219 protein-coding genes and 3 tRNA genes (2 of these 222 only partly in view) are annotated in these 229678 nt (G+C 56.2%); 80 read left to right on the top strand and 142 right to left on the bottom strand.

Translation table 11 applies throughout. From position 1 onward, the window contains the following. Positions 1 to 60, bottom strand: partial view of a hypothetical protein gene (locus ACP7IZ_RS03525; RefSeq protein ID WP_426847850.1) — the 5' end (the start) only. 228 nt of this gene lie to the left of the window's left edge; only the first 60 of its 288 coding nucleotides appear in the window; it begins with the start codon at positions 58 to 60; its stop codon lies off the left edge, out of view. 8 nt (positions 61 to 68) lie between these two features. Continuing rightward, on the bottom strand, positions 69 to 641 hold the full coding sequence (locus tag ACP7IZ_RS03520; RefSeq protein WP_426847952.1) for a hypothetical protein: 573 nt from the start codon (positions 639 to 641) through the stop codon (positions 69 to 71). 98 nt (positions 642 to 739) lie between these two features. Between ACP7IZ_RS03520 and ACP7IZ_RS03515 the strand changes: the two genes are divergently transcribed. Continuing rightward, complete coding sequence (locus ACP7IZ_RS03515) at positions 740 to 1003, top strand: DUF1653 domain-containing protein (RefSeq protein ID WP_426847849.1); 264 nt, start codon at positions 740 to 742, stop codon at positions 1001 to 1003. Between the two features lie 35 nt (positions 1004 to 1038). Here the strand turns inward: ACP7IZ_RS03515 and acs are convergent, their stop codons facing one another. Together acs and ACP7IZ_RS03505 are read right to left on the bottom strand one after the other, a co-directional pair. Then, positions 1039 to 2961, bottom strand: a complete 1923-nt coding sequence (gene acs / locus ACP7IZ_RS03510; protein WP_426847848.1) for an acetate--CoA ligase — start codon at positions 2959 to 2961, stop codon at positions 1039 to 1041. A 217-nt stretch (positions 2962 to 3178) separates the two neighbouring features. After that, positions 3179 to 3613 (bottom strand): DUF4148 domain-containing protein, encoded by a 435-nt coding sequence (locus tag ACP7IZ_RS03505; RefSeq protein ID WP_089178720.1) that lies wholly within the window; start codon positions 3611 to 3613, stop codon positions 3179 to 3181. A 541-nt stretch (positions 3614 to 4154) separates the two neighbouring features. Between ACP7IZ_RS03505 and ACP7IZ_RS03500 the strand changes: the two genes are divergently transcribed. From ACP7IZ_RS03500 to ACP7IZ_RS03490, 3 genes are all read left to right on the top strand, one after another. Continuing rightward, the gene (locus tag ACP7IZ_RS03500) at positions 4155 to 4868 is read left to right on the top strand and encodes a GntR family transcriptional regulator (protein ID WP_426847847.1); all 714 of its coding nucleotides are present in this window, start codon (positions 4155 to 4157) and stop codon (positions 4866 to 4868) included. Positions 4869 to 4977: 109 nt separating this feature from the next. Then, on the top strand, positions 4978 to 8703 hold the full coding sequence (gene putA / locus ACP7IZ_RS03495) for a bifunctional proline dehydrogenase/L-glutamate gamma-semialdehyde dehydrogenase PutA (protein ID WP_426847846.1): 3726 nt from the start codon (positions 4978 to 4980) through the stop codon (positions 8701 to 8703). Positions 8704 to 8907: 204 nt separating this feature from the next. Next, a complete protein-coding gene (locus ACP7IZ_RS03490; protein WP_426847845.1) occupies positions 8908 to 9591 on the top strand; it encodes a YoaK family protein in 684 nt (227 codons plus the stop codon). Between the two features lie 30 nt (positions 9592 to 9621). Here the strand turns inward: ACP7IZ_RS03490 and ACP7IZ_RS03485 are convergent, their stop codons facing one another. From ACP7IZ_RS03485 to ACP7IZ_RS03460, 6 genes are all read right to left on the bottom strand, one after another. Beyond that, positions 9622 to 10992 carry an amino acid permease gene (locus tag ACP7IZ_RS03485; RefSeq protein ID WP_426847844.1) on the bottom strand — a complete coding sequence of 457 codons (1371 nt, stop codon included), beginning with the start codon at positions 10990 to 10992 and terminating at the stop codon, positions 9622 to 9624. A gap of 71 nt (positions 10993 to 11063) precedes the next feature. Then, positions 11064 to 12659: a hypothetical protein gene (locus tag ACP7IZ_RS03480; protein WP_426847843.1), complete on the bottom strand. Its 1596-nt coding sequence runs from the start codon at positions 12657 to 12659 to the stop codon at positions 11064 to 11066. A 751-nt stretch (positions 12660 to 13410) separates the two neighbouring features. Further along, positions 13411 to 13683 carry a hypothetical protein gene (locus ACP7IZ_RS03475; RefSeq protein WP_035354085.1) on the bottom strand — a complete coding sequence of 91 codons (273 nt, stop codon included), beginning with the start codon at positions 13681 to 13683 and terminating at the stop codon, positions 13411 to 13413. A 330-nt stretch (positions 13684 to 14013) separates the two neighbouring features. Next, positions 14014 to 14087: transfer RNA gene (locus ACP7IZ_RS03470), tRNA-Gly, on the bottom strand. 54 nt (positions 14088 to 14141) lie between these two features. Further along, positions 14142 to 15533, bottom strand: a complete 1392-nt coding sequence (radA, locus tag ACP7IZ_RS03465; RefSeq protein ID WP_063353705.1) for a DNA repair protein RadA — start codon at positions 15531 to 15533, stop codon at positions 14142 to 14144. Between the two features lie 84 nt (positions 15534 to 15617). After that, positions 15618 to 16649: a hypothetical protein gene (locus tag ACP7IZ_RS03460; protein ID WP_426847842.1), complete on the bottom strand. Its 1032-nt coding sequence runs from the start codon at positions 16647 to 16649 to the stop codon at positions 15618 to 15620. A gap of 207 nt (positions 16650 to 16856) precedes the next feature. On the opposite strand from ACP7IZ_RS03460, the gene ACP7IZ_RS03455 reads away from it, so the two are divergent. The 4 genes from ACP7IZ_RS03455 (at position 16857) to ACP7IZ_RS03440 (ending at position 21316) form a co-directional block, all read left to right on the top strand. Further along, positions 16857 to 17642, top strand: coding sequence for an MlaE family ABC transporter permease (locus ACP7IZ_RS03455; protein ID WP_003629138.1), 786 nt, complete (start codon positions 16857 to 16859; stop codon positions 17640 to 17642). Further along, positions 17639 to 18427 (top strand): ABC transporter ATP-binding protein, encoded by a 789-nt coding sequence (locus tag ACP7IZ_RS03450; RefSeq protein ID WP_426847841.1) that lies wholly within the window; start codon positions 17639 to 17641, stop codon positions 18425 to 18427. The genes ACP7IZ_RS03455 and ACP7IZ_RS03450 overlap by 4 nt, the downstream gene beginning before the upstream one ends. A gap of 88 nt (positions 18428 to 18515) precedes the next feature. Continuing rightward, complete coding sequence (locus tag ACP7IZ_RS03445) at positions 18516 to 18665, top strand: hypothetical protein (RefSeq protein WP_003629136.1); 150 nt, start codon at positions 18516 to 18518, stop codon at positions 18663 to 18665. Positions 18666 to 18898: 233 nt separating this feature from the next. After that, positions 18899 to 21316, top strand: coding sequence for a mechanosensitive ion channel domain-containing protein (locus ACP7IZ_RS03440; protein WP_426847840.1), 2418 nt, complete (start codon positions 18899 to 18901; stop codon positions 21314 to 21316). A 62-nt stretch (positions 21317 to 21378) separates the two neighbouring features. Here ACP7IZ_RS03440 and ACP7IZ_RS03435 read toward each other — a convergent pair whose 3' ends face one another. From ACP7IZ_RS03435 to gmk, 5 genes are all read right to left on the bottom strand, one after another. After that, on the bottom strand, positions 21379 to 22167 hold the full coding sequence (locus ACP7IZ_RS03435; RefSeq protein ID WP_426847839.1) for a nuclease-related domain-containing protein: 789 nt from the start codon (positions 22165 to 22167) through the stop codon (positions 21379 to 21381). 177 nt (positions 22168 to 22344) lie between these two features. Beyond that, the gene (locus tag ACP7IZ_RS03430; RefSeq protein ID WP_426847838.1) at positions 22345 to 23847 is read right to left on the bottom strand and encodes a replicative DNA helicase; all 1503 of its coding nucleotides are present in this window, start codon (positions 23845 to 23847) and stop codon (positions 22345 to 22347) included. Between the two features lie 72 nt (positions 23848 to 23919). Next, entirely contained in the window at positions 23920 to 25107 is a 1188-nt protein-coding gene (locus tag ACP7IZ_RS03425) for an AGE family epimerase/isomerase (protein ID WP_426847837.1), read from the bottom strand. Then, positions 25104 to 26537, bottom strand: coding sequence for a D-glycero-beta-D-manno-heptose-7-phosphate kinase (gene rfaE1 / locus ACP7IZ_RS03420; RefSeq protein WP_426847836.1), 1434 nt, complete (start codon positions 26535 to 26537; stop codon positions 25104 to 25106). The genes ACP7IZ_RS03425 and rfaE1 overlap by 4 nt, the downstream gene beginning before the upstream one ends. 5 nt (positions 26538 to 26542) lie before the next feature. Beyond that, a complete protein-coding gene (gene gmk, locus ACP7IZ_RS03415; protein WP_426847835.1) occupies positions 26543 to 27196 on the bottom strand; it encodes a guanylate kinase in 654 nt (217 codons plus the stop codon). A gap of 99 nt (positions 27197 to 27295) precedes the next feature. On the opposite strand from gmk, the gene ACP7IZ_RS03410 reads away from it, so the two are divergent. Together ACP7IZ_RS03410 and ACP7IZ_RS03405 are read left to right on the top strand one after the other, a co-directional pair. Then, on the top strand, positions 27296 to 28114 hold the full coding sequence (locus ACP7IZ_RS03410) for an SDR family NAD(P)-dependent oxidoreductase (protein WP_426847834.1): 819 nt from the start codon (positions 27296 to 27298) through the stop codon (positions 28112 to 28114). Between the two features lie 51 nt (positions 28115 to 28165). Beyond that, a complete protein-coding gene (locus ACP7IZ_RS03405; RefSeq protein WP_426847833.1) occupies positions 28166 to 29518 on the top strand; it encodes a purine-cytosine permease family protein in 1353 nt (450 codons plus the stop codon). On the opposite strand, the gene rlmB is transcribed toward ACP7IZ_RS03405, so the two are convergent. Next, entirely contained in the window at positions 29452 to 30294 is an 843-nt protein-coding gene (gene rlmB, locus ACP7IZ_RS03400; RefSeq protein WP_035354270.1) for a 23S rRNA (guanosine(2251)-2'-O)-methyltransferase RlmB, read from the bottom strand. The two genes, ACP7IZ_RS03405 and rlmB, sit on opposite strands and share 67 nt — an antisense overlap. A gap of 204 nt (positions 30295 to 30498) precedes the next feature. Between rlmB and ACP7IZ_RS03395 the strand changes: the two genes are divergently transcribed. The 5 genes from ACP7IZ_RS03395 to lptB are packed head-to-tail and all read left to right on the top strand — an operon-like array spanning position 30499 to position 34882. Beyond that, entirely contained in the window at positions 30499 to 31152 is a 654-nt protein-coding gene (locus ACP7IZ_RS03395; RefSeq protein ID WP_035354091.1) for a ribonuclease D, read from the top strand. Between the two features lie 47 nt (positions 31153 to 31199). Further along, positions 31200 to 32213, top strand: coding sequence for a KpsF/GutQ family sugar-phosphate isomerase (locus ACP7IZ_RS03390; protein ID WP_006116320.1), 1014 nt, complete (start codon positions 31200 to 31202; stop codon positions 32211 to 32213). Then, on the top strand, positions 32210 to 32947 hold the full coding sequence (lptC, locus tag ACP7IZ_RS03385; RefSeq protein WP_019089779.1) for an LPS export ABC transporter periplasmic protein LptC: 738 nt from the start codon (positions 32210 to 32212) through the stop codon (positions 32945 to 32947). Before ACP7IZ_RS03390 ends, lptC begins: the two co-directional genes overlap by 4 nt. Position 32948: 1 nt before the next feature. Then, complete coding sequence (locus tag ACP7IZ_RS03380) at positions 32949 to 34052, top strand: LptA/OstA family protein (RefSeq protein ID WP_426847832.1); 1104 nt, start codon at positions 32949 to 32951, stop codon at positions 34050 to 34052. A 2-nt stretch (positions 34053 to 34054) separates the two neighbouring features. Next, positions 34055 to 34882: an LPS export ABC transporter ATP-binding protein gene (gene lptB, locus ACP7IZ_RS03375; RefSeq protein WP_006116323.1), complete on the top strand. Its 828-nt coding sequence runs from the start codon at positions 34055 to 34057 to the stop codon at positions 34880 to 34882. On the opposite strand, the gene ACP7IZ_RS03370 is transcribed toward lptB, so the two are convergent. Continuing rightward, positions 34879 to 35727 (bottom strand): MOSC domain-containing protein, encoded by an 849-nt coding sequence (locus ACP7IZ_RS03370; RefSeq protein WP_426847830.1) that lies wholly within the window; start codon positions 35725 to 35727, stop codon positions 34879 to 34881. The genes lptB and ACP7IZ_RS03370 overlap by 4 nt on opposite strands. A 35-nt stretch (positions 35728 to 35762) precedes the next feature. Continuing rightward, positions 35763 to 36065: a hypothetical protein gene (locus ACP7IZ_RS03365; protein ID WP_006116325.1), complete on the bottom strand. Its 303-nt coding sequence runs from the start codon at positions 36063 to 36065 to the stop codon at positions 35763 to 35765. Between the two features lie 336 nt (positions 36066 to 36401). Here ACP7IZ_RS03365 and hpf point away from each other — a divergent pair, with 336 nt between their 5' ends. Next, entirely contained in the window at positions 36402 to 37022 is a 621-nt protein-coding gene (hpf, locus tag ACP7IZ_RS03360) for a ribosome hibernation-promoting factor, HPF/YfiA family (protein WP_426847828.1), read from the top strand. Positions 37023 to 37112: 90 nt separating this feature from the next. Here the strand turns inward: hpf and ACP7IZ_RS03355 are convergent, their stop codons facing one another. Together ACP7IZ_RS03355 and ACP7IZ_RS03350 are read right to left on the bottom strand one after the other, a co-directional pair. Beyond that, on the bottom strand, positions 37113 to 37379 hold the full coding sequence (locus tag ACP7IZ_RS03355; protein ID WP_003622604.1) for a hypothetical protein: 267 nt from the start codon (positions 37377 to 37379) through the stop codon (positions 37113 to 37115). 18 nt (positions 37380 to 37397) lie between these two features. Further along, the gene (locus tag ACP7IZ_RS03350; protein WP_006116329.1) at positions 37398 to 37907 is read right to left on the bottom strand and encodes an Hsp20 family protein; all 510 of its coding nucleotides are present in this window, start codon (positions 37905 to 37907) and stop codon (positions 37398 to 37400) included. A 238-nt stretch (positions 37908 to 38145) separates the two neighbouring features. On the opposite strand from ACP7IZ_RS03350, the gene def reads away from it, so the two are divergent. From def to truA, 3 genes are read left to right on the top strand one after another with little or no spacing between them, the layout of a single operon-like run. Then, positions 38146 to 38706 (top strand): peptide deformylase, encoded by a 561-nt coding sequence (gene def, locus ACP7IZ_RS03345; RefSeq protein ID WP_035354273.1) that lies wholly within the window; start codon positions 38146 to 38148, stop codon positions 38704 to 38706. 19 nt (positions 38707 to 38725) lie between these two features. Next, the gene (gene fmt / locus ACP7IZ_RS03340) at positions 38726 to 39664 is read left to right on the top strand and encodes a methionyl-tRNA formyltransferase (protein ID WP_426847827.1); all 939 of its coding nucleotides are present in this window, start codon (positions 38726 to 38728) and stop codon (positions 39662 to 39664) included. Then, positions 39661 to 40449: a tRNA pseudouridine(38-40) synthase TruA gene (gene truA / locus ACP7IZ_RS03335; protein ID WP_426847826.1), complete on the top strand. Its 789-nt coding sequence runs from the start codon at positions 39661 to 39663 to the stop codon at positions 40447 to 40449. Before fmt ends, truA begins: the two co-directional genes overlap by 4 nt. 24 nt (positions 40450 to 40473) lie before the next feature. Here truA and ACP7IZ_RS03330 read toward each other — a convergent pair whose 3' ends face one another. The 8 genes from ACP7IZ_RS03330 to rpmH all read right to left on the bottom strand — a co-directional run bounded on the left by ACP7IZ_RS03330 (position 40474) and on the right by rpmH (position 47331). Next, entirely contained in the window at positions 40474 to 41097 is a 624-nt protein-coding gene (locus ACP7IZ_RS03330; protein WP_035354101.1) for a hypothetical protein, read from the bottom strand. After that, positions 41094 to 42269 carry a succinyl-diaminopimelate desuccinylase gene (gene dapE, locus ACP7IZ_RS03325; protein ID WP_426847824.1) on the bottom strand — a complete coding sequence of 392 codons (1176 nt, stop codon included), beginning with the start codon at positions 42267 to 42269 and terminating at the stop codon, positions 41094 to 41096. The genes ACP7IZ_RS03330 and dapE overlap by 4 nt, the downstream gene beginning before the upstream one ends. Before the next feature lie 36 nt (positions 42270 to 42305). Continuing rightward, positions 42306 to 43154 carry a 2,3,4,5-tetrahydropyridine-2,6-dicarboxylate N-succinyltransferase gene (dapD, locus tag ACP7IZ_RS03320; RefSeq protein ID WP_003622584.1) on the bottom strand — a complete coding sequence of 283 codons (849 nt, stop codon included), beginning with the start codon at positions 43152 to 43154 and terminating at the stop codon, positions 42306 to 42308. A gap of 136 nt (positions 43155 to 43290) precedes the next feature. Then, a complete protein-coding gene (gene argB, locus ACP7IZ_RS03315) occupies positions 43291 to 44208 on the bottom strand; it encodes an acetylglutamate kinase (RefSeq protein WP_012812628.1) in 918 nt (305 codons plus the stop codon). Between the two features lie 30 nt (positions 44209 to 44238). Then, positions 44239 to 44922: a ribosome biogenesis GTP-binding protein YihA/YsxC gene (gene yihA, locus ACP7IZ_RS03310; protein ID WP_426847823.1), complete on the bottom strand. Its 684-nt coding sequence runs from the start codon at positions 44920 to 44922 to the stop codon at positions 44239 to 44241. Further along, positions 44919 to 46670 carry a membrane protein insertase YidC gene (yidC, locus tag ACP7IZ_RS03305; protein WP_426847822.1) on the bottom strand — a complete coding sequence of 584 codons (1752 nt, stop codon included), beginning with the start codon at positions 46668 to 46670 and terminating at the stop codon, positions 44919 to 44921. The genes yihA and yidC overlap by 4 nt, the downstream gene beginning before the upstream one ends. Positions 46671 to 46792: 122 nt before the next feature. After that, a complete protein-coding gene (gene rnpA, locus ACP7IZ_RS03300; RefSeq protein WP_050793129.1) occupies positions 46793 to 47173 on the bottom strand; it encodes a ribonuclease P protein component in 381 nt (126 codons plus the stop codon). A 23-nt stretch (positions 47174 to 47196) separates the two neighbouring features. Beyond that, entirely contained in the window at positions 47197 to 47331 is a 135-nt protein-coding gene (gene rpmH, locus ACP7IZ_RS03295; RefSeq protein WP_003622574.1) for a 50S ribosomal protein L34, read from the bottom strand. Positions 47332 to 47482: 151 nt separating this feature from the next. On the opposite strand from rpmH, the gene ACP7IZ_RS03290 reads away from it, so the two are divergent. Further along, complete coding sequence (locus ACP7IZ_RS03290) at positions 47483 to 47878, top strand: hypothetical protein (RefSeq protein WP_426847821.1); 396 nt, start codon at positions 47483 to 47485, stop codon at positions 47876 to 47878. A 7-nt stretch (positions 47879 to 47885) separates the two neighbouring features. Here the strand turns inward: ACP7IZ_RS03290 and gloA are convergent, their stop codons facing one another. From gloA to folK, 20 genes are all read right to left on the bottom strand, one after another. Further along, the gene (gloA, locus tag ACP7IZ_RS03285; protein WP_003622570.1) at positions 47886 to 48278 is read right to left on the bottom strand and encodes a lactoylglutathione lyase; all 393 of its coding nucleotides are present in this window, start codon (positions 48276 to 48278) and stop codon (positions 47886 to 47888) included. A gap of 24 nt (positions 48279 to 48302) precedes the next feature. Then, positions 48303 to 49160, bottom strand: coding sequence for an LpxI family protein (locus ACP7IZ_RS03280; RefSeq protein ID WP_426847820.1), 858 nt, complete (start codon positions 49158 to 49160; stop codon positions 48303 to 48305). Further along, positions 49157 to 50014, bottom strand: a complete 858-nt coding sequence (lpxA, locus tag ACP7IZ_RS03275) for an acyl-ACP--UDP-N-acetylglucosamine O-acyltransferase (protein WP_035354279.1) — start codon at positions 50012 to 50014, stop codon at positions 49157 to 49159. Before lpxA ends, ACP7IZ_RS03280 begins: the two co-directional genes overlap by 4 nt. Before the next feature lie 132 nt (positions 50015 to 50146). Then, a complete protein-coding gene (gene fabZ / locus ACP7IZ_RS03270; protein ID WP_414144931.1) occupies positions 50147 to 50575 on the bottom strand; it encodes a 3-hydroxyacyl-ACP dehydratase FabZ in 429 nt (142 codons plus the stop codon). 94 nt (positions 50576 to 50669) lie between these two features. Next, positions 50670 to 51755: a UDP-3-O-(3-hydroxymyristoyl)glucosamine N-acyltransferase gene (gene lpxD, locus ACP7IZ_RS03265; RefSeq protein ID WP_426847819.1), complete on the bottom strand. Its 1086-nt coding sequence runs from the start codon at positions 51753 to 51755 to the stop codon at positions 50670 to 50672. Between the two features lie 2 nt (positions 51756 to 51757). Beyond that, positions 51758 to 52630 (bottom strand): OmpH family outer membrane protein, encoded by an 873-nt coding sequence (locus tag ACP7IZ_RS03260; RefSeq protein ID WP_003622560.1) that lies wholly within the window; start codon positions 52628 to 52630, stop codon positions 51758 to 51760. 4 nt (positions 52631 to 52634) lie between these two features. Further along, positions 52635 to 55139, bottom strand: coding sequence for an outer membrane protein assembly factor BamA (gene bamA, locus ACP7IZ_RS03255; RefSeq protein WP_063353689.1), 2505 nt, complete (start codon positions 55137 to 55139; stop codon positions 52635 to 52637). Between the two features lie 85 nt (positions 55140 to 55224). Beyond that, positions 55225 to 56337 (bottom strand): RIP metalloprotease RseP, encoded by a 1113-nt coding sequence (rseP, locus tag ACP7IZ_RS03250; protein WP_426847818.1) that lies wholly within the window; start codon positions 56335 to 56337, stop codon positions 55225 to 55227. Positions 56338 to 56368: 31 nt separating this feature from the next. Beyond that, on the bottom strand, positions 56369 to 57526 hold the full coding sequence (locus tag ACP7IZ_RS03245) for a 1-deoxy-D-xylulose-5-phosphate reductoisomerase (protein ID WP_035354121.1): 1158 nt from the start codon (positions 57524 to 57526) through the stop codon (positions 56369 to 56371). A gap of 75 nt (positions 57527 to 57601) precedes the next feature. Then, complete coding sequence (locus tag ACP7IZ_RS03240) at positions 57602 to 58438, bottom strand: phosphatidate cytidylyltransferase (RefSeq protein WP_426847817.1); 837 nt, start codon at positions 58436 to 58438, stop codon at positions 57602 to 57604. Next, entirely contained in the window at positions 58435 to 59175 is a 741-nt protein-coding gene (gene uppS, locus ACP7IZ_RS03235) for a polyprenyl diphosphate synthase (protein WP_006116355.1), read from the bottom strand. The genes ACP7IZ_RS03240 and uppS overlap by 4 nt, the downstream gene beginning before the upstream one ends. 62 nt (positions 59176 to 59237) lie before the next feature. Beyond that, the gene (frr, locus tag ACP7IZ_RS03230) at positions 59238 to 59759 is read right to left on the bottom strand and encodes a ribosome recycling factor (RefSeq protein ID WP_044583078.1); all 522 of its coding nucleotides are present in this window, start codon (positions 59757 to 59759) and stop codon (positions 59238 to 59240) included. 147 nt (positions 59760 to 59906) lie between these two features. Further along, complete coding sequence (gene pyrH / locus ACP7IZ_RS03225) at positions 59907 to 60644, bottom strand: UMP kinase (RefSeq protein ID WP_035354124.1); 738 nt, start codon at positions 60642 to 60644, stop codon at positions 59907 to 59909. A gap of 113 nt (positions 60645 to 60757) precedes the next feature. Further along, positions 60758 to 61660 (bottom strand): GTPase Era, encoded by a 903-nt coding sequence (era, locus tag ACP7IZ_RS03220; protein ID WP_426847816.1) that lies wholly within the window; start codon positions 61658 to 61660, stop codon positions 60758 to 60760. Positions 61661 to 61666: 6 nt separating this feature from the next. Further along, entirely contained in the window at positions 61667 to 62383 is a 717-nt protein-coding gene (gene rnc, locus ACP7IZ_RS03215; RefSeq protein ID WP_426847951.1) for a ribonuclease III, read from the bottom strand. Between the two features lie 14 nt (positions 62384 to 62397). Further along, complete coding sequence (lepB, locus tag ACP7IZ_RS03210; RefSeq protein ID WP_006116359.1) at positions 62398 to 63204, bottom strand: signal peptidase I; 807 nt, start codon at positions 63202 to 63204, stop codon at positions 62398 to 62400. An 87-nt stretch (positions 63205 to 63291) separates the two neighbouring features. Continuing rightward, a complete protein-coding gene (gene acpS / locus ACP7IZ_RS03205) occupies positions 63292 to 63699 on the bottom strand; it encodes a holo-ACP synthase (protein ID WP_426847815.1) in 408 nt (135 codons plus the stop codon). Beyond that, positions 63696 to 66065, bottom strand: coding sequence for a RelA/SpoT family protein (locus tag ACP7IZ_RS03200; protein ID WP_426847814.1), 2370 nt, complete (start codon positions 66063 to 66065; stop codon positions 63696 to 63698). The genes acpS and ACP7IZ_RS03200 overlap by 4 nt, the downstream gene beginning before the upstream one ends. A gap of 5 nt (positions 66066 to 66070) precedes the next feature. After that, entirely contained in the window at positions 66071 to 66442 is a 372-nt protein-coding gene (gene rpoZ, locus ACP7IZ_RS03195) for a DNA-directed RNA polymerase subunit omega (protein WP_003622533.1), read from the bottom strand. Positions 66443 to 66532: 90 nt separating this feature from the next. Then, positions 66533 to 67045, bottom strand: a complete 513-nt coding sequence (gene folK, locus ACP7IZ_RS03190; protein WP_426847813.1) for a 2-amino-4-hydroxy-6-hydroxymethyldihydropteridine diphosphokinase — start codon at positions 67043 to 67045, stop codon at positions 66533 to 66535. A gap of 157 nt (positions 67046 to 67202) precedes the next feature. On the opposite strand from folK, the gene ACP7IZ_RS03185 reads away from it, so the two are divergent. The 3 genes from ACP7IZ_RS03185 to ACP7IZ_RS03175 all read left to right on the top strand — a co-directional run bounded on the left by ACP7IZ_RS03185 (position 67203) and on the right by ACP7IZ_RS03175 (position 69571). Beyond that, on the top strand, positions 67203 to 67826 hold the full coding sequence (locus ACP7IZ_RS03185; RefSeq protein ID WP_006116363.1) for an NYN domain-containing protein: 624 nt from the start codon (positions 67203 to 67205) through the stop codon (positions 67824 to 67826). A gap of 160 nt (positions 67827 to 67986) precedes the next feature. Next, a complete protein-coding gene (locus ACP7IZ_RS03180; protein ID WP_426847812.1) occupies positions 67987 to 68673 on the top strand; it encodes a carbonic anhydrase in 687 nt (228 codons plus the stop codon). After that, positions 68606 to 69571, top strand: a complete 966-nt coding sequence (locus ACP7IZ_RS03175) for an endonuclease/exonuclease/phosphatase family protein (protein ID WP_426847811.1) — start codon at positions 68606 to 68608, stop codon at positions 69569 to 69571. Before ACP7IZ_RS03180 ends, ACP7IZ_RS03175 begins: the two co-directional genes overlap by 68 nt. Before the next feature lie 71 nt (positions 69572 to 69642). Here the strand turns inward: ACP7IZ_RS03175 and ACP7IZ_RS03170 are convergent, their stop codons facing one another. The 10 genes from ACP7IZ_RS03170 to ACP7IZ_RS03125 all read right to left on the bottom strand — a co-directional run bounded on the left by ACP7IZ_RS03170 (position 69643) and on the right by ACP7IZ_RS03125 (position 81962). Then, positions 69643 to 70965: a DEAD/DEAH box helicase gene (locus ACP7IZ_RS03170; protein WP_035354133.1), complete on the bottom strand. Its 1323-nt coding sequence runs from the start codon at positions 70963 to 70965 to the stop codon at positions 69643 to 69645. Between the two features lie 456 nt (positions 70966 to 71421). Beyond that, on the bottom strand, positions 71422 to 72027 hold the full coding sequence (metW, locus tag ACP7IZ_RS03165; RefSeq protein ID WP_426847810.1) for a methionine biosynthesis protein MetW: 606 nt from the start codon (positions 72025 to 72027) through the stop codon (positions 71422 to 71424). Then, complete coding sequence (metX, locus tag ACP7IZ_RS03160; RefSeq protein WP_035354139.1) at positions 72027 to 73202, bottom strand: homoserine O-acetyltransferase MetX; 1176 nt, start codon at positions 73200 to 73202, stop codon at positions 72027 to 72029. The genes metW and metX overlap by 1 nt, the downstream gene beginning before the upstream one ends. 126 nt (positions 73203 to 73328) lie before the next feature. Then, positions 73329 to 75134 (bottom strand): translation elongation factor 4, encoded by a 1806-nt coding sequence (gene lepA, locus ACP7IZ_RS03155; protein WP_426847809.1) that lies wholly within the window; start codon positions 75132 to 75134, stop codon positions 73329 to 73331. Positions 75135 to 75259: 125 nt separating this feature from the next. Next, positions 75260 to 75904, bottom strand: a complete 645-nt coding sequence (locus tag ACP7IZ_RS03150; RefSeq protein ID WP_426847808.1) for a helix-turn-helix transcriptional regulator — start codon at positions 75902 to 75904, stop codon at positions 75260 to 75262. Then, positions 75901 to 76155 carry a hypothetical protein gene (locus tag ACP7IZ_RS03145; RefSeq protein ID WP_082823122.1) on the bottom strand — a complete coding sequence of 85 codons (255 nt, stop codon included), beginning with the start codon at positions 76153 to 76155 and terminating at the stop codon, positions 75901 to 75903. Before ACP7IZ_RS03145 ends, ACP7IZ_RS03150 begins: the two co-directional genes overlap by 4 nt. Positions 76156 to 76265: 110 nt before the next feature. Continuing rightward, the gene (locus ACP7IZ_RS03140; protein WP_426847807.1) at positions 76266 to 78680 is read right to left on the bottom strand and encodes a glucose/quinate/shikimate family membrane-bound PQQ-dependent dehydrogenase; all 2415 of its coding nucleotides are present in this window, start codon (positions 78678 to 78680) and stop codon (positions 76266 to 76268) included. 204 nt (positions 78681 to 78884) lie between these two features. Then, a complete protein-coding gene (locus ACP7IZ_RS03135) occupies positions 78885 to 79991 on the bottom strand; it encodes a TonB family protein (protein ID WP_426847806.1) in 1107 nt (368 codons plus the stop codon). An 81-nt stretch (positions 79992 to 80072) separates the two neighbouring features. Further along, a complete protein-coding gene (gene glnA, locus ACP7IZ_RS03130) occupies positions 80073 to 81518 on the bottom strand; it encodes a type I glutamate--ammonia ligase (protein WP_003622499.1) in 1446 nt (481 codons plus the stop codon). 105 nt (positions 81519 to 81623) lie between these two features. Continuing rightward, a complete protein-coding gene (locus ACP7IZ_RS03125; RefSeq protein ID WP_003622497.1) occupies positions 81624 to 81962 on the bottom strand; it encodes a P-II family nitrogen regulator in 339 nt (112 codons plus the stop codon). A gap of 238 nt (positions 81963 to 82200) precedes the next feature. On the opposite strand from ACP7IZ_RS03125, the gene ACP7IZ_RS03120 reads away from it, so the two are divergent. Together ACP7IZ_RS03120 and ACP7IZ_RS03115 are read left to right on the top strand one after the other, a co-directional pair. Beyond that, positions 82201 to 83376, top strand: a complete 1176-nt coding sequence (locus ACP7IZ_RS03120; protein ID WP_426847805.1) for an aminotransferase — start codon at positions 82201 to 82203, stop codon at positions 83374 to 83376. 72 nt (positions 83377 to 83448) lie between these two features. Next, positions 83449 to 83524, top strand: a tRNA-His gene (locus ACP7IZ_RS03115). Between the two features lie 213 nt (positions 83525 to 83737). On the opposite strand, the gene ACP7IZ_RS03110 is transcribed toward ACP7IZ_RS03115, so the two are convergent. Further along, entirely contained in the window at positions 83738 to 85855 is a 2118-nt protein-coding gene (locus ACP7IZ_RS03110) for a hypothetical protein (RefSeq protein WP_426847803.1), read from the bottom strand. Positions 85856 to 86239: 384 nt separating this feature from the next. On the opposite strand from ACP7IZ_RS03110, the gene ACP7IZ_RS03105 reads away from it, so the two are divergent. The 3 genes from ACP7IZ_RS03105 (at position 86240) to ACP7IZ_RS03095 (ending at position 90121) form a co-directional block, all read left to right on the top strand. Beyond that, complete coding sequence (locus ACP7IZ_RS03105; RefSeq protein WP_426847802.1) at positions 86240 to 87460, top strand: NADP-dependent isocitrate dehydrogenase; 1221 nt, start codon at positions 86240 to 86242, stop codon at positions 87458 to 87460. Between the two features lie 164 nt (positions 87461 to 87624). Then, a complete protein-coding gene (locus ACP7IZ_RS03100; RefSeq protein WP_426847801.1) occupies positions 87625 to 88641 on the top strand; it encodes an NAD(P)/FAD-dependent oxidoreductase in 1017 nt (338 codons plus the stop codon). Positions 88642 to 88837: 196 nt separating this feature from the next. Beyond that, on the top strand, positions 88838 to 90121 hold the full coding sequence (locus ACP7IZ_RS03095) for a D-amino acid dehydrogenase (protein ID WP_426847950.1): 1284 nt from the start codon (positions 88838 to 88840) through the stop codon (positions 90119 to 90121). A gap of 255 nt (positions 90122 to 90376) precedes the next feature. On the opposite strand, the gene ACP7IZ_RS03090 is transcribed toward ACP7IZ_RS03095, so the two are convergent. Beyond that, positions 90377 to 90679, bottom strand: a complete 303-nt coding sequence (locus ACP7IZ_RS03090) for a hypothetical protein (RefSeq protein WP_426847800.1) — start codon at positions 90677 to 90679, stop codon at positions 90377 to 90379. Positions 90680 to 91032: 353 nt separating this feature from the next. After that, positions 91033 to 92850: a translational GTPase TypA gene (gene typA / locus ACP7IZ_RS03085; RefSeq protein WP_426847799.1), complete on the bottom strand. Its 1818-nt coding sequence runs from the start codon at positions 92848 to 92850 to the stop codon at positions 91033 to 91035. 141 nt (positions 92851 to 92991) lie between these two features. Between typA and ACP7IZ_RS03080 the strand changes: the two genes are divergently transcribed. Both ACP7IZ_RS03080 and ACP7IZ_RS03075 read left to right on the top strand, forming a co-directional pair. Beyond that, positions 92992 to 93492 carry a hypothetical protein gene (locus ACP7IZ_RS03080; protein ID WP_081461462.1) on the top strand — a complete coding sequence of 167 codons (501 nt, stop codon included), beginning with the start codon at positions 92992 to 92994 and terminating at the stop codon, positions 93490 to 93492. Between the two features lie 64 nt (positions 93493 to 93556). Further along, a complete protein-coding gene (locus tag ACP7IZ_RS03075) occupies positions 93557 to 94711 on the top strand; it encodes an MFS transporter (protein ID WP_426847798.1) in 1155 nt (384 codons plus the stop codon). A gap of 11 nt (positions 94712 to 94722) precedes the next feature. Here ACP7IZ_RS03075 and ACP7IZ_RS03070 read toward each other — a convergent pair whose 3' ends face one another. The 4 genes from ACP7IZ_RS03070 to ACP7IZ_RS03055 all read right to left on the bottom strand — a co-directional run bounded on the left by ACP7IZ_RS03070 (position 94723) and on the right by ACP7IZ_RS03055 (position 99682). Beyond that, a complete protein-coding gene (locus ACP7IZ_RS03070; protein WP_426847797.1) occupies positions 94723 to 95937 on the bottom strand; it encodes an SMP-30/gluconolactonase/LRE family protein in 1215 nt (404 codons plus the stop codon). 143 nt (positions 95938 to 96080) lie between these two features. Next, positions 96081 to 97541, bottom strand: coding sequence for a pyruvate kinase (gene pyk / locus ACP7IZ_RS03065; protein WP_426847796.1), 1461 nt, complete (start codon positions 97539 to 97541; stop codon positions 96081 to 96083). Positions 97542 to 97573: 32 nt separating this feature from the next. Continuing rightward, positions 97574 to 98590 (bottom strand): SH3 domain-containing protein, encoded by a 1017-nt coding sequence (locus ACP7IZ_RS03060; protein WP_426847795.1) that lies wholly within the window; start codon positions 98588 to 98590, stop codon positions 97574 to 97576. Between the two features lie 279 nt (positions 98591 to 98869). Then, positions 98870 to 99682, bottom strand: coding sequence for a HesA/MoeB/ThiF family protein (locus ACP7IZ_RS03055; RefSeq protein ID WP_426847794.1), 813 nt, complete (start codon positions 99680 to 99682; stop codon positions 98870 to 98872). A gap of 194 nt (positions 99683 to 99876) precedes the next feature. Between ACP7IZ_RS03055 and ACP7IZ_RS03050 the strand changes: the two genes are divergently transcribed. Beyond that, positions 99877 to 100488 (top strand): DUF2939 domain-containing protein, encoded by a 612-nt coding sequence (locus ACP7IZ_RS03050; RefSeq protein WP_426847793.1) that lies wholly within the window; start codon positions 99877 to 99879, stop codon positions 100486 to 100488. Between the two features lie 124 nt (positions 100489 to 100612). Here ACP7IZ_RS03050 and ACP7IZ_RS03045 read toward each other — a convergent pair whose 3' ends face one another. Further along, positions 100613 to 100843 (bottom strand): DUF3126 family protein, encoded by a 231-nt coding sequence (locus ACP7IZ_RS03045; protein WP_006117133.1) that lies wholly within the window; start codon positions 100841 to 100843, stop codon positions 100613 to 100615. A 79-nt stretch (positions 100844 to 100922) separates the two neighbouring features. On the opposite strand from ACP7IZ_RS03045, the gene ACP7IZ_RS03040 reads away from it, so the two are divergent. From ACP7IZ_RS03040 to ACP7IZ_RS03030, 3 genes are all read left to right on the top strand, one after another. Then, a complete protein-coding gene (locus ACP7IZ_RS03040; protein ID WP_426847792.1) occupies positions 100923 to 101576 on the top strand; it encodes a hypothetical protein in 654 nt (217 codons plus the stop codon). A 248-nt stretch (positions 101577 to 101824) separates the two neighbouring features. Further along, entirely contained in the window at positions 101825 to 103687 is a 1863-nt protein-coding gene (locus ACP7IZ_RS03035) for an alginate export family protein (RefSeq protein ID WP_426847791.1), read from the top strand. Between the two features lie 178 nt (positions 103688 to 103865). Then, positions 103866 to 105836 (top strand): OPT family oligopeptide transporter, encoded by a 1971-nt coding sequence (locus ACP7IZ_RS03030; protein WP_426847790.1) that lies wholly within the window; start codon positions 103866 to 103868, stop codon positions 105834 to 105836. 159 nt (positions 105837 to 105995) lie between these two features. Here ACP7IZ_RS03030 and ACP7IZ_RS03025 read toward each other — a convergent pair whose 3' ends face one another. Further along, the gene (locus tag ACP7IZ_RS03025) at positions 105996 to 108332 is read right to left on the bottom strand and encodes a hypothetical protein (RefSeq protein ID WP_426847789.1); all 2337 of its coding nucleotides are present in this window, start codon (positions 108330 to 108332) and stop codon (positions 105996 to 105998) included. Between the two features lie 59 nt (positions 108333 to 108391). Beyond that, complete coding sequence (locus tag ACP7IZ_RS03020) at positions 108392 to 109207, bottom strand: universal stress protein (protein WP_426847788.1); 816 nt, start codon at positions 109205 to 109207, stop codon at positions 108392 to 108394. Between the two features lie 248 nt (positions 109208 to 109455). Here ACP7IZ_RS03020 and ACP7IZ_RS03015 point away from each other — a divergent pair, with 248 nt between their 5' ends. Then, positions 109456 to 110253 (top strand): alpha/beta fold hydrolase, encoded by a 798-nt coding sequence (locus tag ACP7IZ_RS03015; RefSeq protein WP_426847949.1) that lies wholly within the window; start codon positions 109456 to 109458, stop codon positions 110251 to 110253. Positions 110254 to 110266: 13 nt separating this feature from the next. On the opposite strand, the gene ACP7IZ_RS03010 is transcribed toward ACP7IZ_RS03015, so the two are convergent. Continuing rightward, a complete protein-coding gene (locus tag ACP7IZ_RS03010) occupies positions 110267 to 111925 on the bottom strand; it encodes an NAD(P)/FAD-dependent oxidoreductase (RefSeq protein ID WP_426847787.1) in 1659 nt (552 codons plus the stop codon). 205 nt (positions 111926 to 112130) lie between these two features. Between ACP7IZ_RS03010 and ACP7IZ_RS03005 the strand changes: the two genes are divergently transcribed. From ACP7IZ_RS03005 to ACP7IZ_RS02980, 6 genes are all read left to right on the top strand, one after another. Then, the gene (locus ACP7IZ_RS03005) at positions 112131 to 113318 is read left to right on the top strand and encodes a cation diffusion facilitator family transporter (protein ID WP_426847786.1); all 1188 of its coding nucleotides are present in this window, start codon (positions 112131 to 112133) and stop codon (positions 113316 to 113318) included. Between the two features lie 59 nt (positions 113319 to 113377). Next, positions 113378 to 114343 carry a cation diffusion facilitator family transporter gene (locus ACP7IZ_RS03000; protein WP_426847785.1) on the top strand — a complete coding sequence of 322 codons (966 nt, stop codon included), beginning with the start codon at positions 113378 to 113380 and terminating at the stop codon, positions 114341 to 114343. A 123-nt stretch (positions 114344 to 114466) separates the two neighbouring features. Further along, a complete protein-coding gene (locus tag ACP7IZ_RS02995) occupies positions 114467 to 115876 on the top strand; it encodes a chloride channel protein (RefSeq protein ID WP_426847784.1) in 1410 nt (469 codons plus the stop codon). 87 nt (positions 115877 to 115963) lie between these two features. After that, the gene (locus ACP7IZ_RS02990; RefSeq protein WP_426847783.1) at positions 115964 to 116968 is read left to right on the top strand and encodes a CobW family GTP-binding protein; all 1005 of its coding nucleotides are present in this window, start codon (positions 115964 to 115966) and stop codon (positions 116966 to 116968) included. After that, positions 116965 to 118020: a WD40 repeat domain-containing protein gene (locus ACP7IZ_RS02985; protein WP_063353667.1), complete on the top strand. Its 1056-nt coding sequence runs from the start codon at positions 116965 to 116967 to the stop codon at positions 118018 to 118020. The genes ACP7IZ_RS02990 and ACP7IZ_RS02985 overlap by 4 nt, the downstream gene beginning before the upstream one ends. 134 nt (positions 118021 to 118154) lie before the next feature. After that, on the top strand, positions 118155 to 119438 hold the full coding sequence (locus ACP7IZ_RS02980; protein WP_426847782.1) for an NAD(P)/FAD-dependent oxidoreductase: 1284 nt from the start codon (positions 118155 to 118157) through the stop codon (positions 119436 to 119438). A 254-nt stretch (positions 119439 to 119692) separates the two neighbouring features. Here the strand turns inward: ACP7IZ_RS02980 and ACP7IZ_RS02975 are convergent, their stop codons facing one another. The 5 genes from ACP7IZ_RS02975 to ACP7IZ_RS02955 all read right to left on the bottom strand — a co-directional run bounded on the left by ACP7IZ_RS02975 (position 119693) and on the right by ACP7IZ_RS02955 (position 123910). Next, entirely contained in the window at positions 119693 to 119869 is a 177-nt protein-coding gene (locus ACP7IZ_RS02975) for a hypothetical protein (RefSeq protein WP_162870722.1), read from the bottom strand. 41 nt (positions 119870 to 119910) lie between these two features. After that, positions 119911 to 120465 (bottom strand): Hsp20/alpha crystallin family protein, encoded by a 555-nt coding sequence (locus ACP7IZ_RS02970; RefSeq protein ID WP_170315330.1) that lies wholly within the window; start codon positions 120463 to 120465, stop codon positions 119911 to 119913. A 203-nt stretch (positions 120466 to 120668) separates the two neighbouring features. Then, the gene (locus tag ACP7IZ_RS02965; protein ID WP_006117117.1) at positions 120669 to 121835 is read right to left on the bottom strand and encodes an acetoin dehydrogenase dihydrolipoyllysine-residue acetyltransferase subunit; all 1167 of its coding nucleotides are present in this window, start codon (positions 121833 to 121835) and stop codon (positions 120669 to 120671) included. 3 nt (positions 121836 to 121838) lie between these two features. Beyond that, positions 121839 to 122867 carry an alpha-ketoacid dehydrogenase subunit beta gene (locus ACP7IZ_RS02960; RefSeq protein WP_426847781.1) on the bottom strand — a complete coding sequence of 343 codons (1029 nt, stop codon included), beginning with the start codon at positions 122865 to 122867 and terminating at the stop codon, positions 121839 to 121841. A 47-nt stretch (positions 122868 to 122914) separates the two neighbouring features. Next, on the bottom strand, positions 122915 to 123910 hold the full coding sequence (locus ACP7IZ_RS02955) for a thiamine pyrophosphate-dependent dehydrogenase E1 component subunit alpha (protein ID WP_035354178.1): 996 nt from the start codon (positions 123908 to 123910) through the stop codon (positions 122915 to 122917). 238 nt (positions 123911 to 124148) lie between these two features. Between ACP7IZ_RS02955 and ACP7IZ_RS02950 the strand changes: the two genes are divergently transcribed. The 4 genes from ACP7IZ_RS02950 to ACP7IZ_RS02935 all read left to right on the top strand — a co-directional run bounded on the left by ACP7IZ_RS02950 (position 124149) and on the right by ACP7IZ_RS02935 (position 129216). Beyond that, positions 124149 to 124373: a hypothetical protein gene (locus ACP7IZ_RS02950; protein ID WP_170315329.1), complete on the top strand. Its 225-nt coding sequence runs from the start codon at positions 124149 to 124151 to the stop codon at positions 124371 to 124373. A 70-nt stretch (positions 124374 to 124443) separates the two neighbouring features. Continuing rightward, complete coding sequence (locus tag ACP7IZ_RS02945) at positions 124444 to 126057, top strand: inorganic phosphate transporter (RefSeq protein ID WP_426847780.1); 1614 nt, start codon at positions 124444 to 124446, stop codon at positions 126055 to 126057. 56 nt (positions 126058 to 126113) lie between these two features. Beyond that, a complete protein-coding gene (gene ppk2, locus ACP7IZ_RS02940) occupies positions 126114 to 127031 on the top strand; it encodes a polyphosphate kinase 2 (RefSeq protein ID WP_063353661.1) in 918 nt (305 codons plus the stop codon). Between the two features lie 457 nt (positions 127032 to 127488). Further along, positions 127489 to 129216: a Hint domain-containing protein gene (locus tag ACP7IZ_RS02935; protein ID WP_426847778.1), complete on the top strand. Its 1728-nt coding sequence runs from the start codon at positions 127489 to 127491 to the stop codon at positions 129214 to 129216. 98 nt (positions 129217 to 129314) lie between these two features. Here the strand turns inward: ACP7IZ_RS02935 and ACP7IZ_RS02930 are convergent, their stop codons facing one another. Next, positions 129315 to 129902 carry a hypothetical protein gene (locus ACP7IZ_RS02930; protein ID WP_426847777.1) on the bottom strand — a complete coding sequence of 196 codons (588 nt, stop codon included), beginning with the start codon at positions 129900 to 129902 and terminating at the stop codon, positions 129315 to 129317. Positions 129903 to 130044: 142 nt separating this feature from the next. After that, the gene (locus tag ACP7IZ_RS02925; protein ID WP_426847776.1) at positions 130045 to 132495 is read right to left on the bottom strand and encodes a TonB-dependent receptor; all 2451 of its coding nucleotides are present in this window, start codon (positions 132493 to 132495) and stop codon (positions 130045 to 130047) included. Between the two features lie 136 nt (positions 132496 to 132631). Here ACP7IZ_RS02925 and ACP7IZ_RS02920 point away from each other — a divergent pair, with 136 nt between their 5' ends. Together ACP7IZ_RS02920 and ACP7IZ_RS02915 are read left to right on the top strand one after the other, a co-directional pair. Next, a complete protein-coding gene (locus tag ACP7IZ_RS02920) occupies positions 132632 to 134827 on the top strand; it encodes a M13 family metallopeptidase (protein ID WP_426847775.1) in 2196 nt (731 codons plus the stop codon). Between the two features lie 124 nt (positions 134828 to 134951). Then, the gene (locus ACP7IZ_RS02915) at positions 134952 to 136157 is read left to right on the top strand and encodes an energy transducer TonB (RefSeq protein WP_426847774.1); all 1206 of its coding nucleotides are present in this window, start codon (positions 134952 to 134954) and stop codon (positions 136155 to 136157) included. 224 nt (positions 136158 to 136381) lie between these two features. Here ACP7IZ_RS02915 and ACP7IZ_RS02910 read toward each other — a convergent pair whose 3' ends face one another. Next, on the bottom strand, positions 136382 to 138076 hold the full coding sequence (locus tag ACP7IZ_RS02910) for a Hint domain-containing protein (RefSeq protein WP_426847773.1): 1695 nt from the start codon (positions 138074 to 138076) through the stop codon (positions 136382 to 136384). Positions 138077 to 138392: 316 nt separating this feature from the next. Between ACP7IZ_RS02910 and ACP7IZ_RS02905 the strand changes: the two genes are divergently transcribed. From ACP7IZ_RS02905 to ACP7IZ_RS02895, 3 genes are all read left to right on the top strand, one after another. Beyond that, a complete protein-coding gene (locus ACP7IZ_RS02905) occupies positions 138393 to 138833 on the top strand; it encodes an acyl-CoA thioesterase (protein WP_426847772.1) in 441 nt (146 codons plus the stop codon). 234 nt (positions 138834 to 139067) lie between these two features. After that, entirely contained in the window at positions 139068 to 139892 is an 825-nt protein-coding gene (locus ACP7IZ_RS02900) for a ferritin-like domain-containing protein (protein WP_426847771.1), read from the top strand. Positions 139893 to 139961: 69 nt separating this feature from the next. Beyond that, the gene (locus ACP7IZ_RS02895; RefSeq protein ID WP_414144889.1) at positions 139962 to 140345 is read left to right on the top strand and encodes a VOC family protein; all 384 of its coding nucleotides are present in this window, start codon (positions 139962 to 139964) and stop codon (positions 140343 to 140345) included. A 173-nt stretch (positions 140346 to 140518) separates the two neighbouring features. On the opposite strand, the gene ACP7IZ_RS02890 is transcribed toward ACP7IZ_RS02895, so the two are convergent. The 4 genes from ACP7IZ_RS02890 to ACP7IZ_RS02875 form a co-directional block, all read right to left on the bottom strand. Beyond that, a complete protein-coding gene (locus ACP7IZ_RS02890; RefSeq protein WP_426847770.1) occupies positions 140519 to 144970 on the bottom strand; it encodes a Hint domain-containing protein in 4452 nt (1483 codons plus the stop codon). A 105-nt stretch (positions 144971 to 145075) separates the two neighbouring features. Further along, positions 145076 to 145510, bottom strand: a complete 435-nt coding sequence (gene crcB, locus ACP7IZ_RS02885; protein ID WP_006117102.1) for a fluoride efflux transporter CrcB — start codon at positions 145508 to 145510, stop codon at positions 145076 to 145078. A gap of 9 nt (positions 145511 to 145519) precedes the next feature. Next, positions 145520 to 146290, bottom strand: coding sequence for an SDR family NAD(P)-dependent oxidoreductase (locus tag ACP7IZ_RS02880; RefSeq protein WP_035354319.1), 771 nt, complete (start codon positions 146288 to 146290; stop codon positions 145520 to 145522). Between the two features lie 150 nt (positions 146291 to 146440). Then, the gene (locus ACP7IZ_RS02875) at positions 146441 to 146950 is read right to left on the bottom strand and encodes an RrF2 family transcriptional regulator (RefSeq protein ID WP_426847769.1); all 510 of its coding nucleotides are present in this window, start codon (positions 146948 to 146950) and stop codon (positions 146441 to 146443) included. An 80-nt stretch (positions 146951 to 147030) separates the two neighbouring features. Between ACP7IZ_RS02875 and ACP7IZ_RS02870 the strand changes: the two genes are divergently transcribed. From ACP7IZ_RS02870 to ACP7IZ_RS02855, 4 genes are all read left to right on the top strand, one after another. Further along, a complete protein-coding gene (locus tag ACP7IZ_RS02870) occupies positions 147031 to 147405 on the top strand; it encodes a DUF488 domain-containing protein (protein WP_426847768.1) in 375 nt (124 codons plus the stop codon). Between the two features lie 420 nt (positions 147406 to 147825). After that, positions 147826 to 148671, top strand: a complete 846-nt coding sequence (gene purU, locus ACP7IZ_RS02865) for a formyltetrahydrofolate deformylase (RefSeq protein ID WP_426847767.1) — start codon at positions 147826 to 147828, stop codon at positions 148669 to 148671. A 68-nt stretch (positions 148672 to 148739) separates the two neighbouring features. Then, a complete protein-coding gene (locus tag ACP7IZ_RS02860; RefSeq protein WP_426847766.1) occupies positions 148740 to 149216 on the top strand; it encodes a hypothetical protein in 477 nt (158 codons plus the stop codon). Between the two features lie 127 nt (positions 149217 to 149343). Further along, on the top strand, positions 149344 to 149868 hold the full coding sequence (locus tag ACP7IZ_RS02855) for an RcnB family protein (RefSeq protein WP_426847765.1): 525 nt from the start codon (positions 149344 to 149346) through the stop codon (positions 149866 to 149868). Between the two features lie 125 nt (positions 149869 to 149993). Here ACP7IZ_RS02855 and pnuC read toward each other — a convergent pair whose 3' ends face one another. The 27 genes from pnuC to ACP7IZ_RS02720 form a co-directional block, all read right to left on the bottom strand. Continuing rightward, positions 149994 to 150557: a nicotinamide riboside transporter PnuC gene (gene pnuC / locus ACP7IZ_RS02850; protein ID WP_426847764.1), complete on the bottom strand. Its 564-nt coding sequence runs from the start codon at positions 150555 to 150557 to the stop codon at positions 149994 to 149996. After that, positions 150554 to 151807, bottom strand: a complete 1254-nt coding sequence (locus tag ACP7IZ_RS02845; protein ID WP_426847762.1) for a phosphotransferase enzyme family protein — start codon at positions 151805 to 151807, stop codon at positions 150554 to 150556. Before ACP7IZ_RS02845 ends, pnuC begins: the two co-directional genes overlap by 4 nt. Before the next feature lie 2 nt (positions 151808 to 151809). Next, a complete protein-coding gene (locus ACP7IZ_RS02840) occupies positions 151810 to 154311 on the bottom strand; it encodes a TonB-dependent receptor (RefSeq protein WP_426847760.1) in 2502 nt (833 codons plus the stop codon). Between the two features lie 6 nt (positions 154312 to 154317). Further along, complete coding sequence (locus ACP7IZ_RS02835) at positions 154318 to 155580, bottom strand: cation:proton antiporter (RefSeq protein WP_426847758.1); 1263 nt, start codon at positions 155578 to 155580, stop codon at positions 154318 to 154320. Between the two features lie 72 nt (positions 155581 to 155652). After that, positions 155653 to 156099 (bottom strand): hypothetical protein, encoded by a 447-nt coding sequence (locus tag ACP7IZ_RS02830; protein WP_426847757.1) that lies wholly within the window; start codon positions 156097 to 156099, stop codon positions 155653 to 155655. 123 nt (positions 156100 to 156222) lie between these two features. After that, entirely contained in the window at positions 156223 to 156792 is a 570-nt protein-coding gene (locus tag ACP7IZ_RS02825) for a hypothetical protein (RefSeq protein ID WP_426847756.1), read from the bottom strand. 6 nt (positions 156793 to 156798) lie between these two features. Then, positions 156799 to 157896, bottom strand: coding sequence for a phage tail protein (locus ACP7IZ_RS02820; protein WP_426847755.1), 1098 nt, complete (start codon positions 157894 to 157896; stop codon positions 156799 to 156801). Between the two features lie 7 nt (positions 157897 to 157903). Beyond that, positions 157904 to 158482, bottom strand: coding sequence for a DUF2612 domain-containing protein (locus ACP7IZ_RS02815; protein WP_063353648.1), 579 nt, complete (start codon positions 158480 to 158482; stop codon positions 157904 to 157906). Beyond that, the gene (locus ACP7IZ_RS02810; RefSeq protein WP_426847948.1) at positions 158482 to 159675 is read right to left on the bottom strand and encodes a baseplate J/gp47 family protein; all 1194 of its coding nucleotides are present in this window, start codon (positions 159673 to 159675) and stop codon (positions 158482 to 158484) included. Before ACP7IZ_RS02810 ends, ACP7IZ_RS02815 begins: the two co-directional genes overlap by 1 nt. Positions 159676 to 159703: 28 nt before the next feature. Next, positions 159704 to 160057 carry a hypothetical protein gene (locus tag ACP7IZ_RS02805; RefSeq protein ID WP_426847754.1) on the bottom strand — a complete coding sequence of 118 codons (354 nt, stop codon included), beginning with the start codon at positions 160055 to 160057 and terminating at the stop codon, positions 159704 to 159706. Positions 160058 to 160068: 11 nt separating this feature from the next. Further along, positions 160069 to 160758 carry a baseplate assembly protein gene (locus tag ACP7IZ_RS02800; protein ID WP_426847753.1) on the bottom strand — a complete coding sequence of 230 codons (690 nt, stop codon included), beginning with the start codon at positions 160756 to 160758 and terminating at the stop codon, positions 160069 to 160071. After that, positions 160755 to 161681, bottom strand: coding sequence for a baseplate hub protein (locus tag ACP7IZ_RS02795; RefSeq protein ID WP_063353645.1), 927 nt, complete (start codon positions 161679 to 161681; stop codon positions 160755 to 160757). Before ACP7IZ_RS02795 ends, ACP7IZ_RS02800 begins: the two co-directional genes overlap by 4 nt. Beyond that, positions 161678 to 161998, bottom strand: coding sequence for a phage baseplate plug family protein (locus ACP7IZ_RS02790; protein ID WP_063353644.1), 321 nt, complete (start codon positions 161996 to 161998; stop codon positions 161678 to 161680). Before ACP7IZ_RS02790 ends, ACP7IZ_RS02795 begins: the two co-directional genes overlap by 4 nt. Then, on the bottom strand, positions 161995 to 162708 hold the full coding sequence (locus ACP7IZ_RS02785) for a phage baseplate protein (protein ID WP_063353643.1): 714 nt from the start codon (positions 162706 to 162708) through the stop codon (positions 161995 to 161997). The genes ACP7IZ_RS02790 and ACP7IZ_RS02785 overlap by 4 nt, the downstream gene beginning before the upstream one ends. A 35-nt stretch (positions 162709 to 162743) precedes the next feature. After that, entirely contained in the window at positions 162744 to 163781 is a 1038-nt protein-coding gene (locus ACP7IZ_RS02780; RefSeq protein WP_426847752.1) for a hypothetical protein, read from the bottom strand. After that, on the bottom strand, positions 163766 to 163915 hold the full coding sequence (locus ACP7IZ_RS02775) for a hypothetical protein (protein WP_162269444.1): 150 nt from the start codon (positions 163913 to 163915) through the stop codon (positions 163766 to 163768). Before ACP7IZ_RS02775 ends, ACP7IZ_RS02780 begins: the two co-directional genes overlap by 16 nt. A gap of 35 nt (positions 163916 to 163950) precedes the next feature. Next, entirely contained in the window at positions 163951 to 164406 is a 456-nt protein-coding gene (locus ACP7IZ_RS02770) for a hypothetical protein (RefSeq protein ID WP_006117080.1), read from the bottom strand. 39 nt (positions 164407 to 164445) lie between these two features. Beyond that, entirely contained in the window at positions 164446 to 164883 is a 438-nt protein-coding gene (locus tag ACP7IZ_RS02765) for a phage tail fiber protein (protein ID WP_426847750.1), read from the bottom strand. A gap of 2 nt (positions 164884 to 164885) precedes the next feature. Further along, complete coding sequence (locus tag ACP7IZ_RS02760; RefSeq protein ID WP_006117078.1) at positions 164886 to 166040, bottom strand: DUF3383 family protein; 1155 nt, start codon at positions 166038 to 166040, stop codon at positions 164886 to 164888. A gap of 18 nt (positions 166041 to 166058) precedes the next feature. Further along, the gene (locus ACP7IZ_RS02755; RefSeq protein WP_426847749.1) at positions 166059 to 166631 is read right to left on the bottom strand and encodes a phage neck terminator protein; all 573 of its coding nucleotides are present in this window, start codon (positions 166629 to 166631) and stop codon (positions 166059 to 166061) included. After that, complete coding sequence (locus tag ACP7IZ_RS02750; RefSeq protein WP_426847748.1) at positions 166592 to 166972, bottom strand: hypothetical protein; 381 nt, start codon at positions 166970 to 166972, stop codon at positions 166592 to 166594. Before ACP7IZ_RS02750 ends, ACP7IZ_RS02755 begins: the two co-directional genes overlap by 40 nt. Continuing rightward, complete coding sequence (locus ACP7IZ_RS02745) at positions 166963 to 167469, bottom strand: DUF4054 domain-containing protein (RefSeq protein WP_426847747.1); 507 nt, start codon at positions 167467 to 167469, stop codon at positions 166963 to 166965. Before ACP7IZ_RS02745 ends, ACP7IZ_RS02750 begins: the two co-directional genes overlap by 10 nt. 36 nt (positions 167470 to 167505) lie before the next feature. Further along, the gene (locus ACP7IZ_RS02740) at positions 167506 to 167823 is read right to left on the bottom strand and encodes a hypothetical protein (RefSeq protein ID WP_006117074.1); all 318 of its coding nucleotides are present in this window, start codon (positions 167821 to 167823) and stop codon (positions 167506 to 167508) included. A 46-nt stretch (positions 167824 to 167869) separates the two neighbouring features. Beyond that, positions 167870 to 168907 carry a major capsid family protein gene (locus ACP7IZ_RS02735; RefSeq protein WP_426847947.1) on the bottom strand — a complete coding sequence of 346 codons (1038 nt, stop codon included), beginning with the start codon at positions 168905 to 168907 and terminating at the stop codon, positions 167870 to 167872. Then, complete coding sequence (locus ACP7IZ_RS02730) at positions 168907 to 169407, bottom strand: structural cement protein Gp24 (RefSeq protein WP_426847746.1); 501 nt, start codon at positions 169405 to 169407, stop codon at positions 168907 to 168909. Before ACP7IZ_RS02730 ends, ACP7IZ_RS02735 begins: the two co-directional genes overlap by 1 nt. Before the next feature lie 40 nt (positions 169408 to 169447). Continuing rightward, complete coding sequence (locus ACP7IZ_RS02725) at positions 169448 to 170449, bottom strand: DUF2213 domain-containing protein (protein ID WP_426847744.1); 1002 nt, start codon at positions 170447 to 170449, stop codon at positions 169448 to 169450. Next, complete coding sequence (locus tag ACP7IZ_RS02720; RefSeq protein ID WP_426847743.1) at positions 170450 to 171826, bottom strand: DUF1073 domain-containing protein; 1377 nt, start codon at positions 171824 to 171826, stop codon at positions 170450 to 170452. Between the two features lie 147 nt (positions 171827 to 171973). On the opposite strand from ACP7IZ_RS02720, the gene ACP7IZ_RS02715 reads away from it, so the two are divergent. Further along, on the top strand, positions 171974 to 173125 hold the full coding sequence (locus ACP7IZ_RS02715; protein ID WP_426847742.1) for a rhodanese-related sulfurtransferase: 1152 nt from the start codon (positions 171974 to 171976) through the stop codon (positions 173123 to 173125). Here the strand turns inward: ACP7IZ_RS02715 and terL are convergent. Genes terL through ACP7IZ_RS02700 form a run of 3 tightly spaced genes read right to left on the bottom strand, consistent with a single transcriptional unit; the run spans position 173122 to position 175292 of the window. Beyond that, positions 173122 to 174576 (bottom strand): phage terminase large subunit, encoded by a 1455-nt coding sequence (terL, locus tag ACP7IZ_RS02710; protein WP_426847741.1) that lies wholly within the window; start codon positions 174574 to 174576, stop codon positions 173122 to 173124. The genes ACP7IZ_RS02715 and terL overlap by 4 nt on opposite strands. Continuing rightward, entirely contained in the window at positions 174557 to 174763 is a 207-nt protein-coding gene (locus tag ACP7IZ_RS02705; protein ID WP_089178653.1) for a hypothetical protein, read from the bottom strand. The genes terL and ACP7IZ_RS02705 overlap by 20 nt, the downstream gene beginning before the upstream one ends. Beyond that, a complete protein-coding gene (locus tag ACP7IZ_RS02700) occupies positions 174750 to 175292 on the bottom strand; it encodes a hypothetical protein (protein WP_089178652.1) in 543 nt (180 codons plus the stop codon). The genes ACP7IZ_RS02705 and ACP7IZ_RS02700 overlap by 14 nt, the downstream gene beginning before the upstream one ends. A 162-nt stretch (positions 175293 to 175454) precedes the next feature. Here ACP7IZ_RS02700 and ACP7IZ_RS02695 point away from each other — a divergent pair, with 162 nt between their 5' ends. Further along, entirely contained in the window at positions 175455 to 176102 is a 648-nt protein-coding gene (locus ACP7IZ_RS02695) for a hypothetical protein (RefSeq protein WP_426847740.1), read from the top strand. Here the strand turns inward: ACP7IZ_RS02695 and ACP7IZ_RS02690 are convergent. Continuing rightward, the gene (locus tag ACP7IZ_RS02690) at positions 176099 to 178294 is read right to left on the bottom strand and encodes an acyltransferase family protein (RefSeq protein WP_426847739.1); all 2196 of its coding nucleotides are present in this window, start codon (positions 178292 to 178294) and stop codon (positions 176099 to 176101) included. The two genes, ACP7IZ_RS02695 and ACP7IZ_RS02690, sit on opposite strands and share 4 nt — an antisense overlap. A 165-nt stretch (positions 178295 to 178459) precedes the next feature. Here ACP7IZ_RS02690 and ACP7IZ_RS02685 point away from each other — a divergent pair, with 165 nt between their 5' ends. The 3 genes from ACP7IZ_RS02685 (at position 178460) to ACP7IZ_RS02675 (ending at position 181785) form a co-directional block, all read left to right on the top strand. Continuing rightward, positions 178460 to 178705, top strand: a complete 246-nt coding sequence (locus ACP7IZ_RS02685) for a hypothetical protein (RefSeq protein WP_123809127.1) — start codon at positions 178460 to 178462, stop codon at positions 178703 to 178705. Positions 178706 to 178727: 22 nt separating this feature from the next. After that, a complete protein-coding gene (locus ACP7IZ_RS02680; protein WP_063354855.1) occupies positions 178728 to 180071 on the top strand; it encodes a B12-binding domain-containing radical SAM protein in 1344 nt (447 codons plus the stop codon). A gap of 613 nt (positions 180072 to 180684) precedes the next feature. After that, complete coding sequence (locus ACP7IZ_RS02675) at positions 180685 to 181785, top strand: Hint domain-containing protein (RefSeq protein ID WP_426847738.1); 1101 nt, start codon at positions 180685 to 180687, stop codon at positions 181783 to 181785. A 79-nt stretch (positions 181786 to 181864) separates the two neighbouring features. Here ACP7IZ_RS02675 and ACP7IZ_RS02670 read toward each other — a convergent pair whose 3' ends face one another. After that, complete coding sequence (locus ACP7IZ_RS02670) at positions 181865 to 182419, bottom strand: recombinase family protein (protein WP_426847737.1); 555 nt, start codon at positions 182417 to 182419, stop codon at positions 181865 to 181867. Positions 182420 to 182732: 313 nt separating this feature from the next. Here ACP7IZ_RS02670 and ACP7IZ_RS02665 point away from each other — a divergent pair, with 313 nt between their 5' ends. Further along, complete coding sequence (locus ACP7IZ_RS02665; RefSeq protein WP_426847736.1) at positions 182733 to 184496, top strand: Hint domain-containing protein; 1764 nt, start codon at positions 182733 to 182735, stop codon at positions 184494 to 184496. 86 nt (positions 184497 to 184582) lie between these two features. Here ACP7IZ_RS02665 and ACP7IZ_RS02660 read toward each other — a convergent pair whose 3' ends face one another. The 4 genes from ACP7IZ_RS02660 to ACP7IZ_RS02645 all read right to left on the bottom strand — a co-directional run bounded on the left by ACP7IZ_RS02660 (position 184583) and on the right by ACP7IZ_RS02645 (position 187347). Then, positions 184583 to 185122 carry a hypothetical protein gene (locus tag ACP7IZ_RS02660; protein ID WP_426847735.1) on the bottom strand — a complete coding sequence of 180 codons (540 nt, stop codon included), beginning with the start codon at positions 185120 to 185122 and terminating at the stop codon, positions 184583 to 184585. Positions 185123 to 185164: 42 nt separating this feature from the next. Continuing rightward, complete coding sequence (locus tag ACP7IZ_RS02655) at positions 185165 to 185695, bottom strand: hypothetical protein (protein WP_426847946.1); 531 nt, start codon at positions 185693 to 185695, stop codon at positions 185165 to 185167. 147 nt (positions 185696 to 185842) lie between these two features. Next, entirely contained in the window at positions 185843 to 186679 is an 837-nt protein-coding gene (locus ACP7IZ_RS02650) for a winged helix-turn-helix domain-containing protein (protein ID WP_426847734.1), read from the bottom strand. Continuing rightward, positions 186679 to 187347, bottom strand: coding sequence for a hypothetical protein (locus tag ACP7IZ_RS02645; protein ID WP_426847733.1), 669 nt, complete (start codon positions 187345 to 187347; stop codon positions 186679 to 186681). Before ACP7IZ_RS02645 ends, ACP7IZ_RS02650 begins: the two co-directional genes overlap by 1 nt. A 157-nt stretch (positions 187348 to 187504) precedes the next feature. On the opposite strand from ACP7IZ_RS02645, the gene ACP7IZ_RS02640 reads away from it, so the two are divergent. Together ACP7IZ_RS02640 and ACP7IZ_RS02635 are read left to right on the top strand one after the other, a co-directional pair. After that, on the top strand, positions 187505 to 188302 hold the full coding sequence (locus ACP7IZ_RS02640) for a LexA family transcriptional regulator (RefSeq protein ID WP_426847732.1): 798 nt from the start codon (positions 187505 to 187507) through the stop codon (positions 188300 to 188302). A 216-nt stretch (positions 188303 to 188518) separates the two neighbouring features. Continuing rightward, a complete protein-coding gene (locus tag ACP7IZ_RS02635; RefSeq protein WP_426847731.1) occupies positions 188519 to 190510 on the top strand; it encodes a Hint domain-containing protein in 1992 nt (663 codons plus the stop codon). A gap of 40 nt (positions 190511 to 190550) precedes the next feature. Here ACP7IZ_RS02635 and ACP7IZ_RS02630 read toward each other — a convergent pair whose 3' ends face one another. Then, positions 190551 to 190769 carry a hypothetical protein gene (locus tag ACP7IZ_RS02630; protein ID WP_426847730.1) on the bottom strand — a complete coding sequence of 73 codons (219 nt, stop codon included), beginning with the start codon at positions 190767 to 190769 and terminating at the stop codon, positions 190551 to 190553. 120 nt (positions 190770 to 190889) lie between these two features. Then, the gene (locus ACP7IZ_RS02625; protein WP_426847729.1) at positions 190890 to 191546 is read right to left on the bottom strand and encodes a LysE family translocator; all 657 of its coding nucleotides are present in this window, start codon (positions 191544 to 191546) and stop codon (positions 190890 to 190892) included. Positions 191547 to 191766: 220 nt separating this feature from the next. Here ACP7IZ_RS02625 and ACP7IZ_RS02620 point away from each other — a divergent pair, with 220 nt between their 5' ends. The 5 genes from ACP7IZ_RS02620 (at position 191767) to ACP7IZ_RS02600 (ending at position 196156) form a co-directional block, all read left to right on the top strand. Beyond that, complete coding sequence (locus tag ACP7IZ_RS02620) at positions 191767 to 193218, top strand: Hint domain-containing protein (RefSeq protein ID WP_426847728.1); 1452 nt, start codon at positions 191767 to 191769, stop codon at positions 193216 to 193218. 185 nt (positions 193219 to 193403) lie between these two features. Continuing rightward, positions 193404 to 193748 (top strand): hypothetical protein, encoded by a 345-nt coding sequence (locus ACP7IZ_RS02615; protein WP_426847727.1) that lies wholly within the window; start codon positions 193404 to 193406, stop codon positions 193746 to 193748. A gap of 214 nt (positions 193749 to 193962) precedes the next feature. Then, positions 193963 to 194280: a hypothetical protein gene (locus ACP7IZ_RS02610; RefSeq protein ID WP_426847726.1), complete on the top strand. Its 318-nt coding sequence runs from the start codon at positions 193963 to 193965 to the stop codon at positions 194278 to 194280. Positions 194281 to 194370: 90 nt separating this feature from the next. Beyond that, the gene (locus ACP7IZ_RS02605) at positions 194371 to 195621 is read left to right on the top strand and encodes an FAD-dependent oxidoreductase (RefSeq protein ID WP_426847725.1); all 1251 of its coding nucleotides are present in this window, start codon (positions 194371 to 194373) and stop codon (positions 195619 to 195621) included. 4 nt (positions 195622 to 195625) lie between these two features. Next, entirely contained in the window at positions 195626 to 196156 is a 531-nt protein-coding gene (locus tag ACP7IZ_RS02600; protein ID WP_426847723.1) for a c-type cytochrome, read from the top strand. 84 nt (positions 196157 to 196240) lie between these two features. On the opposite strand, the gene ACP7IZ_RS02595 is transcribed toward ACP7IZ_RS02600, so the two are convergent. The 4 genes from ACP7IZ_RS02595 to ACP7IZ_RS02580 all read right to left on the bottom strand — a co-directional run bounded on the left by ACP7IZ_RS02595 (position 196241) and on the right by ACP7IZ_RS02580 (position 201590). Next, positions 196241 to 198457 carry a TonB-dependent siderophore receptor gene (locus tag ACP7IZ_RS02595; RefSeq protein ID WP_426847945.1) on the bottom strand — a complete coding sequence of 739 codons (2217 nt, stop codon included), beginning with the start codon at positions 198455 to 198457 and terminating at the stop codon, positions 196241 to 196243. 424 nt (positions 198458 to 198881) lie between these two features. Next, on the bottom strand, positions 198882 to 199571 hold the full coding sequence (locus ACP7IZ_RS02590; RefSeq protein WP_426847722.1) for an invasion associated locus B family protein: 690 nt from the start codon (positions 199569 to 199571) through the stop codon (positions 198882 to 198884). Between the two features lie 41 nt (positions 199572 to 199612). Next, positions 199613 to 199990 carry a hypothetical protein gene (locus ACP7IZ_RS02585; RefSeq protein WP_006117042.1) on the bottom strand — a complete coding sequence of 126 codons (378 nt, stop codon included), beginning with the start codon at positions 199988 to 199990 and terminating at the stop codon, positions 199613 to 199615. A gap of 394 nt (positions 199991 to 200384) precedes the next feature. After that, positions 200385 to 201590, bottom strand: coding sequence for a Hint domain-containing protein (locus ACP7IZ_RS02580; RefSeq protein WP_426847720.1), 1206 nt, complete (start codon positions 201588 to 201590; stop codon positions 200385 to 200387). Between the two features lie 442 nt (positions 201591 to 202032). On the opposite strand from ACP7IZ_RS02580, the gene ACP7IZ_RS02575 reads away from it, so the two are divergent. Together ACP7IZ_RS02575 and ACP7IZ_RS02570 are read left to right on the top strand one after the other, a co-directional pair. Next, positions 202033 to 202857, top strand: coding sequence for an META domain-containing protein (locus ACP7IZ_RS02575; protein ID WP_426847719.1), 825 nt, complete (start codon positions 202033 to 202035; stop codon positions 202855 to 202857). Between the two features lie 252 nt (positions 202858 to 203109). Next, complete coding sequence (locus ACP7IZ_RS02570; protein WP_426847718.1) at positions 203110 to 203610, top strand: CHRD domain-containing protein; 501 nt, start codon at positions 203110 to 203112, stop codon at positions 203608 to 203610. Between the two features lie 121 nt (positions 203611 to 203731). On the opposite strand, the gene ACP7IZ_RS02565 is transcribed toward ACP7IZ_RS02570, so the two are convergent. From ACP7IZ_RS02565 to ACP7IZ_RS02555, 3 genes are all read right to left on the bottom strand, one after another. Next, positions 203732 to 204163 carry a hypothetical protein gene (locus ACP7IZ_RS02565; protein ID WP_426847717.1) on the bottom strand — a complete coding sequence of 144 codons (432 nt, stop codon included), beginning with the start codon at positions 204161 to 204163 and terminating at the stop codon, positions 203732 to 203734. Between the two features lie 110 nt (positions 204164 to 204273). Beyond that, positions 204274 to 204666 (bottom strand): DUF805 domain-containing protein, encoded by a 393-nt coding sequence (locus ACP7IZ_RS02560; RefSeq protein ID WP_426847716.1) that lies wholly within the window; start codon positions 204664 to 204666, stop codon positions 204274 to 204276. A gap of 95 nt (positions 204667 to 204761) precedes the next feature. Continuing rightward, the gene (locus ACP7IZ_RS02555; RefSeq protein ID WP_426847715.1) at positions 204762 to 205715 is read right to left on the bottom strand and encodes a hypothetical protein; all 954 of its coding nucleotides are present in this window, start codon (positions 205713 to 205715) and stop codon (positions 204762 to 204764) included. A gap of 242 nt (positions 205716 to 205957) precedes the next feature. On the opposite strand from ACP7IZ_RS02555, the gene ACP7IZ_RS02550 reads away from it, so the two are divergent. Continuing rightward, on the top strand, positions 205958 to 206644 hold the full coding sequence (locus ACP7IZ_RS02550; protein WP_426847714.1) for a YoaK family protein: 687 nt from the start codon (positions 205958 to 205960) through the stop codon (positions 206642 to 206644). A 32-nt stretch (positions 206645 to 206676) separates the two neighbouring features. Next, positions 206677 to 207480 (top strand): hypothetical protein, encoded by an 804-nt coding sequence (locus ACP7IZ_RS02545; RefSeq protein WP_426847713.1) that lies wholly within the window; start codon positions 206677 to 206679, stop codon positions 207478 to 207480. 68 nt (positions 207481 to 207548) lie between these two features. On the opposite strand, the gene ACP7IZ_RS02540 is transcribed toward ACP7IZ_RS02545, so the two are convergent. Continuing rightward, positions 207549 to 207737, bottom strand: coding sequence for a hypothetical protein (locus ACP7IZ_RS02540; protein WP_003626200.1), 189 nt, complete (start codon positions 207735 to 207737; stop codon positions 207549 to 207551). Positions 207738 to 207937: 200 nt separating this feature from the next. Here ACP7IZ_RS02540 and ACP7IZ_RS02535 point away from each other — a divergent pair, with 200 nt between their 5' ends. After that, the gene (locus ACP7IZ_RS02535; RefSeq protein ID WP_426847712.1) at positions 207938 to 208180 is read left to right on the top strand and encodes a hypothetical protein; all 243 of its coding nucleotides are present in this window, start codon (positions 207938 to 207940) and stop codon (positions 208178 to 208180) included. Between the two features lie 114 nt (positions 208181 to 208294). On the opposite strand, the gene ACP7IZ_RS02530 is transcribed toward ACP7IZ_RS02535, so the two are convergent. Continuing rightward, positions 208295 to 208693 (bottom strand): hypothetical protein, encoded by a 399-nt coding sequence (locus tag ACP7IZ_RS02530; RefSeq protein WP_426847711.1) that lies wholly within the window; start codon positions 208691 to 208693, stop codon positions 208295 to 208297. A 51-nt stretch (positions 208694 to 208744) separates the two neighbouring features. Next, entirely contained in the window at positions 208745 to 209041 is a 297-nt protein-coding gene (locus ACP7IZ_RS02525; protein WP_020944560.1) for a YggT family protein, read from the bottom strand. Positions 209042 to 209176: 135 nt separating this feature from the next. Here ACP7IZ_RS02525 and ACP7IZ_RS02520 point away from each other — a divergent pair. Both ACP7IZ_RS02520 and ACP7IZ_RS02515 read left to right on the top strand, forming a co-directional pair. Further along, positions 209177 to 209252, top strand: a tRNA-Ala gene (locus ACP7IZ_RS02520). 450 nt (positions 209253 to 209702) lie between these two features. Further along, positions 209703 to 211421 carry a Hint domain-containing protein gene (locus tag ACP7IZ_RS02515; protein WP_426847710.1) on the top strand — a complete coding sequence of 573 codons (1719 nt, stop codon included), beginning with the start codon at positions 209703 to 209705 and terminating at the stop codon, positions 211419 to 211421. 99 nt (positions 211422 to 211520) lie between these two features. On the opposite strand, the gene ACP7IZ_RS02510 is transcribed toward ACP7IZ_RS02515, so the two are convergent. Further along, the gene (locus ACP7IZ_RS02510) at positions 211521 to 211763 is read right to left on the bottom strand and encodes a hypothetical protein (RefSeq protein ID WP_035351113.1); all 243 of its coding nucleotides are present in this window, start codon (positions 211761 to 211763) and stop codon (positions 211521 to 211523) included. A 114-nt stretch (positions 211764 to 211877) separates the two neighbouring features. Here ACP7IZ_RS02510 and ACP7IZ_RS02505 point away from each other — a divergent pair, with 114 nt between their 5' ends. Beyond that, a complete protein-coding gene (locus ACP7IZ_RS02505) occupies positions 211878 to 212270 on the top strand; it encodes a hypothetical protein (protein ID WP_426847709.1) in 393 nt (130 codons plus the stop codon). A gap of 84 nt (positions 212271 to 212354) precedes the next feature. Here ACP7IZ_RS02505 and ACP7IZ_RS02500 read toward each other — a convergent pair whose 3' ends face one another. Next, positions 212355 to 214034 carry a Hint domain-containing protein gene (locus ACP7IZ_RS02500; RefSeq protein ID WP_426847708.1) on the bottom strand — a complete coding sequence of 560 codons (1680 nt, stop codon included), beginning with the start codon at positions 214032 to 214034 and terminating at the stop codon, positions 212355 to 212357. Positions 214035 to 214357: 323 nt separating this feature from the next. On the opposite strand from ACP7IZ_RS02500, the gene ACP7IZ_RS02495 reads away from it, so the two are divergent. Further along, positions 214358 to 214585, top strand: a complete 228-nt coding sequence (locus tag ACP7IZ_RS02495; protein WP_426847707.1) for a hypothetical protein — start codon at positions 214358 to 214360, stop codon at positions 214583 to 214585. 14 nt (positions 214586 to 214599) lie between these two features. Here ACP7IZ_RS02495 and ACP7IZ_RS02490 read toward each other — a convergent pair whose 3' ends face one another. After that, positions 214600 to 215697: a class I SAM-dependent methyltransferase gene (locus ACP7IZ_RS02490; RefSeq protein WP_426847706.1), complete on the bottom strand. Its 1098-nt coding sequence runs from the start codon at positions 215695 to 215697 to the stop codon at positions 214600 to 214602. A gap of 107 nt (positions 215698 to 215804) precedes the next feature. On the opposite strand from ACP7IZ_RS02490, the gene ACP7IZ_RS02485 reads away from it, so the two are divergent. The 4 genes from ACP7IZ_RS02485 (at position 215805) to ACP7IZ_RS02470 (ending at position 220946) form a co-directional block, all read left to right on the top strand. Beyond that, entirely contained in the window at positions 215805 to 216881 is a 1077-nt protein-coding gene (locus ACP7IZ_RS02485; RefSeq protein ID WP_426847705.1) for a glycosyltransferase family 61 protein, read from the top strand. Positions 216882 to 216986: 105 nt separating this feature from the next. Beyond that, positions 216987 to 217448 (top strand): (2Fe-2S)-binding protein, encoded by a 462-nt coding sequence (locus ACP7IZ_RS02480; RefSeq protein WP_426847704.1) that lies wholly within the window; start codon positions 216987 to 216989, stop codon positions 217446 to 217448. Further along, complete coding sequence (locus ACP7IZ_RS02475; RefSeq protein ID WP_426847703.1) at positions 217445 to 219637, top strand: molybdopterin cofactor-binding domain-containing protein; 2193 nt, start codon at positions 217445 to 217447, stop codon at positions 219635 to 219637. The genes ACP7IZ_RS02480 and ACP7IZ_RS02475 overlap by 4 nt, the downstream gene beginning before the upstream one ends. A gap of 4 nt (positions 219638 to 219641) precedes the next feature. Further along, the gene (locus ACP7IZ_RS02470; protein WP_426847702.1) at positions 219642 to 220946 is read left to right on the top strand and encodes a c-type cytochrome; all 1305 of its coding nucleotides are present in this window, start codon (positions 219642 to 219644) and stop codon (positions 220944 to 220946) included. A gap of 107 nt (positions 220947 to 221053) precedes the next feature. On the opposite strand, the gene aldA is transcribed toward ACP7IZ_RS02470, so the two are convergent. From aldA to ACP7IZ_RS02420, 10 genes are all read right to left on the bottom strand, one after another. Next, positions 221054 to 222502: an aldehyde dehydrogenase gene (gene aldA / locus ACP7IZ_RS02465; protein WP_426847701.1), complete on the bottom strand. Its 1449-nt coding sequence runs from the start codon at positions 222500 to 222502 to the stop codon at positions 221054 to 221056. 105 nt (positions 222503 to 222607) lie between these two features. Next, entirely contained in the window at positions 222608 to 223474 is an 867-nt protein-coding gene (locus tag ACP7IZ_RS02460; protein WP_426847700.1) for a LysR family transcriptional regulator, read from the bottom strand. Positions 223475 to 223480: 6 nt separating this feature from the next. Beyond that, the gene (locus ACP7IZ_RS02455) at positions 223481 to 224377 is read right to left on the bottom strand and encodes an aldo/keto reductase (protein ID WP_426847699.1); all 897 of its coding nucleotides are present in this window, start codon (positions 224375 to 224377) and stop codon (positions 223481 to 223483) included. A gap of 84 nt (positions 224378 to 224461) precedes the next feature. Then, a complete protein-coding gene (locus ACP7IZ_RS02450; protein ID WP_426847698.1) occupies positions 224462 to 225202 on the bottom strand; it encodes a hypothetical protein in 741 nt (246 codons plus the stop codon). A 128-nt stretch (positions 225203 to 225330) separates the two neighbouring features. After that, entirely contained in the window at positions 225331 to 225921 is a 591-nt protein-coding gene (locus tag ACP7IZ_RS02445) for a hypothetical protein (protein WP_063353565.1), read from the bottom strand. A gap of 48 nt (positions 225922 to 225969) precedes the next feature. Beyond that, positions 225970 to 227349, bottom strand: a complete 1380-nt coding sequence (locus tag ACP7IZ_RS02440; RefSeq protein WP_426847696.1) for an outer membrane beta-barrel protein — start codon at positions 227347 to 227349, stop codon at positions 225970 to 225972. 108 nt (positions 227350 to 227457) lie between these two features. Next, positions 227458 to 227967: a c-type cytochrome gene (locus ACP7IZ_RS02435; RefSeq protein WP_003625993.1), complete on the bottom strand. Its 510-nt coding sequence runs from the start codon at positions 227965 to 227967 to the stop codon at positions 227458 to 227460. Positions 227968 to 227969: 2 nt separating this feature from the next. After that, positions 227970 to 228557, bottom strand: coding sequence for a methylamine dehydrogenase (amicyanin) small subunit (gene mauA / locus ACP7IZ_RS02430; protein ID WP_003625995.1), 588 nt, complete (start codon positions 228555 to 228557; stop codon positions 227970 to 227972). Beyond that, positions 228544 to 229146 (bottom strand): redoxin family protein, encoded by a 603-nt coding sequence (locus ACP7IZ_RS02425; RefSeq protein ID WP_193561108.1) that lies wholly within the window; start codon positions 229144 to 229146, stop codon positions 228544 to 228546. The genes mauA and ACP7IZ_RS02425 overlap by 14 nt, the downstream gene beginning before the upstream one ends. After that, positions 229146 to 229678, bottom strand: partial view of a MauE/DoxX family redox-associated membrane protein gene (locus ACP7IZ_RS02420; RefSeq protein ID WP_006117006.1) — the 3' portion only. It continues 10 nt past the right edge of the window; only the last 533 of its 543 coding nucleotides appear in the window; its start codon lies beyond the right edge, outside the window; it ends in the stop codon at positions 229146 to 229148. The genes ACP7IZ_RS02425 and ACP7IZ_RS02420 overlap by 1 nt, the downstream gene beginning before the upstream one ends.

The raw sequence follows: 229678 nt of genomic DNA, 5'->3' as shown, positions 1-229678 counted from the left end.
TACCACCGTGGCCAGTGTTTTTAGCGCCGTATAGGCCAAACCGGGTTGAGGTGCTGGCACTTTAAAAATTACCGGGTTGTGGACTTACCGTGTTTGCGCATTTGCGCCTGATGCTGCTCGATAGAATCTTTCAGCCCCGGTACATCCTGCGCCACAATGGTATCTACATAGGTGTTGTTCTTCCAGACCCAGCGGTCTGTGCCATCCACCACAATATCCTTCATCCCCCCGTGGGAGGTGGACATCAGCTCAATTGGCCCGCTAACGGAATCCAGAATTTTGTCCCAATCATTCCCGCGCTTCAGATACACATCTGTTGAACACCCAGCAGAGCCGCACAGGCTGGCAGATTGCACCTGCACAAACAGCGCCATGCTGCCGCCACTGGTGCCAAGTGGGGCAGAGCCAATCAATACCAATGGTTTTTCCTTATGCCGGGCGGCGGCAGCCATATCCTCGGCATTCAGGCGGCGGGCTTCCTTGTCCAGCGATGTTCCGGGCTGACTTGTGAGCACAACCGGCGCACCACCAGCGGGGCTACGGGCCGCAGCCGCATGATGCGTGCGCTTGGATGTATGCGCATGCGTTTTGGTATGGCCCGTGGTTGTGGCGTGGCCGGGATTAACGCAAAACAGAAACATAAAGCCAGTTAACGCCTGACACAGCACAACACGATGGTTCAAAAGTGCGCTCCTTCCGCAACACAGGATCATAACCTACCCAGCAGGATATCCCGATCATGATAGAACATAACCAGAATAAAGCAGATACCCAAGTGCCAGAAATGCCCTGCCCCGGTCTTTATAAACATTACAAGGGCGGACTTTATACTGTGATCTGCACAGGCCGCCACAGTGAAACCGAAGAATGGCTTGTAACCTACCGCAGTGAAGCACGAGGAGATTACTGGGTGCGCCCCCTTGCCATGTGGCAGGAAAGTGTAAACGGCGCGCCACGCTTTGCGTTGCTTAAAGCTGCCAAGATGGCAGAAACCGGGGCATAAGCGCCCCGGCTATGTGTATATTAAGGCCCGGTTAATCAGCTATTCTGCTGGGCAACCAGCTTTATCAGCTCGGCCACAATATCCGGATCTGCCAAGGTGGACAGATCCCCCATATTTTCCAGATCATTAGCTGCAATTTTGCGCAACAGACGCCGCACAATTTTGCCCGAACGTGTTTTGGGCAGATCCGGCACAACGTAAATTTTTTCTGGCACCGCATAGCGGCCCACACCTGCTGCCACGGCCTTGTTTACGGCTGTGGCATCAAACGCGCCCTCCGCCTTGGGCACCACAAACACCACAAGGGCCTGCCCTTTCAGATCATGCGGCACACCAACAGCCGCACTTTCCACCACGGCATGATCTTCGGCCACGGCATCTTCAATTTCCGCCGTGCCAATGCGATGGCCAGATACGTTCACCACATCATCCACGCGGCCGGTAATCCAGTAATAGCCGGTGGCATCCCGCCGCGCACCATCGCCAGAGAAATAATGCCCTGGGCATGTGGTGAAATAGGTTTTACGGAAACGTTCGTGGTCCTGCCATAACGTCATGGCCTGTCCGGGCCAAGATTGTGCAAGGCACAGCAGGCCTTCGCCCTCGCCTTCAATATCCTGCCCCTTGGTATCTGTAAGCGTAACAGCAACACCCGGCAAAGGCAGCCCGGCGGCCCCCGGCTTGCCCGCAACATTCTGGGCGCAGGCGGTAATCATCACGCCGCCAGTTTCTGTCTGCCACCATGTATCGGCCACCGGGCAGGCATTGCGCCCCACTTCCGTATAAAACCACTTCCATGCTTCCGGGCTAATCGGCTCACCCACCGTGCCCAGCACACGCAGGCTGGACAAAGAGCGGCTTTGCACCACGGCATCATCTTCCCGCATGGCAGCACGAATAACTGTGGGAGATGTATAGAAAACCGAAACCTGGTTCTGGTCTATAACATCCCACCAGCGGCCGGGCTGCGGCCATGATGGCAGGCCTTCATATACAAGAATGGTGCCGCCATTTACCAAGGGCCCATACACAACATAGGTGTGGCCGGTAATCCAGCTTGTATCCGCCGTGCACCAGAACACATCATTGGGTTTGGCATCAAACACCATTTCATGCGTGAAAGAGGCCCACACCAAATACCCACCCGTGCTGTGTACCAACCCTTTGGGGCGGCCAGTGCTGCCAGATGTGTAAAGCAGAAACAGCGGATCACACGCGTTCATAACTTCTGGCGGGCAATCCGGTATTTCAAGCGCCACTTCTGCTGTGTAGGACAGATCCCGCCCTTCTTGCATCGGCACATCGGCACCCGTTACAGGCACCACCAGCACGTTGCGTACAGTGCTTTCTGCCCCGCACAACTTTATGGCGTCATCCATTGTAGCTTTGCTGGGGATTTGCTTGGGCCCTCGGCGCGCCACGTCTGCGGTAATAACCACCAGGGCGCCACTGTCCTTTAGGCGTTCGGCCAGCCCTTCGGCAGAAAAACCACCAAACAGCACCACATGCACAGCCCCAATGCGGGCGCAGGCCAGCATGGAAATAACCCCTTCCGCCACCATAGGCAGATGGATGGCCACGCGGTCTCCCTTTTTTACGCCCAAGCGGCGCAGCACATTGCCCAAGCGGCATACGCGGGCATGCAGTTCTCGGTATGAAAGTACCTCGCGGTGCCCATCTTCCTGCCCCTGCCAGATCAGGGCCGCGTTATCGGGCTGATACAGAACGTGCCGATCAAGGCAGTTTTCTGCCGCATTCAGCTGCCCGTCTTCATACCAAGAAATACGCACATCGCCTGTAAAATCAGAGCGGGAGGCCTGCATCGGTTGCGTATGCCACGCAAGCCGTTGCGCTTGAGCAAGCCAGAATTCCTCCGGATCACGTTGCGCCCGCTGCACAAGATCCTGATACCGATCAGAAACGGGGTTATCCGTTGCGGGGAAAAACGCATCTACCACTCTGTCTGGCCCTTTCGGCTTCTGTTGTTCTTGTTACGAAACAGAACTGGTTTGACCATATTGCACGCCAGCATGAAAGACCCTGCGCCCTATGAACACTAAATTAAAGTGCGTTCATACAGAAAAAGGGCCAGCCACCTGTGTGACTGACCCTTCCATCATGCCGTGTTCAGCGTGATCCGGCCTTATCAAGAAAACCGGAATAACAGCCTTGTGCTTACAGAGAAGCCTTGGCCCGTTCCAGAACAGCCTTACAGGTTTTCTGGCGCACTGGCAGAACAGCCATGGCAATGGTGTAGGTGTGGTTGTTGGCATGCAGCAGACCAGCAGAACCGTTGGCGTAAGACATATTGCCTTCCTGCCCTTCTGGCACGGCGTTGGTCTTTTTGTTGTATTCCTGCAGCGTGCGCCAGCCATCGTCGTAATCAACGTATTCGTTCTGCACACAGTAGTTCAGCAGGCCAGCATTTTCTGCCGGATCAATGGAACCAACAAAGCCAGACGGATCTACATCTGTCAGGCGGGATGTATCTCCGGCGCGTGTTACGGGCGCATCTGTATTTTCCTGCGCATGGGCAGACACAGCAGCCCCTGCCAGCAGAGATGTGGTGAGGGCAAGCGCCGACAGGGCACGTACGGCAATCAGTTTCATTCAGAATCTCCCTAGCGGAATATGCCTCAAACTGCCCTGTATCTGCCTGAAAGATCAAGCAGCCCCATTGCGCACCCCGCACATGGCAGACCACAGATATATCAGGGTTTTTCCACAACCCCTGCCCCAAGGCTTGTCTTGCGCGCGGCCCGTGCCTGCCTTTGCGCAGCACCAACAGCCCAAGCCCCGCCAGCTTGCCCCCGCATGGCAAAGATACGAATATTGATGAATCTGCCTCACTTTTCTCAATTCACCCACAACACAAAAAGCCTGATTTTTGTGAACTTCCCTGTTGCGCCTCTGTAAGATGTGCGGAGTATCTGGAGCTGCTTCTTTGTGTTATAACAAACTGTGCAGAAGGTGTTATTTGTGCTTTCTTTCACCCGTCACGCCAGATCACGATCTAGTGAGTGTCTGGGCAAAGCTGGGCCTTCCACCCAAATATACGCCTAACTTTCACCGAAAATTGGACAGCCAGCCAGCCAGCAGGGTACAACGTTAACTTGTATCGAAAAAGAAACGACAAGCGGGAACACAAGGCATGCTGCCAGCCAGCCTTTTTGCAAGCACGGAAATAACAGGCCACGGCACCGCTTCTGAAACCATATGCGATGCCCTGCGCCGCGCCATTCTGGAAGACCAGATTCAGCCCGGCCAGCCTCTGCCACAATCTGAACTGGCAAGTGGCTTTGGTGTTAGCATTATTCCTGTGCGCGAGGCCCTGAAACATCTGGAAGCCGAAGGGCTTGTTACCTTCATGCCCAATAAAGGGGCGATGGTGATTGGCATGAATGAGGCGGATATTCTGGAATACTCCCAGATTCGTGCCATTTTAGAGGAACGCGCCGCCGCAGAAGGTGTGCGCAACATGACGCGCGTTGATTTTGCCCGTGTAGAAGATGCGTATGAGGCCTTTGTAGAAGGTGTGCATGGCCCTTCTGGCCGTATTCGCTCTGGCGCACTCAACCGTGCTTTTCATAATTCCATTTACGCCTCGGCCCGCAGCCCGCGCCTGCTGGAAATGATAGAAGACCTGCACGTGCGGCTTGATCGCTATATTCGGGGGCATCTGGTGATAGAGGGCCGCAAGGATATTACAGATCTGGAACACAAGGCGATTCTGGATGCCTGCCGCAACCGCGATGCCGATTTATGCGCAAAGCTTACACGCGCACACATTCTGGAAGCCGCTGCTATTTCCATAGATGTGTTTCGCAGCCGAAAAGCCGCCAAAACCGCCGCAACAGGCACCTGATTTCCTCTCACGGAAATTCACAAAAACCTCAGCGCTACAGGTCGGGTTTAAAGAGCGGAACACCTCTGCATTTCCGGATAATATATTATGTTGCAAATCATATATTATCATGCAAGGAGGGAATAATCATTATGAAGCCAAAACTACCTGCACACTCGGCAGGCCCGGTTCTGGCTCACCAATCCGGAATGAAAAGCCCATGTCATCCACAGACACGTTCGCTCCTGATTTTGCATCCCGCACCCCACTTCGGCAGGCTATTATTAAAGCCATGCGCCGCCCCGAAGCCCAGTGCGTGGAAACCCTGACACCAGATGCCACATTAACAGAGGCCGAAAACGGCAGCGTAGCCACTATGGCCTCTCAACTGGCCGAGGCCCTGCGTGCACGCCGCAGCCCGGGGCTGGTGGAAACGCTGGTGCAGGAATTCTCTCTTTCCTCCACCGAGGGCGTGGCCCTGATGTGTCTGGCCGAAGCGCTGCTGCGTATTCCCGACATGGCCACGCGCGATGCGCTGATTCAGGACAAGATTGGTGAAAGCAACTGGCTTTCTCATGTTGCACGCGGCAAGCCTTTGTTTGCCAACGCTGCCGCATGGGGGCTGGCGCTTACCGGCAAACTTGTAACCGATCATGATGAAGGCACGCTTGCCAGCTCTCTGCTCAACTTTGCAGAACGCACATCCAAACCCATTATCCGCAAGGCCGTAGATGCCGCCATGCGCCTGATGGGCGAACAGTTTGTGCTGGGCCAGACTATTGATCAGGCCCGTAAAAACAGCGCCAAGCTGGAAGCTATCGGTTTTTCCTATTCCTACGATATGCTGGGCGAGGCCGCGTTTACCGCGCATGATGCTGAACGCTACCGGCAGGATTACATCAACGCCATTAACACCATTGGCCGCAGCGCAACCGGCAACAATGTGTATGACCGGCCCGGCATTTCCATCAAACTCTCCGCCCTGCACCCACGCTATGCCCGCGCGCAGTATGACCGCGTTATGGGTGAACTGCTGCCAGTGGTGCAGGAACTCACGCTGCTGGCTCGCAAATACGATATCGGCCTGAACATTGATGCGGAAGAAACAGAACGTCTGGATGTTTCTTTAGATATTCTAGAAGCCCTGTGCGCCACACCGGGGTTGGAAGGCTGGAACGGCATTGGGTTTGTGGTGCAGGCTTACGGCAAGCGCTGCCCATATGTGCTGGATTACATTATTGATCTGGCCAAACGCACCAACCGCCGCATTATGGTGCGTTTGGTAAAAGGCGCTTACTGGGATAGCGAAATCAAGAAGGCCCAGGTTGAGGGCATGGCGGATTTTCCCGTTTATACCCGCAAATGCCACACGGATATCAGCTACATTGCCTGCGCCCGCAAACTGCTAAACGCGCGTGATGTCATTTTCCCGCAGTTTGCCACACATAACGCCCGCACGCTTTCCACCATTTACACTTTGGCGGGTGAACAGTTCGAGCTTGGCTCTTACGAATTCCAGTGCCTGCATGGCATGGGTGAACCGCTATACAAACAGGTTGTGGGGGCAGACAAGTTCAACCGTCCGTGCCGCATTTATGCACCTGTTGGCACGCATGAAACCCTGCTGGCTTACCTTGTGCGCCGCTTGCTGGAAAACGGTGCAAACTCCTCCTTTGTCAATCAGATTGGAGATAGCGCCATTCCGCTGTCATCCCTGATTGAAAACCCCATTGATGTGGCCCGCCGTTACACACCTTACGGCGCACCGCACACAGAAATCCGCAACCCGCGTGATCTGTTTGCGCCCGAACGCACCAATTCCGCAGGGGTGGATCTGGCGGATGACAAAGTGCTGTCTGCACTGGCCACCGGTATTAAAGATGCCCCGCAAACGTGGGAAGCCACGCCAATGGTTGTGGGTGTAAAAAAGAAAGGCACTTTCCGCCCTGTTACCAACCCGGCAGACCGGCGCGATGTCGTGGGCAAAGTGTCTTACGCCACGCCAGATGTTGTAACAAAAGCTGTGGACGCCGCACAAAAAGGCCAGCAGGATTGGGCTAACCGCAGCCCGGCAGAACGCGCAGACATTCTGCAAAAAGCCTCTGACATTCTGGAAGAACGCACAGATGATCTTCTGGCGCTTCTGGGGCGTGAAGCTGGGAAATCCCTCCCCAACGCGGTAGCGGAAGTGCGCGAGGCTGTAGACTTCCTGCGCTATTACGGCGCCACCATCCGGCGGGATTTTGATAACACCACCCACAAGCCGCTAGGTATTGTCACCTGCATTAGCCCGTGGAACTTCCCGCTGGCCATCTTTATCGGCCAGATTGCCGCAGCCCTTGCGGCGGGCAACGTTGTGCTGGCCAAACCGGCAGAAGAAACACCGCTTGTTGCCGCCGTGGCTGTGGGCATTTTGCAAGAAGCAGGCGTACCCCCCGCAGCCCTGCAACTGCTCACGGGGGAAGGTGACGTAGGCGCTGCTGCCGTGGCGGATGAGCGCGTAATGGGTGTGATGTTCACGGGTTCCACTACCGTGGCGCAGATTATCAACCGCCAGCTTCTGGAACGCCGCACAGCCACCGGCCAGCCCGTGCCATTTGTGGCCGAAACCGGCGGCCAGAACGCCATGATTGTGGATTCCTCCGCATTGGCAGAACAGGTTGTGGCCGATGTTCTGGCCTCGGCTTTTGATAGCGCAGGCCAGCGCTGCTCCGCCCTGCGCGTTCTGTGTGTGCAGGAAGATTGTGCAGACCACATTCTGGCCATGCTGCGTGGTGCTATGCGCGAACTGCGCATTGGCAACCCCGCGCATCTTTCCTGCGATGTCGGCCCGGTGATTACCGAAGAAGCCGCAGCCAACATTACCGCACACGTTAACGCCTTTAAGGCCCGCAAGGCTCCGGTTATGGCGCTGCCCGTGCCAGAAGCCTGCGCCAACGGCAGCTACGTGCCACCCACGCTGATTGAGGTGCTGAACATTCGGGAAATTGGGCCAGAAGTATTTGGCCCCGTGCTGCATGTTCTGCGTTTCCAGCGTGACAAGTTGGAAGAACTGCTGCTGGAAATTAACGATACCGGCTACGGGCTGACATTCGGCCTGCATACTCGGTTGGATTCCACAATCAAAAGCGTGCTTTCGCAAGTTGAGGCTGGCAATCTTTACGTCAACCGCAACACCATTGGCGCAGTTGTGGGCGTGCAGCCTTTTGGCGGGCGTGGCCTTTCTGGCACCGGCCCCAAGGCAGGTGGCCCGCTTATTCTGCGCCGTCTGTTATCCGCAGCACCAACTGTGGCACAAATTGTGCGTGGCCGTACCACGCCAGAAATGGCGCAGTGGACAGACTGGCTGCGTGAAAAGGGTGAAAGCAAAGCCGCGCAGGTTGCTGGCCATCTGGCACGCCTGCCGCTGGTGGGGGGAGAAATCACCCTGCCCGGCCCAGTGGGGGAACAGAACATCTACCGCCTGAGCGCACGCGGCAATGTGCTATGTGTGCCCATTACGCTGGCCGGGTTGTATGATCAGGTCTCTCTGGCGCTGGCTGGTGGCAATACGGCACTGGTGCTGGCCGAAGAAGAACTGACCGAATGGTTGGATAGACTGCCAGATATTCTGCGCCAAGCTATTCGCCCGGTGGCCAGTGCAACGGCCCTGCCCTGCTCTATCCTGCTGGGAGAGGACGATAACGCTATCTTCCGCAGTGCGCGCAAAACACTGGCCGAAGCCAATGGCCCCATTGTTTCTGCCTTTGTAACAGGCCAGAGACTGCCTTCTGTTGAAGTGGTGCTGGAGGAGCAATCTCGTAGCATCAACACCACCGCAGCGGGTGGCAATGCCAGCCTGATGACGCTGAACTAATCAGCCTGCACTTTACAAACCAGGCCCTCGGCGTTTTGTGCGCCGGGGGTTTTGTTTGTACGGCTGTGCCACCTGTTTGGGGCATGGCACCTCTTACAAGAGATCATCTTTTCGTGAGCGGAGATGATGATATAACGCGCATCCTTCTATTACAAAACGCGTATAAAACCCCTCTTTTCATTCTTTTTCTTTAGAGGAGAAATCATGACAGCCCGTACGGGACATGATGCCAAGCTGGTTATTGCCATTCTGCTGGTAACAATGGCAATGGGCATGCTGGATGCCATATCCCTACTGCATCTTAAGATTTTTGCAGGATATATGACAGCCACCATTATTCTTATGGCTGTTAATATTGCCACTTCTCAGGCCATTGTTCTTTCTGGCCTGGAAGCCATTGCCTGCTACTTTACGGGGGCCATTATTGGTGGCCGCCTGGTGCGGCGTGAGCGCCATACGCGCCTTGTGGTGGGGGACATTCTGTTAGGCGTTGGCTGCCTTGTAGGGCTGGCCGCATTTGTATGGTGTGCGCACGTTAACGGCGGCATTTACATTACGCTGGGTATGCTCTCGCTTGCCATGGGGCTGCAAACTTCTGCCACACGCCATGCCAAACTGCCGGATATGGTGTTGCCCGCCGCTACAATGGTGCTGCATGGGCTGGCCCATAACAGCACAGTGGCCGGTGGCACAAATTCTGGCACATGGCGCAGATTAGCCGCTATTGCCAGTCTGTTTGTAGGTGCTGTTATTGGCACACTGGTTTCTGATAAAAATGTTGGAATTGGTATTGCCGCAGCCGGTATGACCATTTTTGCGGCGGGTGGCCTGCTGCATCTGCGCCGCCACCCTCTTGCCCTGCATCTGGATAAACTGAGTATTCCCTAAACTGCGGGAATACTCAGTTAAACGTAAAGCTCAGCCAGCTTTTTTGTTATTGGTGGCAAAGTAAACGGCCATAAGGTAGCACACCACCGTGCTGCCCATGGTTGCCAGAGCCGTCATCCGTTCGGATGGGTTCAGCAGCATAGCCACAAACACCAGCACCACACCGGCCAGCGTAACGTAATTGCACAGCGGAAAAAGCGGCAAGGTGTAATTTTCTGCCTCTGTGCCAGCCTGCCGCGCTGCCCGGCGCGTAACAATGTAAGATGTTACAATCAGGCTATAGATCAACAGAATAACGCCACCACTACAGCTTAGCAGGAAGGCAAAGATGGTGCCCGGTGCGAGAATGGATGAGAAAGCCACCAACGTACCCGCCACACTGCTGACGATAATGGCCTTACGCGGCACAACAGCAGCCGAGCTTCGCGCCAGAAACGCCGGAGCATCACCCTGAGCAGCCAGCTCTGTCAGAATACGCGATGTAATATACATGGCGGAGTTCAGGCAGGATAAAATGGCGCTCAGCACCACAATGCGCATCAGCAGCCCCGCGCCCGGCACGCCCATAACATCCATAGCCGCCACAAAAGGTGACTTGCCAGCTACAATGTTTGTCCACGGCACCACAATCAGGATCATACCCACGGCGGCTACGTAAAACAGTGTAATACGGCGGCCAAGGCTGCGGGTTACGCGGGCCACATTTTTACCCGGCTCTGGAGATTCTGCCGCTGCCACTGTGGCAATTTCCGAACCCATCATGGTGAACAAAATGGTGGGAATAATAGACAGCAGCGCCACAATACCATGCGGAAAAAGCCCGCCATGCCCCAGCAGGTTTTCCTTTACAGAAACGCCGGGCCCAAACACATGCGCCGCATATAAAAGAGAAATAGCAATAAAGGCGATAATGCTGAAAACCTTAATGGCGGAAAGCCAGAATTCACATTCACCAAAAACACGGGGGGCAGCAAAGTTGATCAGTTTAAGAATAAGAATCAGCACAATAGAAAGCAGCCAAACCGGCAGATGCACCCAATCCTGTAACAAAATGGCGCCGGCTATGGCCTCACTGCCCAACACCACCACCCAGAAGAACCAGTAAAGCCACCCAGCGGTAAAGCCCACCTTATCTCCATGTGCGGCGCGAATATATTCCACAAAGGACCCACGCCCGGGGTCCGCCACAACCATTTCCCCCAGCATGCGCATCACCAGGATAACCAGAAATCCTACCAGCAGAAACGCCAGCAGAACCGCAGGCCCTGTTGCCGCAATGGCAGCGCCACTGCCAACAAACAGACCAGCCCCAATAGTGCCACCCAGAGCGATCATGGCAATGTGGCGATTACGCAGCCCGTCTGCGGGTTTTCCCGCAGGGAGGGTTGTCGGTTCGGGCATCAGGAAATCCTTTATTCTTGTTGTCCTGTAAGTGTTTCTACCCCAAAACGTTTTGTTTTGGGAAATCTTCGTTAAAAATGCTTGTAAAAATAGGCTTCCAGCACGCCTGCATGCCGCCCGATATTGTGCATGCGATACCCCGTTGGCACCCCTGCGCGAGAAAGCGCACGCCCAGCCGGGCCACTAAAGGCCGTGCCTGCGGCAACAGCGGCTGATGTGGTTTCATCCAGCATATATTCGGCCGTAAAATCCACTTCGTTTGAAACATGGCGGCCCACGTTCTTCAGCCCCATGCCGGAGGGATACAGCAAGGAAAGATCGTAAAAATGCACACCCAGCTTAAGCTCATCCTTTTTACGGAACAGGTGCACTGGTGGCGTGCCTGTTAGATCAAACTGGTGCACTTCCAGATCAGAAAGTGGGGCCAGATACATGCCCACAATTTCACCCGGCCAGTAACCGCCATAGGTGTAGCGCTTACCATCGTACAAAAAGAACGTATCGTAATTGCGCTTAACCGAACCTTCGGCATTTTTGCCGCCGCCAAAGCGCGTGTACCGATAAAACAGATGCGGCTTCCACGGCAGCATGGAAAACGTATAGCCCGGTTCGAAAAACATGCCGTAGGCTTCTACAGATTTGTAGCCATTGCCTGGGTGGCTGTTCTGCTCGGATACAAAGTTGCCATAGAACGTAAAGTTCTTGGAAATTCCCAGCGCCTTAACGGGAAACAACGTGCCGCCCCAGCTCAGGGCCGCTACGTTCATGCCGTTACGATCTGCACGTGTGGAATAATCGTAATGAGATGAACCATCTGCATCGCGCACATGGAAGTAGGTTAACGTTACATACGCAGCACGATCTGCATATGTAGAACCCCCATGCCCACCGGGTTTGTTCTTGAACCAAGATACATCAAACCCAACAAACTTGGTTTTAGGGCGGTCATACCCGCGGTCAATGTCGTTGTCGGAATTGCTTTCCAACATAAAGACATCCCCTCGCACGGAATCACCTTCCAGCTTGATCACGCCGGGGCCAGAAAACGCATATCGCGGTGCATACCACCATGCGCCTCTATCACCCGCGCTGTAGGTGCCTTTACCAATCAGAAAGCCATCATCCACCGCAAAGGCCTGTCTGCCGCCCAGCACCGTAAGAACCTGGTTGCCACCTGCCATCTTTAACGGCACTTCTACGCCCAGATTGGCTTCTTCCAGATAAATGGAACGCGGTGTGCCAGATGTTTGAGAAACTTCTTCCGCATCACCATCACCCAACGTGGTGGCGCCAATGGCAGATGCCTTGCCAATAACGGTAAAGCCCCAGCCTGTTTGCCAAGACCCCATGAGCATAGGCTTGCCGTAAAATTCGCCATATGTGCTGTTTTTATGCCGCACTAAAGCGCCGGAAGATTTGGTGCCGTAAGACCCTGCGCCAAAGTTGGTATTGGGCAGGAAAAAAGCAGACCCACCAATATCCAGCGCACCCTGAAGGGTGATCCCCTTAACGGAAACAAGCGTTTGTTCTGCCCGCACTTCCTCTGGAGCAGCAAAAGCAGCCAGACCGAGCGCTACCAGAGAACAGCTTGCCTTAACAAACCCGCGAGACCCGCGGCACACTGAAGTGGCATGAGAGCGCGCATGCCGGACAAAGGAATTATTCATAATCAGCCCGCGCCTGCATGAAGTTGAAACCCAGACGCACACGCACAAAAAAAGCGATAAAGCCGTTTCTGTGCAAAAATGATATCCTGCATCAGATATGCCACGTGTAGAGGATCTCCTTGTTGCAATCTGTTACGGGACAGATATGTATTGCATATACACATCTCTTTTTATAATCATCACACAACAATATATGATATTCAAGAGATTATAATAAAAAATTCTGAATCTTTTTTACTTCTATATTTTGTATAATCAAGATGTATTGTTAAATAATAAAAAGAGTATTTTGTATTTCTTTCATGTATTCCAAAACAAAGAATGCTTACCATATCGGATGTGAAACAATAATTTCATGAAAAATTATCTTGCCGCATACACAATGTACATGCGCTTGAGCACGCATCTGCTTTTTAGTGTGGTTTGATTTTATGCGCGATATGTATAATTCTTTTTCTTAAAAATAAAATACCATATATACTATATTAAAAATTGGTATATTTCAGTTATCATCATGAATATATTTATATATTCTGATATTAATTTTCTTGTTTACTATAAATTTTAAGTAATATGATCTGTATCTATATTCATATATATATTATTCTCACACCAAATGAGCGGAACAAGTAACGCCTCATACGTTCCCATGCCGCAAACACTTGGTCATTCTGAAAGGGCAAAGAAGCCGTGCCCTGTTCCAATGTTTTATGACCGCATGCCACCAACATTAAAACAGGGCATCCCCACATTACTGCGGCATGCTTGGGTATTTTACGGGCACGTGCTCAGATATACCGCCGTCCCACACACCGCCTTTGGTGGTATCCGGCGTATCTGGGTCTTCCACCTTTACCTTCTTGGCTGCCCCACCATCCCATACACCGCCTTTGGTTGTATCGGGCTGATCCGGGTTTTTGACCTCAACATGTCTTGAGACACCACCATCCCATGTGGCTGCAGAAGCACTCTGTACAAACCCGAGGCCAAGAACAGCGACACACATATAAAGTGTCTTTTTCATTTCTCTCTCCTCGTTTAACAAAACTGTAACAGAATGTATTTCTTATTTGTTTATTTTCAACACGAGTACTGTGCATTCTCCGTATGTCTGCTCTTTAAAAAGCAGTAATCGTAAGCAGCGCCACACATGCTCCGAGCAGCCATATCGCCACAAAAAAAGGAACCCGAAAGGGTTCCTTGCGCAGGATTTATCTTGTGTAGAGAACATATTTTGCGAAATGAGTATCTTCTCATATCCATTGTAAAAACAACGGCTGACCACCCACCAACGCGGCATATCGTGCTGCTGGGTGAGGCTCGCAATTTATTGATTTATTTGTTTTCGGGAAGTTGGAGCGGATGAAGGGAATCGAACCCTCGTATGCAGCTTGGGAAGCTGCCGTTCTACCATTGAACTACATCCGCGTCTTTATGGCGCGCACTATACCGATACATCGCGCAAAAGGCAACGTGTCAGTTTCACTCGGCTTCCATTTCCGCGCTTACCAGATCGGAGATATGGCCGATTTCGCGCAGATGCAGCCCCTCCGGCGGCCGAGAGCGCGTATTGCCGCGTGCAATGCGCCGGGGCAGCACGGCACGGTCGAACCCCAGCTTGGCGGCTTCCTTCAAACGGGCATCGGCTTGCGCCACCTGCCGCACTTCGCCAGAAAGACCTACCTCGCCAAAATAAACCTCTCCGGGGCTGGTAGGCACGCCGCTGGCGGCAGAAACCAGAGCCGCTGCCACGGCCAGATCTGCCGCAGGTTCCGCCACTTTCAAACCTCCGGCTACGTTCAGATACACGTCCATGCCAGAAAGTTTGAGCCCGCAGCGTGTTTCCAGCACAGCCAGCAACATAGAAAGGCGGCCTGTATCCCACCCCACCACGGCGCGGCGTGGTGCGCCATCTCCGCTTTTAGGGGCCAGTAGCGCCTGCACTTCCAACAAAACGGGGCGCGTGCCCTCTAGCCCGGCAAACACGGCAGACCCGGCAATATTGCCCCGCCGTTCGGCCAGAAACAGAGCAGATGGGTTGCTAACTTCCTCCAGCCCGCGGTCTGTCATGGCAAACACGCCAATTTCATCTGTTGCGCCGTAGCGGTTTTTGGCCGCACGTAAAATACGGAACTGGTGGCCTCTATCGCCTTCAAAATACATCACGGCATCTACCATGTGCTCCAACACACGCGGGCCTGCCAGCGCACCTTCCTTGGTGACATGCCCCACCAGAATAAGGCTGAACCCCCGGCGCTTGGCCGCGCGTATCAGCTCAAACGCACAGGCCCGCACCTGAGAGACCGTGCCGGGGGCGCTGTCTATGGTTTCCAGCCACATGGTCTGGATAGAATCAATCACCACCGCCCTTACATCGGGTTCGGCTTCCAGCGTGGCCACAATATCTGCCACGTTAATAGATGCCGCCAGATCCAGCTTGGCCCCGGCCACACCTAAGCGTTGCGCCCGCAGGCGGATCTGATCTACCGCTTCTTCACCAGAAATATACAGCACCCGCTCGCCCTTGCCTGCCAGTTTACTGGCGGCCTGAAGCAGCAGGGTGGATTTACCTATGCCGGGGTCTCCCCCCACAAGCACAACAGAAGCAGGCACAAGGCCACCGCCTAAAACCCGATCAAGCTCTGCAATACCTGTTTGGGTGCGCGGTGGAAGTTTGATCTCCCCTTCCAGCGCCTGTAGCGCCACGCGCCGCCCCTTGCCGCCACGCACTGCGGCAGAGGATGCGGCCAAAGGTTCCACAGCCATTTCTTCCAGCGTGTTCCATTCACCGCAGGCATCGCACTGCCCTGCCCATTTGGCATGTACAGCGCCACAATTGGTGCAAACATAGGTGCGGGAAGGTTTTTTAGCCATCAGGCAAGCTCTTGTGCTGTCCAGTTCATGCCCTTGATGTGGAATAAAACGGGAACAAACTCAAGGGCTCGCGGGAACTGTTTTTTATGCGTAGCCCAATTGCGCGTTCAGATCGGCCATGCCGGATTTATGGAAATACGCCTCAAACACATCACACCACGGGTCTGGCTGCTGCCGGACCTTGCCCGAAAATGTTGGGGTGCGTGCGCCATATGTCTGCACAAACGCGGCAGACAGGCGCTGCGTGAACTCTGGATTGATGGCCTGCAATTTTTCAATGTTATGCGGCTGCAAATCACCCTGCTTCAGGCTTTCATAACGCAGCACAATACTTTGGGGCGATGTATCAGCAAGCATCATGCGGGCCATCTGGCGCACATGCTCCAGCCCACGTTCATGCTCTACAGCCAAAAAGGCCGCCACGCGGGCATCGCCTTCCTGCTCACGCCAGAATTGGCCCAGAAAATCATCTGGCTCAGGCGGGATCATATATAGCAAAAAGCGGAACATGCTTTTCACGATATCACGCAGGTTCCGCACAACAGAAAGCACCACAACGCCTTGGCTGCGCACATGGTCTATGACGTGCTGAAAATCACAATGCGCCACAACGTGCCCACCTTGCAGCGTGGCGGTTACCAGATCCAGCGGGCAATACAGCCGCACGGTTTCGGGCATAATATGCACACGTTCATCCGGCAGGCCGCGGTAATCATCTACCACATCCTCTCCGCCCAGATGCAGGCGGTGGGAAGGGCAGCCCGCCGCCTTTAACGCAGCTTCCACATAATACGTGCCTGCCTTGGGGATGGTGTTAACCATAACGGGCGGCAAGCCCGGTGTTTCACATGTGTTTGTTGTTATCAGGGTGTTCAGATACAGGGGGTATCTGCGGCCTTCTACCGTGCCGGCCCACCCGTTTCCCGTTCGATGATACCGGCTGCTCACCTGCCCCTGCATATTCAGCAGGCACAGCTCTTCCCCATCCATACGCCATGTATGCTCGTTTTCGTGCCGATACCCGTAAAGCTGCCCATCGGGCAGAAAGACAACCTTGCCGTAATTGGTGTTGCAAGGAGACCCAAATACAAAAACAGAACGGGAAACATCATCCATAATTGAACACCCCTATAGAGTGCCACTTTGCAAAATGGCTGGGGGCTGTTTGCCACTTCTGTTCATAAATTTAAACAAATATTTATTACTGCAAGACCACCATCCCCCAACCCCACCACGCAACGATGCTTTGACGAACCCGCCCGCACGGGTTACGGCTCTGGAACTGCCTTTTCACACTTCAGCAGGAACGGACAGTCCACACTCATGGACATGGTGCTTGATCTTGTGGCCCGCCTTGGCCGCGCTACACTTTCCCTTATTCGCGCGGCGGGGGCTTTGGCCCTGTTTGCGGCTTCTGGGCTTTCGCACATTGTGCGCCCCCCGTTTTACGGCCGGGTATTTTTATCCACCTTTTTAGAAACGGGCTTTTTCTCTCTGCCTGTTGTCGCACTTACGGCGCTATTTTCTGGCGGGGTGATTGCGCTGCAATCCTATACCGGGTTTGCACAATACCATGCCCAAAGCGCCATTGCGGGTATTGTGGTGCTGGCCGTTACGCGTGAACTGGGGCCTGTGCTGGCGGGCCTTATGGTAGCAGGCCGCGTAGGAGCCGCCATGGCGGCCCAGATTGGCACCATGCGCGTAACAGACCAGATAGACGCGCTTACAACCCTTTCCACCAACCCCATGAAGTATCTGGTTGCCCCACGTCTGCTGGCCGGGCTAATTGCCCTGCCCCTGCTGGTGTTGGTGGCAGACATACTGGGCGTTGCGGGTGGCTTTACTGTAGCGGTGGTGAAGCTGGGCTTTTCTGCCCCTGCTTACATTACAGCCACGCTCAACTCTCTTAAGGCCATTGATGTCACGGTAGGGTTGGTAAAGGCCGCGCTGTTTGGGTTCCTTATTGCGCTGATGGGCTGCTATTACGGCTACAACAGCAAAGGCGGGGCAGAGGGTGTGGGATCTGCCACAACAGCCGCCGTGGTGGCGGCCTCCATCATGCTGCTGGCCTTTGATTACCTGCTGACAGACCTGTTCTTTTCACAATGAGCCAGACCATGACAGGCACCACGCCTAAAATCCGTATTCGGGACCTGCACAAATCCTTCGGCACCAAAAAGGTGTTGGATGGTGTTTCCATGGATGTTGCGCAAGGCACATCCTTTGTTGTTATCGGCGGGTCTGGCTCGGGCAAATCCGTGCTGCTGCGCTGTATTCTGGGGCTGATTACGCCAGATTCCGGCATTATTGAAATTGATGGCGAAAACGTTCTGGCCGCTCCGGAAAAACGGCGTGAAAAACTGCGCAGCGAAATTGGCATGCTCTTTCAGAACGCCGCGCTGTTTGACAGTTTGACCGTGTGGGAAAACGTCACCTTCGGGCTACTGGCCCTGCATAAGATCTCCCGCAAGAATGCCCGCAACCATGCAGGCACCATTCTGGCGCAGGTGGGGCTTGATCCTTCTGTAGGGGATTTATACCCCTCCGAACTTTCTGGCGGCATGCAAAAGCGTGTGGGCCTGGCCCGCGCCATTGCCGCCCAGCCGGATATTCTGTTTTTTGATGAACCCACAACCGGGCTAGACCCCATTATGGGCGCGGTAATTGATGGGCTGATAGTAGATTGCGTCAAAAAACTGGGTTCCACCGCCATTGCCATTACGCATGATATGGCCTCTGCCCAACGCATTGGGGATGAAGCCGCCATGCTCTACAAAGGCAAGCTGATCTGGCAGGGCGCAGCATCTTCCCTCATGAACAGCGGCAACCCGTATGTAGATCAGTTCACACACGGGCGGCGTGAAGGGCCCATCAGCATGGAATTGCGGCGTTAATCACACTTGGCTGCAATCTCCACTTGCCCGCGCTGCCCTGCAATGAGATAGAAAAAGCAGACAAAACGGGTAAGGGATATTCGGTAAGATGAAACGCGCGGTTCTGCTGCTAGCCTGCACCTTGGGACTATCCGCCTGTGGCATGTTCAGCTCCAGCGAACCAAAACATCTGACCACAGCCGCTCAGTGGGAAAAATACGGGTATCATGATCACCTGAAAACTGGTGATGACGACTAACCCCACCCCTTTTCTCCGATAAGTTGATTTTCACCCCTGCCGCTGCTGATGGCAGGGGTTTGCCTGTTGGAATGTGCACAGCATATGCGCTGCCTGCACAAAACAGAAACTTGCACATACTTCCCTTATAACACCACGCTGCTTGCTTAAAAGTAGCGCAACCCCCTCTTGCGCCGCTACGTTACGGACATAAGGGTTATTTTTTCCAGACACCTGAAACACAAGGTTTTCTGATGCGTTTGAAGCGGTTCTGTTCTTTTTTTCTATCGTGCTTTGTACTAACGCAGGGTGCCGTGCTTTTTGCTACCAGCACCCCCCTTCTGGCAGCAGATACAGAAAATGCACCAGTTACAGCCCCGGCCCCAACAACCCTTATTACCAATACTGCGGATATTGTTAGCAACAGCACGCTGGAAAGTATTGGCACAGAAATAAGCGCCATTTACCAAAGCAGCCAGCAGGAAAGAAGCAACGGCCAAAGCACAACAGAGCTTGCCAACCTGCTGCGCCGCGCCAATGTGGTGGCCACACAAACAGACACCCTGCAAGCCCGCCTAAAACCCTATCAGGCGGTTTATCAGAACTTTCTGGATATTCTGGGCAAACCGCCGGGCAAGGATGACCCCGCAGAACCGGCCTCCATTACCGAGCAGCGCACGCTTCTGCTAAAAAAGCAGCAGGATATCAATTCCCGCATGACGCGGCTTAAGCTGTATCAGGTAGAAGCCCAGCAGCTTGTAAGTGAACTGCGCCAACATGGCACTGCCATACAGCAAGCCACCCTGTGGCAGCGCTTTCCTTCACCGCTTGGGGTCAACTTCTGGTCTCAGTTTACCAGTCATTTCCATGCAGACATCACGCGGTTCAGCGCTTTGGGGGGTGAAGCCCTTGGGGTGCTGGGGGTAGCTTTTGCTGGCAAGCGCATTTTTATTTCACTGGGCGGCATAGCACTTTCCGCCTTGCTTCTGGTGGGGTGGTTTTTCTCACACGGGATTATCCGCAGGGCGGTGGTGCGTTTTTTGCCTGCGGGACGTATCCGCCCCATTATTGCAACTCTTGTTTGTGGTGTGCTCAGCCTGCTGGCTTGGGGCTTTTCCTTCCAGATTTTGTGGAGCGTTCTGGCCTTTGATAACTCTGCGCTGGATGAAGATTTAAGCACGCTTGGCAGTATGATGGGCGCGCAGTTTCCGCTTTGCGGGCTTGTGATTGAACTGGGATTTTGCCTGCTTTCGCGCCATCCGGAATGGCGTATCTTTCCGATGTCGGACGCCATTGCGCGTAATTTACGGCTGTTTCCGCTCTGGTTGGCAGGTGCGCTTATTATGCGCGGGTTCCTGCGTTATATTGATACGCAAAGCGGCATTTCCATGCTGTCCGTACAATTAATGGATGGCCTGTATGTGCTGGCTGTAAGCCCCCTGCTATTTGCCATTCCGCGGGAATTGCGCATTTCCGATCAAACAGAAGATACCCCCAGCCAACCTTCCCGCACTCAGTTTTTAATCAGTCTGGCTATGGGAATTTCCATTGTCTGCTGGTTGGCTGTTTTTTCTGGCTACATTCCGCTGGCTTATACCATCATCTCATGGGTCAGCATGATGGCTATCAGCATGACGGGCCTTTTGCTGCTTTCTCTTTTGGTGACGGCTATGGCCAGCACGCTTTTTCCGGCCAGTGCACCTTTGGGGCGGCATTTGGTAGAACTGGGCCTGCCCCCGCGGCTTGTAAACCAGATGTGCGTGGTGGTGCCCGGTATTGTAAATGTGCTGTTATTGGCCGTGGCTTATGCCGTTGCCACCAGCGGCGATGGGTTTGACCCACAGCAGATATGGCACCAGCTTTACTGGCTGTTTCATGGTCAGGCCAGCACCGATGGTTCCCACATCTCTCTGGATGCCATTTTGCTGTGCGCTGTGTTGCCGGTGGTGGGCTATTACACCATCAACATTTTAAAATCCTGGTTCAAGCAAAGGTTTTTCCCCACCACACGGTTGGATATCGGGGCGCAGGCCTCTATCCTGAGCATTCTAAGCTATGCAGCATGGATTTTAGTTGGCCTTAGCATGCTAGCAGTGCTGGGCGTTACCGTTAAAAGCATGACATGGGTTGTTAGCGCGCTTTCTGTGGGTATTGGCTTTGGCTTGCAATCCATTGTGCAAAACTTTGTTTCGGGCATTATCCTTATGGCCGAACGCCCGGTTTCCATTGGGGATGTTGTTACTATTGCGGGCGTTACCGGCACGGTGGAACGCATTAGCGTGCGCTCTACCGATATCCGGCTAGAGGACAAATCCACCATGATTGTCCCTAACTCGCAGTTCATTACCTCGGCGGTTAAAAACGCTACACGGGCACAAAAGCCCGGTGTGTTTACCATAGAACTCAACCTGCCATTTGCATCTGATCTGGATAAGGCCATGGATGTCATGGCTCGCACTCTGGCCGCGTGCAAGGATGTGGATGAAAGCGTGCAGCCAAGTGTCAGCATGTCTTCTGTATCTGATGGCTCTGCCCTGCTTATTGGATCTGCCAAGGCCGCAAATGGCACAGACATAAAAGTTGTGCGCAGTGCTGCTCTTTTTGAAATCTGGAAGGCGTTTCAGGAAAACAAGATTCCGGTTACGGTGCGGCAAAACCTGATAACCGTTTAACAAGGCCACTCTATTCCTGCGGGCCGCCTGTATGGCCCGCAGAAACCCTGCCACGTTGTGTTTTAGGAAAAACGCTGGCGCAATTTATCTCTATGTTCGCGCGCACGCCCGGTATTGGCAATGTAGGCCTGTTGCAGAACATGCCATGCCTTTTCCAATTCTCTATCATCTATATAGGCAAAACCCTCTGGCCGCGTACGCAAAACACGCTCCAGATTTTTCAGCCGCACCACCTGCTGATGCACAAACGGGCTGGCATAAGCACGCCCGGCGAATACCACAACAGACTGCACGTTTTCCATCCCGGTCAGATATTTTACAGCACAGACATGCCGATAATTCTGATGCACGGGGTCCATAAACAGCCTGTAACTTACCCCCGAAGAATTTGGAAAACTCTGCTTCCAAACACCCGGCGTAGATGAACCAGAAATAAAGCCATCGTAATTTTTGGTTTCAATAACCACAATGCCCCACGGGGCTTTTACAAGATGATCTATTTCTGTCAGCCCTCTGTCATCTTCTAAAATAACATTATGCAAGGCTGGCCAGCCCATGTGCCGGAGAATTGCGCTTACTTTTTCTTCCCCTTGCCGCCCTTTTTCATAGGCATCAAAATCCGGTTTCTCAAAGCCCGCTTCTGTCGGGGCTTTATCCTGATGTGTTGGGGGCGGAGGTACATACTTTTCTGGTTTTTCAACAAAACCAAAAATCAAAGCACCGGCCAGAGCAAGAAGCCCTACAACCAAAGCAATTTTTACAAGCAGAAATAAAAATGCAAAAACAGTTGAAATATTCAGCAAGACAAGAACGCACACTGCCACTGCAATAATGGCACTTAGTTTATTCATTAAAAAATCTGCCCGATCTTATGTGTTTTTTGGCATTCAGCTTACAGGCTGTTCTTGCACGCACGTGCAGTGGCACATACGCCGCCAGACAACAAGCGTTAGAACTTTTTGAATTTACGTGGATATCAGAAGGTTTTTATTAAAAAGGCCCCAACATGCGGGGCCTTTTTAACAGGTTTAATGATCCTGATGAATGGTATCCAAATCTGCAAAGCGCGTGTATTCGCCTTCGAAAAACAGATTGATGGTGCCCGTGGGGCCATGACGCTGCTTTTCCAAAATAAGCTCGGCTTTGTTATGCACCAAGCTCATCTTGCGCTGCCATTCATCCATCGCCACGGAGTATTTCTCCATGGATTCAAAAGCTGTTTCCTTGGGCATACGCTGTTGCAGGTAATATTCATCACGGTACACAAACATCACCGCATCGGCGTCCTGCTCAATAGACCCGGATTCACGCAAATCCGACAGCATGGGCCGCTTGTCTTCTCGGCTTTCCACCTGACGGGAAAGCTGGGAAAGCGCAATAACCGGCACTTCCAGTTCCTTGGCAATGGCTTTAAGCCCCTGCGTGATCATGGAAATTTCCAACACACGGCTTTCTGGGCGGGTGCCAACAGATGGCCGCATAAGCTGGAGGTAATCCACCACCACAAGGCACAGGCCCTGCGTACGCTTTAACCTACGGCAGCGCGTGCGCATGGCGGAAAGGGAAATAGCTGGCGTATCATCAATCACCAACGGCAGGCGGGCCAGTTCGTGGCTGACACGCACAAAGCGGTCAAACTCCTTCTGCCCGATATCACCACGGCGGATACGCTCGCCCGAAACCTCGGCCTGTTCAGACAAAATACGGGTGGCCAACTGCTCTGCCGACATTTCGAGCGAGAAAATAGCCACCGCCCCTTTGGGCTTTTCTCCTGTTTCCTCGGCATCATCCATAATGGCGCGTGCGGCGGAAAAGGCCATTTTAGTCGCCAGCGCCGTTTTCCCCATAGCAGGACGCCCGGCCAGAATCAGCAAGTCCGATGGATGCAGCCCACCTGTTTTTTTATCCAGATCGCGCAAGCCAGATGTAAGGCCTGTAACGTGGCCTTCATTCTGGAAGGCCTGGGCTGCAACAGAAATGGCCCCGCTCAGCGCCTTGTTGAAGGAAACAAAGTCCCCTTCATTGCCTTTTTCCGTTGCCAGTTTGAACAGGGCTTCTTCCCCTGCCTCAATCTGATCCTGCCCGGAAAGGCCCATGGTGGTGCCAAACGCGCTGTTCACCACGTTTTCACCAATATCAATTAGCTGGCGGCGGATCCATGCATCATGAATGGTGCGGCCGTAATCCCCGGCGTTGATAATCCCGACCATAGAGGACAGCAGCTTGGCCATATAGGCCATACCGCCCACACTGGCCAGAATGCCGGAATGTTCCAGCTCGGCCCGCATGGTAACGGGGTCTGCCAACTGGCCGTTTTCTATGCGCCGGGCAATGGCTTCATAAATCTGGCCATTCACGCGGTTGGCAAAATGCTCACCGGCCAAAAAGTCCGAAACACGGTCATAGGCGCGGTTATTGGTCAGCAACGCGCCAAGCAGCGCCTGTTCGGCCTCCACATTGGCCGGGGGCTGCCGAAGGGTAAGGGCCAGAAGGCTTTCGTCCTTCTGGTTGGGGGTATCTGTTGTTGTCATGCTCACAACACCGCTTGTATCAGATTCGCGCTGCTACGTCCTGCTTACACGCACATTTCCGCACAGCGTTTTTTAGGCCGGTGGCACGCAGGCCCGTGCGGCCTGATCTAACGCATCATACGCTGTTACAATATGATAAAGCGAGCTACTTGGTATTTGCGTCACGGCAGGCACGCCCTGTGCATCCAGTTGATCCAGCCATGTGCCCGTGGGGCAGCCCGTAAAATACCGATCAAGCAGATTGGTGGCCATACGCGTAGCCCAACCGGATTGATCCTGCGGATCATGGCACAGCGCGCCACGCAAGGCCTCGCCTTGCACCCAAAGGCGGAAGGTGGGTTTAAGCACCTGCCCGTTCCGCGCAACGGCATCGCGCACCAATGCTGTTTGGGTATCTACACCATATTGATGTGCAAAATGGTATAAGCGTGCGGCCTGCGCGGTAGTATCTACCCCACTTTGGCGGGCATAAGCCTGCAGCAGCCAAACCCATTCAAAATGATGCCCCGGCTCGCACCACTGGCCTTCTGGCCCTGTGGCGGGTTGCCAGTCTGGCCCAAAATATTCGCCCAATGTGCCGGTGCGTTCATCCATAAAGTATTGGCTGAATAGCGCATATAACGCATGGGCCTGCGCCAGATCTGCGGCATCACCTGTGGTTTCATGCAGGGCAAGAACAGCTTCCAGCAAGTGCATATGGGGGTTTTGCTGCCGCCATGCACCATCGTCGGCAGGCAGGGCATTCATAAACCCGCCATTAGGCAGCGCCATAGCCTGCCCCAGCCACGCAAGCGTTTGCCGCGCCAATTCTACTGCCCGGCCTGTGCGTTCCACCCGGCCATACCATGCCAGTGCAAACAGCACGAAAGCGATATCGTACAAATCTGCACTGTCATCCAGCACCGCGCCATCACGCGCCAGAAGCTTAACCCATCCGCCATCTGGCCTATGGGCATTGAGCAGAAACCTGAAAAGACTTTCCGCCCGTTGCGCCGCTGGCTGCCAGCCTTTTAACGCAGCCCAAGAAAACACAAAAAGCTGCCGCGCCTGCACCCTTACACGCTTGAATGGCGGCAAGGCTGGCGTGCCCTGTAAGGTCAGACACTCCTGCGCCCCCAAGGCCGCCGGGTTTTGGGGCGTGCCATCGCACCCCGTGCTGGCCCAGAAGGGCAAGGCATCATCAAACAGCCAACGCGCAAAGCGGTTGCGCACGGCAATAAGCGGCAGATTTTCTGCGCCGGGCAGATCATGCACCATCATGCCTTGCGAATCCGCCCGATTGTAGATGTGGTGGAATGCCCTTGCTGCAAGTTAGCCAGCACCAGCCTGCCCCCTGCGGCCTGCACAATATCCGCCCCCACAACCTGTTCGGGCCGGTAATCCGCCCCTTTTACCAGCACATCCGGCATAAGGGCGCGGATAAGCTCCAGCGGCGTATCTTCATCAAACGCCACCACGGCATCTACGTAGCGGATGGCCGCCATAACAGCCGCGCGAGATTCCAGTGAATTAACAGGCCGTGTTTCACCTTTCAGGCGGCGGACGCTGGCATCTGTGTTCAACGCCACCACCAGCCTGTCACACGCGCTCCGGGCTTCTGCCAGCAAGCTGATATGGCCGGGGTGGATGATATCAAAACATCCGTTGGTAAAGCCCACACGCAGGCCGCGTGCCTGCCAGCGCGCCACCTGTGCGCAAGCGGCCCCTAATGGCAGCAGGTGGGGCACTTCATCCGGGCCGGATTGTTCTTCCAGCTCGTGCAGAACTTCCTGAATATCAGCCGTGGCCGTGCCCAGCTTGCCCACCACCACGCCAGCCGCCGCATTGGCAACGCGCATGCCTTGCTCGAACGACATACCCGCACCAACAGCCAACGCCATAGTGGCAATAACGGTATCTCCCGCGCCGGAAACATCAAACACTTCCCGCGCACGGGCAGGCACCGCCAGCACCTCGCCCTCGCGCCGTACCAGCATCATGCCTTTTTCAGAGCGGGTGGCCAAAATAGCCTGTGCATCGGCTTGCGCCATAACCTTGCTGGCAGCGGCCTCTACATGCGCTGCGGTATCCACCGGCATGCCAGAGGCTGCGGCCAGCTCCTTGGCGTTGGGGGTAATGCAGGTGGCACCTTTGTAAAGTGTGTAATCAGTGGATTTGGGATCTACAAAAACAGGCACGCCAGCTTGCCGCGCCACACGGAACAGATGCGCCAGCACAATTGGGCTGCACACACCTTTACCGTAATCAGACACCACCACCGCCTGACAGCCCGCGATATGTGCATCAATCTGGCGGCACAGGGCTTCCTGCTCGGGCTCCGCAATTGGCGCGTGGCTTTCTTCATCCACCCGCACAACCTGCTGATGCGCGGCAATAAAGCGTGTTTTGCAAATTGTGGGCCGGGCCGCACTTTGCACTGTAGCGTCCACCAGCCGGTTTTTTTCCGCCAACGTGGTGCGCAGGCAGGCTCCGGCCTCATCCTGACCGCTCAGCCCCACCAGAATGGCCCGCCCCCCAAGCGAGATAATGTTGCTGGCCACATTACCGGCCCCTCCGGGCATTTCCCGCCGGGAATCCAGCAACAACACAGGCACCGGGGCTTCGGGCGAAATCCGATCCATGCTGCCGTATAAAAAACGGTCCAGCATTACATCACCCAAGCACAGCACGGTAATGGCAGAAAAATCCATGCCGTTCAGGCTCCAAAACTGGCAACAAAATCCAAAAGCCCTGTGCGCCTGCGGGTTTGCAAGCGTGCCGCCACCAGCACAGAGCGCGCTTCTGTAATGGCGCGGTCCAGATCCGTATTGATAATAACGTGATCAAATTCCCGCCAATGCGAGATTTCATCCCGCGCGGCGGCCATGCGGCGGGCAATTTCATCCGGGTGGTCTGATGCCCGGCCACGCAGACGGCGTTCCAGTTCCTCTAATGATGGCGGCAGCACAAACAGGCTCACCACATCATCGGGCAGTGCGCGGCGGATTTGCTGGTGGCCCTGCCAGTCTATGTCAAACACCATATCGTGCCCGGCGGCCAATGCGGCTTCCACCGGCGCACGGGGGGTGCCGTACCCACGGCCAAACACGGTGGCCCATTCCAGCAGTTCCCCGTTGGCGGCCATGTGCTCAAAATTTTCCATGGTGCGGAAGTGGTAATGCACGCCTTCCTTTTCCCCCGGCCTTGGCTGGCGGGTGGTAACGGAAACCGAATGCTTGAGCGCAGGCTCGGAAGCACGCAGTGCATTGGCAATGGTGGACTTACCCGCCCCAGATGGCGCAGAAATAACCAGGCACACACCGCGCCGCTGTTCTGCTCCGTTATGGTGACCCTGTGCGTTGTGCGCCATGCTGCCTTCCCTGCGTGTTCTGTCTATCCGTCTTGCGCCTTCATGCCAGAAGCCGCCATGCTATGCCATAACCACCATAAGCAAAGGCCGATCTGTAAGATGAAGCATGATACCGTTCTGATTACTGGCGCATCCTCCGGCCTTGGGCAAACGCTGGCCCAAACGCTGGCCCGGCCAGGGCGCACCCTTTATCTGGGCGGGCGCAACGTACAACGGCTGGAAGAAACCGCCAAAGCCTGCATTAGCCGGGGAGCCTCCGTGCATTTGCATATTGGTGATGTGGCAAACCGTGCAGAAATGGAGACATGGATCCGCAGCACAAATGGGCTGGATCTGGTTTTGGCCTGTGCAGGCATAACGGGCGGCACCCGCAAGCCGCAAACGCCCGATGGCGCACCGTATGAACCCGCGGCACAGGTTCATCGTATTTTTGAAACAGACATGATGGGCGTGCTCAACACCGTGCTGCCTGCGCTGGATGTCATGCAGCATCAACCGCGCGGAGCCGATGGCATGCGTGGGCGTATTTGCGCCATTTCTTCCGTTGCGGGCGTGGTATCTTACCCCGGCACGCCCTCTTATTCCGCAGCCAAAGCGGCGGTGGACAGGTTTATGGTGGCCACGGGTGGTAATGCCAAAAAGGCTGGTATCTTATTAAGCTCTGTTGTGTGCGGGTTTTTAGATACCCCTATGGTGGCCAAAAACGCCTTTCCCATGCCGGGGCTCACAGATGTTAACAGCGCGTGCCGCCGCATTTTGCGCGGGCTGAGCCGAAATGAGCGGCGCATTACTTTTCCGCTATGGCTGGTGGCGGGCTCCCGCTTTATGGACCTGCTCCCCATCCGGGTGGCAGAGTTCTATTACAACAATCAGCCCACAGGGGCCGCTGGGTCCATGCCCGAACCTGATCTTTCATGATACTGTAGCGCCACCCCCACCACGCCCCCTCGCCACAGGAACACGCTATCCATGATACAGACACCCCCTTCAGCCCCCCAAACTGGTGGCCTGATGGAGGATCTTTCCGCCGCATCTGTAAGAGAACCCGTTCCGGCACCGCTAAAAACCATGCCGACCGACCGGGTGTTCTGGAGCCATTTTTCCCCCAATCTTGGCCCCGGCGGCTGGGTAACCGGGGCGTTGCTTACGGGCATGGGGCTGGATTTTCGTACAGGTGTGGCCGCCATTATTGTTGGCAACATTATTGGCGCATTACCTGTAGCCCTTGCCGCCGCCATTGGCCCCACAACCGGGCTAACGCAAATGGAGGCTTCTCGCCGGGCCTTGGGGCAAAAAGGCCTGCGCCCTCCGGCGTTTCTAAACTGGATTTATTGCGTGGGGTGGGATGCGGTTAATAACGTGCCCGCCGCTACAGCCCTTATGGCGCTGCTGCTTTTGGCTGGGCTTTCCATGCCGTTCTGGCTGGCTTTGGGCATACTGGCCAGTATTCAGATGGTGGCTTCCATTTACGGGCACCATGTGGTGCAGGCCTTGCAAAAATATCTGGGCACAGTGCTGCTCGTGGTCTTCACGCTTATTGGCGTTGTGTTTGCTATAAAAGGGCAAGCTCCTCTGGCGGCACATCATGCCGTCAGTTTTTCCACCTTTTTGTTGGCAACTGGCGTGTTGGTCAGCTTCAATTTGTCCTGGGCTTCGTATTCCTCAGATTACACGCGGTATCTGCCCGCCAATACCAGCCCCAAAAAGGTGGTGCTGCTGGCGCTGGCAGGGCTTTTGGGTTCTGCCATTCCGTTCCAGATTCTGGGGCTTATTTCTGCCGGGTCTGTGGCGGAGGCATCACCCACAGCGGTTATTGCCTCGCTCCAGCAGGCTATGGGGCCGCTTGGGGCTGTGGCTCTTGGGGCTATTGCGCTTTCATCCATTACCGGCAATTCGTTTAACGATAATACTGCCAGCTACAGCCTTATTTCCGCTGGCCTGCATGTGCCGCGTATTGCCGCAGCCATTCTTACAGCCAGCCTTGGTTATGTGCTGGCTGTGGCCGGTGCAGGCCGTTACACCACGCTTTATACAGATTACCTGCTGGTAACCATGTACTGGATTGCCCCGTGGATCGGCATTGTGCTGGCAGACTGGTATTTTGGAGACCGCACAGTGCACCCCATTCCACCGGGTTGGACACGTGGGGCTACCATTTTTGCCGTTGTATCCGTGCTGACCATTGCGCTGTTTTCAACCAGCAGCCTTTACACCGGCCCCGTAGCGCGTTGGCTGGGCGGGGCCGATATTGGCTATTACGTAGGCTTTTTTGCTGCGGCTTTTTGGTACGCGCTGGGCATGCCACGGCGCATCAACTCATAAAGCCCCACAGCGGCCGCTACAGATACGTTTAGGCTTTCCATTTCTCCGGGCATGTAAAGCCCGGCAATTTCATCACAGCTTTCCCGCGTTAGGCGGCGCAGGCCCTTGCCTTCCGCCCCCAACACCAAGGCCACGCGGCGGCCATCAAAACTTGCGCCATCCAGCGTGGTGCCGCCTGCATCCAGCCCTACTGTCCAGCAGCCCGCCTTTTGCAACTGCTCAATCGCGCGGGAGAGGTTGACCTCACGCACCATAGGCACGGTTTCCAACGCACCAGATGCGGCCTTGGCCAGCACAGCCGTTTCTTCGGGCGCGTTTCTGTCCTGCACCACAAGGCAGGCCGCACCAAATGCCGCAGCCGAGCGTAAAATAGCCCCAATGTTGCGTGGGTCTGTTACCTGATCCAGCACCAGCACCGGGCCGGGGCGTTCCAGCGCTTCATCCAGCGGCATGGGGGGCAATATACGCGCCAGCAGCGCCACACCCTGATGCACCGCATCTGGCCCTAACAGATCATCCAGCCGTTGGCGCTGCACCAGTTCCGGGGTTACGCGCACATTTCGGCCAGAACGTGTGGCTTCTTCCAATGCCGGGTGGTTTTCTTCCGTTACCAGCAGGCGTTCATATACACGGCGCGGATTATTAAGGGCTGCGGCCACTGCGTGCGTGCCAAACAGCCAGCATGTACCCGCCGGAGCCGAAGGCGCGCCTTCCCGCCCACCAGCAGAAGAAACACGAGGGCGCCGCGCAGAACGGCCATGACGAGGTTGACGCATAAACACACAGTTCCGGGTTATTAAGAGTGTAACAGATGAGGCCCTTCTAGCGCATTCCGCCTGCCTGCGCCTATCCCGCATATAAATGTGCGGCCCCGCCATAACAGCGCCATACACAGCGTGCAGGAATGGACATTCCATCACGCCGGCTGTATCGGTCTGAAACACAACAGCATACAGCAACAGAACACGCAGGAGCGGGTTATGACCTCTGCCCCATCCGAAGGTGCCATTACACTGCACCGGAACGATCTTCCAGACAACGTGACCTTTACCGGGTCCGTGGCCGTGGATACGGAAACAATGGGCTTGAACCCGCATCGGGATAGACTGTGCCTTGTGCAGCTTTCTGCCGGTGATGGCACAGCGCATCTGGTACAGATCATCCCCACCTCCCTTGGGGGCAAAGGGTATGATTGCCCCAACCTCAAGCGCGTGATGGCTGATCCATCCATTACCAAGATCATGCATTTTGCACGGTTTGACGTTGCCATTCTGCAGCACGCGCTGGGCATTACCGTAAGCCCGGTGGTGTGCACCAAAATTGCCGCCCGCCTTGTGCGCACTTTTACAGACCGCCACGGCCTTGCCGCCCTGTGCCGGGATATGCTGGGTGTAGAACTCAGCAAACAGCAGCAGACATCAGACTGGGGCGCGCTGGAACTTAAGCCCGAACAGTTGGCTTATGCTGCATCTGATGTGCTGTATCTGCACGCACTGTGGGATAAAATGTCCGCCCTGCTGGACCGTGAAGGCCGGCGTGAACTGGCGCAGGCATGCTATGACTTCCTGCCCGCCCGCGCACGCCTGGACCTGCTGGGGTATGAAGACCCGGATATTTTCTCTCACCGCGCGTAAGCACGCGCTCCTGCATCCCTTTTTCTGATCAACCGGATCGGCTCGGCATGAACATGTCCACCCATATCAGCTCGCAGGCTTCCTCTTCCCCCGGCGTAGAGGCGGCTGACGTTGTGCGCACGGAACGTGCAGGGCTGGATGCACTGGCAGAAGCACTGGAAAACCCCGTTGGGTTGGGTGGTGCCTTTGCTGAAGCGGTAGAGATCATTCTGGCGCTGCCGGGCCGGGTGGTTGTAACCGGCATTGGCAAATCCGGCCATATTGCCCGCAAGGTGCAGGCCACATTAGCCAGCACAGGCACGCCCGCCATATTTGTGCACCCGGCAGAAGCCTCTCACGGTGATCTGGGAATGGTGCAAAAAGGTGATGCCGTTCTGGCTTTTTCCAATTCCGGTGAAACAACGGAACTGGGAGATATTGCCGCCCACGCCCGCCGCTCGGGCCTGCCACTGCTGGCCGTAACCAGCCGTGCGCATTCCACCTTGGCTTCTGCGGCCACGGTGGCGCTTACGCTGCCATCTTTGCCAGAATCCTGCCCGATGGGGCTGGCCCCCACCACCAGCACCCTTACCCAGCTTGCGTTTGGTGATGCTTTGGCCGTAGCCCTGCTGCGCCAACGTGGTTTTACCGCCACGGATTTTGGCACCTATCACCCCGGCGGCCGCCTTGGCGCACGCCTGCGCACCGTGCGGGAACTGATGCGCACAGATAACGCCATGCCACTGGCCACCCCCAATACCCCCATGCGGGACGTTATTGTGGAAATGACGCACAAGGCGCTAGGATGCGTAGCCATTCTGGGCCAGAATGGCACCTTGGCGGGGCTGATCACGGATGGTGACCTGCGCCGCGCGCTTGATCACGACCTGACGACCACGCTGGCGAAAGATGTCATGAACGATTCACCGCTAACCATAGGGCCGGGAATTTTTGCTTCTGAAGCCCTGCGGCTGATGAACGAGCGCAAAAGGCCCATTACATCCCTGTTTGTGCTGGATGATGACCGCAAACCCATAGGCGTTGTGCATGTGCATGACCTGATCCGAGCCGGGGTTGGATGACCAGCCCGGAAGACAAACGCCCGCAACGGGCCGATTTTGCCCGCTCGGAAGAAACCACGCGCCGCCAGCGCGAACGGCTTGCACCTTCCGCCCAGTTGCGCAAACTCCCGGATGCCGCCAAGCTGGCGCGCCGCCGCACTATGCTGCGCTGGGCCAAATGGGTGCTGCCTGCCACGGCTTTGCTGCTGCTGGCCACCATTGCCGTATGGCCCGAAGTAGACAGGCTGCTAAGCGCCAACCAAACCACCATTAAGGAACTGGCCAAGGTTAAGATTGAAAGCGGCAACCTGATAGGCGCTACGTATCGCGGGGTGGATGAACACAACCGCCCCTTTATGATTACGGCGGACAGTGCGCATCAGGTCAATGACAACCGTATGGATCTGATCCGCCCCAAGGCTGATCTGCTCACACAGGGCGGAAGCTGGCTTTGGGTTGAATCGGAAAAAGGCGTTTACATGCAGCACGCACAGATTCTCGACCTGACCGGAGAAGTAACCCTGTACCGCGATGATGGCCTGATGATGCACAGCCCAGTAGCCGATATAGATGTTAAACGCGGCATTATTGCCTCCGATTCATGGGTGCGGGCAGAAGGGCCTTTTGGCTCGCTTGATGCCAAGGGCTATCTGCTGGCCCAGCATGAGGGCATTGCCCAGTTCCGCGGCCCCGGCCAGTTGATCCTGAATGATGATCGCCACAGTGATTCAGCCCCCAAAGGCAAGGCTTCCTAATATGCGCCGCCTTTTTTCCCGCCCTCGCCCTGCCCTGCGTATTGCCTCTGCCGTTATGGCGGCATTGCCATGCGCCCTGCTGGCCCTTTCTGGCACAGCACTGGCGCAGGCCATTGATATGTCTCACGGTGGGCAAATTACCGTAACCGCCGCCGGTGGGTTTGACTGGGACCAGAACCAGAAAAAAGTTACCGCCTATGATCAGGCAAAAGCCATCCGTGGGGATGTTACGGTTACGGCAGACAAGCTGATTGCCTATTACCGCAAAAAAGCCCCTGCCCCCGGCGCGCCAGACGCTAACGCCCCGGCTGGGGCAAATGGTGCAAAACCAGCCAGCGTGCAGGCCCCGGCAGCCAACGGCGCCACACCGGCCACACCTCCGGCCAGCACAGATCAGCCCCCACCGGCCCCGGCCACCAATGGCAGCGCAGATGCAGGCGGCCAGAAAGCCGCCGGAGGGGATGATCAGGATTCCGGCGCCAACGAAATTTTCCGGCTTGAAGCCATAGGCCACGTGCATATCTTCACCCAGACCGATCAGGCATGGGGGGATAAAGCCGTGTACGACATGGATCAGGCCGTGCTTGTCATGACCGGCAAGGCCATGAAGCTGACCACCCCGCAGGATGTGCTGACGGCGCGGGATTCGATGGAATATTATTCGCAGCAGCGTATTTCCATCGGGCGAGGCAACGCTACCGTCACCACAAACGATCAGCGCCAGATCCGGGCTGATGTGTTGGTGGGCTACAGCGCCCCGCCAGATCAGAACGCCCAGCCACAGCAGCAGGCCAGCAACAACAATAGCAGTTCAGATCCGCTCAGCAGCGGTTCGGGCAAGCTGGAAAAGGTGAACGCCTTTGGCCATGTATGGGTGCACACGCAAACAGAAATCGTAACGGGGGAACGCGGGGTGTATGTGCCTGACACCGGCATTGCCCGCATTGTTGGCAATGTCCATATCACCCGTGGACCAAACCAGATTCAGGGCGCGGCCGCCATTATCAACATGCACACAGGCATAGCCACCATGACAGAACGCCCCGGCAGCCGGGTAAGTGGGTTGGTTGTGCCCAATAACGGCGATACGTCGGACAGGAAATAAGCATGAATCAGGAAGTCACCTGGACGTCGGAAGAAACGGTTCGTGAAGAAGTTGTAGGCGTAGGCGTTGGGCCGGAACCTACTGACATTCATGCCCCGCATCGCCCCGGCCACGGCCTGTACGCACGCGGCATTGGCAAAAGCTATAAAAAGCGCGAGGTGGTGAAAAACGTTTCCATCGAGGTGCACCGGGGGGAAGCCGTAGGGCTGCTAGGGCCAAACGGTGCGGGTAAAACCACCAGCTTTTACATGATTGTGGGCCTTGTGCAGCCCGATACCGGCTCCATCACGCTGGATGGGGCGGATATTACGCAGTTACCCATGTATCGGCGCGCTCGGCTGGGCATTGGTTACCTGCCGCAGGAAGCCAGCATTTTCCGTGGCCTGAATGTGGAGCAGAACATTCTGGCCGCTCTGGAAGTGGTAGAGCCAGACCCAGACCAGCGGCAGGTGATGCTGGATGGTCTGTTAAGCGAATTTGGTATCAGCCATCTGCGCCGCTCGCCTTCCCTTGCCCTTTCAGGGGGGGAACGCCGCCGTCTGGAAATTGCACGCGCACTGGCCAGCCAGCCCCATTACATTCTGCTGGATGAACCACTCGCCGGGATTGACCCCATTGCCGTGGGGGAAATTCGTGATCTGGTGTCTCACCTCAAAGATCGCGGCATTGGCGTGCTGATTACCGACCATAACGTGCGTGAAACGCTGGAAGTGATTGACCGCGCCTATATCATGCACAGTGGTCAGGTGCTGATGCAGGGTGTGCCAGAAGAAATTGTGGCCCATGAAGATGTGCGCCGCGTGTATCTGGGTGAAAGCTTCTCGCTTTAAGCTTTGGCCATTTGCGCCAATACGTTGGATGGCCCGCAGTCTAATACAGTTACAGGCGCACCCACCTCTATTATGCCGGGCTGTTCTACCACTGCGTTTTGCGCAAACATTATTCCTTTGGGCGTGCGGTGGAAGGATGCCAACGTGGCCAGAGGCTCCTTGGGGTAAGGCACTTCTGCTGTGGTCTGATCAATCGTTGTTACCACGCAGCGCGAACATGGGGCCAGAATACGTAAAATGGCCGCGCCAACACGTATGCGCAGCCAGCCATCCTCGGCCCACGGTGCTGCCCCCTGCACCACAATATTGGGCCGAAACCGCGCCATAGGCACAGCTTGCTCCAAAGGCAAACGTGCGTTTAAATCCGCCAAAGATGCCGTATTAGCCACAAGCAGCGGGTATCCATCTGCAAAGGAAACCGGAACATCTGCCTGATCCAAATGGCGCAGGCGCGCTTGCTGGGGTGTATCCATCCACACCAGTCTGCACGGTTGCGCTAAAGCCTCGGCCAGCCAAACCGCTGCTTCTTCTCCCGCATCCCGTGCCTGCACCGTATCTTTCCATACGGTAACAGAGCGCATGGGCGCGTGGGTATCTGGAAAGCGCACAAAGCACGGGGGCATATTGGCCTTGCCCAGTTCCAGCCCTTGTGGCGTAGGCAAAGCGGATATCAGCGCCATATCCCGGCAGGTTCTTTGGGTTATAAACCGGCCTTGTGGGTCTGTAATCATCCACCGCCGGTCGGCTTCCAGCCCCCAAGGCCATAATCTGGCTTGGGTAGGAGAAAGCCCGCGCAATCCCTTAACAGGGTAAACATGCACGCCAGCAACGCTTAGGCCTGTCATGCGGCAAACTCCCTATATATCGCCAAACCCTCTAACTAGCGGCGGTGCCCTGCATGGCGCAGCACCAGCTTTGGGGGTGGAAACTGAACCGGTGCAGGTTGCACAAGTTCTGGTTCAATAGGTGCTGGTGCAGGCGGAATAACCATAGGCAGCTTGATAAAGCGGATAGCAACCCGTGCTGCCGGATTAGGCCGTGGGGCTATTTTTTCATGCGCCAGATGCCATACAAACGCGCCGTACAGCACACCCAGCCCGGCCATGCAGCCCAGCTTAACGCGTACCATCTGCCCGCGGGGCATTTTAGGCATTTCAACCGGCGGAGCAGAGCGCAGCAGCATGGAAAATATACTCTCCTGTCAACAACGGCAGACAGGCTGCCCCGTATTATTCTGGCCTTATTGTGTATTGTTAGGCATGGCTGTTTGCCCACTGCAAGCCTGCTAAGTGCTTTTTACACAGCCATGCAACCGAGAGGCCCAGCCCTGCATTATATTTGAAACAAAGGCATGGACACCAACCGCCACCCATGCCCAAATGTGAAAGAAGCGTTACAAACACTTCGCGTAACGTAACAAGGCTAACCAGTTGAACCTGATAAAACCCGGTTCTGGTATGGCACCGGTGTTTATTCAGCTCTGGAGATTCTGCCACTTAGCAGCAAGGAACGACGTTCTATGCATATTCAGGTTTCAGGTAAACAGATTGATCTGTCCGATGCGCTTAAGCACCGGGTCAATTCCCACCTTGGCAACCTAGCGGAACGATATTTTGACAAAGCCCTGCAAGCACAGGTGACATTCAGCAAAGCGCGTTCGTTCTTTACCTGCGATATTAATGTGCGCACAGGCAGTGGCCTTGTATTGCGCGGTGAAGGCGAAGCCGCAGATGCTAATGGGGCATTTGATGATGCCGCTGAACATATTGCCAAACGCCTGCGCCGGTATAACCGCCGGGTAACATCCCACACACGCGGTGCCCAAAGGCAGGCAACAGCACAAAGCGGCCGCACCTATGTGCTGCAACCGCTTAATGAAGATCCGTTGCCATCTGAAAACAGCACAGAAAAACCCGTGCTTTCCGCCCAGCCAGAAGGCACGGATACAGAAACTTTTGCCGCCATTATTGCCGAACAGCCCACGGATATTCCCGTACTAAGCGTTGGCGAGGCCGTTATGCGGCTTGATCTGGCAGGTATTTCCTTCCTGCTGTTCCGTAACGCGGCCAACGAGCAGGTGAGTCTGGTTTACCGGCGGGATGATGGCAATATTGGCTGGATTGATACCAACCCACGCTAAGCCAACAGCATGATGCGCATAAAAAAGGATCGGCTCATCACCGATCCTTTTTCTATCTGGAAAGACTGAATGGCCCTTGGGCCGCCGCCGCTACTGCAAGCTGGCGGGGATCATATCATTCTGCACAATTGCGCCCCATGCCGTTTCCAGATCTTCCACCACAGCCAGCAAAGATCCGTCCGCCGCGTAAATGGCGCAACCAATTTCATCATCTTCCATCAGCGCTGGGCGCGTATAGGCAACCTCCCGCAGCCCAAGGGAGCGGAACTGGCTTTCTGAAAGCTGGCGAACATTTGCTGGGCGTTCAGCCGCATGCGGCATAACGGGGGCGCTACCGTTGTAGATGGAACTTTTCATGGCGTCCTCCTTATTGGATCAGCTTTCATCCACGTCCATCACTGGGCGCAGCATGCGCGATGAGCGGGTTTTAAGCACGCTGCCGCTACCAGCAGCAGGCGCACGACCATTTTTTTGCCCACCCTGCACAATTTCAATGCGTTTCACACGCACCTCCGGCTGGGGGCGAAACAGGTCTATATGCAACAGACCGTTATCCAGCCATGCCCCGCCAATTTCTATCCCTTCCGCCAGCACAAATGCTTTTTGGAACTGGCGAGAGGCAATGCCCCGGTGCAGAAAAACGCGTTCTTCTCCGTCTTCCATCTGCCGGCCACGAATAACAAGCTGATTATCTTCCTGCGTAATCTGCAAGTCATCCATTTTAAAGCCTGCTACGGCCAAAGTGATCCGCAGGCCGTTGGGGGCAATCTGCTCAATGTTATAGGGCGGATATCCATCGCCCGATCCCTTGCTGGCGCGTTCAAGCATCTGCTCCAGATGGTCAAACCCTAAAAACATGGGTGAGCCAAACAGTCTTCCAGACATCCAAGCCTCCTCCTTCCTTGAGCGAGACAGAAAAATCAGACCCGTTACAGCATCTGATCTTATCACGATATGGGATAGGCCCGCTGACACGCAACCCCGCCCCCATGCCTGTATCTGGCCAAATGGGGGTATTGGACAACACACTGTGGCGGTGGTGCAACAGGTTTTAAGGCCAGAGGCAGATTTTCCCTGTGTTTTCCTCTGGCATCAGGCGCAGTGGAGCGCTACATCCCGCAGTATGACACACGCAGCCAATACAGACATCTCTTTTTCTGCTGCATCGGATGGCGCAGCACCCCTTCAGATCCTTACGCCGCCGCACCCTGTGCTGCGCCAAAAGGCGCGGCTGGTAAAGCCGGAAGACGTGGCAGACATTCGCAAGATTCTGCCCAACATGTTCTCGGCCATGTATCAGGCCCCCGGCATTGGGCTTGCCGCGCCGCAGGTGGGCCTGAGCCAGCGCTTTCTTCTGGTTGATCTGGGAGAAAAAGATGCGCGGGACCCGATTGTCATGATCAACCCCGAAGTAATTGCAGAAACCGAAGACATGGCCGTGCGGGAAGAAGGCTGCCTTTCCCTGCCCAACCAGTATGCGGAAGTTGTGCGCCCGGAAAAGATTCGCGTGCGCTGGAACAACATCAATGGCGATGTGGTGGAGCGCGAAGCCGAAGGCCTGCTGGCCACCTGTATCCAGCACGAAATAGACCATCTGGAAGGCGTGCTGTTTGTAGACCACCTTTCTGCCCTGCGCCGTAACATGATCCTGCGCCGTCTGGCCAAGGAACTAAAGCGTAAATAAGCCTAAGGGGCCGCCAACCATGCGTCTTGTCTTTATGGGCACGCCGGATTTTTCTGTTCCGGCGCTGCGTGCGCTCCATGCCGCGGGGCATGAAATTGTTGCTGTGTACTGCCAGCCGCCTCGGCCCGCAGGGCGCGGCAAAAAACTTCAGGCTTCCCCCGTGCAACAGGCGGCGGAAGAACTGGGGCTGCTGGTGCGCCATCCGCTCTCTCTGCGCAAAAATGAGCAAGAATGGGCAGATTTTGCAGCGCTACAGGCCGATGCCGCCATTGTGGCCGCCTATGGGCTTATTCTGCCCCAAGCCATGCTGGATGCCCCGCGCCTTGGCTGCCTGAACATTCATGCCAGCTTGCTGCCACGCTGGCGCGGTGCCTCCCCCATCCAAAGCGCTATTCTGGCCGGAGATACCCAAAGCGGTGTTACCATCATGCAGATGGAAGCCGGGTTAGACACAGGCCCCATGTTGCTGCGTGAAGCCGTGCCCATTACCGCCACCACAACCGCCACCAGCCTGCATGATGCCCTGAGTGCTCTGGGCGCAGATATGGCGCTGCGTGTGCTGGCCAATATGCCCACCCCAACCCCACAGCCAGAAGAAGGCGTAACCTACGCCCCCCGCCTAACGCGTGAGGATGGGCGCATAGACTGGGCCAAAACCGCCACGGAAATAGACCGCCAGATTCGCGCACTTACACCGTGGCCCGGCACCTTCAGCACCCTGCCTGATGGCACGGTGCTGAAAATTGGCGCAGCCACCCCCCTGCCCGATACCAAACACAGTGCCCAACCCGGCACAGCGCTGGATGATGCCCTGACCATTGCCTGTGGCAGCGGCGCCGTGCGGCTGACCCGCCTGCAAAAACCGGGCCGCGGCATGATGGATGCTGATGCCTTCCTGCGTGGCCAGCCTTTGGCCGCTGGCACGCTTTTAGGGGCCAAACAGCCAGACGCCGCATGATGGAAGAAGAACTTGCTCCCGTTCAGCGCTGGGCCGTTAAACTGGAATATGATGGCACCGGCCTTGTGGGCTGGCAGCGCCAGAAATCCGGCCTTTCCGTACAAAGTTTGTTAGAAGCGGCGGCTGCACGGCTGGCCGGTAATCGGCCTGTAAGCAGCATTACCGCCGGGCGCACAGATTCCGGCGTGCATGCGCTGGCACAGGTGGCGCATCTGGATTTTCCCGCAGATGTGCGTTTCTCTCGCCATTCTGTGCGGGAGGGGCTGAGCTACCACCTCAAACCGCATAACGTAGTGGTGTTGGATGCCGCGCAGGTGGATACAGACTGGAGTGCTCGTTTTTCTGCCACGTGGCGCTCATACCAGTATCGTATCCTCAACCGCAGATCGCGGCCTACCTTGCTGGCAGGAAATGTGTGGCACGTTAAAAGCACGCTGGATGTAGAAAAAATGCAGGAAGCAGCCAATATTCTGGTTGGCCCGCATGATTTTACTTCTTTCCGCGCCGTGGCCTGTCAAGCTCATAGCCCTATGCGTACGCTAGACCAGCTAGACGTTTCCCGCCACGGAGATGAGGTGATTGTTTTTGCCAAGGCCCGTTCCTTTTTGCACCATCAGGTGCGGAACATGGTGGGCACGCTTAAACTTGTGGGAATTGGCGCTTGGCAGCCAGAGCGTGTGGCAGAAGCCCTAAAGGCCCGCAACCGCTGCGCCGCAGGCCCTACCGCCCCGCCAGAGGGGCTTTACCTAAACGGCGTGGGATATGATCCAGACCCGTTTGACTAAAACAGGTCTGGCGCAAAACTTTCTTCAGGAATTGTTCATCACAATCATGGGCTGGAGCAGATCGGTCAGCACCTTGTAATGGGGTGGCAGCAGCGCGGCCAAACCATACAATGCCAGCGTGGCCAGCAGCACAGAGGCATACAGCACAAAGGCACGCCCACCGCTAATGCTTAAGCCCACGCGGGCCACAAACCATTGCAGCCAGAGTTCATACACAGCGGCTGTCATCACCAATGCGGCCATAAAGCCCGGCTGTTGCGCAATGGCAGGAAACAGCAGAGCAGCCAGCAGCGTGGCGGCCAGAGAAATCAGCACCACAACCCAGTTGCACCATGTGGCCGCCGTAATGTAGCGCAGCCACAGCGCCCCACGCCCCCAACGCTGGGCGTAAAAATGAGACACAACAGCAGGCAGCAAGGTAACGCACAAGGAAAGCAGAACCTTGATAAGCGCCATAATCTTGTCGGTCTGGAGGAAGACCTGCAACAGCCCCACCACCAAAAACGCCAACTGCGGTGCAAGTGCTGCACCAAAGGCATCCAGCGTGCCATCAAAACACGCTATGCCATCTCTGCGCCCACTGGCCAGCAGCAACATGCCCTGCAATGTGCGCCGGATAACACCGGGCTTGCTGGTATCGGGAATCATGCCTGCGCTCCTTCCAGAAAAGTCTGATAGATCCGTGTCAGCATTTCCAGATCCGCAATATCCGTGTGTTCATCAACTTTGTGAATACTCGCCCCCACCAGCCCGAATTCAGAAACCGCACAATACCGGCTGATAAAGCGTGCATCCGATGTACCGCCCCCGGTATCCAACTTGGGTGTGTGGCCTGTAACCTGCTGAATGGCCTCTACAAGGGCTGTGGTTTCCTGCGTGGGAGACGTAAGGAAAGATTCGCCGCTGATCTTGGTTTCCACGCGGGAACGCGGGGCATGCTGGCGGCAGATGGTTTCCACCCAGCCCTTGAGCGCGGCACCTGTATGCAGATCATTAAACCGAATGTTCAGCCGTGCTTCCGCCCGTGCGGGAATAACATTTGTGGCCCCATTGCCCACATCTACACTGGTAACCTGAAGGCTGGAGGGTTCAAAATACTCGGTGCCGTTATCCAGCGGCGTGGCGCGCAGAGCTTCCAGCACGGCCAGCAGACGATGCACCGGGTTATCTGCCCGATGCGGATAAGCCACATGCCCCTGCGTACCTTCCACCACAATATGCGCGTTCAGGCTGCCACGACGGCCCACCTTCACCATCTCACCCAATACCTTGGGGTTGGTGGGTTCACCTACCAGACAGTAATCGGGAATCTGGTTGTGCTGCGCCATCCATTCCAGCACCTTTACCGTGCCGTAAGTGGCTGGGCCTTCTTCATCCCCGGTTATCAGAAAACTGATGGAGCCTTTGCCCGGCCCGGCGGCCACATGCCGCGCCACGGCAGAAACAAAGGCTGCAATGCCACCCTTCATGTCACACGCGCCGCGGCCATACAGCACGCCATCCACAATATCTGCCGCATAAGGAGGGTAAGACCAATCGGCCTCATCCCCCGGCGGCACCACATCGGTATGGCCCGCGTAGCAGATATGGGGGCTGCCTGTACCCAAACGGGCAAAGAAATTGGGCGTGCGCTCCGCACCCTCACCAAACGGAAGGTGCGTTACCTCAAACCCCAAGCGCTCCAGCATGGCTGCAAGCAGATGCTGGGATGCGCCAGGATCTGGCGAGACAGAAGGCAGACGGATAAGCGCCTGCGCCACTCCAACCGGATCTGTCAGTGCCAGATTGGCCGGAATACTCACCTGCGCTGCGTCCGCCATGCTTTTCTGCCTCTTTTCGCTTTTTAGTCTGCCAGATCAGTCACGCAGCAGATCGTTAATGGAGGTTTTGGAACGCGTGCGTTCGTCTACCCGCTTAACAATAACAGCGCAGGCCAGAGCAGGATTGGGGCGGCCATCCGGGCCAACCGGCTTGGAAGATGGCATGGTGCCGGGCACGACAACGGAATAAGCCGGAACGCGGCCCATATAGATTTCACCCGTTGCACGATCCACAATCTTGGTGGAAGCCCCAAGGAACACGCCCATGGAAAGCACGGAGCCGCGTTCCACAATCACGCCTTCCGCCACTTCGGAACGTGCGCCGATGAAGCAGTTATCTTCAATAATCACCGGGGCAGCCTGCAACGGTTCCAAAACGCCGCCAATGCCTGCGCCGCCGCTGATATGGCAGTTTTTGCCAATCTGGGCACAGCTCCCAACAGTGGCCCATGTATCCACCATGGTGCCGCTATCTACACGTGCGCCCACATTTACAAAGCTGGGCATCAGCACAGCACCGGGCGCAATAAAGGCGGAGCGGCGCACAACAGCACCCGGCACCACGCGGAAGCCAGCCTTATCAAAACGGGCCTGATCCCAGCCAGCAAACTTCAGCGGCACTTTGTCATACGCCGGGGCACCGGCTGCGCCACCGGGAATGGCCACGCTATCGTTCAGACGGAAGGAAAGCAGAACAGCTTTTTTCAGCCATTCATTCACCTGCCAGCCATCTTCCTTGGGTTCGGCCACACGCAGCGCACCAGAATCCAGAGCTTCCAGAGCCGTTTCAATGGCTTTGCGGTCTTCCCCCGTTGTAGCGGAGGAAATCTGGTCCCGCTTTTCCCACAGGGCTTCAATATGCGCGCGCAAAGTTTCGTTGGTCATAACACACCGTCAGACAGGATGGACAAACACCGGGCCTGCACCACAGCCCCGGCAGAAAAAACACAGAGCGACCATGCGGACACACACGCAGCGTGTCAACGCATGGCACCCCGGAAAATGGCAGGCAACCGCGGCGTTATTCCGCCCGGATCATGGTGCCGGAGCCAGATGCCGTAAACAGTTCCAGCAGGCAGGCATGGGGCATGCGGCCATCAATAATCACGGCGGCACGCGCACCGGCCTGCACGGCCTGAATGCAGGTTTCCACCTTGGGGATCATACCACCGGTAATCACACCATCCTCAATAGCCTGCATGGCCTGCGCGGCTGTGAGTTCGGGTATCAGCTTACCATCGGCATCCAGCACGCCGGGCACGTCTGTTAGCATCAGCAAGCGTGTGGCATGCACCGCACCAGCTACAGCACCCGCTGCCGTATCGGCATTGATGTTGTAGGTAGCCCCATCTTCCCCAAAGCCCACCGGTGCAATAACCGGGATAAGGCCAGAGCCAGACAGCGCATAAATCACTCGTGGGTCCACCTTTATGGGTTCGCCCACAAAGCCCAGATCCAGCACGCGTTCAATCTGGCTTTCCGTATCCCGCACCTTGCGCTGCAATTTGCGGGCGGTAATCATTTTACCGTCCTTGCCGGAAATACCAACGGCCAGCGCGCCTTCACGGCTGATAAGCTCCGCCACTTCCTTGTTCACGGAGCCAGCCAGAACCATTTCGATAACATCCACCATATTGGCATCTGTTACGCGCAAGCCATCCACAAAGGTGGAAGGAATTTCCAGCCGCTTGAGCATCTGGTTAATCTGCGGGCCACCGCCATGCACCACAACCGGGTTGATACCCACCAGCTTGAGCAACGCAATATCGCGCCCAAAGGTTTTGGCCAGATCTGCATTACCCATGGCGTGGCCACCATACTTGACCACAATGGTATCTCCCGCATAGCGGCGCAGATACGGCAGGGCTCCGGCCAGAATGGCGGCTTCCTGCGCCGCATCATGATGGGAATGGGAAGAAGGAACCCGTGGTTCTGTCATGTTCTGCACGTCCTGCTTGTCATCATCAGATCATGGCGCCTTGGGCAGGGCAAATTCTGCCAGTTCCGCCCGCAAGCCCTCAATACCTTCACCTGTCTGGCTGCTTGTTAAAGACAGGTAGGGAAAAGCCGCAGGGTGGCGGCGAATTTCCGCTTCAACTTCTGCCTGCTTGCGTGCCAGCGGGCCGGGTTTAACGCTATCGCATTTGGTAAGCACCACCTGAAAGCTGACGGCCGCTTTATCCAGCAGGTCCATCACTTCCAGATCATGGGCTTTCATTTCCACCCGCGCATCCAGCAACAGCACCACACGCTGCAAACTTGGGCGGCCACGCAGGTAATCAAACATCATATCCTGCCAATCTTCCTTTACGGATTTGGCAGCTTTTGCGTAGCCATAACCCGGCATATCCACCAGCATCAGCCGGTCTGCCAGATTAAAAAAGTTGAGCTGTTTGGTGCGCCCCGGTTCGGAAGAGGCCCGCGCCAGCGTTTTGCGGCCCGTAAGCGCGTTTACCAAGCTGGACTTACCCACATTGGAACGCCCGGCAAACGCAATTTCTGGCAGGGTTTGCGATGGCAGTTGCCCCAGCCGTTGCGCGCCAAACACAAATTCGCATGAACCCGCAAAAAGCCGCCGCCCCTCTTCCAGGGCGGCGGCAATACGGGCTTCATCCTTTAATTCTCGGAAAGAGGATGCGGCATCATCTGTCATTTGGGCTTAACCAGTTGGGGTTTGGCATCTGCCGCTTTCAGGCGGGAGATGATGACAACCTGCTGCACAGCCGTAAGGATGTTGCTCCAGCAGTAGTAGATCACCAGCCCAACCGGCTGCCGCGCCATAAAGAACGTGAACAGCAGCGGAATAAACATCATCACCTTCTGCTGTGATGGGTCCATGTTGGCGGAGCTGGAGCTCACCTTCTGCATCAGGAACAGTGTGGCCCCATACATGATCGGCCACGCACCCAGCGCCAAGAAAGGCGTGATGTGGGTGGGATCAAACGGGATAAGACCAAACAGGTTGAACAGGTTGGTGGGGTCTGGCGCAGAAAGATCTTTCACCCAGCCCACAAACGGTGCGTGCCGCATTTCGATGGTAACGTACAGATCCTTATACAAGCACCAGAACACAGGCGCCTGAATAAGCAGCGGCAGAAAGCCCCCGAACAGATTGACGTTTTCCTGCCGATACAGCGCCATAATCTGCTGCTGCATGGCCATTGGGTCATCCTTCAGGCGGGAGCGGATAAGGTCCACCTGCGGCTTCAGGCGCGCTGTTTTCCATGTCATGCGCATCTGCTTGATGGTGAGCGGCAGGAAGGCCACTTTCACAATCACGGTAAACGTTAGCAGCGCCAGGCCAAAGCTGCCCAGATGTTCGTTCAGCCAATCCAGCACAAAGAACACAGGGCGGGTAAGGAAGGAAAGCCAGCCAAAATCCACGGCTTTCCAGAACATCGGCACGTGCAGGTCTTTTTCATACTGCTCAAGCAGGCGCACTTCCTTGGCGCCCGCAAACACGTGGGCCTCGGTAGAGGCTGTCTGCCCCGCAGCCACCTGCACAGGTGCTGTAGCCGTAAAGCCAACCTGATACGCGCCCTGCGCTGCCTGAAAACCATAGGTGCCAATTACGTTGGCGTTCTGGTCTGGCAGCACGGCCATCAGCCAGTATTTATCTGTAATACCAGCCCAACCGCCGGTGCCCTGATGGCTCCATGCAATGTTGTCTGGCGGTACGCCACCCGTGCGCACCGTTTTGTAGGAGCCTTCGTTCAGGCGGCCATCAATTACCGAGATCGGGCCTTCATGCACCAGCATGCCGCCGGTTTCTTCTGGCGTGTAACCACGGTTCACACGGTAGAAAGGATACAGCGCCACAGCCTGCCCGGTGCTGTTATGCACCTGCTGGCTAATGGTGAACATGTAGTTCTGATCCACCGACAAGCGGATATCAAAGGTTAGGCCCTGCGCGTTATCCCAAGAAAGGGTAAGCGGGTGTTCGGCATCCATCTGAGTGCCAGAGGCTTTCCACAATGTGTTGGCATCTGGCAGACGCACAGAAACATCGGACGGCGCACGCCAGCCGAAATCTACATAATCTGCATGGGTGGAAGCGGGGTTAAGAACACGCACATCCGGGCTATCTGGCTTTACGGTTTCCCGATAATGCTTGAGCACCAGATCATCCAGCCGTGCGCCACGCAGGTTTAGCGTGCCCTGTACGGCAGGGGCGTTAATGGCCACACGGGTTTCCGGGCCATCCTTTACCGGGGCCGCGGCTTCTGCCTGCGTGTTTTCAGCCGGAGCGGCTGCACCAGAAGAGGCAGGGGCCGGAGGCGCTACAGCATGTACGCCCTGCTGTGGCGGTGGCACGGGCTGATGCTGCGGGAAAAAATAGTCATACCCGATAAGTACCAGAGCTGACAGCAATGTTGCCAGTATCAGACGTTTTGAATCCATAAGCTCCGGCCTTGGGGCCCCCTGCACATACAAATTGGAAAACTTAACACCCGTAAAAAACCCGGAGTCTTAAACGGCATACAGGTTCCAGCGCAGGACGAGCATGAATGCAAGGCAGGATATCAGGAATCCCGCTGGCACAACGCTAATGCTTTACGGAAATCAGCCACCAGCGCCACAAATGGGCGATTTATGGTGGCGCTACGGCCTATAAGAACAAGGTCCAGACCGTTTAGCGGCGTATCGGCTTCTACAATACGCACAACTTCGCGCAACCTGCGGCGCACGCGGTTACGCACCACGGAGTTGCCGACCTTTTTGGTAACCGTAAAGCCTACACGCGCGACATCCGTATCCGGACGCCGGAAAAGCTGCAAAACAAGCCCCGGCACAGGCGCTTTACGCCCGCGAGAAGCCAGAAAGAGGAATTGCTTCCTCTTTTTAAGCCGCAGAGATCGTGCAGACTCCGCCGCTGGCTGCTCCTGCGCTGCAGGCCCGTCCATCAAGCCGGACTGCCGGGCAGTTCTTACGCGGAAAGGCGCTTACGGCCTTTGGAACGACGGTTGCCGATGATCTTGCGGCCACCAACGGTTGCCATACGCGCGCGGAACCCGTGACGACGCTTGCGAACCAGCCGGGACGGTTGATAAGTGCGCTTCATGGCGGCACTCCCTTACTATTTGAATACGGTTATCCGGTGGCCTGTTAAAGACCACGCCTCTTGAAGCTGCGGCTTATAGAGTTCAGATAAGGAACCGTCAATCTATACCGTAGAGTCGTTACCGCAGCCTTGCGGCAGAATCCCCCGCAAGATGGAGAAAAACATGAACACCATGCCCTTTCCCGCCCGTGCCGCAGCCGTTATTTTCTGCCTGCCTGTAGCAGGTGCCGTGCTGGCCGGAGTGCTTGGGCTGTCCTTCCCCGTTGCGTTAGGGCCTATTATTTGTGCGGCAGCTTTAGGTGCATGGCTGGGCATAAAGCTGCAACCACATACAGCCGCCCCCACTCCGGCGGCTGCACCTCCAGCACCGGCCCCAACAACGGATTCCAAACTGCGGCACGATATTCGGGGCATTGTCTCCCCCGCCATGCTGGCGGCAGAGCAGCTTGATACATATTCCGACCCAGCCGTGCAGAAAGCCGCCAAGACCATTAATGATTCGCTAGACCGCCTGACCGCACGGCTAAAGCAACGCCCGCAAAGCTAAGCTGCCTTTATTCAGCGCGTTCGATCAGCTCGACCTTGTAACCATCGGGGTCTTCAACAAAAGCAATTACGGTGGTGCCAAATTTTACTGGCCCGGCTTCTCGCGTCACCTTGCCACCACCGGCCCGCACACGTGCCACCATTTCCGCCACATTGGGCACGCCTACGGCAAAATGACCAAACCCGGTGCCTAGTTCATAGCCGTCATCTTCACCCCAGTTATAGGTCAGCTCAATTTCAGCTTGCCCGGCAGCATTATCTGCATAGCCAATAAACACCAGCGTATAACGCCCTTCCGGCACCTCGCGCCGGCGGAGTTCGTGCATGCCCAGCAGTTTGTAGAACGCCAGGCTTTTTTCCAGATTGCGCACCCGCACCATGGTATGCAGAAAACTTGCCATCTGTTTGCTCCTTATTTTGAAGTATCAGGCAGACTGCGCGCTTGTTCCTGCATCTTCAACAGGATTGAAGGCCAGAAGAAACAGGCCCAGCCGGTCTGCTTCCTCTATACAGCGCTGCCTGTCTGTCAGCAGTGTGTGGGCGGCCTCAAACGCAATGCCGCGTAGGCCTGCCGCATGGGCATTCTGCACGGTTACAGGCCCTATTGTGGGCATATCCGCCCGTTTTTCCTGCCCCGGCTTAAGCATTTTTACCAGAACGCCACCTTCACCCGGCTGCCTGCATTCGCCTGCACGGGCCAGCATACGGTCTGTGCCTTCCATGGCCTCTACCGTTAGCACAACGCCATTCTGCACCACGCAGCCCTGCCCGATATCCAGCCGCCCCAGCGCCTGCACCACCGTAATGCCGCGCTGAATATCTGCTTGTGCCTGTGCATCTGGCTGCATGCGGCCCAATATACCGGGTTGAGCCACAGCCTGCGTGAGAAATTCGTGCGCTCCACGAATGTGAAAGCCTTCCTCACCCAGAATGCGCACAAGGGTACCCAGCAGGCCATCATCCCCCGCAAACAGCGCACGGCCTAAACGCGCCAGAATACGCGCGCCTTCGGCATCTGGGCGCAAATTACGCAAGGAAGGCCGACGGATTGGCCCGATAAGAACCAGATCCGAACACTGATGTTGCCGCAAAAGGGAAAGCATACGCCCGGCTGCACCCAGCCGGACAAATTCGTGCGGCCAAGGGCCGATCACTTCGGGTTCGGCAAAACCTTCAAACCCCAGAATAAAAACAGGCCGCCCCGCTGCTGTGGCCGCTTCTGCCACTCTGCCCGGCAAAGGGCCACCGCCCGCCAGAATACCAACAGCGGAAGGTGTGCTCACGCGCCCTCGGTTTCTGCACGCTCCAGATCCTGCCGTGCGGGGCGCACAAGGCCGCGCCGACTAGGAGCATCTATAAAGTCCAGAATTTCACGCACACGGGGGTTATCACCAAATTCTGCACGCACCCGCTCCAGACGCACAGAAAACGGATCTTCCCCACAGCCATTTTTGGGGTACAGCGTAAGAAACGCCTTACGCATCCGATGGATTTCATCGGACTGCACGCCATTGCGGCGCAGCCAGATCCAATGCAGGCCAATCAGCCGCGCGCGGTTGCCCAGCACACTGCCGTAAGGGATAACATCGGCTTCCACCCCAGCCACACCGCCCACAAGGGCTGCATGCCCGATGCGGACAAACTGATGAATGGCAGCGGAGCCCATAATACGGGCATCATCCTCAATGGTCACATGCCCGCCCATCACCACGTTATTCACGATAATAACGCGATCACCCAGCACGCAATCATGCGCCACATGGGCGTTGGCCATGATGAGCACATTCTGCCCCACCTTGGTAAGGCCAGACCCCGTGGCCGTGCCACGATGGATGGTAACGTGTTCACGCACCACTGTGCCAGCCCCGATCTCGCACCGGGTTGGCTCACCTTTATACTTTAAGTCCTGCGGGGCCATGCCCACGGTGCAAAACGGAAAATAGCGTGAACCCGCCCCCAAACGTGTGTGGCCATCGACCACCACATGAGAGATCAGCTCAACCCCGTCTTCAATCGTGACATCTGGCCCGACAGAACACCAAGGGCCGATAACCACCCCCTGCCCAAGCCGCGCACCGGGAGCAACAAGAGCCGTTGGGTGGACAACGGTTGATCTGGCTTCCTCTGCAGCGTGCACCAATTCAGTTCCTTATTTCCGTTCACCGTTGGCCGGGCAGATTTGCCCTACCTTACCCTTTTGCAAAAAATCTGGGCAGTTTAGGGGCAAACCTGACTTGCCTTAACAGAATGATGTGAACAGGCCGGGGTCTCAACCCATAATCATGGCGCTGAATGTGGCTTCCGCCACCACAGTGCCTTCTACGCGGGCTTCACCGCGGAATTTCCACACATTGGAGCGGTGGCGTTCCTTGGCCACATGAATGCGCACCTGATCCCCCGGCTCTACCGGGCGGCGGAATTTTGCGCCTTCAATGGTCATGAAATACACCAGCTTGCCCTCAAAGTCCTTACCCAGTGTGAGCACAACCAAGGTTGCGGCGGTTTGCGCCATAGCCTCAACCAGCAATACACCCGGCATAACAGGGCGTGCAGGAAAATGCCCCTGAAAGAATGGTTCATTGACCGAAACATTCTTGATACCTGTTGCCTCTTCTCCCAGGACGATATCTTCCATCCGGTCGATCAGAAGAAAAGGATATCTGTGCGGAATCGCCTGCATAATACGGTTGACGTCAATTTTATCGATCGTCTGAGCGTCCTGCTGCGATTCTTGTTTCGTCTCCACGTCCCCGAAACCACCCTTTGCGCCGGTAACAAGCACCGACCTTAGTTTATCCCTTGTCCGAACCGTTCTTGGCCGATCCAGACGCTTTTTTTGCCAGCTTGCGCAATACCGCTACGTTCCGGAAAAATTCCCTGAACGGCATAGCTGGGCTGCCAATAACATCCGCGCCGCCTTCTATATCCGACATTACGCCACATTGCGCGCCAATACGCGCCTTTGCGCCAATGCGGATATGCCCAATTAGGCCAGCCTGCGCGGCAATTGTTACATAGTCTTCCAGCACGGTGGAGCCAGAGATCCCGGCCTGCGAAACCACAATACAACACCGCCCCAGACGGGCGTTGTGGCCGATCTGCACCAGATTGTCGAGACGTGATCCTGCACCAATAACCGTATCATTCACCGAACCACGGTCAATTGTGCTGTTGGCGCCAATTTCTACATCGTTTTCCAGCACCACGCGGCCAAGCTGCGGCACGGTTTCAAACCCCTGCGGGCCAACTGCAAAGCCAAATCCATCCTGCCCAATGCGGGAGCCGGGCAGAATAATAACCCGTTCGCCCAACACAGCGTGGGAGAGTGTAACGTGGCTGCCAATGCGGCAATCCTGCGCAAGCTGCACGCCATCCCCCACCACGGCGTGGGAACCGATAATGCAACCCGGCCCAATTTCCGCCTTGGCCCCAACCACCACAAACGGCCCAATTTCTGCCGTGGGGTCTATGTTGGCTGTGGGGTCTATACATGCTGAAGGATGCACCCCCGCACGCGCTGGCACCCGTGGGTGAAACAACCGCGCAATGCGAGACCACGCCAGATACGGCGTGCCCGTTACCAGTGCGGCACACCCGGCAGGCACCTTATCTGCAAAAGCAGGTGCAACAATAACCAGCCCGGCCTTGGTTTGCTCCAGCAAAGGGGCATACCGGCGGTTATCCAGAAAGCTGACATCATGCGGGCCTGCGGCCTGTAACGGCGCAATACCCACAAAGCCTTTTTCTGGCAGGGTGCCGGCTTTAGGCAGCACCAGTTCCGCCCCTGCGGTTTCAGCCAGCGTGGCCGCATCAAACGGCCCCGCCCGGGTGAAAAAACGCGGGTCTGCCGGCCCGGAAAATGTTGTACCCTCAGCCACGATTACTGCTGCCCGGCTGCCGGTGCCACTACTGGAGCCGGACCTGTGCGCGGGCCCTGATCTGCATCTGCCGTTGTGGGCATTTTGCCAGATTTAGCCAGTTCTTCGGGGTCAACATTAGCTTCCGGAATGAATACAGACGGCAGAATCTTGTTCAGCTGCACGGCCACTTCGTTGGTGATATCCTGCCCATCAACATGCAGGGCCACCTGTTCGCTGTGCAGCACAAGGTTCATGCCATGTGCGGCAGCCACTTTCTGGATAACCTGCACCAGCTCACGTTCAATCTGACCCAAGGAAACCTGTGCTGCTTCCTGAATGATGCGGTTGCGGTTACGGAAATCGCGCTGCGCTTTCATCACGCGGGCCTGAAGGCTGCGTTCACGCGTCTGAATCTGCTCGGATGTCAGAGACTTGGCCTGTGCCTGAAGTTTCTGCTGTTCATCACGCCAGCCAGCCTGTTCCTTCTGGAGGTCCTGCGCCAGTTCATCACGGCGGCCACCCAAAGTACGTTCAACCTGCATGGCTGCGGAAGACTGACGCATAACGCCGCCAACGCTAATTACGCCAATAACTGTTGTGGGCGGCGGAGCTTCCTTGGCAACTTCTGGCGCAGATGGAATAGGCGGCAACGGCAGTACGGGCGGGGCCTGATCTGCTTCCTGGCTATCTGCTGGCGGTGCGGGCAACTGCACCGGAGCAGGAGCGCGACGGGCCGCAGCCGGATGCTGTGCCGGAGCCTGTGCAGCAGGCTGCTGGGTTTTGGGCACAAACCACCCGCCCCCATTCTGCGCCTGTGCAGAAGGCACAAGAGCCGAAGAGAAAGACAGGACAACAGCCCCCAGCAGGGCAGTTCTGGTGGAAAAACGCATCATTACCTCAGAATTGCTGGCCGAAGCCAAAGCGAAGGAGCTGCGTGCGGTCATTATGGCTCCGCATAACTGGCACACCCAGATCGATGTTCAGCAGACCAAACGGACTTTTCCATGAAAAACCAGCACCAGCACTTACACGTGGGCGCAATGTATCACCGCTGACAGGCGTGTAATAGATACCATCATTCGCCTTGCTTGTATAAAGGCGCTTCACACGCAAACCAGCGACACTCCCTGTATCCACAAACGCACGCCCGCCAATACCCATGTCAGACAGGAACGGAATAGGGAAGTTAAGCTGGGCGGAAGCGTTATACATAAAGCGCCCACCCAACAGATCTTCGGACGAATGGTTAAGGATACCCACACTACGCGGGCCTGCACCACCATCCAAGAAGCCGCGCAGGTTGTTACCACCCAGATAGAAGTTATCAATAATATCGTGGCGGCCATTACCCCAGTCGGCCATGTAACCGGCGCCACCGCGCACCATGAACGTCCAGCTATGGCTGTTGGTAATATCATCCAACGGCACATAGTACGCACCGTTAACCTTACCGCGGACGTATTTTTCATCGCCACCAATACCGGCAAAGTCACCGCCAACAGACACATAGTACCCACTATGCGGCGCCATGCGGTTATCACGCGTATCATACATAAGGGTGGTGCTAAGCTGCGAAAGCAGAGACTTACCCTTCTGATCCAGCACGTAGTAGGAGGACTGATCCCATGTATCACCCACCCAACGGCGGATCAGGCTGTAGTTCCAGGATTGGGACAGATAGCGGTTGTACGAATACCCCATACGCAGGGTGATACCGTAGCGCCCTTCAGAATAGTTCTGATAGGTCTGGTAGTTGTTTTCAACAAAGAAGATATCCGCACCGGCAACAAGGTTGCGCCCCATAAATGCAGGGTTGGTGATGGAGATATCCGCCTGTTTTTGCCACTGCGAAACGGTGCCAGAGAACCCGGCATCAACCCCGGTGCCCAGCAGGTTATGCTGTTTTAGCCCAACGTTACCGATCACGCCCACGTCGGTTGAGTAACCGCCACCAAGCGAAAATTCCCCGGTGGGTTTTTCCACCACGTTCACCGCAACGTTGGTGCGATCAGGCGTAGACCCCTGAGCAGTGGAAACATCCACGCTCTTAAAGAAGCCCAGATCCTGCACGGCTTCCTTGGCGTATTTCTTGTAGCTGGTGGTGTAGGGGTCGCCCTCAGCAAACGGCAACTGGCGGCGGACCACATTATCCTGCGTGATGGTGTTGCCGTTCACATCAATACGCTCAACGTAATGGCGTGGGCCTTCGCTCACATCAAACAGCAGGTTGACTATCCGCTTTTCCGGATTGCGGGCAATGGTGGGGCGTACTTGTGCGAACGGATGCCCTTCGGCCTGGAGGATTTCCTCCATATCCGTAGCGTTATCCTGCACGGCCTTGCCATCGTACCACTGATGCGGGAACAGCTCGACATACTTACGCAGGGATTTAGCCGGCACATGGCGCAGGCTGGAGCGGATATCCACCTTACCCAAACGGTAGCGCACACCTTCATCCATCGTGAAGGTGACGTAGAAAGACTTCCGATCCGGCGAGAGCTCGCCTTTTACGTCCTTGATCTGAAAATCCACAAACCCGTTGCGCAGGTAAAACCGGCGCAGCAATTCCGCATCGTATTTAATACGTTCGGGGTTGTACTCATCGGATGAGGACAGGAAGTGGTACCAAGCTGTTTCCTTAGAAGAAACAACGCCTGCCAGACTGGATTCGCTGTAAGCCTTGTTGCCTACAAACGCAATCTTGCTGATGAGTGTCTGCGGCCCTTCGTTAATCTGGAACACCACATCCACACGGTTATGCGCCAGCTTGATGATCTGTGGCGTTACCACCGCAGCAAAGCGGGCCTTCTGGGCGTACACTTCCAGAATACGCTGCCGATCATCCGCCGTGGTTTCGGCCGAGAACACCGCACGCGGGCGCAGAGCCAGCACCTTGCGCAGGTCTTCATCCTTAGCGGCGTGGTTCCCCTCGAACACGATACGGTTGACGATGGGGTTTTCCTTCAGGCGCACCAGCAGGATGTTGCCATCGCGGCGCAGCGTGACATCCTTGAACAGGCCGGTGGCGTAAAGAGTCTTGAGCGAACGGTCCAGATCATCCTGACTGAACGGGTCCCCCACACGCGCAACCATATAGGACAGCACGGTGTTGGTTTCGATACGGGTGTTACCCGATACCCGGATATCTTCAATATATCCGCCCGTAGGCGCAACAGATGATGTGGATTCGGAAAGGCGCGGCGTGCGCGCATGTATGGCGCGGGATGGCGCCACCACCGCAGCAGGTGCGGCGGCACTTGTACCTTCTGTTGATGCGGCGGATGCCTGTCTGCCATCCACCATCACAAAAGGTAGCACACAGACAGAAACGAACAGGGCTGAACGCTTACCCGTCAAGATCTGCTTCCTTCCATCCGGGTCGCTTTTCGTACGAAAGCCCATCTTCCGTTCTCATTCCGCCCGCAACGGGAGGTATCCGAAATCACCCCTGTCACGCAAGCACTTCCCTTCCTGTTCCCGCCGTCATTCATCCTACAAGCGAAGCAATCCACCTGAACAGGCCAAAACCTGAAAGGTCATTGAACGTGGAGAACAGGAACAGGCCCGCAAGCAATGCAAAACCAACCTGAAAACTGATCTCTTGCACCCGCTTGGAAACCGGGCGGCCTCTTATTGCCTCTATGGCATAAAAAACCAGACGTCCACCATCAAGAAGCGGCACAGGGAAGAGATTAATCAGCCCAAGGTTAACAGATAGCAGCGCCATAAAGGACAACAGGCTGGCAAACCCATACTGCGCCACCTGCCCGGAAAGTTGCGCAATCTTGAGCGGACCGCCCAAATCTTTGGCTGTATGCTGGCCGGTTAGAATCTGCCACACGCCATCCAGCGTTTGCACGCTGGCGTTCCATGTGGCTTTTACGCCCGCCACCACAGCCTGCGGAAATGGCAGTGGCTTACCAACTTCCGTGGCAAAGATAATACCAAGCTGACCATGCGGCTTTTGAGGAGTCGAATCCGGGGCCTTGCCGATGGTAATGGGCAACGTCACGCTCTGTTCGCCACGTTTTACGGTTAGCGTGGTTTGTGCCCCAGCCTGCGTGGAAATGGAGGCCTGAATATCTTCCACGCCGGTAACATCATGGCTGCCGATACGCTGAATTACATCGCCCTGTTGCACACCAGCCACAGCCGCCGCGCCATTTGGCATAACGGTTGCAATCTGATCGCGCACATGCGGCTGGCCCGTTGTGGCAAACAGCAGAGCGAACAGCACAAAGGCCAAAATGAAGTTAAAAATCGGGCCTGCCAGAATAACAATAGCGCGGGAAAAAACCGATTTATCGTGGAAGGTACGGCCCTTTATCCACGCAGCTTTTTGCTCTGGGGTCGCGTCTTCGGGGTCTTCAAACCCGTGGGGGCGCACGTAACCGCCCAACGGAATGGGGCAGATACGCCATTCCGTGCCGGATTTATCGCGCCAGCGGAACAGGGCCGGGCCAAACCCGAGCGAGAACACCTCAACATGCACGCCACGCCACTTGGCCGCCAGATAGTGGCCAAGTTCGTGAAAGCTCACCAACACACCCAGCACGAAAACGAAGGAAAGCAGTGTACGCAGGTAATCGTGTATCATCATTCTTCCGATATCGGCTGGGGGCTGCGTTTTCTCAAGCCGCGTGAACGGGAATCAGGCGCTGTGCGGCACGGCGTGCCTCGGCATCCCAATGCAGCACGGCGTCCAGCGTATCTGCTGGCGGTGCGCCAAGGGCCACCATGACTTCTTCCACAATGCGGGAAATATCCAAAAAGCCGATCTGTTCGTGCAGGAAGGCATCAACCGCAATTTCGTTAGCCGCGGAAAGGATGGCAGGTGCGGCCCCACCCTTACGCAGTGCTTCACGCGCAAGGCGAAGTGCTGGAAAGCGCACTTCATCCGGCGCATAGAATTCCAGCTTACCAAAGGCCGCCAGATCCAACTGGGGAGACGTAGTGGCCATACGCTGCGGCCAAGCCAGCGTGTGTGCGATGGGGATACGCATATCGGCAGAGCCCATCTGGGCAATCAGGCTGCCATCTGTGTATTGCACCATGCCATGCACCACAGATTGCGGATGCACCAGCACATCAATTTTGTCTTCCGGCAGATTGAAGATACGGGCCGCCTCAATAACTTCCAGCCCCTTGTTGAACATGCTGGCAGAATCGATGCTGATTTTGGCCCCCATGCTCCATGTTGGGTGCTTGAGCGCCTGCGCACGGGTGGCTACGCGCATTTCTTCCAGCGTGGAGGTGCGGAACGGACCACCAGAAGCCGTGAGAATAATTTTTTCAACCTGATCGATCTGCCGATCAGCCATGGCCTGAAAAACAGCATTGTGCTCAGAATCCACAGGCAGCAGTGTCGCGCCCGCTTCCTTTACGGCACGCAGCATTACATCACCGGCGCACACCAAGGCTTCCTTGTTGGCCAGTGCAATGCTTTTGCCGTTTTTAACCGCAGCCAGCGTGGGTTCCAGCCCCGCAGCGCCTGTAATGGCGGCCATTGTCCAATCTGCCGGAAGGGCTGCGGCATCAATCACCGCCTGACGGCCACAGGCAACTTTTGTGCCGCTGCCTGCCAGCAGGGTTTTCAGCTCTTCAAACGCGCTTTCATCAGCCAGAACAGCCAGTTCCGCCTGTAGGCTACGGGCCTGCTCTGCCAGTTTGGCTGCATTTTTGCCCCCCACAAGCGCCCGCACCCGAAACTGGTCTCGCGCCTGCTCCAGCAGATCTACGGTTGAACAGCCAATGCTGCCAGTGCTGCCCAGAACGGTTACGGTTCTCATGCTTAACGTCTTTCCAAACCTGAAAATACAAACGGCGGCAGGCCGCCCAACAGGCGGCCACACCACCCATTGGCCCTACCCCGGCAGATGGCCTGCCAGAGCCCTTAAAATGGTGCGTGCGCCCGCTGCCCAAAATGGCATGGAAGCCCCCGCACATACAGAAACCAGTGCCGCCACAGGTGCAGCCACCACCAGCCCATCAAACCGATCCAGCAGGCCACCATGCCCCGGCAGCAGCTTGCCCGAATCCTTTACGCCCAAGGCGCGCTTCATTGCGCTTTCGGCCAGATCCCCTGCTTGGGCGGAAATACCCAAGATACCGCCCCATACCAATGCGGAACCCACGCCACCTAAGCCGGAAAGTGTGGCAACAATACCGCCGGTTGCCACAGCGCCCACCAAGCCGCCAACAGCGCCGGAGCGCGTTTTACCCGGAGAGATACGCGGTGCCAGCTTGGGGCCGCCAAAAATGCGCCCCGCCACATAGGCCGAACTATCGCTGGCCACCACAACGGCAATCACAAACAGAACGGGCCAGAAGCTGGCCTGCCGCAACCACAGCAGCGCCGTGCCTGCCAGAATAATCACGCACATAATGGCGCAAAGCGGGGCACCAAAAACCAGAGAGCTGAGGCAAAAAACCACAAAATAAGCCCAATGCCCGGTAGCCGCAGAAAGCCCGGCACAAACAGCCCACAGCATATACAGCACGCCGCGCCAGCTTTTAATGGAAAGCCCAAACAATGCTGCGGCCTCTACCGCCATGCCACCCATCATGCCCAGAATAAGGGCATCATACGCCAAGCCACCCAAGCCAATGCACGTACCGGCCACAGCCACCAGCACAGCGGCAGACATAAGCCGCGGGCGCAGATCACGCCATGCTGAGGTATCCTGCGCGTTCGTGCTCATGCCGGGCCTTGAGGGCGCGCGCCAAAACGCCGTTCTCGCTGGGCGTATTGGTCTAGCACCATAGCAAAATGTCGTTCGTTAAAATCGGGCCAGAACACGTTCAGAAACACCAGCTCAGCATATGCGCTCTGCCACAGCAGAAAGTTGGAAAGCCGACATTCGCCACTGGTGCGCACCACCACATCGGGGTCTGGCACGCCGCTGGTCCATAAAAAGTTGCTGAACACGCTTTCTGTAATCTGTTCTGGCGCAATGCGGCCATCCTTGACCTCCTGCGCCAAACGCTGCGCCGCCTGCACAATATCCAGCCGCCCACCATACGAAAGCGCCAGAATAAGCGTAAGCTTGCTATTGCCGCGGGTTAAGGATTCGGCCTGCGCCAGTTCCTCTCGCAAGCTGTCATCAAAGCGGGCCAGATCACCAATAAAGCGCAGGCGCACGCCTTCCTTATGCAGTTCACGCACCTTGTGGCGCAGGTAATACCGCAAAAGGCCGGTGAGGTCTGAAACCTCCTCCTGCCCCCGTGCCCAGTTTTCTGATGAAAACGCGTACAGCGTTAAATACGCCACACCACGCTGCATGGCTGCGCGCACGCAACGGGCCACGGCTTCCGCCCCTGCCCTGTGCCCGGCAAGGCGCGGCAGGCCGCGTTCGCGCGCCCAGCGCCCGTTTCCATCCATGATGACAGCAACATGGGTTGGAATTGCCGGTTTTTTATCAGCTAGCCGCGTGGACATAACAGGCAGGGTTCCACCCCATTAACGTGCACAAACACATCCGAAGAAGCACCAATACTGCCTCAGACCTGTTTGATTTCCTTGTCTTTATCGGCCAGCATATCATCAATTTTTTTCACATACTGGTCTGTCAGTTTCTGAATGGCGTCAGACCAGGTTTTAACATCGTCCTGGCTGATTTCACCTTTCTTTTCAAAACCCTTGGCTTTGTCCATGCCATCACGGCGCACGCCACGCACGGCCACCTTGCCGCCTTCTGCATAACGGGCAGCAGCTTTTGCCAGTTCGTTACGGCGTTCTTCTGTAAGCTGCGGAATGGGCACGCGGATGGTCTGCCCTTCCCCCGCCGGGTTCAGGCCCAGGCCGGAATCACGGATAGCGCGTTCTACAGCGCCAGCCAGTGCGCGGTCCCACACCTGCACGGTAATCATACGTGCTTCTGGCACGGCAATGGAGCCAACCTGTGTAAGCGGCACTTCACCGCCATAGGCTTCCACCCGCACAGGTTCCAGCAAAGCCGGGCTAGCGCGGCCAGAGCGCAGGCCAGAAAAATCACGGCGCAGGCTATCCAGCGCGCCATCCATACGGCGCTTCAGGTCATCCAGCAGAGCATTCAAGTCAGACACGGTGTTTTCTCCCGTTGCATCCTACAGCAGGGCATGGCCTTACATGCCCCGTTCAGTTTGTCGGTCATTCTGGCGGCATAGGATGCCAGAATGATGCGGCGCTTTTCAGGCGGCTTCGATAATCCGTGTGAAAGGCCCTTCATTGCGCATCACACGCGGGAAGGCCCCTTCCTCGCCAATATTGAAAACAATGATAGGCAGACGGTTTTCACGCGCAAGGCTAATGGCCGCGGCATCCATCACGTTTAGCTGGTTGGCCAGCACGTCCATGTATGTCAGCTCTTCATAACGCTTGGCGGTGGGGTCTTTTTTAGGGTCTGCGGAATAAACGCCATCTACCTGCGTGCCTTTCAGCAGCATATCGCATTCCATTTCCGCAGCGCGCAGGGCAGCGGCTGTATCCGTGGTAAAGAACGGGTTGCCTGTGCCCGCAGCAAAAATAACCACACGCCCTTTTTCCATGTGCCGCACAGCGCGGCGGCGGATATATGGCTCCGCAATGGAAGACATATGGATGGCGGACATTACCCGCGTTGCAATCTGCTCGCGCTCTAGCGCGTTTTGCAGCAGCAGCGCATTAATAACGGTGGCCAGCATACCGGCGTAATCACCCTGCGCACGGTCCATGCCTTTGGCGGCGGCTGCCAGCCCGCGGAAGATGTTGCCACCCCCCACAACAAGGCACACTTCCGTGCCGGAACGCACGACTTGGCCAATATCATGGGCAATGCGTTCTACCGTCTGCTGATCCACTCCGAAGGCGCCATTGCCCATCAGGGCTTCCCCCGATACCTTGAGCAACACGCGTTTACGGCTTGGCTTTTCGCCTACAGAAGCAGTCATTGGCCCTCGATCTTGCAGAAAGTCCCACACAGATCCCACACCGTATGCAGATACGGCGAGATCGCCCCCTCTTATCCTTCATGGCGCACGGCCACAAGCGCCCATGCGGTAGTTTATGGCACGTCGTCCAGACCAATGGCGCGTAGGCGGGCGCGCTCTTCATCCCATCCGCCGCGTTCCTTTACGTTCAGAAACAGGTGGCAGGGGCGTTCGAGCAGGCTGGAAAGCTGCTTGCGCGCGCGTTCTCCAATCTGGCGGATTTTCTGCCCACCATTGCCAATCAGAATAGCCTTATGCCCCGCGCGGGACACATAGATGGTGGCATCTATACGCACAGATCCATCTGGCCGCTCCTTATAGCTTTCGGTTTCCACCGTGGCGCTGTAGGGCACTTCTTCATGCGTTTGCATAAAAATTTGCTCACGCACCAGTTCGGCAGCCAAAAGCCTGTCTGGCAGGTCTGTTAGATCATCTTCTGGGTACAGGTGTGGGCCTTCGGGCAGGCTTGCAGCCAGCTTGTCCAGCAGGTCTTCCACACCATTGCCGGTGCGTGCGCTCACCATAAACACGTGCTCAACCGGCAGTTTTTCCGTAATGGACGCCGTAAGCGGCAACAGGGCCGTGGCGGGCACAAGATCGGTCTTGTTCAGCACCAGCCATACCTTGCGCTTGGTTTCTGCCAGACGCTCAATAATGGTCTGCACGGCTTCTGTCAGCCCGCTGCGGGCATCTACCAGCAGCAGCGTGATGTCTGCATCTTCGGCGCCTGTCCACGCTGCGGCCACCATAGCGCGGTCCAGCTTACGGCGCGGGCGGAAAATTCCCGGTGTGTCCACCAGCAGAATCTGGCTGTGCCCGCGCATAAGAATGCCCAGAACCCGAAAGCGCGTGGTTTGCGCCTTGGGTGACACGATGGATAACTTGGCACCCGCCATGCGGTTAAGAAGTGTTGATTTGCCTGCGTTTGGTGCCCCCACAAGGGCAGCAAAACCGCAGCGCGTGGTATCATCAGCCATGCTGGGCTACCCCTCCAGTTTTTCTAGTAAATCAGCGGCGGCGGCACTTTCCGCAGCACGTTTGCTGCCTGCCCGGCCTTCACCAAACAGGCCGCCCGCCGTAACGCGCACCACAAACAGCGGTGCGTGAGAAGGGCCATCCGCCCCTATTGTTTCATACACAGGCAGGCTTTGCCCGCGGCCAAGCACCCATTCCTGCAACGCAGTTTTGGGGTCTTTGGGGGGGTGCGCCTGTGCATCCAGCGCAGATTGCCACCAATCCCGCACCATCTGGCGCGCAGGCTCCAGCCCGCCATCCAGAAAAACTGCGCCCAGCACGGCTTCCAGCGCATCGGCCACCACATTGGCTGCAGTTTGCACACCTGCGCGGGCTTCATGCGCGGCCACGGTAAGAGACTGCGGCAGATCCAGCCTATCCGCAATTTCCGCCAAGGAAACGCGGGAGACCAGATGCGCCAGCCGAGACCCCAACGCACCTTCCTGCTCGTTTGGAAAGCGCTCTAGCAGCCATTCCGCCATCAGCAGGCCCAGAACGCGGTCCCCTATAAATTCCAGCCGCTCATTAGAGCCAGCGCCCTTGGCTTTCTGGCGCTTACGCCCGCCTGCTTTCTGGTGCGCGGCAGAACGATGCGTCAGTGCCTCCTGCAACAGATCAGGATTAACAAAGCGATAGCCCAGACGCACTTCCAGCTCTTCTAACCGGAAGCGTGCGGCATCGGAAATATTGCTTGGTTTTCTCACGATACGCCCCGCAGAATGCGCGCCCAGCGGATTTCAACTGGCCAGTACCAGACCTGCCAGAACGGGTGGGAAGACTGAACTGAGAAGAAAATACGCTGCGCCCGGCCTACCAGATTTTCCATAGGCACAAAGCCCAGATCCTTGGGGCCATCACCCATAAAGCGGCTATCTGCGCTATCATCCCGGTTATCACCCATAGCAAAAAAGTAACCGGGCGGCACAACATATTCGGGCGTATTGTTCTGCGGGCCTTCATCCGTCAGCTTAAGGATATCGTGCTTGACCACCGTGCCATTGGCGCTGCCGGGCAGTTGCTCTGTGCAGGCTTCGCCTTCCATATCCACCTGCGTTTCATCCCGCGTGGTGTAGGTATGAGGATTCAGGCACGGTACTTCCTGCCCGTTTAGAATAAGATGGCCATTTGTAACGCGGATATGGTCCCCCGGCAGGCCGACAATGCGCTTGATGTAATCAACCGATGTATCCTTGGTGTAGCGGAACACAGCCACATCACCCCGATGCGGTTCTGCCCCCCACACCCGCCCCTCAAACAGGTTGGGGGAGAACGGGAAGGAATATTTGGAATACCCGTAGCTAAACTTGGACACCCAGATGTAATCCCCCACCTGTAAGGTTGGGATCATGGAGCCTGATGGGATCACAAAAGATTCAAACAGGAAGGTGCGCACCACAGTTACCACCAGCACCACCGTTATAATGGTGCGCAGGGAGTCCAGCACGGTATTTCCGCCCTTTGCGGGCTGACCTGCCCCGGTGGTGGGAGGATGTTCCGGTGTGCTCATGCGTTATCTCGCCCGTTCCTGCTGTTCAGTAAAAAAGAAAAATCCGGCGGATCAAGCCGCGCAGGGCGCTGGATGTCAAGCAGGCGTTCATGCCTTGCGGGCTGATATCAGCACCTGCGCCAACGCGTATGGGGGCTCATCCGTCATGCTCAGCACAATATGGGGCACTGTGCCGGAGGGCATAAGCTGCACCAGTTTTTGCGCGGCTGCCCCGGTGAGCACCAATGTTGGCTGGCCAGATGGCAGGTTTTGCACGCCTATCTGGTTATGCGCCACCCCTTGGGCAAAGCCGGTGCCCAATGCCTTTGCGCAGGCCTCTTTCGCGGCCCAGCGTTTGGCATAAGCCCCTATACGGGCCTGGCCGGATCTGCTTTCCGCCTTTGCGCGCTCCTGCTGCGTGAACACACGCTGCACAAACCGATCTCCAAACCGTTCAAGAACCTGAGCAATCCGGCGCATATCGCACAGATCCACCCCGGCGGAAATCAGTGTCATGATTTTACCCTATCTGCCTGCGTAATGCCCGGGGCAGCGCGCAGGCTGGCAATAACCGAGGAAAGATGGCGCAGGTCCCGCACTTCCACGTCCACAAGAATTTCCGTGAAATCAAGCTGACGATGCACGATTTTAAGGTTCACCATCGCGGCATCGGATTTGGAAATGGAGTTGGTGATATTGGCCAGCACAGCGGCCTCGTTTTCCGCCACAATACTGATACGGCCAACCCGCATCTGCCCGGCCCCGCCAGAACGGGCCATGGCATCGTAATCCCAATCCACATCCAAAAAGCGTTCTGGGGTTGCGGAAAAACTTTCCAGCGTCTGGCAGGTGCGGGTGTGAATGGTCACACCGCGGCCAGTGGCCACCACGCCTACAATTCTATCCCCCGGCAAGGGGTGACAGCAGGCGGCGTAATGCACAGCCACACCGGCACCCAACCCCACCAGCGGCACCGCAGCGTTGGATGAGCGGCGGCCAGAACCCCCTGCCCCGCGCGCCCGTGGCCCCGCCGTACCCAGCACACCGGGCAGGCCAGAAAGCATACGCGGCACACGCTGCACGCGCTTGAGTTCGGGGTACGCTGTATGCACCACATCCCGCGCGGGCAGATTACCTGCGCCCACAGCCACATACAGATCTGTAAGCGAGCTTTGTTTGAGCGGCTTGAGCGTGGTTTCCAGAATCTTTTCAGACCCATCCACACCTTCCTGACGGAAGGCTTTAGCCAGCGCGGCACGCCCGCCATCCAGCGAGACCTGGCGCTGCTGCTGCGCCACATAACGGCGGATACGCGCGCGCGCCTTGCCGGTAACAACAAACCTTTCCCACGAAGGAGAAGGCGCGCCGCCACGGGCCGTCATGATTTCGACCTGATCACCGTTTTCCAGCTCATGCCGCAAGGGCATCAGGCGGCCGTTGATCTTGGCGCCCACGCAGGTATCACCCACATGGCTGTGCACGGCGTAGGCAAAATCTACCGGAGTGGCCCCACGTGGCAGAGAAATAAGCTGGCCTTTGGGTGTGAAGCAGAAAACCTGATCCTGATACAGCTCCAGCTTGGTGTTTTCCAAAAACTCATCCGGGGCGGATGAAGCTTCCAGAATTTCCAGCAGATCCTGCACCCAGCGCGGGCGACGCAAGCCGCCATAGCCGCCTTCTTCCGTACCTGTGCCTTCCTTATAGGCCCAGTGCGCGGCCACGCCGTTTTCTGCCACATCGTGCATATCCTGCGTGCGGATCTGCACTTCAATCTTCTGGTTACGAGGAGAGCGGAGCGTTACCCCCGTATGCAGGCTTTGGTATCCGTTGGCCTTGGGGGTAGAGATATAATCCTTAAACCGCCCGGCTATCATGGGGTAGGCCGCATGCACGGCACCCAGCGCCATGTAGCAATCCTCCCGCGTGTCCACAATCACACGGAAAGCCATGATGTCTGAAAGCTGCTCAAACGCCACATTGCGGCGCTGCATCTTTTCCCAAATGGAATACGGAGATTTCTCGCGCCCCGAAACCTGAACGTTCTTCAGCCCGGCTTCATGGCACAGGCGCAGCAGTTCTCGCCGCACTTCTTCAATAACATCCGCACCCTGCCCGCGCAGGTAGTTCAGGCGCGTGCGAATGGTGGCATCGGCTTCTGGTTCAAGCTGCGCAAAGGACAGGTTTTGCAACTCTGTCTTAACGCGGTCCATACCAATGCGCTCGGCCAACGGCGCATAGATATCCAGCGTTTCACGCGCAATGCGCTGCCGCCTATCCTGCCGCTCCACAAAATGCAGGGTGCGCATGTTGTGCAGCCGGTCTGCCAGCTTGACCAGCAGAACACGGATGTCCTTGGACATAGCCAGCACAAGCTTGCGGAAATTTTCTGCCTGCTTGGTACGGTCTGATTGCAGTTCCAGCCGTGTCAGCTTGGTTACGCCATCTACCAGATCCGCCACTGTGGGGCCGAACTGCGCCTTAAGCGTATCGTAGGTAACGCCGGTATCTTCTATGGTGTCATGCAGCAGAGCGGTGCAGATAGACTGCACATCCAGCCGAAAGCGGGCCAGAATCATGGCCACGGCAAGCGGGTGGGTTATGTACGGGTCACCATTATCGCGCTTCTGGTTTTCGTGCGCCTTGCAGGCCACAGCAAAAGCGCGGCGAATGCTTTCTACATCCGCCTTGGGTGCGTAAGTGAGCACCCGGTTCACCAGACGCTCGCAATTCAGCTCACCCCGCCCGCCATTTTCTGGGGCGGAAGCCGGTGTGGCAGTTTTTTCTGCAGAAGCGTCTGTTTTAACAGGCTGCAACACGCCCTCCCCCGAGTCCTTAACGGAAACCGGAACCGGAGGAGAATGATCGCCGCCCGTGTGCGCCACCCGAATTACCGACGTGCGCGACCGGTAAGTGCAGCCTCAATAGCCCGCACATCATCAGCGGCTTCTTCTTCTGCAGAAACTTCCTGCAAGCCAAAGATGTTCTGCTCGGTCGGAACCAGATCCTGCACTTCTTCTTCCACGGGTTCGGGCTCGGGTTCACGGGCCTGAGAACGGATCAGATCATTGCGCAGAGCGGGCAGAGAGACGGTTTCGTCTGCAATTTCACGCAGAGCGACAACGGGGTTTTTATCGTTATCCCGATCAACTGTCAGCTCTTCCCCGCGGGAGATATTGCGGGCGCGCTGTGCGGCATAGACCACCAGTTCAAAACGGTTCGGGACCTTTTCCACACAGTCTTCAACGGTGACGCGGGCCATTGCGGAGAGCCTCCAGACAAGTTTCAGCTTATAGATGCTTACAGGAACAGAAAGAGTATATTACCGCATCCGCCCCGCCTACGGAAGAGTTTATTCTTTTACGGGCTGTATTTCCTGCCCCGCAACGCCTTCCAGCAGGGTATCCAGCCCCTTGCCGGTTGCGGGGTCTTTCCACTCTGGCGCTACATCATGCAAGGGATACAGCACAAAAGCGCGCTGGGTAGCGCGGGGGTGGGGCAGCGTAAGGCGCGGTGTGTTAATCTGCAAAGTATCTATGGAAATAATATCCAGATCAAGCGTGCGCGCAGCATTTGGCACGGAACGTACGCGCCCCAACCGCGTTTCCACCCCCTGAAGCGCATCAAGCAGAGCCAGAGGCTCCAGCGTGGTGCGGCAACGCACAACCCCATTAACGTAAGGAGGCTGCCCAGATGGTGGCACAGGCGCACTTTCATACCAGCGGGAAACAGCCTCAACTTCTAGTTGGGGCAGATTTTTCAAGGCCTGCACGGCTTGCTCACACGTCTGGCGGGCGCTTAATCGCAAATGCGGAAGATTCGCACCTATCGCTATCAGCACTGATCTGGTATTCATTTCCGGCATCGTTATAAACCCGTTCCGCAGCGGCTAATTCTGCCACATTTGATGGATATAGTTACCAAATGATCTTACCATTCTTTCTATCAAAACCGAAAAGACCCCAGACCATTTAATAGTAACGCCCAAAACAGCACCCCAAAGTATTTAGAGGAAACCAACTATGAACCTTCAGAAAACCGAAAAGACCTGCCTTTTCATTGATGGCTCCAGCCTATATTCTACATCCCGTAGTCTTGGTTTTGATGTGGACTATAAAAAGCTGTTGGATTTCTTTGCCGCCAAAACGCATATTATCCGCGCTTATTATTATGCCGCCATTTTGGACACAGAAGATTACTCCCCCCTTAAGCCACTTACAGACTGGCTCTCCTATAACGGGTATTTTCTTGTCACCAAGCCTGCGCGGGAATTTACCGATTCTACCGGCAAGCGCCGCGTAAAAGGCAATATGGACATAGAAATTGCCGTGGATATGCTGGAAATGGCCCCCCATATCGACCACGCCATTCTGTTTAGCGGTGATTCCGATTTCCGCCGTGTGGTGGAGGCCGTGCAGCGGCAGGGCACGCGGGTTTCTGTTGTCTCCTCCATGCGCTCCACCCCACCATTGATTGGGGATGATTTGCGCCGGCAGGCAGACCAGTTTCTGGAGCTTTCCGCTCTGGCAGGCAACTTTACCCGCAGGCAGACAGAAAACCCCCGCCCCGTGCGCACCAATGCCCCACCCGTGCGCCACCCGGCAGACCAAATGAGCGAACCGGATGAAGATGATCCGCTAAGCTAAGCGCGCAACATGCAAAATGCCACCTTCCACCAGAGGGTGGCATTTTTTTTCATCTGCGTGCAAAACTCTTAAGGTTGTCTCGCCGTTATTTAACCGTCACCATTGTTGAAGCCCTTTGTTTCAAGGGTGAACCGACATAGTAATTTGCCGGAGTTTTTATATGCCCTCATGTTCTGAAGCCAGAAGCAGCCTTCTTTCCCTGCTGCGTGGGGTTGAGCACTTCAACACCGAAATCTTTCCTGCCAAAAAAGAACTGTTTGCCAATCTGGCAAAAGGGCAAGCCCCGGAAGCTTTGTTTATTGCATGCGCAGATAGCCGCATTAACCCCAACCTTATCACCCAGACAGGGCCGGGTGATCTGTTTATTTTGCGCAACATTGGCAACCTTGTACCTGCATATGGTGAAATGCTGGGTGGTGTGTCCTCCGCAGTGGAATACGCTGTTCTGGGCCTTGGGGTTTCTACCATTATTGTGTGCGGCCATTCTGATTGCGGCGCCATGAAGGCCCTGCTGGAACCAGAAAAAAACGGGCTGGATAAAATGCCCACCGTACGCAAATGGCTGCGCAATGCAGAAGCCGCCCGTGCGGCCACCCTGCACACCTTTACGGGCGAAGATGTTGGCCCCGCCACCGTGCGTTCTGTTGCAGAACAGAACGTGCTGTTGCAGTTGGCCCATTTGCGCACGCACCCTGCGGTAGCTGCTGGGCTGGCAAAGGGCACGCTGTTCCTGCAAGGGTGGTTTTATGATATCGGCTCCGGTGAAATTACGGTGCTGGATGAACAAACACGCAAAAGCCTGCCGATTAAAGCCGTTATTACACAAATGGAAGAAAAAGCCGCCTAAAAGCTCCGCGCTTTTCTTTTGTGGTTTTGTAATTGCTGCGTGTTGCCTGTGTTTTACTTCGGCAACCGCAGCAGACACACTTAAACTCAGCACATGGAATCTGGATTGGCTGCTTGATCCGGCTCACCCCGGCTATGCACAGGCCCCGCCAGATATTCCCCACCGCACCCCTGCTGATATTTCCAGCCTTGCCAGCTATGCCACCCATTTGCATGCCGATGTTGTGGCCTTGCAGGAAATAGAAAGCCCCGCCAGTGCCGGGCAGCTTTTTCCATTGGCGCGTTATCATCTCCCCATCAGCCAAGACCATGTATTGCAGCACACAGCGCTGGCTGTGCGTGCGGATATTCCGTTTGAGCAAAACCCGGATGTTACAGCGCTGGATACCTATGCAACGGCCCCGGCCACACACCACCATTTACGCAGTGGGCTAGATATTACGCTGCATCAAAACGGGCAGGCCCTGCGTATTCTGGTTGTGCATCTTAAAGCCGGATGCCCAGATAATCTGCCCCATGCCACACGCCCCACCTGCGCAACCCTTTGGCAGCAATTTGCCGTGCTGGATGATTGGGTAGCCACACGCACCCAACATCATGAAGCCTTTGCCATTATGGGGGATTTCAACCGCCACCTTACGGTGCATGATCCGCTATTTCTCACGCTTTTACGCATTGCACCGCTAGATCTGGTAACGGCAGGCACAGCAAGCCCCTGCCAAAACGGCAGCTACTTTATAGATCATATTATTCTGGGCGGAGCCGCACGGGCATGGAAAATACCAAACTCCCTACGTGTAATACCTTTGGCAGAAGAAGCGGGCCAAACACTCTCTGACCACTGCCCCGTTTCCATCACGCTGCAACTGCCATCCGCCAAAGAACAGCCGCAGCCATAGGCCCCGAAACAAAAAAAGCTGCCGCACCAAAGATGCAGCAGCCTTATTTTACAAGCTATCAGCCTGAAATATTACATGCGGCCAGCAGGCGCACCGGAACGGCCACCGTTACGAGCACCACCACCGGAACGGCGCGGGCCACCACGGCCACCACCCGGAGCACCCCCACGAGGCGCACCGCCGCCGCGCGGGCCGCCGCGGCCTCGGCCACCGCCACCCAGAACAGGCGGACGCATGGTGGAAGCTTCTGCTTCATCAGAGTGCCAAGGATGATCCCGAACCACCGGCACGGTTTTGCCAATAGTGCGTTCAATATCGCGCAGCCAAGCCCGCTGTTCTGCATCACAGAAGGAAACAGCCCAGCCATCACGCCCGGCACGTGCTGTACGACCAATGCGGTGCACGTAGCTTTCCGGCACGTTTGGCAGATCGTAATTAAACACGTGGCTAACGTCGTCCACATCAATACCGCGGGCGGCAATATCCGTTGCCACCAGCACTTTAACAGAACCGGAACGGAAGCCCTTCATGGCCCGCTCACGCGCACCCTGAGACTTGTTGCCGTGAATGGCTTCTGCCACCACGTTGTTCTTGTTCAAAAATTCCGCAACCTTGTTGGCTTCATGCTTCATGAGCGTGAACACCACAGCACGGGAAACCTTGGGAGATTCCACCATGTTCAGCAGCGCATCGCGCTTATCACCCGCGCCATTTACAAACATGACGGCCTGCTGAATACGATCCACCGTGCTGGAAGGCGGCGCCACTTCAACGCGTGCCGGATCATTCAGCAAAGATGCTGCCAGATCTTCAATGCTGCGCGGCATGGTGGCGGAGAACAGAAGCGTCTGGCGCTGCTCTGGCACAAAGGTCATGATACGGCGGATATCGCGCACAAACCCCATATCCAGCATGCGGTCTGCTTCATCCAGCACCAGAATTTCCAGGCCGGACAGATCAATAAAGCCTTGGCCCATCAGATCAAGCAGACGGCCCGGCGCAGCCACCAGCACATCTACGCCACGGCGCATGGCCTCAACCTGTCGGCCCTGCCCCACGCCACCAAACACAACGGCCTGCGTAAACTTCATATGGCGTGCGTAAGCTTTAAAGCTATCGCTAATCTGGGCCACAAGCTCACGCGTAGGCGCCAGCACCAGAACGCGGGGCTGTTTGGGCGTGTTTGCACGTGGGTTTTTAATCAGATGTTCCAAAATAGGCAGCGCAAAAGATGCGGTTTTGCCTGTGCCTGTCTGGGCCAAGCCCAGCAGATCACGCCCCTGCAACAGATAGGGGATGGAACGTTCCTGAATAGGAGTGGGTGTATCATAACCCTGCTCTGCCAATGCCTTCAGCAGTGGTGGAGCAAGAGCAAGATCGGAAAATTTAGTCATCAGGGCCAACCTTATTTGTGCAGCCTGAAAACGAGATCGAGAGACCGCACCCTTTTCAGTTATGCACTGTATGTTTTGTGGCGCACACGGAACATTTTTGCACCGGCTTGTAGCTGAGCACCCACAAAATTTTGAACACATCAAGATCCATAAAGGAAATTTTTGAACTGCGTTCGTTCCTTATAAACCTTGTAAAGCTGTATATAAGGGGACTTCCCAAACCTCGCAAGGCTTCCGTACCATATTAGTCCTAAAATGATGTTCGTGTAATGTTGAGGAATTTTTAGAAATCGGGCGAAAAATCGTTATAACATTACCGCATTTGAAAGTTTATTGCTGATATCTTAAAGGTATTTTTAAAATATTCCTATTTAGGAAATTCCGGAAGGTGTTCACGAAAAAGGCATAAATCTAACATAATTTTTAGGCAACTTATTGGCAGCAAACCTTCAACTCCTAGCCATTTCGGCGCCGGAGCAGGAAAAGAGCTTGCTCGCCAAACAGGTTGGCCATGCGGATAGAGCGCCGCCACGGGGCACGCTCCCCTTCCTCATCCACAGCCATCCATTGCTCTACAATGTAGCCATCCTGCTTACACAGCTCCAGAAAATCCCGGATGGTACAGGGGTGAATGTTTGGGGTTTCATACCACGGTGTGTGCCACACAGATGTCATGGGCATGCGGCCGCTTAGCAGCAGTTTAAGCCGCAACTGCCAATGCCCAAAATTGGGAAATGAGACAATAGCGTGCCGCCCAATACGCAGCATTTGCCGCAGCACTTCCCGCGGGCGCGCAACAGCCTGCAAGGTGCGTTGCAGCACCACATAATCAAACGCGTGGTGCGGATAATGCGCCAGATCGTGGTCTGCATCTCCATGCACCACAGGCAGCCCATGCGCGACAGACTTGGTAACAAGCTCCATGTTCAGCTCAATACCGCGTGCATCACACCCACGGTAACGGAACAGATGGTCAATAAGCGTACCATCTCCGCTGCCAATATCCAGCACACGGGTGCCGGGGGCTATCATTTCGGCAATAAGCCGCTGGTCAAGGCGCATCAGGCAAGCCCCGCATGTTCGGCCACACCACACAGAAAACCACGTACCGTGCGGTCAAAATCCGGTTCTTCCAGCAAAAAGGCATCGTGCCCTTTGTCTGTTTCTATTTCTACAAACGAGACATTGGCCGCCGCCCGGTTGAGCGCGCGCACCAGCGTACGGGCCGCCGATGTGGGGAACAACCAATCGGACGAGAACGACACCACGCAAAACCGCACCGGCGTACCCGCAAAAGCGTGCGTAAGTTCGCCATCATGGTCTGCGGCAATATCAAACCAATCCATCGCGCGGGTAATGCTCAGGTAGGAGTTGGCATCAAACCGCCGCACAAAGGTAGAACCCTGATAACGCAGGTAGGATTCCACCTCAAAAATATCGCTGAACATGGAAACAGGGCCTTCTGGCCCCTGCCCACCAACAGGCCCGCGCCGCATACGGCGGCCAAATTTGCGCGTTAAGGCTTCTTCCGAAAGATAGGTGATATGGCCCATCATGCGGGCCACAGCCAAACCACGGGCAGGCACAACATCATCCGCCCAATAGCGGCCACCGCGCCAGTCTGGATCTGCTATAATAGCCTGCCGCCCCACCTCGTTAAACGCAATGTTCTGGGCAGAATGGAAGGGCGCTGTGGCAATGGGCATGGCTGCCAGCATCATCTGTGGGTAGGTTACTGTCCATTCCAGCACCTGCATGCCGCCCATGGAACCGCCAATAACGGCAAACAGTTTTTCTATGCCCAAAGCCCGCACAAGTTTGTGCTGCGCGCGTACCATATCGCGGATGGTAATGGGCGGAAACGCCGTACCCCAAAGCTCTGTGCCATTGCCTTGTGCATCTGTGCGGGTAGAGCGCGGGCCGGTGCTGCCCATGCAGCCCCCCAGCACGTTGGAGCAGATAACAAAAAACCTGTTGGTATCAATGGGCTTTCCCGGCCCAACCATCCGGCTCCACCAACCGGGCTTGCCCGTAAGCGGGTGTTCTTCCGCCACGTACTGGTCCCCCGTAAAGGCGTGGCAGATCAGGATGGCGTTATCCCGCTTTTCTGAAAGCGTGCCATAGGTGCGGTAGGCAATATCAACAGGGGCAAGGGTAACGCCGCAATCCAGCCCCAGCCCTTCGGCAAACCGGACATGCTGCTGTTCACCAATGGCCAAGGGTGTTGTGCTGTTCATAAAAACGCCGAATGCTCCAAACAATCCCCTCCGGCATACGGACGTTTACAGGACAAGGCAAGTCCGGTTTCCAACGGCCCTGCCCTGTTACGCCCGATGTGCTGGAAAGTTCCGCCCGGTCCTGTTTCAGTGTTCCATTTTAAGCGCGGCCAAGAAGGCGCTTTGCGGAATTTCCACCTTACCAAACTGCCGCATGCGCTTTTTACCTTCCTTCTGCTTTTCCAGAAGTTTGCGCTTACGGGAGATATCACCACCATAACACTTGGCCGTTACATCCTTGGAAAGTGCGCCAATGGTTTCACGCGCAATCACCTTGCTGCCAATAGCGGCCTGAATGGCAATTTTAAACAACTGGCGGGGAATCAAATCCTTCAAGCGTGCGCAAATGGAACGCCCGCGAGATTCCGCCGCCGTGCGGTGCGCAATAAAGGACAGCGCATCCACTGGCTCCTGATTAACCAGAATGGAAATACGCACGAGGTCACTCTCCTCATACCCATCCATCTGGTAATCAAAGCTGGCGTAGCCACGGGTAAGAGATTTCAGGCGGTCATAGAAATCAAACACCACTTCGTTCAGTGGCAGGCGATACACCGCCATCGCACGGCTGCCCACATAGGTCAGATCCACCTGCACGCCGCGCCGTTCTGTACACAGCGTAAGCACCGCGCCCAGATATTCATCCGGCACCATGATGGTGGCTTTAATCCACGGTTCTTCAATGGTTTCAATCAGGGAAGAATCGGGCATATCCGCCGGGTTGTGCAGTTCTTCCCGCTCACCATTGGTGCGGGTGATTTTGTACACCACGGAAGGCGCTGTTGCGATGAGATCCAGATCGAATTCGCGCGACAGACGTTCCTGAATAATTTCCAGATGCAGCAAGCCAAGGAAGCCACAACGGAACCCAAAGCCAAGGGCTGCGGATGTTTCGGCCTCATAGTGGAAGGAGGCATCGTTCAGGCGCAGCTTGGCAAGGCTATCGCGCAGTTTTTCAAAGTCATCGGCCACAACGGGGTAGAGACCACACCACACCACGGGAATGGAGGGTTTGAACCCCGGCAAGGGCTTTTCTGCCGGGCGGCGATCATCTGTAATGGTATCACCCACATTACAGTCCGCCACGGTTTTAATAGCCGCGTTGATAAAGCCCATTTCACCCGGACCAAGGCTTTCAACATTGGTCATGCGCGGGGCAAACACGCCCACCTGGTCCACCTGATGCACAGCGCCGGAGGACATCATGCGCACTTTCATGCCGCGCTTGAGCCGCCCTTCCTTAATACGCACCAGCACAATCACACCCAGATACGGGTCGTACCAGCTATCAATCAGCATGGCCTGCAGGGGCTTTTCCGCATCACCTGTTGGAGGTGGCAGGCGGGTTACAACGGCTTCCAGCACGCCTTCAATATTCAGGCCGGTTTTGGCGGAAATTTCCACCGCATCATCAGCCGGAATACCAATAACTTCTTCAATCTGGGCCTTTACGCGCTCGGGCTCTGCTGCGGGCAGATCCACCTTGTTGAGCACGGGCACAATTTCGTGGTTGGCATCAATGGCCTGATACACGTTGGCCAGTGTTTGCGCTTCCACCCCCTGAGAGGCATCCACCACCAGCAAAGAACCTTCGCACGCCGCCAAGGACCGGCTGACTTCGTAAGCAAAGTCCACGTGTCCGGGGGTGTCCATCAGGTTTAGCACATAGGTGTTGCCATCCTTGGCCGGATAGGTCAGCCGGACGGTTTGCGCCTTAATGGTAATGCCACGCTCACGCTCCAGATCCATGTTGTCCAGAACCTGATTGGTCATTTCACGCGCGGTTAGGGCACCGCACGCCTGAATCAGGCGGTCAGCCAGAGTGGATTTTCCATGATCGATATGTGCGATGATGGAAAAATTGCGGATGAGCGAAAGGGGTGTATCGGTCATGCTGCTCCTTTAAGCGAAACGGAAAGAAAAGTCAGCCGCTTCCGCACGGGCTTGGGCCATTATCAGGTAAATTTTTTCCCTATTGCGCACACTGCCGCATTTGGCACCAGCCCGCAGCCTGTTTTTTAGCCAGATATCAGCACAATACGGTGCAGCCATACGCCAGCAGCGGCCGCGGGCACAGGTTGCAAGGCGCTGCGCCCAAAGGGCTGAATGGCCAGCACAGGTTTTTCTTGCAAAATGCCCACCACGGGGGCTTGCCCTGTGCGTATCAGCACCACGCGGTCTGCCCCACGCGGGTGCAAGGCAGGTTGCACCACCAAGGAACAGCCCAGCCGCAATATGGGTTCCATGCCTTCCGTATCTACGCGCAACATATAGGCCGAAGATGACGGCAGGCTGAAAAATGTTTCCTCCTGCTCCCACAACCCTCCGGCGGGCAGGCCTGCACGGTCTAGCACGCCGCCCTGATCCAACCATGAAAGCGGCAAGCTGCGCATAAAGCATGGTGCCGGAGTTTCTGCCCCATCTGGTTGTTCATGCCCCCAGAGATGGGCCTCAAACTGGGCGAGGGAAACACGCAACACATCCAGCGCACGCAGCAGGCTTGGCAGCGCAGGCCAGCGCCACACGCCATGCCCCGTATAGCGGCGCGAGGGGTTAAAGGTCGTGGCATCCAACCCCGCCGCCCGCGCCAAGCCAGAGGGCGTAAGCCCTCGCTCCTGCGCCAGCGTATCCAGTGCGTGCCATATGCGCTCTGCCGGTATCATGGTTTTTTGGTGTGGAGTTTTTCCTGCTTCAGCACATCGCTGGCGTGGCGGGCTGTGCCTTCATCGGTAATAAAAAAACGCCCCTGCGCGTTCTGCTGCGCAAGGCCCTTACCTGCCAGACGTGTCAGGCAAGGGTCATCCTTCATGCCAGTTGGGCGGCCTGCATCCCCCGCAAGGCAAAGCCTATGCAGCGCGGCGCGGCAACATGTTTCAAGGTAGGGTTCGTTCCACATGGATGCAGGATCACGCATCCCGCGCGCGGCGGCAAGAGGATGTTTTCATGCAAAGCCGCTCCCCCAAACGCAAAGCGGGCACACGCATGATACGTGTGCCCGCCAAAGCCTGCCCACACAAAGCAGAGTTAGTGTTTTACCTGCGCATCTGGCAGCGCATAGGCCACCACGTAATCCCCCAGCTTGGTGCCAAAGGAACCATGGCCGCCATCTACCGAGAGCACATATTGATGGCCGTTTTCTTCATACGTCATGGGGGTGGATTGCCCCCCTGCTGGCAAACGATCCTGCCAGAGCTGCTGGCCTGTCGTAACATCATAGGCGCGGATATACATATCCAGTGTGGATGTCAGAAACGCCACACCACCCGCGGTAATGATTGGCCCACCCAATGAGGGCACCCCAACACGAAAGGCCAGTGGCACGGGGGAGCTATCACGCGTGGTGCCATTGCGGTGCTTCCACAACACCGTGTTGGTGCGCAAATCCAACCCTGCCACATAGCCCCAACCCGGCTGTTTGCACGGAATACCAATGGGGGACAGGAATGGGTGCAAGTCCACCCCAAATGGTGTGCCGTATTGTGGCTGCACACCCGTTTCTCCACCAGAAGGGCCTGCATTCTGCGGCGGCTCTGCCGGGTTGTTCGGCCCACGCGGCACAAGCCTAGAAACAAACGGCACGGCAATGGGGTTGGTAAACGCTACCTCCCGCACCGGATCTACCGCCAAGCCGCCCCATTCAAACATGCCCAGATTACCGGGGAACACCAGCGTACCCTGCGTGGAAGGCGGTGTGAATGGCCCCTCATACCGCAGGCGTTTGAACATGATACGGCAAGCCAGTTGATCAAACATGGTTGCGCCCCACATATCCGCATCCGTGAGGTTGTTTTTGGGGCGGAATGTAAGTGCAGAGAACGGCTGGGTGGGAGAAAGGTGATCCCCCGGAGCAGCCCCCTGCGGCACAGGCATTTCTGGTGCGGGCACCAGCAAATGGCCATTGCGCCGGTCCAGCACAAAAATATTGCCTGTTTTGGCAGGTGCATACAATGCAGGCACCACGGCGCCATCGGCCTGTTTTATGTCCACAAGGCTGGGTTGAGATGGCACATCCATGTCCCACAGATCATGATGCACTGTCTGGTAAAACCACACTTTGCGCCCGGTATCTGCATCCAACGCCAGAATGCCAGAGGCATAGCGTTCCTGATCCGGCGTGCGGTGGCCACCCCAGATATCCGGCGTGGCGACACCCGTGGGAATGTAAATCTGGTTCAGCCGCGCATCATAAGCCGACGTAATCCATGAATTGGGAGAATTGGCCACGTAATGATGGGTGGCGGAGGGCAGTTCATTGGGGTTCGGGTTGCCCGGATCAAACGCCCATATCAGCTTGCCGCTATACAGATCATACCCGCGCGTAACGCCTGAAGGTTCGTGCGTGGAGTAGTTATCTGTAACCGCGCCAGAAATAATAGCCACCTTGGAGGTAATAACCGGCGGGGATGTGGGCTCGTAAAACCCCGGCGTGCGCATGGGCATGCCATCTGTAAGATCCAGCGCGCCATCACGCCCAAAACCACGGCACAGGGCACCGGTATCGGCATTTAGGGCAAACAGGCGGCCATCATTGGTGGGCAGGAAAATACGGTGTGCGCAATCATCCGCCACGGCTACATCGTGGGCCTGTTCTTCCGCCACCGGCGTTTCTGCGTAGGACACGCCACGGCATGTCATGTGCTGATAAGAGGCGTTGTAGGTAATTTTGGGGTCAAAATGCCAGCGCTCATGCCCGGTGGCGGCATCCACAGCAAACAGGATCTGGTGTGGTGAGCACAGATACAGCGTATCGCGCACCTTTATGGGCGTGGCTTCATCTGTAATTTCCCCCGGATCATCCGGGCGCTTCAGATCATGCGTGCGGAACACCCATGCCACTTTCAGATCCCGCACATTGCTGGCTGTAATCTGAGAAAGTGGGGAGTATCTGTCCCCCGCCTGCGTGCGGCCATAAGCGGGCCAATCTGCTGCGGGCACAACCGTATTATCCCCCGGCAATGGAGAGGATGAGGCCTGCACACCAGCACGAGGCAGAACACCCGCAACATCCTGCGGGTCTTGCGTAAGGGCATAGCCATACACACCGGCCCCGACCACAACACCGGCCAGCAATGGCGCGCTGTTCCAGCCAGAAGACGGCAACAATCGAGAAGAAACAAAAGGCAACACAAGCCACAAACCCAGCGGCAACAGCACATCACCACGCGGGGCCAAGGCCCAGAAATCAAACCCGGCTTCCCCAACAGACCATACAAGGGTGGCCGCAACCAGCACCGCGTAAAGCCACAGAGCCTCGCGCCGCCGCCGCCATAGCAGCACCGCCGTAGCCAGCAGCACGATGCCGCACACCACGTAAAAACAGGAGCCGCCCAGCAGGGCCAGCCAGATGCCCCCACCTGCAAGAAAAACGCCTAATATTGCAAAAACTGCTGCGGTAATCTGCAATACAATATCAGGCCGGTGACTATTTGTTTGTATCATGTTGCCTATTTTCTGCCCTGCACACGTTCACATCCAAATTTTTCTGCACAAGAAAAACCGTTTCAGAACAATCAATACAACAGCGTGGCATTGCATCCCAAGAAAATACTGTAAAAGACACAAAAAACCGCCTGCATTTTTACAAAACACAGGCGGTTACAGAAGTTTCCACTTCAATACCTTTGGGCTTGATACTTGGACGTATCAGTCCAGCTTGAAGCGCACAGTAAACACATGGCCTTTAACACCATCTGAAACATTGTTACCCGAAAGAGCAAAACGCACCTGATGCAAATATGTTAAAGCACTTTTTGTAAAATTTGCGCCGCCCATGGTTTTAAGCACCACGCAGTTGGTGGGGGCGCCTGCCGCAGTAATATCGCACCGCGCCATCACACGGCCTTCCAGATTTTTGTTTTCTTCCGCTGCCGGGTAAACGGGGGCTGCCGTGTTGATACGGTTAAGCCGCACAGTTTTATCTGCGGCAGGCATGGCGTTGATAACGGCGTATTCGTCCTTATCTTCCGTGGTATGACGCCAGTTGTACAAGGTTTCCAAACTTTTGGATAAACCTTCTGTGCCATAATTCAGTGTATAAGCTGCTTGGCCCGGCACCTTAACTTTCACGCTCAACCGAGGTGCTTTGGCAATCTCCTGTGCCGTGGCAATTGGCAGAAAGATCCCGAACATTTTTTGCGGCGTGTCATTCGCAAACACCAACGGGAAATTATAGTGCTGCTTGTTTGGCGTATCTGCCAGTAATTGCACAGAAACACCCGCTGTTGGCTGGTTTTTGGGCCACTGCAAGCCAAGCAGGAACCGGCTATATGTTTGGGAATTGAAGGAAAGCGCCGCAGTATCTGCCAGATCCGCCCCTGTAAGCACATACATGCTCATCACCACCAGGCCATTACTTTGCCCATCCGCCGTCAACAGCGGTTGCGCAGGTGCGGGTGCTGGGCGCGAGTAAATAAAGCACGCCTGTAGCGGCTTGGCGTTTTTCAGGCTTTTGGCAATATAATCCTTATCATCCTGCTGAAGCGGCAGTTGCACAGCCAACTTGCGAATATCCTGCGCACAGTAAACCTCGCCCCATGAGGGAGACAGCGAAGTAACATTCAGCAAGGAAGGCTTATCTGCCGAAAGCGCAGGATTACCTGCACCAGAAGCCGTTGCAGATGCCGGGGGCTGCACCGGCGCAATGGCTTGCGGCGCAGTGGCAACATGCCCACCGGGCACAGAACCAGAAGTGGCACACCCCGCCAGACACAAAAGCCCGAGCGCAGAAAAAATGCGTGTTTTCAATACCATTCAGCAATCCAATACAAAAAAGCGCGGCCCCCGAAGGAACCGCGCCTTTTATTTCCGATATCTTGCCTAAAGGAAAGAAAATCAGACGGAGTAATACATTTCAAATTCAACCGGGTGCGGTGTGTGTTCGAAACGGTACACATCATCCCATTTCAGGGTGATGTAGCTTTCGATCTGATCTTTGGTGAACACGCCACCAGCCAGCAGGAACTCATGATCCGCAGCCAGAGCTTCCAGAGCTTCACGCAGGGAGCCAGCAACTGTCGGGATCTGCTTCAGTTCTTCCGGCGGCAGGTCATACAGATCCTTGTCCATGGCATCGCCCGGGTGGATCTTGTTTTTAATGCCGTCCATACCAGCCATCAGCATGGCAGCGAATGCCAGATACGGGTTGGCTGTGGGGTCCGGGAAGCGCACTTCAACGCGCTTGGCTTTGGGGCTTGTTGCGTACGGAATACGGCACGAAGCAGAACGGTTGCGGGCGGAATATGCCAGCAGCACAGGTGCTTCAAAACCCGGAATCAGGCGCTTGTAGGAGTTGGTGGATGGGTTGGTGAAGGCGTTCAGCGCCTTGGCGTGCTTGATAATGCCGCCAATGTAATACAGGGCCGTGTCGGACAGATCTGCATAACCATTGCCAGCAAATGTGGGCTTGCCGTCTTTCCAGATGGACTGGTGAACGTGCATGCCAGAGCCGTTATCGCCATAGATAGGCTTGGGCATGAATGTTGCTGTCTTGCCGTAGGAATTGGCAACATTGTGCACACAGTATTTGTAGATCTGCATGAAGTCTGCTGCGCGCACCAGCGTTTCAAACTTGGTGCCAAGTTCGTGCTGAGACTGCGCCACTTCATGGTGGTGCTTTTCAATCGCCAGACCCATTTCGCCCATGGCTGCCAGCATTTCTGCGCGCAGGTCGCTTTCGCTATCCACTGGCGGTACGGGGAAGTAACCCCCCTTCACACCCGGACGGTGGCCCATGTTGCCTTCAGGATATTCCTTCAGGGATGCATCGGGGCCTTCAATGCTGTCGAGCTGGTATTTGCCGTAGTTCGGGCCGGTGCCAAACAGCACGTTGTCGAAAATGAAGAATTCAGCTTCCGGGCCAAAAAATGCCGTATCACCCAGACCGGAGGACTTGAGGTACTGCTCAGCCAGCTTGGCGGTGGAGCGCGGGTCGCGGTTGTAAGGCTGCCCGGTGGAAGGTTCGATAATATCGCAGAACAGGATCAGCTGCGGACGAGCAGAGAACGGGTCCATCACTGCGGATGTCGGATCCGGCAGCAGAACCATGTCGCTTTCGTTAATGGCTTTCCACCCGCCGATGGAAGATCCATCAAACATGAAGCCATCGGTAAAGCTATCTTCCTCGATGGTGCTGACATACTGGCATGTATGATGCCACTTGCCCTTTGGGTCCGTAAAACGCAGATCCACCAGTTCCACAGAGTGTTCCTGAATCAGATCAAAAACCTTGGCAATTGCAGCAGCCTTGCTGTCACCCGCCGGAGCTGTTTTCTTTACCATGCTCTCTTCACCTAAGCTTTGTCAGCATGCCGCACTTTGCGGGCACGCGGTCTGCGGGAATAATGTACGCGCACCTTCGCGCCCCATACCTACGCATGGAGCGTGTTAGATTGCGTCTTCCCCTCGTTCTCCGGTACGGATTCGCACCACGTCATCCACCGGACTCACGAAAATCTTGCCATCGCCAATGCGGCCTGTGCGGGCCGCAGCGGAAATGGCTTCTACCGCCCGCTCCACCATGGAAGCAGGGCAGACAACTTCAATCTTCATCTTGGGCAGGAAATCAACAATGTATTCCGCGCCGCGATAAAGCTCCGTATGCCCCTTCTGCCGACCGAAACCCTTGGCTTCGATTACGGTAATACCCTGCAATCCAAGCTCATGAAGGGCTTCTTTCACCTCATCCAGCTTGAAGGGCTTGATTATGGCCTCGATCTTCTTCATCGCGCGTCGTCAACACACCATTGTTGTGCCCGTATTTTGGGCCTGTCCGTTCATGATGCCACCCTGCCCCTATAGGCAGAAGGCACCCCATACCGTTACACTTGCACGGCTTGCCCGTGCGGGCAATCAGGCAGATGCAAATTTGTATCGATAAAGCACCAAATCAACTGTTTACGCCAAATGTTTCGGTATCGCGTCTTATTCGCCTCTTTCCGCCAGCGGGGCAAGGAACTTTGTAATGACAAAATTGCTTAACAGGCAGATTGCAAACCAGCCTGTCACTATTTTTACGCTTATGTCCGAGCTGGCGCGCAAGCATAACGCCATCAATCTTGGGCAGGGTTTTCCTGATACGGAAGGCCCGCAAGACATGGTGCAACTGGCCGCAAATGCCCTACTGGATGGGCGCAACCAGTATGCGCCCCTTACAGGCCTGCCAGAACTGCGCGCCGCCGTTGCGGAGGCCTCCGCCCGATTCCAGAACATTTCTGTCAATGCCGAATCGGAAGTGGTGGTGACATCTGGCGCTACCGAGGCCCTGGCGGCATCCTTCATGGCGCTGATAGAACCGGGCGATGAAGTGGTGCTGATAGAACCGCTTTACGATACCTACCTGCCTGTTGTGCGCCAGCTTGGCGGCATTCCGCGCCTTGTGCGGCTGGAAGCCCCAGATTGGGCGCTCCCGCAAGAGGCCTTAAAAAACGCCTTTAGCCCCCGCACCAAAGCCATTGTGCTGAACACCCCCATGAACCCCACCGGCAAGGTGTTTAACGCTGAGGAGCTGGCCTTTATTGCCGACCTTATGCGCCAGCACGATACCTACGCCATTTGCGATGAGGTGTATGAGCACCTTGTGTTTGATGTGCCGCATCTCTCGCTCATGGCCTTACCGGGCATGCGCGAGCGGTGCATTCGTATTGGCAGCGCAGGCAAAAGCTTTTCCTTTACCGGGTGGAAGGTGGGTTACGTTACCGCCCCTGCCCCGCTGGCTGCGGTGGTGGCCAAAGCACACCAGAACCTTGTATTTGCCACAGCCCCCAATCTGCAACGTGCCGTGGCCTTTGGGCTGAACAAGGATACCGCCTACTTTACCCAACTGGCGCAGGAGATGGATACAAAACGCCAGATCCTTTCTGCCGGGCTGGCGCGGGTGGGCTTTGGCGTGTTGCCCTGCCAAGGCAGCTACTTTGTGATGGCGGATATTACCCCGCTGGCAAACGGGCTGGATGACATGGCCTTCAGCCGCCTGCTAACAGAGCAGGCCGGTGTTACCACCATTCCCGCCTCTGCCTTTTATGATGCGCAAAGTGGCACGCCCCCGCGCAACCTGATTCGCTTTGCCTTTTGCAAGCGTGAGGAGGTGCTGATTGAGGCTGTGGCCCGTCTGGAACAGTGGAAAAGCCGCCAGAGCTGATTTTTCTACATAAAAACACCAGAAGTGATTGACGAACGACGCAGTTTTCTCTAAACGTCCGCTTGCTGTGCGGCGGACGTAGCTCAGCTGGTAGAGCGCCGGTTTGTGGTACCGGTGGTCGCGGGTTCAAGCCCCGTCGTTCGCCCCAGCATATTCCCTTTAAATTCAAAAGCCTTCTTGTAGCAGCAGCCTTGTTAGGCATGGCCCTGCCACATGGCGCCCACGATGAAAGCACGACCCTTCTGGCTTGCTCCTGCTGCAACCGGTTGAAAGGTTCTGCGGCAGATCTTTCCCTGCGATAAAAACCCGAACAAAAAAGCCGATCAGACCAAGCTGACCGGCTTTTGCCAAAACACCCTAATTAAGCGTTGTCCTGCATAAACTGGCGCAGATCCTGTTCTAAAACAGCGCCATCATGTTCCAACAGTGCATCCTTGCCCCCTACATGGTGGGGCATAATCATAAGCGGCGTGCCTTCATCCATAAAGCGTATCCGCAGGTCATTCCAACGTGGTGCAACAAAGCGAGAATAAGCCTGTGCCAGTGCGCACTGGTCAATGCACCAGTTGCTTGGATTTTCCGGGCTATACGTCCGCTGGACATAATTGTGCAGATACCGCCCGATCTGGGGCAGAAGTTCCGTTTCCCCAAAATAGGACAGGCCCGCACCAAAACCCCACGGTTCTCCGGCTATCTGTTTGCCTTCATGATTATACGCATACAGCCGGAACCCGTAATCCGAACCGGATTTGAGTTCCTGCCACAAGGCAGGGAAATCGTGCGGGAAGTAGCCATCACAATCCGCTGTCAGCACTGGGCAATGCCACTGGCCCACAATATGCGGCAGCATAAGGTAACGAATGCACGTATAGGCGGCCTTGTCCGCATGGTTAAGCTGCCCATGCGTGAAGGAGACATCCATCCCCCTGTCTTTTTCCGAGAAAAAGGCCACCAGATCCCGCATCAGGGTCAACTGCTCATCCGTTGCCCGGTCCACCCCCAAACAAAGGCGGAAGCGCCCCTGTTCTGGATGAGCCTGACACGCCCGCATTAAAGACATGACAAGCTTGGGCACAAAGCGGAAATACGCACTATCGCACCCAAAAACCAAACAGGCATCTGGGGCATCTGCCTCTGCCCGACCGGGCGCCACACTGGAATGCCAGCTCCAGCCCGCAATGCCCAACTGGTCCGTTACCTGTTGTTCATGCAGGTTATATGCGGCGGCTTCCGGCAGCCATGTGTAAACACCGCAATTGTAATCAATAGCCTTGATACCGGAATCTTTGGAAAGCTTGCGGGCCGTAACATAGTGCGGATCTGCGCTGGCCCGATCCTGATTGAGCCATGCGTAATGGCCTGCCACAACTTGGTTCCAGTATTGCGCCCTGTTCTGGGCCTGATCGGCCTGCACCAGTTGCAGCCGTTCTTCTTGCGTGCTGGCAGAAGCCACTTGCTCAAACTGATATGAATACGCCTGCCGCACATCTTCTGCCCGCAGCATAGAAGCCGGCAAAGGCACCATTAAAAAGTTAAAGGCGGGGTCAAACTCTTCTGTGTCCGGCAGTTCTTTCAAGGCAGAAGGCAGCAAAAGCAACGCAGCCTCTCCCTGTGCTGTCCGCTGCACCAGATGTGTAAGCTGTTCGGGTATGGGGGCATCACCAAACCGGCCTTTCAGCGCCAGATTGGCTAAATCTGCGGCCTGCTGGGTCTCACCTTCCCGCAATGCCAGAATGGCGGAAAAGAGATATAAATCTGGCCGAAAATCCTGCAACGCCGCACACAATACCGCCGTGCGCGCCAAACCGAATTGCCCAATTTTGGCGCAATTTTTTGCCAGATCCAACAAACAGCCTGAATCTTCTGGGGCTACCAGCAAACGTTGGCGGGCGGCCTGTGCGGCTTGCACAAATGGGCTTTCACCCATCGCCTTTATCTGCGCCGCCAACGCCACCATAAAGGTTTTTTGCACTGGCAATGGGCTTGGTTGCAGAACACTTTCTGGTTCCCGCCCATCGGAAATAATAATGGCATCGCCTTTTTCACGCAGGAAAAGCGTACGCAAATCCCAATTACGCTCGCCAAGGCACAGCTTGAAATAAGAAAACGAAACCCGCTCGGCGGCCTGCTGGCCCGCAATCAGCCATTTCCCCTGCGCCAAACGGGCCAGCAATGGCACATGCTGGCTGAGCACAGGCGCAAAACGCTCCCAATTCTGGTTATGGGGCACCCAACCCAACAGGCCATCTGGTTGGTTCCACATAAACTGCGTACCATTTTTTAAACTTACCAGGCCCTTTGCTTCACCACTTTGTTCAACCTGAGGCCGGATATCTGCAAACCCAAGCAGGCTGTTGCCATCAGCCGATAACTGAACCACGTTCCACTGCGGAGAAACGGCCTGTGCAACCGGAATACCCATAAGATAAAAATCACGATGTGCCAGAATGTGCCCGTGAAATGATATAAAAGAAAACATGCCTCAGCTTACCCCGGCTGCCCGTTCCATATGCGGAATCATGATTTTGGCTGACACTTGCATACAGGCGGCCAGCCATTTTCCTTAATGATGCACATAGTTAGCATAACATCTCCTGCGCGGGCACCTCTTGAGCGGCATGGGATAATCCGCCCCCCAAACCCTGACATGTTTGTGATAACAGGGCCTACCCCGCAAAAAACAAAGATTTTTGCCCGCGCATAAGCGCCATTGCGCCTTATGGCGGCAGTTCTGTCCTGATCGTGAACAGCGCTGTGTTGCATCCCCGCTTATGGTCTCAATTCGCGCACTGCATGATGCCTATGCGTATTCCGCATCTGCGCGCAACGAATGCAAGACACTCTTCGAATCGGATGCAGTATTATGGCTAAAATCAAGGTCAAGAACCCGGTGGTGGAAATGGACGGGGATGAAATGACCCGTATCATCTGGCACTTCATTCGTGAGCGCCTGATTCTGCCCTATCTGGATATTGACCTGAAATATTACGATCTGGGCATAGAAAACCGCGATGCCACGGATGACAAGGTAACCGTAGAAGCCGCAGAAGCCACCAAACGCTACGGCGTGGCCGTAAAATGCGCCACCATCACCCCGGATGAAGCACGGGTGAAGGAATTTGGGCTGAAAAAAATGTGGCGTTCACCCAACGGCACCATCCGCAACATTCTGGATGGCACCATCTTCCGTGAACCCATTATCTGCTCCAACGTGCCGCGCCTTGTGCCGCACTGGACAAAGCCTATCGTGATCGGCCGCCATGCCTATGGGGATATCTATCGCGCTGCGGAAACCAAAATTCCCGGCCCGGGCAAGGTGACACTCAACTACATTCCCGAAGATGGCGGTGAGCCCATTACGCTGGATGTGCATGACTTCAAAGGCCCCGGTGTGGCGCTGGGCATGCACAATACCCGTGCCTCTATTGAAGGGTTTGCCCGTGCCTCTCTCGCTTATGGGCGAGACCGCAAGCTGCCAGTGTATCTGTCCACCAAAAACACCATCCTGAAAGCCTATGATGGCATGTTCAAGGATGTGTTTCAGGAAGTGTACGAAAAGGAATTCAAGGCCGAGTTTGAAAAGCTGGGCCTCACCTACGAACATCGCCTGATTGATGACATGGTGGCCAGCGCCCTTAAATGGCCGGGCGGCTATGTATGGGCCTGCAAAAACTACGATGGCGATGTGGAAAGTGACATTGTGGCACAGGGCTTTGGCAGCCTTGGGCTGATGACATCCGTGCTGCTGAACCCTACGGGCGATGTGGTGGAAGCCGAAGCCGCGCATGGCACCGTAACCCGCCATTACCGTGAGCACCAGAAAGGCAAGCCCACCAGCACCAACCCCATTGCCTCCATTTTTGCATGGACGCGCGGGCTGGCTTATCGCGGCCGCTTTGATGAGACGCCAGACGTTGTGCACTTTGCCGATACGCTGGAAAAAGTGTGCGTGGATACGGTTGAAGGCGGGCAGATGACCAAGGATCTGGCGCTGTTGGTTGGCAACGGCACCAAATGGCTGGACACGCAGCCTTTCCTTGATGTGCTGGATGAAAAACTCAAGCAGGCTTTAACCAAAGGCTAAGCTTTCTGCCGCACATCTTTATTGTTTTGTCACGTCTGCGCACCCCGAAGCAATTTTTCGCTTCGGGGTGTTGCTTATTCTAGGCCATTGCGCACCAGCCCGTGCTGGCGCAAAACAGAAACTGTATTTTAATGTAACCAGATAAGGGAGCATCACGCCACGCCATGACTGATACGCCAGCAGAAACAGACGTAGCCATAATTGGCGCTGGCCCAGCCGGGCTTTTTGCCGCTTTTCAGTGCGCCATGCTGCGGCTGAACTGTGTGTTAATTGATGTGCTGCCAGAAGTGGGCGGCCAATGTGCGGCCCTGTATCCGGAAAAGCCAATTTACGATATTCCCGCCTGCCCCGCCGTAGAAGGCGCGCAGCTTATTGCCCGGCTGGAAGAACAGATTGCCCCATTTAACATCCCGCGCCTGCTAAAACACCGGGTAGAAAGCCTTACGGGCAACCGGGGCAACTTTACGCTGGGCACCAACCAAGGCACCACGCTAAAAGCCAAGGCCATTATTATTGCCGCTGGTGCGGGGGCATTTGGCCCCAACCGTCCGCCGCTGGATGGTTTGGAAGCGTTTGAAGATACCGGGGCCGTGCAATATTACGTACGCCGCAAAGCCGATTTTGCAGGCCGCCGTATTGTTATTGCAGGCGGGGGCGATTCCGCGCTGGATTGGGCGCTTTCCCTAAAAGACAATGCCGAAAAGCTCTACCTCGTGCATCGGCGGGACAGGTTCCGTGGTGCGCCAGAAAGCCTGCGCCTGTTGGAAGAGGCTGTAGCCGCCGGGCAGATTGAAAAGGTTGTGCCCTATCAGCTTCATGCCCTGCACGGCCAGAATGGCGCGCTAAAAGGTGTAGAAGTAGCAGACCTGGATGGGGCCACCCGTATGCTGGAAGCCGATGTGCTGCTGCCTTTCTTTGGGCTGGCAACAGATCTGGGGCCTGTGGCGCGATGGGGGATGGATACCATGCGCTCGACTATTCCCGTCACCCCTTCCAGTTGTGAAACCAGCCTGCCGGGCGTGTTTGCCGTGGGCGATGTGGCCACCTACCCCGGCAAGCTCAAGCTGATTTTGCAAGGGTTTAGTGAAGCCGCCATGGCCGCCCACGCCATTTACCCCATTGTAAACCCGGATCAGGCACTGCACTTTGAATATTCCACCAGCAAAGGCGTGCCTGCCTAAAACCAACATCCTTATGGCGGCATGGCCCAAACTGGGCGCAACATGTCGCCGTTTTTTATAAAATCATTTTTTGCTCAATGGGTTAGGCTGGTTTTCTGCGCCGCTTACGCATACCTCCTTACAGCGTGCGCCATGGCCGTTTCCTTACGGGTTCTGGCGTGGTGGGGCGCAGCAAGCTATGGTGCCCGCCTGATCTATTTACCTTTTTCGTAAGGATAAAACCGTGCAAGTCATCATTCTCGGCGCTGGCGTTATCGGGGTGACATCGGCCTGGTATCTGGCCAGCCTTGGGCATGAAGTCACGGTTATAGACCGCCAGCCCGCCCCAGCGCTTGAAACATCGTTTGCCAATGCGGGGCAGGTTTCACCGGGGTATTCCACACCCTGGGCTTCTCCCAGCCTGCCGCTTCAGGCAGCCAAGTGGATGCTGCACCCCAAAACCAGCCCGCTGGTTATTCGCAAACGGTTTGATCTGGCCATGCTGCGCTGGATGGAACAGCTTTTAAAAAACTGTAACGCCCATGCGTATGACATCAACAAATCCCGCATGTTGCGCATTGCCGAATACAGCCGCGATTGCCTGGATGCCCTGCGTGAAGAAACTGGCATTACGTATGATGACAGACAGCGCGGGCTGATCCAGCTTTTCCGCACCAACAAACAAATAGATACCGCCCAGCACGATATGCGCCTGCTGGCAGAAGCCAACATTCCGCACCAGCTTTTGGCGGTGGATCAGGTTCTGGAGCACGAGCCCGGCCTTGCCCATGCCAAACATCTGCTAACGGGTGGGCTGTTCCTGCCCGGTGATGAATCGGGCGATGCGCATGTTTTCACCCAAAGGCTGGCCCGCATGGCGGAGGCCAAGGGGGTGAAGTTTGTGTATAACACCACCATTCTGGGGCTGGATGCCGCAGCGGACGAAATTATGTCTGTGCGCACCAGTGCTGGGCACTTCCGGGCCGATGCCTATATTGTGGCCATGGGCAGCTATAGCCCGCTGCTGCTGCACCCGTTGCGCGTGCATCTGCCGGTTTACCCCGTAAAAGGCTATTCCCTCACCCTGCCTCTTACGGATGAAACCCACGCCCCCATGTCCACCGTGAATGATACATCCTACAAGCTGGCCATTACGCGACTTGGCAACCGTATCCGGGTGGGTGGCACGGCGGAGCTAACGGGTTACAGCCAGAAGCTCAGCCCAGACCGGCGTGAAACTCTGGAACTTTCTTTTTCAGAACTGTTTGGTGGGGGAGATCTTTCCGCCGCAACATATTGGACAGGCCTGCGCCCCTGCACGCCAGATGGCACCCCTGTTATTGGCCCTGTGCCCAATTTTAAAAACCTGTGGCTCAACACCGGCCACGGCACGCTGGGCTGGACAATGGCCTGTGGTTCTGGCCGCCTGATTGCAGACCTTGTGCATGGCAAAAAGCCCGATATTCCGGCGCTGGATCTTTCCATCAGCCGGTATAACTAAGCGGGCACCGCGCTTATGGCCGCTACGGCGCAAACCGATGGCGGCAGGCTGAATACGCATGGGCTGGGCCCCATAAGGCCGCCTGCGCACCATACTGATAATCTAGCCCATTACTAAAAAACAGCCCTTTGCATAGCACACAAAAAAGGCCGCGGTGGCAGATACCACCAGCGGCCTTTTTGTATTCCGCAGCTTTACGCCACAGCAGGCAGGGTGCACCACGCCTGTAACGCAGTGCCCCTTTCTACCGGGTGATTACTGAGCAGATTCGGAAGAAGAAGAGTCAGCAGCAGCGCCCTTCTTTTTGCCGTGGTGCTTGCCACCTTTGTGCTTGCCTTTGTGGCCTTTGTGCTTGCCCTTATGAGCAGCTGCACCTTTGCTTTCTTCGGTTTTACCAGCTTCTTCAGCAGCCGGGCCAGCACCTTCTGGGGCCGGAGCGCCAGCTTCTGGGCCAGCAGCAGGAGGAGCCGGAGGAGCAGCTTCCTGAGCGAAGGAAGGAGCAGCAACACCCAGCAGGGCAACGGTGGACAGAGCCGCAAGCAGACGACGAGAAATCATAGAATATCTCCAAAAACCTGTGGTCCAATCCGCCTCATGCAGGACAACCCCGCATCCAGCACATAGACCGGTTTATGTGTTGATTATTATCACGGCAAAAGCACAGCGTCTTGAGCTAAAATTTGTGCAATCTTTGCACATATCATCGCCCTGCCACTTGACAGCCGTAAACCAGCCATATTGGCGCTGGCAAAACCTAAAAAACCGCCCGGTAACAGGCGGTTTTTATAGGAAAACGCACTTTAAACGCTCTGTATGTGACAAAATGATGTAACCGAAAAAAATACGCCCACACCACAAACGCGCCACACTTACAGGCTGCCCAAACGCTGGGCAGCCCACAAGTTACAGAATCAGTCTGCCTTTTTGCCGCGCTTCTTGCGTTCGTTCGGGTCCAGATACCGCTTACGCAGACGGATGGCAGATGGCGTTACTTCCACCAGTTCATCGTCTTCAATGTAAGCAATTGCCTGTTCCAAAGACATACGGCGCGGCGGGGTCAGCAGCAGGGCTTCGTCCTTACCGGCAGCACGCATGTTGGTCAGCTTCTTTTCACGGATCGGGTTTACTTCCAGATCATTCTCACGCGAATGCTCGCCAATGATCATGCCCTGATAAACCGTTTCACCCGCATCTACGAACAGCGTGCCACGATCTTGCAGTGAGAACAGGGAATACTGGGTGGTTGCCCCGTTTTCCGCAGAGATCAGAGACCCGTTGCGGCGGCCTTCCACGGTGCCCGCATAAGGCCCGTAGTGGGAATACAGACGGTTCATAATACCCGTGCCGCGCGTGTCGGTCAGGAATTCACCATGATAGCCGATCAGCCCGCGGGATGGGATGATAAACGTCAGGCGCACCTTGTCACCACCAGAGGGGCGCATGTCCTGCATCTGGCCTTTGCGGAGGGACATCTTTTCCACCACAACGCCGGAATAGGGTTCGTCCACATCAATGGTCACTTCTTCGTAAGGCTCTTCGCGCTCACCCGTTTCTTCATTGGTGCGGAACAGCACACGCGGGCGGCCGATTGTCAGCTCAAAGCCTTCACGGCGCATGGTTTCAATCAGCACACCAAGCTGAAGTTCACCACGGCCAGCCACTTCAAACGCTTCGCTTTCCGGGCTGTCTGTGACACGAATAGCAATGTTGCTTTCGATTTCCTTGAACAGACGGTCACGGATCTGGCGAGACGTTACCTTCTTACCTTCACGGCCACCCAGCGGGCCATCGTTCAGGCGGAAGGTCATGGACAGTGTTGGCGGATCAACCGGAATAGCTTCCAGCGGGGCTTCTACTTCCGGAGCAGCAATGGTGTCTGGAATAGTGGCTTCGGACAAACCAGCCACGGCCACAATGTCCCCTGCTTCCACTTCTTCCACACCCACGCGGTCCAGACCACGGAAGGAAAGCAGCTTGGTCAGGCGGCCTGTTTCCACCACGGAGCCATCGGCCCGCAGCACCTTAACAGGCATGTTCACCTTGGCGCGGCCCTGTTCCACACGGCCTGTCAGCACGCGGCCCAGAAAGTTGTCACTTTCCAGAATTGTGGCTGTCATGGCGAAGGGCTTGTTTTTGTCCAGATTCGGGGCTGGCACATGGCGCAGGATCAGCTCGAACATCGGGCTCAGATCTTTACGTGCACCGTCCAGCGTTTCATCTGCCCAGCCCTGACGGCCAGAAGCAAACAGCATCGGGAAGTCAAGCTGTTCATCATTTGCGCCAAGGGCTGCAAACAGATCAAAAATTTCGTTGTGCACTTCATCGGGGCGGGCATCGCCACGGTCAATCTTGTTCACAACCACAATGGGCTTCAGGCCGCGGGCCAGTGCCTTGCCAACCACAAACTTGGTTTGCGGCAGCGCACCTTCGGCGGAGTCCACCAGCACAATGGCGCCATCCACCATGCTCAGAATACGTTCCACTTCCCCGCCGAAGTCGGCGTGTCCGGGTGTATCAATAATGTTGATACGGGTATTGTTCCAGACAACGGAAGTGCACTTGGCAAGAATGGTAATGCCACGTTCGCGTTCCAGATCGTTGCTGTCCATTGCGCGTTCGGCAACGTGCTGGTTTTCGCGGAACGAACCCGACTGCTTGAGCAGTTCGTCAACCAGAGTCGTCTTGCCGTGGTCAACGTGGGCAATGATGGCGATATTGCGGATATCCATGTAAAGGCCTGATATTCCCTGCGGGCCACGCCACCGCTTTCTGCCTGAAAGGGTGGAGGATGGCTTTGCTAGTGTTTGCTTGGGCAGACAAATAGCCGCCCGCGCGCAGGAATGCACGCAAAATCCTCACCAGTGCGTATCATGGCTGCCACCGGGGGTGGCCGCACAAGGGCCGCACAGCTTGCATTTACCCCCTTATGGTGGTGTGCTTCTGGCCTTGGAACACATTATATTGAAAGGGTTTTTAGCATGGATATTCAGGCCATAGATCAAACTTACAACCAGTTTCAGGCACAGGCCCAACAATCTGCCACGGCCCTGCAAACACTGTGCGGCAAAATGCAAACCGCTGCCGATGGCGGGGATATGCAGGCGCGTGAATGGCTGCTGGACCTGAAAGAGCTGGCCCTTTCCCTGCGGGATGAGCAATCTCAGATTATCAATTTGCTTCAGGCCTTACACACGGCCCTTGCCACGCAGGTACAGCAGAATGTGGCCCCGCCGCAGCCCTCCGCCCTAAGTTCCGTTAAGCCGGAAGTAGAAAATGTGCTGGATGATGTCATTAACTCCGGCTTTGCGCATTCCTTGGCATCTGGCGCGGGTTTTGGCATTGGCAACACGCTTATCAATAAACTGTTCTAAATACGCGCACGCCTAAGGGCGTGAAGGCTGGCTCCGGCGCACGCAACCCGCTACAAGCCAGCCTATGCTGCTTCACCCTCCTGCGCGCTCTATTGTCAGCGCCGCCCCTACTCTTTCCCTTACTGTTGTAGGGCTAATGTTTGGGCTGGTTATGGGGCTGGGTGCGCCCCTGTTTACGCTGGAAATGGTGGATCTGGGGTTTGGCACCGGCATGATTGCCGCCAACACCATGATGCACGCTATCGGCTCCTTGGCCATTGCGCCGTTTATTCCGCGCATCAGCATGGCTTTAGGCCCCAAACGGGCTGTTACGCTGGCTTTGCTAACAGGCGCTGCCACGCTGGCCCTTTTTCCGCTGCTGCCGTCTATCTGGGTGTGGTTTGGCCTGCGCACCGTGCTGGGGGCCGCGTGTGAGATTATTCTGGTGCTTTCAGAAAGCTGGCTAAACCAGATTACGCCAGACCACGCCAGAGGCCGCGTGATGGGGCTTTACAGCACGCTGCTTTCCGTTGGCATTGCCGCAGGGCCTGCCTTGCTAACGGTAACAGGCCGCACCAGCGCCCTGCCCTTTACCTGCGCCAGTATTGCCCTTTTGGTTACCACCGGCCTGGTTGCCGCGCCGTGGCTGCCACATCCGCAGCTTACACCCCCGCAACGCCCCAGCCTGCTGCGCTACCTGCCTTTGGCCCCCATAGTCATTGCCGCCACGTTGCTTATTGCCATGCTGGATTCGGCAGCCACCTCTTTTCTGGCCCTCTACGCCATGCACTCCGGGTGGTCAGAACATGCGGCCACGCTGTTGCTGAGCATCATGCTGCTGGGGGCCACGGCGTTTCAGATTCCCATTGGTTGGATAGGAGACCGCACAAGCCGCCGCTGGCTTCTGGTCTCATTAGCTGGGTTAGCTGCGGGGGGCGCGTTGTTGTGGCCGGTCGCCATTCACCACATTGGGTTTGCCCATGTGCTGCTGTTTGCGTGGGATGGCGTGTTTGCCAGTATTTACACAGTGGCCATGTCTGTGGTGGGAGACCGCTATAAAGGGGGCGATCTGATAGCCATTTACACCCTCAGTTCCCTGGCATGGGGCGCGGGGGCGTTTGTTGGGCCTGCGCTGGCGGCCAGTTCCATGGCGATAACGCCAGATGGCTTGACATGGTTTGCCGCCGCTGCCTGCGCGCTGTTTGGCCTGCTGCCCTTACTGCTGAAAAAAAGCGCTTAACCCCTGCTTTCTCAGGCTGGGGCTGCGCCTTGGGTGTTCACCTGCAAGCGGTAGAGCGAATCCCCCGCGCACATAAACAGCCAATCCCGCTTGGGGCCCCCAAACGTGAGGTTAGAAACGCTTTGCGGCAGGCGAATACGGCCAATAAGGTGCCCTTCGGGGTTGAATACAAACACCCCACACAGCCCCACCGGCCCGCTAACGCCGCACCAGATATTGCCGTGCACATCGGCCTTCATGCCATCTGGCCCCATCTGCACGCCTTCAAAACGCATGTTGGTAAACAGGCGTGGGTTGGAAAGGGGCAGTTCTTCCTTGTGCAGATCAAACACATGCACGGCCTGATCTCCATCATGCCCATGCCCGCCCGGCTGCTTGCCAGAGGAAATAACATAAAGCCGTGAAAAATCGGGCGAGAAGCACAAGCCATTGGGGTTGGGCAACTGTGCCTGCGTAAGCACCACATCAAGGTGGCCCATTGCATCTACACGGAAGGTATGATCGGCCTGCCGCCGCGTGCCACCCAATGATCCAATAAGTTCTTCCCCTATTTTCCAGCGGATATGCCCATCTGGGTTGGCCTCACCACCCGGCATGTCAGCATGGCCTTCGGCCACGTTGTCTCCATACCCCGGATCGGTAAACCAGATGCTGCCATCGGGATGGGCTATCACATCATTGGGGGAGTTGAGGGAGTGGCCCTCAAACTTATCTGCCACCACATGGGCAGACCCATCATGTTCCCACCTAATCACGCGGCGCAAAAAGTGCTCGCACGTAATCTGGCGGCCCTGATAATCAAACGTGTTGCCGTTGGCGTGGTAGGATTCCGGGCGAAAAACCGTTACCTCTCCCGTTTCCCACAAATAGCGGTATTGCTGGCTTGTCACTACATCACTGAACAGCAGATACCGCCCTTGGGAGGACCACGCAGGCCCTTCCAGCCATGTGCCTTTATTCCATACCCGATGCAGGCCAGCATTGCCGTACAACAGATCCCGAAAGGAGCGATCAATCACCAGCACATCGGGGTCTGGCGTATAAACGGGAGGAGCATTTGCCCCCCATTGGCGTGGCGGATTGGTGGTAACATCGGGCGGGCGCACGGTATCGGGCAAAATCTCATCCGCCCCACGGGCCAGCACCGGGGCCGCCACGGTTGCAGAAAGCGCGGTTATGCCTTTAAGCATTGCACGTCTTGCCAGCCTGCTACGTGGGGGTGCCATTATGCCTCCTGCGTTTACCGGACAATCTTTGCCGTATGGAGCGGGTGCATACTGCCTTGGCCCTGCACTGTCACCCCTTTGCTGTGGCAACCCCTTTGTGCAAAGGCAAAGGGCCATTGCAAACCCTTTGCCTTACACGGGTTTCAGCCAATACGCGCCACACGCAAAAGGTTGGTAGAACCGCTTACGCCAAAGGGCACGCCAGCGGCTATCACTACGGAATCACCTTCCTGCCCTATGCCAGCACGGTTCACGACATCCAGCGCTGCTTCCACCACATCTTCCACCGTGGTTGTGGGTTTATGCGGTGCGCTTACAAAGGCCCGCACGCCCCACACCAACGCCATGCGCCGGGCAGATGTGTGCGTGGGGGTAATACCCAGAATGGGGCATGTGGGCCGTTCACGCGCAATACGCAGCGCCGTGGGGCCACGGTGCGTATAGGCCACAATGGCCGGAGCCTTGAGCGTATCCGCCACCTGCTGCACGGCGCTGGCAATGGCATCGGCCACGTAATCTTCTGGGGCCAGACGGGCGGCGGCCATGTGGGCCTGCCAACCGGCATCTTCTTCCACCCGCCATAAAATACGGTTCATAATCCGCACAGCCTCACGCGGATATTTGCCCGCTGCGGATTCGGCAGAAAGCATCACCGCATCTGCACCATCAAACACGGCGGTTGCCACATCCGATGCCTCGGCCCGTGTGGGGGTTGGGGCGGAAATCATGCTTTCCAACATCTGGGTGGCCACCACAACGGGTTTGCCCAGCCTGCGGGCCGCACGAATAATGCGCTTTTGCACCAGCGGCACGGTTTCGGGCGGGAGTTCAACGCCCAAATCTCCACGCGCCACCATCACCGCATCAGACAGCGCCAGAATGGCATCCAGATTTTCAACTGCCTGCGGTTTTTCCAGCTTGGCCAGCACGGCGGCGCGTTCACCCACCAGCGCACGGGCCTGCGCCACATCCTCGGCCCGCTGCACAAAGGAAAGGGCTACGTAATCCACCCCCAGATCCAACGCAAAAGCCAGATCCTTGCGGTCTTTTTCCGTAAGAGCGGGAATAGGCAGCGCCACATCCGGCACGTTCACGCCTTTATGGTCAGAAAGCGGGCCACCTACATCCACCCGCGTTTCTATCCAGTCTGGCCCTACCTTTTCCACCACAACAGCCAGCTTGCCATCATCCATCAGCAGGCGGCTGCCGGGGCGCACGGCACTGATAATTTCTGGGTGTGGCAGGTTAACGCGGTGTTCATCCCCCGGTGTGTCAGACAGATCAAACCGAAAGGCCGCACCGGGCTGTAGGGTAACACGGCCTGCGGCAAAACGGCCCACGCGCAGCTTTGGCCCCTGCATATCGGCCAGAATACCAATGGGAGTGCCCAGTTCTGCCTCTACCTGCCGCACAATGGCGTGGCGGGCGGCATGATCTTCATGCGTGCCGTGGGAGAAGTTGAAGCGGAACACATCCGCCCCGGCCAAAGCCAGATCGCGGATGGTTGCATAATCTGAAGAAGCCGGGCCGAGTGTGGCCACAATTTTAGTACGGCATGTTTGCGCCTGTTCTGCGCCCGCACCCTGTTGTGTGGATTCAGCCATATCTGTTTCTCCTTCTAGTCCGCCGGGGTCTTTCAGGAGGGGTTAACGGCCTCATCAGCATCTACACCCCAGATGGCCTTACGCGGCACCCAGCCATTATATTGTTTGACGGAAACCCTGCACCACGCAGACCCCGCCGCACATTCCTTAACAGAGCCTACCGCACCGGGTTTCAGCACAGCTACAACGGGGGCATCATCGCTGGCACTTGCGCGGAGCATAACGGCCCCCGCAATGCTTTTGGCATCATCCAACGTGGGCACTGTTTCTACAACGCGCGTATCCATGTGGCCGGATGCGGGAATTTTTTCACCATTCTTGTCTAGCTTGGGGGCAATAGGGGCATCATCCCCCGGGGGTTCACCCGGCACCAGAAAATCTCGCCCGCCCGCAAGGGTGGCCTGCTGCATCCAGCCTTTCTGGCCTGTGGGGTCTTCTACCAGACGCCACACATCAAATTCACGCTCGATACGCATTGGCATCCCACGGCGATGATACACCCAGATAATGGGGAAACGCTGCCCCGGCCCGGCACGCATGTTCACTTCATCCGCCCGCAATGCCGCATAACGTGGCAGCGGCAGGCCCGTTACGGTGCCTTTTGGTGGTTCTGGCGCGGCATCTGCCGGAGGTGTGGCCGGGTTTGCGGCATCTGCTGCGGCAGTGCCAGCGGCTACGGCACCCGCCCCCACTGCGGCGCCGGCAGCAGCCGTGGCGGCGGGGTGGTGCTTGGCGGCCGCCGTGTGCGCGGCCTCGTGCCCTGCGGCATGGTGCTTTTTATGATGCTTGCTCTTTTTAGCGTGCTCGGCCTTGGCATCTGCACTGTCTGACTTAGCACTGTCTGACTTGGCGGAAGCCTTTTTTCCGGCTTTGGCAGAAGCACCTTCATGCGTGGCTCCGGCATGATGAGTGTGGTGGCTGTGCGCCGTGGTTTTTTTCTGCTCTGCCGCCTGGGCAGAAACCGTGGGAACACTGGCAAAAGCCACGGCACAGCCTGCCGCACAGGCCAGCAGGTGAAGCCGGAAAATGGAAGAGCGTGTGAACATCATGCCTGCATCCCTGCCAAGAGAGACGCGCCGGGGCAAGAGGCATCGCTTCTTATCCCATGCGCGAAGGCAGATAAGGTGGCATACCCCGCCCTGCCAAAGCTGCGGCAAATCTAAGCCAAACCTTATATTCCCGCCAGACATGCCCTGCATACACGCCCTATGCCCAACATGCCATGCTGGTGCAGCCCCAGTGTGTCAGGCCTGTGTTTTCTGCTGCTGTAACGTGCCGCGCATACACGTGGCATCAGGAGTCGCAGGCATGTATGCCAGTGCGCCAGTTTACCCGGCTGAAGGTGCGGCCTGTTGCTGGGGCGTGCAGGCCTGTTCCGCCCCCATGCCGCCGCAAACAGGGCAGTTGGGGTCTGCCTCCAGCATAATGGTGGTAAAGCGGGTGCGCAGGGCATCCCACATAAGCAAACGCCCGGCCATGCTTTGCCCTATGTTCAAAAGCTCCTTCAGGGCTTCTGTGGCTTGCAGCGTGCCCATAACACCCGTTACGGCCCCAAATACCCCGGCCTCACCACAGCTCAGGCCAGAGGCTTCACCATCGGTTTGTGGGTAAAGGCAATGGTAACACGGGCCGCCACGCCACGGGCGAAAAGTGGAAAGCTGGCCTTCAAACCGCTGCACGGCGGCAGAAACAAGCACTTTGCGGGTTTTTACGCAGGCAGCGTTTACCACGTAGCGGGTGGCAAAGTTATCGCACCCATCACACACCAGATCGTACTGGCTTATCAGCCCTTCCGCCGTGGTGGCATCCAGCCGCTGGGGGTATGTTTCTACTACAATGCCGGGGTTAAGCGCCTCTAGCGTGGTGCGGGCGGAATCTATCTTCCTGCGCCCCACATCGGCCGTGGCATGCAGAATTTGACGCTGAAGGTTGGAAAGCTCCACCACATCATCATCCACCAGCCCAATGCGCCCCACACCGGCCGCTGCCAGATACAGCGCTGCGGGTGACCCCAAGCCCCCCGCACCAATAATCAGCACGGAAGCCCCTTTCAGCGCCATCTGCCCGATTCCGCCAACCTCGGGCAAAAGAATGTGGCGAGAATAGCGCTGGATCTCGTCTTCAGAAAACTGCGAAATCATGGTGGGGCGTCCTGAAAAAAAGTAAAAAAGGCAGTGAACCGATCGGTCAGAATGGCGTTAAACAGCCAACATGCTTCGTGTTGCGGCAAAAATCACGTTTTTGTAATAACAACGAAAACATGACATGTTAGTGTGCATCAGAGGTATGCTTCTGTTATAGTAACCTGCAAAATCAACATAAGAGGAATGCAAACATGATATCCCTTCCTCAGTTCGGGCAGCCTGCCCGAGCAGCCAGTCTGACCCCGCGCCAGACCGCGCGGGGGATATGTGTTGCCTCAGCCGCAGCTGCACTGGGTGTGTATCTGGCTTCCCCTTTTGTAACGCTGTGGAGCGTGGGTTCTGCCCTGCACACGCACGATATGGCGGCCCTTGGGCAAGTTATTAACTGGGGGGCGTTAGATGCCTCCATCAAGCACCAAACGCTTAATGGCCTGCACCTTATCCCGGCATCGGACGATCTGCCCGAATTTGGTGAATCCTTTGCTGCCACGGCTGTTTCCAACGCTGTGGATACCACGGTAACGCAAAACAATCTGGGCATGCTGGTAGATCAGGCCATTCCGGCGGCTGTGCCTGTCAGCCAGCCCAATATTTCCTTCGCCTCTCTGGCGGCTCATGCGTCCGTAAGGTTTGCACGGCTTGATCAGTTTGTGGCGGAAGTGCCCCTGCCAGGGCATGAGCGTGAAACACCCCTGCGCATTGAAATGCGGATACAGGGGTGGCGCTGGAAAATTACCAATGTGGAATTCCCCACTGCGCGGGCTCCAGTGCTTCAGGCCTCTGCCGCGCCATCCAACGCCTGAACTCTAACCCGCCTGCACCCTAGCCTATATGTGGGTGGCCCTTATAAAAAAGGCCACCCACCCGCAGGCGGCAGCGTACTGCCTGCCTACGTATGAAGTGGCCTTGCAAGCCGTTGCGCCAGATTTATTTGGCGGCGGGCAGGTCTTCTTCCAGCACCACAATATTTACGGCGTAGGACACATCACCATCTTCATCATCACGATGGATGGTGCCGATCACTTCACCATCTGCTGCCAGTTCAACAGACATACCTGCACGGGGTGCGGGGTTGATGGTCAGCTTTTCGGAACCCAGCAGCCTGCGCAGAGCTGTCTGGAGCCGGGTGATTTCTGAAGGAGATATGGAACCGCTCATGTCATTCTTTTCCTGCTGGCATAACTTTGCGCCAAAATAAGGCAAACCGCGCAGGCACGGGCCACTCCGCCCGAAAACGGTGGAGCAACCGGGCACTGGCGCGGTCGCCTTTCCGATCTGTGGCCCCGCTATAGGACAACCACCCACGCTGCCGCAACCTTTCCGCAGCATTGCCCTGCCGCCGCCACTTTCTGCTGTGCATGTCACTTACTGGTTAGAGGAGGATCTGCCCTTGCGTTTCTTGCGTGCTCTTGTGCCGATGCTTTCTGCCTGCGTGCCTGTTGGAATGTGCCTTTTTGCCCTGCAACATGCGCCACCGCCCCCAATGCAACCAGAACGCACAGCCCATATTCTCAACATGGTGGAACATGATGGCGCGGCCCAAACAGCTCAGGCCCTCTCCCGCCAAAAAGGCTGGGCGGATGTGCAGCACGCCGTAACCTCTGGCCAGCCCGATGCCGCGCGCCTTGTGCCTGCGCTTTTGCCATCTGCAGATTCGCGCACAACGCGTACACTTTACAAAACCATGCAGGCAGCCCTGCCCAAGCACCCGGCTGTTGTGCTGGCCGCTACCAAGCAAGGTACGTCCATACAGGCAGATTTGCAGGCTGTGTGTTCCCCCATAGGCATGAGCCACACATGGCGCCAACAAGCCCGCCAAGCCGTGGCCCATGTGCATGATGTTCATCTGTCTGACCGTGCGCAACGGTGCCTGAACAGGCTGGATGGCTGAACACTTTTTTGTTTATTTCTTAAATCAGTTTTTATGAAACCCTGAAGCTGGCACAAAAAACCAAGAAATACTGCCAGTTTCAGCCGGTCTATGCGCGCCTTTTCAGCCCCAAACGCTCTACAAGCTAGAAATGCACCACACGCAATTTAGATATGACCTGAGCGCGTGAAGTGGTAGCATCTAAATATTAGATATTCATTATTAGAATATCTCCCAAAAAAAAAATAACAAGAAGCGAACCCCGGCCCATGACCGCATACCCCGGATTTTCTCGTCCCGGACAGGCCATTGCCGCCGTTTACTGTCCGGCTTTTTCTTCTCCTGCCCTACCTGCCCGCACGCCAGTTTATTGGCCTGCCTTTGGCCTGCACGCCCTGCTTGCAGCCTCTGCCGCCGGATTTGCGGTGTGGCTTGCCCCCTACGCTACAGCGGCAGAAACAGCCCCTAACGCCGCGCATCTGCATTACCCGCACACACCTGCCGTTGTGCGCACAACACCAACAACTGTTGTGCCCGCCAAGGAAGCCCCAGCAGAAGTTACATCCTCTGCCACACCTGCCGCCAAGCCGGGGTTTTGGGATAATGCACGCCTGCTGCCCCCGCTCACCAGCCGACCAGAAGCATATGGTCAGCCGCAATCTTTGGAGCTTTCCCCTTTATCTACAGCCCTGCTGCACCAAGGGCCGTGGGGGGTATTTAACGCCAATACCGGGGCTGCCGCAGGGTTTGGCACCGTGGGGTATTATGCTGTTTCGCGGTGGGCGGAGGATTGGTCCAGCCTGCGGGACAAGCGCAACCGCATAGATGCCATGGATGCGCTGAAATACATTCCCTTCAATCAGGAAGGAGATATCTACCTGTCCTTCAGCGGAAACTTCCGCCAGCACAACTTTTATGATCAACGTGCAGGATTTGGCACCACCAAAAAAGACCCTGCCTATCGCAACAACTTTCGCTGGAATCTGGGTGCAGACCTGCACTTGGGCGAGCACGTCCGCCTGTATGGGGAGCTGATGAGCGGGCAAGCCGCAGGTGTAAACTACTATGGCTACGCCGGGGGCCGCTGGCGCAGCAAGCTGGATGCCCAGCAGGCGTTTGTAGAAGTGCGCGGCAAAGTGCTGGGCGCCACCGTAGGCGGCATGGCCGGGCGCATGACCTTTTTGGATGCACCCCCATATTTTACAGCAGGAAGCGTGTACCCCACCCTGCCGTATTCATGGAACGGCCTGCGCGGCTATGCCTTTTGGAAGAACTTTCGCATAGATGGCTTTTATCTGACCCTAACAGATAACAGCCCGCCCATTGCCTTCCATGATACCGTGGGATGGAGGTCTCGTCTGTTTGGGGCATACACATCCTACGCGCTGCCCAAGTTCTCGTTTCTGGGCAAAAGCAGCCAGGTGTTTGTAGATAGCTTTTACTACGGCATTATTCTGGCCAGCAGCTCTCTGCCCACAGCAGCAGGCGGCAGCATTGCGGGTTCTACCCACCGTGATACGCCGGGCATGCGCGTATGGGGTAACGCCGGGCCTGTTGAATTTTCTGTTGGCGGCATGTGGCAGGGGGGAGAATTCCGCGCGGCCAAAAGCGGCCCCACACGGCCTGTTTCTGCTTATTCCATCAACGCCACACTCTCATGGCGTTTTGCCAAATGGGCGGGGCATCCTGCTGTGGGGATTCAGGTGGATGATGTTTCTGGCGGCAACATGAACAAAAGCCAGAGCAGCAGCTGGGGCAGCTTTCTTTCACCCTACGTGCCCAGCGCCTACTACCTGGATATCAGCACCTATATCGGGCAATCCAACATTATTGATGTAGGGCCTATTGCCACGGTTTCCCCCACCCCCAACACCACCTTGCTGATGAAGGTGCCCGTGGTGTGGCGCAACAGCAAACAAGATGCCATTTATGCCAGCGGCACAGCCTTTTATAACCTGCGCCCACATGGGGCCTATACGGCCACTATGCCGCAGGCCAGCTTTACGTGGCGTGCCACGCGCCACATTACGCTAAGCATTGATGGCGAATATATTTTTGCTTCCAAAACCATGATTAACGCGGGCGCATCCTCCGGCGCGTTCGTGCAGAGCAACTTGGAACTTACCTTTTAACCCCCCGCTTTTGTACCCATTGGGCCACAGCGGTACAGACAAACTGCCCCGTCCATCGTAATGCTTGCAGCATATACAAACCAGACGGGGCAGCCCCACGCGCCACGCATGTCCTGCACATGCATCCATCGGGCCGCCTTGCCACAGCCAGACCAAGCAAGCAGCCCGAGGCCCCAGCATGACGCCATCCCCCACCCGCCGAGAACTCACCCTGCGCGGGCTTGTGCTGGGCGCACTCATCACCATCGTTTTTACCGCTTCCAACGTGTATCTGGGCCTGCGTATTGGGCTTACGTTTGCATCCTCTATTCCCGCTGCGGTTATTTCCATGGCTGTGCTGCGGATGCTGGGCGGTGGCTCCATTTTGGAAAACAACATGGTGCAAAGCCAAGCCTCGGCAGCGGGTACGCTTTCTTGCGTGTTTGCCACCTTTCCGGGGCTGGTCATGGCGGGGTATTGGCAAAACTTTCCGTTCTGGCAAACGGCGGGGCTTTCACTCGCCGGGGGCATATTGGGCGTGCTGTTTACCATTCCACTACGGCGCGCGCTGGTTACAGAAAGCAGCCTGCCTTACCCAGAGGGCGTGGCTGCGGCGGAAATTTTGCGCGCCGGGGCAGAAAAAGGCCATAGCCACGGGCTGCGCGCCCTTATTGGCGGCGGTGTTATTGCCACGCTTTTTTCATTCGCCAGTGCTGGGCTGCGGCTTTTGGCCGATACACTCACCCTTACAGCCACCGCTGGGGCTGCGGTGTTTCAGTTTTCCGGCGGGCTTTCTCTCGCTCTTGTTGGGGCGGGCTATCTGGTGGGGATAGCGGGCGGGCTGGCCATGCTGCTGGGCTGCATTTTGGCGTGGGGCATGGGTGTGCCGTGGTTAACGGCCCATTTGCCCAACCCGGAACATCTGGCCCCTGCCGCCTTTGCGCATGATGTATGGCTGCATAAGGTGCGCTTTATTGGCGCGGGGGCCATTGCCGTGGCCTCGCTCTGGACATTGGTGGAACTTATGCCGCCTGTGCTGCGTGGGCTGCGCGCCATGTTTACAGGCCGCGGCCAAACGCTGGTGCCCGATGCAGAGCGCGATATGTCTGGCCGCAGCATAGGGCTGTTGCTGCTGCTTTCCGCCGCCATGCTGGCTGGGCTGTTTGCGTATTTTCTGGCCCCTGTTGCGATGGGGTTTTGGCCTGTTGTGGCCGCTGCTGTGCTGTTTTGCATTGTGTTCGGTTTTATTATGGCGGCAGCCTGCGGGTATATGGCGGGCATTGTGGGGTCTTCCTCCTCCCCCATATCGGGCATTATCATTATTGGTGCTGTGCTATCCGCCCTGATGATACTGGCGCTGGAAGCCTTGGGCCTTACCCCCACCAGCATGATGGCCGAGGGGCAAAAACTGGCCACGGCGTTTACCATTTTGGTGCTTTCGGCCATTACGGCCACGGTGGCTATTTCCAACGATAACCTGCAAGATCTTAAAACCGGGCAGCTTGTTGGGGCATCACCATGGAAGCAGGAAGTGGCGCTGATTGTAGGCTGTGTGGTGGGGGCTGCGGTTATTCCGCCCGTGCTGAACCTGCTTTACCAGGCCTATGGTTTTGCTGGCACCATGCCCCGCCCGGGCATGGACCCCACTCATGCGCTTTCCGCCCCACAGCCTGCGCTTATTGCCATGATCGCTAACGGCATTTTTACGCACTCGCTGGATTGGAGCATGCTTTCCATTGGCATGGTGCTGGGGGCTGTTCTGGTGGGGGTAGATCAGCTTTTGCGCCGCCGCCATATGGCGTTGCCGCCTTTGGGCGTGGCGGTGGGGCTGTATCTGCCTGCCTCTGTCAGTATCACGCTGGCTGTTGGGGCTATTCTGGGTTGGGGGTTAAAACACCACATCAAAAGCCGCAGGGCACAAAACCACCAAACAGAACCTGCTGCCAACGCCGCCATTGGCACCATGCTGGCCTCTGGCTTTATTGTGGGGGAAAGCCTGACAGGTGTTGCGCTGGCCGTGCTTTCTGGCGCGCTGGGGCAGGATGATGTGCTCTCCATCGCGCACTATGTGCCCACAAACCTGCCGCCTGTGTTGGGCGCTGCTGCTTTTGTGGCTGCCTGCTGGTGGTTTACGCGCAAAACCCTGCAAGCTGAAACACAGGGGCGTTAAACGCGGCCTACGCAAAAGCGCCTGCCCCCCGGCAAAACGCACAACAAGTAAACACCTTTTAAAATGTGCGGTGGGTGGGGCACGCTGCGTTCTGGTTGGCAAACCTGTAAGACATTAAAAGGAATGTTGCAGCCTTATGGGCTTTTTGCTTTGTAAAAATCAGGACTTTTTCTTTTTTTGCCCGCGCCTAAAGCCCAATCCCAACAAACCCAAGCCAAACACCAGCCCCGCCCAGCCCCACGCCATGCCGGGTGGGGTGAAGGAAAAACAAATATCAGCGGCCCCTTTTGGCAAAGTGATGCGCTGGAACAGGTTTTCTTCATACCCAATGGGGGCTTCCTGCCCGTTGATGCGCACATGCCAACCGGGCAACATAAGTTCGCGCCGAATAAGCGGGGCAACCGTGCGGCAATGTGTGCGAAGTGCGGTGCGGGAGATTGGGTGGATCTCGCAGCCCTCTGCGGCCTCAAAATACGGGGCGGGATGAGGCAGACGGTACAGATCATTCGCTGCACTGCTGTAAAGCAATTGCAGACGTTTTTCGGTGGGGGCCTCCTGCTGGCCCGGTAGCGCCATACCATGCGGCACAACTGCCAGAGCCACGCCCAAGCGTTCCAGCACCTCCGGCTTTTGGCCCAGAACATCCTGCAAAAAGAAGTGCCCATTCGGGGTGTTGGGCGTAATGCCATCAAACGTAACGGGGTTAAGGTTTGCGCCAAAATCCTGCTGCAAACGGGCAATCCACGCAGCAGGCATGGGCACGCCGTTGTGGTTGAGAGAGGCCAGCCCAAAATACGCACCATAATTAGGAGCCAACCCGCCGAGAGATACAAACCTGTTCAGCCCGATTTGTGCCTTCATGGTGTGGATAAGCGTGGCATCTACCGGCAGCACGCTACGGGTGGAGAGTAGCGGCACGCAAAACAGAAAAAGCGCTTCTGCCACCACAGCACTTGCCAGAACAGCACAGCGCCACCGGGCCAAAACCGGCAATAGCAACGCGGCAAGGCACAGCGCCACCAACACACCACCTGCCAGCACAGAGCCAAAAGCATAAAAGCGAGAAGCCACAGGCCCTTGCACAAAGCCCCATAAATCGGCCCGTGCGGGGGCGTTCCAGTGCCACACGGCATAGGTGGACAGCAGCAGAACACCACCGGCGCACAGTGCAGGCCATGCGGATATCAACCAGCTTGTGACACGTTGTTTTGCAACACCCGCGCCCGCCCGAACGGCGGTATTGCGGCACACATCATCCAGCCCGAAGGCGGCCAGAAGAATAAGCGCCATTTCCTCCATCGGGTAGCAAAAGCGATGAAAAAACGTGAGGGCTATACCGGGTATCATATCCATTAGCGGGGCTATGCCGGGCAGGTTGGCCTGCTTGCCCACACAAGCCACAAAATAGGCCGCCAGCATAATACGTGCCGCCCGGTCTCGCCGCCCCCATAGGCCCAGAAGGGCCAAAAATGGCAGCACAGCCCCCCAATATCCGCCAACACTCCACCATGCCTCGTACCGAGAGGCCGGGCCGTAAAAAATGGGGCCATTGATGTAAGGAAACAGCGCCATAGCCCAGCATGTGATGGGCTGGGTGATGGAAATACCCGCTGCGTGGTCTCCCACCCACGCATGGGGCAAATAGGAGGCAAACGCCACAAGCTGCGGGGCAGCTAAAAGCAGGGCCGTGCTGCCACCAACCGCAATGCCAGCGGCAAATGGTGCGCGTGCCCCCGCAGGCTGTTGCGCCAGACGCAAAAGAGCCCAGCACAATACCAGTGTGCCCTGCAAAAACGCGGTTTCGGGAAAGCTGGAAAGCACCATACCCCCCAAGCCAAGGGCCAGCAGGCCCCAGTTACGCATACCGGCCCAACCATGTGCCGTGCCACGCAACGCCTCCACCCCCAGCAAGGCCAAAGGCAAAAAGGCCAGCGGCTGGCTTGGCCCATCCGATGCCCACGCAAACGTGCCGTTAAACGCCCACAGCACGGCACCGGCCAACACCACGCGCGCATCCAGCCCTAGCTTGCGCAACAGGGCGTACATGCAAAAACCTGCCAGAATTTGCAGCGCAATTTTAAGCAGCAAAAGCCCGCCGGGCAGGCCTAAAAGCAGCACAAAAGGCAAAAAGAACGCGCCGGGCTGATACTCCCCCGCCAGCGGCATGCCCACGCCGCTATACGGGTTCCACCACGGCAAAATACCATGCCGCCAATCTGCTGCGGCCAAATGGCCCAATGCCTGCACAATAACACCCGCGCAGCCATCTACCCACCCCGGCAAACCGGGTAAAATGCCGCCTTCCAGCCAGTTACGCCGCGTTTGCGTGCCCGCCGAAAGCACGGAAATAGGGTCGGACGTTGCGCCACCCCACAGCATCGGGCCCAGAAGTTCTGGCAGATGCACCAGCACGGGCAGCAATGCCAGCACAACCACGTGCCACACAGGCCAATGCGCACAAAACCGATGGCGAGCAAAAAAAGAAAAAGCGGGCATATGCCCGCCTTAGCAAAGGGGAAGCCGTATTCCTACACAATACGCCCCTTGTATGTGCGTTAGTGCTGCAAAAAGACCGGCACATCCGGGTGGGCCAGAATATAATCCGTAGCACTGCCCATAAGCCGATTATACAGCATGTTGTGCTGATACCCGCCTATCACCAACAAATCCGCCCGCCGGGCATCTACCTCATCCAGAATGGATTGTGCGGCCTTGCTGGCATCATCACTTGGTTTCATCTCCACCCGTTCGGGCGTAATGCCGGGCAATATATCCATTGGCATGGGAGAAGCCGGTGTTTGCAGCACATCCACCTGTTTGGCCTGCGCCAGCAATACGCGGGCAGAGGCAAACGCCTTGCGGCAACCATCCGTATCTTTCCATGCCATCAGAATATGGTCCCCACTTGGGCGGTCCCAAAAGGGTGGCACAAACAGAACGGGGCGGCCTGTTTGAAAAATGGCTGAACGGGTCGCCAGTTTTTTCTGGTCACTATCCCGGCTATCGGGAAAGTTCATAATCAGCAAATCGGCATCCTTGCCATAACCGCTGATAATTCTGTCCACCGTAATTTCGGGGTCCAGCCAGTTTACTTCCACCTTGCTTAACCGTTCTGCGCCAGAACCATATTCCTCCGCCAGCCAGCGGTGGAAAATTGTGTGCAGGCTATCGGCCCATTCACGCTGGTTTTCGCGCAGCACGGCAGCGCTTTCATCTGTCAGGCCCATATTGCCCAGCACCTGCGTAGGGGGTTCCCGCGCGGCCAGAACATCCATGCGGTTGCCGTTTACGCGGGCCAGAAACTGTGCGGCCATGTTCAGCAGCACTTCCGCCTGATCCTGCTGGCTGAGAATAACAAGACATCTCTGCATTGCTTGCGCTCTCCCGTTTTTATCTGTGGCGTGTCACCACGCACACCTATGGTGGGCCAGCGCCAGAAAGCATTCACACCAAACGTGCCCGCCGGCTAAAGGGTTGCCCATCCCCCCAACTGTGCCACGCCTGCCCTCTCTCTGGAAGGTGAAGAAAAAACATGCCGCCCCCTCTCGCATTTCGGGGCAAAGCGCGGCACAACCGCAAGGATAACACCAGCCCTTACGCAAAAAAGGATACGGCCACCGTGTTGCTGAACGTGATTGAACGCGGCCCCGATGCCCCCTCTCCCCTGCCGCCGGTTGTGCTGTTGCACGGGCTGTTTGGCCGTGCGCGCAATCTGGGTTTTGTGCAACGTAAGCTGGCCGCTACCCGCCAAACGCTGGCAATGGATTTACGCAACCACGGCAACAGCCCCCACGGCCCCATGAGCTACCCCGCCATGGCGGAAGATGTGCTGGAAACCATGCACCATCATGGCATCAAAAAAGCCTTGGTGCTTGGCCATTCCATGGGTGGCAAAACCGCCATGATGCTCTCCCTTATTCACCCACAGGCCGTGCAAAGCCTGCTGGTGGTGGATATTGCCCCCGGCCAGGGCGGCTTTGCCCGGATGGACCTGCCGCCAGGGCTGGATAAGCTGGTTTTTCCCCCGCATCTGGATTTGCGCAGCGCGGATGAGCTGTTGCGCCCGCTGATAACCAATGATGCCGTGCGGCAATTGATGATCCAGAACATCCGTATGGGGGATAACCCCGGCTGGGCCATTGGCATGCACGATATTCTGGCCGGAATGCCCGCCATGATGGGCTGGCCCACATTGCCCCCTAGTGCGCAGTATAGTGGCCCCACGCTGTTTATTCGGGGGGAAACATCACCCTATATTCAGCCCACCAATTACCCACAGATGCGCCATTTGTTCCCGCATTATCGGCTGGAAACAATCAACGGCGCAGGCCATTGGGTGCATGCAGATGCCCCGCGCCGGTTTATGGAACTGGTGGAAGAATTTGCCACCCAGACAGAAAACGCCTCCACACCCTGAAGGCGCAAAAAACCTAACGGGGCGGCAGTGTTACAGGCTTGCCTGCCAGATTAAGGGCTACGGCCTCCGCAATGCGGATACCATCCATAGAGGCAGAGAGAATACCACCCGCATAACCTGCCCCTTCACCCGCCGGATACAGGCCCGGCGTGTTGATGGACTGCCCGCCCTCATTCCGTGGAATACGCAAGGGGGAGGATGTGCGGGTTTCAACCCCGGTCATCACCGCGTCTTCCATGGCAAACCCGCGGATCTTGCGGTCAAACTTCGGCAGGGCCTCACGCAGGGCTTCCACCACAAAATCGGGCAGGCATTTTGAAAGATCGGTAGGGGTTACGCCCGGTTTGTAGGAGGGCACAACATCCCCCAACGTGGTAGAGGGGCGGCCTGCCAGAAAATCTCCTACACGCTGGGCGGGGGCGCGGTAATCTCCACCGCCCAGCTCAAACGCCTTGCGCTCCCATTGGCGTTGAAAGGCCATGCCCGCCAGCGGGTCATCCGGGTAATCCACACCGGGGCGCAGTTCCACCACCATGCCGGAATTGGCGTTACGCTCGGCGCGGGAATACTGGCTCATGCCATTGGTAACCACCTGCCCTTCTTCCGAAGTAGCCGCCACCACGGTGCCGCCGGGGCACATGCAAAAGGAATACACGCCCCGCCCGTTGCTGGCATGGTGCACCAGCCGATATTCCGCAGCGCCCAGAAGCTCGTTTCCCGCGCTGGGGCCAAACTGGGCCACATCTATGACCGATTGCGGGTGCTCAATCCGCACCCCAATGGAAAACGGCTTGGCCTGCATGGCCACATCTTCGGCCTGCAACATGGCAAACGTATCACGCGCGCTGTGGCCCACGGCCAGAATAACGTGATCGGAGTGTATGATCTCACCCTCAGCAGTGCGCACACCTTCTACCGCGCGGGTTTGCGGGTTAAGCACCAACCCATCCACACGGGTTTGAAAACGGTATTCCCCGCCTGCTTCCTCTACCTCGCGCCGAATATGCTCCACCATGGAAACAAGGCGGAACGTGCCAATATGTGGGTGGGCCAGATATAGAATATCCTCCGGCGCACCAGCTTTTACAAATTCCTCCAGCACCTTGCGGCCTAAAAAGCGTGGGTCCTTAACCTGGCTATACAACTTGCCATCAGAAAAGGTTCCGGCCCCGCCCTCACCAAACTGCACGTTGCTTTCTGGTGTAAGTTCAGAGCGCCGCCATAAGGCAAACGTATCCACCGTGCGCTCACGCACCACCTTGCCGCGTTCCAGCAGCAGCGGGCGCAGGCCCATGCGCGCCAGCACAAGGGCGGCCATAAAGCCGCACGGTCCGGCACCTATAATAATAGGGCGCTTGTATCCGGGCTGAGCAGCCAGCTCTGCCCCATTGGCAATAGGGGGCACCCATTCCATGTTGGGGGATGGCTGTACGTGGTTATCCTTGGGGTGGGCGGCACGGTAACGGGCCAGCACGGCGGCCTCGTCCTTTACGGTGCAATCCACGGCATAAACCAGCTTAATGGCCACCCGCTTGCGGGCATCATGCCCGCGCTTGAACACACTGTAATGCTCCAACGCATCTTGGGTAATGTTCAGCCGCTCGCAGATTGCCTGTGCCAACGCCTGTGGCGAATGGTCTAGCGGAAGCCGTAATTCGGTCAATCTGAGCATGCGCTGTGCCCTTACCTTTCAAACAGGCGTGAAAAAATTATGCTCTTTCCCTAAGCTGCTCTGCCGTGTGGCGCAATATTGGCGGTGTGGGTCATAAAAAAGATGTTGCCCTTCTCTGCCATCCTTAGCAGACATAGATAAGACAGACCGGGTTGGTCCTGTTGGTTTGCGCCTGCCCGGCCATTATTGTTCCATTCATTCAGGAATGCTCCTTCCCATGCCTTCGCCGCACGACCATATGCCCTCTTCCCAGCCTGCGGATTCAGCCTGTGGTCATGCGCACCACACGCCGGGCCAGCCAGATGGGCACAGCCATGCAGAAGCCTGCACCGCAGGGCATGATCACACAGCAGATGCACACACCCACGCGCATGAATGCAGCGCGGGAGAGCATGATCACGCCCATGATGATCACGCCGGGCATGATGACCATACCGGGCACACCCATGCTGCGGGTGGAAGCTGCGGGCACAGCCACGGTTTTGGGCACGCCCATGTGCATACGCCAGCCTCCTTCGGCAAAGCGTTTGCCATAGGTATTGCGGCCAACAGCCTTTATCTGGTGGCCGAAGCGCTGTGGGGCTTTTTCTCGCACTCGCTGGCATTGCTGGCCGATGCGGGGCACAACCTTTCCGATGTGCTGGCGCTGGCGGCGGCATGGATGGCCCAGCACCTTTCCCAACGCTCGCCCTCTTTGCGGTTTACGTATGGGTTGCGGCGCTCATCCATTCTGGCGGCACTGGCCAACGCGCTGGTGTTAATGCTGGTGACAGGCGGCGTAGCGTGGGAAGCCATTACCCGCTTGTTTGACCCCGCCCCCGTGGCTGGCAAAACCATGATGATTGTGGCCGCCCTTGGCATTGTGGTGAACGGCGCCACCGCCCTGCTTTTTGCCTCTGGGCAGAAGGGAGACCTCAACATTCGCGCGGCCTTCATGCACCTTATGGCAGATGCTGTGACCTCCCTTGCCGTGGTGATAGCGGGCGGTTTGGTGCTGCTAACGGGCCTGAACTGGATAGACCCTGCCATAAGCTTGGCCATTTCCATTGTTGTGGTGGCCAGCACGTGGTCTTTGCTGCGGGATTCCCTGGATATGGCGCTGGATGCCGTGCCCCGCACGGTGGATGCCGGGGCCGTGGAAGGCTTTTTGCGCACCCTGCCCGGTGTGGCGGATCTGCATGATCTGCACATCTGGCCCATTAGCACTACGGAAACAGCACTAACGGTGCATTTGGTGCGCACCGCCGCCACGGTGCATGAAACTGATACCGCCCTGCTGGAAAAAGCCGCCGCCGCCCTGCGTGAACGCTTTGGCATTGTGCACCCTACCTTGCAGATAGAAGCCGCAGATTATGCCCCCTCCTGCGCCTTAACAGACCCGCACACCGTCTGACACGCCTTTCCCTTTCCCGCGCATTTTATGCCGCCACGCCAGCCAGAATTGTTGTTTACGTGCCAGAACTTCCCCTGCCCTCCAGCAATCGTGGCATTGCTGTTGTTAGCCTTGGTGTCAGCTTTGTCGCACTGGGGCTCAAATACGCCGCTTATGCCACCAGTGGCAGCATTGCCCTGTATGCCGATGCGCTTGAAACCATTATTAACGTGGTAGCCGCCGCCGGAGGGCTGTGGGCGCTAAGCGTGGCTGAAATGCCAGCAGATACCAACCACCCCTACGGCCACCACAAGGCGGAATATCTTTCTGCCGTGGCAGAAGGCGCGCTGGTGATTGTAACAGCTTTTGTTATTGGGGATGAAGCGGTGCATGGCTGGCTGCACCCCAACCCACCCAAGGCCCCCTGGCTGGGGTTGGGGCTGAACGCCCTTGCCACCGTGGTTAATCTGGCATGGGGGCTTATTATGCTGCGGGTGGGGCAAAAGCGCCGCTCTCCCGCCCTTGTGGCAGGCGGGCAGCATGTGCTTTCCGATGTATGGACAGGCGTTGCCCTTGTGGTGGGTGTTACCCTTATTCCGCTTACCGGCTGGGTGCGGCTGGATGCTATTCTGGCAGGGCTTTTGGCCATAAACGTGCTGCGCGTAGGCTGGGAAGTCATGCGCGAATCTGTTTCCGGGCTGATGGATGAAGCCCCCGAACCCGAAACAATGGAAGAAATTCGCACCATTATTGCCGCCAACGGCAAAGGAGCGATTGAGGCGCACGATATCCGCACCCGCATTGTGGGGGCTGTTACGTTTTTGGAGTTCCATCTGGTGGTGCCCGGCGCCATGAGCGTTAACACCGCGCATGATATCTGTGACCGCATAGAAGCCGCCCTGCGCGCCAGCATGGGCAGCACGCTGGTGCATATTCATGTAGAGCCAGATACGCACGCCAAGCACGAGGGCATTGTGTTCTGGAAAGGCCCGGCAGAAGCCTGCCCCACCCCCGATGCACAGCCCGATAATGGGGCCAGCGCATAATAAAAGCGGCGCGTGCCATAAATATTCGGCAATAAAGAACATCGCCTCTTTCATGTTGTGCATGAAATGCTACACTCGGCTGCATCCTTTTTCCTGCCCTTTATGCCTTTACGGATGCCGCCCATGCCTGCCAGCGTGTTCCCCACGACTGAATCCCTTCGTCATTTGCGAGAACATGCCAAAGCGGGCACCGTAAACTGGCGCAGAAAATTTATTTACTGGTCTGGCGCCATTATGGTGGGCATGGTGGCCGTAGGCTTTGCCACGCTGGCCGATGCCGCCGCCCATGTGCGAGACCACATTTTAAAAATAAGCCCGTTGCTGATGTTGCTGGTAACCCCCGGTGGGCTGGCGCTTTCTACGTGGCTCACGCGCACATGGTTTAGGGGCGCACAGGGCAGCGGTATTCCGCAGGCCATTGCGTGCATGCACCTTAATAACAGCGCCATTGTAGATAAGGTGCTGGCGCTGCGCATTGCCTTTGCCAAAATTCTGCTTACATGCCTTGGGCTGCTTTCTGGCGCATCCATTGGCCGAGAAGGGCCAACCGTGCAGGTGGGGGCTTCCATCATGCATACGGTGGGCCACTATATGGGCATTACAGATATTACCCGCCAACGTGCGCTTATTAAAGCCGGAGGGGCCGCAGGTGTGGCCGCCGCCTTTAACACCCCGCTGGCTGGCATTGTGTTTGGCATTGAGGAACTGGCCCACTCCTTCGAGCAACGCACCAGTGGCACCATGCTGACATGCGTGGTGATTTCCGGCGTAACAGCTATCGCACTTGTGGGCAACTACACGTATTTCGGGCACACCTATTCCTCCGTGCCGGTGGGTACAAGCTGGCTGGCCGTTCTGGCGTGCGGCATTATTGGCGGGCTGTGCGGGGGTGGGTTTTCTGCCCTGCTGGTGCGCATGTCTCGTGGTATTCCGGGGGCTTTTGGGGCGTTTATTACGCGCCATCCGGTTGCGTTTGCGGCCCTGTGCGGGGTGTTGCTGGCCTTTATCGGCCTGATTTCTGGCGGCATGACATACGGCACAGGCTACGTGCAGGCGCGTGACATCATTATGGGGTCAGACCAGTATCCGGCCTCGTTTTTTGTGCTGAAACTGCTGGCCACCATTGTATCTTACTGTTCGGGCATTCCCGGCGGGCTGTTTGCGCCCTCGCTTTCTGTGGGCGCGGGCATGGGTGGCTGGGTGGCGCAGTTTTTGCCCCACACCGCACCGGGGGCCGTGGTGCTGCTGGGCACCGTGGCCTATTTTGCAGCGGTTACGCAATCTCCGCTTACCGCCACGGTTATTGTAATGGAAATGTGCGATAACCAGCAGATTACCCTTGCCCTGCTGGCCAGCGCCTTTCTGGCCTTTGGCGTTTCCCGCACCCTGTGCAGCCATGCCTTGTATGGTGCGCTGGCCGTGCGTTTTGTGCGCACCACCGCCCCCAAACAAAACAGCGCATCTGTTGTTACGGCCACAGATACCGCACGCCAGGCCTCTCGCGGGCGGTCTTCCTCCTCAAAGCAGGGCTGATCCGCCGGTTGGCTTAGGTTCTGGCCTATAGCGCTATTGCACCCTATATGTTGCAACAGTTGTTTGTACTGGAAAGGTTCATTCCCGATGTCCGATGCATCTTCAGCGCCTGCAAGCGCCGCCGCGCCCGATACCCGCATACCGGTAACCGTGCTGACCGGCTTTTTGGGCGCGGGCAAAACCACGCTGCTCAACCACATCCTAACCGCCGAGCACGGCCGCAAATACGCCGTGGTCATTAACGAATTTGGCGAACTGGGCGTGGATAACGATCTGGTTGTGGATGCAGATGAAGAAGTGTTCGAAATGAACAATGGCTGCATCTGCTGCACCGTGCGCGGAGACCTGATCCGTATTTTAAACGGGCTGATGAAACGGCGCGGCAAATTTGATGGCATTATTGTAGAAACCACCGGCCTGGCAGACCCTGCCCCCGTGGCCCAAACCTTTTTTGCCGATGAAGATGTGCGTGCAAAAACCAAGCTGGACGCCGTGGTAACCGTGGTGGACGCCAGCAACTTCCTGACCACGCTAAAGGAAAGCCCCGAAGCGCACGAGCAGGTTGCCTTTGCGGATGTAATTATCCTGAACAAGACAGACCTTGTAGATGCCGCCGAGCTAAAAACGGTGGAAGACGCCATACGCAAGATTAATGCCGCAGCGCCCATCTACCCCGCCAAAAAGGGCAACGTAAAGCTTACAGACGTGATGGACCGCGGCGGGTTTGATCTGGAACGCATTTTGGAAAACGCCCCGGATTTTCTGGAACACACGCCAGAACATCACCATGAAGGGGATATCACCAGCGTTTCCCTTACCGTCAAGCAGCCCTTAGATGCCGGGCGCTTTCAGGCATGGGTAAGCGCATTGTTGCAGGAAAAAGGCGGAGATATCCTGCGCACCAAGGGCATTCTGGATTTTGCAGGCCAGCATGATCGCTTTGCTTTTCAGGCCGTGCACATGATGGCGGATGGAGACAACATCGGCCCGTGGAAGAAAGATGAACCGCGTGAAAGCCGCCTTGTGTTCATTGGCCGCAACCTTAACCGGCCCCAGCTACGCCGTGGGCTTGAAAGCTGCATTGCCGCATGAGCACCGAGACACAAAGCCTACGCGGCCTTATTGAAAAACGCGGCGCCCACCTACAAGTGGAAGGTGAAATTACCGCCTGCGCCGCCACGCGGGATAACAGCCGCTTTGCCTTTACCACGGGTGAAGGTGATGTGGTGGTGGTGCACCGTGAAGACCAGCTTACGCCAGAGGCATGGAACACCTATGCCGTGCATGATGGCCCTGCCCTTTGCCTTTCTGCCGATACGCTGCCCGATTGCTTTTTAACGGGGGGTGATGATGGCCGCCTGTGCCGCCTTGATCCATCTGGCGAGATTGAAGAACTGGGCAAAGGCCGCCGCTGGGTGGAACATATTACCACCTATGTAGATGCCAAATCTGCCGTAATTGCCGCCGCTGCGGGCAAGAATGTAGAACTGCGCGATGCCACGGGCCGCACCGTAACCCGCACGCTGGAACACCCCACCACCGTGGGCGGCATTGTGTTTGACCCCAAAGGCAAGCGCATTGCGGTTTCTCACTACAATGGTGTTTCTGTGTGGTTCACCCAATCCAAGGATGGCAAGCCCCGCCAGTTGGAATGGAAAGGCAGCCACCTTGATATTGCCATGCACCCGGCGGGTGATGCCGTAGTAACCGCCATGCAGGATAATGACCTGCACGGTTGGCGGCTGGCAGATGGCCACAACATGCGCATGAGCGGCTACCCCACCAAGGTGCGCTCGCTCTCCTTTTCCAAAAACGGCAAATGGCTGGCCACCAGCGGTGCTGACATCGTTGTGATGTGGCCGTTTTTTGGGGGTGGCCCTATGGGCAAACCGCCCATGGAACTGCCGGGCGCAGGCGGTGCGCTGTGCACCCGCGTAGCCTTTCACCCAGAACAAGAGGTTGTGGCCGCTGGCTTTGCAGATGGTACCGTTGTAATGATGGAACCATCTACCCAGCGGGTTTTGCCCGTATCACTGGGCAAGGCGGGGGCCATTACGGCGCTGGCCTATAGCCCAGATGGCTGCACGCTGGGTTTTGGCACCGAAGAAGGTGTAATTGGTGTGGTGGATTTAGCCGCTTCCTAATTACGCCCGCTTTGGGCATCAAAACGGCGCGTACCACGGTAGAACACAATAAACGGGTGCGTGAGATCAACAAGTAGTGGATTGCACGGCACTCCTCCGCGCCGCATGGTGCGGAGCAAGGGGGATATTGTGGGATGAGTGATCGGTTTCGGGTGGTTATTGTTGGCGGCGGTGTTGCAGGCATGGCTATTGCAACGCGGCTGGGCAACAGCCTTGGGCGCTCCGGCAAGTTAGATATTACGTTGGTGGACAAGGGCTTCAGCCATGTGTGGAAGCCCATGTTACACTGCTTTGCTGCGGGCACAGCCAGAAACGAGAATGACCGCATCACCTTTATCTCCCACGCTGCGGCGCATGGGTTCCGCTTTTGCTATGGTGAAATTGCCGGGATAGACCGCGCCGCCAAGCGCCTGAAGCTGGCCCCGCTGGAAGAAGAAGACCACGAGGTGCTGCTGGATGAGCGGTATCTGGATTACGATGTGCTGATTTTTGCCATTGGCAGCCGCGCGAATGATTTTGGCACGCCCGGCGTGGTGGAAAACTGCATCTTCCTGGACAACATTGTAGAAGCCAATAACTTTAACGAGCGCTTCCGCCATGCGGTTATTCAGGCCTATGGCCGGGGGTCTCCGCTGGATATTGCCATTGTGGGCGGGGGCGCTACGGGCGTGCAGCTTGCGGCTGAACTGCACAAGGCGCTGGATATTGGCTCTTTGTACAACTTCACGCCTGTTACACCGGAAATGCGCGTAACATTGTTGGAAGCCGGGCCGCGTATTTTGCCTGCCTTCCCCGAAAACGTGTCTGCCGCCGCGCAAAAGCAGCTTGAAGCGCTTAAGATCAAGGTGCTCACCAGCACAATGGTCAGCGGTGCGGATGAACACGGCTTTATGCTTAAAGATGGCACCCGTGTAGATGCACAGTTTCGTGTTTGGGCGGCGGGCGTAAAAGCCCCCGATGTTACCCGCCAAATGGATGGTTTGGAATGTGGGCGTGGCGGCCAGTTTTTGGTGCGCCCCAATTTGCAGACCACGCTGGATGACAGCATTTTTGCTGTGGGGGATTGCGCCTTTATTAGCGATAGCCCCTTGGCCCCCACCGCACAGGTGGCCCGCCAGCAAGCACACCATCTGGCACGCTATCTGCCGGGCTTTATCTTTAACAAAAAGCCCGTGCCTGCCTTTAAGTTCAGAAACCGCGGGGCCATTGTGGCCTTGGGGGATTACAACGGCTGGGGCGCATTTGCAGATGGCAAAACCTTTGGCGGCGGCTTTATGCACGGCCTTAGCGCGCGTTTGGGCCATATGGCGCTGTATCGGCAACATCAGTTTGAACTGTATGGGCCATTCCGCGGCATGATTGCCTGCTTTACGGATTGGCTGGATGGCTTTGTGCGCCCACCCGTGCGGATGGACTAGGCCACACTTCACGCCGTTTATAAAAAAGCATTCCCGCACCGGCCTGTTTAAAACATCAGCCAGTGCGGGAACCTGATAACGCAAACCTGCCACACAGGGGCGGCCCACCCGTATAAGGGCCAGACCAGGCAGGTTCACCGCATCCTGCCTGCCCCTGTATTTTTAAAGCGCCCGCTTTGTGTGTTGGGTAAACCCCACAATGCGGGCCTTTATACACCCTGCCAACAGCAACAACTTTCTATCCGGCTTCTTAATTAGTCCAGATACTTGGCCTTGCCTTCGTTCAACTGGGTAATGAAGGAATCACTTGTCATTTCCTCCACCTTGCCTGCGCTGTCCTTCAGCCGCACCTTGCTGTCACCATCATTGATAACGCCCAGCATTTCGTATTTGGTGCTGCCGATCTGTACTGTTTTGTTTTTCGTGCTCATAAATCTATCTTTCCTAGCGGGGTTTTAAGGCTCCGCTGTTTTCAGCCTGCCTTAATGGCAATCTGGCGTTCTGCCGGTTTGGCTTCTGCTTTTTTGGGCATGGTTACTGTCAGCACACCGTTTTTAATGCTGGCAGAAATTTTATCCACATCCACATCTTCGGGAATAGCAAAGGAATCTTCAAAAGCGGCAAACTGGCGGCCCGCAACGTGGTGCTTTGTGCCTTCTGCCAGTTCGGGCTTTTTCTTTTCACCGCTAATGGTCAGCAGCCCGTTGGCTGTGCCCAGCTTGATGTCATTTTCAGAACAACCCGGCACTTCCGTGGCAACCACGTAAGCGCTGGCATTTTCTGTAATATCGGTTGCACCCAAGCGGCTTGTCGCGGCGGCGGCCCCTTCTGGTGTTTTAAAATCTTCAAACAAACGGCTCATCTGCCGCTGCAGAACAGAAAACGGATCTGCCACACGTACCGTGCCAACAGGAACACGCACAACTGGGGAGCGGCCTGTATTCACGTAACTGGTCATTTTATCCTCCTTGTTCTGGCACAAGGGCCCGGCACGCGGCGCCCTTGTGATCACGCTTAGGAGTATCACCGCTTTCTGATCGCCTCTCCCTTGATCCAGATCAATTTCATGCACCCGGATTCAGCGTGCCGGAAATGCGTGCATGTCATAACATGGCTTCCCATATCTAAAGAACAATGCAGCGTTTTTAACAAACAATATGCAGATGCCCTCTACACTTTATGTATAGAAGGCACCTGCATGACGGGGCATGTTGGGGAGAGCTTGGGGTATTAGGCTGTGGCGTCCATCCGGGCCATGCTCAGCGCGGCTTCGGGGTCTTTTACAAACACGGCAATGGCTTTGTTAATATCTGTTGCACGCTCAAGCTGCGGCAGATGGCCTGTTTCTTCAAACACTGTTACCGGTATGATATCCGGCAGGCCAGAGGCGTTGGAGGCAGAAAGAATTTCATCTTCCTTGCCCCAGAAAATCTGGGTAGGTGTTTCGGCCCCGGCCAGCACGGAGCGCAAATCATCCGCCTGATGCCCGTTAGGGAAGCACGCCTTGGCAATAACGTGCAGGGCATCCCGCGCGCCATCCAGCCTGCGGGCACGCAGCACGGCATCCACCATTTTGCGGCCAACAAGTGCCTTGTTATACACCAGCATTTGCAAAACAGCCTTCATATCCCGGCTGCTTTCACTATCCACAAAAGCGCTGATGAAATCTGCATTCACATCCTTGCCCAGCCCGGCGGGGGCCAGCAGGTTTAGGCTGGCAACCTGCTCTGGGTGGTCTCGCAGCAAGGTCAACGCTATGCCGCCCCCCAAAGAATGGCCCACCACATGGGCTTTTTCTATCTTGAGCGTTTGCAGCAGGTCGCTCACCACACCGGCCAGAAACGCCAGCGTGCCTGTACCCACGTTTTTAGAGGAAGCCCCATGCCCCGGCAGGTCAAATGCTATCACGCGCCTGTCTGCCGCCAAAGCATCCTGCGTGAGCAGCCAGTTGCTGATATCTCCACCAAAACCATGCACCAGCACAATGGGCGTGCCCTGCTGCGTGCCTACATCACGCACATTCAGCGTGTGCTCGCCCACCGTGATCTGCTTGGGTTCCCCGGCGGTGGCATCCTGCGTTGCCGCGGCATCCTGCGGGTTGTCTGCATGAAAGTTCTTGATAAAGGCTTCAATATCCACATCTGGCGTTTCAGCATCTGCCAGAACGCCAATCAGTGCGCCTACGGGCAGGGTTTCCCCCGCCTCTGCCACCTGTTTGCGTAGCACGCCTGCGGCGGGGCTTTCATAACTGCTGGTAATTTTGGTGGTTTCAATATCCGCCAGCTCATCACCCTGCTGCACGCTCTGGCCAACAGATACTGTCCATGATGCCAGCTTGCCTTCTGTCATGGCCAAGCCAAACTTGGGCATTGTCAGTGCTGTAATGGTGTCTGTCATGGCTTATGCAACCTTCTGCTTCTGGCTGGAGGTAATGGAGCGCACAGCGGCGGCAATTTTGTTTGCATCCGGCATGTACAGCTTTTCCAGCGGGGTGGAAAACGGCACTGGCGTATGGGGCGGCACCACACGGCGGATAGGCGCTTTAAGGCTGAAAAACGCTTTTTCCGCCACAAGGGCAGAAATATCGCACGCCATGTTGCAGCGCGGGCTGGCTTCATCCACCACCACAAGGCGGCCTGTTTCGGATACGGATTCTAAAATGGTTTCTTCATCCAGCGGGGATGTGGTGCGCGGGTCTATAACTGTGCAGCTAATGCCCTGCTTTTCCAGCTCATCTGCTGCGGCGTTGGCCATGCCAACCATACGGCCCATGGCAACAATGGTGACATCCTCTCCTTCACGCGTCACGTTCGCTTCACCAAACGGGATGGTGTAGGCCTCATCCGGCACGTCTTCCTCATCATCATACATGACTTTGTTTTCAAGGAAGATCACGGGGTCATCATCCCGGATAGCTTCTATCAGCAGGCCCTTGGCCTCGTAGGGTGATGACGGGATAACAACCTTAAGCCCCGGAATATGCGTAAACAGCGGGTAAAGCGCCTGGCTGTGCTGGGCCGCCGCACTAAACCCGCCGCCATACATGGCCCGGATAACCAGCGGCGTGGTGGCCTTACCGCCAAACATGTAGCGGAACTTGGCCGCCTGATTCATGATCTGGTCCAGACAACAGCCCACAAAATCTACAAACATCAGCTCGGCCACCGGGCGCAGGCCGGTAGCGGCCGCACCTGCGGCGGCGCCAATGTAGGACGCTTCGGAAATAGGCGTGTCCAGCACGCGGTCATCTCCAAATTCTTCCCACAGCCCTTTGGTTACGCCCAGCACGCCGCCCCAGGCATCTGTAATGCCAGCGGTGCCGCCACGGCCCCCGGCAATATCCTCGCCCATCAGGATCACCCGTGGGTCACGCCGCATTTCCTGCCGCAGGGCTTCGTTAATGGCCTGTCTGAAACTTTTTTTACCCATTGTTCTGGTTCCCGTTTGCCTGTGTGGCTGAAAAACTGGTGGAAGGGTTAGTACCGCGCATACACATCGGCCATCAGGTCTTTGTCCTGCGGCCACGGCGCCTGCTTGGCGGTTACAACCGCGCTTTCCACCTCATCCGCCACGGCGGCGTCTATTTCATCCATATCGCCTTCGGGCAGCAGGTTTTCCGCCACCGCGCGGGCGCGAAACTTTTTGAGGCAATCATGATCTTTCTTTTGCTCGGCCACTTCCCCGGCCTTGCGATAGGTCATGGCATCGCCTTCAAAATGCCCATACCAGCGGCTGAGATGCACATGCAGCATCACCGGCCCCTCGCCAGAGCGTGCGTGATCTATGGCGTTGCGGGCTGTTTCATACACTGCAAAAAAATCATCTCCTTCGCAGGAAAAATACGGTAGGCCAAACCCGGCGGCCCTATCCTTTTGCGTGCCTGCACAGGCGTAAGATGCCCCTGTGGCCTCTCCATATCCGTTGTCTTCCACCACAAACACAGCGGGCAGATGCCAAACAGAGGCAAGGTTCATGCTTTCCAGCGTGGTGCCCTCGTTAGAAGCGCCATCACCAAAAAACGCCACGGCCACACCGTTATCCTTGAGCGTTTTATGAGAAAGGGCAGCCCCGCAAATAAGCGGTGGGCCGCCACCCACAATGCCATTGGCCCCCAGCATGCCTTTAGAAAGATCCGCAATATGCATGGACCCTCCCTTACCGCGGCACACACCGGTATGGCGGCCATAAATTTCGGCCATCATGCCGCCCACTTCCACGCCTTTGGCAATGCAGTGCCCGTGGCCACGGTGCGTGCTGGCAATGGTATCGTTATCTGTCAGATTAGCGCACACCCCCACGGCAGAGGCTTCCTCGCCGCAATAAAGGTGCACAAATCCGGGAATTTCCCCTGTGGCAAATTCCACGTGCAGGCGTTCTTCAAAAACGCGAATGGTACGCATGCTCCGATACGCACGCAGCAGGGCTTCTCTTGAAATCTGAACCGACATGTTCTGCCTGACCTTTCCATACATCTGCACAGCGTTACACGGGTGCCAACGTAGGGAGGAAAGGCGGCGTTCCGGCCTATAGAGGGTAATATATGTTTTTAACGCATATGTGATATTATTATTTCAATATAATAACATGTTTTCAGAGAGTTAGCCTCACTCTTTTGCGAGCGGTTCTCAACGTTTGTCATGAAAGCGTCACGCACAATGGGCCGGCAAGGGGCTAAAGGACTGCTCATCCTGTTTGGAGGAGAAGCAGACAATGTGTGCTGAACCAGTTACTGCAATGCAGCCCGATGCACATAAGCCAAAGTGGCGCGAAGCCGTGCGTGAGCGCTGGCGCACCACTTTGCTATATGTGTGGGAACGTAACGGCACCCCGCACCCGTATGCAGCCCTGCCGCATACCGCACGCCGCAAGGTGTGTGCTGGTGCACGCCCTGCTTCAGCGGCCCATGCGGCCGGTAAGCCGGCCCACGCCGTCTGAAACCTGACAGCAGGACGGGGAAATATCTGCTTTTCCCCCATAGAGTGAAATTGACAGTCAGGAAAAATCCATGTCCGGCACGTTGCTGAGTCCGGCTGCCGCACCACGCCCAAACATGAAGGGAGGCACCAACCAAGCCTTCCGCATGTTCTTTATGGGTGTGGTGACGGCTGCTCTTGTTTTTGTAGGGTATAGTGTTCTGGCAGACCTGCGGTCTGCTGGTGAAAACGGCATGGCCATTGGGGCCTTTGCTTTGTTGGCCTTGGCGCTGCTGATTGCGCTGGGGTTTGAATTTGTAAACGGCTTTCACGATACGGCAAACGCCGTGGCCACCGTAATCTACACCAACAGCCTGCCCCCATTGGTGGCGGTTGTGTGGTCTGGCCTGTGGAACCTTGCGGGCGTTCTGGTTTCATCCGGGGCGGTGGCGTACAGTGTTGTTACGCTTCTGCCGGTAGAGCTTATCTTGCAAGTTGGCAGCGGCGCTGGCCATGCCATGATTTTTGCCCTGCTGCTTTCCGCCATTATCTGGAACCTGGCCACATGGGCCTTTGGTATTCCCAACAGTTCCTCCCACGCTTTGGTGGGGTCTATCCTTGGTGTTGGCTTTGCCAACCAGCTCATGTCTCCTGCTGGTAGCGCCCTGTACGGGGTGGACTGGTCTCAGGTGCGCAAGGTGTTTTCTGCCCTGCTGTTCTCCCCCGTTTGCGGCTTTGTGCTGGCTGCGGGCATGTTAATCCTGATGCGTCTGGTTATCCGCAACGCAGCCCTGTATCGCGCCCCAGAGGGTGATGCCCCGCCGCCAATGTGGATCCGTGGTTTGCTGGTAGGCACCTGCACGGGTGTTTCCTTCTTCCACGGCAGTAACGATGGGCAGAAGGGCATGGGCCTTATCATGCTTATTCTTATTGGTGCGGCCCCTACGGCATATGCGCTTAACCGCGCCATGCCGGATGACATGATGCCCGCCTTTGTGCAAACCGCACAGCAGGCCGCGCATGTGTTTGAAGTGCACGGCTCCCCCGCCCCTAGCCTGCCAAGTGCAGAAGAAGCCCGCGCACAGGTTACCGATGCGCTGCGCACCAAAACAATAGCCCGCCCGGAAATCTATTCCGCCCTTGGCGTGCTGTCTGATGATATTGCGCAGTCTGTTGGCAGCTATCACTCCCTTCAGGCTATTCCGGCAGCAGCCGTGCCAAACGTGCGCACGGATATGTATCTGGTGGCAGAAGCCGTGCGCAACATGGGCAAGGTTTCTGGCTTTACGGGTGATGAAACCGCAGAGCTAAGCAAGTTTATGGGGCAGCTTAACGCTGGCACACGCTTTATTCCCACATGGGTTAAAATTGCCGTGGCGCTGGCTCTGGGCCTTGGCACCATGGTGGGCTGGAAGCGCATTGTTGTGACCGTTGGTGAAAAAATTGGCAAAACCCACCTCACCTACGCTCAGGGTGCTGCGGCAGAACTGGTGGCCATGGGCACCATTGGTCTGGCAGAACGCTATGGCCTGCCGGTTTCCACCACGCATATTCTTTCCAGCGGCGTGGCTGGCACCATGGTTGCCGGGGGCGGCGGCCTGCAATGGGCCACACTGCGCGCCATGGCCATGGCATGGGTAACAACCCTGCCCGCCGCCATGCTGATTAGCGGCGTGCTTTACTTCATCTTCCGCCACATCTTCTAACACAACATAAGCGGGGCACCCCAAAGTGCCCCGCTCTTTGCTTGAGGGCCTTGGATATGACAGATCAGGCAACAGAAACACTTCGCGCTGCGGAACATGAACGTGAGCGGATGCGCCAGGAAATTATTGATGACCTGGACGAAGAAATAGAACTGGAATTGCAGGAAGACGATCTGGACGGAACCATTTCCGAATCTGAAAACGCCTTCCGCCGTGAGTATTTTCGGGAACTGGTGCGCCTGCAAACAGAACTGGTGAAGTTGCAAGATTGGGTGCAGGCCACAGGCCAGCGCATTGTGGTGCTGTTTGAAGGGCGCGATGCCGCAGGCAAAGGCGGCGTTATCAAGCGCATTACCCAGCGGCTCAACCCCCGCATCTGCCGCGTGGCCGCCCTGCCCGCCCCAACAGACCGTGAAAAAACCCAGTGGTATTTCCAGCGTTATGTGGCGCACCTGCCTGCTGCGGGGGAAATCGTGCTGTTTGACCGTAGCTGGTATAACCGCGCCGGTGTGGAACACGTAATGGGCTTTTGCACCGATGAAGAATATGAAGAATTCTTCCGCTCTGTGCCGGAATTTGAGCGCATGTTGGTGCGCAGCGGCATTAAGCTGGTGAAATACTGGTTCTCCATCACCGATGATGAGCAGGAAGCCCGCTTCCGCGCCCGCATGGAAGACCGGTTGAAGCAGTGGAAGCTCAGCCCGATGGACCTTGAAAGCCGCCGCCGGTGGGAAGCCTACACCAAGGCCAAGGAAACCATGCTGGAAAAATCCAGCATCGAGGAAGCTCCGTGGTGGGTTGTGCAGGCCGTAGATAAAAAGCGTGCGCGGCTAAACTGCATTAACCACCTGCTCTCATTAGTGCCGTATAAGCCTGTGCCGCGCCCCGAAGTGGTTCTGCCACCGCGCGTGTATCATGCAGATTACGAACGCCAGCCCACGCCAGACACCATGATTGTGCCCGAAATTTACTAACCTCTGTTTTCGGTAAAGCATTGTCAGTTCATGCCTTTTATCACAGTCATGAACTGACAATTGCTAAAAGTTTTTTCCTTTTATAAAATAAAAAAAGCATTTCCCATTAAAAAATGTGGCTTTTCTTTGGCAATCCAGAAAAGCCAACCCGAACACACAAATAAATAAAAACAATTTGAAATACACATAAATTTATTTGAAATAAATACTTATAAAATATAATTTAATCTCATTTATTTGTTAAAATATTAGAAATAAACACCAAAACATTAACTTAATTATTCTATATCTATAAAATAGATAATTTTATATTTACATTCATAAAATAAAATAATTACCACAATAAAATTTTATAACAACATTATGTATTACTGACCCCTTATATATTTAAAAATGCTTGCAGAATCTTATCGTGAGTTTATATGTTGGAAATCATATAACTTTTTTGAGGTGGCTTATGACAACCGATACATGGACAGGCACTGCAGGCGATGGCAACTGGAACAACGCAGCCAACTGGTCTAACGGCGTTCCAGATTCAGATTCGGATGTTGTCATCGACACAAATGCAACGCAAAATCAGACAATCAACATTCCATCTGCGGTTGAAATCTCCAGCCTGACCATTACAGGTGATACAAATGTTGCGTTGAACAATTACACCGGAGATTCTTCGCAACGCGTTGGTTTTACTGTTGATAACAATATCAGTATGGATAATTACAGCGGCACGCTTCAGGTCAACTCGCTGTATTTGATAAGCTATGGAGATATGACGGGCGGCACCGTTCTGATTGATAACTCTACCGTGCAGCCTTCAGGCACTTTTACGTCTATTGCGTCTTTCTGGCCAACGGCCAACAATGATAACCCCAATTACCTTAACCTTTCGGGGGCGCAAAACACTGTTCCCTCCGTTATTAACTTTTCCAGTTACGATGCCATTACTTTTGGCAGCCGCCAATCTACCGATGGTGGCGCGGGTATCCAAATCAAATGGGTTCCTTTGGGCAATAACACCTACAAAGTTGTTAACGCCGCAAATGCAGATGATGTTCTGGTAGATTCCCTTACCTTTGTGGATGGAGAATCCCCCGATAAAATCGGCTATGATGGTGATACCGCAACCATCAACTGCTTTCTTGCAGGCGCCCTGATTGAAACACCAGAAGGCCTGCGCGCCATTGAAGATATTCAGATTGGCGATGCTGTTTTTGTCTATTCTGATGGCGAAAGAAAAGTCAGCCGCGTCACATGGGCGGGCCATGCCCCGGCAAAGGCAAACACCGCCCTTACGCGGGATGAAGCAGGCTACCCCATCCGCATTGTTGCCAATGCTTTGGCAGACAATGTACCCAGCACAGATCTGCTGATCACACCAGAACATTGCCTGTTCTTTCATGGCAAGTTTGTGCCTGCACGTATGCTGGTAAATGGCAGCTCCATTTTCTATGATACATCCATTGTATCTTACGAATATTACCACATTGAAACCGCAGAACACGCCGTCATCATGGCAAATGGTGTGCTCACGGAAAGCTATCTGGATACGGGCAACCGTGCATCCTTCCAGCAGGATGGTAGCGTTGTTATGCTGGGGCGCACGCCCGCCAAAAGCTGGGAGCACGATGCCGCAGCGCCTTTATGCGTAGATCGTGCTTTTGTGGAACCTCTGTTTCACGCACTCACCTATCGTACAAACAGCATTGCCGGATGCCCTGCACCTGCGGGAAATGTTGAAACAACCACCAACCCCAACCTGCACCTTGTTACGCAGTCTGGGGCTATTGTGCACCCTGTGCGCCACACCGCGCACCAGTACAGCTTTATGCTGCCACCTAACACGCAATCCGTACGCATTGTTTCTCGCGCCAGCCGTCCGGTAGATATTATTGGCCCGTTTGTGGATGATCGCCGCTATCTGGGCGTTGCCATTGCAAACATGCACCTTCTGTGCGCCGAAGATGTGCATAATATTAACGTGCACCTTCAAACAGAAAAACCCGCAGGCTGGTACGCTACGGAAGCCGCAGGCTGCGCATGGACAGATGGTGATGCCCTGCTGCCTCTGGATGGATATCTTACCGATGGCAAGATTGGCATGCTGTCCATTACCGTACAGGCAGGTGGCCCCTATGTTGTGGAAAACCACCAAAATACAGAAACACACGCACGCTCTGCCTGATGTTAATCTGTACGCGTGGCGTATTATATAAGCGGGCCTTATCTACCCTGTAGCAGATAAGGGCCTGCGGCCTTTAACGGGCCGGCTTTGGCCATGTGCTAGTTCAGCACATGGCCATTTGCCACTTTTGTTACAAAGTCATTGCCAATCTGGGCTACGGCTTTTTCACTCGCCTGCATCATGGCGTGTTTGAGCGCCCCGCAGCTTCCGGCCACCGTGTTGCTGCCCTGCCCGGTAATAGGCACCACCTGCACAGGCTGGCCCTGTGCGTTAAGCACCTGCACAGTGCCTTTTAGGGTGGTATCCACCGTGTATTTGTTATCCCATATGCCCGGCTTAACGCTTACCTGCTCATCCGCTGTTTGCAGGGAAAGGGCCATTGTATAACCGCGTGTTTCTGGGGTTTCCTGCTGCGCATGGGCAAAGCTGGAGCGAATGGCCTGCTGCAACCGCTCCTCTGCAGAAGCTCCTAAATTTGTGGTGTAATTTATGCCAAGGCTGCACGCTATTTGCGCATTCTGCTTGGCAAAGCCCGGCGCAAAACTATAGGCCACCGGCGTTTGCACCAAATGCTGCACCGGCAGATCCTGAATAGGAAAGGAGGCCTCGTTAAGGGCAATGCGAGAACTGCACGCCCCCAAAAGCAACGCCAAAGCAATCAGGCACGCACCGTTTTTACCGGCCATAACCAGACCTCCGTTTAAAAAACAAGAACGGAGGCAATACAAGCAGCGTTACCTGTAAATAAGAAATAGATTTTTAGTGACCAGCTCCGTCCTATTTCTCTCTAAAACGTGAATCACGCGCTTGTTATACTTGATTTAATACTTAAAACCCGCAGGAAACCCGCCCGCCAATAAAGCGTGGCTCACCGGGAATATAGAAATACGTGGTGGTGGCCATGCCGCCACTTTCTGCGTAGCGTTTATCCAGAATATTGCGGGCGTAAAGCGTGGCCTCCCACTTGCCCGAAGGCGGGCGGAACGTGACGTGCGCCCCCAGCAAAAAGTAAGATGGCAGGCGCTGATACCCCGTGCCGCCCACCACAATGGCCTGGCTGCCCCGGTATTGCCAATCCGGCCCAAAATCCAGCCGATACCCTTTGCCCAAGGGCTGCCGCCACATAGCCTCACCATTCAGTGTGAGTTTGGGGGAACCGTTATCCACCCCGGCAAAGTTACGCTCTATTGCTTTCCATGTGCCGTGCTGGGCGTAATAGGCGTTGGTGGCGGTGCGGTCCACATTGGGGAAGTTCTGAAAATCCCCTCGCTGCCAGCCAATGTTTTGCATAATGTGCAAACGGCTTATGGGGTTGGCCTCCAGCGTGGCCTCAAAACCCCAGCTTTCAGATTTAGGGGCGTTTGTAATTTCGCTTAACGGGCCGTAATCGGGAATCAGCACCGTGCCCACAACCTGCTGGTTATGGTAATCATTATAAAACGCCGCACCGTTAATGCGCAAACGGTTGGGTATGGGGTCTGATTTAAAGCCCAGCTCGTATGTTAGCACCGTTTCGGGGTGAAAGGGGTCTAGCTGCGCCTGCACCTGCGTATTGTTGGCCGTAAAGCCACCGGGCTTAAAGCCCTTGCTCATTTTGTAATACAGCATGGCATTGGGCACAAACTGCCATGAAACCCCCACCTGCCCCGCAAACTGGTTGGAGGCCGTGTTTTCTGCGTGGAAGTTATGCGTAGCCCCGCCAAATATCTGCGATGTCAGGCCCGTTATGCCGCGGTCATCCAGTTCATGCAGCAGCCCCGCCCAGATGGTAACGTTATGCGGCAACCGGTAGCTGACATGCCCAAATTCCGAAACACTCTGCTGGTTCTGCCCGAAGGAGGTGGACATCATATACCCACGCGCGGCGTAATCTGTGTAGTTAAAGAAGAAGCGCTGGTTCATCTGGCTGCGCTGATAATACCCGCCCACAACCCAGTTCAGCCGCCCACCAAGGGCAGAGCCGTTTAGCCGCGCTTCTTGCGTAAACACGTTGCCATCTATGGTGCGGTAGGTATCGGCCTCCTGCCGTGATGTGCCATCCTGATCCGTGTATTCCCCACGCCGTTCGGTTTCAAACGCGCTTACAGATGTAAATGTTACCGGCCCGAAATCGTGCATGATATGCACATCCGCGCCCCAGTACTGGTTGTGCTCGCTGGGTTTTAGCCCATCGCGGCGGCCTATCAGTTTGTCAAAGGTGGAATTGGAGGACCATTGCGCATCTGTTCCCATGCCGTAATCGGGCAGCGGGGTGGAGCCAATAATGCGATGCACGGCTTGCGGGGTTACAACTTCGCTGTTGTCCTGCACAAAATGGCCACCAAGCTGGATGGTGGTTTTATCATCCGGCCGCCAGCGCAGCTTGCCGCGAAGCGCCCATAAATCGGCATCCCCTAAATGGTCTCCATTTTCGGGGTCTCGCTGCCAGCCACCGCCTTGGCGTGTTTGCCCCGCCAGCCGAAAATCCAGCCCCTTGGCCAATGGGCCAGAAACATAGGCCTCGCTCCGGCTGCGGGCGTAGGAGGCAATATCCTGCGATGCCCCAAAATGCCACGTATCTGTTGGGTCTGCCGTGCGCAAATGCACTTCCCCACCCGTGGTGGACTGTCCGTGCTCTGTGCCTACTGGGCCGGGGGTTACGCTGGCGCTGGCCAGATCAAACATCATGCCGTCTGTCATGGCGGCATAGGGGTAGGCAACATCGTCCACATAGGTCAGCACGGTGGGCATGTTGTTCTGGGTGAAATCATTAAACCCGGAACCACGCAGGTAAAAGTTGGTAGAGGCCGTGCCGTTGATGCTTTGCATCGTTAAGTTGGGGGCTACGTGCTCCAACCCGCGCAGGGTGGTAATATCGCGGTTGCGCAACAGCTCCGCCGTAAGGTGCGTGGTGGCATCTGGCTCATGCTGGGCGGATTGAAACATGTAATCGTAGCGGTGGGCGTTTACCTGCACAGATGTACTGCTGCGCGCTTCCACCGCCGCAGGTGGGGCTGCGTGGTGCCCCCGGCCCACACCTGTAACAGGCCGCCCATGTGCATGCGCGGGTGTATGTGCTGTTTTGGGCGGGGCAGCCTGCGCCATAATGGGCCACAAACCCAGCGCCATAATGCTGGCACAGCGCAAAACACGGCGCGCCCGATGCGCCGCAACACGCACGCGCTGTTGCTGTGGCCCCCGCCATATGGCGGCATGCTGCCTGTATTTTGCTCGGCCAGAAATAACGCCATACCCCTTGCTTGTGTGCACCTGCGGGCCGCCGCATAACGTGCAACGCATAACATTTATGTGTGTTTCAGCCCCCTAATGCGGGGGATGCCTGCAAGATGCAAGCACACATACAGGGCTGGCAGAAAAATTCATTCTCATAGGGCCTGCCATCATTGCCCGTCCTGCACGGGGTAGGCAGCCTTCCATGCCAAGGCTAAGGTGGGGCAGAATATTCTTTGTTTCCGAACACTCTGAGAGGTGGGGCTTGCCCCACGCATCAGACCCAGAAGAAAGAAAGCGGAGACTCCATTTGTCCAAATTCCTCTCCCGTTCCTCCCTGCGTGGCGCATTGTTGCTTTCTGCCGCCCTTGTTGGCGCCACTGCCAATGCCCCCGCACATGCCGCGCCATCTGCCCCCACAGCGCAGCCAGCCCCCGCCAGCTTTGGCGCTTGGGGGGTAGATCTGGAAGGCCGGGACTTAAGCGTAAAACCGGGGAATGACTTTTTCCGTTACGCCAACGGCACCTATCTGGACCACCTGCAAATTCCCGCAGATATGACAAGCTATGGCCCCTTCAACGCGCTGGCCGAGCTTTCCCGCACACGGGTACAGGGTATTCTGAATGATCTTTCCGCCCATCCGGTGGAAAACCCGCGCAGTATTGAAGAAAAGCTGGGCACCTTTTACGCCTCGTATATGGATGAGGCCGCAGTAGAAAGCCTTGGCAGCCGCCCGCTTAAGGAAGATCTGGACGCCATTCGCGCCATTAAAACGCCTTCTGATCTGGCAGCCCTTACAGGCTCCTGCCCCGGCAACTTCCAGTTCTCACCGTTCTCTCTGGGTATCAACCCGGATGCAAAAGACCCCACACACTATGCGCTTAATCTGGATCAGGCCGGGCTGGGGCTGCCAGACCGCGATTATTACCTGAAGCCAGAATTCGCCAGCAAGAAAAAGGCCTATCAGGCTTATGTAGAAAAGGCGCTAACACTGGCAGACTGGCCAGAACCCGCAAAAGCCGCCACAGCTATTGTTACGTTTGAAACACGCCTTGCCAAAGCCCATTGGGCGCGTGAAACCCTGCGCGACCCGCAAAAAACCTACAACCCGATGACGGTGGCAGACCTAGCCAAAAACGCGCCGGGGTTTGAATGGTCTATCTGGCTCTCTGCCGCGGGCCTGCCCGAACAGGGGCTGGACAAGCGCGTGCTGATTGTGGGCGAACCCTCCGCCATTACGGAAGAAGCCCGCGTGGTGGCCGATACGGATATGGATACGCTGCGGGCATGGCTGGCCGCGCATCTGGTAGAAAACGCCACATCCTACCTGCCAGATCGGTTTGAGCAGGCGCGTTTTGCGCTTACCAAATCCCTTACCGGCCAGCCCTCTCTGCCCGCACGGTGGAAGCGCGGCGTGCAGGCCACCAGTTCTGCCATGGGTATGGCGCTGGGCAAGGTGTATGTGCAGCGTTACTTCCCGCCAGAAAACCGCGCCACCATGCAAAAGCTGACCACGGATTTGAAAGACGCCTTCCGCATCCGCCTGCGCAACAATACGTGGATGAGCCCTTCCACCAAGCAGGCCGCGCTACGCAAGCTTGAAAACTTTGAAGTTCAGGTAGGCTACCCCAATAAATGGCGCGATTATGCCAGCCTTGAGGTGCATAAGGGCGATGTGTACGGCAATGCCCGCAACGGCGTGGCGTATGAATGGCGCTACTGGCTGGCACGGCTGGACCAGCCGGTGGACCGTGATGAATGGGACATGACACCCCAAACCGTAAACGCCTACAACAACCCGCTGTTTGATCAGGTTGTGTTCCCCGCTGCCATTCTGCAACCGCCATTCTTCAACCCCAAGGCGGATATGGCCGTAAATTACGGGGCCATTGGCGGTGTGATCGGCCATGAAATGACCCATTCCTTTGATGATGAAGGCCGCCAGTTTGATGAACACGGCCGCCTGCATGATTGGTGGACAAAGGAAGATGCCGCCCGGTTTCAAAAACTGGCGGACCGGCTTGGCGCACAGTTTGATGCGTTTGAGGTGCTGCCCGGCGTGCACGTAAACGGCAAGCTGACAATGGGTGAAAACATTGCCGATCTGGGCGGGCTTACGCTGGCGCTAGATGCGTATCATGCCGCGCTTAAAGGCAAGCCCGCGCCAGAACTGGATGGCCTAACGGGGGACCAGCGCGTGTTCCTTGGCTGGGCGCAGGTCTGGCGTGAAAAGCTGCGCGAAGAAACCATCCGCCGCTTGGTGGTGACAGATCCGCACTCTCCCCCGCAGGCGCGGGTGAACATGCCTATGCACAATATTGATGCATGGTACGATGCATGGAAGGTGCAGCCCACAGATAAGCTCTACCTTGCGCCAGATCAGCGCGTAAAAATCTGGTAACGCCCATACCTGCCCCACACCGTATGGCCCGTGCATGTGCGGGGCCATACGGTGTGGCAAACTTCGTGCAAACTTCTCTCTGGCACCACAGCAGCAGCCATGACACAATACGCACCACACTGGCATGGGGCCGGTATGCGTAAACCCTGCGGAACAGGTGGAGAATAACGGGCGGGTCATGATCGACAGGTTCAGTTCTTCCCGCCATCCTGCCAGACAGGAACCCCGGCTGCTGCCCGACAGCGGCACAAACGCTGCGGAAAACCCCGCCAGCCTGCGCACATCCAAACCGGATACGGAAGATGTGCGCGCACGGCTTTTTCCCGCAGCACCTGTGCCACGCACACGTGGCGTTAACGTACGCGGCACCTCTACCCCGCTTATCCGCAAGGAAATATACGCAGATCCCACATTGGGGCCTGTGCTTACGGCCTCTTTTCTAGCACATGTGCTGCTGCTGGCCGCCTTGTTGTATAAGGCCACGCACCATCAGCCCCAAGGCTCGCCCGATGCGGCCCAGCAATCCGCCGGGGTGGAAATGGTGTTTTCTCAACCGCAGGCTTCCAGCGGTATGGTGGGCGCACAATCCCCCGATGCAGGTGGCGGGAACGAGGCCAAACACGCCGCCCAAACCAGCAACGAACCCCCAACCCCGGCAGATGCCGAACCCACGCCCACACCCCCGGCAGAGGAAGCCCCCTCCGCCCCCATTCTGCCGCCATCTGATGATGGGCTGCCCAAGCCGGTAGAAAATAAAACACAAACCAAGCCATCTCATCCGGTTACGGGCCACAAGCCCAAAACGCCGCAGCCTGCGCGCCCCACACCGCACGCCAAGCCCACGCCCCGGCCCAGCCACCACAAGCCCTCTCCGCTGGACCACCCAATGGATATGTCCTTTAACGAGGCCCCAGCCCCACGCCGCAAGCAGCATGGCCGCCCCGGTGGTTCCAGCGCCCCGATTGATCTTTCCATTGGCCCAATGGTGGAAAATGGTGAGCTGAACGCCCATTACGCATCGCGCACCACAGTGCATGGCGTGAGCAGTGATTACGCGGCGGAAATTGATGAATGGATCCAGCGCCACCTGTATTACCCGCCAGATGCGGCAGAACGAGGGGATGAAGGCCCATCCTCGGTGCATGTTATTCTGGACCGCACGGGGCATGTGTTCAAAGTGTTCCTAACCAGCGGCTCTGGCTCCTCCGATCTGGATTCCGCAACAATAGGCATGTTCCACGGGGCGCAACTGCCACCCGTGCCGCCGGATATGAAAGATAAGTTCATTAACTTTGATGTGACGGTTAATTACATGCTCATCCGCAACTAACGCGGCGGCCCCTTACATTATTTATGCCCCACACGGGCCAGTATGGCCGCCCCTGCAAGGCTTTGTAGCTGGGCCTGCCGCATGGTGTGGGGCCTGCACGCCGCACAAAAAGCCCCAAAGCCAATAAAAAACGGGGCTTCGGCTTGCACAAAAGCAGCCGATACCCCGTTTTTAACGTGTAGAGCAGGATGTTTTTAAACCACCCTGCTTTTTATACCAAACCTTTAGGCCGTTTTGGCAAGCCGATGTGCTGGCGTGTCTGATGCCAGATACGGGCCAGCGGCCAATACCTGCATGCTTAGCATACGCATGCCAGATGTTGGTCGGCTTTCCAGATCCAGCATGGCGTTGCCATTTGTCCAGCGGGCTGCGCCACCCTGTTCCAGAACGTACCAGCCGGGGATATCTTTATTTTGTAAATGCGTTGAAATTTCCTGCACATTTCGGGCATCACACAGGGTTATCAGCCCAATGGCCACACCCAATTTGCGCCGATCATCTACAAACGGGCCTTCTACATCACACGGGCGGCTCGCGCGGGAGACAATCTGCACGCTTTGCACATTTTCTGGCAGCATAAAGGTATAGTGCCCATCCTGCACCTTTATGGCCCGGATACGCTTGCCGGTGTTGGTTTGCAGGCAGATATCCGGGTCTGTCAGCAGCTCACGCCGGGCAAGCTGTGCGGGGGCATGCCCCAAAGCGTTATCCCTGTTTGCAATTTTTTCAAACAAAGGCTGCACAAATTCTTTTTGCGTGCACAAAGGGGCTGCGGCATCTGCAGACCAATCGCGCTGTTTGCTGCCAATGCTGGCCAGCACTATGCCAGAACTGCGGAAGCTGGCACGGTTGCCCGTATCCAGGTAGCTTTCGCTCAGCACACCATCGGCCATGATAACAGCATGTTCGGGCGTTTCTATGTGGTAATAGGTGTAGGATGTAAAAGTGCGATCGTAAAAAATGCTGCTGCCATTTACAAGCATACGCACCGGCACAAAGCGCCCTTCAAAATACAGGCAGTGTTCGGGCGTTACCAGCATATCCTTGTAAGGCACGCCATCTGCTATGGCATCCTGCACAATACGCACGGGGTATCCGGCCTCATCATCCGCCAAGGTGGGGTTTACCGTAGCCTGTGCATGGCCTGCCCATACAATCTGGCGGGGTTCTGCTTCACCTTTTCCATAAGCCAGCACGGTATCACCCACGCGCAGGTCTTCTACCGCTACATCCCCATTGGGGGTGCGGATCATGCTGCCAGCCAGATAGCAGATAAGAATACCGCCCGTGCCATCCGGGTTGGAGCTATTTGTCCATTCCTTGGGAACATACCATGTCAATCCAAATGGGTTGCCAGATACCTTAATGCTTGGGCCAAGCGATACATCAATAACGTTAAGGATATTCAGATCCAGCCCCACCGTGGTGGTGTTTGTGATTGGATCATAATACCCCCACACATTGGAGGAATCCGGAAAATCTACCGTAAAGTTTGGGGGAACGGTGCTTGTTGTTTTGCCGTTTGAATCAATAAACGTGACCACGTTGGAAAGTACACCCACGCCAACGCCTGCACTATCCACCTTGATGTTGCCGCCATCTGGCCCAACATTGATAGAGCTTAGCACGTTGGCGGAAATAATATTTCCCCCCAGTTCCAGCGTGCCACCATCTACCGTAATATTTTTAATGGCCCCAACAGATGCCAGGCCGCCGCCAGCCACCACAGTTGCGCCGTTTTCCACCACAATGCGGCTGAGCGCCTGCACATCGGCAAGGTTGCTCAGGTTTACCACCACGGGGTCTCCCGCCGGGGTGTTGGCATCCCGCGTGATCAGAATGTTGCCAGTTACGTTAAGGTTAAGCAGATCCTCAACAGAGTAATCTATAACCTTGTCAAACAGTAGATTGATGGCCATGGCCAACGGGTCCTTTTGCATGAATAAAGTCCCCGTTAACTATTTATTAAGTATTAACGCGGGACGATTTCATTTTTATTTTAAATTTATTTATAAACAGTAAACGTTTTGAAAAATTTTACCTCATCGCCCCACAGGCCCCGCACGCGCCAGCCAAACCGCCCCCGCGCTACGCTCAAGGCAGGTTTGATCACGAAAAACTGAAGCTGCATCCCGTCATGTTTACGCGCTATCCTGCTGGCAATGCTTTCGTGCAGGGCGGCTTTCTTCCCTGCAAGTCAGAACATAAGGCCCTTGCCAGAAGGAACAGTACTGCATGCCCCGTTCAGATAATTCGCAAATCCCAACCGATATCCCCACCATCCGCGTGGTGGCCATGCCCACAGATACCAACCCGGCGGGAGACGTGTTTGGGGGGTGGATTGTTTCTCAGATGGATCTTGCAGCGGGCACCACGGCAGCTTTTCGGGCCAACGGGCGGTGTGCCACCATTGCCATCAACAGCCTTGTATTTATGGAACCCGTGGTGGTGGGGGATGAGGTGAGCATCTATACCCGCATTATCCGCGCGGGCCGCACATCGCTTACCATTCATGTAGAAACATGGCGCCGCGCCCGCCACACGCATCTGACATCCAAGGTAACGGAAGGCGAATTTATTTTTGTGGCGCTGGATGAAAACCGCCGCCCCCGCCAGCTTCCGCCCGCGCAGCCGGGTGATGAGCTGCCAGAAATTGTGCCACCCAACGCAGGTTAAAACAGCACGCAGCACCTTTATAAACCCGTGCCGCGTTATAGTACGGCAGCCAGAACACACCTTGGGTGTTATCTGGCTGTAGGGCCTTTTTTCAGCTTTTCACGCCAAGGCCGGATGGTCTAGAAATCCGGCCATCAGGTTTTTTCATGCCTTGGCTCTGGCGCAAACCCAGCCTGCACGGCATATAAACCACGCACACGCGCAAACAAAGGCAGGAAAGGGAGGCCCGGGCTTATGAAACACTGGCAGATCGACCAACTGCCTTGGGATCAGTTTGATCCCTCTAAAGTAGATCCGCAATTGGTACCAGCCATCAAGGCGGCCTCGGTGGTGGAACGCAACAGTGTGGATTACGCGCTGTACCTTAATAATGTGTTCCGCGATGATCCGGACTTTAGAGAAGCAGCAGACCACTGGGCCATAGAAGAAGTACAGCATGGTGATGCGCTGGGCCGTTGGGCCATGCTGGCAGACCCCACGTGGGATTACCACGCCGCCTTTGAGCGCTACCGGGATTTTTACCAGATTCCGCTGGAAGTGGAACAATCTGTCCGTGGCTCCCGCACGGGGGAACTGATTGCCCGATGTATGGTGGAAACAGGCACATCCTCCTTTTATTCCGCACTGGCCGACGCTACGGAAGAACCCGTTTTAAAAGCCCTTTGTAAACAGATAGCAGCGGATGAGTTCCGCCACTTCAAACTGTTTTACGACCACATGAACCGCTACCTAAAGCGCGAAAACATTGGCACGCTGCAACGCGCACGCATTGCCCTTGGCCGCGTAACGGAAAGCGAGGATGACGAACTGGCATCCGCCTACCACACCACCAATGACCCCGCAGATATGCCGTATGACCACACGCGCTGCATTGCGGCGTATATGTCCCGCGCCATGAAAAACTATCAGCCCCAGCATCTGCGGCGTGTCACCAACATGGTGTTCAAAACCATTGGCGTTACCCCCCACGGCAAATGGCAGAGCGCTGTGTTCTGGATTGCGGAAAAACTGTTTTTCAGCCGTCAGCGTAAATTTGCGCGCATTGCGGGCATAAGCTAGGCGGCCTTTCCCTCTTGAAAGCAGGCGCGTAAGGTTCGTTCCGTCATAACAGACGGAGATTTACATCTGATGTTTACGCATATTGTGGTGGGCAGCAACGATATTGCCCGTTCCAAAAAATTCTACGACGCTATTTTTGAAGCTATGGATATTCCCCCTTCAGAAATTCACCCCAATGGCCGCCTGGTTTACGCCAAGCACGGCCAGCGCTTTGTAGTAACCAAGCCGCTGGACGGCAAACCCGCCACCCCCGCCAACGGTGGCACCATTGGGCTGGAAGCCGCTACAACAGCTATGGCCGATGCATGGCACAAAGCTGGTGTTGCCAATGGCGGACAGGCCATTGAAAACCCACCCGGCGTGCGCCAGACCCCCATGGGCCCGCTGTATCTGGCTTACCTGCGGGACCCGGATGGCAACAAGCTGTGCATTGGCTGCAAGGTTCCGGCCTAAGCCTAGCCCGTTGCGTTTAACCTTGGCGGAACACCCTTCCGCCAAGGGGTGAACACACAAAAAAGCTGCGTTCCGTTTTGCGGGCCGCAGCTTTTTTTGTGCCAAATTTTATACTGTGTTCAAGGCTATATGCTCAGATATTGCCTTGATGAGATGGTTTGCAAAACAAACTGTTATCCGGCCTGCCGTGCCATCTGCTGGGGTGCACATACACCAATGGCGGCTGCCAAAGCCTGCTGCACCTGCTGAGCAGTAAAGCCTGCGCGCATGAAGGCCCGCCCGGCTCGGCTGGCCTTGCTGTGGGCACTGGCCTGCTGGTGCAACCGCACAATGGCAGCCGCCAATGCATCTGCATCCTGCCCCACAAAAGCAGCCAGATCCTGCGGCAGTTCCAGCCCTTCTGCCGCTGCGGGGGAAAGCACACAGGGCACCCCAGCGGCCAAACTATCCAGCACCTTGCCTTTTACACCTGCGCCAAAACGCAGCGGCGCAACGCTTAGGCGCACGCTATCAAACAGGGCCTGCAAATCCTGCACATGGCCCAGAATTTCTACACCATCACGCGCAAGGGCACGCAGTTGAGCGGGCATACTGGCACCGGCCAGAAGGCAGCGAATTTCCGGATTGGTGGCCCATACGCGTGGCATAATATCCTGCACCAGCCAGCGCGCGGCATCTGCATTGGGGGCGTGTGCATAATTGCCCACAAACACCACACCATCACGCCGGGCAAACCCCGGAACACGCATGCGCACTGGCACATCCCACGGTGTAACCTGCACCCGCACCTGCGGCAGTTCACGCCGCAGCAGATCAGCCTCAACAGTGGAATGGGTCATTACCACATCGGCCAACAGCATAGCGCTGTATTCTGCCTGTTTTACGGCACGGGCACGGGCCATAAGTTCTGGCCGACCCTGCGCCTGCGCCTGCCTGCCCAAACGCAGCCAGTGCAGATCAGCCAGCGCATACACAACCCGTGCCTTAGGCTGGTGCCGCCGTGTTAGCGCCGCATAGCGCGTGGCCGTATCCATGCGGTGCAGATACACCACATCAAAACTACCTGCCTGACGGCGCAGCACATCTTCTACCGATGAATAGAATGGCAACGTGCACACCGTAACTTCTGGCAGAACTTCCAGCGTGGCTGCGCCATCCATCTGATCTGCCGCAACAAGGCTGACATCATACCCCAACGCCACAAGTGCGCGCATATGAGACAGCACGGCATGAGACCCAGCATCCCGCCCGGTATCGGGGCGCAGTGTATCCACCACCAATGCCCGTTTGCGCACAGCCAGCGGCGCCACATCCTGCCCCCGGCGTGCACGAGCCGCGGCCAGATTGCGCATATCCTGCCCGCTTTGTGCGCGTGCATGGGCCTGCGTAAGTTTTTCTACCTGCCCCAGTAAAAAGGAGAGCACCTGCGCCTGTTCAGCCTCGCCCGTTGCGGCTGCAACCGCCTGCGCAATAGCCTGCTGCATTGTGGGATCAAACGCATCTACCGCTTCCAGCACATGCGGGGCACCCAGCAATGCGCCATCACTTTCACGCCGGATTTCCAATACATGCCGCGTAAAGGGAGAAAGACCTGTGGGAAGCAGCACATCAAACCCGCAGCGCTCTGTTGCACAGCCGCCAGCGCGGCGCACATCTGGCCGCAAACCGTTGGCCACAATGGAAGCCACAAGCTGCCCGTTATCCAGAATCTGCAAAGCCACGGGTTCATCCGGCATGGTGGGGCTGTGCGCCCAGCCAGCCACATGTTCACGGGTTGCGCAGTCCACATATCCAAGCAGCGGTGTTGTGGGGGTGCGGGCCAGAACAGCCTGCACGGGTTTGGCTGGGGCCAAATCCAGCATCCACGGGCTGTTGCCAAGGGCTGTATGGTCAGCCACGCGCTGCACTTCCAGCACATGCCTTTCGTGCACGCTCAGGCCGCCGGGCACTTCAAACACAAAGCCAACGGCATCTTGCATATCGGCGCGGGGCTGGTTGGCCACAACCTCGCCCAGCACTACGCCGCAATCCAGAATACGCAAGCGCACAGGGGCGCCGTTTTCCGGGTTCCGGGCCCATCCTGTCAGACGGGTGCGGGTTATCGTATCAATATAGCCTTCCAGCGGCCCCTGCGCGCGCGGCCGCACGCCAGCACGGGCGTTCAACCGTTTACGAATGGCCTCCAGCCGGGGGCCTTCTTCCACCCTTGGGGCGCAATATTGCGCAGGTTTTTTGGGGGCTGAAGGATAAAGTGTCGCGTATTCCACCGCGTTGTGGAACATGCCGCGTGATTCATCATCCACAAAGGTTTCAGACCACGTGCCATTGGCAAAGATAATATCGTGGCTTTCCAGTTCGATATGGAAATACGCCACCTCATCCATCGCCTCTGCCTGCATGATGGATGTGCCATTCACCAGCGCCACAGCAGGCACCAGCACGTTATCCAGATACATGGCGTGAAGTGGAGAAACAGAGAGATCCTGCCGGGGCAGCCCCTCTGCCAAGGAACCTCGGCGGAAAATAACTGGCAGCACATCCGGGTTGCCTGCTGCAAACTGGCCAGAATACGCACGGCGGCCGATCCAGCGGATAGGCCGAAAACCATGTTCCAGCGTGCGCACCTGATCACCAATTTGCAGGTGTTCTACCGGCACTTCACCCCGATCTGTTTCTATCAGCGTGCCGCGGCAATAACAGGGCGTGCCATCTTCAATCTCGTAAATACCCTGATCATCCAGAACGCCCAGCTTATAGTTGCCAGAACCACCCTCTATTTGCAGTGTTTCCACCTGCCCCGTTTCCGAATTGGTGAACGTAAACGTATTGCCGCTTACGCCCATGTCACCATAAAATTGCGGAATCAGGATAGCCCCGTCCTGCAAGATATCATTTTGCAGGTTGGAGTTTTGGTTGAACTGAAGCGTAGCGCCAGAAACAATGGTGGTGTTGCTAAGCGAGGCATCCGCCCCAACGTAAACAGAAACGGCGGTTTCCATTGTAACATGGTTGGCGCTACCTAAATCAAGTTGCAGCGTAGCCCCGTTTTGCAGTGTCATATTTTGCAGGGTATCTTTGGCGTTCTGCACCACTTCCGAAACACCACTGCCCAGGATATCTGCCGTTTGGGCAACGGTACCTTCCAGAACAATAGAAGCGCCAGATGTATATGTATTGCTGGTAAGTGTTTGGTTAGACCCAAACACAAGAACCGTGCCACCATTTACGGCGTTGTTTGAAAACTGCGTATCCTCACCATAGATGATTGCGCTGGTTTTGCTGGCAAATGTGTTGCTGGCAATTGTGGCTGGCGCAGCCTGTATGGATGAGGTGGTGCCTGAATAATGATAGATATCAGAGTTCTGGGCGCTTAGTTGGCTGCCGTCTTGAAAGGTTTGCCCGCTCAGACTCCCGCCCGCAGCCAAAAGCTGTTCTTGCGAACCGGCTTCAAACGTCTGGCCGCTTGCACTGCCACCTTCTACGGTTACCAAAGCGCCGGATGTTACTGTAACATTCCCTGTAAAGGCGGCTCCGCTTTTAACCCATAGGCTGGAAGCAACCTGTTCATTCCCATATATCCAGACCCCTCCGCCCACAGTTGCGTTTTGCAACGTGGTGCCGGATTCCATAGAGATATTCAAAGCAGGGATAGTGCCCGAAACAGTAGCAGGTTTGCCACCACTGATAGTGCCTTCCAGCACTGCATTATCATAAGCAAATATGGTGCTAACCGGGCCGGTGTAAGCGCTGGCATCTGCTGTGGCAACGGTTACGCCGCTAAGAGTGCCGTTTAAAATAACATCTGTTTTGTTGCCCTCATGATTAGGGGCGGCAAGCTTTAAGGCATCAACTTCTGCGCCAGATGTTACATACATCATCAGCGTGGCATCCTGCTCTGCTGGCAGGGTAGAAATATCTACACCAGAAAAAGGCTTGCCATCTGCTGTAACGTGCGTTTGCAGCACCACATCATCATCTGTGGTAACGGCATAACCCGGCAGCACACCTGTTACATCGCTTACATTGGCGCCACTTTCCGCCATGAAAAAACCACCGCTCTGGATTGTTTCATGCGAGACAGAAGCCCCTGAATCCACATATTCCATTGCGCCGGACTGTATGGTGCTGCCGGAAAAAACCCCGCCCGTTTCTGCTGCTTCTATATACCCGCCCGCCAAAACATTTGCGCTGGTTACAATACCGCCTGCCTCGGCATATATGTTCCCGCCAGAAGAAACGGTGGCACCACTAAGGTAGGCAGAGGTGTTAAACGTGCCGCCCTGATCATCCCCAACGGTAACAGCCCCGGCACTTGCAACCTGCACATTTGTGGCGCTACCGCCTACATCCACGGTAAGTTGCGCGTTGTTGCCTACTGTTACGCCAGAAAGAACGCCGCCACTGTAAACCTCTACATAGCCATCGTTCATCTGCGTGTTCAGCGCAGAGCCATGCACGTCCAGTTCAGCAGGATCAAGGCTATCATCCTGATTATAGGCATTTGTAGGGTCCAGCACTGTATTTACAACAGCGCCACCCTTGGCCACATTTACAACTTCATTCGTGTTGATGATGTGCCCGGTTAGGGTCTGCCCGCTGGAAACGGTAAGGGTTGAGTCAGCCATCAGCGTGCATGCCTTTTCTTAAATACCCGGACAACCGGCAACATAAAAATTACGAACTCACCCCTATCGCATTTTGCCCCTTGAAAATAGAAGAAAAAAACAGCGTTACACTTCTTCTTCCGTGTTGGTTTGCGCCACCAAAATGGCGTGGGAATTCATGCGAGATGCCAGCATGTGCCCCATAGCCACCGCCCCAACGGAAAGTGCTACAGAAAGCACCACATTCACCAACGCACGGCCCCAGCCCCCAACCCGAATAAGATCCAGCGTTTGCAGGCTGAAGGAAGAAAACGTGGTGTACCCGCCGCATATGCCCAGCATAACAAACAGCCGCGTGGTTTCCGATACCGGATACCGGCCAGATGCCAGCGTAAGCGTGCCAAAAAAGCCGATAACAAAGGACCCCACCATGTTAACGCCAATAATGGTGCCCCACGGAATATACCGGCTGATAGGCGCTGTAAGAACAGAAACAAAATAGCGCGCCAGTGTGCCCAGCGCGCCCCCGACCATAACAATCAGGCAGGAATAAAAAGACATTCGTAAACCTTACTCCGCCATTGTGCGATCTACCGCCAAACCGGCAGAGGCCTGGCAGGTGGGCATCATTTCCACATGGTTGATGTTCACATGTGCAGGCAGGCTTAAAACCCATGCTACCGTTTGGGCAATATCTTCGGGCAAAAGCGGGTGCGTGCCTTTGTAAACATCCTCGGCCTTGGTGGCGTCTCCCAACCGCACTTGGCTGAACTCACTGCCGCCGCACAGGCCGGGGGCAATGGTGGTGGCCCGCACCTGCTTGCCCAGCAGATCACTCCGCAAATTGCGCATGAACTGCTCAACAAACGCCTTGGAGGCCCCATATACGTTGGAACCGGGGTACGGATACGTGCCCGCCGTGCTGCCAAGGGCCACAACATGCCCCCAGTTACGCGCCACCATGCCGGGCAGCAATGCGCGCGTTATTTCCACCATGCCGGTTACGTTGGTGGCAATCATGCGCTGCCAGTCTTCCAGCTTGGTTTCCCACGCTTTTTCCAAACCCAGCGCCAGCCCGGCGTTGTTCACCAGCACGTCCACCTCCTGCCAGCCTGCGGGCAGGCTTTGCGGTAAGGCGGCAAGGGCTGGGGCGTCTGTCATATCCAGTTTAAAAGGTAGGATCTCGCCCTTGGCTTGGGCGGCCAGTTCCTCCAGCCGTTCCTGCCTGCGGCCTGTGGCAATAACGCGGTAGCCCTGCTGGGCCAAAAGCAGGGCAATGGCATGCCCAAATCCGGCGGTGGCACCCGTTACCAAAACAGTTTGTGGTTGCTTGCGTGTCATACCCGTAGCCCTTTTTTGTGCATGAAACGGGGCGAGCCCCAAAGCAGGAAAGCCGCAGCAATGGGCATGCGCCATGCTTTTCCCGCTGTGCCTGCAACTGTAGGGCAAGGCGGGCCAAGTTTCAAAACCCCATCTTGGAGATGGCTGGTTTTAGGGGGTTACGGGGGCCTGCTGGTTGGTTTTGGCTTCCTGCAAAATCTGGCGTTCGGGCGTGTGCAACATATCGGCCAGCGTGCGGCTATCCAGCACCGCCATAAACGCATCCAGCGCCTCACCCAACGCGCCACGTAAATGGCAGGCACGGGCCAGCAGACATTCCGCACTGCCCGGCACACCGGGGGAAGGAGACATGCAGCTTACCAGCGCCATATCATCTTCCGTATGGCGCACCACATCGCCAATGCGAATATCCTCTGGCGCACGCCCCAGCATAAGCCCACCACCCCGGCCGCGCAGCGTATCTACAAACCCGGCCCGGCCCAGATGATGAATGATTTTAACCAAGTGGTTTTCTGAAATGCCATAAACCCGCGCAATTTCCTTTATGGAAACACGGCGGTTGGTATGCACGGCCAGATAAAGCAACGTGCGCAGGGCATAATCTGTGTGCAATGTCAGACGCATGGGGCCTTTTACACCATGAAAGGCAGGTATGCCCATTCATCTCTTTAAGATGCCTTAAAAACACATCTTAACTGAAGCCCCAAAACCACAAGCGTTCAGCATAAGCAGAGGCCACAATGCCCCATCAGCCCGATATCTGCATCCGCCGTGTGTATGAAGACGCCCAGCCCGATGATGGTGCCCGCGTGCTGGTAGATAGGCTGTGGCCGCGCGGCGTTAGCAAGGAGCGCGCGCATCTAACCGTGTGGCTGAAAGACATTGCCCCCACCACCGCCCTGCGTGAATGGTTTGCGCATGACCCCGCCAAGTGGGAGGGTTTCCGCCAACGCTACACGGCAGAGCTAAACGCCAACCCGCAAGCTGTGCAGCAACTGGCCGATCTGGCCCGCAAAGGCCGCATAACCCTGCTGTTTGGCGCGCGGGATGAGGCACATAACGAGGCCGTGGTGCTGGCCGCCTATATGGCCGCCCATCTGGCCCACCGCGCCTGAAAAAACGCCCCCCTGGGCCTGAGAGAACAAAGCGGGAAACGCGGGAAAATACTATAGGCAAGCTGCCTTCCACAAATCTATCCACAGGCTTTTCCCGTGTTCTCTCCCCCTTTTCTGTGGATAAGATTTGTTACAAAGCCAGAGAACAAACGTTCGGAATCGGCTGTTTTCTGGGATTTTTAGAGATTCGTTATATGACAAGCGCAGAATTGGCTTGACCATAAAAAAACATCACGAGTCGGGCTTGCCACGATTCATCCACAGGCCATCCACACACTTTGCCCAACGCCCCACCGGTTATAAACAGGTGGCAACACAAGCTATTGCGCAGCCCCCTGTGCGCTGGCACAAGATGAGGCCATTGCGCCCCTGCGCCCTTTATCAGGCCCAGTAGAAGAACAAAGGAGCATACGCCACCGCATGCAGTTTATTCTTACTTTTTCCTGCCCGGATCAGCCCGGCATTGTTGCGGCTGTAACATCCGTTCTGGCGGAGCGAGGTGCGGACATAACCGAAACCCACCAGTTCAGCAACCGGGAATCTGGCACATTGTTCATGCGGCTGGCCTTTAATGCGCCCGCACCGGGGAATTTGGCAGAAATAAATACTATTCTGGCCCCCGTGGCCCAACGCTTTGGCATGAAGATGCGCCTGCATGATGCCGCCGTGCTGCCGCGCATTATTATTATGGTGTCTCGCTTTGACCATGCACTGCTTAACCTGCTGTATCAGGTGCGGGTGGGCTGGCTAAAGGCGGATATTGTGGCCATTGTTTCCAACCACACAGATAGCGCCGCCACGGCGGAACAGGCCAGAATTCCCTATTACTGCTGGCCCGTTACCAAGCAGAACAAGGCCGAGCAGGAAGATAAGCTGCGCGCCCTTATAAAGGAAACAAAGGCAGATCTGGTGGTGCTGGCCCGCTACATGCAGGTGCTTTCGGATTCGCTCAGTGCAGAATTAAGTGGCCGGGTAATTAACATCCACCATTCCTTCCTGCCCTCCTTCAAAGGGGCCAAGCCGTATCATCAGGCATATGCGCGTGGGGTTAAGCTCATTGGCGCAACCGCCCATTACGTGACAGCGGATTTAGATGAAGGCCCGATTATCGAGCAGGAAACCGCACGGGTAACGCACAACCTCTCTGTGGAAGATTACATTGCCACGGGGCGCGGTGTGGAATCGCAAGTGCTGGCGCGGGCCGTAAAAATGCATGTTGAGCATCGGGTTATGATCAACGGCCACCGTACTGTGGTGTTTGGCTAAATACCCAAGGCTGCCGCCCCATTGTGGGCGCCCCTACCCGGCTACGGCCATAAAAAAAGGCGCCCCGTTTGGAGCGCCTTTTTCCGTATCAGACCCAACGGGCCTGCAACAACGTATTAGTTGTTGTTTTCGCCGCCGTTCGGGCCGCCATGTTCGCCACCTGGGCCACCATGTTCGCCACCGAAGTTGCCCTGCTGGCCGCGGTCACCACGATCACCATGTTCACCACCCTGCTGGCCGCGGTCACCACGGTCACCATGTTCGTCACGATCACCGCGTTCGCCACGGTTTTCATCACCACGGCCGTTCTGGTTATCACCTTTTTCGTTGTGTTCGTGCTTGTGCTTGTGGTGGTGGCTTTCTGCGTGAGAAGCAACCGGCATAGCAACACCCAGAGCAGCAAGCAGAAGAAGAGCTTTTTTCATCGTGAACAATACTTTCATTCAATGCGTTTGGCACCGCACTTGGCAGTGCGTGTCGAAAACGAAGCTAGGAAAGAATTGAGACAAAATAAAGGCTCGCAGACATACATTATGTTAATTTGATTTATGCCCTGCGTTGCATCCAGCGCAAGCCGCCTGCCCTACGCTTTATATAGTGTAAGAAAGCTGGAACGTAATTCTGCCACAAGCGTATGTGAAAAATAGACTTATTATAAAATAGAGGTTTGACATGAAATTCCGTTATTTTGCAGCCGCTGCCATGATGGGTGTGATGTGTGCATCCACCCCCCTTCATGCCGAACCCCAGTTTAATGGCCCTGGCGGCCGTGGTGGCCCCAATGGTGGCCCCGGCGCCATGCACGGTGGCCCACATGGCGCCCCCCGCCCAGCCATGCACAACAACCGCCCCGGCCGTGGCGGCCCCGCGCGCGGTGCTGACAACTTTGACATGAACCGCACATGGCGTAAGGGAGACCGCTACGATGGCCCCCGCAACAGCCGCTGGGTTGTTAACAACTGGCAGAGCCAGCGCGGCCTGTACGCCCCGCCATCTGGCTATTACTGGATGCGCTATGGCAACCAGTTTTTGCTAACATCTCTTACCACGGGCATTATTGCTGGTGTTGTAAGCGCCACCATTGGGGCCGTTGCCACCCCTGCAACCCCCACCTATGCCGCACCGGGCTACGCAGCCCCCGGTTATGCCGCGCCGGGCTATGCCGCACCCGGATACGCCGTTCCGGGCGGTTACTAAAAATAGCCTGATACCCTATAGGGAAAAGCCAGAACGTATTTTACAATCTGGCTCTTTCCTACACACAAAAAAAAAGCCGCTGCCCTGATATATTGGGGCGCGGCTTTTTTCTTTTTACAATGGGTTTATGGGCTGCGTGCCGCCACATGCCGCCACCGCCACCAGCCTTGTGCGGCAAGGCCCACAAAGGCCGTGTACAGCACAGCGGTTACAAACAGCCTGCGTTGCACAAACAGCAGTGCATACAGAACATCCACCACAATCCACAACACCCAGCAGGCGCGGTAGCGTTTGGCTGTCCATATCTGGCCCAGCACGCTGTAGGCACTTAGCCCGGCATCGGAAAGGGGCATGGGGTCATCCGTTATGCCGCGCAAGGCCAGCCCCAAGGCCAAACCTGCCACGGCTGTTATGCCGGTATCTCGCCATAAGGTTTGCCGGGTTGGGCGTGCAATATGCACCTGCCCGCTTGCCTGCACTCCACGTTGCCAGCACCACAGGCCATATAACGCCAAAACCCCAAACACGCCCTGCAAAGCGGCATCTGCATAAAGGTGATCCTGCGCAAACACCACGCCATATAATACCGAGGCCAGAAGCATAACCGGCCAGCACCACACCGTTCTACGCCCCGTAAGCCACACGCCCAAGGCGCTGGTAACTGCCGCCAGCCATTCCAGCCCTGTCACCGTTCTTGCCCCGCCAGCAAGGCAGGCAAACGGGCCAGAAGTTCCTGCCCTTCTGGCGCCTGCGCAAACCACTGGGCATGGCCAAGCAGATACTCCGTGTAGGCAACCTCCGCCGAGGCCTCATCTTGCAGCAGAGTTCCAAAATATGCTGTTTCAGACAGCGCAAATTCTACATGCACCAAAGGCAAAAACGCCACCACCTGCGCACGTTCTGCCGCGCTTAAAGGCCGGATGTGCTGATACCCCGTTACAAACGCAGCAAGCTGATCCCACTCCACCATATGCGGGGCCTGCTGTGCAGTTGCGCCACAGCTTGGCAAAGCCAGCCAATCCACCATGCTGCGTTCTATGGCCACAGCTATATCAAACGCGGCGCAGGTGCGGTCTGCCATGCCAAAATCCAGCACGGTAACAGGCGTGTTTGCATGCCAGAACAGGTTGGAAGGGTGCCAGTCTCCATGCCCCCAAGCGGGTTTTATGCCGGGTAGCAAGGGGCGCAAACGCTCATGAAACGGCAGAACAACCCGCGCCACATCCTGCTGCCACGGGCGGTGGGCCAATGCCGCCACCAACCCCGGTTGCCGCGCCACCCATTGCTGGAGTGCAGGCATAAAATCTGCTTGCCCCACCACGCACATGCTGGAAACCAGCGGCACCACCGGGGCGGTTTTACCCGCCACATTGGCGCTGCGTTCCGGGGCTGTATCATCCGCCGCGGCCTTGTGCAGTTGCGCCAGCGCCACCCCCGCCGCATGCGCCTGCGCGGTGGAGAAATACGGTTTCCAGGACATCACATCCCGGTAGGTGTCTTGCCCTTTGGCGGGTAGAAAAGCCTCGTATGTCCAGTTTCCAAGTTCCAGCGCGGTGCGCCCGTTCCGTAAGGCCAATGCGGGGCATACGGGCAGGCCCTTGCTGGCCAGATGGCGGATAAAAGCGTGTTCCTGCTCCAGCATGGCGGCACTGCGCAGTGCGCGCGCATGGCGTTTGAGCACGCAGCTTGTGGCCCGCACCACCTGCCCGCCCATATTGGCACCTACATGGCTGGCAGAAACCTCTCCCGCAAGCTGCACCACACAGGCGGCAGAAAACGGGCGCATGCTATGCCATGTTACCTTTTGCGCAGGCGGCATATTGGCAAAATGCGCCAGCACAGCAGAAACTTCATCCAGCGTAAGGCAAGGCCAATCTCGCTTTTCCTGCACACCGTGAACGCCAAACTGAGCCGTATTCTGGGGGGAAGGATCTGCCACGCCTAAAACCCGGTAGAGGCTGTAAACAGGGCCGCAAACCCGCCGCCAATATAATAATCCGGGGCCTGCCCGGCTATGGTGGTGCCGTAGCGGCCCTGCGTGTCATGCGCGTTCATGGTGGGGTCTGCCACGCCGGAAAGATAGTGCTGGTTGGTGATGTTAATAAAGTTCATGCGGAACTCTGGCCGATGCAGCACAGAAACATCATCCATCCGATACCCCAACGCCAGATTACCCGTAACATGGCTGGGCATGCGCTCATCATTCATGAATGTTGCGTATTGATGGCCGGTGTATTTTACGGTCATCACGCCAAAAAAGTGCCCGTCATCATATGTCAGGCCCGCGGCGGCTTGCAGCGTGGGGCTGCGCACGGCGCGTTTGCCGCGTGTGGGCAGCAGATCTCCGCCCGAATACAGATCATTATCAATGGTGGCGTGCAGATATTCGCCCGAAAGATACGGGCTGATATGGTGCCACGGGCGCAAACCTATTTCTACATCCACCCCGCGAGATGTCTGCCCGCCTGCGTTGATGGTGGAATCCACCGGGGCGCCATTTATCATTGCCAAAGTGGCAATCTGGCGGTTTGTGAAGTTATAGTTAAATAATGTCAGGCTGCCCACAACGCGGCTGCCTGCGTAACGGTAGCCCAGCTCTTCTGCTATGGAATATTCATTTTTCAGGCTGGAAGTGCCTTTTTGTGTTACCGCGCCGGATGTGGGGTCATACGCATCATACAAGGCGGGTTCTGCCGGAGTGCGGAAGTTGGTGGTGGCATTGAAAAACACCTGATGTTCCGGTGTAATCTGAAAACGCACACCAAAGCGTGGCAGGGGCACGGCAGTGTTCATATTGGCGTGGTAGGGCGCGCCCGGCACGGCGTTTGTGCCTGTGCGCGAGAACATTACTTCCTTAAAACCGGCTGTCAGCAACAGTCGATCATGTAACAGGGAAACCCTATCCCCCACAAACAGCGCATTGGTTTGCGAGATAGTGTGGTTGCTGGCCCCCAGCAGCATGTTGCCATCGGCCAGCGTAATGGGCCGCCCCCCCCATATGCTGCCCGCATTGCCGCTGCCATTTACGGCGGCAAAGGTTTCGCGCTCCGTGTCATCACCGTAATCATACCAGTAGCCCAGCACCAGATCATTTACGCCGCGCTTCCATTCCAATGCAGATGTAAAGCCAGAACGAAAGCTGCGCTGTGTGTAATCTGCCCGCACAGTGCTGTAACCATCTGCTGTTACGGGCAAATCCAGCACATCTGGCACGGCCTCTGTGCCGTTATACAGGCCAGATGTGGGCAATTGCGTGCCGCCTGCGGCATTGCCATACGCGCCTTGCGCATAAGGCGTAACGTGCAGGCTTAGTCCCTCCGCCAGTGTAAATTGCAAAGGTGCGGCCAGATACAACGTGCGTTCCGGCTGCCGAGAAAGCCGCCAGTAATCCGAACCCCCGTAATCATCATCCGCATGGAAGTGCCTGTCCAGATTATTGGGGCCGCCTATGCCGTACGTGCGCCAATCATCCTTGCTAACCTGCGGGTAATAGCTGTCCACCGCTTGGTTCCAAGATCCTAACAGCCCCGCGCTGTTGCCTTGGCCCCATGTTTTTTCCAGCTTGAAATCAACATGCTGGCGTTCATCCCGCCCGGCACCGCGCCAGTTATCCGTAGCGCCGTGAGAATAGGATACAAAGCCCCGTAGGCCGGTATTATGCCCGATCTCGCCCGTATCCAGCCGCAGGAACTCGCGGTTGGTATCGTAAGAGCCGTAGGAGGCGCTAAGCTGCCCACCCGCCTTTTGTGCGGGTGCGCGGAAACGCAGCTTCATTAACCCGCCAGCAGCGTTTAGCACCGGGCTATCCAGATCGGGAGATCCCTGTTGCAGGGCAATGTTTTCGTAATTTTCGCTATCTGCAAACTGGCTGGGGTATCCGGTGTAATAGGCAATATCGTTCAGCGGCATGCCTTCCAGCACGTAGCCTATGGCATCTCCATTCATGCCGCGCACGCTGATATTGGTTTGCGGTGAAAACCCAAACGGGTCTGACCCGCTAACATTGGCGCCCGGCAGTTGGGAAACAAGCTCAAACGCCGTGGCGGTGGGGGATTGCAGGCGAATATATTCCTGCCCCACCACGCTTTGGGCCTGAGGTTCGGTTTGTGGGTGAATCAGCCCGCCGCCCGCACTGGCATGCAGCGGGTTGGCCCGCACAATAACCACCTGCGGGCGGCCAGAAGCCTGCACCGGCGCACCCGGCGCTTTGGGGGGTGTAGCCGCATGTGCACCCGTGGGTGCTGCCGCATGCTGGGCGGCTTTTGGCCCGGCTACGGGGGGCACAGATACAGCCTGCGCCTGCCCAGCCCAAACCGGCCACGCCATGCTGCAAAGCAGCGAGCCAGAAGCCAGCGTACAGGCCACCCACCACCGTTGGCGGCAACAGGGCCGCGCTTTGGGGGCCACACACCAGCACACCGCACGTTGTATTAAGGCAGGCATCTGGTTTTATCCTTCTGCCGCACCAAGGCGCACCTGCCGCACCACGCGCTCCATCGTTAACCCCTGCACTAAAATGGTAAACACAACCACCGCATAACACACTGCAAGCAGCACATCACGCATAGGCCCGTGTTCCAGGCTTAACGCAAGGGCTATGGAAATACCGCCACGCAGGCCGCCCCATGTCATAATGGCCAATACGCGCCAGCGCTGGGAATCCCGCAAATATACTGGCAGCATGGCCAGCAGCACGCTAAGCGCCCGCACGGTAATGGAAAGCGGAATGGCCAAAACGGCCGCCAGCAACACCGGAACACGGATAGGCACGCTGAGCACATAAAACCCTATCAGCACAAACAGACAGGCGTTGAGCACCTCATCCACCATCATCCAGAAATTGCGGATTTCGCGGTGCCCGTGCTGGCTAAGCGCCCCCAATGCGCGGGGCATGCCCAGCGCCAGCCCGGCTGTAACGGCCGCCACCGGGCCAGAAACTTCCAGCATTTTGGCAAGGCTGTACACCCCGCTGGCAAGAGAGATGGAAATAAGCAGTTCAAGATGTGCATCTGTTACCAGCCGAATGCACCATACCGCCAAGCACCCGCACAAAAAGCCCAGCAGCAGGCCGCCACCCACTTCCTGCACCATTTGCCACACCAGATCCCCCAATGGGCCAATGGTGCCAGCCTCTGCCAGTTGCACCGCCACGGCAAACACCACAACGCCCACGCCATCGTTAAACAGGCTTTCGCCCGCAAAAATGGCCTGCACTCTGGGGGGCAGCCCCAAGCGGCGCAACATGCCCACAACGGAAACAGGATCTGTTGGGGCCAAAATTGCCCCCAGCACCACGCACCACGGCAAAGAAACCGCAAGCCCCACCAGCGGAAACGCCATCCACATGCCCCCGGCAAACAGCGCCACAGCCAGCAATGTGCCTAAAAGCGCCAGCGCCAGAATGGAAAAACGGTTCTGCCATAGCTCGCGCTGATCTACAGATTGCGCACCCGCAAACAGCAGGAAGGACAAAGCCCCATCCAGCAAAGTGGCTGGCAGATTTATGCTATCCAGCATCGCGCGGGCGGCATCCATCCGGGGCATGGGCACGGCCTGCTCCAGAAAAAGCAAAACCGTGGCCACCCCCAAAGCCTGTGCCGTAATGCCAATAGTGGTGGGCAGGTGCAGGTAACGATGGTTGATAATGGCAAAAGCTGTTGCCAGTGTGATCACAATGGCAAACAGCGCCAGCGGATTGAAAAAAGGCGGCATGAGCGGTTTCCAGTCTGACCAAACAGGCTGATGACGGGTGCAAACCAGAAAACCGCAAAACCGGATGCCAGATCAGGCGTTATTCTGCGGCTGCCCGGCCTCATCCATATTCACGATCGTCTGATCCGAAATGGAAACGTCTGTAAGTTCGGGACGTTGCAATGCCTCGTTGGCAGAGCGCGCCAAACCGGCTGTCTTGTCTTTCAGATCTGCCAGTTCCTCACGCACATCGCCCAGAATTTCCAGCAGGGCCTGATGGTCTTCTGCTGCGCGCCGGTCTGCCCCACGGCTTAGCACCGCATTACCCACCATAAGCGCGGGCAGCGCCACAAGCTGGATACAGTTGCTGATATATAGCAGCGTGTTCTGCCACTGGGGCACAACCGCTGGCACCAGAGAAAACAGGAAAAACACATACACACACCAGATACTGCCGAACATGATTGTCATTTTAACAGCCACGTTCTCGTTAAATCTGTTCACAAATGAATCGGCCGGTTGCTGTGATTTAGGTTTCATTTCTATACCTTTGCCTGAAATACCCACCGTGTTCGGGTGGGCTATCTATTTGCGTCAAGGTGTATCACAGCGTTGTGGGCTTGTCCGCTTGCGGGCAGCAAGGCTGGCTCCCACCCGCATGTTTCAGGCCAGCAGATAGGGCTGGCCGGTGGGGGTGGTTAGCACGCCTTGGGGGGCCAACAGGGCGTTGGGCGGTATGGGTGTGCCATCTGCCAGCGTGGGCACCTGTGGCGGCGCGGCGGCGGCACTTTCTGCACTGATGTAAAGCTGCACGCTGGCCGTAACGCTGCGCCCCTGTACGGTGTGCAGCACCATCTGCACTGTCTGCACCGTATCTGGCGGGCCGCTGCCCAAAAACACGCAGGCCATGCCTTGTATAATTGTCACCCACAGCACGGCCAGATCCGTATCCTGCCCGGTTGCAGTGGGCACGCTGGCCGCCACACTGGCCAGCGTATCCCCCGTGCCTTCCAACCATGCGGCGGGGGTAAGGGTATAATCCAGCGCATCTGCACTGCTGCGGGCAGGCCATGCCTGCACCACCTGCTCTGCCAGTTGGCCACGCAGGCATAGCCCCGGCGCCATCATAACCGGCAACACGCGTACGCGGGCGGGTTGCCACCCCGGCGCCAGCACGGCCCCTTCTGGCAGCACAGAACAGGCCGTGCCTGCGGTATTGCAAGAACATGTCATGGTTTTTTACCTTGGCCCAATAGCTGTAACCCATACCGTTATGGGGGTGGAAACCGCGCCATCGTGATCATCCACCACGTAGCGCACGCCCACAGCGCCAATGCCTGTGGCGGTAGGGGCCTGTTCGGGCATGGCAAGTGTCATGCGTTGTTCATACTGCATGCACTGCAACTGCACAGATGTGGGCACCCCCGCAAAAGCCTGCGGAAAAGTAATGGCATCTCCATCCTGAATGGTAACGGAAAAGGACTGAATGCGCTGCCCGTATGGCAGGTTGATCACACGCCCATCCTGCGTGGCAAAATCGGCCTGATACGTGCCCAGCCCCACATAACTGCCAGCAGGCTGAAACACCCCGTTGGCCCAGCTTTGCGTAGCCACCACCGCGCCATCTGGCATACGGATGGAGCCATCCTGGCGGAACTGCCATTCATGCCACCCGCCTGCGGCATCTGTTAACTGCACGCTGGCAAACGCATATTGCTCAAACGCATCACGCAGGCAGAACAGCGCCTTCATGCTGGCGCTATACCCCAAGCGAGAAATAAACTGCGGCCCCCACGGCATATCACCCGCCTGCGGTGCGCCATTGCTGCCGCTGCCGCCCCATGTGCCGGTGCTATCGTAATAACCGTTACTGATTTTACCGCCCGTAAGCGGAAAAAAGCTTTGCGCGGCTTGGGCAGATGTAAGCAGCCCGCTAAACAGGTTTGTCCACGCCGCCCCCTGCGCGCCGGGGGTGGACAGGTTGTTATCCTGCCCAGAAACCCAAAACGTGCCCACAACGCTGCCCGCCACCACAGCCCCAGCCGGGTAGCCACCAATAGCGGCGGCAAAGCTGGCATCAAACGGGCCAACATAACCTGTTTGCAAAACCTGAATGGCGGCAGAAAGCGTTTTTAAAAACCCGTTCATATCCGCCCCTCGCGGGGGCACGCCACCGGCTGCGCGTTCTGTAAAGGTTTCGGGCGGAAAACCCAGCGCCATGCTGGCAGAGCCATCGCCCGCTGTGGTTTGCGCTGTGGGAATATCCGCACAGTTGGCCGCTGTGGCAGAGGCCGCAATAGGCGTTGTAAACCGCCCGGAAATATCTGCTTGTTTCATAAGTTCTTCAGCCCCTGATGCTGTAAGATACCGCAACCCCGGCGGGGCGCGGCAGCACACCGGCGTTTTCGATAATGGAAACCTGCACATCTGTTGGCACAAAGCCAAAGGCGTAGGTCATGCTCATGTTGGTGTTATCTTCCACCCACGCATCGCCCTGCCCGGCAAACAGCGTACGCAAAATGGCGTTAAGCGAAAGCACAGAACAATCCGTAATATTGGCCAGCGCCTTGGCGTAAATAAGCTGCCGAAACCCGGCATCTGACAGGCTGCAATTTGTAAAATCACCCACCACAACACGGCCCGCATACCACGGGGCGGTGTTAAAGCCCTGCTCTGTCAGATCATTGGCTTCGGCAAAACCCAGATACTGGCCAGAGGCCATGCGCAACACGCGGGAAACCCCAACAATGCGGCCCCATACATCCAGCCCGTAACCTTGGGCTGTTTCTATGTTCCATAGGTTATCAAACCAGTTTTCTATACTTTGTGCGGGGTCCAAACACTGGTTCCAGCCTTCTAGCAGCGCATTCAGGCTGGGCGAGCACGCGTATTGAGAAAGCACCGTTTGCCCGACATTCTGCATCAGGCAAACTCCACGGCAATATCAGCCAGTTCCAGCGTGAAAATCTGGTTGATATTTGCCTGCGCCGTAACCCCCGTGGGGCTGGCCGCTGTGCCTACCCGAATATCCACCACCTGCGCCCAACTGCCCACCGCCGCCACGCAGGCGTAAAACCGGCTGGCATATAGCGTGCCGCCAATGCCCACGCGGGCAGAACCATCCTGCCCCAAAAAGCACGCCAGTACAGCTTGCTGCACGGCAGATGTTGCTGTGTTTGGCACGCCAGAACCGGCTGCCAGTGTAAGCACAATATAAAGCGGCGTGGGCTGGGCACGCTCAAACGCCACCGTATAGCTGGGCGGTGTGGTGTACGTGCCAGAAGTATCTGTTACAGAAACACTGGTGCTGCCAGTATAGGCACAGCCGGGTGGCTTTTTACGCAAAATAGCCAAAGCCACAGCGGCATCCGTGCCACCATTTACGCACACATACAGGCTATTGGGCGCAAGTGTCATGCCCCCTTGCGTTACTGCAACATTGCTGCTGTTATCTGCAACATACGCATCTGTTACGCCATCTACTGCCTGCACGGCCGCCAAAATGGCAGCCAATGCCCCTACGGAATTTACAGCTACGGCGGCCTGCCTGCGGGCTTCAAACGCTGCACGGCCTTCTACCGCACGCCCCGTAACCCCCGCCACCGCGTTGCTCACGCCAGACCACCCGGCAACAGATTGGCACAGCCGCACACTACCCGCCGGGCAGGATACCTCCCCCAACGTGGTGCAGGAAAACGTGCCCGTGCCTGTGCCCGTGGTATCCAGCGTAATAGCCGCATCTGCCGCATAGGTATTGCCCGCAGCATCTGCCACCAAAGCCCCTTGCGGAATAACCGTGCCCTCCACCCCCGTGCATTGGCATGTTACCACCGTGGGCGTGGCGGGTTTGCGCTCCATAAAGTAAATGCGGCCAATGGCATCCTGCATGCGGCCAGAAGCACGCGCAGGGTCCACCCCGTTAAACACAGCCAGCATTTGATCATACGCATCACCCAAAATGGCGGTAAGCGATGTGGCCAACTGCCCTTGTGGGGTAGATAAATCCGTGTTCAGCGTATTGCCAAAAGCGGCGTTTATATCTGCCAGAACACCGGCCAGCATGTCTGCCTCCTGCGGCAGCACAAAGCCGGTATCATCCAGCGAGGGCGCGGGCACGGATGTTGTGCCTGCGGCAAGTGTGGTTTCAGAAACTGGCAAGGGTTGTGCTTCCGTTTTCCAATGTCAGATAAATCTGGCCGCTCAGCTTGCGGTCTGCCCCAAGGCTGGCCAGCACACAGGTTGCGCGCGCCACGTTGGGCACAGCAAGGGCCGCCTGCGCAACATCGGCCCGAAACAGCGCGGCAGACTGGTTGCGCCCCAAAACACCTGCCAGATAGGGCAGGCCAAGGGCCGTGTTGTACCAGCATTCGCCCTTAAACACGCGCACCGCGCTGGAAACATCCTGCGCGGTGGCGTAGGGCACATCCGCCACGGCAATATTGCCCTGCGCATCCACCACCAGATCCCACGTTGTGCGGTCTAGCAACAAGGTTTTCATACGTGCTTCTCCTAACCCTGCGGGGCGCTGGTGGTGCCACTGCCGGGCATAACGCCACCATGCACATGCGATGCCAGCGAAACACCACCGGCCTGCACATCCTGCCCCACATTCAGGCTGCCACTTATGCTGGCGTCTCCTGAAATCTTGAGTGATTTTGCAGATATTTCCACATTTCCGGGCGTATGTATCACCACCCCATCGGGCGTGAACTGAATATACTGGCTGGGTGCCGCATTTAAAAAACCACCCAGATACAGCGCATCCGCCATACTGTTGTGCCGAAAACTGGCGGGCGGTGCGGCAGTGCGGGCGGTTTTTACGTTTAGAATATCCCGGTCCGCCATGACGGCTAGGCCGATATCCCCCACCGCGGGGTCTAGCACCACAGCGCTGCTGCCGCCCTGAAGCCGAAAATATGGCACGTTATACACCACACCATGCGGCATGGTTTGGCCTGCGGCATCTTGCTGATGCACCATAGGTTGCACATCCACAAACCCAACAGGGGCCAAGCCTGCGCCAGAAACCGCACACACCTTAACGGGTATGGCGGTGCGCACCTCCACCAACATGCGGCGCATAACGGCCACCAGCGCGTTGTAATCCGATGCCGCCGCCCCGGCCCTATCAAACACTGCCTGACCAGATGCGGGCATGTTGGGCGGAAAGCCTGATGCAAAACTGCTCTGATCTGTCATGAATTTTCCAATCCCACGGCCTGCGCCACCACATTGGTAAACCACGGGCCATCTGGCATTTGCGCGCTTAAACTGTGCCGAAGCTGCAAAACCTGCCACAGCCCCGTTGCCCCTCCACCGGGCTGATACTGGCTTTGCAACGCCAGCACGCCGCCACAGCCAATGCGCGGGTTAAACAGCATGTCCAACGACACCCCACCAGCAGACCACGTGGGATACCCCACCAGCCCCGTGCTGGCCGAAACCTGAATAGCGGCCGATGTATCCACCGTTGCGCTGGTTGCGCCGGTTCTGGCGGGCCATACCGCCAAACGCCCCCGCCCCAATGCGGCCTGAAAAGGTTGGGTGTTCAAACACTGGCTGATCTGCTGCCCCGGTGTGCCATGAAAATACGGATCATGCAGCACGGTGTTCAGCCCGTTATTTTCAAATGTCAGCCCGGCTTTTGCGGCAATACGCGCCAATACCTGCGCCAGCGGCACCGCACCCCTAAACCCGGTGGGCAAAGCAGGCAGCGCATTTGGCAATACTGTAGAAAACGCCTGCACCACAAAGGCAACATCTGGTGCTGTGCTATAATCTGCATAAGCCAAAGTAACCCCACCCTGAAACACCAAAGCCTGCGCGCCAGAGGCCCCATCGGGCATCATAAGCAACACTTCGCTGGCGCTCTGGTTGGCAGGATCTGGCGCGCTCAGGCTCAGGCGGTTCATTAAATCTGGGGGCATGCCGGTTATACGGATATGCGCGGTTTCTCCCGTTGGGTACGGGGCCTGCAAAATATCCGCCTGCACCTGCAAACCAGAAAGCGTAACCGTATCCACCCCATCTGCCGCACCAAACACGCCATTAAGAAGCCGAAACATTACCTGCACATCTCGTGTGGCCCAGTCTGGTGTTTTTGTGCTTGGCATGCTGCTCATGCGGGCCATCCGCTGCGCCATAACAGCACATAGCGCGTGCCAAGCCCGGTGCTTTGCGGGTCCTGCGTGCCTTGGGTATCCATAAACGCCAGATCACCCGGCAGGCCGGTGGCGGCATTTCGGGCCAGCCATGTGCGATCCTGGCACAACACGCCAGAAAGCACGCGCGTACCAGCGCACCATATATCTGCATACAGCCCCGTGGCACGTTGGCGCAGGGCTATCTGGAGCGTTTGTGCTGCCAGTGTGATCTTAAACATCTGTGCAGGCACGGCACTTATGGGCACCTGCACCAGTGTTGTTGTGGGGGTGCTCATGCAATTTCTCCGGCATTGGCGGTGCTGGTGGTGGCATAGGCCATGCCGCCGCATTGTATCTGCTGGCCCTGCGGCATGCGGGTGCTGGCAAACTGCGTGCTTCCGGTTATACGCACTTCCTGCAAGGCAATTTCTACAACTGGCATGGTAATGCCCTGGCGGGCTTCCCTCATCCAGCGGTGGCCGATAATGTTAACGCTATCGTATTTCTTTTCCGGGGTGATAACGGCATACAGGTTTGTATCGGCCTCCAACGCCTCCAGCGTGGCAAAAAAACCTGCACGCACATACAAAGCCCCCGCCTGCCCGGCCCCTGCCAGAACATCCAGCGCAAGGCTGGTGGCGCTGGCATCCTCCATTCCGGTTTCTGAACCATCGCACACCATCACAATCCGATGCTGCCGAGACATGCGCACTTTGCTGTAGGATAAAAACGCACCATCCTCCAGCGGGGCTTCTGCAATGCGCCACGTACTTTGCATATCGGCAGAAAGCACATGGGCAGATGTTAAAACCCGCTGCCCATCCTGCGTAAAAATACCCCACTGGCTGGCGGCCTGCGTAATTTGCAGATCATCCAGCAAACTGCCCACCGTAACAGAAGCCGAAGCCTGCACCCCGGCAGAAACAGATTGCCCCATAAGGGCAGGCACCCCCGCCGCAACAGGAATATTCCATACAGATGGCAGGCTGACGGGCAACATGGGCATGAAACAGAACTCTTTGCTGAACATAAAAAGGGTTTTTAAATAGAACCAAGCGTAGAAAGTGCTGCCAAAGCAGTGCTATCTCCCCCGCCAAGGCCCTGCATGGCCACACGTGGCGGCAGAGGCGCAGGCTGTGGAGGTGGTGCCGCAAACGGGCTGGCCGTTGGGCGCACAACGCTTTGCCCCTGTAGTGCTGGAGCGGATTGCCCCAAAGGCACAACAGGCTGAACCGCCGCCTGCATAAGAGGAGAGGACGGCAAAAATGCCCCCACCCGGCCTTGTGCAGCAGGCACCGCAGCATGTGGCATGGTTTGCAAAACAGTGCGCTCGGGCTGTTGGGGAACAGAAACACCTTGCCTGAACACAAAAGACTGCAAACCATTCTTGCGTTGCAGGTATTGTGGAAAGGGCTGTATGTGCCGTGGATATTCTGCAATAACCGGCATCTTCCTCAAACTTGCAGACACACTTACAGCGCCTGCTGCCAGCTTTGAGAAACCCCCTGCAACATGCCCAGAACGCTCTGGCAAATATGCAGATAAATAGCGTGGTGGCACAGAAAACGGCCTGCGTGCCAGAATATCCGCAACACTCTGATAAAACTGACGCCCGCACGGTTTTGTAGGCTGCGTAAACTCTAGGCGGCTTACCGCCCTTGGTTGTGCCGTGCTGGCCGCCAATACTGCACGATAAGGGAGCGGAGCCGTATTCTGAAAAACCCTTTGTGATACACTTTGGGTTTCCCGCAAAACAAATGGCACATACGCACTTTGCTCCACATATCCTGCACGTTCCGCACGGCCTGTTGTAGGTGTAAACACAGATGGCCCACTCCCCAGCGCAGGAAGTGGAACAGAAAATACAGGGTTCTGCGCCCCTGCCCCCAAAGGCATATGCACGCCCCCCAGGCTATACTGGTGCAGAAGGTGCAATAACGCTAAAAGACCCTTGTGCTCCTTCTTTTTTACCTGTGCATGGGGCTGCATAAAGCGTTCCAACACACGGCGCAGCCGTTCTAGCAACGGCAACGTTGCACGTTCCCTGCTGTGGGGCAAAGTATTTACAATTTTGGCCATGTTTGGGGGCTTTCCTGCGCGGGAGCATGCGCCATATTCCAGTTGCGGACAGAAAGTATTTCTACAAGCGTATAAAAATCTTCGCTGTCGTAAATGGTTTTCAGATCATGTAACGATGCAAGGCCCGATGCCACAACCGCCGCCATAGCGGGCGAGATATTTACACAGTTTACAACGGGGCCTGTGCGGCCTCTTCCCCCAGCAAAGCCGCCACTAGGGGGAAAAGCTGGTGCGCGGCGGCCCGCAAAAAACCCACATGCAGCCTAAAAGCCTCGGCCCGCACCATGCCCAGAGTTTCGGGTTCTGCAAAATCGGCGGAAATAACAGCTCGTGTTACTTCTGGCCGGTGTGGATCTGGCCGCATTTTAACGCATTGCATCAGCCGGGCCAAAGCGGCATCTAAATCGGCTTCTTCCATAAAGCCAAAAATTTCCAGCCCAAAAGCGGCAAGCCCGGCAAGGCCTGCCTGCGCCATATCCGCCCCCACACGCGCGCCGCCCCGTATGGCAGCCTGCAACACGTGGCGCGCCCAGCTATCTGCGGCAAACGCATCCATGCGTGTCAGCACAAATACCTTGCCTTGGTCTTCCCCCGGCAGGGGGTGCGTGTATTCCACGGTTTTCATGCCTGCCCTTTCCTGTATCTTTTTAAAAACATCTGTTCTTTACAGGGCTGCGGGCAACACGCGCTCCCACAAAATTTCAAAACTGCGGGCTTCCAGCACGCGGCCTGCGCTGGGCATAACGGCCACGGCCTGCAAAAGCCCGCGCACCATGGTATATTTGCGCCCAATGGAAGGCAGTTGAATTTCTGCCCCCAGCCGATACAGCCCGCGCTGGGCATCCTGCGCTGCGGCAATGGCCTCAAACACCAGGCCACTTTCACTGCTGGCCGCCAAAGAGATTGTTTGCCGAACAGGGGTGGGTATCCAGCCTGCGCTCAGGTAGCCATCTATGCTCATTGAGGTTTCTGCCAGATCCCGCATGGTGGTTTCAAAAGCACGATCGGCGGCGTAGTTTTCCAGCGTAATGGGTGTATTGTATAACCCCGGCACCGTAATGGTAAAAACCGAGTTGGCGGCTGTAATATCGTAATCAGACATGCTTACTGCACCTCTACTGTAGCCAGAGAGATAGACTGGACAGACTGCCCATCCATGTAAAAGAACCGTGCCTGCACTGGCCCGCGTTTGGCCCGTGTAGCGGCAGATGCGGTAGAAGCACCGGGCAGCAGGTACCACCCGCGTGTAGCCAGCGTATCTGCAATGCTGCGCCCGGCCTGTGCATTTACCACCTGCGCCTGCGCGGCAGAAAGCGATACGTTGGGCTGGATAGCGCCAAAAGCCACCGCAGTATCAATGGTGTTTTGCACAGCGGTAGCCAGCAGCGTATCACCCTGCGTGGCATAAGGAATTTGCCCCACGGAAGAAAACAGCGTGAGCAGATCAGACTGGAAGGAGGATGTCATCCAGATCTGGTTTAAATAACTGTCTGCCCATGCAAACGGGCCGGACACTGCACCGTTATTGAGAAAACTGAATGTGGAATCCCCACTTTTGTAGGAACCATAAAAGCTGTAGCCATTTTCCAGCAATGCTTGTGCTTGTGTGGCCGTAATATCTGCCGGGGTTACGCCCCCATTGTTGCGGAACATCAGCGTGGTACGCCCGGCATTGCGCTGCGGGTTCATGCTGGCGGCCCAGCCCAAACACAGGGCGGCGGCCAGTGTGCCGTTGCCATCCGTATTGCACAGGCACGTTAGCCCCGGCGTAGCCTGCGCTGTAACAGTGCTGCCAAAACAGGCTGATCCTGCCTGCAAAATGCTGGCATCACTATCCTGCATAATACCCCAGTAGCGGTTGGGGTTTGTGGGCATCCATGCGGCAATAGCCGTTTTGGCTGTGGCATCTGGCTCCTGCGCAAACGCAAAAGCGCACCAATCTGCACTGGCGGCGGCAGCATTTGTAAGGGCTGTGGTGTAATCCGTATCTGCCGGGCTGGCGGGCAGTTGGTAAAAATACAGCGTTTGCGGCAGATCCTGCGCATTGGTGTAGCCCGCAAAGTAAATGCTGGCCATGCTGGCTTCAATACTTTCCGCACCGCATGTGGCTGCGACTTCCGCCGCCGTTGTAAACGTGGAAAGGCCCGAAGAAAGCGCCATATTTGTAGAAAACACAAGCCCATTCAGCAGGTTTGTGGTGCCCCCCGCCGCCAGCACACCCGGCGTGACAGACACAAGGGAAGAAACAGGAAGGATCATGCAGGTTTTACTCGCATTTCAAAGCCTGTCTGCGGCCACGCTGTGCACTGTGGCAGTGGTGGCGGTGGCGGCTGGCAGGGTGATGGAAAAAGTAAGCTGGCTGTGCAGGGTAAGCTGCCAGTGGGGTTCGTATTGTTGTTGCGCGTTAATGTAGGGCAGACACTCGGCATTATCTGCATATAAAGGGGTAATGCGCGGCATATCTTGCTGTTGTGCCACAAGATTTGTAAAAAACGTGGTGCTCCATGCATCACGCCAAAGGGTGAGCAGTGTTTGCGCGGCATCTGCGGCATTCTTGCCAAAAAGGCTGATCTGGGTGGCAAGCTGCTCCTGCCGCAACAGGGTGCAACTTTGCGCCCCATAACGTGTGCTACCCGTGCCAATAGGCTGGCGGTGCAAAGGCGCCATTAACACCAACATGCCGCGTGGAGGTGGCGTGCGGTTTTGCCGGGCCTGCAAAACGGTTGTGCCTGCTGGCAGAACTTCCGTTAAAAAAGTGCGCAAAGCGGCAAATACCGTTTCTTCATCTGGCTGTTGCACAACTTGGGGGCTCATGCCGCCACCTGTTGGGTTACCAACACGCGGCACCATTGGCCGCCCCATGCCTCGGGCTGGGCCGTTACCAGCCAGTGCGCGTTATCAAACACAAACACATCGCCCCCAAACTGATGCGTACGGTCCACCCCACAAATTGTGCCGGGCATATAGATTTCTCGCTGAATGGTGCTTTGGTTTTGCCCATCTGTTTGCGTAAGCTCATCTGTAGGCACGGGCTGCACCCGAATGGTTACGGCAATATCCATGGTGCATGGGGTGGTGGTGCCATCTGCTGCGGTTTTATAACCCGTGTTAACACGCAATATGGCGGGCACAGATGGCAACAAAGCCGCCGTGGCCCCCAAAGCCATGTTGAACAATACGTTCATGGCCATGAAATCACCCTCTGCGGCCAGCCCGGCACATAGCGCCCCATACGCAAAAAGGCAGATGCCGCCCAAAAGGTTGCGCCATAAGGTGTTTGCACCCACCACGCCTGCGTGGAGGAAACCGTGCCCATATCGGCCTGCACCTGCACGCTGCCCATGCGGGCGGTGGTAATGCGCCCTACAAGGGCCGGCGCGCCATCTCCCGCCCCGGTGGCATACGCCCCGCTATGAAGGCCAAGCTGAAGCAGATGCGCTGTAATCAGCATCAGCAAATCTGCCCGGCGGGCCGGGTTGCGCACGGGGGATGTGGCCGAGTTGTTTAAAAACATCCCGGCCTGTGCAAAACACGCGCTTGCGGCATCTGCCCCCGCGCTGGCCATAAGGGCTGGGTAGCGCGCCTTAAAAGCAGCGGCATCAAACACAACGGCCCCATCTTCCGCCATGTTGCAGGCAGTAGATAAGGCAGCCGCTTGCATTGGCTGGTTTTCCGGCATGAAAAACATCCTTTTACATGCTGCAAAATAACGGAAAGTTTGGCTTTATGCGGGTGTAATGCCGGGGGCTGGCGCTGCGGGGTTAAGCGGTTCCATACCCGTGCGCAGGCTGGCTTGCTCCTTGGCTTGGCCTGCGGCTTTTTCTGGCGAGGTTTGCGCAAAAATCAGCCCGGCTTCCAGCGGTGGAAAGCCTGCATATTTTTGCGCCCATGCCTGCCAGAACTCTGCTGGCACGGGGGTAAGCCCATACCCGCCCGCCTTGGCTGTGCGTGCGCCTGCCAGTTCGTGCTTCTGGCCTGCCAGTTCCAGCACAAGCCCGTTGGGCAGCTTGCACCCAACGGTAACTGTTGATGATGTTGCCATGTGTTTTTCCGTTTTTATGCAGGGTTTGCGTTACGCGGTCTGTGTTTTACAGGCCTGTCATGGTGGCAATGCCTGCGGGCATGTAAATAATGGCCCCCCATGTGCCTTGAGAGAGCTTCTGCTTCCATGCCGATGCTTCTGTAACCACTGCATGGGCACGCAGTTTTTCTGTAAATGCGGCTTCTGCGGTTTTCTGCACATCCACGTGGTCGGCCATGATTTGCATGGTCTGCACACCGTTGGCGGCGGCATCTCCGTATTCTACGGCCTGCACAAAGCGCAAATTGGGGTAGGTTTCACGCAGCATGGTTAAGGCGGAAAGGCCAAAACTGTTGCGGCGTGTCAGCAAACCCATGCGGGTTGGGGCAAGGCCCAGCACCATGGGGGTATCCGTATCCACCAGCCCGGCAGTTTGTTTGCGCAACTGGTTGATAAGGGCAATAACGTCATCCTGCCGTTCTTCCGGGGTGGCGTTGTCCCACGCGGTGCCACCTGCGGTTTTGGTGGCGGGGGTAATGGCGGCAGGCAGGCGCGGGTCATTCAGATAGCCATATAGTTTCAGTCCACTGATACCAAAAAAGTATGTCTGGTTCTGAAACTTGTTCAACTTGAGTGCTGCGGCCTCTCGCAGGCTGGCGGCCCATTGCAGGCGGGCCTGCCCGGCCAGCGCCAGTTCCTGCTCACCCCACGCCACAAACACCTGATAATGGTAGGACTGGCGCTCGGGAAAGCTGGGGTTAAGGCTAACCGTGCCATTCTGGTTCCAATCCCCGTAGGAGGAAACCTGCCCTGCCGTTTCCAGCATGGGAAATACAGCCGTTTTAGAAACCCAATCCCCTTTACGCACTTCGCCCAGCAGTTCGGCGGCGCGCATGGGGGCAAAGGCCACCTTGATCAGCCCCGTATCCACCCAGGCAGACATAAAAGCCGGAATACCCGCATTGGCGGTGGTGGAAAGCGCGGGCTGAGCATCCAGCGCCATGCTATCTGATACCAAATGCTCTGCGCCAATCAGGCCGCGCGCATCGGGCACCACAAAGCCAAGGCGGTTAAGTTCTGCCAGTTCTGTGTAAGACGTAACCATTATGCGTGCACCCATGTAGAAATCCGAACCAGCTCACCCACGGCACCGGCAGAGGCTACAAAAAACCCTGTTGCCACCGCGCCATTTACGGTACTGCCCGCTGCGGCAGTTTTAATGGTGCCATCTGTCAGGCTGGCAAAAACGGCCTGCCCCGGCGTGGCCTGTGTGGTGGGCTGCACCCAAAAATCTCCTGCCGTAAACAGCGTTACGGGAAAGCCCTGCGGAATAACCATGCTTTCCGATGCCGTAAAATCCGAGATCTGGGCTGTAAGATCACGATGCACAAAGCCATCTGGCGTGGCGGTGCTGCCACTTGGCGGCATGTTGGCCACGCTTACGCCATCGGCCTGCACCCAGCCAAAAGCAGCCACCGTGCACCCACCAGCAGCCGCCACCAATGCGCCCTCACCCGCCGGAAAAGTGGCTGTGGGGTTGAGAGATGCAAAATCACCCGGCACAGCAGGCGCTGGCTGGATATTGACCTGATTTTGAAAAGACATTTACCTGCCTTGTATCATGCGTAAAGAAAAAAAGGGGAGTTCAGCCGCGCACGCCAATGCGTTCCAGCCCAAAGCGCTGCCGAAAGCCCTGCGTTGCAGCAGCATCCTGCCCCATGATGGCGGATGCCCCACCAGCACGCGGCTGCATGCGGGCATAGCTTTCAAACAGCGGTTTCAGCCCCTGTTCGGGCACGCCGGTTACATCAATACCCGCTTCCTTTAAGGCAAAACCGTAAATGGCGGGGGCGCTGTCCATTGCAACATCGCCCACAAAGGGGCGCACGGCGGCGCGGGCGGTGTGCAGTTCCGCCATCTGGCGCACGGCGCGTTCTTCCGCCTGCTGCACGGCCTGGGCAATGGCTGCATCCATAGTTGCAACGGTAATGGGGGTTTGATCAGGCATGGCCTGAAAGCTCCTGTTATTTAAAGGCATGTTTTGGTTGGGTGCGGCATCGCCAATAATGGCGGAAGGCACGCGCGGCTGGGCCACAAGGGCCAGATGGTTAAAGGCAATATCCGCCATAACCAGCGTATAAGGCGTGCCCATATAAGTGCCCGCCTGCTTAAGAGCCGTGTACCGATACCCCGCAGAAACCGCCCGCTGTGTGCCGTTTTCTATGGCCTTAATGGCCGTGGCATCCCATATTGTTAAGCTGCCTGTCAGGTTGGGTGGGGTAAAGCGCACATCGCTGCCCACCGCGCCCACGGTTATGCTGGCGGGATGATCCTGCGCGCTTACGGGGGTATGCTGCATGAGCACCGGCTTGCCGCGCAGGCTGGGGGCGGCACGCATAAGCGCATCGGGCGGGCGAAAAACGCTGTAAACCTCGTTATCTTTCAGGCCCAGCGCCGCAGCGCCCGGTATTTCTCGCCCGTAATAGGGGCTAACGGTTGCGGCGGATAAAATGCAGTGCGCAATGTGCAAATGCCCATCTGCATCCACCCGGCGCACGCTGGCCCTGTCCAACGCCAAAAGCTGCGTATCTGGCGCAGCCATAGCGTGCGGGCTAGCGCGGGCCTGCCCGGTATTGGGTGTGTTCATTTAAGGCGTGTCCTGTTTTTTGGCGTCAATTTCCGCCTGTTCGGCCTCATCCATCTGCCACAGCGGACGAAAGGTGAAATCTATGTCCGTATCCACCGCGCCCCACACATTCAGCATCACCATGTGCAAAATGCGCGTTAGGTTCGGGCGCAAGAAGGATTCCTGATAAGCGCTGATCCGATCATAAAAAACCCGGATCTCTCCATCTGCCGAGGCGTTCAGCCCGGAAGGCGAAATACCGGCAAACTTTACCAGCGGCTGTTGCGCCACGGTGCAGATTTGCTCCAGCGCCTGCGCCTGCAACTTGTCCAACCCGGCCAGCGGAGCCGCCAGAAGCTCCAGCTTTTCGCGCTCCTTATCCAGCACAAACGTGCCCCTGTTGGAACGAAAGCGGTTAAACGCCTCCACCCGCGCCAAAAGCCCTTCGGGGTCCTGCGCATAAGCCGCCATATCGGTAGACAGGGCGACAATGGAAAACGCATTCAGCAAATCCGAAACACTCTGGCGCGTGCGCAACCAGTTTTCCACATAGGGCCGCGCCATTTGCGTAAGGGAAACACCGCCGAAGTTATAGGCAGGTTTGAGAATATCCGGCACCTCCCGCGCGCAAAACCGCAACAGGCGCGAGGCATGCAAAAGCGTGCCCTGCACCCACCAGCTTTGCGGCCTGTAAAACGCAGGGTGCAGCGGGTTTGTGGTTTCATACGCGGCGGGGGTTGTCCAAACCGGCTCCACCGGCACCAAGGCCCGCAAACTGCCTTTGCGAAAAGTTTCGGGCCGCAACAGCAAAGGTGATGCCAAACCACCCGCCACGGGGGAAAGCCCGGTATCTACATACAGCAGGCCCATGCCGTAATGGCCATCCATTTCCGCCATGCGGCGCAGCACATCACGCACATTCAGGCGGGTAAATTCGGCCTCCAACTGGCTCATGCGCGCGGCTTTGCTCTGCTCCTGCCCTGTGCGGGAGGTAAACACCAGCCACTGGCGCGTGGCCTCGGTGGCAATGGTGTCCACCATGTGCCGATATTCCGCCCGCTGGGCCATTTCCGCCAACCGCGCATAACCGGGAAACACCACCCCATCCGCCACGGCATTGCGCAGCCAGTCCAGCAAACCGGGGGCGCCCTGTGCGGCGGCACTATCCATAGCCAGCGGGGTGGTGCTGCCATTAGCCCGCACCCCACGCGGGGGCCGATACGGCGCAAACACATCTGCCCGCGCAGGAGCCGCCGGGGCCACCTTGGCAACATCTGCCGCAAAAGCCCCTTGGGGCAGCAGCGGCTCCTTCCGTGGCGGGGCTACGGGGGCACAACGCCCGCGCATACGCTGCCACCACCCCGGCATAACGCGGGAAGAAAAAGACAAACCAGGCATACCCTGCCCCTTGTTGAAAATTGAAAAAACGCGGCCACCACACAGCCACAAACCCATATGCACCCATACGGCGCACCCACCCCTCCGCCGCCAAAAACCCATAGTAGGCGCGGAAAAAACTTGTCTGCCCCCGCTGCGGGCGGGTAAATGGGCGGCATTGAAATGCAACCTGATTGCGGTGCTGTAAGCCGTGGCGCGGAACGGATGATCTGCAATCACCCAACAAGCCCAAGGAACCCGCCGAGCATGACTGCCCAGCCCTCTGCCCCAACGCCCGATACGGATAATGCTGCCCTGCCCATTTGCGTGGCAGCGCTTTACCGGTTTACCCCATTTGCAAACCCGGCTGATCTGCGCGGGCCGTTGCAGGATGTGTGCGCCGCCAACGGGGTAAAGGGCATTCTGCTTTTGGCGTCCGAGGGCATTAACGGCACCATTGCAGGCCCAGATCATGGCATTCAGGCCGTGCTGGCGCATATTCGCACCCTACCCGGCTGCGCGGATATTGAGGTCAAGTTCTCCCGCGCGCCAGAAATGCCCTTCCTGCGCATGAAGGTGCGGCTGAAAAAGGAAATTGTCACAATGGGGGTAGAGGGCACAGACCCCAACCACATTGTTGGCACCTACGTTGCCCCCGCAGAATGGAACACCCTGTTAAAAGACCCCGACACCATTCTGATAGACACGCGCAATGATTACGAAGTGGCCGTAGGCACATTTGAAGGCGCGATAGACCCGCAGATTAAAACCTTTCGGGAATTTCCCGCATGGTTCCGCCAGCACCGGAAAGAGCTTTTGGCAAAAGGCCGCAAGCCGCGTGTGGCCATGTTCTGCACGGGTGGCATTCGGTGCGAAAAATCCACCGCCTTTGCCAAAGCCGAAGGGCTGGACGAAGTGTATCATCTGCAAGGGGGTATCCTAAAGTATCTGGAAACCGTGCCAGAGGCAGAAAGCCTGTGGCGTGGGGAATGTTTTGTGTTCGACCAGCGCGTAACCGTAGGCCACGGCCTTAAACCCGGAGAACTGGAACTGTGCCACGCCTGCCGCACCCCCATTACCGCGGAAGACAAAGCCAGCCCCAAGTTTGAAACCGGCGTATCCTGCCCGCACTGCTACGGCCAGTGGGATGAAGCCCGCCGCGCCCGCCATGCAGAGCGTGAACGCCAGGCCCGTTTGGCCGAACAGCGTGGCGAGGCCCATTTGGGGGCCAACATGGCCGCAGAACGCGCCCGCAAACGCCAACAGCGAGAAGAAGAAAAACGCCGCCAGCAGGCCCTTCGCCAGCAGCACACACCTTAAATCCGGGCCAAAAAATCCGGCCCAAAGCGTGGCAGGGGGTGCGCCTCTGCCAGCGCGGCAAAGGCACCGGCTGCGGCATCTACTTGGTCATCATGCGTGGCGGCGGGGAATGCTGCCAGTTCCTCTATAAACGCATGCACCCACGGGGCGCGCAGCAGCAGCACGTTGCCTGCATTCACCTGCGCGGCAAACGGCGCGGCGCGGGTGGCTTTATCTCCTGTTTCGCGCACGCAGCGCACTTTGTAACCGGCCAACCGGCTGGTAAGATACCGCGCCTGCGCCACACCGGCTTGTCCGGGGTCTTGCGGCAATACAATTTCCACACCCACACCATCACGCGCGGCAGTGGCCAACAGGGTGGCTTCCACTTGTGCGGGGTCTCCGCGCAGGCGGATTATATCCGCTACGGCAAAGCGCCCATCTGGCAGGCGGTGCATTTTTACGCCCACTGTCCAATCCGGGTTTTTGCTGCCGGTCTGGCGGGTGGCGGCTAAATCCCACCTGCGCACTGTAGCGCCAGATGCTGCGGGCAAGGCCTCCTGCACGCTGAGCATATGCGTGTGGAACAAATTGCCACAAAGCGGCACCGGGTTTTGCTGATACAGCGCCGCCCATTCCCGCTCCCCCACGGCTTGGCGAATACGCGCAAGTTCTGCCGTATCAAACGCCTGCGGCCATAATGCCTGCCCCGGCGCACGGCCCAGCGCATCAGGCGCCGTGGCCAAAGCGGGCAAATCCAGCACATGCCATGCCTCTCCGGTTTTGTTTTGCATATCGTCCAGCAGGCGGCCTGCCAGATCATCCATGCTCCAGCGTGTCATCACCAGCACAATCGCGCCGCCGGGCATCAGGCGGGTGCGTAACACGGCGCGGTACCAATCCAGCACGGCGGCACGGCGGGCGGGGCTTTCGGCTTCCTGCCTGTCCTTTACGGGGTCATCTATAATGGCCAGATGTGCGCCGCGCCCTGTTAAGCCGCCGCCCACACCCATGCCGGTGTAACCGCCACCCTGTGCGGTGTGCCATACATCACGCGCGCTGCTATCCGCCGCCAACCGCGTGCCGGGAAACAACACCCCATAGCGGGAGGACGCCACAATATTGCGCACATCGCGCCCAAAATCCTGCGCCAGCGTGGCCCCGTAGGAAGCCCCGATAATCTGCCGCTTGGGGTGCCGCCCCAGATACCATGCGGGAAAGCGGCGTGATGTCAGCTCCGATTTGCCGTGCCGGGGCGGCATAAACACCATAAGCCGTGCAATATGCCCGGCCTCCACCTGCTCCAACGTACGGGCCAGCAGGGCGTGATGTGCGCCTGCTTTGTAATCTGGCAACGTATAACGGGCAAAATCCAAAACATGCGTGCGTGCGGCATGCCTACGCGCCAGCTCCGCCCGTGCCACCCTACCCGCCTGTACGGTACGTGCCGTTTTAGGGGCAGCGTGGTGCATCCTTGCGCCCCTCCGCCATTCCGCCGTTTTCTTGCGCCAGGGCGGCCAGTTCCTCATCCGTAAAGGCATCTGCGCTACGCCTGGGCAGAGCATCTGTGGCAAGGCCCGAAAGCTTGGGGTGCATGTAGGGGGCGGCCACTTTGGCGGCATCAAACTGGCGGTCTGTTATGCTTTCATCCCCCTGCATGATGCGGGTGAAGATATCCAGCGGCGTTACGGGTTTTGTGCTGCGCCTTTTGCGGCGCGCCATTGGGGCCAAAGCTGATGGCCCTAATGCGCCCGGCGCGGGTGCTGTTGTCTTGCGGGGCATGGGGGCTTATCCAACCGTGCTGAACAAAAGAAGATCCACAACGCCCAGCCCTGCCGCGGGCTATAAACGGGCGGCCTGTTTCGTGCTGGTGGTGGTGCAGTTCCCGCACAAGGGTGGCCACCATGCGCTGGCATGCAGGGGGCTTTAACCTGCCCACACACAAAAGCCCCGCCACGTGCCCGCGCCATACCGGGCGGCAGCGCAGCACGGCCTGCGCGGGGCAGCCCAACAGCAGGGCTTGCGCCCACCCTATGCACATATCTGCCCGATGCCGGTGGCGTGGCGTGCATACCAGCGGGCACATCAGCACCCCTGTTGGCGCAACCTGCGCCACAACCCACCAGCGGCCACCACCACGCAAAACCGCACCACAGGCCAGCTCTGCCTTACGCAATGCTGTCGGCATGGGAATGTCCTTGGTTTTTACAATTTTTGGGATGATGATTGGGAATTAGGAATGACCACGCGCCATGTCAAAACAAAGCAAACCGGTATGTGAACATACAGTTAAGAACAGTTCACAATCAGGACTGGCAAATATATCGAACGCTGATATAGTGCGCCGCGCGTGACAGAAATACTTGGCAGATTGGGTGATGGGGAGGTCATGGACAGAGCTTGTGCATGGTGTGACCGAATTTACCACACCACCACCCACGCGCCGTATTGCAGCGCCCGATGCCAGAAAAAAGCAGAAAAAGCGCTGCGTGCTGTCTCGGTTGAGCCTATTTCCCACACATCGGATGCAACCCGCGCCATACGTTTTGGGCTGGTAAGCCTGGTGGGCATTGCTGCGGCGGGTTTTGCCATGCTGCTGCTGGCTGGCCCCGTGCCGCTGGAACCCCCGCCCGGTGGGCGCATGCCGCCGGGGGTGGCCTATGCGCTTAACACCGCCCCACCTGCACCGGGGGCGCAGCCTTACCACGTTCTGCCGCCCGCCATGGCCATGCCCAACAGCCCCGCACAGGATATGACCGCGTATCATGAAGGGCAGAACGCCCGCCATGTGTGGAACCGCTGGATTGCCGGTTTAAGTGGTGAGCGCAAACGCGGCGCATTGTTCTGGATGCAGGGCGCGCTGCACCATCGGAGCGATTCGTGCGATGGCACGGCGGGCTTTGCCATGGGCTGTTTTCAGGCCCGCAGGCACCTTTCCCCCATATTGGCCAAATGGAACGATGCCCCAGATTTCTGGCTGGGCTGGAACGCGCCTTAACGGGCCAACACATCATCTAAAAACGCGGCGTGCTGTTGCACAAATCCGGGCCTTAAATGCTTGTCATCGGCATATTTGGGGGTGGCTGGCGGGGTAACAACCGCACAGGCCGGGCCGGTGCCGCAAATATCGGGCCACGCATCCAGCACCTTTGCCCCGGCTTGCGTGGCAACATCCTGCACAAAAGCTGTCTCGGCTGCTGTATCCTTACGGAGTTGCCGGGTGGGAATGCCCTGTTCCAGCAAGGGGGTGTTCACACCAATATGTGCAAGGCTTCGCGCCACCAGTTTATCGGGGCTGAAGCGTGCATCCACCGGGGTAGGCAACACCAGCCATACAGGCCGCGCCCCGTTGCCCGAAAGGCGGCGGATATCCCGCACAAACGCCGCCTGTTTTTGGGCCTGCGCGCCCGGCGTATGCAACAGCACGCGTGGCCAGAACGCCCCCACAACCACAGCCTGCACATTCTGTTGTTGGATGATACGTTGCTGCACGTTTTGCATATTCTGGCAATATGCAAAGGATTTTTCGTAAACCTCGCCAACAAAGGGGCTACAGCTTGGGCCTGCCACAAAAATAACCGTGTGTTTGAGCCGCCCCTGCTGCAACAGCGCCTCTACCCGCGGCCCCCACTGAAACAGCAAACTATCCCCCGTAAACAGCACAGGGCGGCCCGCATGGCCTAGGGTGGCCACTGTTAGCCCGTTTACGTGCGTAACGCGCATATGTGGCGTGGGGGCAAAAATGCCATCTCGCACCGCCAGATTGATAGCAGACAGATCCGTGCCCGCAGGGGTGTGCGCAAACCGCCCCGGCCAGCCTGCCATGTGCCACGTTACCAGCCCCACCGCGCACAGGGCCGCCAGGCCGCCCACAAGGGCCACCGTTTTGCCACGCCCAAAATGCCCGCCGCGCAACGGGTTTTCCACGGCTTTGGTGGTAAGCCACGCCAGCACCAGCGCCGCGCCTATAAGCGCAAACCCCGCGCTGTTATGGATAACCCCAGCCCCTCGCACAATATGAAACCAAGATACCAGCGGCCAGTGCCACAGATATAGCGGGTAACTGATAAGCCCCACCGCCCGCATAGGCCGCGCGGCCAGCACATGCCGGTTCACCCACGCGCCAGCACCTGCCCAAATCAGCAATGCCGTGCCCCCGGCGGGCAACACAGCAAACGGAGCCGGAAAACCCACCCCCGGCCGCAGCACCACAAATCCGGCCAGCACACAGGCCAAACCCAGCACCGCCGCCCCATGCCGCACACCGCTTGCCTGCATAAACGCAGCACACCGCGCCCACATGCCCCCCACGCCAGCCCTTGCGCCACACGCCAATGCCGCACCCGTGGCATTGCCCGGCCTATGCGCCACACCGTGCAGGGCAAGGGCTGCGCCTAGCATGAACTCCCAACCTCGGCTGAAGGGGGAATAAAACCCGGCCCCCGGCCACCACACGCTACACGCCAGACTATATAAAAAGCAGGCCGCACCCGTGGCCCCCACCAGCACACCTGCACGCACCCGCGCGGCAAAGCCCAACGCCAGCACCAGCGGCCAGAACAGATAAAACTGCTCCTCCACCCCCAAAGACCATAAATGCAGCAGCGGCTTAAGCACGGCGGCGCGGTCAAAATAGCCTTGGGCGTGCCACATCAGCAGATTGGCTACAGATGCCGCACCCGCTGCGGCATCCAGCCCCAGGGCGGCAAATTCTGTTGGCAGTAGGGTAAACCACCCGGCCAGCAACGTGGCGGCCAGCACCACCAGCAAGGCCGGGGCCAGCCTGCGCACGCGCCGCGCAAAAAATGACGCCACAGAAAACCGCCCTGCCCCAAAATGCGCCACCAGATGCCCGCTAATTAAAAAGCCGGAGATCACCAAAAACGCATCCACCCCGCCAAAGCCACCGGGCAACACGGCGGGAAAAACGTGGTACACCACCACCCCCACCACAGCCAGCGCGCGCAGGCCATCTATATCTGCACGCCATCCGGCATGGGGGCGGGCTGCAAGCTGGGCAGAACTGCCGGGCCACACCCATGCCGCCACGCGGGCAAACCGCTGGCCCATACCTATGCGCTGCACAAGATAGCCCGCTGCACTACGCACCGTGCCGGAGGGCGCCACGCACCGCGCCCTACCCCGCGCTGCCGCCTGCATAACAGGCCAAAAAAAGCCAACCCCAATCATCCTGCCCCTTTACGCCGCCAGCCCATGCCACCCATTGCCCCTTATATAAACTGCAACACCCCCTACACGCAGGTTTTACAGCACCCTTGGCTTTGCCCCTATGGCCACCCCATACCTCGGCACGGCCTTGGCACGCCGAGCCCCCAACATGCAGGCATAGGAGCCATGCCAAAAGCCCGCCCGCGCCGCATTGCAGGAAACGCATGGATATGCCAAATCCATGCCCTGCGTGCATTCCTGTTATTACAGCGCACGCTGCGCCATACCGCCACCCCGCAGGCCAGCTTGGGGGCTGCGTTTGGTTACGGTGCGCACACATCCGCCATGCTTGAGCGGAGGTGGACAGCCCCCCACCCCTGCTTATGTATATTCCGTAACAAAGGGGCACCATCTGCCCATTTTTTCTTTTAATACAGCAGATCCTGATACCCACATGCCAGCAAATGACCTACGCCTTCTGATCATTCAGCCCACGCATTATAAAGCCCCCACGGACCGAACGCTGTTCAAAACCAAGCGCCGACAGATGGTGCCGCTTGCCCTGCCGTATCTGGCCGCCCTTACCCCGCCAGAATGGAAGGTAACGCTGCTGGATGAACAGCTTGAAGATATAGATTTTGATGCGCCGGTGGATGTTGTGGCCCTTACGGCCTGGACGCTCCATTCCTACCGCGCTTACGATATTGCCAAGGAATTTCGTAAACGCGGCGTAAAGGTTATTATGGGCGGCCCCCATGTGTATTTTAACGCCGAAGAAGCCGCAGAGCACGTAGATGCCGTGGGCGTGGGTGAGGCCGAACCCATCTGGAAAGAAATGCTGGATGATGCCGCCGCCAACCGGCTGAAAAGCATTTACCGCGCCACCCCCCTTAAGGAACTGAACGGCCTGCCCGCCCCAAGGTATGACCTGCTGGACCTTAAAAAATTTGGCCCCTTCCGCACCTTTGCCGTGCAATCCTCCCGCGGGTGCCCGTTTGTGTGCGATTTCTGCTCCGAACGGTTCTACCTTGGTGGCCGCTACCGCTGGCGCCCGGTGGACGAAATGGTGAACGAGCTGAAGCTGATCAAGAACCGTGGCAGCCACTTCTTTTTTGGTGAAAGCAACTTTGGCGGCAAAAAAAGCCGCGCCATGGAACTGATGGAAGGGCTGGTGCCGCTGGGTATCCGCTGGTCTACCCTGTGGTCTTCCAATTTGTGCCTGGATAAAGAGTTTCTGGATCTGGCGCGCAAATCCGGCGTGATGCACGTAAATATCGGTATTGAAAGTATTGATAAGGATATTCTGGACGGCATGCGCAAAGGCTGGAACAAAGCCAGCCGCTACCATGAAATGTTCGAAAACCTGCGCCAGCGCGATATCAGCTACTCGCTCAACTTCATCTTTGGTTTTGATGATGAAGACCACGATATCTACCGTGCCACTATCTCCTTTCTAGAAGAACACAAGGTGCCTGCGGCGTATTTTAACATCCTTACGCCCACCAAAGGCACGGCGCTGTTTAACCGTATGGAAAAGGCAGGCCGTATTATCAACGCGCCAGAAATTGACCGCTGGCCCGGCCAAATCTGCCAGATCTGGCCCAAAGATTGCTCCCCCCGGGAAATGGAAGCCCGCATTCAGTGGATGTATAAAAAGTTTTACTCCATGCGCTCCATCTTCAAGCGGCTGCCCTTTCCGCCGCGCACCCGCTCGGACATGTCATCGTGGATTTTGGATCTTACAGAACGCCGCATGGCTTTTTCCTCCACCGGCAATAACGATTTCGATATCTACTAACATTTTGCACACCCGGCCTTTCCCCCGCCACAGTGCGGGGGAAAGGTTCTGGCAGACCATAACCAAATTGCATTTCAGATATACTTAATTTGCATATAATGTGTGCAAAGCATACAACAGATTGATAATCACGTTAGATAAACATTTACACATTCCCTCGCATTGGAAAAAAATTCTTACATTGCTGTTATAATTTCTAGTTTTCCAATTTTTAGCTTCTGCGTATCTTTTGCGTAAATGCATTTTTCATGGATGCACCAAACAAAATCCGTATAAATTTCAATAAATAAAAATATTACCTTTTAATTTTATTTGGATTATTTGTATTTTTACTTAAGTTAAATTTACATATACACAACATAGTAAAATGATAAACTAAGCCTCGGCCCGGTTTATTTGCTTTTATATCTTGGCAAATTTTTTATGGCTGGTACAGTATGGCGCAAACAAGGCCTGATGGACGCAGTTGCTACACACATTAGGCAGTCGTGCCTTATTCCTCAGGCTTTGAAAAAAATTCTGGATGCTTCTTGTTCTGCAAGGATCAAGGAACATTTTATGTAGAAGCACAGATACGGAAGCCTTTTTCCGTGGTGTAAGTCAGAAGGAAGAAATGACAGCGCTTCCCCGCCATGCGGTTGTGCATGACATTCACGACAAATCCGGTCAGGCCCTTCCCGATGGCGCTTTCGCACGCCATCCAGATATCTCTGTACCGGGCGTTCTTCATAATACCAACATTCATACGCAAACCGGGCCGCTGCCTGTTCAAAGCCTAACCCCCGGCCATATGCTGGTAACGTATGATCCGGAAATGGCAGAAACCCCTGCCCCGGTTACCAAGGTTATGCCGCAATATATTTGCGTGCTGCCCGGCCTGCCAGAAGATGAGGCCGGATACCCCATACGCGTGCTGCAAGATGCCATTGCAGATGGCCTGCCCATGCAGGATGTGCTGCTTACGCCAGACCAATGCCTGTTTTTTGAAAACAAGTTTGTGCCCGCAGCACTGTTGGTAAACCGGCTTTCCATCTTTTACGATCACACCTTCGAGCACTACACGGCCTACCCGCTAGAAACAGATGGCCCCGCCATTATTGTGGCAGAAGGCCTGTTGGTAGCCAGCGCGCTGCCGCCCTGCCCCAACAATACACACTGGCACACCCGCACAGATGCCCCCGTGGTAACAGAGCGCGATGTTGTGGGCGCACTTTACCACCGCCTTTTGGCGCGGGCGCAAAGCCGCGGCCTAAAGCACGATCTGTTTGCCCCGCCCGAAATAACGCATGAGCATGACCTCAGCCTGATTACGGATACCGGCAAGCTTATTCGTAAAATGCGAGAGCAGAACAATCTGGCCATGTTTATGCTGCCGCCCAACGTGCATGAAGTGCATCTTTCCACCCGCGCAAGCAGGCCGGTAGATGTTATTGCACCTTACGTGCAGGACAAACGGCGGCTTGGCATACGTGTGGGGGAAATTACCCTTCAGGAAAACAGAAAGCCCCGCAAGATTTCTTCACATATAGAGAAAGACCTTTCTGGCTGGCACGCGCATGATGGCCAACCCGGCCGCTGGACAGATGGCCACGCCCACCTGCCCATGACAGCAGAGCGCAGCCAGAACAAAATGGGGCTTTTGTCTATCCAGATTCTGGACAGCATCCCGTATATGAAGCACGATTTTCATGGGCCTCGCAAAACCCACAAGTAATGCAAAGGGTTTTGCAAACAATGTGTTCAGGATAATAGCCCGGTAAAACGGGCAAGGGGTATCATCCTGAACACATCATTTATGATTTACGAGGCAACTTTTTTAATAACCTCGAAATCATGCTGATACTCACATCATATTCCTGGGCAATCTCACGCAGGGTATGGCCTTTAGCGCGCGCCTGCGCCACGGCCTCTAGCTGTTGTTGTGTTAATTTACTGGGGCGGCCCATGCGGCACCCGGCAGATATAGCCTTATGCCGGCCAGAAGACATGCGTTGGTGTATAAAGCGTTTTTCAAGTTCTTCCAGCCCGCCCAGCATTTCCAGCATAAGCGCACCACGCCCGGCAGATGTATTAATCCACGGTTCTTTTAAGGAAACCAGCGTGCAGTGCCTGTTCTGAACTTGCATGACAATATCACGCAAATGCCGCCAGCCGCTTACAATACAGTCCATCTGCACCACGGCAATACGCACGCCTGCCTTTTGCCGCGCCACAAACTGCAAAAAACATGATCCGGTTTTTGAAAAAGAGCCATTGAATATAACACGGCATCCCGATTCTTCCAGAAGCTTTTTTTGCTCATCCCGGCTTACAAAAGGGCAATCTGCACTTACATATCCTATCATCATAATTTTACTCCGCGTGCAGATAAGTTCTTGGGATAAAATTTTATAAAATCTCCCATTTATTCAAAAAACTTCCAAACTTCTCGCGGCGGCTTATATCACCGCTTCCGCTATATAGAAACAATCCGGACCAAAAACAGTTCATTTTGAATTATGTATTAATTTTAATTTTATAAATGTTGTTCGTATTTAAACAGTTTTTCTGAAAGTTTCCTATTTATGAAAATAAATATCCGTAACGCCTTATCCGCGTTTACCCATAATATACATACAAGAATCAGAAATATTCTTTATTTCCAGTACATCATTTAGGAATATGCCGATGTCCAGTCTTTATGGTTATGGCAACACTGTCACCCAAAGCGGCAGCTATACACTCTACCCATTGGGTTGGGTTTTGGGCCTTGTCTCTCTCGGCGGAGCAGATGCTACATTTGAAGGCAGCAATGTTACAGCTACGCTTAGTTTTGCACCTACACTTATTGGCGCCATTAACCCCTACAGCGTTACGGCAGAAGATGGCGCAAACGTTACCGTTAATGTTGGCTCTACCGTGCTGGGCCTGCTTACGGGTTCCACCTTTACAGCAGATGGCGGCACTATTTCCCTTACCGGCGCCAATGTTATTACCGCGCTTACCGGCACAACATACAATATAGAAAACGGTGGCACCCTTAACCTGGGTGTTGTGCAGCAATCCGAAATTTCCGCGCTTAGCGGTGCAGGTATTACATTTGGCAGTGGCGGCGGCACGCTGGTGGTTACACCCGCAAGCGGCGTAGAAATTCTAACATTCACCAACATTGATGGCTTTAGCAACGCAGGGGCCACTATCGAAGTTCCCGGCGCTGGTTATGTTACAAACGCCACATATAATGGCACCAACACAACCATTACCACCAACACCGGCATTAGCGTTGTTGTGAATGGAGATTACACCCCCGCCACCAAAACGCTTTACCAGGCCACCAGCGGGGGCAACCTTTACCTTAGCGCCACGGCACAAAACAGCACCGGCACAACGGGCGTTCTGGTTTGCTTTTTGCCCGGCAGCATGATCCGCACCCCCAAAGGTGATGTTGCAGTAGAAAACCTTGTTGTGGGGCAGGAAGTTCTTGCATTTACAGCAGATGGCCAGCCCGTTGCGCGCCGCATTACATGGGCAGGCAAGGCGCAGGCCCGCACCAACCCCGCTGCGGCAGATGATCTGGCAGGCTACCCCGTGCGCGTGCGCGCCAACGCCATTGCCGCCGGTGTGCCCGAAGCAGATCTGCTGATTACGCCAGAACATTGCCTGTATCTGCAAGGCCGGTTTGTGCCTGCGCGCATGCTGGTAAACGGCACATCCATTGTGTACGACACAAGCTTTGCCGGTTACGATTACTACCATATTGAAACCGAAGGCCACGCCATTATCATGGCCAACGGTATGCTAACAGAAAGCTATCTGGATACAGGCAACCGCAGCAGCTTTACGCAGGCAGGCCCCGTGGCACGCATTGGCGGCGCAGTAAAAAGCTGGGCGCAGGATGCCGCCGCAAAGCTGGAAACCAGCCGCACATTTGTAGAACCGCTGTTTCGCACTCTGGCAGAACGTGGCTGCACGCTTTATGCAAACACCGCGGCGCAAAGCACAGAAAAATCTGCACAGCCCAACCTGCATCTGGTAACCGCACAGGGCCATACGGTGCACCCGCTGCGGCATGAAAACGGCATGTACACCTTTATGCTTTCTGCACAGGGGGCACAAAGCATCTCTCTGGTCTCGCGCACATTCCGCCCGTGCGATGCAGAAGGCCCGTTTGTAGATGATCGGCGCATGCTGGGTGTGGCTGTTGGGCATATCAGCATTACATCTGCTGGCACGCACCAGCCTGTAACGGCACATCTTACAACCGATACGCTGGAAGGCTGGCACGCGGTAGAAGTATCTGGGCAGGCACGTTGGACAAACGGCCATGCCAAGCTGCCTCTGCCTGCTACATTGCAGGGGCTTTGCCAGTTGCATGTGCAGGTTTTGGCAACAGGCGCTTACACTGTGGCCGCGCATAACGCACAGGCCAAAGCCGCGCTGGCGTAAAAAACCGCACAGCACTGCATGTGCTTTGCAAAAAAGGGCCGGTGCGTGGGCATCGGCTCTTTTTTGCGTGGGCGCATCTCTGCAAATTACGGCTGTAAAACTTTCCTTTCTGCATCGGCCTTTTTGCGTCTGCTGGCCTTTTTGGCCTGCTCTGCACGGCGGAGCGTTACCTCCAGCGCGGCAAGCTGCTCCAGCACCAAAGCACATTGCGCCGCTATCTTGCGCTGCGCAGAACTGCTGGAAATTGCGGGAAACAATGCCTCCCCCATAGCGCGGAAGGAAAGATCATCCACCAGCATCATGCGTAAACGCTGGTGCGCACACAGGCCCAGCGCATCGCGCACCGCCGTAATGCGCCCCATGGCCTGTGCGCGCACCATCTGCCAGGATACGGCATCATGCCGCACGGTTTGCCCTTGTGGGGCGGGGCCTGTGTGTTCCAGATAATCAAAATAGCCAAACACGTAGTTGCGGCACCACCGCTCTGCGGCATCGGCGGCTTCTTGCGTAATATCCCCTGCCTGCAACAGCCCCTGCACCGTGCGGCGCGGCCTGTTAAGGGCACCCTGCGCCACAAGGCCAGCGGGGGCAGATGTGTTGGGTAAGGCTGTGGCCTGATTTTTCATGTGTGTTCCGTATTTTTGGGGTATTTACAAAGCGTTATTGGGTTATGGCGTGCGTGTGGGCCGCCCCAGCAGGGCCTTGCAGCCGTGGGCATCGCGCCAGATGGTGTTTGCAAAAGGCAGCAGCACAGCGCGCAATTCTGCCGGAGCAGGCCAACGCGCCCCCACCGGGTAACCATTGCGGGCCGGTTGCCGCGCCCATGCCAGACGCGCCTGCGGGCACCACGCCCCGGCAGGAATATCTGCGCACACTTCATAAATGGCGCGGCACTGTGCCGCCGCATCCGCCGCCCCCGGTGGGTTGGAAACAAGCTGCCCCAGCTTTTTCAGCCACGCCGCCACAACAGGTTGGCTTACGGGCTGCATGGCCACCTGCACACGCTGCCAGCACGCCTGCACATGCGCCACAACATCGGGCGGCATATCTCGCGCAGTTAACGCCACACCCTCTCGCCTTGCAGCAAACAGCGCCTGCACATCGGGCGGCGCGGGGGTGTAACCGCCTGCGTGGGGTGTGGGCGTTATTGCACCTGCACCCTTGGGCTGTGGCACGCGCTTGGCATTTTCTGCACGCATGATCGGGCCGCAATATGCGTTGCCCTGTGGGGGCCGTGTTGCCGCATTATGCGGGGCTTGCGCCTGTTGCGTTGCGGGGTTTTGTGTGGGCGCACCCCGTGCAAATGCCGCGCCCGCTGCCTGCGCCTTGTAAAGCTGCGGCATGTTTTACACGCCCTCCATATCCGGCACGCCATCCCACGCGGCCATACGGCGCGCGTGCGGGCTGGTGGGTTCTGGGGCGGGGCGCATCTGCAACTGAGTGCGCAGGGTGGCATCTATCCACGCCACGGGTTCGGCGGGATTGAACGTGGCGCATTCGGCCAGCACGTTCAGCACCACGGCGGCATCATCCCCCGCAAGCTTGAGCCAGCGGCCCAGAATGGCACGGGCGGACCGATCCGGCCTGCCTGTGGCTTTTTTTAAAAAATCCAGACCAGATTTAAAAAGATGCGTGCGCGCATCCGTGTCCGGCCCGAACTTTGTGAGGGGATGTTCTGCTTCTGCTTCTGTTTCTGCCTCTGCTTCTTGGAGCATAACCGCAGCACGGGGCGCAGGCGTTATCCCCTGCTCTGCCCCCGATGATGGAGGCTCGGGCTTAAGCTGCGGGTTGCCACCTGTGCGGCCCCATGCGGCCCCGGCATCGGATGCGGCGCGGTCTCTCACCAAACGGCGAGAATACGGCACACCCTCCGCCGTGGTGGCATACACGCCCGCATCTTGCAGCTCTGCCATATAGCGCCGCACCTGCTGGGGGCTTACGCCCACCATCTGGGCAATCTGGCGCGGGTGCAGGGGTTTGCCGTTAACACATAAATGCCCGTAGGGCTCGGCCTCGTGCATCAGGCACAACAGGCGCATCCACAGCCCCTGCGCCGCCAAGGAGCACAAACGCAAAGCCGGATCCCGCTCATGGTCCTGCCACCAAAATTTGGACCATCTGCGCCGCGTGCTGGCGGGTGTGGCCGCGGGTGTTGCGGGGGATGAAGCAGCGGAACGCGGCATTAGGCGGCTCCTCCGTTCCACAACAGGGCTTGGGCTAATGCGGCCTCATCCTGCTGCCACGTGGTGGGGGTGGCGTGCGCCTGCGTGGGCTGCCAGCGTTCCAGCCCCTTCCATAACCCGCGCATGGCAATGGGGTGGCCTGCGGGCAGGGGCTCGGGGTCTCTTACCAGTTCGGCATAGCCTTTGGGTTGGGGCGCATGGGCGGGGGCTTGGGCTGTTAGGGCATCTTCATACCGCATCAGCACTTGCCGCACGCCCTCCATGCAGCGGCCAACCTCCCGCCCGATCCGCCGGAAGGAATAGCCCTTGCGCCGTAGCCCCACCATGTTGGCCACCACCTGCGCAGATGTGCCGGGCCGCTGCGCCTGCTGGCAGGCCTGTGCGTTTACCCCGCCTTGTGCGGGCAGCACCAGCGCCGGTGTGGATTCGGCATGGTGTTGTGATGTGTCACACCATTTTAACGCCTTGGAAACGTTTTTCCCCTGCCCTTTCTTTCCCTTAAGGGCTGGGGTGCCCCCCTTTTGTGCAGCCGGGTGCAGCACGGGCGCATGGGTGGGCATAACCCCACCCCTTTTGGGTGCGCGCAGCAGGTTAGGAAACTGCAAAACATTATGATTTGAAATGCTATTTGGTAAAATTCCAAACACATTGGAACCGGAAGCAGGCATAATGGGGTATCCGTGGTTGCGGGGTGGCTGGCCATTTACACCACCAAAACATGGCCTGCCCCGGACGCTATGGTGACCACTCCCGCAGCGTCAACCCAAAAATTGTGATATATCCCCTTTTGCGCCCGCGCCCCCGGCATGGAATAGTGCACAGGCAATGACAAGATCACCTGTGGCAGATGAACTGGAACGCCGGATGGCCCTGCTTGGGCTTTCCCAAAAGGCACTGGCCCGCAAGGCGGGGGTGGGCGATACCTATGTGCGCGATATTCTTAAGGGGAAATCTCGTAATCCGGGTGGGGAAAAACTGGAATGCATTGCCGCAGTGTTGGGCTGCACCGCGCGGGATCTGCTTTTTCCGGGGGTGGACCACGCCCAGCCGGGGCTGATGCTGCGTGAACGCCGCACCCCGTATTTGCCCCCACCGTTTACACCTGCCACAGCCCCCACGCGCACGCGGTTGCACCATTCTTCTGCATCTGCAACGCGTAGGGCGCCCCCCCCCCTTTCTGCCCCGCCGCCAGCCCCCGCGCCGCCGGGCTATGTTATGGTGCCGTTTTTGGCGCAGCGCGGCACAGGCTCTGGCCGGTATGATGAAGCGCAGATGCTGGGCAGCCCCAAATATTTTGAAGAAAGCCTGATAACCCAACGCCTGAACACCCGCGCAGAAAATTTGCGCGCCTTAAGTGTAGAGGGCCAAGCCATGGAACCCATGCTGCGCGATGGTGATACGCTGCTGATGGATACACGGCGCACCACCATGGCCGAACCGGGGCTTTTTGTGCTGTTTGATGGGGAAAACGTGGTGTGCCGCTGGGCAGAACGCACGTTTGACCCCCAAGGCCGCCCCTTGGTGCAGATAAGCTGCGAGAACAAGCGGTTTTCTGCCTGCACACTGCCCGCCAGCCGGGTGCAGATATTGGGCCGCGTTGTGTGGTATGCGCACTGCGTATAAATAGCGCGACTTTTCTGCAACAATACCCTTAAAAGCCCGTTAAAAATTCACTTTTTCTTTAACAAGACCCTTGCGGTCCTGTTTGTGGCTGGGTAAATATCCCTTATCAAATGCGTTAACAGCGCCCTAACAATGCCTTAAAGAGAACAAAAACACCAAGTACTGAATGTACTTGTTGGATTTCTTTACTGTGTTCATGCAGGACTATACAAATCTATGACAACACCCGATTGGACCTCTGGTTCAAACTACACGTGGGCTGGCCCTGCTTCTGGTGGGGTGTGGACCGATGCCAGCAACTGGCAATACAACGGTGAACCCGCCACACATGCGCCAGATAGCCACACCGGCGGCACCATTACCATTCCGGCTGGCGCTACGGTTACTGTTCCGGCGGATGTCAGCACATTGGGGCAGCCCTATTCCTTAAATGTAGATGTGCTGGGCACGCTGGTTATTGCCAACAGCAGCAGCGCACTGGGCATTAATACGCTTACTGTGGAAAACGGCGGCACAGCCACAATTGAGCGTCCGCTCAGTTTAAACGCGGGCTTAGTGGTGAATTCTGGCGGCACAGCCACGTTTGAAGGCGTAACGCAGGATTGGACCAACCCAAGGCTTAACTTTGCCTCGCAGCAGGGCGGCACCATCAATATTGATAAATCCAATATTGTTATGGGCACAGTTAACGGAAGCGGCGGCCAGGGCGCGCTAAATATTACTGGGGGTTCTGTTGTAAGCACCGCCAGTAATTCTACCAACATGTCTGGCCCCATTACGGTAACTGGCTCTAGCTTTACAGATAACAGCCAGCTTACCGGCACACTCACGCTTAATAATGGCGCCACGGCCACACTGCCCTCCAACAGTTGGCCAAAGGGTACCGTTGTGTTTGGCACAGGCAACAACACCATTGTGCTGCCCAGCAACCAAAACGCCACGCAAGGTGTAACAATCGCCAACCTGAAAGAAGGCGACCGGCTGGGTGTAGAAGGCACAGATGTAACCACAGCCACGCTTAGCGCCAGCAATGTCACGCTGGAAACGGCATCTGGCACAACCGTTCATCCCAACTCTGTCACGTATGACAGTTCCTACACAGATGCGCCCACGGGGGATGAAGCCCAGACTGTCACCATTGATAGCGGGCAAGGCGTGATCTGCTTTTTGGCAGGCAGCATGATTGCCACACCCAACGGTGTGGTGGCGGTGGAAAACATCCGCCGGGGTGATGCGGTTCTCACATTTGTAAACGGCGTAACCCATGTGCGCCCGGTGGTGTGGGCTGGCATGGCGCAGGCCACCATAAACCCCGCCCTGCCCGATGATATGGCAGGTTACCCTGTGCGTATTCTGGCCGATGCCATTGCGCCGGGGGTGCCGTATCAGGATCTGCTGGTTACGGCGGAACACGGCATTTTTGCCAATGGCATGCTGGTGCCCGCGCGTATGCTGGTAAATGGCAGCAGCATCTTTTTTGATCGCTCCATAACCAATTACACCTATTACCATGTAGAAACAGCCGAACACAGCATTATCATGGCCAACGGTATGCTTACAGAAAGCTATCTGGATACGGGCAACCGCCGCAATTTTGTATCCGATGGCAATGTTGTTACCATTGGGGCCAAGGCCAAAAGCTGGGCAGAACACGCTGCCGTACCGCTGGGCACGGCGCGCCATGTGGTGGAACCCATATGGCGTGTGCTGGCCGCGCGTGCGCCAGATGTTGCGGGCCATATGGCAGCTTCTGCCAAGCCAGAACTCACCCACAGCCACGGGCTGCACCTTGTTACGGCAGCGGGCACGGTTATTCGGCCTTTGCGGGCAATGGGGCGCAATATCTCCTTTATGCTGCCTGCGGGGGTGGAGGAAGTGCGCCTTGTTTCACGCGCATCTCGCCCGTGTGATGTAGAAGGCCCGTTTGTAGATAAACGCCGCATGCTGGGCGTGCTGCTGGGCCGCGTAACGGTGCTTTCTGCTGGCACGGCCACAGAAATAACCGCCCATCTGGCCTACGCAGATGGTGCCTATGGCTGGCAGGATATGCCCCAGCCACCCGCACGGTGGACAGATGGCAACGCCCTTCTGCCATTAAGCGCCACCACGGCACGCGGCCCCGCGCTGCTTACGGTGGAAGTGCTGCAAGCTGGCCCTTATCTGGCCACGCCCGCAGAATTTACGCTGCCAGTGGCCGCCAACGGCTAACACCACTTTGCCCCCGCATGTTGCCCAACGTGCGGGGGTTTTAGTTTCCGCCGCCGGGCCTGTTCTTCCATTCTATGGATTGATCGGCAATGTAGTAGGTAATGGCGGAAATAAACAACCACAGCGGCCCCGCCACGCTGTTTTCCAGCACCAAAGCCACGCCCATGCTAAATGCAGCAATGGAAAGCGCAAGAATAACGCAGCAGCACAGCACGGCCAGAGGCCAGTTTTTGGGCCATCCTTTTTTGGGCTGAGACATCTGGTGCGTATCCTATTTGGGCCGTGCAAAAGGCCGGGGCGTATGGTGTGTTATTGCGTATCGTAATCAACTAGGCAGCCGGGCACAATATACACAGCGAATAGCTGCCCCTCTGCGGCCTTATGCGCGCCCACGCAAAAGCACGGCCCCAAAGCCCATAAACACGCAGCCTGTTATACGGTTAAACACCCGGCGTATGGCGGGGCGCTGCAACTGTTGGGCCAATGTGTAACCGCCCACGGCATACACGCCGTACCACAGCATTTCCAGCAGCGCGAAGGTGGTTATCAGCACCACAAATTGCGGAAGCTGCGGGGCATGGGGGGCAATAAACTGCGGAAAAAACGCCGCCGCAAACAGCAACAGCTTGGGGTTGCTAAGCCCCACCCAAAACCCCTTGCGCCAGCGCCCCCATGCGCTGCCATGTTGCGGGCTTTCTGCCTGCGCGGCGGGCGTGTTGGGCGTAGCGGCGGGCACAGAAGGTGGCACGCGCCCGCCCTCTTGCCATGCCTGTATGCCCAGCCAAACCAGATACACCGCCCCGCACACGCGCAGCACGCCAAACAGATGAGGAGAGGCCGCAAGCGCTGCCCCCAACCCGGCGGCAGAAGCCACAAGCACCAGCACAACCGCGCTTAAACACCCCAACATGGTGGCCACCCCACGCGCCATGCCCACCCGCGCCACGCTGGCCAGAACATGCAGCATGTTGGGGCCGGGAATTGCGCACAAAAAGAACACTATGCCGCAAAACACACCCCAATTATGCCAGCTCATAATACAAGCCTTGTTTATAATGAGAGAGACAAGCCACTGTTACACATTCTCTGCCACCGGGCCAGAAACGGCAGAACACAGCCGTGTTAGAAAATACGCTAAAAAGTTCCATCACTTTAGCGTAGTTTAAACATTTTTAACCTTGTGCATTTGTGCTTCATAATCTAACTTTTCTATATTAGGTAATTCCAAACTTAATCCTTTTAAGAAAGTCCTCGTTATGGCAACCCCCACAATTACTGTTGGCAGTAACCAGACCGTTACATTTGATGCCACATCCAACACATTAAACAGCACTATTGATTTTACCGGCACAAGCGGCAACCTGGATTTGCAGAACCTTTCTGCCTCCAGCCCGCTGGCGCTTACAATTACCGGAAATTTTGGCGCCGGTATTAGCAACGTGCTCACGTTTGGCACCGCAGACAATATTTCTATCGATAATAGCACTGTCAGCTACAATATAAACCGCAACAAAACGACCACAATTACCCTTGTAGATAACAGCGGCCAGCAACTGGGCACCGTTACAATAGCGGGTGATGCTTTTAACCTTACCGGCGGCTTTACAAACGCGACTGTGCAGGGTGATAGCCTAGATGTTATTGCCACATCCTATAACAACGGCGCCATAACCGTTTGCTTTCTGGCAGACAGCCAGATTGCCACCCCCAACGGCGCGGTTGCTGTGCAGGATCTGAGCGTTGGGGATGAGGTGCTGACATATGCAGATGGCGTGGCCTCTGCTGGCACGCTTAGCTGGGCGGGTATGGCGCATTGCACGGTTAACCCCACCCTGCCGGATGATCTGGCAGGCTACCCCGTGCGCATTGTTAAAAATGCCATTGCCGATGGCGTGCCCTTTAAGGATATGCTGATAACCGCCGAACACTGCCTGTTCTTTAACGGCGCGTTTATTCCCGCACGTATGCTGGTAAACGGTGTTTCCATCTTTTACGATAAATCCATCACCTCTTATAATTACTACCACATTGAAACCCCAAACCACGCGGTTATTATGGCCGATGGTATGCTTACAGAAAGCTATCTGGATACGGGCAACCGCCGCAGCTTTACTGCAAAAGGCAATGTTATCCAGATTGGTGGGGCCGCCAAAAGCTGGCAGACAGATGCCGCCGCCCCGCTTTGTGTGGCAAGAGAGCAGGTAGAAACCGTGTTCCGCCAGATTGCCGCACGCCACCCACAGGGGGCCACCGCAGCCGCGCCAGCAACCGTGCATAACCCGGATTTGCACCTTATCACCAACACAGGCGCCACCATCTGGCCTGCAAACTGCAAGAACAACACTTACAACTTTATCCTGCCCGCCAACACGCAGGGCGTGCGCGTGGTCTCCCGCGCAAGCCGCCCGGCAGATGTGATTGGGCCTTTTGTAGATGATAGGCGCAACCTTGGCGTGGCTGTGGCGGAAGTTACCCTTTTATCCGCCGCCAAACAGCAGGCTGTAACGGCCCATTTGCAGCCCGAAAAGCCCGAAGGCTGGCACGCTACAGATTGGACAGATTGCGCATGGACAAACGGCAATGCCGAACTGCCCCTGACCACGCAGCAAACTCAAGGGGCCATTTGCATGCTTTCCCTTAAAGTGCGGGCCGCCGGGCCTTACCTGCTAGCGGATGCTGTGCCGCACAGTGCTGCCAAAACCGCCTGATCTGCCAAAAACTGCTTACATATTTTGGTGTTTTTAAAGCACCATTTGGGCCAGTGCAAAAATGTGCTGGCCCTCTTGCAGCAACATGGCCATGCTATTGCCTTAATTGGCATATGATATGCAAAAGTGAGTGCAACACGCTCTAGCAAAAGGCATCGGCTATGTTTCAGCGCATGACGTCTCTCTTGAAATTTCAGAACACTCCATCGGAACAATGGCAAAAAATGCCCGTGCATTTGCGCCGCTTTCTATACGCCACTTTTGTGGTGGAAGGCGTGTTGAGCCTCTATCTGCTCAAAAGCATGGCCTCCCCTCTTTTCCATTTAACCATGTTGCTGCCAGCGGCATTTTTGCAGCATCAGGTTTCTGTTGCCCAATGCTCGCTTATTGTTTCCATGTATCTTACTGTGGCCGCCATTGGCAGCATTGCGGCTGGCGCTTTTCTTTTGCGCAAAAATTATGAAAAAAGCATGATGCGGTATGCCGTTATACAGGAATTAAAGCAAAGCACCGCCCCCAAAAAGAACTGATCTGCCAAAAACCAGTAACGCATTTTTTTGCAAAAATAGCGGGGGCATTGTTTGGCGTTTATGTGTGCAAACCTGCCAGATCTGTTGCACCCATGCGGCAGCCTTTGGGGGGCTACGCAGCACAACTGTTACAGCCGGATGCGGCGCGCTTTCCTGCCCTCATAGTCCTGCCTAACCCTGCAAGAAACCCACCTTGCAGGAAAGCCGCACCACCATGCCAACATCACCAACACATGCAGCCCCCCGCAAGCGGCCTTTGCCCAACACGCAGGAATGGCCGCCCCTACCCGGCACCAGCGCCTATATGGCCCGCCAGCTTGCGCACGATACCGCCACCGTGCGCCAGATTGTGACAGTTTTACAAAACTGCGCCCAGCAGATTACCCCGCTTGTGGCCCAGCTTTACTTTACCCAAGGCCCGCTAACAGTGCTGGACTGCGCCCCCACCCTGCGCGCGCTGGCCGATGACATTGCGCATGATGACCCCCAAACCCTGGCCGAGCTGGCGGCCGAGCGTGCCCGCACTGGCTGATATGTGGGTTTTGGAAACACCCCCGCCCTGCTATGTTGCCCCCTCGCCATGCTGCGCGACAAAACAGAAACCGTATAAAGGACGCCCCTTTTGAAACGCAGAAACCTTTTTGCCGCTTCTCTGGCTGCCGGTGCCTTAGCCGCCGGGCGCAAAAGCTGGGCCAGCGTGCCAGAGGCCGCACAGGCTATGGGCCGCACCGCGCCGCCCGGCACCGTACCCGCCCTAACGCCCGCCCGCGTGCATGCAGACCAGATAATGGACATTAAGGTGTGCCTGCGCCCCTTCCGCCCCGCTGGCCCGCGGCTGGAAATAGAGCCGGTGGCAGATAAAATTGTGGTGCACAATTACGGGCATGGCGGCAGCGGGTGGTCTCTTTCATGGGGGTCTGCCGCTATGGCGGTAGAACGCGCCGCCCCACTTATGGAAAAACGCGTGGCCGTAATTGGCTGCGGCATTATTGGCCTTACCACCGCCATAACCGCCCAGCGCGCGGGCATGAATGTTACCATTTATGCGCGGGATATGCTGCCCCATACGCGCTCTGTGCGGGCCAATGGCAGTTGGACACCGGATTCACGCATTGCGCTGATAACCGCCGCCACGCCAGATTTTGCCGCCACGTGGGAGCGCATGGCGCGGTATTCTTGGCAAACGTATCGGGAATATTTGGGCCTGCCTGGCAACCCGGTGGATTTTAGAGACAATTACATCCTATCCGACACCCCACCGGATGAGGCCGACCATACCGAGCCCGCGCCCGATATCAGCAAAGGTTCCTATGCCTCTACCGGCGTGCCGCAAAGCGAGGCCGAATTTGCTAAATATGGTGAGAGGATAAAGGATATTATTCCCGCAGCCGAGCTTCTGGCCGGGGCGGATAACCCCTTCCCCGTTGCGTATGCGCGGCGCAAGCCCATTATGATTTACAATTTTGGCGCGTTTGGCCACGCTTTGTTGTCTGATTTTTATCAGGCAGGCGGGCGTATTGAGATACGGGAATTCCATAGCCCATCCGAAGTGGCAGACCTGCCAGAACGTGTGGTGTTTAACTGCACCGGCTATGCAGCGCGAGATTTGTGGGGCGATAAATCTCTTATTCCCGTGCGCGGGCAAACGGCGTGGCTGCCGCCACAACCCGCCGCCAATTATGGCGTGCGCTACAAGGGGGCGGCCATGCTTTCCAAATCCGATGGGCTGATGGTGCAGGGTGTCAACCTTTCCGGGTTGGGAGAGCTGGAAGGCGTGGGCAACAGTATGGAACAGCCCAACCGCGCAGAGGCCGAACAGGCCGTGGCTGTGTTTGAAGATCTGTTCTCCCGCTTTCGGCCCCGCAGAGGATAACGGCATGGCACAGCACCGCATTTTTGCAAAACAGGGCCAAACGGCTAAAGGATTTTGCGCCGCCCTGTTGGCCGCAACCGGGCTTGTGGCCACAGCCCATGTTGCACAGGCTGCCCCACGCCATGCACCGGCTGCGGCCCCCGCCCTTGCCGCGCCAAGTTTTACGGCAGAACAGGCAGACCACGGGGCGCAAATTTACGCAGGCACCTGCGCCATGTGCCACGGCGCCGGGTTGGAGGGCGCGCATGATATGCCGCCTTTGCGTGGGCTGTTTGTGGCGCGCTGGGCCAATACATCGCTCAACAAGTTGTACGCCTACATCACCCATGCCATGCCGCTTATGGCGCCGGGCACCCTGCCCCCGCAGGACAACATAGATGTTCTGGCGTTTCTACTGCGAGAAAACGGTGTGGAACCGGGGCACACACCCCTACCTGCGGATGAAAACCGCTTGGCGCAAATGGTGTTTCCCGCTGCTTTGGCGCTGCCTCCGGCAAAAGCAGCGCAACCGGGCAAGGCCCCGCGCACACGGTAAAAAAATACCCCGCCCACTGTTTTATGGTGGGCGGGGTATTTTAAATATTGCTGGCCGTTTGGCCTGTTTTACAAAACAGATGGCTTACCACTTAAAGCCAATGCTGCCTTGGGCGTTCCGGCGCTCTCCATAATAGCACCATTCCTGCCCGTAAGAGGCATAGGCCATGCAGTTGCCGATATACTTTTTATCAAACAGGTTGCGCACGCTGGCCGCCACACTCCACCCACGCAGAGAGGGAGAAAGGTTAGACAGATCATACCCAATGGAGCCATCAAACACCGTATATTGCGGCACGTGCACGCTGCCGTAAGAGGCCTCGCCCCCATAACGTGGGGCGGAATAACGCAGGCCGCCGCCAAAGCCAAAACCCTTCATCACACCTTTGGGCATGGTGTAATAGGCAAACAGAGATGCATTGCCTTTGCCAGACTGCATAAGCGGCTTGCCGGTGGAATCATCCTTAATTTTCTGCACGCTTACTGCGGCAGTAATCATTAGGTTTTTGTAGGGTTCGGCGTGGGCTTCAAATTCAAAACCATCTGAATGCACCTTGCCACTTTGCGTATTGTAACCCAAATTCCCCACAGCCACCAGCACGTTGGTTTGCTCGATATGGAAGCCAGCGGCTGTTAGCAGCACGGATGTACCGGGGAACTGATACTTCACCCCACCTTCAAGCTGTTTGCCCAAGGAAGGATCTGCCTGCCGGAAGCTCTGCCCCCCATTGTTAGACACAACGCCAGACTGCGGCTGGAAGGATGTGGAATAGCTGATATATGGCGCAAGCCCGAAATCAAAGTGATACAGGCCAGAAGCACGCCACGTAATCTGGCGCGGGCTTTCACTGGTGCCGGTGTGGCTGATATAGTTCATCTGGTGGGAACGGTACCAGTCATTCCGCAAACTGCCTGTTACAATCAGGTTTTTCCAGCGCAGTTCATCCTGCGCGTACATGCCAATCTGGTGTGAATCCGTGCGGTAGCTCATATATGGGCTGCCCATGTCTGGCATGGTCATGTGGTAATTGGGGTGCAGCACATCCAAAGAGGGCGCAGCGGCATAATAGCCTACCTCTGTGGCGCTTTGCTGCATGTAATCAAACCCGAACATCATATCATGCGTCACTGGCCCGGTGCGCACATGGCCCTTAAACTGGCTATCAAACGCCAGATTATGCGTGTGCTCGTTGGTGCCAAAGGCAGAACGGGCCAGCATTGTGGGGTCTGCATCGTAATAGCCGCCATCATACACGCTGCGGTAGATGGTTTTTACATCATCATACCGGCCGCGGGTGCTAAAGCTCCAATCATCGTTAAACTTGTGGTTTAGAATATAGGTAATGCCGCCCTGCCTGCGGTTGAATTTTTCAAAAGGCACGTCACCATCATAAAAGTTACGCGGCAGGTACCCGTATGATGCACGTTTGAGAGAGCCCACAAGCGGCACGCCACCATAGGTGCCGTTTTCGGGGTCATACTGATAATTGCCCAGCAGGGTAAGCGTGGTGGGGCCGTGTGCGCCAAAGGTAAAGGCCGGGCTTATGGAAAAACGGCGGCTGCCCGTGCGTGCAAGCTGGCTGTGCTGGCCATTAACCGTGCCATACAGCCGATACTGCACGGAACCATCCTTGGTGGCGTAACCGCCAACATCTGCATCCACCCGGTACAGATCAAAACTGCCGCCGGTGGTGGTGATATCTCCGTAAAACTGTTTGTCTATCGGCAATTTGCTGGAAAGTGCTACAAGCCCGCCGGGGCTGGATTGCCCATACAGGGCAGAGGCCGGGCCTTTTAGCACTTCCACCCTATCAAGGCGGGATGTATCTGTTTGCGGTGTGGCGTACCCGGTGGGGCTATCCTGCACCTTCAGCCCATCTAAAAAGGTGGGCACGGTAAAGCCGCGCAGCATGAACTGGTCATACCGTGTGCCTACGCCACCGCCACGCAAATCAGACGTAATGCCCGCCGCATAACGGATGGCCTGATTAAGGCTTAGCACGCCGCGCACATCCATTTCATCCCGCGTAATAACTGTAACAGACTGCGCTGTTTCAATAAGCGGTGTGTTGGATTTGGTGGCGGAAGACGCCAGGGTGGATGCCCTGCGCGCGCGCACTTCCACCCCTTCAACATGCACGGCGGATGCAGGCCCCTTGTTGGTGGCCTTGCCGTGTTTTGCTGCCGTTGCCCCAACCTGCTGAGACTGCCCGGATGTGGGTGTCTGGGTTGCTGCAAGAACCTTACCGCTTATGAAAAATGTAAGGGGAAGCGCACAAAAAATAACCCTGTTGCGGTGCATACCCGTTTTACCCCGTGGTTCTTGCTGGTGTGTTGGCTGGGCAGTTACCAACATTGCGAATCATTTGCAATGCCTAAATGAGGCTCAGATTTTTGCGGTTTTCTGCCGTTATAGAGTGGTTTTGCGGGGCGTTTTTGGTGCAGAAAATGCGCAGACCATACCCCGTAAAACAGGCGCAGGCCCGGCTGTATCAGACCGAAAAATACGGCCCGATGTTTTATAAACTATCTTTTAATAATCAAGGTATTTGGCAACGCATGCCACCCGCAGCACAGTGCTGAACAGGGGCTAAAAATTGGCCTTGGCATGGCCGCCGCACGGCGTGCAAAGGGCCTGTTCTGGCCCCTTGCCGCGCAGAGAGAATATGGAGTGGCCGCTCTCTAAAATTTGCACATGAGAACAGATTGCAGTTGCAACTGTGGCGTTAAGGAGACACCCCGCCATCCTTACCGGCCCAGCCATCTGCGGTATCCAACGCCGGAGCCAACCCCTCCAGCGGGAAGTTTATGGTCAGCACACCTGCATCACGCTTAGACAACATCAGATGGCCCACTTTGCCACGGCGCAGGGCGTCCATCAGTTCCAGCGTAAAGGTGGCCAGCCCCAGGCAGCCCTTAGTATCGCAATATTGCCATTCCAGCGGCACGGGCGGCGCGTTATCCACCCCCAAAAAGGAATGTTTGCTAAGCGAAAGGCCAAGCGGCACCCGTACGATAATTCTGTATGGCGCATCAGACAGCCGCGCAGTGCTGTTGGGTGGCACGGCACGCGCAATTTGCATGCTGCCAATAATGCTGGTGACGTGGTGCTGGGTATCGTTTATCTGAAAATTCTGCTGCACGCCGCATACAAACGGCTTGCTGGTGGCGCTGTTAAAATTGCACTGCCAGCCCCAATGCTGGATAACCCCGCTTTTACGCTCTATTTGGCTCATACCCGCCTGCGCTGGGCCAACGGGGCCTTTATCATGCAGCGTATCCAGTAATGTTGTATCTTCTGAAGGAGATTTGCTGGCCGCCTGCGCTGGGCTGCATAGCAGCGCCGCCACAATGCCGCACGTGGCAAAAAGCCCCGCCCGCGCAAAATGCACTTTAAAAAAACGCTGCTGGGCCATGCTAAAACTCCTGTTGTTTCATTTAAGCTGCCCCACTGCCGTTATGGCACAGGCAAGGCAGCGTTGCACCGCACGTAGGATTCCTTATCCCTAAAGATAAACAGCACGTAGTAATCCAGCGCGCGGCCACGCCTGCGGGTGGTATGGGTGTAAAACGGAAACACATCCTGCGGGGGGCCGTATTCTGGCGGCAGGGGGTCACTCTCCAGCAGGGTTTCCACTCTAAACAATGGCACATAAATATGCACCGGGCCGGGGTTGCGCCGCACATGCCACAAATTACGCCGAAACTTGCGCAACCGGTCTGGCAGAATGAAGATCATGTTTTCTTCAATAAACCGCTCATCCGGCTGGGCGCGGCGCAGGTAGCGCGTATCTTCCGGCATATCGCAAAAAAAGTTGTAACCCTGTATTTTCATGCTTCTCTATGCACTTTCTTCGGGGTCATATCCGCTGGGTTGGGGCATGGGGTATCCTTTTGGTAACACCTTGTTCCTCTCCTCCCATACTGTGCACATGCATGCAACCAGAGCGCGTGCACGGCAGACCTTAGGCGTTACACGGCCCTGCGGCTGTTTGATTTGTGTATTTTTTGCTGTTTTAAGCGCGCAGATTACGCAAGCAGGGCAACTGCTGGATGGCCCGCAGCTTTAAGCTATCGCCCATCATACCCACACAATGTGCAGGATAACTTGGCCGCAACAACACGGCTTTTACAAAATACGTGCGCGCGGCGCAAACACGCCACATATTGGCGCAGAGTTATCATCTATAAAAAAACCCTGCCCCAAAATATGGAGCAGGGTGAGGTTATTAAGCCCGCAGCGCGGTTTCTTCTGGCATTTCAGCCCTGACAACATAAGGGCCAGCTTCTAGAATCTGGAGGGCAAGAAGTGCGCCTGTTCCCGGCTCTCTCTGGCCGAGGGGGAGGCAGGCATTTCCATCCGTCCAGCGCATGGGGTAAAACTCTACGTTATTCCATCCGTCCAGATTTTCATCGTGCAGATAAGATGTGATCGTGCGCGAAGTTGCCCCTTCGAAAATCCTGACATCCCCAACCAGAACCCCAAGATGGCGGCGATCATCTACAAATGGCCCTATTGCCTCATTACGGCGGCTGGCGTTGGAGCGGATGTAAACCGTTTCAATGCCTGCGGGGACCATAAAGAGAGCGTAATTTTTTTCCGTACGCAGGGGATAGATAACACGACCATTGCCCAATGACAGAGAGAGGCCACTTTCCTCTGTCAGAACTGGTGTTTCTGTGTGCAGCGGCAAGCCCATTTCTGCCGCACGTGCGCTGAACTCTTGAAATAATGGCTCAACAAAAGCGCGGGAGACATCAAGCGGTGCTGCGGCATCATCCCAAGTAAGCTGACGGCTGCGGGTTATGGAAAGCACATCACCATCCTGGCGGAAACTCTGCCGGTTTCCGGTATCCAGATAGCTTTCCGTTAAAACACCATCTGCGATGATAACGGCATGATCTTCGGTTTCAACGTGGTAATAATCGTAAGACGTGAAAGATTGATCGTAAAAGATGGACCGACCGTTTACGAGCATACGCGCAGGCACAAAGCGGCCGTTAAGAAACAGGCAATGTTCAGGGGTGATCAGCATATCCTTAAAAGGCACGCCATCTGCTATGGCGTCCTTAAGAATGCGCACCGGGTACCCGGCCATATCTACAGAAAGAAAAGGCTTTACAACGCAGGTTGATTTCCCAACCCAGGAAACCGTTTTCTGCTCTGTTTTACCGTTTACAAGCACATCGATCCGGTCACCAATAACCAGATTTTCAACCTTACACGTTGATCCATTCACTGAAATTTCTGTGCCCGCAAGGAAGCATGGGTCAAAATCGCGGTTCTGAAATGCCAGCGATGACCGTGTGCCATCGGTTCCTCTTATTTGCCAATGATTGTTACTTTGGCCGTATGAATCATTCACATAGGTATAGTTGGAGATATTAACATTTGCGTCTGTTAATAGAAAATATCCGCCCGCCGTATCACCCAATATGATTTGCGGTGAACCAGCCTTACCCCAAGTGAAATTATATGAATATGTTACACCGTTAATAGTGAAGCTTGTTGAACTATTAAAAGTGACTTCAACACTGTTTTGGACATCAGAAACAGTTGATGTTGAATTTACTGTTTTTATAGTTGCAAAGTTAAGTATATAAGTTCCTGAAGATGGAATGGTGCTTGTGGTAGCCATGGGGTACTCTTAAAGAATTGTTAAGAAAAAGTTAGAGTTAGGTATATATTATCTTATCTCAGTGTCAAATGATTCTGCACGCAGGCATATCCATTAACAATCCCGCACATCTGGCCCGGCTGGCATAGGTGCCCCTTAACAGTTCTGGCATAATGCGGCACAGATACACGCACGCGTTTTCCATCGCCCGGCGTGCCTGTGCTGCCAAGGGGCAACAGAAGTAGAAGGACACTTGGCCATGCGCTTTTCCGCCCCTTTTTCCCGCTCCGGCTTTTTTGCGCTGTGCGCTGCGGGCGCGGTGCTGGCTGGCTGTGCAGAACCCCGCACCACCACCACACCACAGGGCAAGGAAGCCCCGGTAGCCGCCACCGGCCCCAAAGATGTGTATGAAGCCCGCGGGAACGCACCCTTCTGGAACATGACACTGGCTGATGGCGCGCTTTCTGTTGAAACACCAGATGGCCCGCGCATGGCCCGCGTGATCCGCCACGCTTATTCTGAAGGTGGCACCCGGTATTACGAGGCATCGGACATAAAAGCCGCCCTTACCGCATCTACCTGCACAGACAACATGACCGGCCAAGTGTTTACAGATACCGTAACCCTTACAACCGCCACCAAAACCTTGCAGGGCTGCGGTGGCGCCCTTGTGCCCCCCACCAGTTTAAACAATACGCGCTGGGTGGTTACGGCTATGGATGGCCGCAAGCTGCGTGGCGGCAATTTTGTGCCCGACACAGATGACAGCGCCACGGATGAAAACCCCAACCCAGCCGCAGATATGTTTGCCCCCACGCTGGACATTAACGATACGGGCAAGATTTCTGGTTCCGATGGCTGCAACCGCTATGTGGGCGGGTTGGTGTTTGGGCCAAAGGGTAGCGTAAAAGCCACGCCTGCGGGCAGCATGAGCACGCGGATGGCCTGCCTTGGCAAACAGAATGACATTGCAAACACCTTTAGCCCATTGCTAAGCAGCGTAACCGGCTGGACAACAGATGGCACACACCTTGTGCTGCAAACCTCCGGCGGCAAAACCATCCGTTTGCGGCAGGTGTTCTAAGCCTTGCGCCTTGTGCCGCGCCACTTTGGGGCGGCGGGCAATTACAGCGGTTACGGCGGCGTGCTGGCCCCTTTATGTATCACGCGAGCGTGAGAGATTGCGGGCTACAACACAAGGCTGGCCAGCCCCATATTGGCGGCAAGTGGTGCAAATACGTGCCCTTGCCCGCCCTTTAGCGCAGGAACCTCTGCCAGAGCGGGCCGTTATAGGCCTATCGCACAGATGTTTTTATGTTTGAAAGGGCGCTTTCGTATGATTTCAGCCAGCAAAAAAGTGTTTCGCAAGGTGGCTTTGGGTGTCACGCTTGCGGTTACAGTGGTTCCGGCGGCTGTAAGTGCGCTGGTTTCCACCGCCCATGCTGAACGCAGCGAACGGTTTGGTGGTGATTTTACAGCCGAACACAACGCCACATCCCACCCAACTGGCAAGGTGGATGCGGTGTTTTTCCCTTCCACGCATGAGCTGCGCTACACCATTACGTGGGATGGGCTAAGCGGGGAGGTTACGGTGGCGCACTTTCATGGTCCGGCAGATCCGGGGCAGGAGGCAGACCATATGATCACCCTGAAAGGCCCGTTTAAAAGCCCGTTTTCTGGCACCGCCATTTTAACGGCAGAGCAGGAAAAAGCCCTGCATGATGGCAAGATGTACCTCAACCTGCACACCGCCGCCTACCCCAAAGGGGAAGCCCGCGCACAGCTAACATCTCCTTATAATGGAGACACAGAACACACAGACCCCAACCGCACCTAACAAGCGTTGCCCCCGCGCGCATAAAAAACGGCCCCGCTGCCTACACCCCGCATATGGGGCAAGGCAGCGGGGCCGTTTTGCATTTTAAGCCCAGATACTGGTGGGCATAAGCCGCAACATATTACAGGTGCTGTGCGCCTTCTGGCTGGGCTTCACCACCCTGCGGGGCACCGTTAGGCTGCTGGTTGGGCTGCATGGTGCCGGGGGTGGTGGAATGTTCTACATCATACGCCGTGGCTTTTTGCTGATACGTGCCCTTTGCGCCGGGGTGTTCCTTATCATACAGCGCGGCCTTGGCGCGGGCTTCCTTACGGTATTCGTGCCGGCGGTACATGCCCGCAGCACACCCCGCAGCCGCACCCAGCACACCATGATGGTTGGCCATATGGCCACCCACGGCACCAGCGGCGCCATACTTCAGGCAGCCGCCCGGTTCGCTGGCGTTTGCGGCGGTGCCAATGGTGGCAGCCATAAGGGTTGCTAGGCCAAGGGTTACAATCTTACGCATTCTTTTATCCGTCTTTTCTATGGCCTGCCGGTGTGGGGCAGGCATCTGCCAAACTTATATAGCAAATAGATATGGCAGCAGCTTTGTTCAACACCACCACACTAACCTGCAAACAGTGGCGGAATATGGGCCAAGGCAGAATACTGGGGCGTTTGCTATGCGGGCGGCCCATAGGCGTTGGGGCCTTGCGTACCTTTGGCGCATAAAAGGTAAATCCAATAACCCACGCCTATATATGGAAGAAAACATAAAACAGAAAACCAGCCGTTCCTGCCTAAATCATGATGCCTTCTGACCGAAGAGGAAATAACGGCGCATAAAAGAAACAGATACAGCACAAAAAGCACAGCATAAAACGCATACAAAGCTGTTGTGGCCACAGTTGAAGGATCTGCATATTTATAAAAAAGATACATAACGCCAACATGCGCAAGATATGTAAGTATAAATATAAGAACAACCCATGCGCTCCATATCCGATAATCGGAAACAGACAGGCGGCCTGTGTACTTAAAACTTTGTTTAAGCTGTTCTATCAAAACAGACACGCATCCCCCTTTTTAGCATGGCTTGCAACGCAAAAGCCCGCCAGCACGGCTGCCAGCGGGCCTGATGTGTGTGTGGGCGCTGTGGTGGGCGCGTATTACCGCACGGCTCCGGCCTGAGATGCCGCCTGACGGGCAAATTCGGCCTGTGCTGCGGCTTCTCGCGCTTCGGCCTTTTGCGCCACGTCATCCTGAATAGCCTGCTGCGAGGGCAGCGGCGTATAGGGCACTGGCTTGGGTGCTGGCGCGGGTGTGGGGGCCATAACAGCCGGTGGCGGAGCAGAGACAACCTGCGGCGCAGGGGCAGAAACCGCAGGGGCCGCCACATGCGGCGTGGCAGCCACAGCACGCGGGGCCACATAAGCCGGGGCAGATACAGCCGGGCGTGGTGTTGCCACACGCGCAACAGGGGCCGAAACCGCACGCGCTGGCGCTGTTATCTTGGGTGTGGCGGCCACACCTGCGGGAACAGCCGCCGCAGCGGCAACGGGGGCTGTGGCACGGATAGGCGGCGGGGGTTCAGACGGCCATCTTGGTTTTTCATCCGATGCCCGCTGGTTATCTATGCTTGGCGCGGCATCACCATTGCGGGCGGCCTTAAGCAGATCCGGCCCCATAAGGGCGGTGCGGGAGCATACGGCCTCACGCTGGTCTCGGTTTAGGGTGCGGGTATCAAACATCTGGTCTGGGCCAAGGCGCAGCATGCCAATGCCACCCCATGCGTAATCGGACGAATTGCGGACATCCGGCAGTTCTGCCAGTTCCCGGCCCAGCATGTTCACCGTGGTGTCTGTTATCAGCTTGTTGTGGTAGCAAAAATACATCAGCCCGCCCACATTGGCCGCATTTGTGCCCAATACGGTGGGTATGCCATCGTAATCCAAAATGCCGGGGGCGGCTGTGGCCACTGTCATGGGGGGTGGGCCGGGGCGCATCTTCATAATTTGCAGCCCGTAATGAGGGTTCTTCTCCGCCGCATAAGCCGCCGGGGGCGCGGCCAACAGGGCAGTGCAGGCCCCCAACGCCAGAAAAACAGGACGGAATCCCAACATCTACTTTGTTCCTTGCTTTGGTCTGGCCGCAGAATACGGAAAAACCCCACCTGCCAGCAAGGCCCGCCGCGCGTGCCATGCCGCATAAACTTGCGCATAGATGCCTGATATCCACACCTACGGCCACCCCATTGGCACGCAAATACAGCCTTACGGCCCTGTGAATGGCCTATATGCCACGCAGCGGGCACAAAGGCGGCGGGTGGATTTTGTGTAATGTTTTTGTATGCTGATGGATGAATATGGCCGAGCTTTCTTCTTCTTCCTCCGTGCGGGTTTCTGCGCGGCGCATTTTGGTGCTGGATCTTTTAGCCGGGTATGTGGATGCGCTGGGCTTTGTGTATCTGGGCGGGCTGTTTGCCTCCGCCATGACAGGCAACACAACCCATCTGGCCGCCGCCCTTGTTGGGGGCATCTGGCCGCATGCGCTGATGTTGCTGGAAATTTTAGGCACGTTTTTTGTGGTGGCCATGCTGGCTACTCTGGCACGGCTGCGCTGGCAGGCGGCCATTGGCATAGCCTGTGTGGGCGCGCTGCTGGGGGCCACGCAAATTGCCATGCTTACGCCGTGGCACCGCCCGCTGGCCCTTGTGCTGCTGCCCGCCCTTATGGCCGTGCAGGGTGAAACAATTGCCCGGTTTTCTGGCACCGCTATCCAAACCATTGTGATCACCAGCAACCTGCTGAAATGTGCCTCTGCGCTGGCTACATCACTGGCCGCGCGCTGGCCGGGCAGCACGGTTAAACCCCCGCCACCGGGGGCGGCTTTGTTGCCGGGGCTTTCCTGGTTGGGGTTTGCGGCTGGGGCACTGTGTGGCACCCTAGCCATGGCGTGGCATGTGCCGCTCCCCTTTATCTGGCCCCTGCCCTTGCTGATTTTACTGTATCTGGACATTGCCCGCGCCGAAGCCCACAACACACCGCCCTGAACACCACCCCACCCTTTTACGAACCAAGAGTAATGACCGGTCTGCCCTTTCCTTCCCTACCTGTTTCTGCCTCTGCTGCTTCTCTGTTTTATCGTGCACGTGGGCTTGCCGCGCTGGTGCTGCTGCCCGCGCTGGCAGGCTGCGGATATATAGATAGCCGCACCGCCCATAAGGGCCAGTTGGCCGTGATTGGCATGACAAATGAGGATTTACAGGCCTGCGCAGGTATTCCCGACAAAACGCAGAAGATAGATGAGCACACCACGGTTTATCAGTATGTGCGCTCGGTCAACATGCCTTCCACCAACGATTCCTCGCTGTTTCCGCTCCAGACATTTGTGAACATGACACAAACCACCTTTGGCGGTGCGGGCAAAACCTGCGTGGCCAGCCTGCGGATGGTGGATGGCCGTGTGTATGACCTGCATTACAGCGGCGATAATGACCGCATGATTGGCACGGATGGCGCGTGCTCTACGGTTGTAAAAGGCTGCATCCGCTCCCCCGTGGCCTCCACCAACCGGTTCCGGGATAGGTTAATTGGGTTTGGCCCGGTTTCGGCTTTTCATGAACCCAGCATAGAGGCCCAAAGGCAGGCCCTGCATTCGGCTTATGAGCAGCCAGAACCGCAACGTATCCTCAACCCACAGCCAGATTCTGCTGGTGCGCCCTCCTCCGCCGCCACGCCCGCAGCGCAGGCAGGCCCGGCAACACAGGCGGCTCCGGTTTCTCAAACGCTCACTGGCCCGCAGGCTGTGGCCGCCGCTTGGGCTGCCAAGGCGCAGGCCGCAACACCCGCTACGGGGGCGGCCCAAAACAGCAACGCCCAGCACTAAGGCCGGGCGCTTTATATATTATGTGGGCTGGGGGTATGTGCCCCCGGCCCAGCATATGTTCAGGGCGTTCAGGCCTTGCCGCGCGCGCCTTCCTGCAACTGGGCTTCCAGCTTACGCAGGCGTTCACCCAAAGCTTTTGCGTGTTCTGGCCGATCCTTCAGCGCAATATCGTATTCCCGTTTTACCTGTTCCATTTCACGGCTAATATCTGTGGCGGATGGCAGGTGGTGGGTATGGTTTTCTGTTTTTTCAGACATAAAAATCTTATCCTCGGTTACATAAGCCTGCTTTAAACATTGGGGCCGCCCCCGCAGCCTGCAACCCGCACAAAAGCAGACCAGCATTACCCGCCATAACGCCATGCCCAGATAGCGGTTGACCACACGGGGCAAAAGAGTAAGGGTGACGCTGTTTTGATTTGGCATGATTCCGGCGGAATCTGCGGGGCATTTGGTACATGAACATGGCACTGGCCCGGCAGCCTCTGTTTCCGACGGAACACTATAAAGGGGTTTTTGGGATGGGCATGTTTCTGTGCATTGCACTGTTGGGCCTGGATCTGATGTTGTATTTCCTGGGCATGAACGTTGCAGCTATGGGTTCTGCTGTGGTGGCTTTTCTTGTTCCGGTTGTCGTGATGTGCAGCTACAGCCTGATCCACATTGAAAAAGACCCCAACGCGTCTTCCTCTCATCACTAATACAGGCTGGCGGGCTTTTGCCTGCCATACTGCAAAAAAGCCGCCGCAGCCTTATTGGCCCCGGCGGCTTTTTTGTGCCCGCATGTGTGCGGTATGCCGTGTAAAGTGGCGGCCTTACTGCGCCGTGCGGGCCAGTTGTGCGTGGGTAAAGGCGCAGGCCCCATTATGATAGGGCGCGCAATTTTGTTCCTCGCTCCCTATCACGCCATGCGCCCCCATACGGAAGGTGATGCGGCATGATTGGCCGTTATATTCCGGATCTGTTGTAACCACCCATGTTGTGCCGTGGCGGGCGGCTGCGCCCTCGGCTGATCCGGCGCAGGTATCCCCCACGACCGAAACTTCGGCAAAGGTTTCATCCCCCGTTTGCACCAGTTTAAAGGTACCTTGGCCGCCTGCCATGCTGCCTGTGTACATTTGGGCGGATGTAGCGGGCGGTGTATCCTGCGCCAGCGCGGGTGTGGCGGCTATGGTGGCGCAAAACAGGCCCAATGTGCGAAAAAGATGCGGCATGGCGGTTGCTCCGTTTTTAACAAACCGGGCTAACGCCAGCCACCGTACGTTTTAATGATACATCAGCGCACGAAACAGGCTGACAAGCCCCGGCTGTAGCACATACTGGATAATCAGCAGCACCACCATTGGGCTAAAGTCCATGCCGCCCGGCATTGGCAGCATACGCCGCACGGGGGCCAGCACGGGTTCTGTTATCCGTTCCAGAAACACGCCTATTTTCCAGACAATCTGGTTGCGACTATCCAGAATGCCAAAGGCATACAGGTTTACAAAAATACAGGCTGCCAGAAGCACCCAACTATACAGTTCCAAAAGCCGCATCAGCAGCATGAAAACGAAAAACACGAACGCCAAATCCTGCCCTGCTGAAAAAACCGAACACACCCTTATGGCATGCCCGCATGTCTGCCATCAGGCGCCTACAATACAGCTTGACAGCAAATTGGTAAGCCCTATACACCCAAAAATCACGGAACAGGCGGGGCTGTAGCTCAGATGGGAGAGCGCCTCGTTCGCAATGAGGAGGTCAGGGGTTCGATTCCCCTCAGCTCCACCACCCTCCTGTTCAAGCCCTTGTTTTTATTGGGTTTTGTGGCGGAAAGTGTAAACTTTTTTCACAAAGTTTTCACACCCCCCTTTTTTCCATGCCCTTTTAGACCGTTCAGGCTTCGTGCTTCCTAACGTTTTCCATGCAGCCCACGTTCTACGGGGCCTTCTAATTGCGATGGAATCCGCCAAAAATAAAGAAAATTAATCGTATTTATAAGTAAATAACTATTTTTTATTAACTATCACAAAAATATCATCTCCCCTCACGTACCCTCTTCTTAACTCATGATTAAATCAGCACCGATTCACATACTTAAGTAAATGATTTTAAAGGGATTTAAATTATTATTTGTATAATGCTAACATTTTTTATTGATAATATTTTCCAATCTGGATAACATTTTTTAAGCAGACTACCCCTCAAAAATTACATCCTCAGAATAAACTGGACACAAAAATGACAACTACCCAATGGACCGGTAACAGCGGTGATGCCCTGTGGGATACATCTGGCAACTGGTCAGCCGGAACGCCGGATAAGACTAGTGATGTTGTTTTTGACAACACCAATGCAACAGGTCCTGTTACAGTCAATCTTGCTACAGGAACGTACCCAACCATTGCTTCCCTCAGCCTTACCCCCATTGGCGGCTTTTACCCCACAATAATAAATGGTAATTCCACAAGTACAGATACAACTTATTTAACAATAAATGGACCAACCACTGTAGCTGATGGATATCAGATTGAATTTGTCGGTGCCGTAAATACAACCATTACTGGCACTTTGACCGGAAATATCTATATAGATCAAAGCAGCACAGTTGTTCTTTATGGAGATGCTTCCGCTGGAAGAGTGGGGTTTGGAACAACAGCCGGCGCCCAGCACAATACGCTTCAAATTTCTAGCGCAAACTCTATTCCTTTAGATATTTCAGGCTTATCGGCTGATGATACAATTATATTTTCGTTTGATGTTGGAAGTGGCCAGCCAACATGGAGCGAGAACTCCGATGGCACCTATAATCTTACAGGTTCCAATGGCGTGACCATGCTGCAAAATGTCAGCTTCTACGATGGCTCTGGTCCTTCCCAAATGGTGTGGGACAGCTCTCAAGATATTCTAAACTGCTTTCTGGCTGACAGCATGATCCTCACTTCATCCGGTCTTCAGAAAGTTGAAGATATTCGGATTGGTGATGAAGTTATTGCCCATGTAGATGGTCAAGAAATTTCCCGCCCCGTTATTTGGGCTGGCAAAAAACACGCATCTGTTCGTGCTGATTTACCAGATGATGAGGCAGGATACCCGGTACGTATTACCAAAAATGCCATTGCAGATAACGTGCCTTACAAGGATATGCTCGTTACAGCCGAACATTGCCTGTTTTTTGATGGCAAGTTTGTACCGGCCCGTATGCTTGTAAATGGCGGCTCTATTTCTTATGATAAATCAATCACTTCTTATGATTATTATCATATCGAGACTGAAAACCATTCCGTTATCATGGCTGACGGCGTGCTCACAGAAAGCTATCTGGATACCGGCAATCGTTCTAGCTTTAAACAATCAGGTAACCTTGTTTCCATCGCACCGTCTCGGAACCTGACATGGAATGATGCGGCTGCACCGCTTGATGTCTCTCGTGCATTTGTGGAACCCCTGTTCCGGCAGCTTGAAGCACGCGCCAACCAAGCCGGTTACGCAGCGCCAACAGAAGCACCTGCCCTAACAAAAGAAGCAAATATACACCTTGTAACCGAAACAGGGGCCATTATTCGCCAGGTGCGTGAGCATAATGGCCACGTGATGTTCATGCTTCCACCAGGCGTAAAATCCGTGCGCATTATCTCCAACGCCAGCCGCCCGACTGATGTTTTTGGCCCCTTTGTAGATGACCGTCGTTACATGGGTGTAGCGGTTGCTGATGTGCGTCTCCTTTGCGCCCAACACCAATATGACATTACAGCCCACCTTCAGGCAGAAAAGCCGGAAGGCTGGCATGCTACAGATTGGGCCGATTGTGCATGGACGAATGGTGATGCAGTTCTGCCTCTGGGCAACCATCTGTCGGGCGATAAGGTGGGCATCCTTTCCCTGAACATTCGTGCTGCCGGGCCTTATCTTGCCCAAACACAGCACACAGCACAGTTGAAAAAAGCACACTCCGCTTAACGGTTTTAAACAGGCTCTATCTTTGCGGGTAGAGCCTGTTTGTACAATTAAAGCCCATCCGTTGCTTTTAAAAACGGCTGCGCCAATATCTCTGTGCTCTTACTGTAGGTGAGAAGCTGCGGGGGAGTGCTCTTTTACAATCTGGAGCGCTTCTGCCATTCCCGGAATTTCCACGCTGCCTGCACAAACTTTTTCCAGAGCTTCGCGCAGGTTTTGTAAACTTTGCGGGGGCAATCCGCTTACGGCAAGTTTCAAAACATCTTTCAGCCCTTCAACCTGCATATAAAGCTTTTGCGGGTCTAATTCGGTGCCTGTGAGCATACGGGCTTCATCATCAGTCATCTCAACCATCCTGTTGTGTCTTTTTTCCTGCCGCATCATGAACGCAGCTGGCTGCGGTATCAATGCAAAGGCTTACATCAATTTCCGCACAGGCGTGTCTATGTTAAGCGGTCAGTGTCTCTGAAAATTGTGTTGCTGGGCGGCATGATTGTTATGGCGCTTACGGTTGCAGCCATTATTTACCTGCTGGGCAATACGTTTCCGCCTTATGTGCTGGCTTTGCTGCTGGGCTTTTCTTCCGGTGCGGCCATAATCCCCTATACCATCATCAAGGAAGCCAATGCTGATGATGTAAAAGGCAGCGCCACAAGGGCCATTAACTTTTTGGTGTTTGTTATGAGCGCCATTGTCTCTCCGCTGTTTGCAATGTTCCTGCAACATCTGGGGCATGGGCGACCACTCAGCGGGGCGGATTTTACAAAAGGCTTTAGCTTTGGCTTGGCCGGTATTGTGCTGGCAGGCGCACTTACTTTTCTCCTGCATGAAACCGGGCAGAAAAAGCAGTAAACTGCGGGCTTTCCTTACCGCCATAATGTAAAAGGCCCTACCCTTTCAGGTAGAGCCTTTTGCACACATTCAGAACTGATAAAATCAGGCAGAACGCAGGTTTAATTCAGCAACTTCCTGATCTTCAACAAGATAAGGCCCAGCCGCCCGAATGGTCATGGTAAGAATGCCCATTTTGCCGTTGGTCAGATAGTTCCCCAGGGGCAGCACGGCATCACCATTGGTCCAGGCGCAATCTGTCCAATCTGTAGCGTGCCAGCCAGCGGGTTTTTCGGCCTGAAGATGTGCCGTAATGTTATGTGCCTTTGTGGCGCAGAAAAGACGCACATCTGCAACGGCCACACCCATATAGCGCCGATCATCCACAAACGGGCCAATCACATCTGCTGGGCGGCTTGCGCGGGAAACCACATGCACAAACTGTGTGCCAGAAGGCAGCATAAAGCTGTACTGCTGGGTTTCCTTGCGCAGGGGCCGCACAATAGCGCCGGTGTTTGTAACCAGATACAGGTCTGGATCTACCGTTGTTTCTGCTTTTTTGGCATGCGCAATATGGCCCGCAATATCACGCGCACGTGCATTTAAAACATGAAACAGGGGTTCAACAAAGGCACGTTCTACCGCCAGAGGGGCACCTGCATCATGCGCCCAGCTTTTGGCCTTACCACGCAGCGCAACAACCTTGCCAAGCTGGCGGAAGGTGGAACGGTTGCCGGTATCCAGATAGCTTTCTGTCTGCACGCCATCGGCAGTAATAACGGCGTGCTGCGCTGTTTCGATATGATAGTAATCGTAAGAGGTAATGGATTTATCGTAAAAAATGGATACGCCATTCACCAGCATACGGGCCGGTACAAACTTGCCATCAAAAAACAGGCAATGTTCGGCCGTAATCAGCATATCCTTGTACGGCACGCCGGGGGCAATGGCGTTTTCAAGAACGCGCACGGGCCAGCCTGCTTCATCATCCGCAAGATCAGCCTGCACATGTGCATGGGCTTTACCGGTCCACACAACCGGGCATGCCACATCTTTATGCTGCTGCCAGTCAAAGGTTACAACGTCATCACCAAGCTGGATGTCTTCAACCGCTTTTTCACCTTCGGGCGTGCGGATCATGCTGCCAGCCAAAAAGCAGGTAACGGTTACGGTGTCTCCGTTAAAGGAATAATCGTCCTTGCTATACCCATCAGCAAAGGTCACGTTCGCCAGAACTGTTCCGTCCTGATCCACAATTTCGTTGCCATTGCCGCTCCACTTTAGGCTTGTGGTTTCACCATTGGAAAACACAATCTGATCGCGCGGAGACAGGTTGTTAATTGTGAGCGTTCCACTGGACGCATAATTGTTCACAATTAACGTATTATACCCGCTGGAATCTGAGGGAGAGGCCCCGAAAGTAACAGCCGCCTTCAACGTGCCAACAGACAAGGTGCCACCGTTTGCAATGGTAACGGTGTTTCCTGTCAGGGTGCCATTTACTGCAAAGTTGGTCGATTCAACAGTGAAGGATGAGGCATTGTTCGTAACCGTATCGTTGATGGAAAGGTAACCATCACCGGTGAGCGTAACATTCCCTTCAATGGTCATGGTGGGGGAATGGAAGTTGGAATTTACAGTATCACCTTCAGTCCAACCCCCGTAATTATGCGCTACAACATTAACTGTAATTGCAGATGATGTTCCATCCAAAATAACATCGTCATTATCATAAGTAGTGGGAACGCCCCAATCCCCACTTGTATTTACAGTTACAGTTGTCATGCCCTTAATCCCTCATGTTATTATGATGTTACATATACAGCTAGAGAATCCATTTAGTATTTTTCTAACGTAAGTTCAATCAAAACGTTAGGGCATTGAGAACAAATTAACTATGTTGAAACATTCCTTTCCTTTTTGAAGGAGAATGATTATCATCTACGGTTAAATTTTGCGCTGTATATCGGCTATTCGCACCAGCTATCGCTTAAAAATGCTATTTGCCCGATTCTGTCTCTCATACTTGGTATGGTGGGGCATAAAGTGGGCTGTGCGCTACACATTGGTGCAAGCGCTTTTGCCCAGCACCAGCATAAGGACCACACATGATAAATGCGCCCGCCCCCACGCCAGAAGAAGACTGGACAGAGGAAGACCCAATAGACGCAGATATTGATGCACGCGTTGCGCAGGTTAATCAGGCTGCCGGGTTGCCGCCAGAACGCCCCTCACGCTTTGGGGCGTTTGTAACAATCGTGCTGCCGGTGCTGATAGCTGGCGCCTTGATGTTTACCATCTGCTGGCTGTATTTTTTCCCGATTTTTTTCCGTTAATCGGGCTGCGGCCTTTATTTGCGCCGCAGGCCAACCACCTTACGCAGCGGGGCTGTCAGCTTCCAGGATGAGGAAGCCCGCATGATCTCAACATCCCGCCGGGCCTGCTGCACTTCCTGCGCCAGATGTTCTTCGCGCAGGCTGCCGTAAAACTGCGGGCCCTGCTTTTTAACCCCTTCCAGCGTAGAACCCGCGCAAATCACCTTTTTGGTTTCGGGGCTTAATTCCGTGCAAAAAGGTTGCTGCATCATGTCTGGAATAGGGGCAGACAAAAAGTCATCCACCCGCATGTTGCCAAACTGGGCTTTGGCATCTTCTGGCAGGCCGTTCTTCCAATCCTCCATCATCCAGCGCAGGGCATGCACGGGGTGGAAATGGTCTTCTACAACGCAATACTGGATATCACACCATTTTTCAAAAAGGCTGATATTTCCTTCAGGCGTGGCGTTAAAGTAATGCGATGGATAGCCATGCACAGGCTGCAAGAACGGATAATCTATGCGCACAATGCCGCCGGGTTTGAGCACACGGCAGATTTCTGCTGCTACCTCCCACGGGCGTTTGGTGTGTTCCAGCGTGGCGGCACATAGCACAAAATCAAACTGGGCATCGGCAAAGGGCAGGTTTTCCCCCACACACACCACATCCGTGCTGAGTGCGGGAAACACATCCACATTCACCATCTGCTCGGTTACGGTATCACGCAGCCCGGCCCCTACATCCAAAAACATCCAATCCGGATGCTGCTTTTGCAGGCCCGCAATATAGCCGCCGTAATTATGGGCCGAAATGGGCGGAAAAGGCGGAATATGAAATTCCTGCCTTATGGCGTCTGTCATATAATTGGCGGGCTGGCCGTAGGTGCGCGGTGTTACGGGGTTCTGGCGGAAGGCAATGCGCTCCAGCTTGCGTTCGCGCATGGCGGCCACCAAATCCTGATTAGCAGCCTGCATACGCCCCTCGTGCTGGCCATGCTGGGCATAATGCTGGGGGGCAGAAAGCCCGCATGTGGCCACATCCGGGTTGGCTTGCCAGTAGGCCAGATCATCCGCTGGGGTTTTAAAAACTGGTGTTCTGATAACTGGCACTTCGTTATAGGAACCGTCTTGCATCCGCTCTACCTTGCATACTGTGCGCGCCAAAGTTCCGCCCTATTGCCTGAACCCAAGCCCCACCCCTATACTTGCCACACCCTTGCAAAACGCTAAAGCCCCCTGCCATGTCTGTGCTTCTTTCTACTTTTCCGTGTGTGTTTCAGGCCTCTGGAGGCCGGGGGTTAATTGAAACCTCATCCCGCATGGGCGGAAACTTTGCCTTTGGCGGCACGCTGCCCGATGGCGCCCACAGCCTGCTAACAGACTGGCACACAGATACACCCCCCATATACCGCTACAGCTTTGGCCCCGCGGTGTTTGACCCCGCCTTGGCCCTGTTTGCGTGGGAAGGCCGCCCCCTGCATGATACAGTTTATACCCAAGGGCTGGATGCGCTCAGGCGCTGGCATGCGGCCCCGGCCAGCACACCTGTAGAACAGCACAATTGCACCGCATGGGCGGGGTTTGACCACTGGAACACCAATTACTACCACTGGGTGGCGCATACGGTTCCGGCTCTTTACTATTTTCTTAAACACGCTGGGCAGAACGATGTGTTTTTGCTGCCCCCCCTTACCCCGTGGCAGGAGCAATTTGTAACATTGGCAGGGCTGGCGCCCGAACGGCGGCTGATAACCCAGCACGGCACACGTTATGCCTTTGCGCGCGTGGTTTATACAGATTTTGTGCGCGGCAAAACGGATTTTACAGCATCCCAAACAGCACTTGCCGCCTATGCGGCGTTACGCCGGGCCGCCAGCACCACACCCAAACGCGGGCGCTATCTGTTTTTGGAACGCGGAGAAGCCACAAACCGCCATATGCCTAACGAGGCCGAATTGGCCGAGGCCTTATCCACGCTCGGCTTTGCCCGTGTACGCCCCGAACGCCTGCCCGTAGCCCAGCAAATAGACCTGTTTGCACAAGCCGATATGGTGGTGGGCTTTTTGGGTGCGGGCCTTGCCAATGTGGCATGGTGCCAGCCCGGCACGCTGGTGTACGAACTGGTGCCCAGCCACCACCTTAACCCGTGTTTTCTGGCCATGTGTATTCAGGGTGGTTTGCAGTATTGGGCAGACAAGGTGGAAACCGGCGTTGCGCATGAGGACCACTACACACCCGCAAACCTGCCTCTGCCCGTAGGCAAGATTGTCAGCCACGCACAAACGCTGCTGCACTTCCGGCAAAAACAGGCTGGATAAATATCCGTGTCTGTATTCTTACATATATAATAAAGAGGATTCCGTTTCGTTCCCGCTCCGAAAGTGTTAGGCTGGTCTTTCCCCCGCCAGCTACAGGAGCCCCCTATGCCAACCCTTGTGATAAACGGCCAACCGCACAGCGTGGATGTTGATGCCGATACGCCGTTGCTCTGGGTTTTGCGCGATATTCTGGGCTTAAATGCCGCCAAGTTTGGCTGCGGCATTGCCCAGTGTGGGGCCTGCACCGTGTATGTAGATGGCAAGGCCGTACGCGCATGCAACCTGCCCGTTGGGCTGGTGGGAGAGCGCGCCATTACCACCCCGGAAGGCCTGGACATGGCAGACCCGATTGTGCGGGCTATCAAATCTGCGTGGGTGGCGCTGGATGTGGTGCAGTGCGGATACTGCCAGCCGGGGCAGGTTATGGCCGCCGTGGCCCTGCTACGCACCACCCCCAACCCCACGGATGAACAGATAGACAGCGCCATGTCTGGCAATATGTGCCGCTGTGGCACGTATATGCGTATTCGCGCAGCCATTCACCACGCAGCGGGAGAACTGGCATGAGCACACATTCCCCCTCATCCACCGCGCGGCTCCAAACAGGCCGCAGGCGCGTGCTGCAAGCGGGCGGCGCATTGTTGCTGGCAACACTGTGGCCCATGCCGCGTGGGCGGGCTGCTCAGGCCACGCAGGCAGGCACCGGCATGCTGGTAGAAGATGTTGCCACCCCTTTTGCCCCCAACGCGTTTATCCGTATTTCCGCAGATAATACCATTACCCTTATTTTGCCAAATATCGAGATGGGGCAAGGTATTTACACATCCTCCGTTATGCTGATGGCGGAAGAACTGGGGATAGATCCGTTTGCCGTGCAAATAGAGGCCGCGCCCCCCGGTGGCGGGGCGGAAATTACCGGCGGTTCTACCTCTACCATGACAGAATGGTTGCCGTTGCGCCAAGCCGGTGCGGCAGCACGCGCTATGCTGGTGCAGGCCGCGGCCACACGCTGGGGCGTTGCGCCAGAAAGCTGCACAACCGCCAATGGGGCCGTTATGCACCCGCCTTCTGGCCGCACCGTGCCGTTTGGCGATGTGGCCGAAGATGCCGCCAAATTGCCTGTGCCCAAAGAACCAAAACTCAAAGATGCAGGCAATTACACACTTATTGGCCGCAAACATCATCGGTTGGATAGCCAGATCAAGGTAGATGGCACCGCCCGCTTTGGCATGGATGTGCAGGTGCCGGGCATGAAAATTGGCACCGTGGCCGCCTGCCCCGTGCAAGGTGGCACCGTGCGCAGCATGAACCGCAATGCCGCTTTGGCCGTAAACGGCGTGCAGGCCGTGCTGGTAACGGATAATAAAGATACCGTATGCGTGGTCGCCAGCCATTACTGGGCTGCCCGCAAAGGGTTAAAAGCCCTGAACCTGCAATGGGATTTTGGAAAAAATGCAGCCATTACCACCCAAACCATTTATGATGATCTGCACGCAGGGCTAAACGGCCCGGCCATTGTGGCCAACGCCAAGGCAGATGCGCCGGGTATCATTGGCCAATCCGGCACCACCTATACGGCCACCTATCAGCAGCCCCTGTTGGCGCATTCCCCCATGGAACCCATAAACTGCACCGCCCATGTGCGGCCAGATGGGTGCGATGTATGGGCAGGCACACAGGTAGCCGAACGTGCGCGAGATACAGCAGCAGAAATAACCGGCCTGCCCGCCAGCAAAATTACAGTGCACAGCCAGTATATTGGTGGCGGCTTTGGCCGCAGGCTGGAGCACGAATACGTAACCCAGTGCGTGCAGTTTGCAAAACAGGTGCCCTACCCGCTGAAAATTATCTGGAGCCGGGAAGAAGATATTACCAAAGATAGGTATCGCCCGGCTTATGTAGATAAACTCACTGCCGCGCTGGATGAAAAAGGGCATATCACCGCACTGCAACATCGCATTGTTGGCCCAGCAGTTGTGGCGCGGTGGGACCCGCCAGAACTCACAAAGGATGGGTATGATGATGACCTCTCCCTTGCCACGGTGGTTACGCCCTACACCTACCCCGCGTATCGGCTGGAATTTGCCCGGCGCGAGGCCCCCGGCATTACCACCGCATGGTGGCGCGGTGTAGGTGGCACACGCGGCCTGTTTGTGGTGGAAGGATTTATAGATGAGCTGGCCGCCCGCGCGGGGGCAGATCCGGTAGCTTATCGGCGCGCCATGGTGCAAAACAACCCACGTGCGCTGGCAGTGCTGGAACGCGCCGCCGCAGATGCAGGCTGGAGCACGCCTGTGCCCAAAGGTCGGGCACGCGGTGTGGCCTTGCAGTTTGCTTTTGGGTCTTACATGGCCAGCATTGCAGAAATTGAAATGCCCAGCCCGGATGAAGTGATTATCCACCGCGTAACTGCTGCGGTGGATTGCGGGCAGGTTATCAACCCAGACCAAGTGATTGCACAAATAGAAGGCGGCCTGATTTTTGGCTTTTCCGCCGCCCTGTATAATGAGATCACGCTGGAAAACGGGCGTGTGCAACAGCAAAACTTCAACACATGGCGCGTAATGCGCATGAACGAGGCCCCGCGCCGCATTGATGTGGTGGTGATGCCCAGCAAGGAAGACCCCGGCGGTATTGGTGAGGTTGGCACAGCCGCGGCCGCCCCGCTGCTGGCTAACGCCATGGCAGCCGCACGGGGGCACCGTTACCGCACCCTGCCCCTGCTTTCTGCCCGCAATACGGAAGGGAAAGAGTAAGACCATGAAACATGATTTTTCTTTTCCATCCGTTAAGCGTGTTTCCTTTTCTGCCAAAAGTGCTGCGGCAACTGTGCTGCTGGCAACCTTATGCCTGCCCACACATGCTGCCCATGCCAATGCCGCCGAGGAAGGCACACCCGGCAGCACGCCCGTAGAACGCGGGCAGTACCTTACCCGCGCATCGGATTGCGAGGTCTGCCACACGGCACCCGGCGGTATGCCGTATGCTGGCGGCCGGGCGTTTAAGTTACCGGGCATGGGGGTGGTATATTCCACCAACATTACAGCAGATAAGCAGCACGGCGTGGGCGCGTGGAGTGATGCGGAATTTGTTGCTGCCGTAAAGCAGGGTGTTTCCCCCGGCGGCAAGCACCTTTACCCTGCCATGCCCTACCCTGCCTATGCGCGCCTGAGTGATCAGGATGTGCGGGATATTCGGGCTTATATGGCCACATTGCCCACATCTGCCAGCACCCCGCCAGAAAACAAGCTGCGTTTTCCTTTTTCCATACGCAGTTTGATGATTTTCTGGAACATCGTGAACGGTCCGGCCTCTGCCTACCCAGATGACACCACAAAATCCGCCCAGTGGAACCGTGGCCGCTGGCTGGTGGAAGGCGCAGGCCATTGTGCAGATTGCCACAGCCCACGCACGCTTACCTTTGGGCTTTCCACCAGCAAGGCATTTGGCGGCAATATGCTAAATGGCTGGCGCATCTATAACATCTCGTCCGATACCAAAACCGGTATTGGCGGCTGGACAGATGCCGAACTGGCGCAATACCTTTCCACCGGCCATGCAGATGGCCACGGCACGGCATCTGGCGATATGGCAGATGTTATTGGCCACAGCCTGCGTTACCTTACCCCTGCGGATATTCAGGCTATGGTGGCTTATCTGCGCAGCACAAAACCTGTTAGCACACCGCAGGATTCTGTAACCTTCCGCAACACAGCCAGTGGTGATGCCAGCCTGCCGCAAAACAGCCGTGGCGCACGGCTTTATGCCTCGGCCTGTGCGGGCTGCCATTTGCCAGATGGCACAGGGCGGCAAAGCAGCTTTGCCAGCATTGCGGGCGGCAGATCACTGGGGGCAGATAATGGCCGTAACCTGATACAGGTTTTGGTAAATGGCACCGGCCTGCAAACGGCAACGGGCGTGCAGATTATGCCGCACTTTACGGGGGGCGGTTTAAGCAACCGCGATCTTGCAGATATTACCGCGTTTGTAATGACACACTTTACCACCGCCCAACCGCATGATCTGGAAAAACAGATTGAACAGACCATAAAAGATCGGGACTAAATCTTTCCTGAAAACAAAAAAAACGTGCCGGGTGCGCTCTGCCCCGGCACGGTTTTTTATATCCACCACGCCACACTTAAAGCGTATGGCGTGGCGCGTATTGGATATTACGCGTTGAGATAAATGGTTTTGGTGCGCACATAGGCTTCCAGCCCGTGCTGACCGTCCTCACCCCCCAATCCGCTTTCACGATAGCCGTGGTGGAAGCCCTGCGGTTCTTCACCTGATCCACGGTTGACGTAAATTTCCCCAAAGTCCAGTTCCCGGCCCATACGCAGGATACGGGAAAGATCATTGGTGAACAGGTAAGCAGAAAGCCCATAGCGGCTATCATTGGCGCGGGTTAGGGCCTCATCAAAATCCTTCACCTTGATAAGGGAGAACACGGGGCCAAATACCTCGTCCTGCACAATGTCCATATCCGGGGTAATGTCTGTGAGCAATGTGGGGGCGTAAAAAGTGCCTTTATCAAACATGCCACCAGTTAGACGTTTGCCGCCCAGTGCCAACTTTGCCCCCTGTGATATGGCTTTTTGCACAATGCCATCCACTTTTTCCAGCTCGGTTTCATTCACCTTGGGGCCCATATCTGTGGCATCATCCATCGGGTCCCCCACTTTCAGGCTGGCGATACGATCCTTCAGCGCTGTGGTAAAGCGATCATACACATCTTCCTGCACGTAAGTACGTTCGTTGGCTGTGCACACCTGCCCGCCGTTAAAGAAACGTGCCGTAACGGCCGCTTCCACCGCTGCGGGAATATCTGCATCTTCCATGACAATAAAAGGTGCTTTACCGCCTAGCTCCAGCCGCACTTCCTTAAGATGCTCGGCTGCGGCTGCCATGATCTTCTTACCTGCGGGGGTAGAGCCTGTCATGGTAATTAGCGGTGTATCCTTATGTGCCACCAGTGGCACGCCCACACCTTGGCCGCTGCCTGTAACCACATTAACCACACCTGCGGGAATACCGGCTTCCTGCACCAGTTCAGCCAGCGCCAAGCCAGAAAGTGGTGTGCCATCAGCGGGTTTAAGAACAATGGTGTTACCTGCCGCCAGAGCCGGTGCAATTTTACGCGCACACAAAGCCAGCGGGAAGTTCCATGCCGCAATAGCCCCCACCACACCATGCGGTACGCGGTCGATCAGGATTTTTTCACCTTCACGTTCACCGGGTATAATTTCCCCCTGAAGCCTGCGGGCATTTTCTGCCGCAAAACGCAGCAGCCCTGCGGCAAAATCTACCTCTGCACGGGCTTCCTTAATGGGTTTACCCATTTCTGAGGTGATAATAGTGGCCAGGCGTTCCTTATCGCGCTCTACAAGGTTTTTAAGGGCGTAAAGATAATCGGCACGCTGGCTGGCAGGTTTACTGCTCCAACCTTTAAACGCAGCCTTTGCGGCGGCCACAGCTTTTTCAACATCCTGCGGGTTGCCTTCTGCGGCCTGCCCAACTTCCGCCCCCGTAGCGGGGCTTTTAATGGGCGTATATTTGCCAGATGTGGGTTTTACCCATTCATTATTGATGAACAGATCCTGCTGTTTGACATCAGCCATGAGATGTTCTCCTTTTTTCTGAAATTCTGTTTGCAGTATGACGCACACATGCGTTCATTAAAAGTAATGATATATCAGTAAACCATTTACAAAAAATGAATGGTTTTAATCTATTTCTGCCGGGCAAATGGTATTTATAAACCTGCGTAGCAAAGGTTTTGCACCATTGCGCCGCCATACACAGTAAACAGGGGCTGGGCGTAACCCCTGCACGGCCAACACGCGCACATCATCCGGTGATTTATGTTGAAAAATACTTTTAGGAAAACAGGAAATACCAATACCATCGCGCACGCAGGCCCGAATGACATCGTAAGATTCCACTGTTTGAATGGCACGTGGGACAAAGCCCTGCTCTGCCATCCAGCGTTCAAACGCGCTACGGTAAAAGCAATCTGTATGGAACAAAAGCACCGTAGTGCTGGACCAGTGAATATCCTGTAAACTGCGGATATTTTGTGGGGCCACCAGCACCAGTTCTTCTGTAAAAACAAAGCGGCTTTCAAGAAGCGGATGCACAATGGGGCCATCCGTTATGGCCAGATCCAGTTCCTGATCATCCAGCATATGTTCCAACGTATAGCTGGCGCGGCGTAACAGGCGTATTTCCACATCCGGGTGGGCAGCCATAAAGGCTGGCATATATTGGGGCAAAAAATGCGCCAAGGCCACATCCAGCGCCCCTATACGCAAAATACCGCGCGGTACATCGGGCTGAAAAAAGCTTGCAAGGCTATGGGCTTTTTCTACAACCTCTCGCGCTTCATGGTAAAACAGGCGGCCTTCTGGTGTGGGAATAAGCCGCCCTTTTTCCCGCGCAAACAGATCCTGCCCCAAAAGCTGCTCTAGCTCCTTGAGCCGCGCCGTAATGTTGGAGGCCACACAGTGCATACGGCGCGAGGCCGCAACCACCGAGCCTTCCTCCATCACGGCGCAGAAAATCTGCAACTGCGCCAGACGGAGAGCCTCCATAGTTAATTAAAACTCTTCGTACGTTGCGGGGTCCTGCCCGTGGCTGCGGCCATCCGGACGGGCAAGGGTTGCCATGTCCTTCATATCCTGCTCTGTCAGTGAGAAATCAAAGATATCCATATTGGAAATCTGATGTTCTTTGCTGGCAGCTTTAGGAATAGGCACGCAACCCAACTGGTGGTGCCAACGCAGGATAACCTGCACGGTAGATTTGTTAAGCCGCTGGGCAATTTTTGTAATCAGCGGATCTTGCAGCAGCTTGTTGGCCCGGCCAAGGGGGCTCCATGACTGGGTAAGAATATTTAGCTTTTTGTGCAGCGCCCGCATATCATCCTGCGGGAAGTAGGGGGAAAGCTCAATCTGGTTAATAGATGGCAGAACCCCTGTTTCTTTCTGCAATTTTTCCAGATGTTCGGGCAGGAAGTTACACACGGCAATAGAGCGCACATAGCCACGTTTTTTGGCTTCAATAAGCGCCTGCCATGCCTCTACATACTTGCCTACCTTGGGGTTGGGCCAGTGGATATAATACAGATCGTAATAATCCAACTGCGCACGGTAGAGGGATTCTTCAATTGTTGTCAGTGCCTCGTTATAATCATGGTGGCGGCCTGGCAGTTTGGAGGCAATGCGCAGGTCCTCCCGCTTTTTACCACTTTTGCGCACGGCATGGCCTACGGCACCTTCGTTTTCATAATTAAAGGCGCTATCCAGCGCGTGGTACCCTACATCCAATGCGCTGACCATTGCTTCCATGCCAGCTATACCGTTCAGTTTGTACGTACCAAAGGTAATAACGGGAAAAGTAAGACCATCGTGCAGTGTGATATCGGGAATACCCAAAACGTGTTCTCCTAAATCCGGCGGTAAACGGCAACATGTTGGCTTTGCGTGTAAAACCATGCCACATGCTATCCCCAACGCCTAGCTGTAGGAGAGGTTGCACCTATCTATACTCATGCCAGCCTTGCAGGTAGCGAACACTCTTTAGGGCAAGGGGGGCAACCCCAAAAGGTTTTCCCTTAGAGCACGAAATATTTTTTCATAAACCGTTAGGTCTTCGGTTTCCGGCAATGTCAGATTAAGCATGATGTAGGGCATATCTGGGCGCGTGATATTCTGCCCCGCAAGCGGTAGCCCCATAGGTGCGGCTGGTGGCGCGCTACCCTTGGTATCTGGCGCGGAATCTTCTGCCTGTAGGCCGAACAGTTGCGCCTTATCTTTGGCTGGCTGTTCTGCTGGTGCTGGTGCTGCAACAAGCATGTCTTTATCTTGCTCAAGCAATCCGCTTTCTAACAAAATATCTATCAAACACCGTGCGCCTGTTTGCGTATGCGCATGCTTTTTGTGCACCGAAACATCTAGAATATGTGCAGATAAATCCTTTTCGCTCATCCCACGTTTCATGTCTTCTGTGGTGATAAGCTCCATCATGGCAGAATTGTTAGAGACAGCCTCGCGCCAGTATGCCTGTGCATCGGCCCCTAAAGCATATTCCAGAGCATGCCCCAGCTTTTGGCCTAAAGGCGTAACTGTTTTTTCTGCCGCACCAGCAATAACGCCGATATCCATCAGAAATTTATTGTTTCTGCTAATAGCGGCAGACCCCATTTTGGTAAGCCGCGCAAGAATATCTAGCGTAGGATTATCGGGCACATGACTGTACGCGATAATAATTTTCTCTAACCCTTCAAGAGAGATTTTGGGGAGATGAAAGGAGTCGGTCATGGTGGCACTCCTGCTCTTTTCCAGAACTTAATTTAAATCTGGCAAGTTATGAGCAGCAGAGTCAATAAAAACTATTTGCGATTATTTATAATATTATTACCAAATATTTTATAATTACACGCCCAACATCACGCGCGGTTGCGGCGCGTGTGCTGCATATAGGTTTGCACCGTGCTAAACCCGCTTTCCCACGCGTTCAGCAGGCTTTCCAGGTGCTCGCGGTTGTTCACCAACCCACGGGCAATAAGCGTGCCCTGCTGATCGAACAAAAACGCGGCAGGCAATTTATCTACCTGCAAGGCACGGCCCAGCGCCGGATCATTTATAAACGCAGCAGCCGGTGTGTTGGTTTGCTGGGCAAAGTGCTGCTGTATTGTTGGGGCATCATCCCCCGCCAGCACCAGTTCCAGATTTTCACGCCCGCAGAAGTTGCGTGCAATAGGGATAACCTTGCGAGAAATCGGGCATGTTGCAGAAACAAACAGCACCAGCCGCGGCTTGGCGCCACCGGCCAGCCCCAGAACACCCCCTGCCAATGTGTGGAAAGGCTGCGGTGGGCAGGCATCTCCCGGTTGTGGCCCGCGTGAGCTGGTAAGTGCGCCCACAGGCGCAATTTCCTGAAACAAGCGGCGGATACGGCGCAGCATTAAGCCCATAACAATGCAGGCCGCAAGCAGCACAACAGTAAGGGCAGCATTGGCGTATATCAGGTTCTGCACGGGCTGGTCCTCTGTGTTGTGCCGGTGGTGGGTTGGCGGAGCGGGTTTTTAGAATGCCCAGATGGCATCACAACTGAACCAGAACATGTTGTTCATGCCGTTATTAGCATAGTTCACGTTTGGATCATCCGTGGGGGAAACGCGGTTAAAGGGCCGCGTGCCGTTAAGGGATTTATCAAGCCGCACTTCCGGCCGAATGGAAAAAGACCCTTTGGGCAGCTTAAGAAAACCGGGGCGGTACGTTACGCCTACCGTAAGTTCCCCATACGTGGTGCCGGGTGCGTAATCGTACGAATAGTTCTGGCCACGCAATTCGTTCACGTAAGACATGGGGGATGTATTGTTGCCCACCACGCCGCCATTATTATCACGGAAAATTTCACCACGGGCGTTAAACGTCAGTTCATCGCTGAAATCATGCGCGAAATAGGCCGTTACACCATAAACATCATCCTGCAGGTAATCATCATGGAAATAGGTGGCGTTCAGGGTGACGGTGGTTTTATCATTGATTTTATAGGAGGCCAGAAGGTCTCCGATATATTCCATGTCATGGTTGGCTTCTCGCCCAATGGCATAGATGCTTTGCTGCGGGCCAAAATAGCCAATGGCTGCAATATCCAGCTTGCCACCGGCAAGTTCCGTAAACTGCAAACCAAAGTAACCTTTGGGCCGGGTGTTGTTTTTGGCATGGCCAAAGGTGGTGGAGTTACCGGCGTTAACACCCATAACAAGGGCTGCGTGGTCTGTCATATGCCATGTGGCCAGAACACCCACGGTTTCAAACGGCACAATAAAATCGGATGAATAGTTGTAGGAATAAAAAGGCCGTTCCAGCGCATCTGTGCCTTCAAAACCCTGAATCCCGTATTGCTGGCCAATTTGCAGGTCAATCCCGCCTTTGGTCAGCCACGGCAGGTGGGCATCAATATGCGCCTGCGTGGGCGTCCACTGGTACATGCCTGTCAGGTTGCCATCCCCCATGCCAATGGTGGGGTTAAACCGGGCATCGGAGCCATACAGAACCTCAAACACAAAACCCAGGCCGTAGCCATCGCCCAGTTCTGTTACCGGGTGGGAAAGCGTGCCTGTAATCTGGTTAAGTGTGGCGGTATTGGCCCTATCTACGTAAGACTGCGCCCAGTTGCGGCCTGTTTTGGTCCATGGGTTACCGTTTACACCGGCTTCCACCACAATATGGCCTTCAACATCATCAAACCATGAGTGACTGGAAGGGCTTTTTAAATTCACCTCATCCTTCTGGGCCTGCTTTTTTTCTGCTGCTGTTTCTTCCACCGCCAAGGGGCGCTCGGCATCATCGGGGGTGGTTTTTTCCTGCGCAAATGCAGGCAGTGCTGCCAGTTGCAGGGCAAAACACATACCGGCGGACAAACGGTGGCGCAAACGCATGCTCCCTGATACTCCCATTATCCACAAACAACCGCGGCAGGGGGCGGGTTTGCTTCTGTTTTACAGTGTTGTGGCCCAAAGCTGTGATCTAGCCGAGAGCAGCCCTGTAGAACAGGGCTTACCGTGTTACTTTACTGTTGCAGCCGCGCCATTGTTGCCACGATGACACGCAGCCAAAGAGCGCTCCAGCACATGCGCGCGGTTGGCCATGAAGTCTGGCATAGAAAGCGGGTGTTGCCGCCATTCATGCACTTCTGCGGCTGTATAGGGCTTAAAGCCCGGCGGCGTGCTTTTGCCGCCCAGATCAATCAGCACAAAGTTCATGACATCTGCCAACTGCTGATCATCCCGAATGAGGGACATGGAAACACCGGGCACCTGCACCAGATATTTCCGCCCTTCATCCGTGCAGGCAAAGCTGCCCACGCTATCACGCAGCATAGGCACAAAGGTGGGGCCAGATACGCCCGCAATACCGTGGCACCCCCCGCAGTGCGAAAGATAGGCAACCTGCGTGGGGTTTAAACTTGTGGCCCCCGGCACGGCATCTGCCGCGCGTGCCACCCCGCCTGCCAAAACCAGTGTTGCACACGCTGCAACAGCAGGCACGGCAAGGCGGAAAACAGCACGCAACATAATCAGGAAGCTTTCCCGATCACCGCAGCTGTGGAGCAGTTGTACATTTCAGACGTGCCCGTGCCAAAACACCAGATGATGTCATTATTAGCCATGGGGCGGTAGGAAGGCTGATCTCCATCCGTGTTCAGGCAGGTCACCTCGTTACAGGAATCCTGACCACAGCAATCACGATACGCAATCATGTAGGAGTTGCCATCCTGCGGGTTGTAGCAGCTACCAATCCAGGATGTGGGAGAAGGCGCCGTGCCCGGCGGGCAGCTATGAACGCCACCCCCACAGGTGGAGCACAAATTGCCATCAATGGCGCAATAACGCCAGTAATCGCACGCATTGGCATCTTTAGCCTGTGCCTTGGAGCCAAACGGCGTTGTAGCCTTGGCCACGGCCTTGGCGGCGGAGGAAGAAGCCGCATTGGCGCGGCTTACCGGCAGCAGCGGAAACAGCGGCACGGCAGCGGCCACGCCGCCCAGCTTTGCCACCACGCCACGGCGGGAGGTTTTGCCCGCAAAACGGCGGAGCAGAGATTCGGTTAACCGGTCAAACAGGGTGCCCTGTTCTGCGGAGTTCTTGTTTTCAGACGGCAGCATGAGACATTGCTCCTGTATCGGTCAGACCCTGCGGGGGTGTGGCGGTAACGTTGCCAAGCAACCCTTCGATCTGACGCCGGGTATTCACGAGGTCTTTGGCCAGAATGGTGCCGCGTTCATCAAGCAGCACCATGGCTGGCATACGGTTAATTTGCAGCACAAGGGCCAGCTCCACGCCGGTTATCAGGGGAACACCCTGCATTTCCGGGCGGGCAGCCACCATGCTTTTCAGTTCAGGTTCGGGGCCATCGCCCACAAAAATAAGGTCTAGCCCACGTTCGGCAGCCACCTGCCGTGCAATGGGGATAACGCGCTTACACACCGGGCATTCCGCCGCCACAAACAGCAAAAGCTGCTTGGCGCCTGCGGGCAGGGTATCGCCCACCACAAAAGGCTGCCCCTGTAGCGTATGCAAAACCAGACGCGGCACAATCTGCCCCACATCCAGCCCCGGCTTGGCTTCCTGATTCCCCAATGGTGCAAGGCGTTCGTGCAGCACGCCAATCTGGCGGGCCAAGGCCACCAGCATAACGGCAAGCCCAAGGGCCAGAACCGTAAGCAGCCCCTGCCAGATGTACAAAAACAGCATCATGCTTCCTGCCCTCCGCCAGATCCGGGTACGCGTTCTGGCGGCAAGGCCACCAGTGCCAACCACACCAGATACAACGCCACACCCGCCATAACGCCCTGCCCCCATACAAAGGCAGAAACGCCAGAGGCAAAGCACGGGGCCAGCGCCAGCGGCACGCACAACACGGTGCGGGCTACCAGCTTCCATGACAAAGTTTCGGACACCAAACCGGGCGTGCACCCGCAAGACAGGCTGGTGCGCCCACGGGCAACGTTTATGCCCATAGCCAGTGCAAACACCACCAGCATGGCCGCAGCAGCCAAACCGCCAAGCCCGGCGGCAAAGCCGGAAAACAGCGCCAGACCAGCCAGAACCTCTGCCCCGGCCAAGCCCCATGCCACACCTTCGTATGACCAGGAGGGCAAAAGCCGGTAAGAGGCCAGCGTGCCTAAAAACGCATCATGCCCACGCAGTTTGGAAACACCAGCCACCAAAAACATGGTGCCAATGCCCCCTGCGCACAGGGCCGCAAGCGGGGCTGTTTCAGCCA

The organism is Acetobacter sp. AAB5, assembly GCF_050106715.1.
Taxonomy (GTDB): Bacteria; Pseudomonadota; Alphaproteobacteria; order Acetobacterales; family Acetobacteraceae; genus Acetobacter; species Acetobacter oryzifermentans.
The sequence above is the reverse complement of the archived record's forward strand: the minus strand, read 5'-3'. Positions and strand labels throughout refer to the sequence as shown.

Bases quoted from the DNA above. Each gene is read 5' to 3' on its own strand.
- ACP7IZ_RS03520 (WP_426847952.1), bottom strand. From the start codon at position 641: ATGTTTCTGTTTTGCGTTAATCCCGGCCACGCCACAACCACGGGCCAT.
- ACP7IZ_RS03515 (WP_426847849.1), top strand. From the start codon at position 740: ATGATAGAACATAACCAGAATAAAGCAGATACCCAAGTGCCAGAAATG.
- ACP7IZ_RS03505 (WP_089178720.1), bottom strand. From the start codon at position 3,613: ATGAAACTGATTGCCGTACGTGCCCTGTCGGCGCTTGCCCTCACCACA.
- ACP7IZ_RS03500 (WP_426847847.1), top strand. From the start codon at position 4,155: ATGCTGCCAGCCAGCCTTTTTGCAAGCACGGAAATAACAGGCCACGGC.
- putA (WP_426847846.1), top strand. From the start codon at position 4,978: ATGCAAGGAGGGAATAATCATTATGAAGCCAAAACTACCTGCACACTC.
- ACP7IZ_RS03490 (WP_426847845.1), top strand. From the start codon at position 8,908: ATGACAGCCCGTACGGGACATGATGCCAAGCTGGTTATTGCCATTCTG.
- ACP7IZ_RS03485 (WP_426847844.1), bottom strand. From the start codon at position 10,992: ATGCCCGAACCGACAACCCTCCCTGCGGGAAAACCCGCAGACGGGCTG.
- ACP7IZ_RS03480 (WP_426847843.1), bottom strand. From the start codon at position 12,659: ATGAATAATTCCTTTGTCCGGCATGCGCGCTCTCATGCCACTTCAGTG.
- ACP7IZ_RS03475 (WP_035354085.1), bottom strand. From the start codon at position 13,683: ATGAAAAAGACACTTTATATGTGTGTCGCTGTTCTTGGCCTCGGGTTT.
- radA (WP_063353705.1), bottom strand. From the start codon at position 15,533: ATGGCTAAAAAACCTTCCCGCACCTATGTTTGCACCAATTGTGGCGCT.
- ACP7IZ_RS03460 (WP_426847842.1), bottom strand. From the start codon at position 16,649: ATGGATGATGTTTCCCGTTCTGTTTTTGTATTTGGGTCTCCTTGCAAC.
- ACP7IZ_RS03455 (WP_003629138.1), top strand. From the start codon at position 16,857: ATGGACATGGTGCTTGATCTTGTGGCCCGCCTTGGCCGCGCTACACTT.
- ACP7IZ_RS03450 (WP_426847841.1), top strand. From the start codon at position 17,639: ATGAGCCAGACCATGACAGGCACCACGCCTAAAATCCGTATTCGGGAC.
- ACP7IZ_RS03445 (WP_003629136.1), top strand. From the start codon at position 18,516: ATGAAACGCGCGGTTCTGCTGCTAGCCTGCACCTTGGGACTATCCGCC.
- ACP7IZ_RS03440 (WP_426847840.1), top strand. From the start codon at position 18,899: ATGCGTTTGAAGCGGTTCTGTTCTTTTTTTCTATCGTGCTTTGTACTA.
- ACP7IZ_RS03435 (WP_426847839.1), bottom strand. From the start codon at position 22,167: ATGAATAAACTAAGTGCCATTATTGCAGTGGCAGTGTGCGTTCTTGTC.
- ACP7IZ_RS03430 (WP_426847838.1), bottom strand. From the start codon at position 23,847: ATGACAACAACAGATACCCCCAACCAGAAGGACGAAAGCCTTCTGGCC.
- ACP7IZ_RS03425 (WP_426847837.1), bottom strand. From the start codon at position 25,107: ATGATGGTGCATGATCTGCCCGGCGCAGAAAATCTGCCGCTTATTGCC.
- rfaE1 (WP_426847836.1), bottom strand. From the start codon at position 26,537: ATGGATTTTTCTGCCATTACCGTGCTGTGCTTGGGTGATGTAATGCTG.
- gmk (WP_426847835.1), bottom strand. From the start codon at position 27,196: ATGGCGCACAACGCACAGGGTCACCATAACGGAGCAGAACAGCGGCGC.
- ACP7IZ_RS03410 (WP_426847834.1), top strand. From the start codon at position 27,296: ATGAAGCATGATACCGTTCTGATTACTGGCGCATCCTCCGGCCTTGGG.
- ACP7IZ_RS03405 (WP_426847833.1), top strand. From the start codon at position 28,166: ATGATACAGACACCCCCTTCAGCCCCCCAAACTGGTGGCCTGATGGAG.
- rlmB (WP_035354270.1), bottom strand. From the start codon at position 30,294: ATGCGTCAACCTCGTCATGGCCGTTCTGCGCGGCGCCCTCGTGTTTCT.
- ACP7IZ_RS03395 (WP_035354091.1), top strand. From the start codon at position 30,499: ATGACCTCTGCCCCATCCGAAGGTGCCATTACACTGCACCGGAACGAT.
- ACP7IZ_RS03390 (WP_006116320.1), top strand. From the start codon at position 31,200: ATGAACATGTCCACCCATATCAGCTCGCAGGCTTCCTCTTCCCCCGGC.
- lptC (WP_019089779.1), top strand. From the start codon at position 32,210: ATGACCAGCCCGGAAGACAAACGCCCGCAACGGGCCGATTTTGCCCGC.
- ACP7IZ_RS03380 (WP_426847832.1), top strand. From the start codon at position 32,949: ATGCGCCGCCTTTTTTCCCGCCCTCGCCCTGCCCTGCGTATTGCCTCT.
- lptB (WP_006116323.1), top strand. From the start codon at position 34,055: ATGAATCAGGAAGTCACCTGGACGTCGGAAGAAACGGTTCGTGAAGAA.
- ACP7IZ_RS03370 (WP_426847830.1), bottom strand. From the start codon at position 35,727: ATGACAGGCCTAAGCGTTGCTGGCGTGCATGTTTACCCTGTTAAGGGA.
- ACP7IZ_RS03365 (WP_006116325.1), bottom strand. From the start codon at position 36,065: ATGCTGCTGCGCTCTGCTCCGCCGGTTGAAATGCCTAAAATGCCCCGC.
- hpf (WP_426847828.1), top strand. From the start codon at position 36,402: ATGCATATTCAGGTTTCAGGTAAACAGATTGATCTGTCCGATGCGCTT.
- ACP7IZ_RS03355 (WP_003622604.1), bottom strand. From the start codon at position 37,379: ATGAAAAGTTCCATCTACAACGGTAGCGCCCCCGTTATGCCGCATGCG.
- ACP7IZ_RS03350 (WP_006116329.1), bottom strand. From the start codon at position 37,907: ATGTCTGGAAGACTGTTTGGCTCACCCATGTTTTTAGGGTTTGACCAT.
- def (WP_035354273.1), top strand. From the start codon at position 38,146: ATGACACACGCAGCCAATACAGACATCTCTTTTTCTGCTGCATCGGAT.
- fmt (WP_426847827.1), top strand. From the start codon at position 38,726: ATGCGTCTTGTCTTTATGGGCACGCCGGATTTTTCTGTTCCGGCGCTG.
- truA (WP_426847826.1), top strand. From the start codon at position 39,661: ATGATGGAAGAAGAACTTGCTCCCGTTCAGCGCTGGGCCGTTAAACTG.
- ACP7IZ_RS03330 (WP_035354101.1), bottom strand. From the start codon at position 41,097: ATGATTCCCGATACCAGCAAGCCCGGTGTTATCCGGCGCACATTGCAG.
- dapE (WP_426847824.1), bottom strand. From the start codon at position 42,269: ATGGCGGACGCAGCGCAGGTGAGTATTCCGGCCAATCTGGCACTGACA.
- dapD (WP_003622584.1), bottom strand. From the start codon at position 43,154: ATGACCAACGAAACTTTGCGCGCGCATATTGAAGCCCTGTGGGAAAAG.
- argB (WP_012812628.1), bottom strand. From the start codon at position 44,208: ATGACAGAACCACGGGTTCCTTCTTCCCATTCCCATCATGATGCGGCG.
- yihA (WP_426847823.1), bottom strand. From the start codon at position 44,922: ATGACAGATGATGCCGCATCCTCTTTCCGAGAATTAAAGGATGAAGCC.
- yidC (WP_426847822.1), bottom strand. From the start codon at position 46,670: ATGGATTCAAAACGTCTGATACTGGCAACATTGCTGTCAGCTCTGGTA.
- rnpA (WP_050793129.1), bottom strand. From the start codon at position 47,173: ATGGACGGGCCTGCAGCGCAGGAGCAGCCAGCGGCGGAGTCTGCACGA.
- rpmH (WP_003622574.1), bottom strand. From the start codon at position 47,331: ATGAAGCGCACTTATCAACCGTCCCGGCTGGTTCGCAAGCGTCGTCAC.
- ACP7IZ_RS03290 (WP_426847821.1), top strand. From the start codon at position 47,483: ATGGAGAAAAACATGAACACCATGCCCTTTCCCGCCCGTGCCGCAGCC.
- gloA (WP_003622570.1), bottom strand. From the start codon at position 48,278: ATGGCAAGTTTTCTGCATACCATGGTGCGGGTGCGCAATCTGGAAAAA.
- ACP7IZ_RS03260 (WP_003622560.1), bottom strand. From the start codon at position 52,630: ATGATGCGTTTTTCCACCAGAACTGCCCTGCTGGGGGCTGTTGTCCTG.
- bamA (WP_063353689.1), bottom strand. From the start codon at position 55,139: ATGGGCTTTCGTACGAAAAGCGACCCGGATGGAAGGAAGCAGATCTTG.
- rseP (WP_426847818.1), bottom strand. From the start codon at position 56,337: ATGATGATACACGATTACCTGCGTACACTGCTTTCCTTCGTTTTCGTG.
- ACP7IZ_RS03245 (WP_035354121.1), bottom strand. From the start codon at position 57,526: ATGAGAACCGTAACCGTTCTGGGCAGCACTGGCAGCATTGGCTGTTCA.
- ACP7IZ_RS03240 (WP_426847817.1), bottom strand. From the start codon at position 58,438: ATGAGCACGAACGCGCAGGATACCTCAGCATGGCGTGATCTGCGCCCG.
- uppS (WP_006116355.1), bottom strand. From the start codon at position 59,175: ATGTCCACGCGGCTAGCTGATAAAAAACCGGCAATTCCAACCCATGTT.
- frr (WP_044583078.1), bottom strand. From the start codon at position 59,759: ATGGATGGCGCGCTGGATAGCCTGCGCCGTGATTTTTCTGGCCTGCGC.
- pyrH (WP_035354124.1), bottom strand. From the start codon at position 60,644: ATGACTGCTTCTGTAGGCGAAAAGCCAAGCCGTAAACGCGTGTTGCTC.
- era (WP_426847816.1), bottom strand. From the start codon at position 61,660: ATGGCTGATGATACCACGCGCTGCGGTTTTGCTGCCCTTGTGGGGGCA.
- lepB (WP_006116359.1), bottom strand. From the start codon at position 63,204: ATGAGCACACCGGAACATCCTCCCACCACCGGGGCAGGTCAGCCCGCA.
- acpS (WP_426847815.1), bottom strand. From the start codon at position 63,699: ATGACACTGATTTCCGCCGGGGTGGATCTGTGCGATATGCGCCGGATT.
- rpoZ (WP_003622533.1), bottom strand. From the start codon at position 66,442: ATGGCCCGCGTCACCGTTGAAGACTGTGTGGAAAAGGTCCCGAACCGT.
- folK (WP_426847813.1), bottom strand. From the start codon at position 67,045: ATGCCGGAAATGAATACCAGATCAGTGCTGATAGCGATAGGTGCGAAT.
- ACP7IZ_RS03185 (WP_006116363.1), top strand. From the start codon at position 67,203: ATGAACCTTCAGAAAACCGAAAAGACCTGCCTTTTCATTGATGGCTCC.
- ACP7IZ_RS03180 (WP_426847812.1), top strand. From the start codon at position 67,987: ATGCCCTCATGTTCTGAAGCCAGAAGCAGCCTTCTTTCCCTGCTGCGT.
- ACP7IZ_RS03175 (WP_426847811.1), top strand. From the start codon at position 68,606: ATGAACAAACACGCAAAAGCCTGCCGATTAAAGCCGTTATTACACAAA.
- ACP7IZ_RS03170 (WP_035354133.1), bottom strand. From the start codon at position 70,965: ATGACTAAATTTTCCGATCTTGCTCTTGCTCCACCACTGCTGAAGGCA.
- metW (WP_426847810.1), bottom strand. From the start codon at position 72,027: ATGCGCCTTGACCAGCGGCTTATTGCCGAAATGATAGCCCCCGGCACC.
- metX (WP_035354139.1), bottom strand. From the start codon at position 73,202: ATGAACAGCACAACACCCTTGGCCATTGGTGAACAGCAGCATGTCCGG.
- lepA (WP_426847809.1), bottom strand. From the start codon at position 75,134: ATGACCGATACACCCCTTTCGCTCATCCGCAATTTTTCCATCATCGCA.
- ACP7IZ_RS03150 (WP_426847808.1), bottom strand. From the start codon at position 75,904: ATGATACCGGCAGAGCGCATATGGCACGCACTGGATACGCTGGCGCAG.
- ACP7IZ_RS03145 (WP_082823122.1), bottom strand. From the start codon at position 76,155: ATGCGTGATCCTGCATCCATGTGGAACGAACCCTACCTTGAAACATGT.
- ACP7IZ_RS03140 (WP_426847807.1), bottom strand. From the start codon at position 78,680: ATGATACAAACAAATAGTCACCGGCCTGATATTGTATTGCAGATTACC.
- ACP7IZ_RS03135 (WP_426847806.1), bottom strand. From the start codon at position 79,991: ATGGTATTGAAAACACGCATTTTTTCTGCGCTCGGGCTTTTGTGTCTG.
- glnA (WP_003622499.1), bottom strand. From the start codon at position 81,518: ATGGTAAAGAAAACAGCTCCGGCGGGTGACAGCAAGGCTGCTGCAATT.
- ACP7IZ_RS03125 (WP_003622497.1), bottom strand. From the start codon at position 81,962: ATGAAGAAGATCGAGGCCATAATCAAGCCCTTCAAGCTGGATGAGGTG.
- ACP7IZ_RS03120 (WP_426847805.1), top strand. From the start codon at position 82,201: ATGACAAAATTGCTTAACAGGCAGATTGCAAACCAGCCTGTCACTATT.
- ACP7IZ_RS03110 (WP_426847803.1), bottom strand. From the start codon at position 85,855: ATGTTTTCTTTTATATCATTTCACGGGCACATTCTGGCACATCGTGAT.
- ACP7IZ_RS03105 (WP_426847802.1), top strand. From the start codon at position 86,240: ATGGCTAAAATCAAGGTCAAGAACCCGGTGGTGGAAATGGACGGGGAT.
- ACP7IZ_RS03100 (WP_426847801.1), top strand. From the start codon at position 87,625: ATGACTGATACGCCAGCAGAAACAGACGTAGCCATAATTGGCGCTGGC.
- ACP7IZ_RS03090 (WP_426847800.1), bottom strand. From the start codon at position 90,679: ATGATTTCTCGTCGTCTGCTTGCGGCTCTGTCCACCGTTGCCCTGCTG.
- typA (WP_426847799.1), bottom strand. From the start codon at position 92,850: ATGGATATCCGCAATATCGCCATCATTGCCCACGTTGACCACGGCAAG.
- ACP7IZ_RS03080 (WP_081461462.1), top strand. From the start codon at position 92,992: ATGGCTGCCACCGGGGGTGGCCGCACAAGGGCCGCACAGCTTGCATTT.
- ACP7IZ_RS03075 (WP_426847798.1), top strand. From the start codon at position 93,557: ATGCTGCTTCACCCTCCTGCGCGCTCTATTGTCAGCGCCGCCCCTACT.
- ACP7IZ_RS03070 (WP_426847797.1), bottom strand. From the start codon at position 95,937: ATGGCACCCCCACGTAGCAGGCTGGCAAGACGTGCAATGCTTAAAGGC.
- pyk (WP_426847796.1), bottom strand. From the start codon at position 97,541: ATGGCTGAATCCACACAACAGGGTGCGGGCGCAGAACAGGCGCAAACA.
- ACP7IZ_RS03060 (WP_426847795.1), bottom strand. From the start codon at position 98,590: ATGATGTTCACACGCTCTTCCATTTTCCGGCTTCACCTGCTGGCCTGT.
- ACP7IZ_RS03055 (WP_426847794.1), bottom strand. From the start codon at position 99,682: ATGATTTCGCAGTTTTCTGAAGACGAGATCCAGCGCTATTCTCGCCAC.
- ACP7IZ_RS03050 (WP_426847793.1), top strand. From the start codon at position 99,877: ATGATATCCCTTCCTCAGTTCGGGCAGCCTGCCCGAGCAGCCAGTCTG.
- ACP7IZ_RS03045 (WP_006117133.1), bottom strand. From the start codon at position 100,843: ATGAGCGGTTCCATATCTCCTTCAGAAATCACCCGGCTCCAGACAGCT.
- ACP7IZ_RS03035 (WP_426847791.1), top strand. From the start codon at position 101,825: ATGACCGCATACCCCGGATTTTCTCGTCCCGGACAGGCCATTGCCGCC.
- ACP7IZ_RS03030 (WP_426847790.1), top strand. From the start codon at position 103,866: ATGACGCCATCCCCCACCCGCCGAGAACTCACCCTGCGCGGGCTTGTG.
- ACP7IZ_RS03025 (WP_426847789.1), bottom strand. From the start codon at position 108,332: ATGCCCGCTTTTTCTTTTTTTGCTCGCCATCGGTTTTGTGCGCATTGG.
- ACP7IZ_RS03020 (WP_426847788.1), bottom strand. From the start codon at position 109,207: ATGCAGAGATGTCTTGTTATTCTCAGCCAGCAGGATCAGGCGGAAGTG.
- ACP7IZ_RS03010 (WP_426847787.1), bottom strand. From the start codon at position 111,925: ATGCTCAGATTGACCGAATTACGGCTTCCGCTAGACCATTCGCCACAG.
- ACP7IZ_RS03005 (WP_426847786.1), top strand. From the start codon at position 112,131: ATGCTCCTTCCCATGCCTTCGCCGCACGACCATATGCCCTCTTCCCAG.
- ACP7IZ_RS02995 (WP_426847784.1), top strand. From the start codon at position 114,467: ATGCCTGCCAGCGTGTTCCCCACGACTGAATCCCTTCGTCATTTGCGA.
- ACP7IZ_RS02990 (WP_426847783.1), top strand. From the start codon at position 115,964: ATGTCCGATGCATCTTCAGCGCCTGCAAGCGCCGCCGCGCCCGATACC.
- ACP7IZ_RS02985 (WP_063353667.1), top strand. From the start codon at position 116,965: ATGAGCACCGAGACACAAAGCCTACGCGGCCTTATTGAAAAACGCGGC.
- ACP7IZ_RS02980 (WP_426847782.1), top strand. From the start codon at position 118,155: ATGAGTGATCGGTTTCGGGTGGTTATTGTTGGCGGCGGTGTTGCAGGC.
- ACP7IZ_RS02975 (WP_162870722.1), bottom strand. From the start codon at position 119,869: ATGAGCACGAAAAACAAAACAGTACAGATCGGCAGCACCAAATACGAA.
- ACP7IZ_RS02965 (WP_006117117.1), bottom strand. From the start codon at position 121,835: ATGACAGACACCATTACAGCACTGACAATGCCCAAGTTTGGCTTGGCC.
- ACP7IZ_RS02960 (WP_426847781.1), bottom strand. From the start codon at position 122,867: ATGGGTAAAAAAAGTTTCAGACAGGCCATTAACGAAGCCCTGCGGCAG.
- ACP7IZ_RS02955 (WP_035354178.1), bottom strand. From the start codon at position 123,910: ATGTATGGAAAGGTCAGGCAGAACATGTCGGTTCAGATTTCAAGAGAA.
- ACP7IZ_RS02950 (WP_170315329.1), top strand. From the start codon at position 124,149: ATGTGTGCTGAACCAGTTACTGCAATGCAGCCCGATGCACATAAGCCA.
- ACP7IZ_RS02945 (WP_426847780.1), top strand. From the start codon at position 124,444: ATGTCCGGCACGTTGCTGAGTCCGGCTGCCGCACCACGCCCAAACATG.
- ppk2 (WP_063353661.1), top strand. From the start codon at position 126,114: ATGACAGATCAGGCAACAGAAACACTTCGCGCTGCGGAACATGAACGT.
- ACP7IZ_RS02935 (WP_426847778.1), top strand. From the start codon at position 127,489: ATGACAACCGATACATGGACAGGCACTGCAGGCGATGGCAACTGGAAC.
- ACP7IZ_RS02930 (WP_426847777.1), bottom strand. From the start codon at position 129,902: ATGGCCGGTAAAAACGGTGCGTGCCTGATTGCTTTGGCGTTGCTTTTG.
- ACP7IZ_RS02925 (WP_426847776.1), bottom strand. From the start codon at position 132,495: ATGCGTTGCACGTTATGCGGCGGCCCGCAGGTGCACACAAGCAAGGGG.
- ACP7IZ_RS02920 (WP_426847775.1), top strand. From the start codon at position 132,632: ATGCCAAGGCTAAGGTGGGGCAGAATATTCTTTGTTTCCGAACACTCT.
- ACP7IZ_RS02915 (WP_426847774.1), top strand. From the start codon at position 134,952: ATGGGGCCGGTATGCGTAAACCCTGCGGAACAGGTGGAGAATAACGGG.
- ACP7IZ_RS02910 (WP_426847773.1), bottom strand. From the start codon at position 138,076: ATGGCCATCAATCTACTGTTTGACAAGGTTATAGATTACTCTGTTGAG.
- ACP7IZ_RS02905 (WP_426847772.1), top strand. From the start codon at position 138,393: ATGCCCCGTTCAGATAATTCGCAAATCCCAACCGATATCCCCACCATC.
- ACP7IZ_RS02900 (WP_426847771.1), top strand. From the start codon at position 139,068: ATGAAACACTGGCAGATCGACCAACTGCCTTGGGATCAGTTTGATCCC.
- ACP7IZ_RS02895 (WP_414144889.1), top strand. From the start codon at position 139,962: ATGTTTACGCATATTGTGGTGGGCAGCAACGATATTGCCCGTTCCAAA.
- ACP7IZ_RS02890 (WP_426847770.1), bottom strand. From the start codon at position 144,970: ATGGCTGACTCAACCCTTACCGTTTCCAGCGGGCAGACCCTAACCGGG.
- crcB (WP_006117102.1), bottom strand. From the start codon at position 145,510: ATGTCTTTTTATTCCTGCCTGATTGTTATGGTCGGGGGCGCGCTGGGC.
- ACP7IZ_RS02880 (WP_035354319.1), bottom strand. From the start codon at position 146,290: ATGACACGCAAGCAACCACAAACTGTTTTGGTAACGGGTGCCACCGCC.
- ACP7IZ_RS02875 (WP_426847769.1), bottom strand. From the start codon at position 146,950: ATGGGCATACCTGCCTTTCATGGTGTAAAAGGCCCCATGCGTCTGACA.
- ACP7IZ_RS02870 (WP_426847768.1), top strand. From the start codon at position 147,031: ATGCCCCATCAGCCCGATATCTGCATCCGCCGTGTGTATGAAGACGCC.
- purU (WP_426847767.1), top strand. From the start codon at position 147,826: ATGCAGTTTATTCTTACTTTTTCCTGCCCGGATCAGCCCGGCATTGTT.
- ACP7IZ_RS02855 (WP_426847765.1), top strand. From the start codon at position 149,344: ATGAAATTCCGTTATTTTGCAGCCGCTGCCATGATGGGTGTGATGTGT.
- ACP7IZ_RS02840 (WP_426847760.1), bottom strand. From the start codon at position 154,311: ATGCCTGCCTTAATACAACGTGCGGTGTGCTGGTGTGTGGCCCCCAAA.
- ACP7IZ_RS02835 (WP_426847758.1), bottom strand. From the start codon at position 155,580: ATGCCGCCTTTTTTCAATCCGCTGGCGCTGTTTGCCATTGTGATCACA.
- ACP7IZ_RS02830 (WP_426847757.1), bottom strand. From the start codon at position 156,099: ATGAAACCTAAATCACAGCAACCGGCCGATTCATTTGTGAACAGATTT.
- ACP7IZ_RS02825 (WP_426847756.1), bottom strand. From the start codon at position 156,792: ATGACATGTTCTTGCAATACCGCAGGCACGGCCTGTTCTGTGCTGCCA.
- ACP7IZ_RS02820 (WP_426847755.1), bottom strand. From the start codon at position 157,896: ATGAAACAAGCAGATATTTCCGGGCGGTTTACAACGCCTATTGCGGCC.
- ACP7IZ_RS02815 (WP_063353648.1), bottom strand. From the start codon at position 158,482: ATGCAGAATGTCGGGCAAACGGTGCTTTCTCAATACGCGTGCTCGCCC.
- ACP7IZ_RS02805 (WP_426847754.1), bottom strand. From the start codon at position 160,057: ATGAAAACCTTGTTGCTAGACCGCACAACGTGGGATCTGGTGGTGGAT.
- ACP7IZ_RS02800 (WP_426847753.1), bottom strand. From the start codon at position 160,758: ATGACAGATCAGAGCAGTTTTGCATCAGGCTTTCCGCCCAACATGCCC.
- ACP7IZ_RS02795 (WP_063353645.1), bottom strand. From the start codon at position 161,681: ATGAGCAGCATGCCAAGCACAAAAACACCAGACTGGGCCACACGAGAT.
- ACP7IZ_RS02790 (WP_063353644.1), bottom strand. From the start codon at position 161,998: ATGAGCACCCCCACAACAACACTGGTGCAGGTGCCCATAAGTGCCGTG.
- ACP7IZ_RS02785 (WP_063353643.1), bottom strand. From the start codon at position 162,708: ATGCCCATGTTGCCCGTCAGCCTGCCATCTGTATGGAATATTCCTGTT.
- ACP7IZ_RS02780 (WP_426847752.1), bottom strand. From the start codon at position 163,781: ATGGCCAAAATTGTAAATACTTTGCCCCACAGCAGGGAACGTGCAACG.
- ACP7IZ_RS02770 (WP_006117080.1), bottom strand. From the start codon at position 164,406: ATGAAAACCGTGGAATACACGCACCCCCTGCCGGGGGAAGACCAAGGC.
- ACP7IZ_RS02765 (WP_426847750.1), bottom strand. From the start codon at position 164,883: ATGTCTGATTACGATATTACAGCCGCCAACTCGGTTTTTACCATTACG.
- ACP7IZ_RS02760 (WP_006117078.1), bottom strand. From the start codon at position 166,040: ATGATCCTTCCTGTTTCTTCCCTTGTGTCTGTCACGCCGGGTGTGCTG.
- ACP7IZ_RS02755 (WP_426847749.1), bottom strand. From the start codon at position 166,631: ATGGTGCCGCGTGTTGGTAACCCAACAGGTGGCGGCATGAGCCCCCAA.
- ACP7IZ_RS02750 (WP_426847748.1), bottom strand. From the start codon at position 166,972: ATGGCCATGAACGTATTGTTCAACATGGCTTTGGGGGCCACGGCGGCT.
- ACP7IZ_RS02745 (WP_426847747.1), bottom strand. From the start codon at position 167,469: ATGTTTTTCATGCCGGAAAACCAGCCAATGCAAGCGGCTGCCTTATCT.
- ACP7IZ_RS02740 (WP_006117074.1), bottom strand. From the start codon at position 167,823: ATGGCAACATCATCAACAGTTACCGTTGGGTGCAAGCTGCCCAACGGG.
- ACP7IZ_RS02735 (WP_426847947.1), bottom strand. From the start codon at position 168,907: ATGGTTACGTCTTACACAGAACTGGCAGAACTTAACCGCCTTGGCTTT.
- ACP7IZ_RS02730 (WP_426847746.1), bottom strand. From the start codon at position 169,407: ATGTCTTTTCAAAATCAGGTCAATATCCAGCCAGCGCCTGCTGTGCCG.
- ACP7IZ_RS02725 (WP_426847744.1), bottom strand. From the start codon at position 170,449: ATGAACACACCCAATACCGGGCAGGCCCGCGCTAGCCCGCACGCTATG.
- ACP7IZ_RS02720 (WP_426847743.1), bottom strand. From the start codon at position 171,826: ATGCCTGGTTTGTCTTTTTCTTCCCGCGTTATGCCGGGGTGGTGGCAG.
- ACP7IZ_RS02715 (WP_426847742.1), top strand. From the start codon at position 171,974: ATGGGCGGCATTGAAATGCAACCTGATTGCGGTGCTGTAAGCCGTGGC.
- terL (WP_426847741.1), bottom strand. From the start codon at position 174,576: ATGCACCACGCTGCCCCTAAAACGGCACGTACCGTACAGGCGGGTAGG.
- ACP7IZ_RS02705 (WP_089178653.1), bottom strand. From the start codon at position 174,763: ATGCAGGGGGATGAAAGCATAACAGACCGCCAGTTTGATGCCGCCAAA.
- ACP7IZ_RS02700 (WP_089178652.1), bottom strand. From the start codon at position 175,292: ATGCCGACAGCATTGCGTAAGGCAGAGCTGGCCTGTGGTGCGGTTTTG.
- ACP7IZ_RS02690 (WP_426847739.1), bottom strand. From the start codon at position 178,294: ATGATTGGGGTTGGCTTTTTTTGGCCTGTTATGCAGGCGGCAGCGCGG.
- ACP7IZ_RS02685 (WP_123809127.1), top strand. From the start codon at position 178,460: ATGCCAAAAGCCCGCCCGCGCCGCATTGCAGGAAACGCATGGATATGC.
- ACP7IZ_RS02680 (WP_063354855.1), top strand. From the start codon at position 178,728: ATGCCAGCAAATGACCTACGCCTTCTGATCATTCAGCCCACGCATTAT.
- ACP7IZ_RS02675 (WP_426847738.1), top strand. From the start codon at position 180,685: ATGACAGCGCTTCCCCGCCATGCGGTTGTGCATGACATTCACGACAAA.
- ACP7IZ_RS02670 (WP_426847737.1), bottom strand. From the start codon at position 182,419: ATGATGATAGGATATGTAAGTGCAGATTGCCCTTTTGTAAGCCGGGAT.
- ACP7IZ_RS02665 (WP_426847736.1), top strand. From the start codon at position 182,733: ATGCCGATGTCCAGTCTTTATGGTTATGGCAACACTGTCACCCAAAGC.
- ACP7IZ_RS02660 (WP_426847735.1), bottom strand. From the start codon at position 185,122: ATGAAAAATCAGGCCACAGCCTTACCCAACACATCTGCCCCCGCTGGC.
- ACP7IZ_RS02655 (WP_426847946.1), bottom strand. From the start codon at position 185,695: ATGCGTGCAGAAAATGCCAAGCGCGTGCCACAGCCCAAGGGTGCAGGT.
- ACP7IZ_RS02650 (WP_426847734.1), bottom strand. From the start codon at position 186,679: ATGCCGCGTTCCGCTGCTTCATCCCCCGCAACACCCGCGGCCACACCC.
- ACP7IZ_RS02645 (WP_426847733.1), bottom strand. From the start codon at position 187,347: ATGCCTGCTTCCGGTTCCAATGTGTTTGGAATTTTACCAAATAGCATT.
- ACP7IZ_RS02640 (WP_426847732.1), top strand. From the start codon at position 187,505: ATGACAAGATCACCTGTGGCAGATGAACTGGAACGCCGGATGGCCCTG.
- ACP7IZ_RS02635 (WP_426847731.1), top strand. From the start codon at position 188,519: ATGACAACACCCGATTGGACCTCTGGTTCAAACTACACGTGGGCTGGC.
- ACP7IZ_RS02630 (WP_426847730.1), bottom strand. From the start codon at position 190,769: ATGTCTCAGCCCAAAAAAGGATGGCCCAAAAACTGGCCTCTGGCCGTG.
- ACP7IZ_RS02625 (WP_426847729.1), bottom strand. From the start codon at position 191,546: ATGAGCTGGCATAATTGGGGTGTGTTTTGCGGCATAGTGTTCTTTTTG.
- ACP7IZ_RS02620 (WP_426847728.1), top strand. From the start codon at position 191,767: ATGGCAACCCCCACAATTACTGTTGGCAGTAACCAGACCGTTACATTT.
- ACP7IZ_RS02610 (WP_426847726.1), top strand. From the start codon at position 193,963: ATGCCAACATCACCAACACATGCAGCCCCCCGCAAGCGGCCTTTGCCC.
- ACP7IZ_RS02600 (WP_426847723.1), top strand. From the start codon at position 195,626: ATGGCACAGCACCGCATTTTTGCAAAACAGGGCCAAACGGCTAAAGGA.
- ACP7IZ_RS02595 (WP_426847945.1), bottom strand. From the start codon at position 198,457: ATGCACCGCAACAGGGTTATTTTTTGTGCGCTTCCCCTTACATTTTTC.
- ACP7IZ_RS02590 (WP_426847722.1), bottom strand. From the start codon at position 199,571: ATGGCCCAGCAGCGTTTTTTTAAAGTGCATTTTGCGCGGGCGGGGCTT.
- ACP7IZ_RS02585 (WP_006117042.1), bottom strand. From the start codon at position 199,990: ATGAAAATACAGGGTTACAACTTTTTTTGCGATATGCCGGAAGATACG.
- ACP7IZ_RS02575 (WP_426847719.1), top strand. From the start codon at position 202,033: ATGCGCTTTTCCGCCCCTTTTTCCCGCTCCGGCTTTTTTGCGCTGTGC.
- ACP7IZ_RS02570 (WP_426847718.1), top strand. From the start codon at position 203,110: ATGATTTCAGCCAGCAAAAAAGTGTTTCGCAAGGTGGCTTTGGGTGTC.
- ACP7IZ_RS02565 (WP_426847717.1), bottom strand. From the start codon at position 204,163: ATGCCTGCCCCACACCGGCAGGCCATAGAAAAGACGGATAAAAGAATG.
- ACP7IZ_RS02555 (WP_426847715.1), bottom strand. From the start codon at position 205,715: ATGTTGGGATTCCGTCCTGTTTTTCTGGCGTTGGGGGCCTGCACTGCC.
- ACP7IZ_RS02550 (WP_426847714.1), top strand. From the start codon at position 205,958: ATGGCCGAGCTTTCTTCTTCTTCCTCCGTGCGGGTTTCTGCGCGGCGC.
- ACP7IZ_RS02545 (WP_426847713.1), top strand. From the start codon at position 206,677: ATGACCGGTCTGCCCTTTCCTTCCCTACCTGTTTCTGCCTCTGCTGCT.
- ACP7IZ_RS02540 (WP_003626200.1), bottom strand. From the start codon at position 207,737: ATGTCTGAAAAAACAGAAAACCATACCCACCACCTGCCATCCGCCACA.
- ACP7IZ_RS02535 (WP_426847712.1), top strand. From the start codon at position 207,938: ATGAACATGGCACTGGCCCGGCAGCCTCTGTTTCCGACGGAACACTAT.
- ACP7IZ_RS02530 (WP_426847711.1), bottom strand. From the start codon at position 208,693: ATGCCGCATCTTTTTCGCACATTGGGCCTGTTTTGCGCCACCATAGCC.
- ACP7IZ_RS02515 (WP_426847710.1), top strand. From the start codon at position 209,703: ATGACAACTACCCAATGGACCGGTAACAGCGGTGATGCCCTGTGGGAT.
- ACP7IZ_RS02510 (WP_035351113.1), bottom strand. From the start codon at position 211,763: ATGACTGATGATGAAGCCCGTATGCTCACAGGCACCGAATTAGACCCG.
- ACP7IZ_RS02500 (WP_426847708.1), bottom strand. From the start codon at position 214,034: ATGACAACTGTAACTGTAAATACAAGTGGGGATTGGGGCGTTCCCACT.
- ACP7IZ_RS02495 (WP_426847707.1), top strand. From the start codon at position 214,358: ATGATAAATGCGCCCGCCCCCACGCCAGAAGAAGACTGGACAGAGGAA.
- ACP7IZ_RS02490 (WP_426847706.1), bottom strand. From the start codon at position 215,697: ATGCAAGACGGTTCCTATAACGAAGTGCCAGTTATCAGAACACCAGTT.
- ACP7IZ_RS02485 (WP_426847705.1), top strand. From the start codon at position 215,805: ATGTCTGTGCTTCTTTCTACTTTTCCGTGTGTGTTTCAGGCCTCTGGA.
- ACP7IZ_RS02480 (WP_426847704.1), top strand. From the start codon at position 216,987: ATGCCAACCCTTGTGATAAACGGCCAACCGCACAGCGTGGATGTTGAT.
- ACP7IZ_RS02475 (WP_426847703.1), top strand. From the start codon at position 217,445: ATGAGCACACATTCCCCCTCATCCACCGCGCGGCTCCAAACAGGCCGC.
- ACP7IZ_RS02470 (WP_426847702.1), top strand. From the start codon at position 219,642: ATGAAACATGATTTTTCTTTTCCATCCGTTAAGCGTGTTTCCTTTTCT.
- aldA (WP_426847701.1), bottom strand. From the start codon at position 222,502: ATGGCTGATGTCAAACAGCAGGATCTGTTCATCAATAATGAATGGGTA.
- ACP7IZ_RS02460 (WP_426847700.1), bottom strand. From the start codon at position 223,474: ATGGAGGCTCTCCGTCTGGCGCAGTTGCAGATTTTCTGCGCCGTGATG.
- ACP7IZ_RS02455 (WP_426847699.1), bottom strand. From the start codon at position 224,377: ATGGTTTTACACGCAAAGCCAACATGTTGCCGTTTACCGCCGGATTTA.
- ACP7IZ_RS02450 (WP_426847698.1), bottom strand. From the start codon at position 225,202: ATGACCGACTCCTTTCATCTCCCCAAAATCTCTCTTGAAGGGTTAGAG.
- ACP7IZ_RS02440 (WP_426847696.1), bottom strand. From the start codon at position 227,349: ATGGGAGTATCAGGGAGCATGCGTTTGCGCCACCGTTTGTCCGCCGGT.
- ACP7IZ_RS02435 (WP_003625993.1), bottom strand. From the start codon at position 227,967: ATGTTGCGTGCTGTTTTCCGCCTTGCCGTGCCTGCTGTTGCAGCGTGT.
- mauA (WP_003625995.1), bottom strand. From the start codon at position 228,557: ATGCTGCCGTCTGAAAACAAGAACTCCGCAGAACAGGGCACCCTGTTT.
- ACP7IZ_RS02425 (WP_193561108.1), bottom strand. From the start codon at position 229,146: ATGCTGTTTTTGTACATCTGGCAGGGGCTGCTTACGGTTCTGGCCCTT.